The organism is Streptomyces sp. NPDC007808 (assembly GCF_042868655.1).
Lineage (GTDB): Bacteria > Actinomycetota > Actinomycetes > Streptomycetales > Streptomycetaceae > Streptomyces.
Genome location: NZ_JBIAEQ010000003.1, coordinates 628,042 through 858,727 on the forward strand (window position 1 = coordinate 628,042; position 230,686 = coordinate 858,727).

Below are 230,686 nucleotides of genomic sequence, written 5' to 3' on the forward strand. Positions count from 1 at the left end.
CACCGCGAGGGCAACGACCTGGCCGGTGCCCGTTCGGTCGTCGACCGCATCGAGGCGGCCGGAGCGGCGACTTGGCGGCACCACCTCGAACTCGCCCGCAACGCCGTGGACGCCGGGGACCTCGCCCTCGCGGGGGAACGTCTCGAACGCGCCCAGCAGATGGGCGCCACCGCCTACTGGACGGAGAAACTCCTCCAGCAGCTGCGCGCCCAGCAGCGCGACCGGAGCGAGATCCGGCCCACGCCCGTGCCCGTCACCGGCACGGCACCACCGCCCGCCAGCACCAACGACATCGAGGCCTGGCGGAAGTTCTTCGCCACCCAGCTGCGCACGCAGGGACTCCATGACGTCCTGGAGGCCACCACGTGGACCTCGCTGCGCGAACCCGTCATCGTCGGCGTGCTCACCTCCCAGCTGCGTATCCTGGGCATCCCCGTGCCCCGCACCGAGATCACGGAACGACTGATCGGCCTGGTCAACCAGTGCCGTGACTCCTTCCTCAGCCGCGACCTCGCCATGTGGCTGATCAACGGCGGCGACCCCCGCACGGCGGTACGGGTGCTGCAGGACTGCGTGGCCTGGACACCGCCCGAGCGGCTGCCCCGCGTGGTGTTCCTGCGGGACCAGGCCGTCCGCAAGGGCGGGCTGCCCGAGGCCGGCTACGACCCGCCTTCACCGCCGACCCAGGTCACCGGCGCCCGGCGGGCCGTCGTGGATCCGGCGATCGTGCCCGAAGTCCACGTCCAGGAGATCGGCGGGCCGGCGGCGGCCGACCCCCTCATCCACGACGCCCAGCAACTGCCGTCGAACACCGACCCCTCGGTCATCGCCGACGCCTGGCTGAGAGCCGCACGCGACGGGCACTCGGTGGCCCTGGGCAACGCCCTGGCGACGCTGGTGCGCGCCTCCCGGGCCGAGGAGGCGATCGCCTTCTACCACAGCGTGTCCGACCGGTACTGGCTCGGCGGCGCCGCGGCGTGGAACCTGGGCTGCGCCTACACGACGTCCGGTCACGTGGAGGAGGCCGTCACCACCTTCCAGTACCACGCTCGTGTCTCCACGTGGAGCTACAGCGACGAACAACGCAGGGCCCTGACCGCCCTGTTCGCGTCCGTGGGCCGCCCGGTGCCCACACCCGCGGGCAACAAGCCGCTGCCGGTCCGGGGCGGCGACGCGCGGCCCGACACCGGCGAGCAGGCCGTCGCCGGGCTCGGCGACGCGGCCGACAGCGCCGAGGGAGAGGCGGCCCGACGGATCGCACAATGCAGCGGCGCACCCACCAGCCACCACTTCTACTCCGCCGGCACAGCGGTGCGCCGGGCCATGCAGTCCGGACCGCCCGGCAATGTCGCCCGGTACCTGGCGACGATGCGGAACCTCTTCGCGCTGGTGACCGACCCCAACGCGAACGCCGTCGCCGAGATGGCGGCCGTACTCGAAACGGCTGGCCGGGCGGAGGAGGCCTGGGACCTGCTTCTTCAATGGATCGACCGGACCCGTGCGGAATCCGCGCTGCTGGCCCCCGCGGTGCGCATCTCCCGCGAGCTGGGCCACGACGGGGAGTTGCGCAGGCTGCTTGAACGGCACCACAGGAACAACTCCCGCTACGAGATCCACCTCAGCCTGGCCAAGCTGGCGCAGCGGCAGAACGACGAGGAGGCGCTGCTCAAGTACGCCGACCTCGCGCTGCAGCGAAACCGCCGGTCCGTGGAGGCGGCCGTCCTCAGGGAGAGCGCCGCAAGCCGCCGGGCGCCCCTTCCGGGGGACGACCGGGGCGTTCTGGCCAAGGTCAAGAACCCCGCCATGCGGGAGAACCCGGCGATTCAGCAGTTGATGCACGAGTACGCCGACGAGGTGCGCACGCTGCGGCTGAAGGCACTCACCTGGTTCCAGCCGAAGATCGACCGGGCGGACCTGGAACGCCGTTTGTCCACGTCGCTGCGGACGCGGGCCGCGCCCGCGTTCCGAGCCGCCGCGGAAGAGGACTGGGAGACGGCGACCCGGCTGTTCAAGGAGCTGCTGGAGCAGCATCCCAGGAACATCGCCCTGAGCCGGGCGACGGTGGCCTGTCAGCTCAAGTGCGGCATGGTGGACGACGCGGCCGCCGTCGCCGAAGCCCTCGGGCACCTTCCGGACGGGGTACGCCTACAGGTGCAGGTCGCCTGCGACCGGGGTGACTACGCCGAGGCCGGCCGTCTCCTCGAACTCTTCCTCACACTGCACGACGGTTCGCCGGAGGAGGCGATCGCGCAGGCCGGTCTGCTCACCCACCTCGTCGCCAACCGCGCCCCCGTGGCGCCGAGACTGCTCCTGGAGTTCGCTCGGCGGCGCAGGCCGGGTACCTCCGACCTGCCGCTGGCCCTCGCGGTGGTGCTGGCCGACCGGCAGCGCAAACGCGACCTCGCGCGGGAAGCGGTCCGGGAGCTGCGCCGCCCACACGGCATGGAGCCGGACGCCCTTGTCACGCAGGCGATCGAGTACGACGCCCCCCACATCCTCAACGACACGGCCGCACCGCCCCTGGGCGTGGGGCACCTGGAGCGCATGGTGGAGCACCTGCGCACGGACACCCCTCGGCTGCTGTGCTTCCTCAAGGATCACCTGGGGCTCACGGCGACATCCCTGGACAGCCCGGTGGTGCGCGAGGCCCGCGAGTACTGCGCGACGCTGCTCGCCGAACACGGGTTGGTGCGCGACGCCTACGCCATCTGGCACGAGCTCGTCGAGAACGCGCCCACCACGGAGGAGAAGGGCAGGGCCCTGGACAAGCTGAGGTCCTTCTGCGAGCAGATCTCGTTCGCGGAGGGCTACCGCTACGCCCTGGTCACCCTCCCCGAGGTCGGCATCGACCCGAGCGACGAGGACCTGGCCCATGTCGACGACCTGTCCTCGGAGACGGAACCGCAGGCTCTGCCGGAGGAGACCAAGGAGCTGGTCCAGGCGGTGGTGGCCCGCCGTTCCGGCCCCCTCGCGCAAGCCCTGACCGCGGCCGTGGACCAGCTGAAGGCCGACGCGGGTCCCCAGGACGCCGTTGCCCTGGAGAGGTTGAGGGGTCTGTGGACGGGGCTGGCCGAGCGGCTGGAGGACCCCGAGACGGCCTCCCGTCTGGCCGGCAGGACGACACGTGGTCTTGTCGAGTCGGCCACTCGTGTCGAGAGCGAGCTGCACATGCAGCACCGGCTCGCGAAGAACCTGATCTCGACGGCACACAGCGAGGCGGCCGTCCAGCTCTCCGACGCGTTGCACGCTGCGTGGGACGAGGTGGCGCGGCATCACCTCAAGAGCGGCGGAGTCCAGCGCCGACTCGATCTGACGGTGCACAGGGCGACCCGGCTGGGCACCGGACCCGTCGAGATCAAGGTCGAAGTCACCAGCTTCCGCCAGCCGTTGCGGCCGGTCACGGTGCGCGTCGACACCAAGACGTTCATGGTGGGCGATCTGGAGCCCCACTCCTCCGCGACACGACGCTACGTCCTGACCCAGGACGCGCAGGAAGTGACGGTCACCGCCTCGGGTGTGATCGACAGGCCGGACAGACCGGCCGAGAAAACACTGACGGCACCGGTCACCGGCTACCCGCACGACCAGCGACTGGCCGCGCGCTTCAACCCGAGCGATCCGGTGGACCCGGACTTGTTCGTCGGCCGCACCAAGGAACTGGAGGACCTGACCCACCACTACGAGAAGGCAGCCCGCACCAACACCCGGGCACTGTTCATGACCGGCTCGCGTCAGGCGGGCAAGACCTCGATCGCCTACCAGCTCAGCAAGGTGCGTCCCCCCGGCGCCGCCGAACTGCCGCCGCCCGGCAAGTGGCGCATCCCGAGGGTGTTCCCCGTCTATCTGAACGCCGAGATGACCGCCGACGGGGACGGCCACCTGATGACCGACATCGCCAAGGCGGTCGCCCTCGCCGTGGACCAGGCCCTTGACGGCCAGGCACCGGACGTCGGCATGCCCGAGGGTTCCGGTTCGCTGGACTTCCTGCGCTGGTGGCGGGACGTCCGGCAGCGGCTGTGGCAGGAGAGAGTCGGGCTGCTGCTGATCCTCGACGAGTTCCAGCATCTGCTGTGCCGGCTCAAGGAGTCCGGATCCCTGGAGTCCGCGCTGAGCGACCTGCGCGGACTGAAGAACGGTGGCGATCTGGCCTTGCTGTTCTGCGGGGCCGCCACCACCGAGGGGATCCGGGAACTGCTGGAGGGCACCCGGTTCCAGCAGGAGTTCACCACGCCGTACGTCATCGGGCCGCTGGACATGGAAGCCACGCTGCAGGCCTTCCATCAGGGGTTCCTGCCGCCCGTCGATGTGATGCCCGACGCCGCCGCCCGGGTGTGGGACCGTACCAAGGGTCACCCCCAGCACATTCACATGCTCGGCAGTGCGGTCCTGGAGCTGCTGCGCGAGGAGCAGCGGACGATCGTGGACAGCGACCTCGTGGAGAAGGCGTTCCACCGGGTCGTGGCCGACGACGACGCGGTGATCAGTTTGCTCGACCCCTACGGTGTGGGACACCGCGAGCAAGCCCTGGAACTGCTGCACAAGATCGCCGGGCTCATCGACGAGGGCGCGTCCGACGCCGCGGTGAAGGCGCAGCTCGGCACGGAGTTCAAGGACCTGGAAGCACTGCGCGCGTTCGGCATCCTCGTCAAGGCGCAGGACGAGTGGCAGTGGATCAACGAGATCGTGCGTACCTGGCTGGACAAGCGGCGGCCGCAGAACTCCGAGCGCACGCAGTCCGGCTGGCAGGCCGACGAGGAGGCCCTGAGGAGTGCGGGCTACCTGGTCGTCAGCCGCGAGGACGGCGACGGGCCGAAGACGTGCCTGGTGCAGCACCCCAGCCATCCGGAGCCGCTGGTGGCCCGCCACCACCCCGGTCACCGAAGTACGCTGGCCCGCCTCAACGAGATCCTGCACGACCCCACGAGCAACGTTCCGGGTGTTCCCGACTTGCTGTCCTGCTGCGGGGACTGGGTGCTGTTCCGCGCGGTGGAAGGGGTCAGTCTGCGGCGGAAGCTCGACGCCAGGCTGGCCGGAAGCGTCGAGATCAGCCCGGTCGACGCGGCTCGTTGGATCGCCGACGCGTGCGTCACCCTGCACGGGATGCTCGACGCCCGGCACATCACGCACGGGAACCTCCGTCCTGAGAACCTCGTGCTGGTCGGGGAGGACCCGGGCGAGCTGCATGTGCTGGACTGGGGATACGGCGCCGACCTCGTGCCCGACAAACCCCTGCTTCCGGCCGGGCCTGTGTCGGGATACGCGCCGCCCGAGGCCCGCGGCGGCACGTCACGGGTGGCCTCGCCGCAGGACGACGTGTTCGCGCTGTCGGCGATCCTCTACCAGTTGCTGCACCCGTCCGGCGCCCTGCCCTACGCCGACGAGGAGTCGTTCCGGTCCGGCCCGCCGCCGCTCCCCGGGTACGGGTCGTTGAACAGCACCGTATGGCAGGCCGTGAGCAAGCGCCCCGACGCCCGCTTCCCCAGCGCCCTGGAACTGCGCAAGGCCCTGGAAGAAGCCGTGCCCGAACTGCGGCGCGCAGACGGGAAGGCGGCGGAGGCGTCCGGAGGCAGTCCTTCGGCAGCCCTCCCCGGTACGACGCAGACCGAACTGCGGGGCAAGCTGGACCAGCTGACGGAGGTGATCGAGTTCCTCACGGACAGCCTCACAGGGGATGAGGAGAACGACGTCGAACGCGACCGCTCCCAGCTCACCGAGGCTGTTCGAGCCGATGCCCCTGATCCCCGCCGGGTCACGAGGTTCGCGCGGCGTTTGCGGGAGACCCTCGCCAACCTGGGAACTCCGTCGTCCGCCATATCACCGGCCATCCGTATGGTGGACGAGATACTGGACGTCACCGGGTCGTAAGTCACGTGGCGGAGAACGAGCGAAGCCCACGGCATCCGAACCGATCGGACGCCGTGGGCTTCTTCTGTTCCGCCGGGCGGCGGAAGGGGGGTCAGTAGACCGGCTTGTGCGGTTCGATCTGGTTGACCCAGCCGATCACGCCGCCGCCGACGTGGACGGCGTCGGAGAAGCCCGCGGACTTCAGGACCGCGAGGACTTCCGCACTGCGGACACCCGTCTTGCAGTGCAGGACGATCTTCTTGTCCTGCGGGAGCGACTCCAGGGCGGTGCCCATGAGGAACTCGTTCTTCGGGACCAGCCGGGCGCCGGGGATCGAGACGATCTCGTACTCGTTGATCTCGCGGACGTCGATGATCTCGATGTTCTCGCCGTCGTCGATCCACTCCTTGAGCTGCTTGGGAGTGATCGTCGAGCCGGCGGCGGCCTCCTGGGCCTCCTCGGAGACGACGCCGCAGAAGGCCTCGTAGTCGATGAGCTCGGTGACGGTCGGGTTCTCGCCGCACACCGCGCAGTTCGGGTCCTTGCGGACCTTGACCTGGCGGTACTGCATCTCCAGGGCGTCGTAGATCATCAGGCGACCGACCAGCGGCTCACCGGTACCGGTGAGGACCTTGATGGCCTCGGTGACCTGGATGGAGCCGATGGACGCGCACAGCACGCCCAGGACGCCGCCCTCGGCGCAGGAGGGGACCATGCCGGGGGGCGGGGGCTCCGGGTAGAGGCACCGGTAGCAGGGGCCGTGCTCGGACCAGAAGACGGAGGCCTGGCCGTCGAAGCGGTAGATCGAGCCCCACACGTACGGCTTGTTCAGCAGCACGCAGGCGTCGTTGACCAGGTAACGCGTGGCGAAGTTGTCCGTGCCGTCGACGATCAGGTCGTACTGGCTGAAGATGTCCATCACGTTGTCGGCCTCGAGCCGCTCCTCGTGAAGGATCACGTTCACGTACGGGTTGATGCCGAGGACGCTGTCCCGCGCGGACTCGGCCTTGGAGCGGCCGATGTCGGACTGGCTGTGGATGATCTGGCGCTGCAGGTTCGACTCGTCGACCTCGTCGAACTCCACGATGCCGAGCGTGCCCACGCCCGCGGCGGCGAGGTACATCAGCGCCGGCGAGCCCAGGCCGCCGGCGCCCACACAGAGCACCTTGGCGTTCTTCAGCCGCTTCTGCCCGTCCATCCCGACATCGGGGATGATCAGGTGGCGGGAGTACCTGCGAACCTCGTCTACGGTGAGCTCGGCAGCGGGCTCGACCAGGGGTGGCAGCGACACGGGGACTCCGTTGCTCGGTCTATCACTACGGTTGTTCTCTCCGTAACACTGCCATGGGCTTTTTCATTCCGAGACACCTGTTCCGATCCGCGAGACGATTTCGTCCCAGTAGCCGGGCATGCTCTCCCAGGGGTCGGTGCGGCCGCCGCGATCCGTGCGGTCGGTGAACCAGATCGTCGAGGCGCCCTGCCAGCGGGCGATGCGCAGCGCCTCGTCGAGATGTCCGAGCGGAACCCCTTGGACGAAGTGGCAGAAGCGGTCGGGCGGATAGTCGGCGGTCCACTCCGCCACCTGCGACCAGCGGTAGTCGCTCCACGAGCCCCGGAAGGTGACCAGCTGGTCGGCGCACTCGGCGTAGCCGGGGTGGGGGTGGGTGCCGTGACCGAGGACGATGTGGGCCTGGTCACGCAGGGCGCGCAGGGCACCGACCGTGCGGCGGGTCGCGGGCAGGGCGGCGCGTTCGGCCGGGCAGCGGTCCAGGAGGAAGCCGTCGACCCGGTACCAGTCGAGGTACCGGTGCGCCTCGGAGATCACCTCGCCGAAGGGGCTGCCGCCGCGCGCCAGATCGAGGTGGCCGAGGACGCGGACACCGGCGTTGCTCAGCCGTCCCGCGGCCTCCAGGCAGTGCGGATCGGGGCGGGTGCCGGGGCCGCCGGCGACGTTCAGGACGACCCAGTGCAGGGGCGTGCCCGGTCGGGTGAGTTCGCCCCATTCGGTAGGGGCGAGCAGGGGGTGGGCGTAGCCGGGGACGCCTAGGCCGGTGCGGAGGGCGGTGCTCGACGCGGCGGGTGTGGTGCGGGTCAGATACGGCATGCGGCCTCCATCCAGATGTCGCCGAGGGATTCTTCGAGGTTGATGCGGGGGCGCCAGCCGAGCCGGTCGCGTGCGGTGCGTACGTCGGCCTGCTGCCAGTTGCCGCAGCCGTCCGGGTACGGGTAGGCGACCGGGGCGGCGTGGCCGGCGTGGACCGCGTGGTCCGAGCCGTCGCGGGGGTGGCCGATGGACGGCCGCAGCGGGCCGGGCGGGCCGTCGAGTTCGTGGAGGGCGCCGCCGTAGCCGGCCACCCGGGCGAGGACGGCGGCGGCGTCGCGCAGGCGGACGGCGCGGCCGGAACCGATGTTGATCACGCCCTGGGCGGCGGAGAGCGAGGCGGCGTGGACGGCTCGGGCCACATCACGTACGTCGACGAAGTCGCGTTGGGCGCCGAGGCCGGTGAGCTTGAGCTCGCCGTCGCCCGACTGCATGGCACGGCGCATGGCCTCGGCCAGGCGGCCGAGGGGGGAGCCGGCGGGGGTGCCGGGGCCCGCGGGGGAGAAGACGCGCAGGACCACGGCGTCCAGGCCGGAGCCCAGGACCAGTTCGGTGGCGGCGAGCTTGCTGACGCCGTAGGGGCCGCCGGGGCGCGGGACGGCGTCCTCGGCCGTGGAGGAGCCGGGCTGGCTGGGGCCGTACTCCGCGCCGCAGCCGATCTGGACGAGACGGGCACCGCAACCGCTGCGGCGCAGGGCCTCGCAGACGGTGGCGACGGCGACGGTGTTGTGCCGGGTGAGCTCGCGGGCGCCGCCTCGGGTGGCGCCCGCGCAGTTGATGACGACGCCGGGGTGGACCGCGTCCAGGAACCGGGTGAGGGCACCGGGGCTGCCGGACGCGAGGTCGAAGCGGACGTCGGCGTCGTCGCCGCGGCCCAGGGCGGTGAGTTGGACGGCGGGGTCGGCGAGGAGGCGGTCCGCCACGAAGCGGCCGAGGTAGCCGTTGGCTCCGATCAGCAGGACTCTCATCGGGCGGCTCCCGGGGCCGAGCGGTGATCGGGTCGGGAGGTGATCATTCGGGGGTCTCCTTGAAGGGCTTCGGGCGGGAGGTCTTTCGGGGGCTTCATGGGGCCGGGCTGGGGGGAGACGGGCCCGGACCGCATGGCGTGAGCGGGGGCGCGGGTGGCTGCGTGTGCCTGCGGTGGTCCGCGCCGCCGGGCGGGGGCGCGTAGGCCTCCGGTGGGCTGTGCGGCCGGGCAGGGGTGCGTATGCCTGCGTGCAATGGCCCGTGCCGCCGGACCGGAGTGGATGAATAGGCATGCGGTCGCCGTGCAGCCGGGTGGGGATACGTACGGCGCGTCGCGGTCGGCCAGCGGTCGGGGTCGCACCACGTGAGGTGCCGCCGGGTCACCACGGCCGGTCCTGTGCGGCGTGGGCCGATGCCCTCGTCAACGTCCGCATCGAGTGGAGCAGGAGCACCAGGGCTCCCGCGCCGCAGGCCGTCGCCGGGACGGCGCCCGGACCCCACGTGCCGACGAGGGTCTGGAACGGTGTCGCCAGCCAGGCGCAGCCGGGGAGGCGGGAGGCGAAGGCGATGGCCAGGGCCGTCGCCTCGGCTGTGACGGTGGCGGTGAGGACCAGGGCGGGGGCGTGGCTGAAGCCGTGGATCGCGAGGAGGCGGGACAGGAGCAGCAGCGCGCCGAGGGCGAGGGTCCGGAGGTGGGCGGCGGGCTCGTCCAGGGCCGTGCCGGTCAGGAACACCAGGGCCGTCAGGGCGCTGAGGTACAGCGCGAAGGTGCCGAGGAGCAGGGGCTTCATGGAGGTGGCGAACTCCTCCAGGGCTCGGCTGGCCGAGAGCTTGCGGTGTGCCCGTACGGCGAGGAGGTGGGCGCACCAGGCCGCGGGAGCGACGGACAGCGTGAGGGCGAGGACGGGCGCGACGGCGAGCGGCCAGGAACTGTCGGCGGCGGGCAGGGGGTCGGGGGCCGCTGCTGCCCGCAGGAGGCCGTCGCCGAGAAGGGCGTAGGCGATGAGCCAGCTGATCCGGGCGCCGGTCGGGTGTGTCCTGTCCCTGGTGGCGAGGGGGCCCCGGGCCAGCGCCGCGCGCAGGGCGAGGGCGACGGCGACGGCTCCCGCGGCGGCCGTGATCAGGCGGGACTGACCGTGGGTGAGGTGCAGGCCGGTGACGGTCGCCGCGCAGAACGCTCCGGGGAGGAGGGTGAGGAGGAGCCAGCCGGCTCGTGCGCGGGGCGGGGTGACGGCCGGGGACGCAGGGGGCGTGTCCGCGTCGCGGGGGACTCGGGCGTACATCTCCTCCGCGAGGGAGAAGACGTCCCGGTGCAGGAAGCGGGCCGCGGTGCGGTCGGTGATGCCGTGGGCCTCCAGGCCGGCGGCGATCTCCAGTGGGTCCACGGCGCGTTCGCACAGGTCGCGGTGGTGGTGCATGAGCGCCTTCACGGGGTCGGCGCCGGTGCGGCGGGCGGGGGGCCGGCGCTTGCCGGAGCCGCGGGTGGGGGACGGTTCGTCGCCACCGGCGGTGAAGGGCGTACCTGCCCGGGAGGGCACATCGGGATCGGAGGGCACATCGGGGCCGGAGGACGGATCGGGGCCGGAGGACATCTCAGCGCCGACCGGCCCCTCGCCCCCGGAGGACATCTCAGCGCCGGACGGCTCACCGCCGCCGAAGGACGGCTCACCGTCGAAGGACGCCTCACCGCCGCAGAACGTGCCGGCAGCCGCCTCCCCCTGCGCAGGCGTGTCCCGTACGTCCGTCTCCGTCAGGAGCCACCCCTCCGACCGCTCGTCCCACGCGCCGGGACTGCTGGGGGCGCCTGGCCGGTCCAGCCCTCCCACGCCGCTCACCGCGCACCCTCCGTCGCGGCCCGCACGGTGGCCCGCACGGGACGTGCCGTCGGCCGCTCGGGGCCGCCGCGGGCCACCAGGCGTGGGGTGCGCTCGGTCCAGCGGCCGGGGACGTGGGCCTCGGCGGGGAAGGCGAAGGGCAGCGGGTCCCCGGCCTGGTCGAGGACCACGCGGCGCACCGGTGTGCGCGAGACGATCTCCAGGTAAATGCCGTGAAATGCCGCGACGTTCTGCTCGACGGTGAACAGTTCGAGCGCACGCGCGCGTGCCGCCGCGCCCAGGCGTGCCCGGCGCTCGGGGTCCCGCAACAGCGCCACGCAGGCCTCCGCCAGCGCCCGCGGGTTGCGCGGGGGGACGACGAGGCCGGTGCCGCCGATGACCTCCACCACCGCGCCGACATCCGTGGACACCGTGGCGCGGCCGCACAGCATGGCTTCGACCAGGCTGATCGGGAAGCCCTCGACGACGCTGGACAGGACGGCCACGGCCCCCGAGGCGTACGCCTCGGCGAGGGTCGGGAGTTCCGGGCCGCCGACCTCCTCGAAGGAGACCGGGTTGTCGCCGGCCGTGTGCGGCCCCTCGGCCTCGTCGGGGAAGAGCTGTGCGGCCAGCGCCCGGCAGTGGCCGAGGTAGGCGGCGCCCTCGGATCCCGAGGCGCTGCCGACGACACGCAGGCGGGCCTTCGGCTCCTCCTTGCGGACCTCGGCGAAGGCGTGCAGCAAGGAGACCAGGTCCCTGGCGGGTTCGACCCGGCCGACCCAGACGAGCGTGTCCGGGTCCGCGGCGTCCGTGGCCTCACCGATCTCGGCGAAGCGGGTGGCGTCCATGCCGGGGTAGACCGTGCGGAGCTTGGCGCGGTCGGCGCCGCAGCGCTCCTGCCAGCGGCGGGCGTGGGCGTTGCCGGGCGTGACGAGGGCGGCCCGGGCGTAGGTCTCGGCGGCGAGCCTGCCGTGGAAGGCGGCGAGCAGGGACCGTACGGCCGGTGAGGGCTCGGTGGTGGCCAGATAGTGCGCGCGGAGCCGGACCCCGTACTCGGTCAGCAGCAGCGGTACGCCCCAGAAGTGGTGGGCGAGCAGGCCGGGCAGAGCCGCCGAACCGCCGGAGGCGGCGTGGCACAGGTCGACCGCGCCCAGCCCGTCGTCCTCGTACCAGTCGAGCGAGAGGGGGCGCAGGGCGCGTTCCAGATGCGCGGTGACGGCCAGCAGATCGGGAACGCGCGCCTCCCGCGCCGTGCGCAGGGCGCCCCGCGCGCGGCAGGCGCCCTCCAGGGTGCGCACGGCGGACTCGGAGCGCAGCGCGGCCACGAGTCCGCCCTCGTCGCGGGCGAGTTCGGCGAGTCCGTACAGCGCGTTGCCGAAACGGTCCGCCTCAAGGGCGGAGGCGTCCTGCGACGCTCCGGACGACTCAGCACCGGCCCCCGCGCAGAGCACGGCCACCAACTCGCCGTAGCACTCGGCGAACCGTCGACGCGCACGGCGGCCGTGGACCACCCCGTCCTCCTCGGCCGTCCACAGCGGTGCTGTACGCACCCGGCTGACCTGCGGCGGAAGGGGAACCCAGCCCTCGTCCTCCTGCTGCTCGCTGCGGCTGAGCGCGTAGAGGTCGAACGCGTGCTGTTCGAGCCCGCGCACAAGCCGGTCGCACCAGAGCCTGGCCTCACCGCTCACATACGGATAGCCACCCTCCGCAATCAGTCCGATGCGCACGAGTGCACCCCCGATCTCCCGTAAGGGGAGCCGCCGTTCCCCCGGCGGCTCGCAGCGGGAAGAACGTATGCGGACAAGGCGGTGGCGCGACGGACGGTTGTCCATCGCACCACCAAAAGGGGTGAACGGTCGTAACTTTCCCGTGCGGTTCGCGTTCCGTCGCGCTAGGAGATCACGCGCGTACGCACCGTCACTCCCGCCCCATGAGTACGGCCTGTGCGGTCACACCACGGCCAACTCCCTTCGCGCCGCCCGCCGCTGGGCCGCGACGTAGCGGGTCGAGTGCCGGTACGGCGGCCAGGAGCCGCTTGGTGTACGGGTGCCGCGGGTTGTCGTACACCTCGTCGGCGGGGCCCTCCTCGACGATCCGCCCGTGCCGCATCACCGCGAGCCGGTCGCTGACCCGGCGGACGACGGCGAGGTCGTGCGCGACGAAGACGAGCGCAAGTCCCAGTTCGCGCTACAACTCGCCGAGCAGGGCGACCCTGGGCCTGGGCGGTGACGTCGAGGGCGGCCCCGCGCTCCAGACGGAAGGAGAGCCCGTCGACGGCGCGCAGACCGCCGAAGTCGACCGTCAGACCGGGCACTTCGACGAGGCTCGCGAACGAGTGACATATGAGCCACCCGTCAACTCCCCGGATACGGCCAGGGGTTGGGTCGGCAACGGATCCCGTCGTGGTCGAGGAACTTGGTCTGCTGCTGCATGACCGGGGCGAGGTCGCCGTCCTTGTCGCAGGTGACGTGGTTGAAGCCGAGCCGGTGGCCGATCTCGTGGTTGATCAGCATCTGTCGGTACTCGTGCATGCGATCGCCGTAGGTCCGCGATCCCTGCGCCCATCGGTAGGCGTTGATCATCACGCGCTCGGTGGCGGCCGAGTCGCAGGAGACGTTGTCCTCGGTGGTGTCGAGCCCGGACTTGGCGCACCACACGGCGGTGGTCCCGGGGCTGGCCAGGGTGATGACGAAGTCGGGCTTGCCGGAGTGGACGCGCTCGAAGGTGCGGGCGCCGTTGTGGGCCCAGCTCCGGTCGTCGTTGAGTGTCTTGTGCACCGCCTCGGCGAAGAGTTCGCCGTCGAGCCCGAGCCCCTTCTCCACGTCCACGCGATAGGTGAACTTCTGTCCCGTGCCGGGCGCCTTGTCGATGCCCCGGATCGCGTCGAACTCGCCCGAGCCCTCGAACGCGGCGCTGAGCGCGTACCTCTTGCCGATCTTCTGCTCGTACGTCTGCGGCGCCACGCTCGGCGGATCGGCCGGCGTCGGCCGTCCGTCCCCGCGCGAGGCCGGGTCACGTGCGTCGCGCGGCTGCTCGCCGGCGGTCGGCGACCGCAGGTCGCCGCCGTCCCCTCCCTCCGCGACCTGACCGGCGACGACGACAGCCAGGACGGTGACCACGGCGGCCGCCGCGATGCCGGTGAACGCCCGGCCCTTGCCGCCCTTCGCCGGGACGGGCGCACCGCTCGGCGGAGCGTCGTCGAAGTCGGTGTCGCTCGCCACCCCGATGCCCGCACCAGTGTCCCACTCGGTGACGGAGGCGTACGGGTCGAAGGCGTGCGCGGCGTCGGATGCGCGGGGCACGAAGACGTCGGCGTCCTCGTCGAAGGCGTCGAGGTAGTCCTGCCGGGGCCCCTCGGACGGCGACGCCCGCCGGGGGCGCGGCAGCGGAACACTCGCGGGCGGCGCGCCGGCCCCACCCTGCGCGAACCCGGTCCTCCCCCTCAACTCGCCCCAGCCGCCCCCGGGTTCGCGCTGCTCGGGGTGCCCGGCACGAGTGTGGGGGACGCCGTGGGCGGGGGTGCCGTCGGGCAGCCTGGGGACGCCGTGAGCGGGAGTGCCGTCGGGCAGCCTGGGGAAGCCGTGCGCGGGAGTACCGTCCGGAAACCTCGGAACCCCCTGCGCCGGCGTCCCGTCCGGGAGCCTCGGAAAACCGTGCGCGGGAGTACCGTCCGGGAACCTCGGAACCCCCTGCGCCGGTGTCCCGCTTGAGGGCCCTCGCCCTGCGTACGTCGGCGTCCCCGCCGTCGGCATACCCGGCCGGCCGGGCTGCGGCACCCGGCGACCGCCGGGAGTGCCGGGAGTGCCGGGACCACCCGGGCCGCCCGACTGCGGGCGACCGCTCTGACCCGCACCCGGCGCCGTCCCGGGCCGCGCGGCCGTCGGCCTGCCCGGTCCCCCCGTACCCGGGGCGGAGGGCCCCCGCTGGCCGGGGCCCGCCTCGGGCTGGGCTTCTCGGGAACCCTGTCGTGCGGTGGTGTTCGCGGTGTCGCGCTGCGCGGCGAGCCCGCGGCGGCTGTGGCGTCCCACGTCGCGCCTCAGCTCCCCGCGTTCTCGGATACGGCCTCGCCCTTGCTCGCGCTCCTGGTCACGCCCGCACGAACGGTGTGCCCGGCGACCGGTGACTCCCCCGCCTCCGCGACGAGGTCACGGAACGCACGGGCGACCATCTCGGGGTACTCCATCATCGCCACGTGTCCCGCCTCCGGCAGGGTCACCAGGCGGGAGTCGCGGAAGCTGCGCGCGGCCTTGTGGCACATGCGGTAGCCCACGAGCTGGTCCCGGCCGCCGTAGACGAGCAGCGTCGGCGCCAGCACCCGCTCCGCCTGGCGCCACAGCGCGTGCTGGCCGCCCAGGGTGTAGGCGTTGACCAGTCCGCGTGCCGAACGTGTCATCGCGTCCCAGAAGTACGGCAGTTGCAGGCGGCGTTCCATCTCCTCGACCGCGTGGCGGAACCCTTCGGGCGTCACCCGCCCGGGGTCGCCGTAGCACAGCTGCATGACTCCCCGCACCCGCTGCTCCGCCGTCCACTGCCTGGTGAGCCGGGTGAAGAGCGCGGTCACGCCGGGCACCGCCAGCAGCCCGGTGGGCACGGCGGTGCGCTGGACACGGAGCTCCGGAAGCGCGGGCGACACGAGGGTGAGGGTACGGACCAGGTCCGGCCGGACCGCGGCGACGCGCGTGGCGACCGCGCCGCCGAGCGAGTTGCCGAAGAGGTGTACGGGACCGCGGTCGGAGGCGTCGAGACAGCGAATCACCGCGCGTGCGTGCGCGGTGATGGAGTAGTCGCCGTCGTCCGGTGGGGGCGAGTCGCCGAAGCCCGGCAGATCGACGGCCTCGCCGTCGACATCGCCCTCCAGCTGCTGCATCAGCGCCGACCAGTTCTGCGAGGAACCGCCGAGCCCGTGGACGAACAACGCGGGCGGCAGCCCCTCGCGCGCGGGCGGCCTCGACCGCACCGTCAGCGTCATTCCCGGCAGACCGACCGACCGCAGCCGCTCGCCCTCCGCGACCCTGACGGCCGCCACCCTGGGAAGCACATTGGCGGCCGGCACGGACGGCAGCTCGGTCGAAGACATGCGGCAATGTTACGAGATGATCACACCCTGGTTCATGTGTTCGCCGTCACAAGTCGTCACGTACATGGCAGAGATCCGGAAGGGGAACACGGCTCGGGCACCGCGGTCACGCAAGCCGCCCGGCGCACGCTTGAATCGCCCGCACATCCCCGGCACATCACATAGCGTCCGGAACCGGTGTCTCCTAGGCTCGTACGCAGGGCACCCGTAGGAGCACCCCTGCTTCGCCCAGGGACGTCGTGCCCCCCGGGGACGTTCTAGGAAGGGAGCCCGCCATGTCCGTCGACCCCACAGACCCCGAGACGTTCGCGACCGACGACTCCGAGGAAGCCCCGGAGTTCGACGTCGAGGCCCCCGCGGCCGACGCCGCGGAACAGCACGCCGACGTCAAGCCGGATCGCGACGATCCGCTGACGGGCGTGGACCCGGACCGGGCCAACGAGGCCGACCTGGTCGAACAGGCGCGCGTCGTCTCCATCGACGAGGACGACTATCGATGACAGGAGCCCCTCCGGGGGCCACTGAAACAGGAATGAACAGGAAAGAGCGCCGATCCTTGCCCGTTCTGCATCGGTTTCAAACCTTCTGTGCGACTTTCGTCACCGTCCGGTCCGTGAAATTCTGCGCTCACACCGCGCACACCCGGGTTACCGAAAAGTACGATGGCGGCGCGGCGCACACCGCATGTGGACGATCTTGGGAGGCGGCGTGACAGCCATCGAGCAGACAGAGGCGGCACGCCCGCGGGGCACTCGCCTGCCACGCCGTGCCCGACGGAACCAGCTGCTGGGCGCCGCCCAGGAGGTCTTCGTCGCGCAGGGCTACCACGCTGCCGCGATGGACGACATCGCCGAGCGCGCCGGCGTCAGCAAGCCGGTGCTGTACCAGCACTTCCCCGGCAAGCTCGACCTCTACCTCGCCCTGCTGGACCAGCACTGCGAGTCGCTGATCCAGGCCGTACGCAACGCGCTCGCGTCGACGACCGACAACAAGCAGCGCGTGCGGGCGACGATGGACGCGTACTTCGCGTACGTCGAGGACGACGGCGGCGCCTTCCGCCTGGTCTTCGAGTCGGACCTGACGAACGAGCCCGCCGTGCGCGAGCGCGTAGACAAGGTCACGAACGACTGCGCCGAGGCGATCTGCGACGTCATCGCCGAGGACACCGGCCTCTCCCGCGCGGAGTCGATGCTGCTCGCCTCCGGCCTCGGCGGGCTGGCCCAGGTCGTGGCCCGGTCCTGGCTGCACAGCGACCGCAGCGTCCCGCGCGACCAGGCGGTGCAGCTGCTCACCTCGCTGGCCTGGCGCGGTATCGCGGGCTTCCCGCTGCACGGCTCCGAGCACCACTGACATCGACCCGCACGCGCGCGTGGCGCCTTACCGGCACCCACGCGCGCGTGCGGGCGGTTCGTTCCCGTCCGCTGTTCGCTCCTGGCGTTCTCGGGCGGACGGTGTACGTCCCCTCACCGGGCTAATGTGTGCTGGGTACGGCGCGTAAAGGTCGCGCACTTCACTGACCGTCGGAGGGACATAGCCGTGGAGGTCAAGATCGGCGTGCAGCACGCGCCCCGCGAGATCGTTCTGGAGAGCGGTCAGAGTGCCGAGGAGGTCGAGCGGGCGGTGTCCGAGGCGCTGGCCGGGAAGTCGCAGCTGCTGAGCCTCGTGGACGAGCACGGCCGCAAGGTCCTGGTCCCGGCCGACCGTCTCGCGTACGTGGAGCTCGGTGAGCCGGCCCCGCGCAAGGTGGGCTTCGGCGCGCTGTAGGAAGGCGCCGAAGGGCAGAGGTGACGGGAGGGGCCCGGCGACTCAGGTCGCCGGGCCCCTCCCTTTTTTCGACCCGGTGGGCCCCCGCCACCGCTCGTCCTCCACGGATGGAGCACGGATCGATCACAGGGGATGATTGCCTTCCGCAGGTCAGGGGTATGACGGGCTACGACTGTTTCGTGCAGGCCGGCCATGTGGGAGGGACCCCGACATGCTCCTGGAAGCGCTGAGTTCCGCGATCCTCGGCCTGGCCCTGGCGTGGGCTGCCGCCCACCGCCTGCCACACCGCATGCCGACCCGTTCCCTGGTCCTGCCGACGGGTGTCGCGGGTGCTCTCTTCGGCGCCTTCATCACGCACACGGCGCTGGATTTCGGCAACCTCTTCGTGATTCTGGTCGGCTCGGCGATCGTCTCCGCCGCCTCGCTCTCCCTCCTGGTACGCCCGGCGGGAAGACTCCGCCGGCACTCGGCGACCGCGTAGACCCCGAGGACCGGCCGCCGCGAACGTGACGTGCCTTCAGGCGCACAGGGGCGCGAGCGGGCGTCCGGGGGCCGGCGGCCCCCGGTGCCGGATCGGTGTCAGGCCGCGAGCCCCAGGGCGGCCATCCGCTTCGTGTGCGCCTCGGTGATCCGCGAGAACATCTTTCCGACCTCCGCGAGGTCGAACCCGTCCGCGACGCCGCCCACGAGCATCGTCGACAGCGCATCCCGGTCCGCGACCACCCGCTGCGACTGGGACAGCGCCTCCCCCATCAGCCGGCGAGCCCACAGCGCGAGCCGCCCGCCCACGCGAGGATCGGCGTCGATCGCGGCCCGCACCTTCTCCACGGCGAAGGACGCGTGCCCGGTGTCATCGAGCACGGCGAGCACGAGCCCGCGCGTGTCCGAATCGAGCCGTGCCGCGACCTCCCGGTAGAAGTCACTGGCGATCGAGTCGCCGACGTAGGCCTTGACCAGCCCTTCGAGCCAGTCCGACGGTGCCGTCTGCTTGTGGAACCCGTCCAGCGCGGCGACGAACGGCTCCATGGCCTGCGTCGGCTCCGCCCCGATCTCGGTGAGCCGGTCCCGCAGTTTCTCGTAGTGGTGGAACTCGGCCGACGCCATCTTGGCCAGCTCCGCCTTGTCCGCCAGCGTCGGCGCCAGCTTGGCGTCCTCCGCCAGCCGCTCGAACGCCGCCAGCTCCCCGTAGGCCAGCGCGCCGAGCAGGTCCACGACAGCGGCCCGGTACTGCGGATCGGCGGAGGCCTGCGCCCAGTCCTGGGCGGCGACCCCGGTGTGTTCGACGGTGGAGGCGGCGGTGTCGGAGGCGTCAGGGGTGTTGTCAGGCGTCGTCATGAAGCGCACAATAGCCCGCTCACCGTGTCACGGAAGGCCCTGGTCAACCAGTGTGACGCCGACTACGTGACCAATTCGGCCATCACATGTGCGCGTTTCCGGGGTATGGTGGTAATGCGCCCGCTGAGTACTCTGACGTACTCGACGGGCCGCACGTTATGAGGATGCCCGGTCGGTGGCCCGATCGGCTCCGACCCGACAGCCCTCCCTGGCCGTACGGCACTGTGCGTACGACGACCGGAGGGACACCCTCAGCGGTACGAGCGCTAGAGCGTCGGCAGTGGTCCCGTGTCTTACGGCCCGACCGTACGGCAGCCGACGTCCCCGGCACGGTCCGTCAAGACCCCCGCGCTCGCCTCGCACCGCGTACACAGAAGAGGCAGCACCCTGACTACGACTTTCCGAGAGCTCGGAATCCTTCCCGAGACCGCCGAGGCCCTTGAGGCCGTCGGCATCGTCAACCCCTTCCCCATCCAGGAGATGACCCTCCCCGTCGCCCTCTCCGGCACGGACGTCATCGGCCAGGCAAAGACCGGCACCGGCAAGACGCTGGGCTTCGGTCTGCCGCTCCTGGAGCGCGTCACCGTCCCCGCGGACGTCGAGGCCGGCCGTGCCGAGCCCGAGGACCTGACCGACGCCCCGCAGGCGCTCGTCGTCGTGCCCACCCGCGAGCTGTGCACGCAGGTCACCAACGACCTGCTGACCGCGGGCAAGGTGCGCAACGTGCGCGTCCTCGCGATCTACGGCGGCCGCGCCTACGAGCCCCAGGTCGAGGCCCTCAAGAAGGGCGTCGACGTGATCGTCGGCACCCCGGGCCGGCTGCTGGACCTCGCGGGCCAGAAGAAGCTCAACCTCAAGCACATCAAGGCGCTCGTCCTGGACGAGGCCGACGAGATGCTCGACCTGGGCTTCCTGCCGGACGTCGAGAAGATCATCGACATGCTGCCGAACCGGCGCCAGACCATGCTGTTCTCGGCGACCATGCCGGGCGCGGTGATCGGCCTCGCGCGCCGCTACATGTCGCAGCCCACCCACATCCGCGCCACCGCGCCGGACGACGAGGGCGTGACGGTCGCGAACATCGCGCAGCACGTCTACCGCGCGCACAACATGGACAAGCCCGAGATGGTCGCGCGCATACTGCAGGCCGAGGGCCGGGGTCTGGCCATGGTCTTCTGCCGCACGAAGCGCACCGCGGCCGACCTCGCCGACCAGCTCCAGCAGCGCGGCTTCGCCTCCGGCGCGGTCCACGGCGACCTCGGCCAGGGCGCCCGCGAGCAGGCGCTGCGGGCGTTCCGCAACGGCAAGGTGGACGTGCTCGTCTGCACCGACGTCGCCGCGCGCGGCATCGACGTCGAGGGCGTGACGCACGTCATCAACTACCAGTCGCCGGAAGAGGAGAAGACGTACCTGCACCGCATCGGCCGTACGGGCCGCGCGGGCAAGACGGGTACGGCGATCACGCTCGTCGACTGGGACGACATCCCGCGCTGGCAGCTGATCAACAAGGCGCTGGAGCTGAACTTCAACGACCCGCCGGAGACGTACTCCACGTCCCCGCACCTCTTCGAGGACCTGAAGATCCCCGCGGGCACCAAGGGTGTCCTGCCCCGCTCGGAGCGCACGCGCGCCGGGCTGGCGGCGGAGGAGCTGGAGGACCTCGGCGAGACCGGTGGACGCGGTGCGCGCGGTCGCGGTGGCCGGGGTGGCCGGGACGAGTCCCGCTCCTCCTCGTCGGACCGTGAGCGCTCGGCGCGTACGCCGCGTCGCCGCCGCCGCACGCGCGGCGGGTCACCGCTGGACGCGACGTCGGCGCCCGCCGGTACGGCGACGCCGGACGAGACGACCGAGTCCGCCACGGCGGAGTCCGTCACCGCGCCTCGCACGCCGCGCCGTCGCCGCCGCACCCGCGGTGGGGCGGCGGCCGAGTCGGCCCCGGCCGTCACGACCGCGGCGGAGACCGCCGAGGCCGCCGTGACCACGGCGGAGGGTCCGACCCTGGACACCGCCGAGGAGGCCCCGGCGAAGCCGCGCCGTCGCCGGACGCGCAAGTCGGCGGAGACCGAGGCGACTTCGGCCGAGACCGTGACGGCGCCCGAGGCGGAGGCCACGCGGGTCTCGGAGCCCGAGGAGGCTCCGGCCGCCAAGCCGCGCCGCCGTACCCGCAAGGCCACGGCCGCCGCCGAGACAGCGGTGGCCACGGCGGAGGGAGCCACCGAGGCCGTACGGGAGACCCCGGCGGCGCCGGAAGCCCCGGAGGCCGAGGAGGCCGAGCCGAAGGCTCGCCGTACCCGCAAGGCCACCGCCGCAGCGGAGAGCGCCGTCGACACCGCCGAGGCCGCCGAGGCCAAGCCCAGGACGCGCCGCACCCGCAAGACCGCGGCGTCCGTCGAGGCCGCCGCCGCCCCGGCCCAGCCGGCCCAGGAGCCGGAGGCCGAGGAGGCCGAGCCCAAGGCACGCCGTACCCGCAAGGCCACCGCCGCAGCGGAAAGCGCCGTCGACACCGCCGAAGGCACCGAGGCCAAGCCGCGCCGCACCCGCAAGACCGCCGCGGCCGTCACCGAGCCCGACACGGGCGAGGCCACCGAGGCCAAGCCCAAGGCACGCCGCACCCGCAAGGCCACCGCCGCAGCGGAAAGCGCCGTCGACACCGCCGAGGCCACCGAGGCCAAGCCGCGCCGCACCCGCAAGACCGCCGCGGCCGTCACCGAGCCCGACACGGGCGAGGCCACCGAGGCCAAGCCGAAGGTACGCCGCACCCGCAAGACGGTGGCGTCCTCCGCTCCGGCCGCGGACATCCCGGCCCAGGCCACGCAGGAACCCGCGGCCACCGAGGCGCCCGCGCCGCGCCGCCGCACCCGCAAGGCCACGGTCGCCGCGGAGCCCGCGGAGAGCTGATCGCCGTACGACGGCCCGGTCCCATCCGAGGTGGGGCCGGGCCGTCGGCATTCCGCGCCCCACCCGCTACCCTCCCCCCGTGACCACCGAACCCGTCTTCACCCCGCCTCCGAACGCCCGCGCCTACCCCCTGCGCACCTCCCGTGGCACCTTCGCGGTGGTCGACCATCCCGTCGCCCCCGGCGTCGAGCCCCGCGGTGTCGCCCTGCTGCTCCCCGGGTTCACGGGCAGCAAGGAGGACTTCACGCTGATGCACGAGTCGCTCGGGGCGCGCGGCTACCGCACGGTCGCCGTCGACGGACGCGGGCAGCACGAGTCGGACGGACCCGAGGACGACGAATCCGCGTACGCGCGGGAGGAACTGGCCCAGGACGTCCTCGCCCAGGCAGCGGCCCTCGACGCCGGTGACGGCCCCCTGCACCTCCTCGGTCACTCACTCGGCGGCCAGATCGCCCGCGCCGCCGTCCTGCTGGACCACGCCCCGTTTTGCTCGCTGACCCTGATGGCGTCGGGTCCGGCCCAGATCTCCGACTCCCAGCAGCAGCGCGTGAAGCTCCTGCGGGACGCGCTCGGGGTGATGACGATGGCCGAGACCTGGGAGGCGATCCTCGCCATGGGGCCGCCCGAGGAGGTCGGCGGTCCGGCGCGCGGCATCGGCGGACTGGAGCTGCTGCGCCGCCGCTGGCTCGGCACGAAGCCCGCGCAACTTCTCGCGACGGGGCGGCAGTTGACCACGGAACCGGACCGCGTCGACGAACTCGCCGCGCTCCCGCTGCCGTTCCACGTCCTGTCCGGCGCCAGCGACGACACCTGGCCGGTCCCCGTCCTCGACGACATGGCGGCCCGGCTCAAGGCGCGCCGCACGATCATTCCCGGCGCCGAGCACTCCCCCAACGCCGACCAGCCCCTGCTCACCGCGCGGGCCGTGGCCGACTTCTGGGACGGCGTCGACGGGGTGGATCCTGCGGGCAGCATCGCCGGACGACCGCCGGCGGGCGCCTAGTACTGCGCCTGGAGGTGCTCCCAGAAGCCGTCCCGCAGGGCCCGCCGCAGATCCGCCTGCCCGCGCAGTGAGTACTGGAGCAGCCCCTCCGCCTCCACCAGCAGATCCTGGTCCACGGACCCGGGCAGGTACGGGTGGCCGGGCAGCAGCTCGACGAGTGACTCACGCCCCCGGGCGGCGAGCCACTTCGCAGCAATCTGTGCGCCGACGAACCGCACGTCCTCGCGGGTCGGCCGGGCGCCCGCCGCCTCGTATGCGGCCGCGGTGCGCCGGGAGACGTACGGCTTGAAGAAGTCGAGGTCGAAGGTGCGCTGGCTGTCGACCTCCCAGAGCAGCGGTTCGGCCTGGTTGCGGCCCTCGGGCGCCTCGATGCCCCACAGGTGCACCCGCGCGCCGTACCCCTGCGCGGCCTCGACCGCCGACACCAGGTCCTCGTCCCCGCCGAGCAGGGCCGCGTCGCTGATGGCGCGGTGCCGGGCCAGTGACTCCAGGTCGGTCCTGATGAGCGAGTCGACGCCCTTCTGCTGATTGTTGGCGTTGAGGTTGCCCAATCGCACCTTCACGTCGGGAAGCTCGGCGATCGACTGCTGTTCCGCCGTGTGGATACGGCGGCGGGCGCCGTCGTACCAGTAGACCCGCAGCAGCCTGCTGTCCGCGAAGATCGTGCGCGCCTTGTCGATGAGCGCCTCGATCAGCCCTTCGGCGTCCAGATCGAAGGCCCGGCGGTCCTCCGTTCCGGAGACCAGCCGGCCCGCGGCGGCGTACAGATAACCCGCGTCGACGAAGATCGCATGGGTGGAGGGCGTCTTCGCCACCTCGGCGAGCATGCGTTGCAGCAGCTCGTTGGTGCGGTCGATGCGGGCGCCGAGCGCCGCGAGGTCGTCGTTCATCATCTCCATTGTCCCGGCGGTCACGCTGCGAACACAACCGGTCCCGGTCCGTCTCGTCCTATCCCTCGACGAACGCTTACCCGTCAGTAGTTAGTCGTTCGAAAAATTTCTTTAGCGTAGGGAATGTTTGTAACGCGCGACTGGTTGCATACATGTGTAACGCAGTAGTTCTCCTCAGGAGGATGACCGGACGAAGGGAGAAGCCATGCGCTTCGAGATCATGCGACTCGACGAGGTCGACGGCACGGCCGTGGACAGCACCGTCGTGGACGCCGCCTCCGTCAACCGGATCGTTCAGCAGGCCGCCGCGATCGGCCAGCGGCTCTGGATCCGCCCGACCGAACCCACGGCTTCGTGATGTCGTAAGTCTTTTTCTTGATGCTTCAGGGCCCCGTACGGCAGCGACGCCGTGCGGGGCCCTTGTGCGTGGGCGGAGCGATCACGGGCGGGGCAGCCCTCGGCCCCCGCCGTCCGTCACCCTCCCCTGATCACCTGGGTCACCCCGTTGATGATCTGCTGCACGGCGATCGCCGACAGCATCATGCCCGCGAGCCTCGTCACGAGGACCACGCCGCCGTCCTTGATGACCCGGATGATCAGCAGCGAGTACCGCATCACGAGCCACAGCACGACATGGATGGCGAGGATGGCCGACCACACCGACACCTGGCCGGCCACGCTGTCGGCCTTCTGCACGGCGAGGATCACGGAGACGATCGCTCCCGGCCCGGCCAGCAGGGGCATGCCCAGGGGTACGAGGGCGACGTTGACGTCCTTGGTCTGCTTCGGCTCGTCCGTCTTGCCGGTGAGCAGGTCGAGCGCGATCAGCAGGAGCAGCAGCCCGCCCGCGATCATCAGCGCGGGAATGGATACGTGCAGGTAGTCGAGGATCTGGTGGCCGAGGAGCCCGAAGATCGCGATGACACCGCCGGCCACACAGACGGCCTGGAAGGCCATCCGACGCTGCACCTTGGCCGGGCGGCCCGCGGTGAGCGCGAGGAAGATCGGGGTGATCCCGGGCGGATCCATGATCACGAAGAGGGTCAGGAAGAGGGAGCCGAAGACGGCGAGGTCGAACATGGGTGAGGGGCCTTGCGACGTGGGTGGTTCGCGCGGTGGGCAGGCAGGAGTGGTACCGCTGTGCCGCTACCGCTGTGGGCAGACGTTCCGCTGGGGTCCCCGAGCCCTCAGGGCATGGGGGAAGGAACGGGCGGGCACGACCGACGGCGTCGGGTGCCTGTGAACGGAAGGGAAGGCGATCTAGACCCCGCCGGTCCCCGGCACGGGAAACGCGCCGGTCGCCCGCCGCGTGATCTCGCCGTACACCTCGGGATCGGTGGTGTACTCCCCGAGCACGCACGTCTTGCGGCTGCCGTGGTAGTCGCTGGACCCGGTCGTCAGCAGCCCGAGCTCCTTGGCGAGCCCGCGCAGCCGCGCGCGCGTGTCGGGATCGTGGTCCATGTGGTCGACCTCGATGCCGTCGAGGCCGGCCGTGGCCATGTCGGCGATCGCGGCCTCCGGAACCGTACGGCCCCGCTTGCTGGCGGCCGGGTGCGCGAAGACGGCGACACCGCCCGCGGCCTTGATCAGCCGGATCGCCTCGAACGGGTCGGTCTCGTGCTTCTCCACGAAGGCCCGGCCGCCGTCGGCCAGCCAGTCCTCGGTGAAGGCGTCGCCCACGGTCGGTACGACTCCGAGCTCGACGAGCGCCGAGGCGACGTGCGGCCGGCCGACCGAGCCGTCACCGGCGATCCGCAGCACCTGCTCCCAGGTGACGGGCACGCCCAGCGCGTTGAGCTTGGCGACCATGCCCTGGGCGCGGGGCACCCGGTCGTCGCGCACCAGCTCACGCTCGGCGAGCAGCGCGGGCTCCGCGGGATCGAAGAGGTAGGCCAGCATGTGCATGCTGATGCCGTCGACACGGCACGACAGCTCGGCGCCGGTGACGAGGGTGAGCCCCTCCGGCAGCGCGGCGATCGCCTCGGCGTGTCCGCGGGTGGTGTCGTGGTCGGTGAGCGCCACGACGTCCAGTCCGACCGCGGCGGCGCGCCGCACCAGCTCGGCCGGGGTGTCCGTGCCGTCGGAAGCGGTGGAGTGGGTGTGCAGGTCGATACGCACGCGAACTCCAGACGACGAGACGGAAAGGGCCGTTCAAGCGGAAGGGCCCGTTCGAACGGAGAGGGCCGCTCAAGGATAACCGGATTTTCAACGACCCCTGTCACACCCGAACGGCCGAGCACCCCTTACATCCGGGCGACCTACGGCTCCATCAGACGCGGCGACAACGCCCCGCACGGCACCAGGTCCAGCTCGGCCCCCGCGTCTCGCAGATCGGTCAGCACCATCTCGTCGTACATCAGCAGCCCGGACTGCTCCGGCCACACGACCGCCCACAGCCACATCCCGAGCGCCTCCCCGGCGAAGACCGCACGGTCGCCGGGCGTGCCGGAGACATGCCACAGCGGAGTCGGGCGGCCGGCGGCGAGGACCTTGGCCTGGGGCGGCTTCTCGACGTTCAGGTACGGCCCCGGATCCGGGCCGTCCATGCCCGCGTAGCGCGCGCCGAGACCGACACCGAGTTCCTCGGCGACCAGGATCAGTTCGCCCATGCCGCCGAGCGGACCGGGTCCGGAGCAGGCGACGGCCGTCGCCCGGCCGCCACTGCGGTCGTCGCCGGCACTGGCGACCCCGGTGAACAGCCAGCCGATCGGCAGCGGCCACGGCATCCACACCGGCACCTGGGTGCGATGCACCACGACACCGAGGGCCTCGACGCTGGGCGGGATCACGGGCTGCACCGGGTGGACGGTGCCGTGCACGTCACACTGCCAGGCGTCGGCGAAGAGTCCGGGAGCCCTGACCCGGCCACCACACTTCGGGCAACTGGGTTCGCCCCTCATAGGGCCCCACGGTCCTACCCCTTCCGCGTCACGTCAAGGACGATCACCCGTCCGGGCGGAACCCTTCACCAAACAAATTTAGATGTAACTAACATTAATTAGCTTGGCTAACATGGCGCATGCAACTGCCAACCAGAACCGTGGGGATGGGAGAACGGACATGCACCCCCTCGACGCGCGAGCGGGCGAAATCCTGCGGCAGCGGATCGGTCGGTGAGCGGCAGCGTCCGGGTGCCGTTCGTGGTGGCCGCGGTCACGGCCGTGGCGGGCGCGCTCGTGGTCGTCGTACGGCGGAAGGCGCTCATCCACGAGGCGACGGGACTGCAGCCCGAGCACTCGGCCGAGGACGGTGTCACCGTCTTCGCCAACTGACGGTTTTCAGCCACCGGTTGGTGAGGTTGCTCACGCCAGCGGGACGGACGCGCGGGTGGGATCCCGCAGGTCCGTCCCGCTCGTCAGCCAGCGCTCCTGGAGCGCCTGGGCACCGTGCACCCGCTTCCAGGCCGCCTCGTTCGGGGTCATGGGCAGCAGGGGCAGGAAGTGCACAGGTCCGGCGGGCCCGTCCAGCTCCAGGTCCTCGACGAGGCCGCCCGGCTCGGCCACCAGGACCGAGGTGAAGGGAGCTTCGGGCCACAGCGGCTCACCCACGTCCAGGGAGGCGCCCGGTGCCACGATCACACCCTCCACCTGCGGGGACGCGGCGAGCACCGCGAGCGGGCGCAGCACCTTGTCGGTGTCGGCGATGCCGGAGCGCACCGAGAGGACCAGCTCGGCGCGGGGGCCCTTGACCGGGTCGGCGACCATCGCCGTGGGGTCGTTCATGGGCTGCGCGGACATGCCGAGCGTGGCGTAGCGGACGATGTCGCCCTGCTGGAAGCGGAGCACCTCGATGCGGTCCGTACCGAGGAAGGTGACCGCCGCGCGCGCGTCCGGTTCGCCCAGCGCGGTGCGCAACCGGGCCTCGACCAGAGGAAGAACATCAGCCATGCCGCGAGCATAGAACTCGTCAGCACCCGGCAAAGCAGCGCCTTGACACTTCAGTCGGCTGATACTCTTGCCCGGTGTTCGGGGCAGCACGCAGAAGCGTCGCGATCGAGTCCCGACGCCGGATTGCGACTCCCCAACGGGGAACCCTGAACAGGGTATGGAACGTCCCTTACGAGGGACCGGCCGGAGGAGGTGGGGCTGTCATGGATCGAAGTCGACCGTGCAGTACCACTCGCTCTTCCCGCCACTGATGTAGCTGATTCGGCTGTTCCGCCCCGGCTGACCGCCGTCCTTTCACGCTTGCGTCCTTCCACGGAAGAGCACTTCGTTTCGCTTTGCCTGATCGGTCTGATCTGAACCAGCAACGAAGCCACCACCGCGACGGTGCGGTGCTCCCCGCTTTGTGGACGTGCCAAACATCCTGAGGTCAGGACGTCCCCATTCCGGGCAGTTCCACCCGTGCTGCGGCCCTCCCCCGCTTCGTTGCCCGTTGCGAAGGAGCCTGCTCATGTCGATGATCCGCGACCTGCGTGCCGTGGTCCGCCCGTCCCGCGTCTCGCTGCGCAAGGACAACGGCGCGTACGACACCACCCGCGACCCCGCGACCCCCTCCGCCGTCGTCGACTGTGCCGTCTACCGGGACGGCCGCCGACTGCAGACCGACAAGCCGCTGACCCCCCATGAGGCGATGCGCCTGGTGCGGCGGGACGGTGGCTTCGTGTGGATCGGGCTCCACGAGCCGACCGAGGCCGAGTTCTCCGGTATCGCGAGCGAGTTCGGGCTGCACCCACTGGCCGTCGAGGACGCGGTGCAGGCCCACCAGCGCCCGAAGCTGGAGCGCTACGACGACTCCCTGTTCACCGTCTTCAAGACCATCCACTACGTCGAGCACGACGAACTCACCGCCACCAGCGAGGTCGTCGAGTCCGGCGAGGTCATGTGCTTCACCGGCCGGGACTTCTTCATCACCGTCCGGCACGGCGGGCAGGGCTCGCTGCGGGCCCTGCGGCACCGGCTCCAGGACGACCCGGAGCTGCTCGCCAAGGGTCCGTCGGCCGTGCTGCACGCGATCGCCGACCATGTCGTGGACGGGTACATCGCGGTGGCCGACGCCGTGCAGGACGACATCGACGAGGTGGAGACCGAGGTCTTCTCACCGGGGCGCAAGGGGACGCCGCGCGGTACGGACGCCGGGCGGATCTACCAACTCAAGCGTGAGGTACTGGAGTTCAAGCGGGCGGTGTCGCCGCTGCTGCGTCCCATGCAGCTGCTCAGCGAGCGGCCGATGCGGCTGATCGACCCGGACATCCAGAAGTACTTCCGGGATGTCGCCGACCACGTCGCGCGGGTGCACGAGCAGGTCATCGGTTTCGACGAGCTCCTCAACTCGATCCTCCAGGCCAACCTCGCGCAGGCGTCCGTCGCGCAGAACGAGGACATGCGGAAGATCACCTCGTGGGCCGCGATCATCGCCGTACCGACGATGGTCTGCGGGGTGTACGGCATGAACTTCGACTACATGCCGGAGACGCACTGGAAGTACGGCTACCCGGTGATCATGAGCGTCACGGTCGCCATCTGTCTGGGCATCCACCGCACGCTGAAGCGGAACGGCTGGCTCTGAGCGGGCCGGACCCCGCTGGTTAGGCTTGGGGCCATGACAAGCGAGCTGCTCGACCAGGCCCTCGTCGAGGAGGCCACGAAGAAGTCCGGGCTGATCTGGGTCAAGGGACCCGATGTCCCGGCACGGGCGCTGTGGCACGTGTGGCACGAGGGTGCCGCGTGTGTCGTGGGTGACGGCCCCGGTGAGCAGCCGCTTCCCGGGCTGGCCGACGGCGTCGAGGCCGAGGTGACGGTCCGCAGCAAGGACAAGGGCGGCCGGCTGGTGTCGTGGTCGGCGAGGATCGTGGAGCTCGCGGCGGGTTCGGAGCCGTGGGAGGCCACCGTCGCCGAGCTCAAGGGCAAGCGCCTGAACGCGCCTGACGGTGAGGCGATGCCCCAGCGCTGGGCACGCGAATGCCGGGTGCTGCGTCTGGAGCCGACGGGTGCGCTGGCGCCGCTGCCGGAGGGGTCGCTGTCCGAGGCCCCGCTGCCCACACCGGCGACGACCCGGGAGCCCGTTCCGGCTGCGGTGCCGCGGTTGCTGCTGAAGCGACGCAGGCGGAAGTAGGCGGGCGAGCGGAGCCGGGCGGAGCGGCAGGGCAGTCCGGCGGCCCCGCTCCCCTTACGACGTCGGCAGCTGCTTGCCGTAGTCGACGGTGTCGTCCTTGGCCGGCTCCTCCAGCGGGAAGTCCTTGCCCCAGGCGGAGAAGGTCAGCGTGCCCGCACCGCCCGCCCGGGTCAGCCGGAGGGGGTACGGGGTGCCCTTCAGGGAGACGTCGAGGGTGCCGCCGGAGCCGGCGTCGCCCGTGACACGGATGATGCGGGTACCCGCCCGCTCGTGGTACCCGTCCTTGGCCAGGGTGCCGTGCAGGGTCAACAGGCCGTCGAGGAGGACGCCCTTGTCCGTGAAGCCACTGAACTTCTTGTACGACGGATCGCCCTGCGGCACCTTCACGTACTTGCCGCCCAGCTTGTCCACGGCCGCCGCATCCGCCTTGCCGTCGTCGCCCGCGTCGCTCCAGAAGCCGTCGTCGGCCTTCAGATACAGCTGCTCACCGATCCTGAGCAGCTGGAACGTCGATCCCTGCGCGGTGACCGACCCTGTCGCGCCGCCGGACTTCAAGCGCATGTCGAGTGTGTATGTGCGTCCGCTGGTGACCACGTTCCCGGAGAGCCGCACCGCCTCGGCGGAGTCGGCGGCCTCACGGGTCTTGCGCTGGATCTCGGCGGCCGACAGCTTGCCGACCCCGTTGGTGCCCTCGTCGGGGTCCTCGCTGCATCCCGTCAGTGCCGTTCCCGACACCACCAGAGCGCACACGGCGCTCACCAGCGCGGCCCGGCGGGCACGACCCTGCGCGATCGCAGTCACAGGCGGGGCTGCCTTTCTGTCGAGTGACGGGAGCGGCGTACCGCAGCGTACCGGCCCCTCGGGCCCACGGCGGAGCCAGTCCGTCCGGACCGCTCACCAGGGCGTATCGGATCCGGACGGGCTAGCCTGAAGCCCACCTGAGCGGGCAATTCGGATAGGCGGCGCAGTCAGCGAACACCCAGAGAAACAGCAAGAGAACAGCAACCGCCAACACGGCGCACCCGCACGAAAAGGAGCCGCAGCCATGGCAGCCGGCGCCCCCCGGATCTTCGTCTCGCACCTCGCCGGCGTCGCCGCGTTCGACCCGAACGGCGACCAGGTGGGCCGCGTGCGCGATCTGGTCGTCATGCTGCGCGTCGGGCGACGTCCCCCGCGCCTGCTCGGCCTGGTCGTCGAACTCTCCACCCGACGCCGCATCTTCCTCCCCATGACCCGCGTGACCAGCATCGAGTCCGGCCAGGTCATCACCACCGGTGTGCTCAACGTCCGCCGCTTCGAGCAGCGCCCCACCGAGCGCCTCGTCTTCGGCGAGCTGCTGGACCGGCGCGTCACCCTCGTCGAGACCGGCGAGGAGGTCACCGTCCTCGACCTGTCCGTGGGCCAGCTGCCGGCCCGGCGGGACTGGGAGATCGACAAGGTGTTCGTACGCAAGGGCGGCAGGAGCGGCGCCTTCCGGCGCGCCAAGGGCGAGTCGCTGACCGTCGAGTGGTCCGCGGTCACCGGCTTCTCCGCGGAGGAGCAGGGGCAGGGCGCCGAGAACCTGCTCGCCACCTTCGAGCAGCTGCGCCCCGCCGACCTCGCCAACGTCCTGCACCACCTCTCCCCCAAGCGCCGCGCGGAGGTCGCCGCGGCCCTCGACGACGACCGGCTCGCCGACGTCCTCGAAGAGCTCCCTGAGGACGACCAGATCGAGATCCTCGGCAAGCTGAAGGAGGAGCGCGCCGCCGATGTCCTGGAGGCCATGGACCCGGACGACGCGGCCGACCTGCTGGGCGAGCTGCCCGTGGACGAGCAGGAGCGGCTGCTGAACCTGATGCAGCCCGCGGACGCGGCCGACATGCGCCGTCTGATGGCGTACGAGGAGCACACGGCCGGCGGTCTGATGACGACGGAGCCGATCATCCTGCGCCCCGACGCCACCGTCGCCGACGCCCTCGCCCGCATCCGCAACCCCGACCTGTCCCCCGCTCTCGCCGCCCAGGTCTATGTCTGCCGTCCGCCCGACGAGACCCCGACCGGCAAGTACCTCGGCACGGTGCACTTCCAGCGCCTGCTGCGGGACCCTCCGTACACCCTGGTCAGCGCGCTCCTCGACGAGGCGCTCGAAGCCCTGGAGCCGGACGCCGCGCTGCCGGTGGTCGCCGGGTTCTTCGCGACGTACGACATGGTCGCGGCGCCCGTCGTCGACGACTCGGGGTCGCTGCTGGGCGCGGTGACCGTGGACGACGTACTGGACCACATGCTGCCCGACGACTGGCGGGAGACGGAGTTCCATCTGGCCGAGGACACGGGCGAGGGGGTGACGGCCCATGGCTCCTGACCGTGACGGCACGCGCGAGCGCACGGCGTCCGGTGCGACCGCGGCCGGCCGCAGCCCCCGCCCGCGCCTGGACCAGCCCCGCCCGCCGCGCCGCCGGATCCTGCCCGAATGGGACCCGGAGGCCTTCGGGCGGCTGTCGGAGCGGATCGCCCGCTTCATCGGCACCGGACGGTTCCTCGTCTGGATGACGGTCGTGATCATCGTGTGGGTGCTGTGGAACATCGCCGCGCCCGGCGACCTGCGGTTCGACGAGTACCCGTTCATCTTCCTGACCCTGGCGCTGTCCCTGCAGGCCTCGTACGCCGCCCCGCTGATCCTGCTCGCGCAGAACCGGCAGGACGACCGCGACCGGGTCAACCTGGAGCAGGACCGCAAGCAGAACGAGCGCTCCATCGCCGACACCGAGTACCTGACCCGCGAGATCGCCGCGCTGCGCATCGGCCTGGGCGAGGTCGCCACCCGCGACTGGATCCGCTCGGAACTCCAGGACCTGGTGAAGGAGCTGGAGGAGCGGCAGGACGGCCATCGCGGGAACGGTCACCGGGAGCACGGTGTATTCCCGGCGGAACGGCCACGCGGACGTGACGTAGACGACCGCTGACAGGCTTTCCGGGGCATGGCTACCGGGCCGTACCATCGTCCTTATGGCTACGGAAGACGCGGTGCGCGAGGCACTGGCGACGGTGAACGATCCCGAGATCAACCGCCCCATCACCGAGCTGGGGATGGTCAAGTCGGTTCAGATCGGTGCGGACGGTGCGGTCGCGGTCACCGTGTACCTGACCGTCTCCGGCTGCCCGATGCGCGAGACGATCACCCAGCGGGTGACGGACGCCGTCTCCGCGGTCGAGGGCGTCACCCGCGTCGACGTCACACTCGACGTGATGAGCGACGAGCAGCGCAAGGAGCTGGCGAACGCCCTGCGCGGCGGCCAGGCCGAGCGTGAGGTCCCCTTCGCCAAGCCCGGCAGCCTGACCCGGGTGTACGCGGTGGCCTCCGGCAAGGGCGGTGTCGGCAAGTCCTCCGTCACGGTCAACCTGGCGGCCGCGATGGCGGCCGACGGTCTGAAGGTGGGCGTCGTCGACGCAGACATCTACGGCCACAGCGTGCCGCGCATGCTGGGCGCCGACGGCCGTCCGACCCAGGTCGAGAACATGATCATGCCGCCGTCGGCGAACGGCGTGAAGGTCATCTCCATCGGCATGTTCACCCCGGGCAACGCCCCGGTGGTCTGGCGCGGCCCGATGCTCCACCGTGCGCTCCAGCAGTTCCTCGCGGACGTGTACTGGGGCGACCTGGACGTCCTGCTCCTCGACCTGCCGCCCGGCACCGGCGACATCGCGATCTCCGTGGCCCAGCTGGTCCCGAACGCCGAGATCCTGGTCGTCACGACCCCGCAGCAGGCGGCGGCCGAGGTCGCCGAGCGCGCCGGGTCCATCGCCGTCCAGACCCACCAGAAGATCGTCGGCGTGGTCGAGAACATGTCCGGCCTGCCCTGCCCGCACTGCGGCGAGATGGTCGACGTCTTCGGCACGGGCGGCGGCCAGGTCGTCGCCGACGGCCTGACCCGCACGACCGGCACGAACGTCCCGGTCCTCGGCAGCATCCCCATCGACGTCCGCCTGCGCGAGGGCGGCGACGAGGGCAAGCCGGTGGTCCTGACCGACCCGGACTCCCCGGCGGGCTCGGCGCTGCGGGCGATCGCGGGCAAGCTGGGCGGCCGGCAGCGGGGCCTGTCCGGCATGTCGCTGGGCATCACTCCGCGCAACAAGTTCTGATTCGCGTACGTCGACGGGGCCCGTTCCACCGAACGAGCCCCGTCGACGCGACCCCGCCTTCGCACGGGGACGACAGACCCTAGGCGTACGCCGAGATGTCCTTGATCACGGCGAAGCCGAGCCCGTACGCGCTCATCCCCCTGCCGTACGCGCCCACATGCACCCCCGCCTGCGTGGACCCGGCGAGCACCCAGCCGAACTCGGACTCCCGGTAGTGGAAGGGCGTGGGCACGCCGTCCACCGGCAGGGACAGCGTCGACCAGTCCGGCCCGTCGAGGTCGTCGGCCAGGGCCCACGCCGTCTCCGTCTGCTGGTCCAGCCAGTCGTCCCGCAGCGAGTGGTCCATCTGGCCGGGCCAGGTGAAGGACAGCAGCCCCACTCCCGCCAGCCACGCCGCCGACGACACCGACGTCGCCTCCAGCAGCCCCGTACCGTCCGCGCTTCGCCGGGACGGATTCGCCGCGACGGTGACCACCACCGCGAACTTCTCCCGGTCCTCCGTCCCCTCGTTCCGTACGGAGGGCTCGTCACCGTGCCCGATGGAACCGTGTTCCACGGCCCCGTCGGCCGCCATGCCGACCTGCATCAGCCAGCGCGGACCCGTGAACGCCTCGTCGAGGCCGTACCACGGGAAAGGCGCCAGCAGGTAGCCGTCGACCGTGCGCCGGGCGGAGGGGACCTGCTGTCCGCTCTCCGTGGCCGGTGCCTGCGCGACTGACCGACTCGTCGTCTGACTCGTCGTCTCCATGTGCCCGGACGCCTCCTCGTTCTAGCCGGACCAGCCCGGCCCGCCCCCCTTCGGGCGGCGCTACCTGTTCAGGGACGGTCCGCACAACAACTTGGCAGCATAACCACACCGCTCCGAGCAGCAGGGAAAGCGCCCGGCGCGTGGGGCGCGCAGGGGGCGTGTTCAGGCCGTGTGCGACCCGGGCGGAGTATGAGAAGCGTCACGCGGGAGCGGTGGTTCCGCCCCGGTTCCGTACCGCTCAGGTGGCGTCCGCGTCGAAGGGCGGGCGGTCGTCGCGCGGGCTCTCGGGCTTCTTCGTCATGTCGAGTCCGCCACCGGAGGCACCCGAGGAGGAGGAGACCGAGGACGAGTCCGGCTCACGGCCGTGCACGGCGTCGGTGACCTCGGCCATCTCCTTCTTCAGGTCGAAGCCGTTGCGGATCTCCTTGAGCCCCAGTTCGTCGTTGTCCAGCTGCTTGCGGATGAACGTCTTGGGGTTGAGGTCCTCGAACTCGAAGTCCTTGAACTCCGGGCCCAGTTCCTGCCGGATGTCCTGCTTGGCGCTCTCCGAGAACTCGCGGATCTTGCGGATCGTCCGGGTGACGTCCTGGATGACCTTCGGGAGCTTGTCCGGACCGAAGACGAGCACGGCAAGGACGATGAGCGTCACCAGCTCGAGCGCACCTATGTCATTGAACACCTGAAGCTCCTTGCGATGTCCTCGGTCCTCGGCCCTCGGCGGTCCATTGCGGGTCTTCCGTGGTCCGGGCCGGATCCACGGTACCCGGCGATCCGCTACGACCGGTACTGTCCCGAGGCCTCCGAATGCGGGTATGCGTGCGGTTTAACCGGTTGTTTGCCTTGTCAGAGCCCGTACGGGTGTCTCGTGCGCGGTGCACTGTGATGTTCGTGTGTGTCTGGGGCACCGCTCGACTCAGCCCCCGCTCGATTCAGTCACCGCTCGACGAGCCCAGCGTGAGGGAGATCGTCTTCTCCTTGCCGCCCCGCTCCAGGGTCAGCTCCAGTCGGTCGCCGGGGCGGTGCGCGCGTGTCTTGACGATGAGTTCCTCGCCGGAATGGACACGCTGGCCGTCCACCTCGGTGATGACGTCGCCCGGCCTGATGCCGGCCTTGTCGCCGGGGCCGCCCTTAGTGACCGCGGGGCCGCCGTCACGGCCCTTGGTGCCGACGCGGGCGCCGTCGCCGGTGTAGTCCATGTCGAGGGTGACGCCGATGACCGGGTGGGTCGCCCGGCCGGTGTTGATCAGCTCTTCGGCGACTCGTTTGGCCTGGTTGACCGGTATGGCGAAGCCGAGGCCGATGGAGCCGGACCGCGCACCGTCCAGGTCGGAGCCGCTGTCGGCGGACCGGATGGCGGAGTTGATGCCGATGACCCTGGCCCGGGCGTCCAGGAGCGGGCCGCCGGAGTTGCCGGGGTTGATGGGCGCGTCGGTCTGCAGGGCGTCCACGTACGACACGTCGCTGCCGTCCCCGCCCTCACCGCCGGCCGTGATGGGCCGCTCCTTGGCGCTGATGATGCCGGAGGTGACGGTGCCCGCCAGGTCGAACGGGGCGCCGATGGCGACGACCGGATCGCCGACCTGGACGTTGTCGGAGTTGCCGAGCGGCAGCGGCTCCAGGCCGCTGACGCCGGTGACCTTGACGACGGCGAGGTCGTAGCCGCTGTCCCGTCCGACGACGGTGGCCTCGGCGGTGTCCCCGCTGTGGAAGGTCACCGTTATCTCACCGTCTTCCCCGGCGGGTTCGACGACGTGATTGTTGGTGAGGATGTGGCCGCGGTCGTCGAGTACGAACCCGGTGCCGGTGCCCTGCTCCTCCCGTCCGCTGACATGCAGCGTCACGACGCTGGGCAGGGCCCGCGCGGCGATCCCGGCGACACTGTCCGCAGCCCGCCCGGCGGGCTCCGCGGCGGCCTGGGGCAGCTCCACGTCCCCCACACCGCCGTTGCGCTCCAGGTAGGCGCCCACGACACCGCCGACGCCCCCGGAGACGAGCGCGATCAGCAACGCGCCGACGACCAGCACCCGCTTCGCCCGCCCCCGCCGCTGTTCCTGCGTGGCGACCGCGGCACCGGTCTGCTGGAGGGGGGCGGTGGGGTTGGCCGAGGCGGCCCAGGGGTCGTAGTTCTGCCAGGGGTTCGCGGGGGGCGGGGCGTCGGGGGCGGGGGCCGCGGGAGCGACCGGGGGTGTGGGCTGGGCCGACGGCTGGGTCGGGATCATGGGGGCGGGTGCCTGCGCGGCAGCGCTCGGGGCCGGGTGCGGGGTGGGCGCCGGAGCGAGTACGCCGGCTGCCGGGGCCGGGGCTGTCGGCGGCGCGGGCGTGGCCTGCGCATCGAGGGTGGCGGCGGGCGGGGTCGGGGCGGGCGTCGGCACGCCGTGGTTGAGCGCCGGTGGCCGCGGGACGGGCGCGGCCGTCCCGTGCGCGGGCGTCGTCGCCGGGTGCTGGACCGGCGGGGCGGGGGCCCAGGGGCCGGGCTCGCCGTAGGGCGGGGTGCTGTAGGGGTCGGGGTCGTGCAACGGTTTGGGGCGCTCGGTGCCGGGGGCGGGAGGAGCGGGGGTGGCTGTGGGCTCGGTGCCGGGGGCGGGAGGAGCGGGGGCGTCGGTGGGCTCGGCGGCAGCCGTGTCCGTGGAGGGGGCGGCCTCGGCCGTCTCATCGGGCCGTGCCAACTCGAAGTCGCCGTCGGCGGACGTCGCGCCGCCACCGCTGCCGCCCGTCTGCGGCTGACGCGGCTCGACGTCATCCGCGCCCGTGGCCGTATCGCCGTCGCCGCTCCGCGCGGCGGGCCGGGCCAGCTCGAAGTCGCCCTCCCGCGAAGCCGGGTCGTCGGGTGGGCGCGTGGTGGGACGGGCCAGTTCGAAGTCACCGTCCGGGCCGGTGCCGGGGCTTTGCTCGTCGCGGCCCGCGGGCACCGTGTGTCCGTCGGCGACCGGAGTCGGCGCCTCGCCCTCCGCCTCAGCCGAGGACCCCTGGGGCCGGGGCCGGTTCCACCACTTCGGCTTCGTGGGCTTCCCCTCGTTCATGTTCTGCTTCCTACTCGCTGCTGACCGTTGTTCGAGCAGGACGCTGCACCCGCCGCCGGGTCCGAACGGACACGGCCCGGAGCGCGGCGGGCAGCCGCAGCCGATCGGGCCCTCGCTCCGCGGCGAGGGCTCCGGTCCGCCGACTTCCCACCCTGGTTCCCCGGCCGGCCACCACCGGGAACACCCCGGCGCCCGAATGCCTACTCGACCCTGCGCTGTTGCCGCACGTTCCCTCAGGGAACCGGGCGACCTCGTGCAACCTCCCCCATCCGGCACGCGGCGTCGACGGCAGCCGCGTCTCCTCGACTCCGCGCCCCGGCATCGACCCGGGCGCGGCCCACCCCGGATTCAATCAGGTTCGTGGGCCGCTGCGCAGAGGCTGGTCAGCGACCGGTCGCGGGGGAGGCGGAAGAGGATGACGTCGTCTCAGGGACGTAGGCGGCGAGCGGGTCGGGAGTCGCGTTGACCTCGGTCGCCGCCGACCATGCGGTCAGGGAGAGCGGTGGGTTGGCGCTGAGCGGACGTATCAGCGGGGACATGGCGGCCGCGCCGGCCACCACGGGCGCGGTGAGCGCGTGCATCTCATGGTCGGCCGACTGGGCCGGCATCCCGGGCAGCAGCGGAGCGGACACCTCGGTGGGTGTCCTCGGGGTGTCGAGCGTCCGCTCGCCCTGCCCCTGCGCGAGCAGCGGACCGGATCCGCGTCGGCGCTGGCTCTCGGGCGCCGGCGCCGCGCCGGTGCCCTGCGTCCGCGCCGGCGTCACCTTGCTGCCGCCCGAGCCGCCACGCGCCTCCGTGTCGGTCGGCACGCTCGTCGTGACGCCGCCCAGCGCGATCGCGGCCAGTGACACCGCTCCCGCGGCGACGAAGGCGAACCGCATCCGGGAGGAGGAACGATCGGCGTCGCGGCCCACGGGGTGGGTGCGGAACCCGCGGTCGGCGGCGGGAAGCGCCGGGCCGTGCGGACGCGAAGGGACGTACCCGAACTCGAACCGGTCGCTGCGTTTCACTGCGAACGCCCCGGTCGAGCCGGACCGTCCGGACAGTCCGCCGAACCCTCCCCCGCCCAGCGGCGAGCCGCCGCCGTCCAGGTCACCTCCTGCGGGCAGGCCCTGAAGACGGGCCAGGAAACTCTCGGAGGGAGGCGGCGGGGCCGCCTCGGCGAAGACGTTCTTCAGTCGGCGCTGGGCATCGGCCTCGGCCTTGCACCTGGCGCAGGTCGCCAGGTGGGCCAGGACGCGCTCGCGCGACTCATGACCGAGCTCTCCGTCGACGAGGGCGGAGAGTCGGTCGCCGAGGTGCTGCTCGGCCAGAAGCCGTTCCGTGGGGGTGGGTCGGGAGTCGTTCACGCGGTCGCGCCCCCTCCCCCCAGCGCTGCCACCCGCGGCACGAACGAGCGGCGTTCGGCGCGCGCCTCCGGCGAGCGGTGGGCGAGGGCCTTGCGCAGCTGCGAGCGCCCGCGGTGGATGCGGGAGCGGACCGTGCCGAGCTTGACGCCGAGGGTCGCGGCGATCTCCTCGTAGGACAGGCCCTCGATGTCGCACAGGACGACCGCCGCGCGGAACTCGGGCGCGAGGGTGTCGAGGGCCTGCTGGACGTCCGCGTCGAAGTGCGCGTCGTTGAAGACCTGCTGGGGCGTGGGCTCCTTGCTGGGCAGCCGCTCGGCCGCGTCCTCGCCCAGCGCGTCGAACCGGATGCGCTGCTTGCGGCGGACCATGTCCAGGAAGAGGTTCGTGGTGATGCGGTGCAGCCAGCCCTCGAAGGTGCCCGGCGTGTACGTCGACAGGGAGCGGAAGACGCGGACGAAGACCTCCTGCGTCAGGTCCTCCGCGTCGTGCTGGTTGCCGGTGAGGCGGTACGCCAGTCGGTAGACCCGGCCGCTGTGCGTGCTGACGATCTCCTCCCAGGTGGGCGGAGTCCACGCCTGCCCGTCCGCGTCGGTGGAGAAGGTCGCGGTCTGGGCGTAGTCGCCGGCGTGGCTGTGGTCAGCAGTGTCGTTCACGGATTTCGGCCTGCCCGCCGATCCGAGAAAGCGCCGCAGCACTCCTCCCCGATCCACAGGCGCAGCCGCACCTCCCCTGTCGGCTCTGGTGGTGTCCAGTGGAGCCCCTACCATAGCCACCTCGCCCGTTAGCTCCGGATAAGCGGTTTTACGAGAATTTGATCTGGGCTGACACGGCTGGTGCGCCTGCGTCAGCACTTGCTCGCGGCCCGGCTCGTCATCGTGATCCAACTGTGTCCCCCCGCTCGTCTTCCCACCCTTCTAAACGCGCGGTCCCATCTGCGGGTTCCCGGCCGCAACGGATACAGTCACGCCCAGGCAACCACGGGGACAGGAGAGGGTCATTACCGGCAACCGGCAGACGGACTGGGCGTTCGCCGACGCCTACGTCGCCGAGGACGACGTCCTGCGCTGGGCCCGGGACCGGGCCCGTGAAGCGGGACTGCGCTCGGTGTCGCCCGGCACGGGCGCCGCGCTGCGTTTGCTGGCCGCCTCGGTGGACGCGAAGGCGGTGGCGGAGATCGGTACCGGCACCGGTGTCTCCGGCATCCACCTCCTGCACGGAATGCGCCCCGACGGCGTGCTGACCACGGTCGACCCCGAGCCCGAGCACCAGCAGTTCGCCCGTCAGGCCTTCCGCGCCTGCGGTTTCGCCAGCAACCGCGCCCGCTTCATCCCGGGCCGCGCCCTCGACGTGCTGCCCCGCCTCGCCGACGCCGGTTACGACCTCGTCTTCTGCGACGGTGACCGGCTGGAGTTCCTCGACTATCTCGCTGAATCGTTGCGCCTGCTGAGGCCGGGTGGACTCGTCGTCTTCGAAGGCGTCTTCGCCAACGGACGCACGGTCGACTCGGGCCCTCAGCCCACCGAGGTCATACGCATCCGCGAGCTGCTGCGGGCGGTGCGCGAGAGCCAGGAGCTGGTGCCGTCGCTGCTGCCGGTCGGGGACGGGCTGCTGTGCGCGGTCAAGCGGTGATCATACGGCGGACCGCACGCCGGGGACGTACCGCGAAAGCAGCGACCCCGGCACCGTGAGCGGTGCCGGGGTCGCCGAAGAGGTAGGGTCGCTGCCGCGTCAGCCGACGACCTTCTTGAGGGCGTCGCCGAGCGCGTCGGCCTCGTCCGGGGTCAGCTCGACGACGAGCCGACCGCCGCCTTCGAGCGGAACGCGCATGACGATGCCCCGCCCCTCCTTGGTCACCTCGAGCGGGCCATCGCCCGTCCGCGGCTTCATGGCCGCCATGCTCGTTCCCCTTCCTGAAACCAGCTCATCGTCAAAGCCGACGGCCCCATGGAGGGCACGCGCGTCAGGCTGAGACACGCGACACCGGCATCGAACACATTGCTTCCCAGCCATTATCCCGCATCTCAGGACCCGATGACCAACATCAGTAGGCATCGCTTGGGCAACGCACGCGAGCAAAACCACTCAATTCGGCGATCGGACTGCGATACTGCGCCACCCCGCACACTTCGGCCGAACGGAACCGGACACCAATTCTTTGACGCAGGTCACACCTCCGGTCCGGGCCGTCCTCCGTGATCTCCGCCATGCTGTCCTCAGACGAGCGCGTACCGACGAGTACGCCCGAGCCGCGACACCGGAGGGGATACGCCATGGCCGACACCGTGCTCTACGAGGTGAGCGACGGACTCGCGACGATCACGCTGAACCGCCCCGAGGCGATGAACGCGCTGAACATCGCGACCAAGGTCGCCCTGCGTGACGCGGTCCAGGCCGCCGCGGGCGACGACGCCGTACGCGCCGTGCTGCTCACGGCCGCCGGAGAGCGGGCGTTCTGTGTGGGGCAGGACCTGAAGGAGCACATCGGGCTGCTGGCGGCGGACCGCGAGACCGGCTCGGGTCAGACCATGAGCACGGTGCGGGAGCACTACAACCCGATCGTGCGGGCGCTGGCCGGGATGCGGAAGCCCGTGGTGGCCGGGGTGAACGGGGTCGCGGCGGGGGCGGGCTTCGGGTTCGCGCTGGCGGCGGACTACCGGGTGGTGGCCGACACGGCCGCCTTCAACACCTCGTTCGCGGGGGTGGCGCTGACCGCCGACTCCGGTATCTCGTGGACGCTGCCGCGGGTCGTCGGGCCGGGCCGCGCCGCCGATCTGCTGCTCTTCCCGCGGAACCTCAAGGCGCAGGAGGCGTACGAGCTGGGGATCGCGAACCGGCTCGTGCCGGCCGCCGAGTTGCGGGCCGAGGCGGAGAAGGTGGCGCGGGCGCTCGCCGAGGGGCCGACGGTGGCGTACGGGGCGATCAAGGAGGCGGTGGCGTTCGGGCTGTCGCACTCGCTGGAGGAGACCCTGGAGAAGGAGGACGAGCTCCAGACACGGGCCGGGTCCTCGGAGGACCACGCGATCGCCGTACAGGCCTTCGTGAACAAGGAGAAGCCCAAGTACCTGGGCCGATGAGTCCGGGGCGGTAGCGCCGGAGCGACCGTGTCGCCCCGTCGGGGGCGCGGGTGCTGCGTGAGGGGGGCTGATCGCGCCCGGCGGTGGGTGCTCCCGACCGACACGGACCCGCGTCCCTGGACGGGTCATCCCCCGGAGCCGGAGGCCCCCGGGAAGAAGTCGGCACCCTGCACGTACGCCATCGCCTCGGCCCATTTCGGGTCGCCCAGACGGCGTTCCATCTCCTCCGGACCGACGTCCTCCACCCGCGTCTGGAGCCACCACAGGTTGCCCAGCGGATCGCGTACCCGCCCGATCCGGTCGCCGAAGAAGAGGTGGGTCACCTCGGTCACGGACGTACCACCGGCCTCGACGGCCCTGCGGTGCGCGGCGTCGGCGTCCTCGACGTAGAGGCGCAGGAAGGCGGGTGTCGGCGGCCAGTGGGGCGGCGCGTCGAACGGCATGACGATCGAGTCGCCGATCCGTACCTCCGCGTGCCCGATCCGGCCGTCGTCCCCGACGACCCGGGCGATCTCCTCCGCGTCGAACGCCTCCTTCAGGTAGTCGATGAGCCCGGCCGTGTCGCGGGAGATGATCCACGGCGTGACGGTGTGGTAGCCGTCCGGGATCGGTTTCACGGTCATCCGCTGCCTCCTGAGTGCGTCGTGCTGCTCGTACCGACGCTAGGCGGCCTCTAGGCCAGGTGCTGTCCTAGAAGCCGAGCCCACTTCCCGGAGACTCGACCCGCGGGCCGGTCAAACGGCTGACCCGACCTTCCGCGGGGCGCTCCTGGCCACGCATGTCTGCAGGTGGTCGTCGACCAGGCCGCACGCCTGCATCAGGGCGTACGCCGTCGTCGGGCCCACGAATCGCAGGCCCCGCTTCTTCAGGGCCTTGGACAGGGCCGTGGACTCCGCGGTGATCGCGGGGACGTCCGCCAGGGTCTTCGGCGCCGGTCGGGCGGCGGGGTCGGGGGCGTGGGACCAGATCAGTTCGTCCAGCTCGCCCGGGGCCCAGTCGGCCAGCGCCCGGGCGTTGGCGAGGGTCGCGTCGATCTTGGCCCGGTTGCGGATGATGCCCGCGTCGATGAGGAGGCGGTCCCTGTCGGTGTCCGTGAAGGCCGCCACCTTGGCGATCTCGAAGCCCGCGAAGGCCGCGCGGAAGCCCTCCCGGCGGCGCAGGATCGTGATCCAGGACAGGCCGGACTGGAAGGCCTCCAGGCTGAGCCGTTCGAAGAGGGCGTCGTCGCCGTGCACCGGGCGGCCCCACTCCTCGTCGTGATACGTCACGTAGTCCGGGGTGGACAGGGCCCACGGGCAGCGCAGGGCACCGTCCGGGCCGGCGAGAGCCGAGCCGTCGCTCACTGCTGGTCCTCCTGCGTCGGCTTCTCCATCGACACCCGACCGGTCGATGTCTGCACCCCCGCCAGTGCGGACTCCAGGTCGGCGATACGGGCGTCGCGCTCGGCGAGCTCGGCGCCGAGGCGGCTGAGGGCGTCGTCCACGTCGGCCATGCGGTAGCCGCGGGCGGCGAGCGGGAAGCGGAGGCTCTCGACGTCGGCCCGGCCGACCGGGCGGTCCGGCGGCAGCAGGTCCTGCAGCCGCTCGGGCGGGGCCTCGGGCAGCGGGCCGTCGCCCTCGCCGCCGCCCACCACGGCGAGGGTCACCGCGGTGACCACGACGGCGAGCGCGACGACCAGGAACAAGAACATAACCATCGCTGTGGCCCCCACGGTCGGTGTATGCGAGCGGTCGAGTGTGTCAGTGTCCGATCGTGCCATGCGACCGTGAGCGTTAGGGTCGCAGGCGGCTGAAAGGCCAGGACACCCATCGGACGCGCAGGAAGAGGTCGCAGGGGATGCTCAGGCTGGGCAGGCGCGTGTTCGGCGCGCACGAGCCGGTGATCATGGCGATCGTGAACCGGACCCCGGACTCCTTCTACGACCAGGGGGCGACGTTCCGCGACGAGCCGGCGCTCATGCGGGTGGAGCAGGCGGTCGCCGACGGCGCGGCCATCATCGACATCGGCGGGGTCAAGGCCGGGCCCGGGGAAGAGGTGACCGCCGAGGAGGAGGCACGGCGGACGGTCGGGTTCGTGGCCGAGGTGCGGCGGCGTTTCCCGGACGTCGTGATCAGCGTGGACACCTGGCGGGCCGAGGTGGGCGCCGCGGTGTGCGAGGCGGGGGCGGACGTGCTGAACGACGCGTGGGGCGGGGTGGACCCGGGGCTGGCGGAGGTCGCCGCGCGGTACGGGGTGGGCCTGGTGTGCACGCACGCGGGGGGCGCGGAGCCCCGGACCCGGCCGCATCGGGTGACGTACGACGACGTCATGGCCGACATCCTGCGGGTGACGGTGGGACTGGCCGAGCGGGCGGCGGCGCTCGGGGTGCCGCGGGAGTCGATCATGATCGATCCCGGGCACGACTTCGGGAAGAACACCCGGCACAGCCTTGAGGCGACCCGGCGGCTCGGGGAGATGGTGGAGACGGGGTGGCCGGTGCTGGTGTCCCTGTCCAACAAGGACTTCGTCGGGGAGACGCTGGACAGGCCGGTGAAGGAGCGGGTGCTCGGGACGCTGGCCACGACCGCGGTGTCGGCGTGGCTGGGGGCGCAGGTGTACCGGGTGCACGAGGTGGCGGAGACGCGGCAGGTGCTGGACATGGTGGCGTCCATCGCGGGGCACCGGCCGCCCGCGGTGGCGCGTCGCGGGCTTGCCTGAGGGCCCGTCGCGACCGCGGCGCCTGTGGGGCGGCGCCCGGTACGCACGCTCACCGCACCGTCCGAGAACCCGGCCGGGACGCTGTCGAACGCCGGACGGGCCGAGCGGGTCGGCTCGTCCGGCGCTACCGCTTCAGCGCCCCGCTTCCTTCGACACCAGGGCCACCGCCTCCTCCACGTCGTCCGTGACGTGGAACAGCAGGAGGTCCTTCTCCGCCGCCTTGCCCTGGGCCACCAGTGTGTTCGTCAGCCAGTCGATGAGGCCGCCCCAGTACTCGCTGCCGAACAGCACGATCGGGAAGCGGGTGACCTTCTGGGTCTGGACCAGCGTCAGGGCCTCGAAGAGTTCGTCGAGGGTGCCGAGGCCGCCGGGGAGGACCACGAAGCCCTGGGCGTACTTGACGAACATCATCTTGCGGACGAAGAAGTACCGGAAGTTCAGGCCGATGTCGACGTAGGGGTTGAGCCCCTGCTCGAAGGGCAGCTCGATGCCGAGGCCGACGGAGATGCCACCGGCCTCGCACGCACCCTTGTTCGCCGCCTCCATGGCACCGGGCCCACCACCGGTGATCACCGCGAAGCCCGCCTTGACGAGTCCTCTGCCGAGGCGGACTCCCGCGTCGTACTCGGGCGAGTCGGCCGGTGTCCGGGCCGAGCCGAACACGCTGATCGCGGGCGGGAGTTCGGCGAGGGTGCCGAAGCCCTCGATGAACTCCGACTGGATGCGCAGGACTCGCCAGGGGTCCGTGTGGACCCAGTCCGTGGGGGCGCGCTCGTCCAGCAGCCGCTGGTCCGTGGTGCCGGCCTGCACCTGGCTTCGCCTGCGCAGGACCGGGCCCAGCCGCTGCTCGTCGGGTGGCTGCTGTTTCCCCTGGGGGTTACCGGTAGCCATGTGCGCTCCCTCCGTGTGCCAGGTCGTTCCACCTCAGCGTAGATCCACGCGGGTTACGGACGGGGGACGTGAGCATGTCCGCCGTGGGCGCCGCGCCCGCGAGGCGCCCGCTACGCCGTGAGCCAGGCCCGCAACCGCTCCTCCCCCGCGAGGATCTTCGCCGTCTCGACCCGTTCGTCACGCTTGTGCGCCAGGTGCGGGTTCCCGGGGCCGTAGTTGACCGCCGGGATGCCGAGGGAGGAGAAGCGGGAGACGTCGGTCCAGCCGTACTTGGGGCGGGGGGTGCCGCCGACCGCCTTCATGAACGCCGCGGCCGCCGGGTGGGACAGACCCGGCAGCGCGCCGCCGCTGTGGTCGTCCACCACGAACTCCTCGACCCCGCAGTCGGCGAAGACCTCGCGGACGTGCGCGACGGCCTCCTCCTCCGTACGGTCGGGCGCGTAGCGGAAGTTGACGGTCACCACGCACTCGTCGGGGATGACGTTGCCCGCCACCCCGCCCGAGATCCCGACCGCGTTCAGGCCCTCGCGGTACTCCAGGCCGTCGATGACCGGGTAGCGCGGTTCGTACGAGGCCAGGCGGGCCAGGATCGGCGACGCCGCGTGGATCGCGTTCGAGCCCATCCAGCCGCGCGCGGAGTGGGCGCGCTCTCCCCTGGTCTTGAGGAGCACCCTGAGCGTGCCCTGGCAGCCGCCCTCCACCTCGCCGTCCGACGGTTCGAGGAGCACCGCGAAGTCGCCCTCCAGCCACTCCGGGCGGTTCTCGGCGACGTGCTTGAGGCCGTTGAGTTCCGCGGTCACCTCCTCGTTGTCGTAGAAGACGAAGGTCAGGTCGCGGTTCGGGGCCGGGACGGTCGCCGCGATCCGGAGCTGGACGGCGACGCCCGACTTCATGTCGCAGGTGCCGCAGCCCCACAGGACGCCGTCGTCGTCCAGCCTGGACGGGACGTTGTCCGCGATCGGCACGGTGTCGATGTGGCCGGCGAGGATGACGCGCTCCGGCCGGCCGAGGTTCGTGCGCGCCACGACGTTGTTGCCGAACCGCTCGACCGTCAGGTGCGGCAGGGCGAGCAGGGCGGTCTCGATGGCGTCCGCGAGGGGCTTCTCCGTGCCGCTGACGGAGGGGAAGTCGACGAGCCGGGCGGTGAGCCTCGCGGCGTCGAGCGTGAGGTCAAGGGAGGTGTCGGCCATGGTGCCGACCCTAACGCGAGCTGCCTTCCCCCTACTTTTCGCACCGGCCCCATACCCCTCAGTAACCTCGGCTACCTTGTACGCGTGCGAGAGCCGTCCCCTTCTTCCAAGCGCCGTGGCCGCCTCCTGCGTCGAGGGGCGTCCTTCCTGGTCCTGCTCGCCGTCGCGGGGTATCTCGCGGTGCAGTACGTCACAGGAGGCACCGGAACACCGGGCTGCGAGGTCGTCTCGGGCAAGGGCGACGGAGCGCGGTACGAGTTCACGCCGGAGCAGGCGGTCAACGCCGCGACCATCGCCGCCGTCGGCACCGGACGTGGGCTGCCCGAGCGGGCGGTGACGATCGCGCTCGCCACCGCCCTGCAGGAGTCGGCGCTGCGCAACATCAGCCACGGCGACCGCGACTCGCTGGGCCTGTTCCAGCAGCGCCCCTCGCAGGGCTGGGGCACCGAGCGGCAGATCATGGACCCGATCTACTCGGCCGGCATCTTCTACGAGCACCTGGTCAAGGTCCGCGACTACACGCGGCTGCCGCTCACCGTCGCCGCCCAGCGCGTCCAGCGCAGCGGCTTCCCGGAGGCGTACGCCAAGCACGAGCCGGACGCGACACTGCTCGCCGCCGCGCTCACGGGGCGTTCGGCCGCGACGCTGACCTGCGAGGGACGTCCCGGTGCCACGCGGACCGCGGGCCCGGACGCCGTGCGGGCCGCGCTGGTACGGGACTTCGGCCGCGACGCCCTGCAGCCGGTCGGCGCCGAGGTGAGCGCCCGCAGGACCACGCCGGTGCCGACGCCCGCGGTGTCCGAGCGCGACGGGCGGACCGTCGTGCTGCCCGTGCCGCAGGACCCGGGCTCCCGTGCGGGGCGCGCTGTCGACGAGCGTGGGTGGCAACTGGCCCACTGGGCCGTGGCCAACGCCTCCGAGCTGCACATCAAGCGGGTGTCGTACGCGGGTCGGGAGTGGATCGCCGGGAACACCGACAGCCAGTGGCGCGCGACCGCGACGTCGGGTGCCTCGGGCCCGGACAGCGGCCCGAAATCGGTCCATATCGCGACAAGTCGCTAGCACGCCCAGCCGTTCGGGGGCTCACCCTCCGGAGGTACCGGAGGTGTTGGCCGACGGGGCGGCGGGCAGGTTTTCGCGGGGTCACCGTCCGATCCGCCAAATCCCTTGAGAACAAAGGGCTGCAAGGATCCGGCAGGCTTTCCGGCGGGAAGCGTTTTGACCGTTTTTATCCGCAGGCGATTATGCGACGCATTGCCAACTCTTTACGTTGCGCCGCCGCAACCTTCGAGGGCTTCGAGCGGTAGTCACTGCGTCCGAGCCCGGAGATCAACACCCAGTCGGTCAACTGCCGGGCGTGGTCGGACACTTCATCGTTCTCATCCGACATACCCGTCGAAGGAGCATCATGTCCCTCCCCCTGTCCCGCCGGATCGCCCGTGCCGCGCTGATCGTCGCTGCGGGAGCGGCTGCCGGGGTCGGTGCGGCCGGCTCCGCCAGCGCGGCCCCCGAACTGCCCGACGCCTCGAAGGCCGGACTGACCGCCCTGGACGGCGCGAGCGTGGTCGACGGCGCGACGCAGAACGCCACCGGGATCGCGGGTGGCGCCGTCGACACGGCCGTCGACAAGGCGCTGCCGACCGCGCAGAAGGCCAGTGGCAAGGTGACCAAGACCGGCGGCAAGGCCGCGAAGAAGGCCGTGCCGACGGCGGCCAAGGCCGGCAGCAAGGTCACGAAGAAGGCGACCCCCGCGGCGCAGGAGACCGCGGGCGGTGTGGCCGGGTCGGTCGGGTCCGTGCTCGGTGACGCGGCCGGGGCGGCCACGAAGGGCGGCGTGCCGACCACCGGGACCCTGCCGGTGCAGGCGCTTCCCCTCGCCTGACGGCCGGCCTCGGCCCGCTCGGACCGCCGACGGGGTTCAGGGAGAGTTCCCTGGGCCCCGTCGGCTTTGCTGTGCCCTCCCGCGGACGAGTCGACCGAGCTACCTCAGGCGCTGTACCGCTGCCCTGACCCGCTCGTCGGTCGCGGTGAAGGCCACGCGCACATGCTGGGCGCCCGCCTCGCCGTAGAAGTCGCCGGGGGCCACCAGGATGCCCAGCTCCGCCAGGTGGGCGACCGTCGTCCAGCAGGACTCGTCCCTCGTGGCCCAGAGGTAGAGGCTGGCCTCGCTGTGCTCGATGCGGAAGCCGTGGGACTCCAGGGCCTCGCGCAGGGCCGCGCGGCGGGCCGCGTAGCGGTCGCGCTGGACGCGGACGTGCTCGTCGTCGCCGAGGGCCGCGATCACCGCCGCCTGGGTCGGCGCCGACGTCATCATGCCGCCGTGCTTGCGGATCTCCAGCAGCGGTGCCAGGACGGCCGGGTCGCCGGCCAGGAAGGCGGCACGGTAGCCCGCCAGGTTCGAGCGCTTCGACAGGGAGTGGACCGCGACGATGCCCTCGAGAGAGCCGCCGTTCACGTCCGGGTGCAGGACCGAGACCGGGTCGGCCTCCCAGCCCAGCTCCAGGTAGCACTCGTCGGAGAAGAGCAGGACGCCGTGCGAGCGGGCCCACGCCACGATCCGCGTCAGCTCCGCCTTCGACAGCACCTTGCCGGTGGGGTTGGACGGCGAGTTCAGCCAGAGCAGCTTCAGACCCGCGGGGTCCAGCTCGGTCGGGTCGTCGTAGACCTCGTAGTCGGCGCGGGCCAGGCGGGCACCCACCTCGTACGTCGGGTAGGCGAGCCGCGGGTACGCCACCTTGTCGCCGGGGCCGAGACCCAGCTGGGTGGGGAGCCAGGCGACCAGTTCCTTCGAGCCGACGATGGGCAGGACGTGCCGGTGGGTGACCTCGCGGGCCCCCAGACGGCGCTCCACCCAGCCCGTGATCGCCTCCCGCAGTGCGGGGGTGCCCCAGACCGTCGGATACCCCGGCGAGTCCGCCGCGTCGATCAGGGCCTTCTGGATCAGCTCGGGTACCGGGTCGACCGGCGTGCCGACCGACAGGTCGACGATGCCCTCCGCGTGTGCGGCGGCCGTCTTCTTGTACGGCTCCAGCTTGTCCCAGGGAAAGGTCGGAAGGCGGTCGGAGACTGCGGACACGGGATCGGACTCACTTTCTGCTACTGCCGGACACGGCAACGCCTCGGGCCCGTACGGCGACAGGGCGATCAGGCCGTACGGGACCGAGGCGGCACGCTGTGCGGGTCGCCGACGGGGGTTACTCGGCCTGCGGCGGCAGCGCTGCGACGAACGGGTGGTCCCGCTCGATCAGACCCAGCTTGCTGGCGCCACCGGGCGAGCCGAGCTCGTCGAAGAACTCGACGTTCGCCTTGTAGTAGTCCTTCCACTCCTCCGGCACGTCGTCCTCGTAGAAGATCGCCTCGACCGGGCAGACCGGCTCACAGGCTCCGCAGTCGACGCATTCGTCCGGGTGGATGTACAAGGACCTGGAGCCCTCGTAGATGCAGTCGACCGGGCACTCCTCGATGCACGCCTTGTCCTTGACGTCGACACAAGGCTGCGCGATGACGTAGGTCACGCTGTCGTTCCTCCTCGATAGGGCGCTGGCGGGCCTCCACAGGCTCCGCCGCCTGGCGCGCGGGAGCGCGGCGTCGTCGATGCCCGCCCCTAGTATCTCCGTTCTTGGGCATGATCCGAACAGGAGGGGTGAACTGACCTGTGGAAATCTCTGCGACGGGGCGCTTCGAGGTCCGTATCACCGCTGCTGACGTGGGCAAACGGGTCTCTGTACGCCGCCTGGACAATCCTTCGGCCGAGGGTGAGAAGTTCACCGACACGGTGGGTGTTCTCGCATCATGGAACGACGGTGTGCTGCTGATCACACGGAAGACCGGGGAGACCGTCCGTATCCCGGAATCCTCCGTGGTGGCGGGCAAGGTCGTGCCCGCCGCGCCGGCCCGTCGGCGCGGCCCGGCCGCCTCGTACGAGGAACTCGCGCATGTCGCCGCGCGCGCGTGGCGGCCGGTGGAGAGCGAACGGCTCGGCGAGTGGGAGCTGCGGGCCGCGTCCGGGTTCACCCGGCGGGCCAACTCGGTGCTGCCGCTCGGCGACCCCGGCATGCCGCTGCCGGCCGCGCTCGATGCCGTACGGCGCTGGTACGGCGAGCGCGGGCTTCCCGCGTACGTCCAGACCGCGACCGGGGCCGAGGGCACGCAGGAGCTGCTGTGCGCGGAGCTGGAGCGGCTGGGGTGGGTTCGGGAGGTGACCGCCGAGATGTGGATCGGGGCGCTGGCGCCGATCGCCGACCTGGGCGAGCCGGCCGAGGTGTCCCGGGTGGTGCTGTCCCGGGAAGCGGACGAGGCTTGGCTTGCCCGTTATCGGCGCAAGGGGGTGAACGAGGTGGCTCTGCGGGTGCTGGGAGGGGGGCCCGCCGGCTCGGGTGAAGCCCGCGAGGCAGGGCCGTCGGTGTGGTTCGCGACGGTCGCCGGTGAGAGCGGTGGTGCCCCCGCCGCGATCGGGCGGTGTGTGGTGGACGGCCGGTGGGCCGGGTTCGCCGCCGTGGAGGTCGACCCCGCGCTGCGGCGGCGGGGGCTGGCCACCCTGGTCATGGCGGCGCTGGCCGCGCGGGCCCTGGACGAGGGGGCCTCGGCGGCGTGGCTGCAGGTCGAGACGGACAACGTGGGCGCGCGGGGCCTGTACGCCGGGATGGGGTTCACCGCACACCACGCCTACCACCACTATCGATCACCGTGAGCAATCGCCGTCTCCAGCGGTACCGATCGCCGTGAAAGGGCACGAGCCAGCTATGCGTCCCCCCTGTCCCCCATCACCCGAGCGTTCCGCCGAGCTGCGCAGGCGGTTCGCCGAAGAGGCACGGTCCGAGCGGCCCGACCTGTCCCTGCTGTGTCTGCTGGTGGGAGCCGAGGCGGACGGGGAGCTGGACGAGGTGGGGATGGACGCGGTGCAGGTGGAGCTGGACGGACTGGCGGGACAGCTGCCGTTCCGGCCCGGCGGGCCGCGGGCGTGGGCGGTCGCACTGCGGGACCTGCTCGGGGAGCGGTACGGGTATCGCGGCTCGGCCGCGGACTATCAGCGGCTCGAATCGTCGCTGCTGCACCACGTGGTGGTACGGCGGCGGGGGCTGCCCATTCTGCTGTCGGTGCTGTGGATGGAGGTGGCGCGGCGGGCGGGGGCCCCGGTGTACGGGGTCGCGCTGCCCGGTCACTTCGTCGTGGGGTTCGGCCCGGCCGAGGACCAGGTGCTGGCCGATCCGTTCGACGGGGGCCGGGTGCTGACGGGGAGCGACGCGCAGGTGCTGGTGGCGGGGGCCACGGGGGCGGCGCTGGAGCCGTCGATGCTGGCGCCGGCCGATCCCCTGGACGTGGTGCTGCGGATCCTGAACAACATCCGGGCGTGGGCGGCCACGCGGCCGGAGCGGACGGATGTGGCGCTGTGGGCGGTGGAGTTGTCGCTGCTGCTGCCCTCGCATCCGGCGCGGCTGCGGTTCGAGCGGGCGCAGTTGCTCGTACAGCGGGGTGAGTTCGTCGAGGGGGCCGCGGAGTTGGAGGAGTACGCGGAGTTGGTCGGCGCGGTGGACGAGGGGGCCGCGGAACGGGTGCGGGAGCAGGCTCGGGCGGCTCGCGCGTTGCTGAACTGAGCTCGCCCCCGCTCTGCCCGGCGCTCGCGGCCGTCAGGTGGTCGATGACCGTACCCTGCGGCGGGCGCGGGACCACCGCCGGTTCGGCGCCGCGTGACGCCGGCGCGGGTGAGGACATCGCGGACGCGGTACGCCCGTGGACGCGGAACGCCGGCCGGCCGCACCGGTCGGCGGTGGTGCGCGTCCGCCAGCCCGGCGGCGCCCGCCTCGCGCGGGTCGGCGCGGAACTCGTCGCCGTACGCCCCGAGGCGCGGGTCGTCCCGCTCGCAGCCGTACGACGAGAGGGGGCACCCGGCGTGTACCGGGTGCCCCCTGTCGTCGGGGGGCGGAGATCCGCTAGCCCGGGTTCGTCTCGATGACCGCCGTGCGGTCGCTCTTGCTCCTCAGGGCCTCGCGGAGGGCGACGTAGACGTCCTCGGGCGTGACCGCGGTCTTCTTGCCGTTGCCCCGGGTGATGAGCACGCCGTCGAAGGCACCGCCGTAGAGCTGCTTCAGGGCGGCCAGGTCGGGGGAGTCGACGAGCTTGCCGTTGACGGCCTTGACCCGGAGGAACTTCCACAGGGACTTCTCCGGGCTCATGAGGACGGGGCTCGCCCCCTGCGCCTGAACCGTCACAGGAGCCGACATCGCGGGCTCCGCGAACTCCTTCATCATCCGGTCGACCTCGGCCTTCGAGACCGTCGGCTGCTGTGTGGTCATCGGGACGGTCACCGGGTCGGACGCGCCGGTCTCGACCTGGGTGCGGAAGGCCTGCTCGACCGCCGCGGTGGACTGGGCGACGTCGATGCCCTTGCCCGCCTTGCCGTAGACGGGCACGGCCTTGCCGGCCTCGAACTTGATCGTGCCCTCGGTCACCGAGCCGGAGCCGCCGGAGGCGTCCTCCAGGGCGGCGTGCAGCTTCTCCTCGTCGGTGGGCATGACCGGGTCGACGACCCGGTGGTTGCCGAAGAGGGAGCCGATGACGGAGATCGGGTTGTAGTCGCTGGTCGCGGCCGCGCCGACCGTCTGCTGCATGTCGAACTGCAGGCCGGCCTTGTCCGGCTCCAGGCTGACGGTCCTGCCGCCCACCGACAGCTTCAGCGGCTTGCCGACCTGCTCGTCGAAGGCGTCGTTGAGCTTCTTGACCGCGTCGTCACGGGTGCCGCCGCCGATGTCGACGCCGAGCACGGTGGTGCCCTTGGGCACGTCGGAGTGGTTCATCAGCAGACCGGCGCCGTACAGGCCACCGGCGAGGACGATCACGCCGCCACCGACCAGGGCGAGCTTGTTGCGGCCCTTCTTCTTCGGCGCCCTGGAGGCCGAGGCGTCCGACGAAGCCGGTTCGGGCAGCTTCGGGGGCGTGTGCGGCGCCGGTCCGTCGGGGCCGCCCGGGCCGAAGGGACCGCTCTGGGCGCCCGACGGGACGACGGGGATGCCGCTGGTGACGGTGTGGCCGGAGACGTTGTCGGCCACGCCCCCGTAGTGCGGGGTGCCGGGCTCGGGGGCCGGCTTCTGCGGGGTGAGGATCGCGGTGTCGTCGCTCAGTCCGCCGGCCGGGCCGCGGCCCGCGGAGTGCGGGGAGGCGCCGGGGACGCCCGGACCGGCGGGGCCGGCAGGACCGCTCGGGCCCATGGGGCCGACCGGGCCGGTGCCGGGCGCGCCGGGCCGGCTCGGGCCGGTGGAGATACCGGAGCCAGGACCGGCGGAGATGCCGGGGCCGCCGGGACCACCCGGGCCGCCGGGGCCAGCAGGGCCGCCGGGCCCGCGCAGCGCGCCCTGGTTGCCACCGGTGACCGGCGGGACCGCCGGGCCGTCGCCGGTGACCGGGCCGGTGGTCGGGCCGGTGGGGCCCTGGCCACTGCGGCCGTTCGGACCGCCGAAGTCGCCGGGGCCGTTGAAGTCGGCGGAACCGTCGAAGCCGTTCGGGGCGTTGAAGTCGGCGGACGGGTCGAAGCCGCCCGGTGCGCCCTGGGCGCCGTAGCCGCCCGGGCCGTTCTGCCCGCCCTGGCCGTTCTGGCCGCCCTGGCCGCCGCCGTTCTCCGAGAAGTAGGGCAGGTCGTCGCGGCGTGCCTCACCGCCGGGGCGGGAGCCGTCGCCGTCGCCGCTGCCCAGCGGGCCCGCCGCCAGCGCCTCGGTCACGTCGAAGGAACCGGTCCCGCCGCCGTGCCCGGGAGCCACGGGACCGCCGGTCGCGCCCGGGAGACCCGCGCCCTTCGGGCCGCCGGGGCGGGAGCCGCCCGACATGCTCATCGAGCCGACGACACCACCGGGCCGCGCAGTACCCGCGCCCGGACGCGCACCGCCGGGCGCGCCGGCACCGGGGGCCCCGGCACCCGCGCCTGCGGTACCACCCGCACCGGGTCCCGAACCGCCGGACTGACCTGCGCCGTTGGACGGTGTGCCGGACTGACCGCCCTTGCCCGGCGAGGACTTGCGCGGCGCGAACCAGTCGCTCGTCTTCTCCCCCGTCTGCGGCGCAGCCGGCTCGGCCGGGGTTTCGACGGTGCCCGTGGACGTGGAGGTCGGGGCGGTCGGGGCCGGCGCTTCGGTGTCCGTGCTCGGCGCGGGGCTGTCGGCTTCGGCGACGGGCTTACGTACCACGACCGGCGGAATCGGCCGCGATCCGGGGATGTTGATCCGGATCCGGGTCGTCAGCGTGGTCTCGGTCTTGCGTTCCTCCGGCTGCGTGGCCGAACGGCCCGCGTCCGCGCCGCTGTCGGAAGCCATGGGGGTCCCGTACGGCGGCGTGCCCGAGGGGTATGCGGCTCCGCCGCGCCCGTTGGGCCCGGAGGACGGAGTGTCAGTTTCACGACTCAAGGCAGGTTCTCCCGGTTGGCTCCGCCGCCCGTACCTCACTGCTTCGGGCGGCTCGGCGGCGCGCACCACCATACTGGCCACCTCTGTCCCGTATCCCACGACCGCTGGGGAAACCCACACCGGACTCGCACGAGCGCTTGGTGGAGAAGTGGTACGTCACTTGGCAAGTCGGACGTCGCCGTCGTCCGGTTGCCGCACCGGAGCGAGGGTGGCGCAGATCACAGCGACGGCCATGCCTCCGAGCAGGAAGAGATAGGAGGAGGCGCTCGTGCCGAAGACGAAGTCGCCTTCGGGGCGGCTGGCGGTGAGCAGGATGACGGCGAGCATCCAGCCCCCGGCGGGCGCGACGGCCCCGGCCCGGCTGCCCACCAGCCGGCCACCGCCCAGGCAGAGCCCGGCCTCGCCCGCCAGCGCGAGCAGCAGGCCGCCCGGGAACAGCGCCGGCTGCACGAGCGCACCGGCCACTCCGACCACGGCGCCGAGCACGAGGAGTCCGAGGCAGGCGAGGACCCGCAGACCGGAGGGCCGCTTCAGCGGCTGGGCGAGCATCGAGCTCATGACGCCTCCTCGGCGACGACACCGGCGAACAGGTCGGACTCGGGTCGCGCCGCCGGCTCCCCGCGTACCAATTGGTAGTACTCGGTGGTGAAGAGGGGTTGCGCGAGTTCGTTGGAGAGCGCGAAGTACAGGTCGGCCACGTCGATCTGGGTGGCGTGCGCGCGCATCGCGGCCGCCTTGGCGGCGGCGTGGGCGGTGCCGTCGACCACGGTGGTGACACGCTCGTCGTCGACGACACCGGGGACGTCGCCGACGGTGGCGGCCTTGCCGAACGGCAGTCCGGGCAGATCCACCTGAAGCCGGGCGAAGGCATCCTCGGCGACGGTCCGTGGGACGCGGTTCCAGTAGATCTTGGGGATGCGCCAGCCCGCGTCGTCGGCCAGTTCGGCCGCGCGCATGGCGATGCGGTGGGCCTGGATGTGGTCGGGGTGGCCGTAGCCGCCGTCGGGGTCGTAGGTGACCAGGACCTGGGGACGCACCTCCAGGATCACCTCGACCAGCGCGCGGGCCGCCTCGTCGACGTCGGCCTGCCACAGGCAGGCGGGGTCGTCGTTGTCGGCGATGCCCATCATCCCCGAGTCCTCGTAACGGCCGCGGCCGCCGAGGAGACGGAAGTCCTCGACACCGAGCTCGCGCATCGCGGCGGTGAGCTCACCCAGGCGGTGTTCGCCCAGCTCGGCGCCGGTCAGATGGCGCAGCTCGGGAGGGATGACCTCGCCGTGCTCGCCGAGGGTGCAGGTCACCAGGGTCACCTGGGCGCCCTCGGCCGCGTACTTGGCCATGGTCGCGCCGTTGTTGATCGACTCGTCGTCCGGGTGCGCGTGCACCAGGAGCAGACGCCGGGCGGGGTGTTCCGTCATGGGCCCAGCCTACGAGGCCGCCTTTCCCCGCCCCGCCTGCCCGCCACCTCTCGAACGCATCCGTCACCCCTCGTCGTCATGACGCGTCTGTGGCAGGGAAGACCGGAGGGACGACGGCCAGAGCTGCACGCAGGGCATCAGGGGTCAGCTCGGGACGGGGGATCAGTTCGTTTCCGTGGTCGGCCTGAGTGCTCATGGTGTCCTCCGGAGGGTGCCCCGGCCAGAGTGTCCGGCCGTAGCGCGGGGAACAGGGCGGAACGGGCTCAGGCGGCAGCGGCAAGGGGAGTGCGGCAGTCACGGCAGTGTCCTGGGGTGGGTGAGCGGAAGCCTCGGTCGCAGCCTTCGCAGTTCTGGATGGGGTGCCGGACCGTCGGCGGTGAGGTCGGGGAGCGGAACGGGGGCGGGGGCGGCAGCTGGGCTGTGAGGCGGTGGGCCAGGAGGGCGGCGGGTCGTCGTGGCCCTTCGGGCGGCAGGTCCGCGGTGAGGGCGTGGCGTACGGCGGTGGGGGTGACGTCGCGTTCCAGCCAGGCGGCGACGCCGGGAGCGAGATGGGCGGTGTCGCAGGCGGACAGGAGCAGGCGCGGATCGTGACGGCGGAGGCCGGAGAGCAGGTCGGTGGCCTGCTGGAGGAGTGCGGGGGCGGGGTGGCCGGGCTGGGGGACGGCGGGGAGGGGTTTGGGCCGGGGCGCCCGCTCCTTCGTCGGCGTCGGGTGTGTGGGCCGGGCGGGCGGCCCGTCGTGGGTGTGACGCCGGCTCCCTGGCTGATTGCAGGAGACGGTGCGGGTGACGATTCGGCCGCCGGGGATGCGGGTTCGTTCGCGGCGCAGGTAGCCGTGGGCCTCCAGTTCGCGCAGGGCGGCGGCGATGCGTGTCGCGCCCTCGGGGAAGCGGGCGGTGAGGGTCTTGATGTCGACGCGGGCGCCCTTGGGCAGCGACTGGATGTGGCAGGCCAGGCCGATCGCGAGGAGGGAAAGCTCCGGGTGCTGGGTGAGGTGGTTGCCGATCACCGTGAAGCGGGTGGTGTGGCGGGTGTTGTCGTGGGTGAGACCACCGCTGCTGCCGTGAGGCCGCCGTTTCGGGTGCTTGTTGGCGGCAGGCCGGGACTCGGCGCACGAGGGGGCGCTAGGGTTCTGCGTATCCATCGGGAAGCTTCCTCTTCCTCGGTGGTCAGGCCCTCGCACTGGGATTGCCGTCCCGGCGGGGGCCGTCGCATGTCTGCGGTTGTGTTGCGCTGAGCGTACGGCCGGCAAGGGGCCGAGGATCCAGCCGAGTCGGGCATATTCACCCGGCCGGGTGAGTTTGCGCCGTGGGCGGGAGGGGTGGGGCTTGGCCGGGTTCTTTCACCGTCGTGGTCCTTGGGAAAGACCGCCCCTCGCACCGGAGCACGAGTGGTCGGGTCCCGGTGGCGTGCCTACTTCGCACTCGGCCCACACCGTCTTGCGGGGATACGGTCCAAGGGCGGTGCCCCAGCGCTCTGCGAGTGCGTCGACAAGGACCAGGCCTCGGCCGGACTCGGACCAGGGGGCGGGGCGTTGCAGCCGCGGGAGGCGCTCGCGGCGAGTGTCGGTGACCTCGATGCGCAGGGTGCCGCCGACGACGTAGAGGGTGAGCCGGAAGTCCCGGCCGGGGACACGGCTGTGCGTGGCGGCGTTCGCCGCGAGTTCGGCCACGATGAGCGCCGCCGGGTCCAAAGGAAGCCCCCAGGAGCGGAGTTGCTCGGTGGCGAGCAGGCGGGCGAGGCGGGCTCCGCGCGGGGTGGGTGACAACTGCACGCTGAAGTTGCGGATGCACGCATCGAGTTGGGTCTCGGGGGCGGCGGTTTCTTGATTCACATCACTCAGCGTGGCGGGGCGCGCTTACCGTGAACAGTGACGATGCCGTCGCGTACGGTGACTGTCCGGGGCTTGTCCGGTGGTGTCCGGGCTTGTCGGGACGGGGCGTACGGGTACGGGGCGGGTCGGTACGGCCGTACGACGGAGGGCACAGAAATGTCGGTGGACGGTGAGGCCAGGCGGCTCAAGAGCGAGGCGGATGAGCCGGGCTGGGAGGTGGACCCGGACGACGACTGGGGTGTCGCCGTGGTCGCGACCGTGGGGCGGCAGCTGAAGCTGCGCCGGGAGGCCGTGGGGATGCGGGCCGCCACGTTCGGGGAGGCGGTGGGGTACGGCGAGGACATGGTGTACAAGATCGAGGCCGGGAAGCGGATCCCGCGGCCCGAGTACCTGGACATGGCGGACGAGGTGTTGGGGGCGGGCGGGCTGCTCTCGGCGATGAAGGAGGACGTCAAGAAGGTCCGGTATCCGAAGAAGGTGCGGGATCTCGCGGAGCTGGAGGCGAAGGCGGTCGAGTTGCTGTCCTACGGCAACCACAATCTGCATGGGCTGCTTCAGACAGAGGAGCACGCACGGTCCTTGCTCATGACCAGGCGCCCCGTGGCCCCGGAAGACCAGTTGGAGCAGGCCGTGGCGGCACGCATGGCCCGGAAGGCGATCTACGATCGCGCACCAGCCCCTGAACTCAGCTTCGTCCTGGAAGAGACGACGCTACGGCGGCCGGTCGGGGGCAAGATGGTGTGGCGCAGGCAGCTCGAACACCTGCTGGATGTAGCGCAGTTGCGGAACGTCGAAATTCAGGTGATGCCGATGGACCGCTGGGATCATCCTGGGACCGGCGGCCGGATCCAAGTGCTGAAGTTCGGGGACGGCACAGCGGTTGGCCGTATGGACGACGAGTTCAACGGCCGTCCCGTCCACGACCCGAGGCAGCTACGGGTCCTCGAACTGCGCTATGGCATCATCCGGGCCGAGGCTCTGACCGCACGGGAGTCACTGGCCTTCATCGAGCGACTGGTGGGAGACACATGATTCGCGAGGCCTCTACCGAGCTGGTGTGGTTCAAGAGCAGCTACAGCGACAGCAGCAACCCGAACGACTGCGTCGAGGTCGCCAACACCCCCGACGTCATCCACGTCCGCGACTCCAAGCACACCGTCGGCCCTCGCCTCCAGCTCTCGCCGCAGGCCTGGGTCGACTTCGTGTCATACGCGTCCGAGGGCTGACGGACTACCACGCGACCTCCGCCTGCGAAGCGTCGACCTCGCCGCCCAGAGAACGTGCGAGGGCCGTGAGCTCGATCAGGGCGAACGGGTGTCGCGCAGGAGTGGAACAGGTCGGCCGGTGGTGGGCTCCGGTCAGCCAGCGTCCGGAGCCCGTGGAACGGCGTGGCTCAGAACTTGATGCTGCCGATCATGCCCGCGATGTTCGTCGTCAGCTCACTGATGGTGGGCGCGACGGTCGAGGACGCCAGGTAGAAGCCCAGCAGCATGCAGACCACCGCATGCCCGGCCTTCAGCCCTGATTTCTTGATCAGCAGGAAGACGATGATCGCCAGCAGCACCACCGCCGAAATCGAGAGTGCCACGGCGGCTCACCTCCAAGAATCCCAGGCGCGGGGGGTCGGACTATGGGGGCAGATAAATCCATGCAGCAGCCAGCAGGTTCATACCCACTATGCGCTTGTGATCATAACTATCCGTCCGTGCGCATCGATCGGCGCACAGCCGCACAAGGGGGCGCACTGGCCAATATGGTCGGGGCATGACGACCGAGCCTGTCTCCTTCCCCCGACGGCACGCCCGCACCCAGAGGTTCACGCTCGGCGCGCCGCGCGCGTTCGCGGTGGCGCCCGACGGTTCCCGAGTCGCTTTCCTGCGCTCCTCCTCCGGCACGGACCCGGCGAACGCCCTGTGGGTGCTCGACACGGTGGACGGCGGGGAGCGCGTGGCGGCCGACCCGCGCGCCCTCCTGGGCGGCGCCTCGGAGGCCCTCCCGCCCGAGGAACGGGCGCGGCGCGAGCGCAGCCGTGAGTCCGGCGCCGGCATCGTCGCCCACGCCACGGACAGCGCCGTGGAGTTGGCGTCTTTTGCCTTGTCAGGGCGGCTTTTCACAGCCGAGCTGCGGGCCGGCACGGCACGCGAACTCGCCGTCCCCGGGCCCGTGATCGACCCGCGCCCCTCCCCCGACGGACGGCACATCGCCTACGTCGCCCAGGGCGCCCTGCGGGTGGTGGGAGCCGAAGGTGAGGGCGATCGCGCGCTCGCCGAGCCGGAGTCGGACGGTGTCACCTACGGACAGGCGGAGTTCATCGCCGCCGAGGAGATGGGGCGCCACCGTGGCTTCTGGTGGGGCCCGGATTCGGACCTGCTGCTGGTGGCGCGCGTGGACGACACGCCGGTGAACCGGTGGTGGATCGCCGATCCGACGCGTCCGGAGCGGGAGCCGCAGCGGGTGGCGTACCCGGCGGCGGGGACCGGCAACGCGGACGTACGGTTGTTCGTGATCGGCCTGGACGGGGTGCGCACGGAGGTTTCCTGGGACCGGGCGCGCTATCCGTATCTGGCGCGAGTGCACTGGTCAGCGGCGGGTGCGCCACTGCTGCTCGTACAAGCGCGCGACCAGCGAAGCCAGCTGTTCCTGGCCGTGGACACGGCGACCGGGGCAACCCGGATGGTGCACGCGGACGAAGATCCACAATGGCTGGATCTTTTCCCTGGCGTGCCCTGCTGGAGCCCTTCCGGATATCTCGTGCGCATCGCGGACGAGGGTGGCGCTCGCGTGCTCACAGTGGGCGAGCGGCCGTTGACCGGGCCGCAGCTGCACGTCCGGGCGGTACTGGACGTCTCCGACGACGACGTACTGGTCTCGGCGTCCGCGGGTCGGGCCGCGGCCGATCCCGAGACCGGTGAAGTGCATGTGTACCGGGTGAACGAGCTGGGCGTGGAGCGTGTGTCGCAGGAGCCCGGCGTGCACACGGCGGTACGCGCCGGGGGCGTGACGGTGCTGGTGTCCCACGCGCTCGATCACCCTGGGGCTCGGGTGCGGGTGTACCGGGACGGGAAGCTGACGGCGACGGTCCGTTCCCACGCCGAAGATCCCGGTTTGACCCCGCGCGTGACGCTCACGGAGGGGGGCGCACGCCGCATCCCGTGCGCCGTACTGTTGCCTCGGAACCACCAAGGGGATGCCCCCCTTCCGGTTTTGCTGGATCCGTACGGAGGTCCGCACGCCTCCCGGGTCGTCGCCGCGCACAACGCGTACCTCACCTCGCAATGGTTCGCCGACCAGGGGTTCGCGGTGGTCGTCGCGGACGGGCGCGGTACACCCGGGCGTTCACCCGCCTGGGAGAAGGCGGTCCACGGGGACTTCACCGTCTCCCTCGACGACCAGATCGACGCCCTGCAGGACCTCGCCGGATCCCACCCGCTCGACCTCTCCCGGGTGGCGATCCGCGGCTGGTCGTACGGCGGCTGGCTGGCGGGACTGGCGGTGCTGCGCCGGCCGGACGTCTTCCACGCGGCCATCGCGGGGGCTCCGGTGACGGACTGGCGTCTCTACGACACGCACTACACGGAGCGGTACCTGGGCGACCCGGCCGCACAGCAGGAGGCGTACGCGAAGAGCTCGCTGGTGACCGACGAGGGGCTCTCCTCCCCCGCCGAACCGCACCGTCCGCTGATGATCGTGCACGGCCTCGCCGACGACAACGTGGTGGTCGCCCACGCCCTGCGCCTGTCCTCGGCGCTGCTGGCCGCCGGCCGCCCGCACGAGGTGCTGCCGCTGTCCGGGGTGACGCACATGACCCCGCAGGAGCAGGTCGCGGAGAACCTGCTGCTGCTCCAGGTGGACTTCCTCAAGCGGTCGCTGGGAACGGCCTGAACAGCAGCGGACCGGGGTGCATGACGCGCCCCGGTCCGCTTACGGCACCCGCACGGCCGTACGCTGTTCAGCCTGACGCGTCCGTATATCGGGATCGGGTCGGCGAAGTTGCCTGCGTGTTAACGCAGTTCATGGGTGTTTGTACGGCTATCGGGTCTCGCGGGCCGGCTGCCGACTCCCGGCCGTCGGTTGTCGGCCGTCGGTTGTCGGCCGTCGCTGTCGGCCGTCGGCTGTCGCTGTCGGCCCGTCCGGTGTCGGTCATGACTCCACCTCCGCCGGAACCACCGACTTCTCCTCCGCGAAGTGACAGGCGCAGGGGTGTGCCTCGGGCCCTCCCCTCCCCCACAGGTGCGGCGGCGGCGCGAGCTGCGGTACATCCTGGGCGCAGCGGTCCCGGGCCTTCCAGCAGCGGGTCCGGAAGCGGCAGCCGGAGGGGACGTTCGTCGGGGACGGGACGTCGCCGGTGAGGATGATGCGCTCGCGCAGCTCGCGGGCCGCCGGGTCGGGGACGGGCACCGCGGAGAGCAGGGCCTGGGTGTAGGGGTGCGTCGGGTGGTCGTAGATCTCGGTGTCCCTGCCGGTCTCCACGATCCGGCCGAGGTACATCACACCGACCCGGTCGGAGATGTGCCGGACGATCGACAGGTCGTGGGCGATGAAGACGTACGACAGGTCGAACTCGCTCTGCAGGCGGTCCATCAGGTTGATGACCTGGGCCTGGACGGAGACATCGAGCGCGGAGACCGGTTCGTCGGCGACGATCACCTCGGGGCGCAGGGCGAGGCCGCGGGCGATGCCGATGCGCTGGCGCTGGCCGCCGGAGAACTGGTGCGGGTAACGGTTGATGAACTCGGGGTTCAGACCCACCACGTCCAGCAGGTCCCGCACTCTGCGGCGCCGGTCGCCCTTCGGGGCGACCTCGGGGTGGATGTCGTACGGCTCCCCGATGATGTCGCCCACCGTCATCCGGGGGTTGAGGGAGGTGTACGGGTCCTGGAACACCATCTGGATGTTGCGGCGTACGGCCTTCAGGGCGCGGCCGGACAGCTTGGTGATGTCCTCGCCCTTGTACTTGATCGAACCTGCCGTCGGGCGTTCCAGGTTGACCAGCATCTTGGCGACCGTCGACTTGCCGCAGCCGGACTCGCCGACGATGCCCAGGGTTTCCCCGCGATGCAGGGTGAAGTCGACGCCGTCGACCGCCTTCACCGAGCCGACCTGCTTCTTGAAGAGGATGCCCTGGGTGAGCGGGTAGTGCTTGACGAGCCCGCTGACCTCCAGAATCGGCTCAGCCATTCAGGCACTCCCTCCAGAAGTGGCAGGCACTCGTCCGGTCCGCGCCGGACTCGGTGACGTCGTACGAGGGGGGAACGTCGGTACGGCACACGTCCTGGGCCATGGGGCAGCGGGGGTGAAAGGCGCAACCGCCCGGGATGTCCATGAGGTTCGGGGGCAGGCCCTTGATCGCGTAGAGCTCCCGGCCCTTGAGGTCCAGGCGCGGGATGGAGTCCAGCAGGCCGCGGGTGTACGGGTGGGCGGGGGCCTTGTAGATGTCGTGGACCGGCGCCGACTCGACGATCCGGCCCGCGTACATGACGGCGATCCGGTCGGCCACGTCGGCGACCACGCCGAGGTCGTGGGTGATGAGGATGAGCCCCATGCGGTACTCGCGCTGCAACTCGGCGAGCAGGTCCATCACCTGGGCCTGGACGGTGACGTCGAGGGCGGTGGTGGGCTCGTCGGCGATGACGAGCTTGGGTTCGAGGGCGAGCGCCATCGCGATCATGATGCGCTGGCGCATGCCGCCGGAGAACTGGTGGGGGTACTGCCTGACGCGCTCCCTGGCGGCCGGGATACGCACCCGGTCCATCAGCTCGACGGCCTTGGCCCGGGCGTCCTTCCTCGACATCCCCCGGTGCACGACGAACATCTCGCCGAGCTGGTCCCCGACGGTCAGCACGGGGTTCAGCGACGACAGGGCGTCCTGGAAGATCATCGCCATCTCGGCGCCGCGGATCTTGCGCCGCTCCTCTTCCTTCAGCTTCAGCAGGTCCCGCCCCTCGAAGAGGATCTCACCACCCGTGATGCGCCCCGGAGGCATGTCGAGGATCCCCATCACCGCCTGCGCGGTCACCGACTTCCCGGACCCCGACTCCCCCAGCACGGCAAGCGTCTCGCCCGCGTCCACGCCGTAGTCGACCCCGTTGACGGCTCGGGCGACGCCGTCCCGGGTCCGGAACTCCACCTGAAGGTCGCGAACTTCCAGCAGCATGACGCGGTTCACCTCAGCTTCGGGTCCAGGGCGTCGCGGACCGCGTCGCCGAGCATGATGAAGGCCAGGACCGTGACGGCGAGGGCGCCGGAGGGCCAGAGCAGGGCGTGGGGGGCGTTGCGGACGTACGGGGAGGCCGCGGAGATGTCGATGCCCCAGGAGACGCTCGGGGGTTTCAGGCCGACGCCCAGATACGACAGGGTGGCCTCCAGGGCGATGTAGGTGCCGAGCGCGATGGTCGCGACCACGATCACCGGAGCGACGGCGTTGGGCGCGATGTGGCGGAGCAGGATGCGGGAGTTGGACGCGCCCAGGGCCCGGGCGGCCTGCACGTAGTCGTTCTCCTTGGCGGTGATGACCGCGCCGCGGGCGATGCGGGAGATCTGGGGCCAGCCGAGCAGCACGATGAAGCCGACGACCGGCCAGACGCTGTTGCTGGTCACCACCGAGAGCAGCACCAGCCCGCCGAGGATCACCGGGATGGCGAAGAAGACGTCGGTGACACGGGAGAGCAGCGAGTCCGCCAGCCCGCCGAAGAAGCCGGCGAGCGCGCCCAGCACCGAGCCGAGGACCGCCACCCCCAGCGTGGCGCAGACGCCGACCACGACGGACGTACGGGCGCCGTAGACCGTGCGCGTGTAGACGTCGCAGCCCTGGCCGTCGTAGCCGAAGGGATGACCGGGCGAGGAGCCCTGCTGGGCCTTGGCGAGGTCGCACCTGAGGGGGCTGCCGGAGGCGATCGCCGAGGGCCACAGCGAGATGACCACCAGGAAGAGGATGATCAGACCCGAGACGATGAAAACGGGGTTGCGTCGCAGATCGCGCCAGGCGTCCGACCAGAGGCTGCGGGGCCGGCCCGCGGCGGCCGGCGCGGCGGCCGGGTCCTGCCCCGCCGGGCCGACGGGGTGCGTCCGCTCGGGCGTCAGCGCCTCGCCGGAGGTCAGGTCCACGGCGCCTGCGAGACCGCTTCCGGCGATCGCGCCCTCGGGTGGGAACGGCTGCTCAGGCATAGCGGATCCTCGGGTCGAGTACGGCGTAGAGGAGGTCGACGACCAGGTTGCAGAGCAGGAAGACGAGGACGAGGACCGTCACGAAGCCGACGACCGTCTGGGTGTTCTGGCGCAGGATGCCCTGGTAGAGCTGGTAGCCGACGCCATGGATGTTGAAGATCCGCTCCGTGACGATCGCGCCGCCCATGAGGAAGCCGATGTCGGCTCCGATGAAGGTGACGACCGGGATGAGGGAGTTGCGCAGCAGGTGCCGGGTGACGACCCGGCGTCTGGGCAGCCCCTTCGCGACGGCCGTACGGACGTAGTCGGAGCGCCGGTTCTCCGCGACCGAGGTGCGGGTCAGCCGGGTGACGTAGGCGAGGGAGACCGAGGCGAGTACCAGGCCCGGCAGGATCAGCTCGCCGAAGGGGGCGGCCGGGGAGACGGACGGCCTGATCCACCCCCACTCGACGCCGAGCAGCAGCTGGAGCAGCAGCCCGGTGACGAAGGTGGGGACGGAGATGACGACCAGGGTCAGCAGCAGGACCCCGGTGTCGACGGGGCGGCCGCGGCGCAGGCCGGTGAGGACGCCCAGCGTGATGCCGATGACGACCTCGAAGAGGACGGCGACGATCGTGAGGCGGAAGGTGACCGGGAAGGCCGTCGACATCAGCTCGGTGACTTCCTGACCGTTGAACGCCGTACCGAAGTCTCCGGTGAAGACGTTCCCCATGTAGGTCAGGTACTGCTGCCACACGGGCTTGTCGAGGCCGAACTCCCGCTTGAGCCGAGCGGCCGTCGCCGGGTCGCACTGCCGGTCGCCGCACAGGCCCGCGATGGGGTCGCCCATCACGTTCACCATGAGGAAGATCAGCAGCGTGGACCCGATGAACACCGGGACCATCTGCAGCAGGCGCCGCACGACGTACCGTCCCATGACGGGCTCAGCCGACCTTGATCTGGTCGTAGACGGGCACGCTGAACGGGTTGAGGGAGACGTTCGACAGGCGCTCGGACCAGCCGGCACTGCCGTTCTGGTACCAGAGCGGGATGGACGCCATGTTGTCCCGGACGACCTCCTCGGCCTTCTGGAACATCTCCACGGCCTTCGCGGGGTCCGTCTCGGCGTTCGCCTCGTCGACGAGCCGGTCGAACTCCTCGCTGGACCACTTGCCGTCGTTGGAGGAGGCGTTGGTGTAGTAGAGCGGCTGGAGGAAGTTCTGGGGCAGGGGGTAGTCCATCTGCCAGCCGGCCCGGAAGGGACCGGAGAGCTTCTGGGTCGTGCTCTTGCTCCGGAAGTCGGCGAAGGTGCCGATGGGGTTGCCCACGCAGGCGCGGTCGTTGTCCAGGGCGTTGTTGATGGAGTTGCAGACGGCGTCCACCCACAGCTTGTGGGAGCCGGTGTCGGCGTTGTACGTGATCTTCACCTGCCCGCCGGGCAGCCCGCCGCCCTCCTCGATCAGCTTCTTCGCGGCCGCCGCGTCGTACTGGCACCACTCACCGCACAGCCCCTCCTTGTAGCCGCCCTCCTTGCCGAGGACGGGTGAGGTCCAGTCGGTGGCGGGGGTGCGGGTCCTGTGGAAGATGGTGTCGGTGATCTGCTCGCGGTCGATCGCCCGGGACAGCCCCTTGCGGACCTTGACCGAGCCGGCCTTGTTCCATTCCTTGTCGTAGTGCGGGAAGGACAGGGTCTGGATGATGCCGGCCGGGGTGTTGAGGTAGCGGTCGCCGAGGTCCGCCCTGACGTTCTTCAGCTGCTGGGCCGGTACGTCGTCGACGAGGTCGAGGTTGCCCGCCATCAGGTCGGTGTAGGCCGTGTTGTTGTCGGTGTAGACCTTGAGGGTGACGCCGCCGTTGCGGGCCGCGTCGTCGCCCGGGTAGGCGTCCCACTTCGTCAGGCGCATCTCGGAGCCCTTGGTGTACGACTCCACGGTGTAGGGACCGTTGCCGACGGGCTTGGCCAGCCAGGCGTCGTGGTCCTCGTAGAAGGCGCGTGGCAGCGGGACGAAGGCGTTGTAGCCGAGGGTGTCGGGGAAGCCGGAGAACTTCTGGCTGAGCCTGACGGTGAAGGTCCGGTCATCGACCACCTTCAGCCCGGACATGGTCGAGGCCGTCTGCTCGCCCTTCTCCGGGTGGACCCGGTCGTAGCCCTCGATGTAGCTGAAGAAGTACGCGTTCTTCTGGTTGTTCCTCAGGCTCGCCCCGTAGTTCCAGGCGTCCACGAAGGACTTGGCGGTGACCTTCTCGCCGTTGCTGAAGGTCCAGCCGTCCTTGACGGTGACCGTGAAGTTCTGCGAGTCGGTGGTCTCGATCCGCTCGGCGAGCATGTCCTCGGCCTCGCCCGTCTTCGGGTCGTACTGCTTCAGCCCCCTGAAGATCATGGAGAGCACCTTGCCGCCCTGCACCTCGTTGGTGTTGGCCGGCTCCAGCGGGTTCTGCGGATCCGTCCACGAGGAGGTGAGCACCGCGCCGCTGTCACCGCCGCTGCCGGCCCCGCTGCCACAGGCCGCTGTCGCGAGTGCGAGCACCACCGCGCAGGCGGCCCACCGGGCATGTGTGACTGACCGCATCGAGTGCCTCCTCCGGTACTGATCCCTTACGGGCCAATATCGAGTCAAAAGGCACATAGCGCACATCAACTCCGGCCAATGGAGCAACGTGCCGCCAGGGTGCGCGAAGCCGTTCGAGCGACGAAACGGACTTCTCCCCTCGACCCTCCCGGGCGGGTCGGTGGATCTTCCGTGCACGGCGCAATGGATCTTCGGGATCCGATGCGGAACCGTTTTGTTTCGACCCCGCGATGTACACATTTCGACACAGGAGCGTCCGCATATCGAACCTGTTACCCGATTAGTCCAGTTGGTCCGAGTCAAGGCACGACTCGATCACGTTGCGCTACCCGCGTAGCTACGGAATGGTCAAGGCAGGGTAAAGAACGTAAAGAGACAACCAAGTCGGCCGAGAATTTATTGACCTTGAATGAATTGCGTTGAAAAAGTCCGGCGTAGCCCGTAGGGGAGCGTGCCCTGCGGAGTCATCAGACCCTCCCTTGGGCCAGGAGCACCATGACCCCCCCAACTCCATCCGCGGCTGCCCCGCTTGAGGCGACTGACGAAAGCATCGACAAGTCGCCTTCGCCCTCCACCCCTAAGGGCAGCGAGAGCCGCTCGCCTGGACGGCTGGCGTGGAACCGCTTCAAGCGGGACCGCACGGGCGTCATATCGGCGTACATCGTGATCTTCTTCTTCGTGATCGCGCTCGCCGCTCCGCTCATCGCGAAGCTGTACGGCAAGGACCCGTACACCACATACGCGAGCGAGCGGCCTGAGCTGCTCAACGCCTTCTCGTACCCGGCGGGTCCGAACGGCGGCATCAGCTCGGAGTTCTGGTTCGGTATCGAGCCCCAGCTCGGGCGTGACGTCTTCACCTTCCTGCTCTACGCGATCCGCACCTCGCTGGGCATCGCCCTGGCCGCCACCCTGCTCACCGTGTTCCTCGGTGTGGTCATCGGTGTCACCGCGGGCTATCTCGGCGGCAAGACGGACTACCTCGTGGGCCGGATCATCGACATCCTTCTGTCGTTCCCGTCCACCCTCTTCTTCATCGCCTTCATGCCGGTCGTGTACGGACTCTTCATCGCCCCCGACGACGAGATCCCGACCTGGCTGCGAGCCACCGGCCTCATCATCGTGCTCGCCGCCTTCGGCTGGGCGTCCATCGCCCGACTGCTGCGCGGCCAGGTACTCGGCCTGCGCGAGCGGGAGTTCGTCGAGGCGGCCAAGGTCACGGGTGCGTCACCGCGGCGTATCGTCTTCAAGGAGCTGCTGCCCAACCTGTGGACGCCGATCATCATCCAGTCCACGCTGATGCTCCCGGCGTTCGTCACCGCTGAGGCGGGTCTCGCCTTCCTCGGGGTCGGCATGATCGACCCGACTCCCGACTGGGGCGTCATGATCCAGCGGGGCGCGATGTTCTACACCGAGGACATCACCTTCATGCTCTTCCCGGGCATGTCCATGGTGATCTTCGTCCTCGCGTTCAACCTGCTCGGCGACTCGGTACGTGACGCACTCGACCCGAAGTCCAAGCGCTAGCTCCGGCCCTCTTCAGGACCACGGCGAAGGCGCCGGGGTGCCGGAACCGTCTCATCACTCCCACTTCAAGGCAGGAAGCCATGTCCTTCTCCCGTAGAAACTTCCTCATCGCCACCGGCGTCGCCGCGGCGTCGACCTCGGTGCTCAGCGCCTGCAGCAGCGGCAACGAGGGCGGCTCCGGGCAGAACGACGCCCCCAAGGTCAGCGGCTCCAAGACCATCGCGATCCCGGTCGGCACCAAGGCCGACTCGGTCGGTCCGGCTCCTGAGGTCAAGGGCGCCGTCACGGGCGGAACGATCTACTCGCTCCAGCAGTTCGACATGGACCACATGGACCCGGCGCAGATCTACGTCTCGACCGAGGGCGCCATCACCGTGCCGATCATGCGCGGTCTGACCGGCTACAAGCTGGACGACAAGGGCGGCGCCACCCTGGTCGGCGACGCCGCCACCGACGCCGGCACCATGAAGGACGGCGGCAAGACCTGGGCCTTCACCCTGAAGGACGGCCTGAAGTGGGAGGACGGCTCGGACGTCACCATGGACGACGTCCGCCACACCTTCGAGCGCCTCTTCGCCACCTTCATCACCGAGGGTCCGCGCTACGTCCAGAACTGGCTTGAGGGCGGCGAGAAGTACAAGGGCCCGTTCGACGGCAAGAGCCTCGACTCCATCGAGGTCGACGGCAAGACCATCACCTTCCGCCTCAACGAGCCCCGCACCGACTTCAACTACACGCTCGCGATGCGTGGTTACTCCCTGGTCTCGAAGAAGAAGGACACCAAGGAGAAGTACGACAAGCGTCCGTTCTCCTGCGGCCCGTACAAGATCGGGGACCGCCAGATCGGCAAGTCGATGACCTTCGAGCGCAACGAGCACTGGGACCCGAAGACGGACCCGATCCGCAACGCCTACCCGGACAAGTACGTCTTCCAGTTCGGCTACGAGCTGGTGGCGTCGACCGACCGCTGGATCGCGGACAAGGGCAACGACCAGTACGCGGTGCCGATCTTCAACGAGGTCGCCCCGGAGCGCGTCGCCCAGGTGCTCACCAACCCGGAGCTGAAGAAGCGCGTCCTCACCGCGGTCGACACGGCCACCTACTACTGGCCGATCAACATGACCCGTGTGAAGGACCTCAAGGTCCGCCAGGCCATCAACTACGCCTGGCCGCACCAGCAGATCCAGACCATCTCCGGCGGCAAGGCCACCACCGAGATCGCCACCACGATCCTCGCTCCGGTGACGCCCGGCTACTCCAAGTTCGACCTGTACGGCGTGGACAAGAAGCCGGGCGGCAACCCCCAGAAGGCGAAGGCCCTCCTCAAGGAGGCCGGCAAGCTCGGGTACAAGCTGGTCATCGCCTTCCAGCAGTCGGACACCCAGGTGAAGACCGCCGTCGCCGTCAAGAACGCCCTGGAGGCGGCCGGCTTCGAGGTCGTCACCAAGCAGGTCGACAAGTCGACGTTCTACACGCAGATCGGCAAGATCGACAACGACTTCGACCTCTTCGGTGCCGGCTGGAGCCCGGACTGGCCGAACGGCTACTCGGTCTTCTACCCCTGCTGGAGCGGCGAGAACATCGGTGACGGCCGCAGCAACTACGCGCAGCTGAACGACCCGAGCATCAACAAGGCCATCGAGGCCGCCTCCAAGATCGCGGACGTGGAGGAGGCCAACAAGGCCTGGGGCAACATCGACAAGATGGTCAACGAGCAGGCCGCGGTCGTTCCGGACTACCACAAGATCCGTAACTACATCTACGGCTCCAAGGTCGGCAACGTCATCTGGGACAGCGCCAACACCTGCGTCGCGCTCAACAAGCTCTACGCCAAGAAGTAACCGAGCGACATCCCCTGGGGCGGCCATCCCGTATGGCCGCCCCTGCGGCCCACCCCCCTCTACTTCCCTCCCGGCGACGGCGCCCCGTCCGGAAAGTCACGCCTCATGTTCCGCTTCCTTGTCCGCCGAGTCACCGGCGCGCTGGTCATCCTGTTGATCATCAGCGCCATCACCTTCTGGCTCTTCTACGCCGTGCCGCGTGACCCCGCCATGATGTCCTGCGGCAAGAACTGCACACCTGAGAACCTTGAGCAGATCCGGAAGAACCTGGGCATCGACAAGCCGATCCCGGCGCAGTACTGGGCGTGGCTCGTGGGCATCTTCGCCGGGCGGGACTACGCCGGTTACGGCTACTGCAACGCGCCGTGCCTCGGTTACTCGTTCGCCAACAACGAGCCCGTCTACGGCACGATCATGGACCGTCTGCCGACGACCCTCTCGCTCGCCCTCGGCGCTGCCGTCGTCTTCCTGATCCTCGGAATCGGCGCGGGTATGCTCGCGGCCCTCAAGCAGGGCCGGTTCCTGGACAAGTTCGCCAGCTCCGCCTCGCTGCTCGGCTCGTCGCTGCAGATCTACTTCGTCGGTTACATCGCCATGTTCTTCTTCGTGGCGCAGCTGGGGTGGCTCGACCAGCCGCAGTGGACTCCGCTCACCGAGAATCCGGTCGCCTGGTTCTCGGGGCTCCTGCTGCCCTGGTTGGTCCTCGCGATCATCTTCACCGCCAACTACACCCGTATGACCCGCTCCCAGCTCGTCGAGCAGTTGAGCGAGGACTACGTCCGCACGGCACGGGCCAAGGGTCTGTCCCGGTCGAACGTGTTCTTCAGGTTCGCCTGGCGGGGCGCGATGGGTCCCATCGTCACGGTGTTCGGCATCGACCTCGGCACCCTGGTCGGCGGTGCCATCATCACCGAGTCGACCTTCAGCCTTCCCGGCATCGGCCGGCTCGCGGTGAAGTCCGTGGACCAGAGCGACCTGCCGATGCTGCTGGGTGTAACCCTGCTGGCGGCCGGTGCGATCGTGTTCTTCAACATCATCGTGGACGCCGTCTACGCCCTCATCGACCCGCGGATCCGGCTCGCCTGACCTCCGCCCCCACTCCCGACCCTCGCATCACCCCCCCAGGAGCGTCCCCGTGACGAGCACCGATCAGCAGCCCTTCCTCTCCGTCAGGGACCTGAAAGTCCACTTCTCCACCGAGGACGGCATCGTCAAGGCCGTCGACGGGCTCACCTTCGACCTCGCCAAGGGGCAGACGCTCGGCATCGTGGGTGAGTCGGGCTCCGGCAAGTCCGTCACCAACCTGACGATCCTCGGCCTGCACGACCGCGACCGCACCGCGATCGACGGAGAGATCCTGCTGGACGGCAAGGAGCTGCTCACCGCCACCGAGAAGGAGCTTGAGCGGCTGCGCGGCAACAAGATGGCCATGATCTTCCAGGACGCGCTGGCCTCGCTGTCGCCGTACCACACGATCGGCACGCAGATCAGCGAGACGTACCGCAAGCACACCGGTGCCTCCAAGAAGGAGGCCCGCGCGCGGGCGATCGAGATGCTGAAGCGGGTCGGGATCCCCCAACCGGACGTGCGGGTGGACGACTACCCGCACCAGTTCTCCGGCGGTATGCGCCAGCGCGCCATGATCGCGATGGCGCTGGTCTGCGACCCCGAGCTGCTGATCGCCGACGAGCCGACCACCGCGCTGGACGTGACGGTGCAGGCCCAGATCCTGGACCTGCTCAAGGAGCTCCAGCAGGAGTTCGGCACGGCGATCATCTTCATCACGCACGACCTCGGCGTCATCGCCGACATCGCGGACGACGTGCTGGTGATGTACGGCGGCCGGTGCGTGGAGCGGGGCACCAAGAAGGAAGTGCTGAGCGACCCCCAGCACCCGTACACGGTGGGGCTGTTGAGCTCCATGCCGAGCCTCGAAGGGTCGGTCGACGTACCGCTGACCCCGATCCCGGGCTCGCCGCCCTCGCTGCTCAACCCGCCCTCCGGGTGCCGCTTCCACCCGCGGTGCGCCTTCGTGGACAAGGTCCCGGGCGGGCTGTGCTCCACGGAACGGCCGCTGCTGGACGTGGTGGACGGCCGGGGCTCCGCCTGCCACCTCCCCGCGGAGCAGCGGGGGGATCTCTTCGCCGACTTCGCCGCCTCGCGGCACTGACGTACACGAGACGGGACATCACCATCATGAGCAACGCGCAACCGCTCCTGGACGTCAGCGGTCTGACCAAGCACTTCCCGATCAAGGGCGGCTTCCCGATCAAGCGCACCGTCGGCGCCGTCAAGGCCGTGGACGGCCTCGACTTCCAGGTCGCCGAGGGCGAGTCCCTCGGTCTGGTGGGCGAGTCGGGCTGCGGCAAGTCGACGACGGGCCGGCTGATCACCCGGCTCCTGGAGCCGACGGGCGGCAAGATCTCCTACCGCGGCCAGGACATCACGCACGCGGGCCGCAGGCAGCTGGCGCCGATCCGCTCCGAGATCCAGATGATCTTCCAGGACCCGTACGCCTCGCTGAACCCGCGGCAGACGGTGGGCAAGATCATCTCCGGGCCGATGGAGATCAACGACATCAACCCGGCCGGCGGCCGTGAGAAGCGGGTCCGTGAGCTGCTGGAGATCGTGGGCCTGAACCCCGAGCACTTCAACCGCTTCCCGCACGAGTTCTCCGGCGGCCAGCGCCAGCGCATCGGCGTCGCCCGCGCGCTCGCCCTGGAACCGAAGCTGATCGTGGCGGACGAGCCGGTCTCGGCCCTCGACGTCTCCATCCAGGCCCAGGTCGTGAACCTGCTCCAGAAGGTCCAGCAGGAACTGGGTATCGCGTTCCTGTTCATCGCCCACGACCTCGCCGTCGTACGGCACTTCTCGCAGCGCGTCGCGGTCATGTACCTCGGCAAGATCGTCGAGATCGCCGACCGCGACGACCTGTACGGCAACCCGCGCCACCCCTACACCCGGGCGCTGCTGTCCGCCGTACCCGAGGCGACCGTGGACGAGACCCCGGCCCGCGAGCGCATCCGCCTCCAGGGCGACGTGCCGTCCCCGATCAACCCGCCCTCCGGCTGCCCCTTCCGCACCCGCTGCTGGAAGGCGACGGAGAAGTGCGCGAGCGAGGCCCCGCCGCTGGTCCAGGTCGAGGGCAACAAGCCCGGTCACCTGACCGCCTGCCACTACCCGGAGACCGACGATGCGGCTCCCGCGGCCGCTCTGTCCAAGGACCCCCAGACGGCGGCCTGACACACCCCTTTTCCGTCAGCCGCCGCTCACGGAACGGACTTTCACCGGCCCATTGACCCGAGCCATGAACGTCCGGTTCCAGGGGAAGGAGGGCCCGTGCCTCGCCGGCACGGGCCCTCGCCGTTTCGGCAAGGGTCGCCTCAGGGCGCCGCCGTCCCGCAGAGCGGCTCCGGGCGGCCGATGGCGGCGCTCTCGGGGGCGCTCGGTGTCGAGGCCCGCTCGGCCGCCCCGGCCCGACCGGGCCCGCGGCCGCTCACCTACGTTGGCGGGATGGCCCTTCATCTGCGCGGCACCGTACTCCCCCACGGCACCACCCGGGATCTCTGGATCCTCGGCGACCGCATCACCTTCGACCGCCCGTCGGCCGGGACGGAGACGGTGGCCGACGGCGGTTTCCTGCTTCCCGGGCTCGTCGACGTGCACACCCACCCGGGGTCTAGGTCGCAGGAGGAGGCGCGCTGGGACCCTGAGGCGTTCGCCGAGCAGATCGCCGCGCACCGGGATGCCGGAACGACGGCGTTACGGTTCCCCGGGCTGCTCGGCGAGATCCCGGACGAGCTGCGCGAGGCGCCGGACACGCCCCGCATGATCACCGCCGGGCGCTGGCTCGCCTGGGCGGGGCTGTCGAAGAGCGCCGACTTCCACACGGTGACCGACGACCTGGTCGCCGCGGCCGTCGCCGAGGCCGGGGCCCATGACGGCTGGTGCAAGCTGATGGGTGACTGGGACTTCGAAGCGGACCCCGTCCCCTACGAGCTGCTGCGCGCCGTCACCGACGCGGTGCACGCGGCGGGAGGCAGGGTCGCCGCGCACTGCCAGTCGGGGCAAGGTGTGCTCAACGCGGCGCGGGCGGGCGTCGACTCGATCGAGCACGGCATGGGGATGCCCGAGGAGTGCGTTCAGATGCTGGCCGCGCACGGCGCCGCCTACGTCCCCACGCTGACCGCCTTCGCCCGCAGCGCGTCCCGGATCATCGACAACCCGCGAGGCCGGCTCTGGCACGAAGGCCACCGCATCATGGTCCGCCGGGTCCGCGAGGCCCACGACGCCGGCGTCACCGTCCTCGCGGGAACGGACTGCGCCCCCTTCGGCGACATCGCCACCGAGGTCGAGCACCTGATCGCCGCCGGACTCCCGGCGGACGTGGCGGTGGGGGCGGCAAGCTGGGCGGCCCGGGACTTCCTGAGGCTGCCGGGGCTGGTCGAGGGCGGGCTCGCCGACGTCACCGTGTACGACGCGGATCCGCGGCTGGAGCCGGCCGTACTGCGGCATCCTCGGCGGATCGTGCTGCGGGGGCGGGTGGTGCGCTGAAGCCGGGTGGCGGTCGGACTCAGGCTTCCGGGGCCACCAGCTCCACCTCGAAGCCGTCCGTGTTCTCCAGGTAGGCGGCATAGTGCTCCGGCCCACCCGCATGGGGATGCCGGTCCGGGAAGAGCAGCGTCCAGCCGTGCCGCGGCGCCTCCTCGACCAGCGCGTCGAGTTCCCCGCGGTCGCCCGGCACATGGAAGGCGAGATGATTCAGTCCGGGCAGCAGCCGGTCGTGCCGGTCGCCGCGCAGCGCGGGGGACTCCTCGACCACGACGTAGGTCTTTCCCGCCCGCCAACTGCGGCCCGTCGGCCAGTCCTGATGCAGTTCATGGCCCAGCCGCTCCAGCAGCCACCCCCATGAACCGACCGCGCGCCCCAAGTCCGGCACCCACAGTTCCACGTGATGCAGCAACTCCCCATCCTTTCCCGCGTGTTCGGTGTCCTTGTGACAGACTGCCGCGATGGTCGATCGGTCGTTCGCGGATCCGTCGCTCGCCGCGTTGTACGACGTCCTCAACCCGTGGGGAGCGGGTGACGACTTCTGTCTCGGGTATGTGATGTCCGCCGGAGCGGTGCTCGACGTCGGCTGCGGGACCGGGCGGCTGCTGCGGGAGGCCAGGGCCGCCGGGCACCCCGGGCGGCTCGTGGGACTCGACCCCGCCGCCGCCATGCTGGTTCAGGCGCGGCGGCACGGCAGCGATGTGGAGTGGGTGCTCGGGGATCTGCGCAGCCGGTGCCGGCGGGCGGAGTTCGACCTCGTCGTGATGACCGGGCACGCGTTCCAGGTGCTCCTCGGCGACGAGGAGGTGCGGGCCGCCCTGCACGCCGTGCGTCAGGCGCTCCGCGTCGGTGGGTGGTTCGTCTTCGAGACGCGGAACCCGGGAGCGCGGGCCTGGGAGACGTGGAGGCCGGACCGGGTGCGCCGGGTCACCGACTCCGGTGGGCGTGCCGTACGTGTGTGGCACGAGGTCGAAGAGCCCGTCGCGGAAGGCAGGGTGACCTTCACCGAGACCTTCGACTGCGGCGCCTGGCCGGCCCCGGCCGTCAGCAGGACCACCCTTCGCTTCCTCCCTCCCGACGCGCTGTCGGCCTTCCTCCACGAAGCCGGCCTCACCGTCGAGGAGCGGTACGGCGACTGGGAGCGGGGGCCGCTGACGGCGACCTCGCCCGAGATCGTCATCGTGGCACGGCGGGCTTCGTAGGGACGGCCGGTGGGAGCGGCGGCCGTCGGGACGAGGCAACGGCGGAGGGGAACGTTCCGCGGGGCTCTCGTCGTTTGCCCTGGGTCCGTCCACTCACATACCTGGGAGCAACGTGCCCGAGACCACGCCCGTCACCTCCACCTTCCTTCCCGAACTCCCGGCTCTGAGCGCGCAGGCCGAGCGACTGATCGAGCTGGGGGTGCACGAGGCGGCGGGGCTGTCCGCCGCCGAGTTCCGGGCCTTCGCCGAGGCCGTCGAGGCTCCCGCGGGCACCGAGGGCGCCCTTCTCGCCGTTCACCCGGACCGCGCCCCCGCCTCCGCGCTCGCTCCGCTGCTCCGCCGTGACGACAAGCCCGGCTTCGTCGTCACCGACATGCCCGACGTCGACCTCTTCGCGCCCTGTGCCGTCGAGATCCCCGACACGCCGCTCTACCTCGTCACCGGCCTCGACCGCGGCGACCACATGGCCAACTGGAGCCCGGAGGAGGCCCTGCCCGCACTCGCCGAGGAGGACCGCACCCCGCTGCTGCTCTCCGAGGGCATCCACTGGGTGCTCCAGCAGCCGACGGCTCTGGAACGCAACCACTGCTTCATGACCATCGGCTCCCGGCTGCGCAAGGCCAACGGCACCCTGGACGCCCGTACCCCGGCGATCTGGATCAGCAACGGCACCGGACGGGACGGCCGCGAGCGCCGCAACGCGCCCAAGGTGGGCTGGTGCTGGTGGAACAACCGGCACACCTGGCTGGGCTTCGCCTCCACGACGGGCCGACGGGGCCCGGACACCGGGGAGTCCTGATCGTTCGGCGGGGCGGAGGCCGGGTGCGCGGCACAGCCGAAACCCCGCCGACCCCGCTCGCATCCCGGCCGCACTCGCCGTCGCCGGCGCCACGCCATCCCCGTCGCGGTCACAGTCGCAGGCAGTCGCAGTCGCAGTCGCAGTCGCCCGGTCCTAGTCGTCCCCGGCGTCCGGGTCCTCCAGCGCCGCCAGCGCCGGGTCCAGCACGATGTCCTCGTCCCGTGCCTCGGTGGTCGGCTCCTCGGGGAAGTGGCAGGCCGTCAGATGGCCCGCGTGGTTGCCGGAGATCTGGATCAGCGGCGGTTCCTCGGTCGCGCACTTGTCCTGCGCCTTCCAGCAGCGGGTGCGGAAGCGGCAGCCGGAGGGCGGCGAGATCGGCGACGGCACGTCACCGGCCAGCCGGATCCGCTCCCGCCGGGGCGCGTCCTCATCGGCGACGTTCACCTCGGGCACCGCGGAGAGCAGGGCGTGGGTGTAGGGGTGCCGAGGGCGGGTGTAGATCGAGTCGCGATCGCCGACCTCGATCACCTTGCCGAGGTACATGACCGCGACGCGCTGCGAGAAGTGCCGTACGACGGCGAGGTCGTGGGCGATGAACAGGAACGCGATACCCAGTTCCTGCTGGACCTTCTGGAGCAGGTTCACGACCTGGGCCTGGATGGAGACGTCGAGGGCCGAGACCGGCTCGTCCGCCACGATCAGCTTCGGCTCCAGCGCCAACGCCCGTGCCACGCCGATGCGCTGGCGCTGGCCGCCGGAGAACTCGTGCGGGAAGCGGTTGAAGTGCTCGGGGTTCAGGCCCACGATCTCCAGCAGCTCACGGACCCGCTTCTCACGGCCGCCGGCCGGGTTGATGTCGTTGATCTCCATCGGCCCGGAGATGATCTTGCCGACCGTCTGCCGCGGGTTCAGCGACGAGTACGGGTCCTGGAAGATCATCTGGATCTCGGACCGGATCGGCGCCAGCTGCCTGCGTGAGGCACGGGTGATGTCCTTGCCGCGGTACTCGATCCTGCCGCCCGTCGGCTCCACCAGCTTGGTGATCAGCCGGCCCGTCGTCGACTTGCCGCAGCCCGACTCCCCCACCAGCCCGAAACTCTCGCCGACGTGCACGGTGAGGTCGATGCCGTCCACCGCCTGCACCTGACCGATCGTGCGGCGGATCGGGAAGCCGCCCTTGACCGGGAAGTGCTTGACGAGGTTCTCGACGACCAGCAGCGGTTCGCCGGGAGCCTCGGGGGCGGCCTCGCGGGGAGCGGGGAGGACGAGGTCCTCTGTCATGTCCGTAGTCCTCCTCAGGGGCGCTGCTGGCCCAGTCGGGGCTTGATCTCTTCGATGAACACGGTCCGTTTCTCCTCTGCCGTCAGATGGCAGGCCGAGGAGCGGTCCGGACCGAGTGACGGGATCTCGGTGACACAGCGGTTGCCGCCGACGCGGTCGCGGAAGGTGCAGCGGGGGTGGAAGCGGCAGCCCGAGGGCGGCTTCAGCAGCGACGGCGGAGTGCCCGGGATGGGGTTGAGCGGGGCGTGCGGGTCCGAGTCCAGCCGCGGCATGGAGTTCAGCAGGCCCCAGGTGTACGGGTGTTGCGGCGCCCTCAGCACCTCGTCGACCGTGCCGCGCTCCACCGCGCCGCCCGCGTACATCACCATGATGTCGTCGGCCATGTCCGCGATGACCCCGAGGTCGTGCGTGATGAAGATGATCGCCGAGCCGAACTCCTGCTGCAGGTCCTTCAGCAGGTCCAGGATCTGCGCCTGGACGGTGACGTCGAGAGCGGTGGTCGGCTCGTCGGCGATCAGCAGGTCCGGGTCGCAGACCAGCGCCATCGCGATCATCGCGCGTTGCCGCATACCGCCGGAGAACTGGTGGGGATAGTCCTTCGCCCGCTGGCCGGGGTTGGGGATGCCTACCTTCCCCAGCATCTCCACCGCCCGCTCCCAGGCCGCCTTCTTCGAGGCGCGCATGTGCTTCATGTACGGCTCGGCGATCTGGCGGCCCACCGTGTAGTACGGGGACAGGGCGGTGAGCGGGTCCTGGAAGATCATGGCGACCTTGTTGCCGCGCAGCTTCTCCAGTTCGGACTCCCGGGCGGTCGTCAACTCCTGCCCGTCCAGCAGGATCTCGCCCTCCACGGTGGTGAACATCGGGTTGTGCAGCCCGAGGACGGTCAGGTTGGTCACCGACTTCCCCGAGCCGGACTCGCCCACGATGCCCAGCGTCCTGCCCCGCTCCAGGTCGAAGGAGAGCCCCTCCACGGCCCGTACGACTCCGTCCTCGGTCCTGAAGCTGACGTGCAGGTCCCGTACCGAGAGGAACGCGTCCGCGTCGGCCGGGACCGGGGCGCCGGCCTCCTTGGTCAGAGTGCTCACGTCAGTGCTCCCAATCAGCAGTACCGCTGGAACGATTCCCCGTCGGGGCCTAGGCCAGGCGTACCCGCGGGTCGATGAAGGCGTACGCGGCGTCGACGACGATGTTGCAGAGCAGGATCATGGTGGCGGAGAACAGCATCACCCCCAGCAGCAGCGGCAGATCGCTGAAGAACACCGATTCCACCGCCAGCCGGCCGAGTCCCGGGAGCCCGAAGGTGTACTCCGTGATGATGGCACCGCCGAGCAGCGAGCCGAGGTCGATGCCGAAGATGGTGACGACGGGGATCAGCGATCCGCGCCAGGCGTAGCGGAAGAACACGTACCGTCTGGACATGCCCTTGGCGCGGGCGGTGCGGACGTGTTCCTCCTGGAGCTGCTCGATCATCGAGGAGCGGGACATACGGGTGTACTGCGAGGCGAAGATCGTCGACAGCACCACCCACGGGATGATCAGGCCCCCGAACCAGGCGGCCGGGTTCTCGGTGAACTCGTTGTAGGCGGGCTTGTCGAAGATGTGGGTCTGGTAGACGAGGATCGCCAGCGCCAGTGGGCCGAGGAAGTAGATCTGCATCGAGCTGATCACCATGGCGCCGGCCGTGAAGGTCTTGTCGACGAACGTGCCGCGCTTCCAGGCGGCGACGAGTCCGGTGCCCAGGCCGACGATCAGGAAGCAGACCGCCCCGCCGAGGGTGAGCGACAGCGTGGTGGGCAGCCGGTCCATCAGGGTGCCCCAGACCTGCTCGTTGGAGTGGTACGAGTACCCGAAGCAGGGGGCCGGGCAGGGGCCCTGGGCGAAGTCGTCGCTGCCCGTGACGAGGTTGGTGAGGAAGATCCAGTACTGCTCGGGGATCGGCTTGTCGAGGCCGAGGACCCGGTGCAGGTTCTCCAGGTTGGCCGGGGTGCACGTCTTGCCGCACATCAGGAGCGCCGGGTCACGCGGCATTCCGAAGAACAGCAGGAACGTGACGATGCTCAGCAGGAAGAGGATGACGACGGCGCCGAGGGACCGGCGGACCAAAAAGCGCAGCATGGCAGGCAGCTCCCAGACGTCGGCGGGCCGGGCGGCACCCGGTGCGCGAACCCCGGTGAGGGGCGGACGCACCGGGTGCCGGAGGGCGGGTTACTTGACGTACAGGCGGCGCGGGTCGACGCCGGCGATGATGTCGTCGTAGACCAGGCCGCCGATCTTGGAACCGGCGATCTGGACCTGCTTGTAGTAGGCGGTCGGTACCACGTTGACCACCTTGGTGAGCAGGTACTCGTTGAGCTTCCCCCACTCCGCCGCGGCCTTGACCGGGTCGGTGATGGTGTTGATCCGGTCGATCTCGCTGTTGACCTTGGGGTCGTTGACCTGGGAGTAGTTCTGGGCGCCCTCGGCGATCCCGCGTCCGTCGTACAGCGGCGGGATCACGGTCGAGGCGGACGGCCAGTCGGCCCCCCAGGCGGTGTGGAAGATGTCGTAGTTGTTGTCCAGCTGGCTGACCTGGTCGTAGAAGGTCTCGGCCGGGATCTCCTGGCGCTGGACGTCGAAGCCGGCCTTCTCCAGGCCCGCCGCCATGGCGGTCGAGTACTGCTGCCCCTCGGGGGTGTTGATGTAGCCGAAGGTCAGCTTCAGGCCGACCTTGCCGGCCTCTTCGAGCAGCTTCTTGGCCTTGGCCGGGTCACCCGCGGGCTTCTTCCTCTTGCCGAACGGGTCGAAGGAGGCGTCGTAGCCGCTGACGGTCGGGCTGATGATGCCGCCCGCGACCTCCATCGCGTCGGTGCCGCCGTAGGCACGCACGAACGGTGTGATCGGAAGGGCGTGGGCGATGGCCTGGCGGACCTTGAGGTCCTTCATCTCCGGGTGGCTCATGTTGATGTTCATCTGGCCCACGTACGGCTGGTAGCCGGAGACCGTACGGGACTTCATCTTCGGGTCGTTCAGGACCTTGGACAGATTGCCCGCGTCCACCTGGTTGCTGAAGCTGACGCCGGCCCGGTCACTGCCGGTGTCGGCGAGGAGCGCCTTGGTGGAGTCCTCGAACTGCTGGTTGAAGGTGATGGTGAACCGGTCCACGTACTGGTGGCGCAGCGGGTCCGTGGCCGGGTCCCAGTTGGTGTTCTTCACCAGCACCATGGACTTGCCCGACTTGAACTCCTGAATCTTGTACGGGCCGGTGGCCACCGGGTCCTTGTCGTACTTGGCCTTGGTGTCGCCCTTCTGGGAGACGACGGCGTACCCCGTCATGGCGAGGGCGTACGGCAGGTCGGGATGCGGCTTCTTGAACTTGAAGACGACCGTTTTCTCGTCCGGTGTCTCCAGGATGCTGTCCGGCAGGTGCTTGCCCTTGAAGGGGCCGTCCGGCAGCAGCTTGCGGTAGTCCGCGCCCGGGGTGTCGGCCAGCCACTGCTGGATGTACGGCGGGCCCTGGTTGATGAAGGACGCGAACTGTCGCTCGAAGGTGTGGCGTACGTCGGCCGAGGTGATCGCGGAGCCGTCCTCGAACTTGATGCCGTCCTTCAGCGTGAACTTCCAGGTCTTGCCGCCGTCGCTGGTGGTCCCGGAGTCGGTGGCGAGGTCACCGACGACCTCGTGCCTGCTTCCGTCGTTGCTGGTCGCCTTGTAGCCGGTCAGCCCTCTGTGCAGCAGCTGGGAGACGGCCATCTCGTCCTGGACGTAGATCTGGGCCGGGTCCAGGTGGGCGTAACTGTCCCGGGCCAGCACCGAGATGGTGCCGCCGGGTTTGGCGCCGGGGACGTCGGCCGCCGGCCCCTTGGAGGCCGCGGCGTCCCCGAAGTCGATGGACGACTGCTGCCGTTCGGCGTTCTCCTGCTGCTTCTTGTCGTCGCCACCGCCCTTGCTGCCGCCCTCGCTGCACCCGGTCAGCACGAGTGCGCCGGCCGCGAGCACCGAGATCGCCGCGTATGCGTGGCGTCCGCCCCTACTCATCACTCAGTTCCCACCCATCTGTGTGTCACAGTGCCAAGGAAGTGCCAAGTGCGATGTGCCAAGTACGAATTGCCTGGTACGAGGTGCGAAGTGCCTGGTAAGAAGTGCGAGGTGCCGAGCGCTGCGTCAGCGGGCCGTCTTGGGGTCGAAGGCGTCCCTGACGGAGTCCCCGAGCAGGTTGAACGCGACGATGAAGATGATCATCGAGATGCCGGGGAAGAACATGTAGGTGATGTCGTTCTGCATCACGAGCTCGGTGGACGCCTTGGAGAACATCTGCCCCCAGTCCGGCGTCGGTTCGACGATGCCCACGCCGAGGAAGGACAGACCGGCCTCGGCGGTGACGAAGTTGGGGAGCATGTAGGTGCCCTGCACGAGGATCGGGGTGACCACGTTCGGCAGGATCTCCTTGCGGATGATCCGCCACGGCGGGGCCCCGCTGACCTTGGCCGCCTCGATGAACTCCCGTTCCCGCAGGGCGAGTGTGGTGCCTCTGAGGATCCTCCCGAGACTCATCCAGCCCAGGAACCACATCACAAGGATGAGGGCGACCACCCGGACGTAGACGGGGGTCTCGTCGCGCGGGCTGACGAAGAGCGAGACCACGACCGGCATGCTGGCGATGAAGAACAGCTGGGCCGGGAAGGCGAGGAGGAAGTCGATGACCCGGCTGATCCAGTAGTCGGTCCTGCCGCCCATATAGCCCGCCGTGACACCGAGGACGATCCCGGTGAGCACGGTCGCGAGCGTGACCGCGACCGAGATGCCCAGCGAGGTCCTGATGCCGTAGAGCAGCTTGGTGAAGACGTCGTATCCGTTGCCGGGTTCCAGGCCGAACCAGAACTCCGCGCTGATCCCGCCGTTGGGCTGCACCGGCACGCCCGCGCTGTCGAACAGCTCGGGGCGTTCGTCGGCGTACACGGTGTACGGGTCCTTGCCGTACAGCCAGGAGATCACCGGGGCGAGCAGGCCGATCAGGAAGAAGAAGATGACGACGTAGGCCGAGATCACACCGGTGCGGTCGCGTGTGAAGCGGATCCACATCAGCCGGCCGGGAGAGCGTCCGACGAACTGTTCGTCCTCGGCCTGTGCCGGAGGTGGTTCGCCGTCCGCGACGACCAAGGTCCCGCCGCCCTCAATACCGATACGACTTGTCACGTTTCGTCCGTTTCGCTGGTATGGGTATGCCAAAGCGAGGCTTGCGGAAGGCCGCAGCCGGACGCGCGTAGGAGGTGGTGCGCCTCTCCCTCCGACACCCCTGACGGAGGATCAGGCAACCCCCATTGCTCGTGAGTCGGGCACTGTCCCCACAGTGCGAGACCCATTGACCCGAGCGCTGCCGCTAACTATCTGCCATGCGCCAACTACCGACCACCGTCTTTAAATCTCAATTCAGTCACAGCTCGCCGCCGGATCTTCCAAAATCCGGACAAAGCGTTTGCGGGGAGAAGGCCGCGAAACGGACGTGTTACGTGCCTATCGTGCGAGGATCTCCGCATTTCGGACAGAGGGGCGAGTCCCGGCCACAGAAAACGGCTTGCAAAAAGCCCGGGCTCCCCCATGAAGGGGGAGCCCGGGCTCAAGTGCGCGATGCTCAGCCGTGCTTGGCGCGGCTCGCGGCGCGGGCGCGCTCGCGGGCGTCCAGGTTCACCTTGCGGATGCGCACCGCCTCCGGGGTGACCTCCACGCACTCGTCGTCGCGGCAGAACTCCAGGGACTGCTCCAACGACAGCTTGCGCGGCGGGACGATCGACTCGGCGACATCGGCCGTGGACGACCGCATGTTGGTGAGCTTCTTCTCCTTGGTGATGTTGACGTCCATGTCGTCGGCGCGCGAGTTCTCGCCGACGATCATGCCCTCGTACACCTCGGTGCCGGGCTCGACGAACAGCACGCCGCGCTCCTGGAGGTTCGTCATCGCGAAGGCGGTGACGGCACCGGCGCGGTCGGCGACCAGCGAGCCGTTGTTACGGGTCGTCAGGGTGCCGAACCAGGGCTCGAAGCCCTCGTGGATGGAGTGGCCGATGCCGGTGCCGCGGGTCTGGGTCAGGAACTCGGTCCGGAAGCCGATCAGACCGCGGGACGGCACCACGAACTCCATGCGCACCCAGCCGGAGCCGTGGTTGGACATGTTGTCCATACGGCCCTTGCGGACACCCATCAGCTGGGTGACGGCGCCCATGTGCTCCTCGGGCACGTCGATGGTCATGCGCTCGACGGGCTCGTAGACCTTGCCGTCCACGTCCTTGGTGACGACCTGCGGCTTGCCGATGGTCAGCTCGAAGCCCTCGCGGCGCATCTGCTCGACCAGGATGGCCAGCGCCAGCTCACCGCGGCCCTGCACCTCCCAGGCGTCCGGCCGTTCGGTGTCGAGGACACGGAGGCTGACGTTACCGATCAGCTCGCGGTCGAGGCGGTCCTTGACCTGGCGGGCGGTGACCTTGCGGTCCTTGACGGCCGCCTTCGCGTCGGCGCCCTTGCCGGTGCCGCCGCGGCCGACCAGCGGGGAGGTGTTGGTGCCGATGACCATGGAGATCGCGGGCTCGTCGACCGTGATCAGGGGCAGCGGGACCGGGTTCTCGGTGTCGGCGAGGGTCTCACCGATCATGATGTCCGGGATACCGGCGACGGCGCAGATGTCACCGGGGCCCGCCACCTCCGCCGGCTTGCGGGTCAGCGCCTCGGTCATCATCAGCTCGCTGATGCGCACGTTGCTGACCGAGCCGTCGCGCTTCATCCACGCGACCGTCTGGCCCTTCTTCAGCTCGCCCTGGTGCACGCGCAGCAGCGCGATACGGCCGAGGAAGTTGTCGGCGTCGAGGTTGGTGACGTGGGCCTGGAGCGGGGCCTCCTCGTCGTAGGTCGGGGCCGGGATGTGCTCCAGGATGGTGGAGAAGAACGGCTCCAGGCTCGTGGAGTCGGCCGGGACGGTCCCGTCCTCCGGCTTGGTGAGCGACGCGATGCCGTCACGGCCGCAGGCGTAGACGATCGGGAACTCGATCTGCTCCTCGTCGGCGTCCAGGTCGAGGAAGAGGTCGTAGGTCTCGTTCACGACCTCGTCGATGCGGGCGTCGGGGCGGTCCGTCTTGTTGATGCACAGGATGATCGGCAGACGGGCCTGGAGCGCCTTGCGCAGCACGAAGCGGGTCTGGGGCAGCGGCCCCTCGGAGGCGTCGACGAGCAGCACGACACCGTCCACCATCGACAGACCGCGCTCGACCTCACCACCGAAGTCGGCGTGGCCGGGGGTGTCGATGATGTTGATCGTGATGGGCTCCCCGCCGTCCTTGGGGTGGTACTTCACCGCCGTGTTCTTGGCGAGGATCGTGATGCCCTTCTCACGCTCCAGGTCGTTCGAGTCCATCATGCGGTCGTCGACGGAGTCGAGCTGGTGGGCGGCGAAGGCACCGGCCTGCTTCAGCATGCCGTCGACGATGGTGGTCTTGCCGTGGTCGACGTGGGCGACGATGGCGACGTTGCGGATGTCGTGACGCGTTGCAGTCACAGCCATATTGCGGCGTACTCCCGGAGTGTGTGGACGGCCCTGCTGCGCACGTCTGTGTTACGCGGGCCCTGCCGGGCGGAACATGCCACGGCCTCACCCCATGGTACGGGGCCGCCGCCGTAGGGGCTTGGCGGGATCCTTCGGCGCAGGTCAGTGCGGGGTTGGAGCCCCTTTTCCGGCCCACGCCGGGGCCCGCGGCCCGCAGGCCCCCGCTGCGGCCCCGAACGGGCCTCGTCCTCGGACTCCGAACGGGCCTCGTCCTCGGACGCCGGACGGACCGAGAACGGTGGCCCGGCGTCGCAGAGCGACCGCTCTCCGTTACTCGGCCGACGCGCTCCCCGACGGCTTCGCGCCCTTCTTCAGGAAACCCATGTCCTCGTACACCGGCGTCTCGAAGCCGAAGGCGCCCGCGTTGGCGACGTTCTTCCTCGCCGCGGTCAGCTGGGGGCGCTGGTAGAGCGGGATCGAGCCGGCCGCCGCCCAGATGCGGGAGTCGGCCTTGCGGATCAGGGAGCGGGACTCGGACTCGTCGAGCGTGGACACCGCCTGGTCGAAGAGCTGGTCGACCTGGTCGGTACCGACCCGGGTGTAGTTCTGCTCCACGTTCAGGGAGCCGTCGGCGGCCGGCACCGGCTTGGCGTAGATGGGCCGGGCGTCGGTGGCCGGGAAGGCGGACGCGGGCCAGGAGTAGAGGGCGAGGTCGTACTGGCCGGAGGCGATGTGGTCCTTGAAGTAGCTCTCGTCCGAGACCTTGGTGACCTCGGTACGGATGCCGATCCGCTCCAGCATCACCCCGATCCGGTCCGCCACCGTGCGCAGCGTCCGGGACCCCTCACCCGACGGCACCACGAACCGCAGCACCAGCGCCTTGCCGTCCTTGGCCAGTGGCCGCGCCGCCGCTCCCGCCGGGGCGGCGGTGCCCTGCGGGGCGTAGGCACCGGGTGCCCCGCCCTGCTGGAGCTGACTGCTGCCGTACTGCTTGCCGTCCTGGGCGAGATGCTCCCCCGGACGCCCGTCGCCGGCGCCCGCCTTGTTGTCCTCGCCGACGACGTACGTCCCGTCGTCCCCGCGGGCGGCGTCCGACCCCTTGTCGGCCTTGCCGCCCTTCTCGCTTTCCTCTTCCTCGCCCTTCTCGGGCTTCTTCGCCTGTCCCCCGTCCTCGCCCTTCTCGGGCTTCTTCGCCCTCTCCCCGTCCTCGCCCGTCCCGTCCTTCTCGGTGTTCCGGGCCTTCTCCCCGTCCTCGCCCTTCCCGGCCTTCTTCCCCTCCGCCCCGGCCGCCTTCTCCCCCTTCTTCTTCTCCTTGACCGGCCCGCCCTCCACCCACCCGGCATCCGCGAGCAGCGCCTGCGCCTCCTTCGTGTCCTGGCCGCCGATCGCGCCGCTGTTGTCGGCGTACGCGGCCTGGCCGGAGAGCGCGAGATGGCTGCCGACCGGCTCCGCGGGCAGGCCCAGCGGGGCCAGGACCAGCTTCGCCAGTTCCTCGCGGTCGAGCGCACGGGCCACGGCCCGTCGCACCCGTTCGTCGGCGAGCGGGCCGTCGGCGCCGTTGAGGGCGAGCTGGGTGTACGCCGGTTCCAGCGACTTGCGTACCTCGAAGCCCTTGAACGCCGTAGCGTCCCGCCGCTGCCCGGGAGTCTTCCTGCGGTGGTCCGGGCCCATCAGCGGCGTCCCGGAGGCGCCGGGGCTCGCGGCGCGGAGCGGTGCGGCCAGGGCGATGCGCCGGGCCGCCGCGGGGTCGATCTCGGCCAGGTCGAGACGGCCGGCGGCCAGCTCGGCGGCCCGCTCTGCACGCGGTACGGCCCGCAGGACGATCTCGTGCAGCTTCGCCCGCTGCCCCCACCAGCGCGGATTGCGGGTGAGCAGGACCTCGTCGTCCTTGCGGTCGATCTTCTTCAGGGTGAACGGCCCGGCGCTGATCTTCAGCTTCTTGCGCGCCCCGTCGTTGAAGGTGTCCGGCGTGCCCATGACCTCCTTCGGGTACAGCGGCGAGAACAGCGAGCGCCAGTCGGCGTACGGCCGCGCGAAGGTGACGCGGACCTCCAGGTCGCCCTTGCCGCGCTCGATCTTCTCGATCCGGTCGTACCCGGCGTTGCGGGCGGTCCAGTACGCGCTGTCCTTGCCGGACAGGGCCCGCCACTGGGCGGCGAAGTCGGCGGCGCCGATCTCCCGGCCGTCGCTCCAGACGGCCTGCTGGTTGAGCTTGTACAGGATGACCTGCTTGGGCTCGGTCTCGACGATCTTGGCGGACTCCAGGAAGTCCGGGTTGCGCTCCGGACGCCCGTTGCCGTCGAGCCGGAACATCGAGGGCAGGGTGGCCTGCGCGATCCGGGTGGTGGTGGCGTCGGCGTCCGACTGGAAGGTGTTCAGGGTCTCCGGCAGGGCGTCCACGGCCCATCGCAGGGTGCCGCCGTCGGCGATCTCGGCCCGCGCGGCCGGTGCGATGTCCTGTTCGGCCAGCGGCTTCCCGGCCGGATCCGGGTCGCTGCATCCGGACAGCACGGTCATCGCGAGCCCGCCGGCGGTGAGGAAGGCGACCGAGCGCATGACCGCGCGGGAGGGCCTGGTTCCGGTGCCGTCGTGGGACATCACTGCGTACCTCCGGGGAGTGGCTCCCGCCGGTGACAATTAGTGCGTTCTGATCACGTTTGGCGGTATTTTGGAGTTGATCAGATCTAAGGCACCCCACTGAAGAGGAAAGGGTTCGCCAGGCGGAGACGACACGGCGGCGGGGACGCACAGGGCCACCCGTGTGGAGCAACGCACCCCCGCACTCCCTCTCGGCTCCCCCGGCGTACACAGAGCGCGTGCGGGCGTGCGTCACAGGTGTGCAATCCGCCAATCGCTGCACATGCCTTCACATCGGCAGGTGTGACGCGCAACACTCGCAGGCGCATGAACGTTGCCACCCAGGGCCGCACGGCCCACGGAAGTGAGGTCACGTCATGTCCGTGCAAGACGACCTGACAGCTGTCCAGCGCTGCCTCGACGACCTGTACCGGTCCGTGGGCCGGCTGGAGAAGCAGCTCGGCACGGCCGGGCTGGAGATGCGACGCGTCCGGACGGACGCCAACCATCTGCGCGAGAGCGTCGCGCTGCTGCGGGAAGCGGCCCAGAGCCCCGCCGCGCAGCGCAAATCGGAACTCGTCACCATCCCCGACACGCCGTACGACGACTCTCTGTGGATCGACACGGACGACGAGGGTCTCGGCGCCCGGGACCGCCGCGCCCCCTGATCCCTCCCCCTGACCCGACCGGAGTCAGCATTGGCCACTGGTACGGAACCCCATCTGAACAGCGGCGGCGTACGCACCGGTACGCGGGCCGCGATCACCGCCCCGCACCTGCGGACCGACCGCTGGTGGCTGGCCCCGGCCGCCACCGCGGCCGGTCTGCTGGCGTTCATCGTGTACTCCACCTGGCGGGCCTTCGCCAACGCGGACTACTACGCGGCGCCGTACGTCTCGCCGTTCTACTCGCCCTGTCTGGCGGAGAACTGCGAGCCCATGCGCGCCGGTCCCAACTGGGAGCTCTTCGGGAGCTGGTGGGGCATCTCCCCCGCGATCATCATCCTGATCTTCCCGCTCGGCTTCCGGCTGACCTGCTACTACTACCGCAAGGCCTACTACCGCGGCTTCTGGATGTCGCCCCCGGCCTGCGCGGTGGCGGAACCGCACAAGAAGTACACCGGTGAGACCCGCTTCCCGCTGATCCTGCAGAACATCCACCGGTACTTCTTCTACGCCGCGATCCCGGTCGCCGGGATCCTGACGTACGACACGGTGCTCGCCTTCCGCGACGAGAACTACGAGTGGGGCCACATGGGCCTCGGCACCCTCGTCTTCCTCGTCAACATCGTGCTGATCTGGGCGTACACCCTCTCCTGTCACTCCTGCCGGCACATCGTCGGCGGCAAGCTCAAGCACTTCTCCAAGCATCCGGTGCGCTACCGGATGTGGCGGTGGATCGGGAAGCTGAACGCCCGCCACATGCTGCTCGCCTGGACATCGCTGGTGAGCGTGGCGCTCGCCGACTTCTACGTCTATCTCGTCGCGTCCGGGGTCTTCGACGATCCGCGCTTCTTCTAGATTGAGTGGGGACTGAAACCAATGTCCGTGGTCGAACGGCAGGAGTGGGACGTCGTCGTGGTCGGCGCCGGCGGGGCGGGCCTGCGAGCGGCGATCGAGGCGCGTGAGCGCGGCGCCCGTACGGCCGTGATCTGCAAGTCGCTGTTCGGCAAGGCGCACACCGTGATGGCCGAGGGCGGCATCGCGGCGGCCATGGCCAACGCCAACGAGCACGACAACTGGCAGGTCCACTTCCGCGACACCATGCGCGGCGGAAAGTTCCTCAACCAGTGGCGGATGGCCGAGCTGCACGCCCAGGAGGCGCCGGAGCGGGTGTGGGAGCTGGAGACCTGGGGCGCGCTCTTCGACCGTACGAAGGACGGCCGGATCTCGCAGCGCAACTTCGGCGGCCACGAGTACCCGCGTCTCGCGCACGTCGGTGACCGCACCGGTCTGGAGCTGATCCGCACCCTCCAGCAGAAGATCGTCGCGCTCCAGCAGGAGGACAAGAAGGAGACCGGGGACTACGAGTCCCGGCTGAAGGTCTACCAGGAGTGCACGGTCACGCGGATCCTCAAGAGCGAGTCCGACGGCTCCGCCGCGGGCAGCCGGGTCGCGGGGGTCTTCGCCTACGACCGCGAGACTGGCCGCTTCTTCGTCCTGGAGGCTCCCGCCGTCGTCATCGCGACGGGCGGCATCGGCAAGTCCTTCAAGGTGACCTCGAACTCGTGGGAGTACACGGGCGACGGCCACGCACTGGCCCTGCTCGCCGGGGCGCCCCTGCTGAACATGGAGTTCGTGCAGTTCCACCCGACGGGCATGGTCTGGCCGCCGTCGGTGAAGGGGATCCTGGTCACGGAGTCGGTGCGCGGCGACGGAGGGGTGCTGCGCAACTCCGAGGGCAAGCGGTTCATGTTCGACTACGTCCCCGACGTCTTCAAGGAGAAGTACGCCGAGTCGGAGGAGGAGGGCGACCGCTGGTACGAGGACCCGGACAACAACCGGCGGCCCCCCGAGCTGCTCCCCCGTGACGAGGTGGCGCGGGCGATCAACTCCGAGGTGAAGGCGGGTCGCGGCTCCCCGCACGGCGGTGTGTTCCTGGACGTCTCGACCCGGATGCCGGCGGAGGTCATCCGCCGCCGCCTGCCCTCCATGTACCACCAGTTCAAGGAGCTGGCCGACGTCGACATCACGGCGGAGGCGATGGAGGTCGGACCGACCTGCCATTACGTCATGGGCGGCATCGCGGTCGAGTCGGACACGGCGGCGGCGCGCGGGGTGCCCGGACTGTACGCGGCGGGTGAGGTGGCCGGAGGCATGCACGGCTCGAACCGGCTCGGCGGGAACTCGCTGTCCGACCTGCTGGTCTTCGGCCGCCGGGCGGGCTGGCACGCCGCCGAGTACGCGGCCGCGCGGGCCTTCGAACGCCCCGAGGTCAGCGACCTGGAGGTGGACGCGGCGGCAGCGGAGGCGCTTCGCCCCTTCTCGGCGGAGGGCCCGGTCGGGGGCGAGGACGACGGGCGCCCGCCGGAGAACCCGTACACCCTCCACCAGGAACTCCAGCAGACCATGAACGACCTCGTCGGCATCATCCGCCGCGAGGCCGAGATGGAGCAGGCCCTGCGGAAACTGGCGGAGCTGCGAGTACGGGCCCGCCGGGCCGGCGTCGAGGGCCACCGCCAGTTCAACCCCGGCTGGCACCTCGCGCTGGACCTGCGCAACATGCTGCTGGTCAGCGAGTGCGTGGCGCGGGCGGCGCTGGAGCGCACGGAGTCGCGGGGCGGCCACACCCGCGAGGACCACCCGACGATGGACCGCAAGTGGCGCAACATCAACCTGCTGTGCCGGCTGGCCGATCCGACGGGCGGCCTGGCGGCCACCGACCCTGAGCGCGGCCAGATCACCCTCCTGCGGGAGACCACCGGCCCCGTCCGCCCCGACCTGCTCGCTCTCTTCGACAAGGAGGAGCTGGTCAAGTACCTCGCCGAAGAGGAGCTGTACCAGTGAGCAGCTACGAGGCCCGATTCAAGGTGTGGCGGGGCGATGTGGGGGGCGGCGGCCTGGAGGACTTCGAGGTCGAGGTGAACGACGGCGAGGTGGTGCTGGACATCATCCATCGCCTCCAGGCCACGCAGGCCCCCGACCTGGCCGTCCGCTGGAACTGCAAGGCGGGCAAGTGCGGTTCGTGCTCCGCCGAGATCAACGGGCGGCCGCGGCTGCTGTGCATGACGCGCATGTCGGTGTTCGACCGGGAGGAGACGATCACGGTGACGCCGCTGCGGGCGTTCCCGGTGGTCCGCGACCTGGTCACGGACGTCGGCTTCAACTACGACAAGGCCCGTCAGGTGCCCGCCTTCGTGCCGCCGGAGGGCCTCGGTCCAGGCGAGTACCGGATGATGCAGGAGGACGTGGACCGCTCGCAGGAGTTCCGCAAGTGCATCGAGTGCTTCCTGTGCCAGGACACCTGCCATGTCGTCCGTGACCACGAGGAGAACAAGCCGGCCTTCGCGGGCCCGCGGTTCCTGATGCGGGTGGCGGAACTGGACATGCATCCCCTCGACGCCGCCGCCGAGACCGGCCTGGACCGCAAGTCGACCGCCCAGGACGAACACGGCCTGGGCTACTGCAACATCACCAAGTGCTGCACGGAGGTCTGCCCCGAAGGCATCAAGATCACGGACAACGCCCTGATCCCCTTGAAGGAACGGGCCGCGGACCGCAAGTACGACCCCTTGGTGTGGCTGGGCTCGAAGATCATGCGCCGGTCGTCGTAGGCAGGGTCACCGGGTGCCCGGCAGCCCTCCCGGTCGCGTGCGGGCAATCGTGCTCATACGCTCCGGAATGTGACGTCATCCTTGATCCGAAGCCGTCCGCGGCGGGGCGGCTCGCACATATCCGCGCGGGTGGTGCACGCCCTGCTGGGCGGGCTGGTCGGGGTGGTGTGGCTGGTGCTGCCCGCCCTGACGTTCGCAGGCGGGGACCGGCTCGCGGGCGGGGCGGAGCGACCCGTCGCGGGAGCGGCGGCCCAGCAGGAGGTCGAGGAGACGTCCGGGATCGATCTCGTGGTGCCGCTGCTGGCCGCCGCCGCGGCCATGGCGCTGGCGGGCTACGGGTTCCTGCGGCGCAGGCGGCGGCAGCGCGGGCGCACGACTCCCGGCGGGCCGCCGGTGCGGGCCGTCGAAGCGCCGGACGGAGGACTGGACGACAGGGCGCGGGCGCTGCTGGTCGCGGCGGACGACTGGGTGCGGGTGAGCGGGGAGGAACTCGGCTTCGTGGCGGAGCGTGTCACCGCCGGGGCCGCCGTCGCGCCTGCGGACGTCGAGGATGTCGCGCGGGTGGTGCGGGACGCGGAGCGGGAGCTGGCGGTCGCGTTCCGGATGCGGTGGCAGTACGAGGGCGGGGTGCCGCGGGAGGCCGCGGCCCGGCGGCATGTGCTGGCCGGGATCGTGGGGCGGTGCGAGGAGGCGGGGCGGCTGCTGGACGCACGGGCCGCCGCGTTCGACGAGGTACGGGCGCTGGAGGAGGGCCTGGGCGGCGGGCTGGGCCATGCGCTGGTGGTCGCCGAGGGGCGGTTCCGGGAGCTGGCCGGGCGTCTCGGGGGCACCGGCGCGGTCCTCGCCGAACTCGGCGACCGGTACGGGCACACCGCCACCGCCGACGTCGCGGGCCATGTCGAGCAGGCCAAGGACCGGCTCGTGTTCGCCACCGCACGGCTCAACCAGGCCCGCCGGCGCGCCGACTCGGGCGAGAACGGACGGGCCGCGGGGCGGCTGCGGGCGGCCGAGGGCGCCATCGCCCAGGCCGCAGCCCTCGTCGACGGCGTCGAGCGGCTCGCCCGGACCCTCGCGACGGCCGCGGCGATGGTTCCGGCCGCGCTGAGCGGCGGGGAGGCGGAGATCGCCGGAGCCCGGGAGCGGCTGCGGGCAGTCGACGCCGGGGCGCCGGGACCGGCGGCGCCCGGCACGCCCGCCTCCCCGGCCACGGTCGACGTCCCTCCCGGTGAGCTGCACGCCCGTGTCCTGCATGCCGATCTCGCCCTGGCCGCCGTACGAGAGGAGCTGGCGTCCAAGGCGTACGACCCGCTCGACCTGCTGCGGCGGATCGTACGGGGCGTTCAGCCCGTCTTCGCGGGGCGCAGCGGGGTGATCCCGGCGGCCGCGTCGCTCTGTGCGGGCAGTGCCGTCGCCGACGCGGACACGGTCGTCGCGACGCACCGGGCGGCGGTCGGCGCCGAGGCCCGCACCCGGTTGGCGGAGGCCCGGCGGCTGCTCGCGGTGCCGGTGTCCGCGCCTGCCGGGCGGGACGCGCGTCAGGAACTCGCCGACCTCGTCGAAGCCGACCTGCTGGCCCTGCAGGCCCACGAACTCGCCGAACAGGACGTCCGGGTGCACGGCCACCCCGTCGACGGCCCCGGCGCCGACATCGACGGACTCGCCGGCGCCGTCCTCGGCGGCGTCCTGCTGGGCGGGGCGCCGGACGGTGGGCCGCCCGCCTGCTTCGGCGGGCCGCGCAGCCGGGAGCGGCGCGGCGGGACGGTCCGCACCTGAGCGCACCGCACCCCACCCGGGCTTGGTACGGCACCTCGCCGCCGCTCAGAACAGGCTCAACAACGCCTCCGCCGGATCCACCAGCCCGTTCTCCCCGTCCGGCAGCGGGAGTTCGAACCACACCGTCTTGCCGCGCGGTGTGCGGCGGGAGCCCCATGCGGCGCTGAGGAGGCCCACCAGCTGGAGGCCCCGGCCGCCTTCGTCCGTGTCGCGGGCGCGACGACGGCGCGGCTGGACCAGACCGGAGTCCCAGACCTCGCAGACCAGGGTCCGGTCCAGCAGGAGGCGGAGTCTGATCTCGCCCTCGCCGTACCGCAGGGCATTGGTGACCAGTTCGCTGACCAGGAGTTCCGTCGTGTCGACCAGAGGCTCCAGGTCCCAGGAGAGCAGCTGTCCGCGGGCGTACTCCCGGGCGCGGCCCACACTGCGCGGCTCGCGCGGCAGCGTCCAGTCGCCGACCGACTCGGCCGGCAGTCCCTGCACCCGGGCCATCAGCAGGGCGATGTCGTCCTCGCCGTGATGGCTGTCGAGGATGTTGAGGACGTGGTCGCAGACGTCCTCCAGGTTCGGGCGGGGGTCGGCGCCGAGCGCCGTCGTCGAGGGGTGGTGCTCGGGCGACGGGCGGGCGGGGTCGGTGAGCGCGCCCACGAAGGCTTGCAGGCCCTCGTCGAGGGGATGGTCGCGGGACTCCACCAGTCCGTCCGTGTAGAGCGCCAGCAGCGCCCCCTCCGGCAGCTCGACCTCCACCTCCTCGAACGGCTCGCCGCCCACGCCCAGCGGCATCCCGGGCGGCACGTCGAGCATCAGCGCCGCCTCACCGGGCTCGACGAGGACCGGCGGGAGATGACCGGCGTTGGCGAAGGTGCACCGGCGCGTGACGGCGTCGTAGACCGCGTACACGCAGGTCGCCAGGTACACCTCGGACAGGTCCGCCTCGCGGGGCCGGCGAGCCGCCCGGGTGGCCTGCTGCACGCCTCCGGGGGCGCCCAGGCCGCGTGCGATCTCGTCCAACGCGGACAGGACCTCCGCCGGTTCGAGGTCGAGGAGGGCCAGGGTCCTCACGGCCGAGCGCAGTTCGCCCATCGCGACGGCCGCGCGCAGGCCACGGCCCATCACGTCCCCGACGACCAACGCGGTGCGGTGGCCGGGGAGTTCTATGACGTCGAACCAGTCACCGCCGACCTCGCTCGGGCGGTCGGGCGACGCGTTGCCGGGCAGGTAGCGGCACGCGATGTCCAGCCCGGAGGCGACCGGGTCTCCCGGCGGGAGCAGCGACCGCTGCAGTATCAGCGCCCGCTCGTGCTCACGCCGGTACAGGCGGGCGTTGTCGATGCACACCGCCGCTCGCGCCGCCAGTTCCACCGCGAGGTCGCGGTCCCGGTCGCCGAACGGCTCGCTGCCCTTCGTCCGGGCGAACTGCGCCAGGCCCACCACCGTGTCGTGGGCGACCATCGGCACGGCGAGCGTGGACTGCACGAGGCCGCCCTCCTCGCCGGGCACGCGCTGCGGCCGGGCGGTGCGCAGGGCGTCCGCGCAGGGGGAGTTGAAGGGGTAGTGGTGGACTGCGCCGACCGCGACCTGGGCCCCGCCCCCGACGAACGGCGCGTCGGAGACCGCGCTGGCGAAGGCGACCCGGCGTACCTCGGCGCTGCCGTCGGCGAGGCCCGGCGGGGTCTCGTCGCCGGCCAGCAGCCCTTGGTAGAGGTCGACCGTGGCCAGGTCGCAGAAGCCGGGGACCACGACGTCGAGGAGCTCGCGGGCCGTCGTCTCCAGATCGAGGGAGTTGCCTATGCGGGCACCGGCCTCGTTCAGCAGGGCCAGGTTGCGCCGTGCGGCGGCGGCCTCGCGGGCGGCGGCACGGCGGGCGGTGATGTCGATTCCGAGCCAGGCGATGCCGATGGGGCGGCCGCTGCCGCTGTGCACCCGGTACAGGTTGATGGACCAGTGGCGGCGTTCGTCGGAGCCGGGCAGGAAGCCCGTGATGTGCATGTCCGTGATGGAGTCGCCGCTCTCCAGGACCCGGCGCAGGGTGGCCGTGACCCGGTCCGCCTCGGGGCGGGCCAGGTAGTCGTGGACGCCGCGGCCGCGGTGGTCGTCCGGGGTGCCGCCGAAGATGGAGGCGAACCGCTGGTTGGCGCGGCGCACCCGGAGGTCGGAGTCGATCAGCAGGAAGCCGAAGGGAGACTGACTGAAAATCGCCTGCGAGGCGGCGAGGTCGGTCTCGATCCGACGCAGGGTGCGGACGTCGACGACGATGCAGACGGCGGCCTTCTCGCCGTCCTCGGTGCGCGTCGGCATGACGTACACCTCGGCGAGCCCTTCCTGGCCGCGCTGCCCGTCGGCCGTGTCCGGCGCCCGGAAGGGGACGACGCCGGTCCATTCACGGCCGTCGAGGATCTCGGCCATCTTCCGCTGGCCCTGCTCGCGCAGGTCGGGGTCGATGAACGCCTCGATGGGGTCCATGCCGACGGCGCGCCGGGCGGGGATGCCGAACAACTGCTCGGCGCGCACGCTCCACTGGTCGACCAGGCCGTCGGGGCCGATGGAGAAGGAGGCGACCTTGATGTAGTCGTAGATCGAGCCGGGCGGGCTGCTCTGCCAGACGGGGTCACCGGGACGTATCTCGTCGGAGGCGAAGCCGGGGTGACGGGGGGCGGAGGCGTCGGACGCCTGGGTGTCGGCTGATGTCTGTGCGCCTCGTGAGTCCCGTGTGTCCCGGGAGGCCGGTGTGTCGTGGACCGCTCGCCCCTGCGCCGCCTTGCTCCTCGCGCCGTCCGACGGGTCCTCGGACCCCGTGGCCCTCGCTGGTATCTCGCTCACGCGAACCGTCCCCTCCAGCTCACCGCGTCCGGCACCGGTCACCGGCGGCGGCTGCCCGCAGTATCCAGCACTACGGTCCCGCACAACACGGTGTTCACGATCACAGCACGTTCCCGATGGTTTTCGGTCCCGGCCGCGGAAACACTTCCAGTCTTCTAACCAGCGGACACGCGGTCGAATCACGCGATTCGTCAACCGTCGCCGGCATGGGGCGGGCACTCGACACGGTGGGGGCACGCGTACACCGGAGTTGACGTCTGCTGACGGGGCGTCGAGCGGACGGGCGAGCCCCGAGGAGGCGAGTGCCGGGGCTCAGGTGCCGGACGTCATTCCGGTACGCCGAGTTCGAACCACACCGTCTTGCCCGCGCTCCGTCCCGGCCTGGTACCCCAACGACGTGAGGAGAGCGCCACGAGTTGCAGACCGCGGCCGCTCTCGTCCTCGGGGTGGGCGGTGCGTGTGCGAGGCGGGTCGGGCAGGGGGTCGGAGACCTCGACCAGGAGGGTGTCGCCCAGGTCGCCCGGACGGACCAGGCGTACGCCGATGGGGCCTGTGGCGTGCCGCAGGGAGTTGGTCACCAGCTCGCTGACCAGCAGCGCCGCGATGTCCGCGAGGCTGTCCAGGTCCCATCGGCGCAATCGGCCCCTGACGGCGGCACGCGCGGCCCGCACGGCGCCCGGCTCGGCGGGGAAGGTCCACTCGGCGCAGTCACCATCGGTGTCGATCACGCCGATCACTTCCCAGGCCAGCCAGCGGGGTTCCCATGTCCGGTTTCATAGGGTTAATAGCCACATACCCGATATCCGGGTGCGGTATCGCGGGATCACCCCAGGTGTCCCGCCACTTCCCTGACCGCCGGCACGTCCTGCTCCAGCCAGTCCACGTCCCACAGTTCCCCCGGCCCCAGCCAGCGCAGCGCATCATGGTCCTGGAGCGGCTCGGGGTCCGTCGCCCCGGGCAGCAGGCGGGCCGTCCACACGTGCAGGACGTACGGCGGCTTCAGCGGCCACGCCCCGGGCACGCGCTCGATCACCTCGGCATCCACGCCGAGTTCCTCCCGCAGCTCGCGCACCAGCGCCTCCTCGGGCGCCTCGCCGGGCTCGACCTTTCCACCGGGCAGCTCCCAGCGGCCGGCCAGTTCCTCGGGCGCGCTGCGGCGCGCGGCGAGCAGGCGACCGTCCTCCAGCAGCGCGGCGCCGACCACGATCCGTTCCGTCATGCGCCGGAGCCTACGGGAGTCGGAAAAAGGGGCGGAAAACGAGTGGACGGAGGGCAGTCAGCCGTCCGCTCCGCCGTTCTGGGCGATCCGCTCGACCCAGTACAGCTGCTTGTGGCCGCGGTGGTCGAGGCTGTCCGCGATCTTCTGGGCCTCCGCCCGGGTCGCGTACCGGCCGACGCGGTAGCGATTGCCGTTGTCGTCCTGACGAACGACGAGCCAGGGAAGAGTGACCGTGCTGTCGTTCATCGCGCCCCACTGCTCCTTCCCGCCCACGACCGCCTGCGCAACGCTCGCGGCCTGTGCCGTGCCCCGCCCGCTAAGGAAACCGCAATCCGCATATGCCCGAGCCTACGCCTAACCTTCACTCAGCGAATACGGCTTTTCACAAAGAGGTACGCAACCAGCCAGGGCCGGGGGGCGCACGAAATCGAGCGCGCCGTGCGTGGACGTCGACGCATCCGGTCACGGGCATGCCGGACATGCCCGTCGCGACCTGCGAGAACGGCCAGATTCGAACGGCAAGGGAAGGGGCAGGAGTTGAAGGACTGTCGGACGCAACGCCGTAGAGGCGCGCGCTACTTCACCGGGAGGTGGTACGCGACCCGGTAGCGGTCGGCCGGGATCACCACGTCGGCCGTCTCCACGGGGCGTCCTGACGCGTAATAGGTGCGCTGGACGACCAGGACCACATGGCCGGGGACACCGCCCAGGGCCAGCAGTTCCTCCGCCAGGCCGGGGCGCGCGCCCACCTCCTCCGTCACGTTGTCGACGACGACGTCGATGGCCGCCATGCGCTCGACGACGCCCATACCGCCGAGCGGCCCCTCCTCGGGCAGCATCACGGGCGTCCGGCCGGTGACGGCGAGGGGCTCCCAGGAGGTGGAGAGCATCATCACGTCGCCGGAGTCCCGGAAGACGTACCGCGTGCACATCACGCGGTCGCCGGGCCGGATGCCGAGCCGCTCGGCCACGGCGACGCTCGCGAGGGCCTGCTCGCTGCTGGACTCCCAGGTGCCGCGCGCCTCGCCGTCGGCCTGCTCCTGACGGAAGGGCGTGGCGCCGCTGGGCGGGCGGAAGCCGGAGCGGGCGATCCGGCGGGGCACGGGCCGCTCACGGACGTACGTCCCGGACCCGGAGCGCCCCTCGACCAGCCCCTCCGCCATCAGCACCTTGCGCGCCTCCAGCGCGACGGTGTCGGAGACGCCGTACTCCTCGCGGATCCTGGCCTGGGAGGGGAGGCGGGTGTGCGGTGGCAGCGAACCGTCGACGATCTTCTTGCGGAGATCACCCGCGACGCGCAGATACGCCGGCTGCTCACCGAAAGTCACTGGCCGCTCCCATCAGGTTGTACAGACAGCAACAGCGTGGCAACCAAGAGTTGTCCCACGCAAGCAAAGGCCAGAGAATCACTCGATGTGATGACTTGTGCCCGCGCAGGTCTTTACCCAGGCACTTTCTTTCCGTATAGGCCCCGTTCACACATCCAGGCCGCCGCCACCGCCGCTGTCGCCGCCGCCCTCGGAGGCGTCCTCGTACGCCGGGACGGTCGTGTCCAGGCCCAAAGCCTTGCGCGCCGTGACGGTCGCGGGGCCGTCGACATGGCCGTACGCCGCGTCGTAGCGGGCGCGGAACGTGTCCGCGTCGTCCGCCGCGGCGGCCCCGGCCCACTGCTTGCGGGCCTTCTCCATGTCCGCGAGGAACTCGGCGACGGGCCGCTCGGCGTTCTCGGGCCAGGGCTGCGCGCGCAGTTTCCGCGTCTGTTCACCGAGGACGCGGTGGACGTCCCCGGCCCAGGCCCGGTTCGCCTCCAGGTCGTCCTCCGGATACGCCTCGGGCTCCTGGTACAGCACGTCGTCGACGGCATTGCTCGCCGTCAGGAACCGCACCTGGTAGGAGTCGAGCGTCAGATGGTCATGGCGCAGGGACTCGGTCAGCCGCTCGCCCCGCGTGCTGCCGAACATGCAGGTGATCTCACGGTCCCCGAAGCTCCAGCTCTGCCGGGTCGGTACGAGGAAGTACAGCTCCACGTCGTCCGGGACGGCCCAGGCGTCGAGGGCGTAGTGCCCCTGGAGCTCGTAGCACCTGTCCTCGGCGGTCCGCGTCAGCTCGTCGTCGCCGGGGAAGGAGCCGTCCGGCACCCGTACGACGGCGAGGACCTCGGCGTCGTGCGCGCGGGTGCACGGCACCTCGTCCACGTCGTAGGTCTCCCCCTCCAGGCTGCCGGTCGAGGAGTTGAAGCAGTCGCCCTTGGCGAGCGCGTAGGCGGTGCCCTCACCCCTCGCCGCGCCCTTGAAGCCGTCCCAGAAGTCGGCGGCGGAGCCCGTGGACAGGGCCAGCACCCACAGAGCGAGACCGAGGCAGGACAGCACGGAACCGGCGATCGCCATGCCCTTGCCCTGCTCGCCCCGCTTCCTGATCTGCGCCAGCGCGATCAGCCCCAGCACCAGCCCGACGGCCGGCAGGAAGCACAGCAGACCGAGGACGAGGGCGCCGATGGCGACACCGTTGACGGGAGCCGGACGGCCGTAGGGGTCGAAGGGGTGCGGCCCGGGGGCGCCGACGGGATACGGCGACGGCGGCGGGTACGGCCCCTGCGCGTAAGGACCTTGGGGCTGCTGCGGGCCCGCCGGTGGCCGCGGGGATCCGGGAGGCGGGGCTGTGGACACGGGTACCGTGCTCCTGGTTCAGGCGGCGGTGCCGGGCGGTGGGAACTGGCGTACGACTGGGCGAATCGTAAGGGTGGGGGAAGGGGGACGTCATGCGCGTTGCGGATGCGACGGTCCGAGCGGTGAACCGGCTCACGGCCCGCTGGGCGGAGGCGGTGGACGCCTCGGGCACGGCCGCGGGCGGCACGGTCGTCTCGGCGGCGGGGGTGTGGCCGCTGCTCGGCTTCCTCGCGGACGGGGCGGACGGTCCGGCGCGGGCCGAACTGGCCGACGCGGTCGGGCTCGCGGCCGACGAAGCGGCGGGCGCCGCGCGGGAGTTGCTGGGCGCCATGGGGGCCGTGCGCGGGCTGGACTCGGCGCTCGGGCTGTGGACGAGGCGGACGCTTCAGCTGCGCGAACGGTGGGAGGCGGGACTGCCCGCGGCGGCACACGGGGTACTGACCGGGGACGCGGCGGCCGACAAGGAGGCGCTGGACGCCTGGGCGGCGAAGCGGACGGGCGGGCTGATCGAGACGATGCCCGTCCAGGTGTCGGAGGACACCGAGATGGTGCTGGCCAGTGCGCTGGCCCTGCGGACCAAGTGGCTCCAGCCCTTCCGGGAGTGGCCCTACGTGCCGCAGACCGGCCCGTGGCGTGGACGGACGCTGCTGGGCCTGCAGCGCCGGAGCAGACTGCTGGACCGGATCGGCGTGGCGGACACACCGGCGGGGCATGTCACCGAGCTGAAGGTGCTGGGGGACACCGCGATCGACGTCCATCTGCTGCTGGGCGAGGAGGGCATGGCACCCGGGCAGGTGCTGGCGGCCGGGGTGGGCGTCCTGGCCCGCAGGCATCGGGTCGTCCAGGGGCCCGATCTGCCCTACGGCGACGTGGGTCCCGGTCTGAGCGTCGTGAGGGAGCGCAACACGTCGCCCGAGCCGCCGACGCTGAACGTCCTGACGGTGGGGTACCAGGTGCGCGCGGTCCATGACCTGCTCGACCACCACGGGGTGTTCGGGCTCACGACCGCCCGGCAGAGGCGGCCCACCGGGCACTTCCCCGGGATCGGTGACTTCCCCCTGCACATCCCGTCGGGCACGCAGTCGGCGATGGCGCGGTTCGGCGCCCGCGGTTTCGAGGCGGCCGCGGTGACGGCCTTCGGCGCCGTGGGGGCCGGGCTGCCGCGGCTGCGCTGGCTGACCACGGCCGTCAGGGCGACCTTCGACCGCCCCTTCGGCTTCCTCGCCCTGCACCGCCACACACGGCTCGTCCTCGCGGCCGGCTGGGTCACAGACCCGGAGCCGTACCGCGAGGACGAGGAGGATCAGTGACCCGGGGCTAGAACTGGAGCGCCCAGGCGTCGATCCGCCCGGTGTCCCAGTTCGCGTTGTCGCTCACCCGCAGCTTCCACGTGCCGTTGGCCGCCTCCGACGAGGCGTTCACCGAGTACGTGGTGTTGATGTTGTCCGAACTGCCGCCCGTGCCGTACGACTTCAGCGTGTACGCCGTGCCGTCCGGGGCGATCAGCTGGACCTGGAGGTCGCCGATGTACGTGTGGACGATGTGGACCTCGACGGCCAGGGCCGAGGGCGCGTTGCCGGAGACCCCCGAGACCGTCACCGGGGACTCGACGGTGGCGTTGTCGCTGATCGCGTAGTCACCGGTGTTCTCGAAGCGGGGGCCCGGAGGGGTCGTCGTACCGCCGCCGACGTACAGGAGCCGGTTGGGCGAGCCGGTGCCGGGGCTGGTGACGACGCCGGTGGTGGCGGCGGACGTCAGCGCCGAGGCGACCTGGGCCGGGGTCGCCGAGGGGTTGTCGGCGAGGTGCAGCGCGGCCGCGCCCGCCACGTGCGGGCTCGCCATCGAGGTGCCGGAGATGGTGTTGGTCGCCGAGTCACTGCTGTTCCACGCCGAGGTGATGGACGAGCCGGGCGCGAACAGGTCCAGCGCCGAGCCGTAGTTGGAGTAGCTCGCCTTCGCGTCCGAGCTGGTGGTGGCGCCGACCGTGATGGCCTCGGCCACGCGCGCGGGCGACCTGGTGGAGGCATTGGTCGACTCGTTGCCGGCTGCGACGGCGAAGGTGATGCCGGAGGCGACGGCGTTGCGTACGGCCGTGTCCAGGGCGGAGTCGGCGGGGCCGCCGAGGGACATGTTGGCGACGGCCGGCTTGACCGCGTTCCGGGCGACCCAGTCGATGCCGGCGACCACCTGTGCGGTGGTGCCCTGGCCGGAGTTGTTCAGCACGCGTACGCCGACGACCTTCGCCTTCTTGGCGACGCCGTACGCCGTCCCGGCGACCGTGCCCGCGACGTGCGTGCCGTGGCCGTGGCCGTCCTGGGCGGTGTTGTCGTTGTCGATGGCGTCGTAGCCGTAGGAGGCGCGTCCGCCGAAGTCGCCGTGGGTGATGCGGACGCCGGTGTCGATGACGTAGGCGGTCACGCCCTGACCGGCCGAGTCCGGGTAGGTGTACGAGCTGTTGAGCGGCAGGTTCTTCTGGTCGATGCGGTCCAGGCCCCAGGAGGGCGGGTTGGTCTGGGTGGCGTCGACACTGAAGGTGCGGTTCTGGACGACGGAGGCGACCGCCGGGTCGGCGGCGAGCCGCTTCGCCTCGGTCTCGGACGCCTCGATCGCGTAGCCGTTCAGGGCCTTCTTGTACGTCCGCTCGATCGTGGCGCCGTACCGCTGGGCGATGGCCCTGCCCTCGGCGGAACCGGCCCGTGCCGCGCCCGGCTTGAGGGTCACGAGGTAGCTGTCGGCGACGGCGCCCGCGGCGCCGGCGTACTGGATACGGCCTTCAGGGGCTGCCGTGGCGGGGAGAGCGGAGACGAGGCTCGCGGTGAGCGCCGCGGTGGCCGCCGTGCCGACCAGGGCCAGTCTTCGCCGGGTGGAACGCATCACTGCCATCTGAGGGGTCCTCCTCGAGTGGTGGTGCGCTTGTGGGGGCGACACGGGGGCGACCGGCGACATGACATCGATCAGGTGCATGTCAACCTGTGCCGCTCCGGGTGTCAGCCGAAAGGTTGAGGCCTCCACAGGAATTGCACAAGGGTCCTGCACGGCGAGCCGTGCGCGGGTCCTGCCCCGGCCGCCGAATCGGGCCTAACGGGCGGCGCAACTCCCCCACATGACCTGAAATCAGCTCCTTCTTTGCAATCCATTGACCCGACCTTCAACTTCTGGCTAAGATCCGCCGACCGAAAACGATCGAACAAACGATCCCAAGTGGCTCGTTTTTCCTGGGGAGGGGTTCCAAAGGATGCTCAGATCGAGGGCGGTGGCTGTCACCACCTCGATGACGGCTGCACTTGTGCTCGTCTTCGCGCCGAATGCGCAGGCGAACTGGTGCAGCTACATCGAGAACTGGACGACCGCCGACGAGTCCCGTCGCTGGCTGGACGGTTACTACTCCGAAGTGAACTGGACGCTCTGCGATTCTCCGGATGACAAGAACGCCAGCCTCCGAATGTGGCGCGAGTGGGACTACTACCCCGACGACGGCTTTGACACCAAGACGTTCAGCGAATGCTTCAGCCGTTACGACGGAGACATCTCCAGCACGGGCATCTGGGACCTGCCCCACGACACGGGTTCGTACTACTTCAAGCTCGGTGTCGTGGACGACTACCACACCGACTGGCCGCTCGACGTGCACGAGGTCTACGTCGACACCTCAAAGGAAGACTCCCACCCCGGACCTCGCTGCCCCTAGCTGAGACCCGCGACTGACGGAAAACAGCTGGTCGGGGCGACCGGTCCGGCGACCGAGCCTCGACCGGCTGTTCTTCCGCATTCCCACGAGGCCACTTTCGGGAATTCCATCGACCCTCGGAACATCGATTGAAATTCATCACGCAGCTGCGCGGAACGAGCGCGATCTGGGCCGCGCCCATCGCGACCGCTCTCGCTCTGTTCTACTTCCTGGAGGCGCGCTTCCCCGCCGACCACTACGGCTGGGCGCCCACGATCGTCTCCGATGCTCTGGGACCGATCCCCTCCTTCGCCTACGCCGTCGTCGCCGGTCTGGCGGCATGGGAATGCGGTCGGCTGAAGGCGGCCAAGATCTGGAATATCGCTCTGGGCAGATCCCGCTATCGAGTCGCCGCCAATGCTCTCGTACTCCCTGTCCTGATTTCCTGGTGGATGCTGGTCCTTCCGGTGCTCCTGGCCCTCTCGGCAGCCGGGGCGCTTCCCACCGCGGCGAGTCTGCGGCCCCTGCTCATGGCGATGGCCCTGTGCGTCGCGCACGCGGCGGTGGGGTGCGCGGCCGGGCTGTACGCTCCCCGCGCGATCGCCTTTCCACTGGTGTCCGTCGGGGTCTTCATGGCGATCGCCTTCTCCGCCGGGTCCACCTCGTACTGGCCGCGCCATGTCTCCGGACAGTTGCGCCAGACACCGATCCTCGGGGAGCTCATCTCCTGGGACATCACCCTCGCTCCGGTTCTCTTCGGCGGATCGGTCGCCGTCGCCGCGGTCCTGCTGTGGTTCCCCACCCGGCTGGTCGCACTCCGCGTCCTGCTCGCGTGCGCCGTCGCGTCCGCCGGAACCGCCGGCGCCCGCGGAATGGTCGACGACTGGGATCACAGCGGGCCGATCGTGACAGGACTCGCCCCCATGGCCTGCAAGGGCAGCGAGCCGAAGGTGTGTGTCCCGAGGGCGACCTCGGCACACCTGGACACCGCCCTCGGTGACACGGACTACGTCCTGGACGAACTCCGGTCGGCCGGGGTCGAGTCGCAGCCGCGCACGGTCACGGACACGCTCACCGGGGACCTGACACATGCCGATCCCGCTCCCGGAACCTGGTACGTCGACCTGACGAAGGGAGTCGAGGCCGGAGATCTGCGCTATCGCCTCGCCATCGCGGCAGTGCGTTTCCGTTGTTCGCGGCCCGACCTGGAGATTCGCCACACCCTCAGGCTCTGGGCGACGACCGCCGTAGGGGAGAACGGGCGTTACGAGGCCCGCATGCGTGGGTTCCCCACGGCCGTGGCGGCGCGGTCGGAGGTGGCCAGGGTCAGTGCCATGTCCAGGGACGAGCAGGCCGACTGGTACCGGCAAAGGAGCACGGACGCGTGTCACCGGGTGACATGAGGTGGTGGATGGCGGTCCGTCGCGCACACACCGTCATACCCGGCTGCATCGCCGTGTACTGGGTGCTGCTCGCGGTGACCCGGGGGGACGTGGTCCTGGTGCCCTCCCTGTCCGATCCGGGTGGTGCCACGGCACCACTCCTGCAGTTCGTCCCGATCTCCCTCGCGGCGGGCCTGATGCTCAGCCTGGAGTCCAGGCCCAAGCACTGGGAGGACGCGGCGGTGCGGCGCGTGGACTGCTTCGACGCCGCACTGGCCGTTGCCACCACGTCTGCCGGCGCGGCGATCGCCCTGGTCCACGGGTTCCTGGTCGGGGCCGACGACGTCGTGGCCACCGGGCGCAACGCCGTGTTCCTGATCGGGATCATGCTGTGTGCCCGTCTGTGGCTCGGCACGGCGGCGATCTCGGTTCCCGTTCTGTGGCTGTTCGCCGTGTTCCTCGTCGGGTTCAGATCACCGCACGACCCGTACCCGTGGACAGTCGTCGCCGAGCCGTTGCGCACCCCGCACGCGCTCATCGCCACGGTCGTCGCGTTCGCGGCGGGAACACTTTCCTTCTTCATCGCTCCGCGGAGGCGTTCGTGACGCTCATACTGGACAACTGCACCTACCGCTACCGGCGTTGGAGCTCCCCTGTCCTCAGCGACTTCAGCTATGAGGTCCAGGACGGCCTGACCATCCTGCTCGGCCCCAACGGCGCCGGAAAGTCCACTCTTCTGCGACTGGCCGCCTCCGTCGTGCGCCCCCAGTCCGGAAAGGTCGCACTCGGAGACATCTCGTCGGAGTCGCGGCAGTTCCGACGTGCGGTCGCCTGGATGCCCCAGGAGATCACTCCCATACCGACCTTCACCGCTCGCGAGTACGTGGCGTACGTCGGGTGGCTCAAGGGGATGAGCCGCGGCGATGCGTGGAGCCAGGCCCGACAGGTGCTGGAGCGGGTGGGACTGCGGGACAAGTGCGACACCAGGACCAGCCGTCTGTCGGGCGGGCAACTGCGACGCGTGGGCATCGCCTCGGCCCTGGTTCACGGTGCGCGGGTGCTGCTGCTGGACGAGCCCACCGCGGGGCTCGACCCTCATCAGCGCAGGGTCTTCCGTGAGATCCTGAGGGACCTCACCGATGGCATTCAGGTCCTCGTGTCGACACACGACATCATCGATCTCGAAGAGGACGCGGAACACGTGACCGTCCTGCACGGCGGGAGAATCCGCTACTCGGGGGACAAGAACTCGTTCCTGGCGCACTCCCCCGCGGACGCTCTTCCCGGGCGCGCGCCCGAGCAGGCCTACTCCGCGATCCTCGCGGCTCACGGGCTCGAATAGGCACACCCGGGCCGCTCCCGGACCGGAGTGAACGCGCTGACCGGCGAGGTCAGTCGCCGAAGGCGGTCCTGCGCGTGCGCTTCTCCCAGGCCGTGACGTCCTCCCGTACCCGGTCCAGGTGACCGAGCACAGCCGTCACCCCGTCGTCGCCCAGCGGCAGCCGCAGCGGGGTGTCCTCGGCCTCCAGTGCGGCCAGGATGAGGGCCGCCGCCTTCGCGGGGTCGCCGGGCTGGGTGCCGTCGCCGCCGGAGACCAGGCCGCGGGTCAGGCTCACCTTGGGGTACAGGCCGCTGTCCGTGCTGGCCCCGGCCCGACCCGTCTCGAACAGCGAGGTGCGGAACGACCCCGGCTCCACGATCAGCACCTTGATGCCGAACTCGGCGACCTCGTCCGCGAGCCCCTCGGACATGCCCTCCAGCGCGAACTTGGTGCCGCTGTACGCGGAGAATCCCGCGAAGGACATCTGCCCGCCCATGCTGCTCATCTGCACGATGGCTCCGGCCCGCCGCTCCCGCATGTGCGGAAGCACCGCACGTGTGAGGGCGGCGGGCCCGAAGACATGCACATTGAACAGCTTGCGCAGCTCGTCGTCGGTTGTCTCCTCGAATGCGCCCACATGGGTACGGCCCGCGTTGTTCACCAGGACGTCGACGCGTCCGTGCCGGGCGATCACATCTCGTACGGCGGCCTCGGCGGCCCCTGTGTCGCCGACGTCCAGCCGCAGCGCCTCCACCTGGTCGGGGTGCGCGGCCACCAGGTCGTCCAGCCCCTGCGGCCGTCGTACGGCACCGACCACCACGTCACCGTCGGCGAGCGCCGCCTGAGCGATGGCCCGCCCGAAACCGCTGCTCGCTCCGGTGATCAGCCACACCTTGTTCATGACAGCTCCCTCGTCGTCGCGTGGTCGTGTTCCTGCCTGAGCAAGACTGCTGTCCCGGCCGGTTGCGCGTCCAAGACCCACGCTGATAACCGATGGTTATGACCATCGACGTCCATGTGCGGGACCTGCGCTATTTCGTGACCGTGGCCGAGGAGCTTCATTTCACCCGGGCGGCCGAGCGACTGTATGTCTCCCAGCCGGCGCTCAGCAAGCAAGTACGCGCTCTGGAAAGGCAGTTGGGCACCGAGCTGCTGCGCCGCGACCCCCGGGGCGTGACGCTCACCGAGGCCGGGGCGGCGCTGCTGCCGTACGCGCGCAGGGTGCTGGCCGCCTGGTCGGAGGGGGCGGCGGCACTGGAGGCGGCCCGGGCCGCGGCGCGCGGCACGCTCGTCGTCGGCATGAGCACCAGCCCGGGGCGCGGTGGGCTGCTCCCGGCGATCCGCTCCCGCTTCACCGCGGCGCACCCGGACAGCGTGCTGCGCCTGCGCCAGGTGAGCTGGGAGGACCCGACGGCGGGCCTGGCGGACGGCGGCTCGGACGTGGCCTTCGTCTGGCTGCCCCTGCCGGACGCCGACCGCTACGGCTGGACGGTGGTCGCCGAGGAGCCCCGGCTGGTGGCTCTCCCGGTGACCCATCCCCTGGCGTCCCGTGCGGAGATCGACTTCGCGGACCTGCTCGACGAGCCGTTCCTCGCCCTGCCGGAGAGTGCGGGGCCGTTGCGCGACCACTGGCTGGCACTGGACGAGCGCGGGGGCCGGGCGCCGCGCGTCGGGGCGGAGGTCGCGGGCACGGAGGAGACGTACGAGGCACTGGTCGCCGGGCTCGGCGTCTGCCTCGTGGCCGCGGGCAACGCTCCGTTGGTCAGCCTGGGCGGGGTGGTGACACGACCGGTGCGCGGCCTCTCGCCGAGCCGGTACGCGCTGGCGTGGCGCAGGGAGGACGAGGGGCGGGCGCTGGTGCGGGGGTATGCGGAGGTGTGCCGAGCAGCAGGCGGCCGCTGACCCGTCGACACGCCCCGTTCCGACACCTCGCCGGTCACCGACGGGACGGACGCGCGCCTGCGTCGACCGGCCCCGCCCGGCACGCCTCCTGCCCTCGCCCGGGGACGTTGTCAGTGCCCCCCGCTACTGTGACGGCCACTTGATCGAACGATCACCGGCCGGGGGGCCGGCGAAGGGGAGGGGCCGTGCGGCGCTGGGAGTTTGTCGGGGAGGGGTCGGCGAAGTTCTGGGAGGCGAAGGCTCTCGGCGCCGCTGTCACCGTGCGCTACGGACGCGTCGGCGCCCAGGGGCGTACACAGGTCAAGGAGTTCGACTCGGGGGAGGCCGCGCAGCGGTATCTGGCGAAGGCGATCGCCGAGAAGGAGCGCAAGGGGTACCTGGAGGTGGCCGGCGACGCCGCGGTGGAGGCCGACCGGCCCGAGCCGGTCGAGCCGGTCGCACCGGACGAGGTGGTCCTGCCCGACGAGGAGAGCTTCGAAGTGCCCGCCGCCTGGCGGAGGTTGGCGTACCCGAGGCGGGGCGGGGGCCGACGCGGGGGCGCCGTGCCGCGCGAGGACGCCGAGGAGCTGGTGGCCCAGCGGCTGAAGGAGGAGGCGGAGTGGGTCGAGCAGATGCTCGCCGCGCGCGGCAGCGACCCGCAGATCGTGGCGGCCGTCCGCGCACATCTCGACGGCAGCCCGAGCCCGCTCGGTGCGGCCGCCCTGGCCGCGGTGACCATGCACTACCGGCTGCCCGACGGGATCTTCGTGGACGCCTGGGTCAGGGCCCACGGCCCGGCCTTCGCGGCGCGGGCGGTCGTGGAGTACTTCGACATCGAGGCCCACTGGATGCAGTACGGCGGCAAGCGCGAGGATCCTCGCCTGAGCTTCCGGCACCCTGACGGCCTGGTCGACACCCACCGAGCCCGCGGTCATTTCGCCGACCGGCTGCGGGCGTTGCTCGCGGTCGCCGACGACGAGGCGTACGGGGAGGCCGTCGCCGCCCTCGCCCGGTGCCGGGAGACCGTGCGCCGCCGGATCATCGCCTCCTATGTGGCGCCCGGGGAGCGTGAGTGGGTCGACGAGTGCTGTACGGGCGAGGTCACGGACGACCCGACGCTCCAGGCGATGCTGCTGTGCTCCCTGCACTCCCCTGCCCAGCTGGACCACTTCGGCGACAAGCTGAACCCCCGCTGGGACACGTGGTCGATGGCGTTCATCGCCACGCTCGCCGAGGGCACCGGCAAGGCGTTCGCGCCCCTGCTGGAGCGGGCGCTGAAGGACGCGTACGGCTCCGACCGCACCAAGAGCATCGCCGGTGCCCTGGTCGAGCTGCCCTCGGACGACGCCTTCGGGATCCTCCTCGGCCGCGTCGATGACAAGCACGTGCGTCCGAGCCTGCTGGAGGCGATGCGGCGCTACCCCGTCCGCGCCCTGCGCCTGCTGGGCCGGGCGGCGCTCGGCTCCGGCAGGAACGCGTCGATGGCGAAGCAGTTGCTGGCCGCGCACATCCAGGCGCACCAGCGCCTGACCACGGTCGCGCTGCCCGACCTCCCCGTCGAGGTCGCCGCCCTCGTCGAGGCCCTGCTCACCAACGCTGACCGGGTGGCCGAGGCACCGGCACGGGCGCTGCCCGCGCTGCTGGTCGACCCGCCGTGGGCGAGGAAGCGTACGGCCCGCAAGGCCCGCGTGGCGTCCGGGATGCCGGTGGTCCCCGAGCCGCAGGTCCGCTGGCAGCCGGGCGAGCGGGAGGAGTGGGCCGGTACGCAGTCCTGGTTCGCCAAGTGGCGCGAACGGTACAGCTGGGCCAAGGAGATCGAGACGCTGCGCAACGGTGGGCAGTTGAAGGACGTCCGGGACGCCCGGCTGTTCGTCGTCGGTCCCGAGGACGTCGTACGACCGCTGCTGGCCGCCTGCGCCCCGGAGGACTACTGGGACGGCGAGGCCACCCTCAAGCCGGTCGCGGCCAGGCACGAGGTGCACGCCCTGCCGCTGATGCTGCGGGCCGCCGCCCGGCACCCGGCCACGTTGGGGCCGCTGGTCCTGCCGTACGTCGACGTCGAGGTCGCCGCGCTGGTGTGCGACTGGCTGGCGCGGCTGAAGTCCGCCGACGCCACGGCCCGCGCATGGCTGTCGCGGCACGGGCCGGCGGCCGTACCGGTGCTCGTGCCGCACGCGGTGGGCCGGGCCGGCACGGTGCGCCGGGGTGCCGAGCAGGCGCTGCGGCTGCTGGCGGACGCGCAGGGCGGTGAGGCGGTGCTCCGGGCCGCCGCGGGGAGCGGACAGGAGGCCGCGGACATCGTCGGGGAGCTGCTGGCCGCCGACCCGCTGGAGAGCGCCCTCCCGGCCCGTATGCCGGTCGTCGGTGCCTGGGCCGAGCCCGCGCTGCTGCCGCAGATCCTGCTCAAGGAGGGCGGCGCACTGCCCGCCGACGCGGTGCGGAACGCCGTCACCCTGCTGGCGCTGTCCAGGCCCGGCGAGGTCTACCCCGGCCTCGACGTGCTGACCGAGCACTGCACCGCCGACTCCCTGGCCGCCTTCGCGTGGGGCCTGTTCGAGCAGTGGCGGCTCGCCGGGATGCCCCCGAAGGAGAGCTGGGCGCTGCACGCGCTGGGCTGGTTCGGGGACGACGAGACCGTGCGGCGCCTGACTCCCGTCCTGCGCGCCTGGCCCGGTGAGGGCGCGCACCACCGGGCCGTGGAGGGGCTGAACGTCCTCGCGGCCATCGGTACCGATGTGGCGCTGCTGCATCTGCACGGCATCGCCCAGCGGGTGCCGTTCAAGGCCCTGAAGGTCCGCGCCCAGGAGAAGATCGCCGAGGTCGCGGAGGCACTGGGGCTGACGGCCGAGCAGCTCGGCGACCGGCTCGTCCCCGACTTCGGCCTCGACGCCCACGGCAGCACGGTCATCGACTACGGCACGCGGCAGTTCACCGTCGGCTTCGACGAGCAGCTGCGGCCGTACGTCCGTGATGCCGACGGCAAGCCCCGCAAGGCGCTGCCCGCCCCCGGCGCCAAGGACGACCCGGACCTCGCGCCGGCCGAGCGCAAGCGGTTCGCCGCGCTGAAGAAGGACGTCCGTACCGTCGCGGGCGACCAGGTGCGGCGGCTGGAGGCGGCCATGGTCGGCGGGCGTTCCTGGACGGTCCAGGAGTTCCGGGAGCTGTTCGTGGCCCATCCGCTGCTGTGGCACCTGGTGCGGCGGCTGGTCTGGCTCAGTGAGGCGGACGGCGAGGTGACAGCGTTCCGGGTGGCGGAGGACCGTACGTTCGCGGACGTCGACGACGACGAGCTGACGCCGCCCGACGCGGCCCGGATCAGTGTCGCCCACCCGCTGCACCTGGGTGAGGATCTCGGCGCCTGGTCGGAGCTGTTCGCCGACTACGAGATCCTGCAGCCGTTCCCCCAGTTGGGCCGGGCCGTGCACACGGTCACCGAGGAGGAGGCGGGAAGCCACCGGCTGACCCGGTTCGAGGGCGCGACCGTGCCGGTCGGCAAGCTGCTCGGTCTGACCAAGCGCGGCTGGGAGCGGGGCGTACCGCAGGACGCGGGCGTGGAGCGCTGGTTCTCCAAGCGGGTCGACGACGACGTGTATCTGGTGATCGACCTCGATCCGGGCATCCCGGTCGGCTGGGTCGACGGGCTCGGCGACCAGACCTTCCGGGCGGTGTGGCTCGACACCAGGCCGGACGACTACTACGAGCGCAGCCGTCGGTTCCCGCACCGCTTCGCCGGTCTCGACCCGGTCGCGGCCTCCGAGATCCTGGCCGACCTGACGGAGGTGACCGCGAAGTGACCACCGCTGCGCACGGCACCACCGGTGCGGGCACCGAGGAACAGCTCCAGCGCCCGCCCGCCGAGGTCCGCTACGCCGACGAGCTCGCCGCCCTGCGCGCGGCCGACGGCGATCCACGTCCGCCGGGCTGGCAGCTGAGTCTTCGTGCCGCGCGCCGCTTCGTCGTCGGCGACGAACAGGCGGGCATCAGCCGGAAGTTCGTCGGGAACGTCTCGTTGGTGGAGCGGGCCCTGGTGACGCTGGCCACCAACCGCGGTCTGATGCTGGTGGGTGAGCCGGGCACGGCGAAGTCACTGCTGTCCGAGCTGATCGCGGCGGCCGTCAGCGGCAGCTCCGCGCTCACCGTGCAGGGCGGCGCGGCCACCACCGAGGACCAGATCAAGTACTCCTGGAACTACGCCCTGTTGGTCTCCGAGGGCCCCTCGCCCCGCTCCCTCGTCCCCGCACCCATGCTGCGCGGCATGGCCGAGGGACGGATCGTGCGCTTCGAGGAGATCACCCGCTGCCCGCTGGAGGTGCAGGACTGCCTGCTGTCGCTGCTGTCCGACCGGGTCATCGCCATTCCCGAGCTGGACGGGCCGCAGGGCATGGTCTTCGCCCGCCAGGGCTTCAACGTCATCGCCACCGCCAACACCCGCGACCGGGGCGTCAACGAGATGAGTGCCGCGCTCAAGCGTCGCTTCAACTTCGAGACGGTGTTCCCCATCCCCGACTTCGACACCGAGCTGGCCCTGGTGGAGGCGGAGGCCACGGCGCTGCTGCGGCAGTCCGGGGTGGCGGCGCCACCGCGCCGGGATGTGCTGGAGGTGCTGGTGGGCACCTTCCGCGAGCTGCGCGGCACAGCCGAGCGCGGGGAGCGGATGTCGACCGTGATGAGCACCGCCGAGGCCGTGTCGGTCGCGCACGCGGTGGGGGTGCGGGGCTGGTACCTGCGCGGCGAGCCCGGCGGTGCGGCCGACGTGGTGGCGAGCCTCGCGGGCACGGCCGCGAAGGACAGCCCTGAGGACCTCGCCCGGCTGCGCCGCTTCCTGGAGCAGGAGGTGCCCCGCCGCAAGGGCGCGCAGTGGCAGGCGCTGCACGACGCACGGCACCTGCTGGCGGACTGATGCCGTCCGTCTCCGAGAGCGCGGTCCGACCCGCTGCCGAGTCCGTCGTCTTCCTGGGTGTACGACACCACTCACCCGCCTGCGCCCGGCTGGTCGGCCGGACGATCGAGGACCTGCGGCCCGCGTACGTCCTCGTGGAGGGACCGGCCGACATGAACGGCCGGCTGGACGAGTTGCTGCTCGGCCACCGGCTGCCGGTCGCCGTGTTCAGCCACTACCGGGACGAGACGCGAGTCGCGACCTCGTGGGCACCGCTGTGCGACTACTCACCCGAGTGGATCGCGCTGCGGGAGGGCCGCGCGGCCGGTGCGCAGGTGCGGTTCATCGACCTGCCGGCCTGGCATCCGGCGTTCGCGGAGCGCGGTGAGCGGCTAACCAACCGGTACGCCGATGCCGAGGCGAGGTACGCGGAGGCGACGAGGCGGCTGTGCGCGCACTTCTCGGTGGACTCGGTGGACGCCTTGTGGGACGGGCTGTTCGAGGTCACCGACGTGACAGGCCCGGACGGACTGCGGGCGCGCCTGGACGCGTACTTCGAGGTGGTGCGGGGGGACGGTGAGGCCGACCCCGGCGACCGTGCGCGCGAGGAGTACATGGCGTCCTGGGTGCGAGCCGCGGTGGCGCGCGCCGAAGGGCGGCCCGTCCTGGTGGTGACCGGCGGTTTCCACCAGCCGGCCCTGCGCGCGCTGTCCCGCCCGGCCGGCGACGGATCCGACTGGCCCGCGGTTCCCGCGCCGCCCGAGGGTGCGCTCGGCGGCAGCTTCCTGGTGCCGTACTCCTTCCGGCAGTTGGACGCCTTCGCCGGCTACCAGTCCGGTATGCCCTCGCCCGGCTACTACCAGCGGTTGTGGGAGGGCGACCCGGACACGGCCGCGCAGGGTCTGCTGCGGTCCGTCGCCGAGCGGCTGCGCGCCCGCCGCGTCCCGGTGTCCACGGCCGACCTGATCGCCGCCCGGGGACTGGCCCGGGGGCTCGCGCTGCTGCGCGGTCACCCCTGCGAGACCAGGGTCGACGTCCTGGACGGCCTCGCCGGTGCGCTGATCGGCGACGATCTGGAGGAGCCGCTGCCGTGGACCGGCAGGGGCACGCTCGGCGCCGGGACGCATCCGGTGGTCGTGGAGATGGTCGCCGCCTGCACCGGTGGGACCGAGGGCCGGCTGCACCCGGACACGCCCGTGCCTCCGCTGGTGAACGACGTGACCGAGCGGCTCGCCCGGCTGGGCCTGGCCGAGCCGGACGGACCGGTCACCCTCGACCTCACCGACCCGGCCGGGCAGGCCCGCAGTCAGGTCCTGCACCGGCTGCGGGTGCTGGGCATCCCGGGCTTCACACGGGTCGCGGGCCCGGCCGACGGCGGTGACCCGGTGTTCACCGAGCGCTGGGAGCCGGGACCGGCGAGCGGGCGCGAGGCAGCGCTGATCGAGGCGGGCGCGTACGGGGCGCGGCTGGACGAGGCGGCCTCGGTGGTGCTGGCGGAGCGGGCGCGCGAGGCCGGTCGGGAGGCCGGGGCGCTCGCAGGGCTGCTCTTCGACGCCGTGCTGTGCGGCGTCGGGCCGCTCTGCGAGGAGCTGCTGGACGCCCTCGCGCGGCAGGTCGGCCAGGTTCCCGACCCGGCGCCGCTCGGCGAGGTGCTGACGGCCGCGCTGGGCCTGTGGCGGCACGACCGGGTGTTCGGCGTGGCGCGCGGCCGGCTGCTGGGCAGCGTCGTCGGGGGCGCCGCCGACCGAGTGTTCTGGCTGGTGGAGGGCCTGCACGGCGGCCCCGGCGTGGACCTGCCCCGGCTGCGCGCGCTGGCGGCCGCCCGGGACGCGCTGCTGCACGCACCGGAGTTGCTGTCGGTGACCCGGGAGGCCGCCGCCGAGGCCGCGGCCCGTATCGGCCGGGACGGGCGGGCCCCGGCCGACCTGCGTGGCGCCGCCTTCGGCCTGCGCTGGGCCCTGGGCCGCCCGGACGAGGCGGCGACGGCCGTACGGGCCCTGGCCGTCACCGCCACCGACACCCTCGGGGACTGGCTGGCCGGCCTGTTCGCGCTGGCCCGCGAGGAGGTCACCGCCGGCGCGGCGGACGGCGAAGAGCCCCTGATCGACGTACTGGACGGCATCGTCTCGGCGCTGACCGAGGAGGACTTCCTCACCGGACTGCCCGCGCTCCGCCAGGCCTTCGCCTTCTTCCCGCCGCGGGAACGCGAGCGCATCGCCGAACGCCTGCTCCAGCGGCGCGGCAGACAGGGCTCGGCCCGCTCGCTGCTGCGCACCACCGCCGACCCGCTGCTGCTCGCCCGCGCCGCGGCCCTGGAGGAGAACGTGTCCCGACTGCTCGACCGCCACGGACTGGGAGCGGGTGCTCGGCGATGAACTCCCCCACGCCGGAGCGGCCGTTCACTTCCCGGGATTCCGCACCGCAGCACCCGCCCGCGTCCCCCGACCCCACACCGGAACACCCACCCGCGTCCCCCGACCCCGCCCTGGAGCGCTGGCGCCTGATCCTCGGCTCCCCCGCCGAACGGTGCACCGGCCCGCTGCACGGCGCCGCCGCCGCCCGCGACGCCGCGCTCGACTGGCTCTACGGGCGTGACGAGGACCTGCGCCGCCGCGGGGTGCGCCGGGGTGGTTCGGCCGAGCCCCGCGAGGGCGGCACCGGACCCTCCCGGCTGACCGCGGTGGACTGGCTCGACGACATCCACCGGCTGTTCCCCAAGGAGACGGTGGAACGGCTGGAACGGGACGCGGTCGAGCGGTACGGGATCGACGAGATCGTCACCGACCCGGACGTACTCGCCCGGGTCGAACCCAGCCAGACCCTGCTGCGCGCCGTCCTGCGCACCAAGCACCTGATGAACCCACAGGTCCTGGCCGCGGCCCGGCGCATCGTGGAGACGGTCGTCCGGCAGCTGACGGAGCGCCTGCGCCCCGAGGTCCGCCGTGCCTTCACCGGCTCCCGCTCCCGCCGCCCGAGCCGACTGCCGCTGGCCCGGAACTTCGACTTCAGGACCACCGTCCGGGCCAACCTCGCCCACTACCAGCCCGAGGAACGCCGCGTCCTCATCCAGCGTCCGCACTTCCACTCCCGCATCCGGCGTCACCTCGAACAGTGGCAACTCGTGCTGCTCGTCGACCAGTCGGGCTCCATGGCCGGTTCGGTGATCCACTCCGCGGTCACCGCCGCCTGCCTGTGGGGCCTGCCGGGGTTGAAGACCCACCTGGTCGCCTTCGACACCGAGGTGGTGGACCTGACCGGCGAGGTGACCGATCCGGTGGAACTGCTGATGGGGGTTCAGCTCGGCGGTGGCACCGACATCGCCCGAGCCGTCGACTACGGCGCCTCACTCGTCGAGAACCCGCGACGCACCATCGTCGCGCTCATCTCCGACTTCTACGAGGGCGGCGACCCGTACCGCCTGGTCCGCACCGTGCGCGCGCTGGTCGAGCAGGGCACGACCGTGCTGTGCCTCGCGGCGCTCGACGAGGCCGCCGACCCGGTGTACGACCGAGGGCTCGCGGGGCGGCTGGCCGCGGTGGGCGCCCCGGTGGGGGCGATGACGCCGGGCGCTCTCGCCGAGTTCGTCGCCGAGAAGGTCGGCCGGGGAGGGCAGGGACAGTGACCGTACGCGCCGATCTGCTGGCCCTGACGCCGCAGACACTCGCCTCGCTCGCCAACCGCGGCCTCGTCAAGCGCGCGGAGAAGGACCTGATGGCCGGCTCCGGCCCGGCGGTGACCGTCTCCGACGACGGCACGGTACGCGGTCGCTTCCCCGACGGAACGGACACGACCCTGCCGCCGGGTATCGGCCTGGACGCGACCCGGTGCGGCTGCGGGGCGACGGGCGTGTGCCGGCACCGCATCGGCGTGGTGCTCGCCTACCAGCGCGACGCCGAGGCCGGACCTCGGGGCGGGTCCGCGGCCGACCCGGGGTGCGCCGTCCCGCAGGGCGAGGCGGACGGGTACGCCGACTGGTCGCCGGCCGAGTTCGACGACGAGGCCCTGGCCGCAGCGCTGGGCCGGCCCGCGCTGGCCGCCGCGCGGCGCGTCAGGGAACGCGGCTACGTCGCCCGGCTGCACCGCCCCACCGCCGACGATCCGGCTCCGCGGGTCGAACTGCCCACCTGCACCGTCCGTTTCCCGGTCCCCCGGGAGCTGGGCTACGCCCTCACCGACGCGTCCGCCGCGGTGCGCGGCGAGGTCGTGGTCCTGGCGGTGTGGGCGTTCCGGGCCGGGGACGCCCCGGGGGTGACGGAGGTGAGCGTCGGTGGTCGCACCGCCCCCGCGGAACCCGCCGAGGAGGTCCTCCGCGCCGCCCTGGCCCTCGCCGACGAGCTCCTCCTGGACGGCGTCCAGCAGGCGGGCCCGGTCTTCGCCGGGTCCCTCGCCCGGGTCCAGCGGTCCCTGACCGGCGCTTGCCTGCACTGGCCGGCGGGTGTGGTGGCCGAACTGCGCGGGCAGCTCGACGCGTACGCCGCGCGCGGGTCCGGGTACGAGGCGGAGCGGTTCGCCCTGCTGCTGGCCGAACTCCATGCCCGGCACCGGGCCGCCGCTCACGACCCGGTGGGGGTGCTGGGCACCAAGGAGGCACCGGAGACCCCGTTGCGCCGGGTGCGGCTGGTGGCGCTCGGCTGCCGGATCGGCGGCCACGCGGGACGAGACGGAGCTGCCAACGGCGTCCGTACCGCCGAGACCTACTTCGCCCACCACGACGCCGGGATCACCCTGGTGCTGCGCAAGCACTGGGACCTGACGGAGGGCCGGCTGCTGACGGGGCACGAACTGTCCGGCCGTCGGCTGCTCGGATCCCCGCTGCGCACGCTCGCCGCGGCGAACGTCGTCAGCGAGCACACGTCACGCGCCGCCGACCGGACCGTCACCATCTCCCGCGGCCGTATCGCCGCCACCAGTGTCACCCCGCTCGGCTCCGCCTGGCGGGACCTGCCCGGTGGCCTGCTGGTCCGCGACACCGCCGCCCACCTGCGGGCCGCGGGTACCCGGCCGCCCCGGATGATCCGCCCGCGCGTCGAGGCCGAGTCCGTGCGGGTGGTGGAGGTGTCGGCCGTGGAGTCGGTCGGCTACGACCCGGCCGGGCAGCGCCTGGAAGCGGTCGTACGCGACCTCGCGGGCAACGAGGTCCTGGTCCTCGCCGCCTACAACCCCCTGTGCCCCGGCGGCCTGGACGCGCTCGCCGCCGCCCTCGGCGACGAGGACGTCCACTGCGTCAGCGGCATGCTGGGCCGCGCGCACGGCCGGATCGTGCTGGACCCGCTGGCCGTGCTGACCGGCACCGGCGTGGTCGTCCCCGACCTCGCCCCGGGGGACGGCGACACGTCGCTCGGTGCGGCTCCGGCTCGCTCGGCCGACCCGATCACGACGGCACTGGAGTCGGCACTCGCCGCCCTGGCCGAGGCCGCCCACCACGGCCTGCGCCGTCTGACCGCCCCGGCCCGCACCCGTCTGACCGACAGCGCGGCGACCCTGCACCGCACCGGCCTGCGCACCGCCGCGCGGCTGATCGACGACCTGCACGCCACCCTCCACCGAGCCGGCGCGACGGCCGCCGTCCCCGCGTGGCTGGACGCCCAGATCCACCTGACGGCCGCACTGGAACTGCACACGGAGGGAACGGGGGGAACGAACACCGCCGCGCACCCACCCGGCTGACCACGCCGGCCCGCCCAGAACCGCGATGACACCGGACCCGTCCGACCCGTCCCCGCCGGACCCGTCCGACCCGTCCCCGCCGGACCCGTCCGACCCGTCCCCGCCGGACCCGTCCGACCCGTCCCCGCCGGACTCGGCCAACCGCCCCACCCGACCCGACCGACCGCCCCACCCGACCCGACCGACCGCCCCACCCGACCCGACCGACCGCCCCACCCGACCCGACCGACCGCCCCACCCGACCCGACCCGCGCCCTACCCCCAACCGAAGGTGACTTCACAGGGTCCCCGGTGCGGCCCCGCCCCCTCCCCCGCCCGAAGGCGACCTCACAGCGGCACCGCCCCCTCCCCCTCAGCCCGGCCGGCTCCGCCGAGGAGCCCGCGACCCGACGGGCGCCCCTCGTGGCGAGCCCGCCCCCGACCCGAACGGCGCCCCTCGCGAGCCGCCCCCCTCACCACCCCACGCCCCCCGCGCGCCCGCCCCGTACGTGGTAATTCCCCGTGCCTTGCGCCCCTCCGCCCCCTCCCCGCCCCCATCGTCGACCCCGTGACGAAGCCCCACCTCCCTCACCTCATCGCCCCGCTCCTCGCCGCCACGCTCCTGCTTCCCCTCCCCGCCGGGCCGGCGCACGCCGCGCCCCGCTCACCCGACCCCGGCTGTGCGGCACCGGGCTGGGCACCGGCCGCCACCCGGATCGACCCCGAGGACGCGCACCACCCGTACGTCGGCAACGGTTACCTCGCCACGCGCGTGCCGCCCACCGGCGCCGGCCACGCGGCGCCCGGCCAGAAGACCGGGTGGCCCCTGTACACCCCGCGCTACGACGGCACCTTCGTCTCCGGTCTCTACGGCCGCGGCCCCGAGCACACCGCCGGCCGCGAGGCCCGCGCGGCGCTGCCCCACTGGACCGGCCTCGACGTCACGGCCGGCGGCGAGACCTACGGCGACGGAAGCCGTGTCACCGGCTACCGGCAGACCCTGTCCCTGCGCTGCGGTTATCTGCGCACCACCCTGACCTGGACCGCGTCCGACGGCCGCCGCACGGACCTCGCGTACGACGTCCTCACCTCCCGCGACGACCCGCACACCGGCGCCGTACGCCTGCGCGTCACCCCGTACTGGGACGGCCGACTCACCCTGACCGACCGCCTCGACGGCCGCGGCGCCCGCCGGGTCGCCCCGACCGGAGCGGGACCGGTCGACGCGCACACGATCACCGTGGGCTTCCGCACCGACGGCACCCGTGTCGACGGAGCCGTCACGTCGACGTTCCGCCCGCCACCGGGACGCGTGCAGCGATCACACTCCGACGCACACAAGTTGAGTGCACATCAGGCGGTCACCCTCGCCGTCCGCTCCGGACGCACGTACACCGCCACGAAGTACGTCGGCGTCGACACCGCCCTCACCTCCCGTGACCCGCGCCGCACCGCCCGCGCGGCCGCGCACCGGGCCGCGCGGCGCGGCTGGCCGGCGCTGCTCGCCTCGCACAGCGCCGCCTGGCGTGAGCTGTGGAAGGCCGACATCGAGGTTCCAGGACACCCCGGCCTCCAATTGTGGGTGCGCTCGGCGCAGTACGGCCTGCTGTCGTCGTTGCGCGCGGGCGCCCGCGACAGCATCGCCCCGACCGGGCTGACCAGCGACGACTACGCGGGCATGGTCTTCTGGGACGCGGAGACGTGGATGTTCCCGCCGCTGCTGGCCCTGCACCCCGAACTCGCCCGTCCGGTCCTGGAGTACCGCCACCGCACCCGCGCGGCCGCCGCCGACAACGCCGCGCGGACGTCGGTGCGGGGCCTGTTCTACCCGTGGACGAGCGCGAGCCGCGGCCGACTGTGGAGCGAGTGCCAGAGCTGGCGCCCGCCGCACTGCGTGACCCAGAACCACCTGCAGGGTGACATCGCGCTGGCCGCCTGGCAGTACTACCTGGCCACCGGTGACCGGGGCTGGCTGCGCGGGCGCGGCTGGCCGCTGCTCCGAGGGATCGCGCGCTACTGGACGTCACGGGTGACGCGGAACGCGGACGGCACGTACTCCGTGCATGAGGTGGCCGGTCCCGACGAGTACAGCAACGGCGTCACCGACGGCGCCTACACCAACGCCGTCGCCGCCACCGCGCTGCGCGCCGCGGCCGACGCCGCCCGCGTGCTGGGCAGGCCCGCACCGGCCCGGTGGCGGCACATCGCCGGGCGCCTGCGCGTCCCGTACGACCCGGAGCGCAAGGTCTTCCTCCAGTACGACGGTTACGACGGCGCCCCGATCAAGCAGGCCGACGCCGTGCTGCTGGTGTATCCGCTGGAGTGGCCGATGCCGCCCGGCGCGGCGGCGGCCACGCTCGACCACTACACCGCGCGCACCGATCCGGACGGCCCGGCCATGACCGACTCGGTGCACGCGATCGCCGCCGCCGCGACCGGTGAGCCGGGCTGCGCCGCGTACACCTTCCTGCGGCGCGCCTACCAGCCGTTCGCGCGGGGCCCGTTCGCGCTGTTCTCGGAGTCCCGCGGCGCGAAGCCGGGCGCCGCCGACCCGCTCGCGGGCGCCCCGGCCCAGGACTTCCTCACCGGCAAGGGCGGCTTCCTGCAGGTCTTCACGCACGGCCTGACCGGGCTGCGTCCGCGTCCCGGCGCCCTGCGTCTCGACCCGACCCTGCCGCCGCAGCTCGACGACGGGGTACGGCTCAAGGGGCTGCGGTGGCACGGTCGTACGTACGACGTCGAGATCGGGCCCGAGACGACCACGGTCCGGCTCCGCTCGGGTGAGCCCGTCCCCCTGGAGACCCCCGAGGGCCGCTACCGGCTCTCCGGCACGGTCATCCTCAAGACGCGCCGTCCCGACCTCGCCCCCACCGCCGACCGGGCCCGCTGCCGGCCGGTGACGGCGACGTCCGCGGAGCCGGGGGCGTACGCGGAGGCGGCCGTGGACGGCAGCGCGGCCACCGTCTGGTCCCCCGCCGCCGAGCGCGCCTCGCTCACCGTCGAGCTGGGGCGGGCGGTACGCGTCGGGACGGTACGGCCGCAGTGGGGGAAGCGGCCGGCGGCGTACGCGGTCGAGGTCTCGGCGGACGGGCGGGCGTGGCACCCGGTGGACGGGAGCGCCGTCCGGTTCGTACGGGTGAGCGTGCGTGGGGAGGCCGAGCTGGCCGACCTCGACGTTCGCACCTGAGTGCGGATCGCACCCTGGCTTGACAACTCGGGTGCATGGGGCGGTCGTTGCCATACCGTGGGCATATGGCGCTGCATCACCACAGTGACGGTCCGTGGCGGGTGAGGGTGGACGACGAGGACGGCACGCCCTGTGGCGCCGGTGTGCTCCTCGACGACCGCCATGTGCTCACGTGCGCGCATGTCGTCCGGTACGCGGGCGGGGGGCCCGCCGACGAGGGCGGGGACGGTGCGGGCCAGGTGCGGATCAGCAGCGTGGGGTGCCGCCCGGAGTGGACCCGCCCGGCGCGCGTGGCCCCGGGCACATGGGTGCACGAGAACGGCACGCAGCGCGGGGACGTCGCCCTGCTCGAACTCGACGAGCCGGCCGGGTGCGGCATCCGTACGACGCTGTGGAAGGTACCGATCTCCGGCGGCACGGTCCGTGTGTACGGCTTTCCCGAGCGGGACCCGGCCGGCATGGGGGCGGACGCGCGGCTGGCGGGGTCCGGTGGCCGGCAGGGCGAGTGGGGGCTGCTGAAGCGGGTGCGGGCGGGTGATCCGTGGATCAAGCCGGGGTACTCCGGTGCCGGAGTGATGGCGCTGGGCGGCGAGTTCGACGGGCGCGTCATCGGCATCGTCGTCGCCGACTTCGTCGACGGCGAGGAGAAGGCGGCCTGGATGCTGCCGACGGAGACGGTGCTGACGTACCTGCCCCGGATCGGGGAGCTGGGGTTCACCGACGGCGACCCCACCGACGAACTGGGCCGTACCCGTGGCGAGCTGGCCGAGGACGTGCTGGGCCATCCACTGCGGCTCGCCCTGACGCAGGAACTCACCCGGCTGCTCGACAGCGGGCGTCCGGGCACCGTCGTCGTCGGCACCGGCGGCACGACCGCGGTCGGTGACTCCTGGCTCGTCCGCCTCGTGCGCACGGCCGACCCGGCCACCCGGGCCACCGTCTCCGACGCGGAACTCACCGGCGCCCCCGGCGACACGGTCCTGGGGCTGGGTTCCATCGACGCGGCCTACGACGCGCGCGGGAAATCGGTCGCCGACGTGTGCGGCTATCTCGTACGGCGGTTCGGGCTGCCCGGCGGGGAGGCCCGGGCGGTGGCGCGGCAGTTGCTGCGCCGCAAGCCGCCCGCCTGTCTGGTGGTGGGCGGGGTCGACCGGGCCCGGGAGCCGCAGGCCCTGATGGAGGACCTGCTGGGGCCGCTGGCCGGCCGGGCCCGGTCGCGGGGGCTGCGGCTCGTCCTCGGCTTCGAGGGCACCGCGCCGGACGGTCTCCCCCACGACGTGTCCCTCGATCCTGAGCCGATCCGCGGGCCCGCAGTCGGGAACGTGACGGCCGCGCAGGCCCAGGAGGTCGTCGGCCGGCTCGCCGTCGAGGAGGACTGCGCGATGGCACTGGAACAGGAGTGGGGCGTACGGTTCTTCGCCGCGCCCCGGCTGCCGCCGCGCGCCGCGCCCAGGCTGCGGGTCCGGCTGGCCGTCGCCCGGGCGACGGAGCCGGGCCCCGAACTCACCGCGGTGCACGACCAGGCCGTCGCGGCGCGCGCGGCCGTGGCCCGCTTCGACCGCGACCTGCGCCGGATGATCGCGGCCCACAAGGACCTCAGTTCGGTTCTGGAACTGCACCGCGTCCGCGCCGCACGGTACTTCGGCGACGAGGACCGCCGCCTGGCCGAACTCCACGCCCCCGCCGCCCGTGCCCTGCGGACCGTGCCGATCGACCTGGCGTCGGCCCGCCACTCGGTCGACCGCTACCGGGCCGAGGTCGACCGCCGTATCGAGGAGGGCTGACCCGTGCGAACCCACGCCCCCGGCCGAAAGCCCCGCACACCTCCCCGCCACCACCCCACCCCGTCCGCGCCACGCACCGCACCCGCCTGTCCGGCCGCCCAGGCCGCCCGTTCCGAGAAAGGCTGACCCCGTGCGGATGTGCAATCGGCCCGACTGCGGGCGTGGAGAGGTCGACGAGCAGGGGTTCTGTGACGCGTGCGATCGCAAGCCGTTGCCGCAGGACCGTCAGGACCGTCAAGGCAGTGCGCAGGGGGTGGTCCGGGTCCCGGAAACGGTGCGGGGTGCAGGGGTCGGTGTGGCCCACGTGCGGCCGGATCCCTGGTACGGGCTCGGGCTGGTCGATTCCGATCAGGGGCCCGAGGTCCCGGACGCGGCCGTCAGGCCGGCGGACCCGGTGCCCGAGGAGCACCGCGTCTGCGCCAACCCCGCGTGCCGGCAGCCGGTCGGCCGCGGGCACGCCGGTGAACCGGGCCGCACGAAAGGATTCTGCCCGGCCTGCGGCACCGGCTTCGACTTCGGCCGGCCCAGCGGCCGTACCGTCGCCGACCGCTACGACCTCGAACGCGTCGTGGGCTCGGGGGCGTACGGCGCCGCCTACCTCGCCCACGACCGCAACCTCGCCACCCACGTCGTCCTCAAGGCCCTGAACAGGTCGGTGGCCAGGACCGCGCTGCACGAGCGGGACGTCCTGGTCGGTCTGCGGCACGACAGCATCGTCCGCATCCTGGGTTACGAGCCCGAAGGGCCGCACCTCGTTCTGGAGTACGTGCCCGGCGTCCCCCTCACGGCGGGCGACGGCGACCGGCTGGAGACGCTTCTCGCGCACGGCATCCGTATCCTCCAGGCCCTCGACTACCTGCACGAACGGGGCCTGCTGCACTGCGACGTCAAACCCCTGAACATCATCCGCTACCGGGAGCAGAGCCCCGCCGGAGCGCTGGACCGGGTCCGGCTCATCGACTTCGGGGCGGTGCGCAGCATGCGGGACACGGGGCCGATCGTCGCGCACACCCCGGCGTTCGCGCCTCCCGAGCACGATCCGGAACACCGGCGGCCGACTCCCGGCTTCGACCTGTACTCCCTGGGCATGACCCTGCGCGAGGTGTGCCTGTCCCGTTGGACCGATCGTTCGGCGCCGGGCGTCGACTCGCTCCACCTTCTGCTGGACCGCGCCACGGACACCGCGCAGCCGTCCCGGCGGTTCGTCTCGGCGCGGCAGTTCGCGGAGCAGCTCAGCGGTGTCATCCGGCAGGTCGTGGCGGCGCCGCCGACCAGTCGTCAGGTAGCGCGTCCCTCCGCGCTGTTCGGTTCGATGCCGGAGTCCCTGCACGGCGGCCTGGGGGCGGCCCGTCCGCTCGCCCACTGGGTGCAGGCGCGGCCCGCCGAGGACGCGACGCTGGCGATGTGCCCGCCGTTCTCCTCCCCCGAGCCCGGCGACATCGCCGCCGCGCTCCCGGCCCCGCTGTCCGACCCCGACGCTCCCGACCTCGCGGGCGAGACCGGGCGGGCCCTGGCGGAGAGCCGGCTCGCACTGCGCCGAAGGGACCCCGAGCTCGCGGAGCGGGCGCTCGCGGCGGCGGGCCTGGACGACTGGCACTGGCTGCACGCCTGGTACTCCGGGCTGATCGCGCTGGCCCGCGCGGACGCGCCGCGAGCCGCCACGGCGTTCACCTCGGTGCGCAGGGCCGTGCCCGGAGAGCTGATACCGCACCTGGCCCTCGGCCTGTGTGCCGAGCTGCGCGGTGACCTCGGCGCGGCCCGCTCGCACTTCGGCGCGGTCTTCGACACGACCCCCGCGCTGGGCGCGGCCGGTTTCGGACTGGCCCGTGTCCATCTGCTGGCCGGCGAGCGGACCGAGGCGGTGGGCACCGCCGTCCGCCTGGCGCAGGAGTTCCGTTACGAACGGGAGGCCCGAGTGGCGGCCGTGCGTCTCAGCGTCATGGTCCTCGACGGCCCCGGCCGGCCGACCCCGACCGGGGACGACCTGGAGCGGGCCGAGGCGGGCCTGGCCGGGCTCGAAGTGGACCGGGCGGCGCGGGCCGCGCTGCGCGCCGAGATCCGGTACGCGCACTTCCTGCGCCACCACGACCGCGAGCAACTCTCCGACGCCGTACGCGAACTCGGCCCGCACGCGCCGACCGAGCGCGAGTACGTCGCACTGGTGGACCTGGCGAACCGGCTGCGTCCCCCACTTCGGTGGAGATGGGCGCGACGACGTAGCAGAACCGGGCATTCCCGTTTCGGAGGTTCACCCCGAACGCTAAGCTCCTGACACGCCAAGTAGCGGATGCGTCCACGCTCCGTGAGGAACACGCAGCGACGTGATCGGGTGGTGCCGGGTGGGGGACAGGTCGCCCTTGGGGCTCAGCTTCGCCCTGGAAGTGGACGCGCCCTCGGATCTGGCCTACGACGAACAGCGCGCCGACGCCCTCGTCACCGTCACGGCGCGGTCCACCGCGGACGCGGCACCGGGGGCTCCGGGCGCCGAGATCCTCATCATGGACCGGTCGTTGTCGATGTCGGGGCACAAGCTGGACGAGGCGAAGCGCGCGATGTGCGCGGCCATCGACACCCTGCGCGACGGCACGCGGCTCGGGATCGTCGCGGGGCACCACAGGGCCGAGGTGATCTTCCCGGCCACCGGTGGACTGGCCCGCGTCGACGCCGTGACCCGGGAGGACGCCAAACTGCGGGTCGCCGGCCAGTTCGCCGAGGGCGGCACGGCGATCGGCGAGTGGCTGACCTGTGCCCGTCAGCTCTTCGCGGCGGCCGATGCGCCCGGCACCGTGCGCCACGCGGTGCTCTACACCGACGGCAAGGACGAGCACGAGACCCCCGAACAACTCGGCGACGTCCTCACCGCCTGCGCCGACCGGTTCGTGTGCGACGCCCGGGGGCTGGGCGACGACTGGCACTACTCCGAGCTGCTGCGCATCACCGAAGCCCTGCACGGCACCGCCGAAGCGGTCGTCACCATCTCCGACCTCACCGAGGACTTCACCCGGCTCATGCGGCACGCGCAGCGCATCGTCGTGCCGCGGGTCTATCTGGGCCTGCGTCTCAACGACCGCTTCGAGCTCGCCTTCGTACGCCAGACCCGCCCCGTCGAGGCTGAACTGACGATGCGTCAGTCCCACGACGGCGAGACCCATGTGCCGCTGGGCTCCTGGCCCCCGGAGACCCGCCAGTACCTGGTCTCCCTGCGCTTCGACCCCGACGCACTGACCGTCGACGAGGAGCTGCGGGCCGCCCGCGTCACCCTGCACACCGAGCGCGCCGACGGCAGCCGCGGGCCGTGCTCCGAGACGGCGGCCATGGTGGTGAGGCGCCGCTCGACACCGGGTTTCGGCATCCCGCGCTCGGCCAACCTCACCCGCGTCGAGAACGAGCGCGAACTCGGCATGGCGATGCGTGCCTGCGCCGATGCCCATCTGCGCGGCGACCTCGACCGGGCCGACCGCGAACTGCGTCTGGCCACCGGCCTCGCGCAGGACCTGCGAGACACGGTCCGCCTGCGCCTGCTGCGGGCGGTGGCGACCACGGGGCCCGACGGCCGGGTGCGGGTGCGGCGCGACGTCTCGCGAGCGGAGATCCAGAAGATCGGGGTGGACTCGACGAAGACGGTGGCCCCGCTCGTGGACGCGGTACGGCTCCCGCCGGGCGACGCCTGGTCACCACCCCGGGCGTGCCCGCGCTGCGGCACGGTGTCGGTGTCCGCCTCGGCCAAGTTCTGCGAGGAGTGCGGGCATCGGCTCGGGGACGGGGCGCTGGGCGGTGAACCGGTGGACGCGTCGTGAGAGTGCGCGGGCGGGTGTTGCGGACGGGACGGCGCGCGACCCATCCGATCGTGGTGCTGCGGCGGCTCAGGGCGGGAATGCTGGCGATGGTGGCCCTGACCGCGCTGCTGTACGTCGTGGTGGCCGACCGGTCGGGAGACCAGGCCGACGCGGCTGCCCGCACCGACATCGCCATCGATCAACTGCGGGACGCGCAGGAGTACGCCGATGAGGCGAACAGGGCGCTGACCGCCGCCATCCGCACCGAAGCCGAGAACCTGATCGGTCCCGGCGCCGACTTCGCGAACCTCACCGCCCAGGTCAGCACGCTCCTCACCTCCGCGGCCGAGGGCAACGCCGACCGGAGCCAGGGACGTCACTTCCAGTTCGTCCAGGGCCAGTTGAGCACGTGTGTGCAGTTGGCCAACCGGATGGTGAGCGAAGGTCCTTCGTGCATGCGGGCGAAGCGCGCGGTCGTGGCCGAGGAGACGGAGGAGGACGGCGAGGCGGAGGCGCCTTTCACGGGCGGTCTCATCCAGTCGCTCAGCGACCTGGAGACGCTCCAGCGGACCGCGGTCACCGAGCAGCGCGAGGCCCGCTGGCTGAACCCCTTCCTGCTCTGGCCCCTGCTCACCTTCCCGGTGGCCGTCATGCTGGCGCTGGTCTGCGCGGCCTGTCACGTCATCGCCCGGCACTTCCGGCAGTACCCGAGCCCCGCCCTGGGTGTGGCGCTGCTGCTGACCGCGTCCGTCACCGTCACCACATGCCTGCTGTGCGGGCACGGCGGCGCCGACGGAGGGGTCATGGCGATCATGCTGCCCCTGCTCGTCGCCGCCGGCGCGCTCGCGTACCTGGCCTTCCGACCCCGTATCGCCGAGTACAGGTTCCCTCGCTCATGACAGGACTGACGGCACCTCTGGTGCGCTGTGCTCTGGTTCTCGGCCTGCTCCTGACCGCGGTCGGCTGCGGCGCGGCCGAGCGGGAGCGGGTGACGATCATGGTTCCCTGGACCGGGACCGAGTTCGAGGCCTTCCACGCGGTCATCGACGCCTTCGAGGAACGCCATCCCGACATCGACGTCGAACCGCAGGTGACCCGCGACCTGACGCCCCAGCTCGACGCCGCGGTGGCCGCGGGCGCGGCTCCCGACCTGGCCGTGCTGGCGAGTGCGGGGGCGATCACCAAGTTCAGCAACGACAACGCGCTCAGGAAGCTCGATGTCGACACGGACGCGTTCGTGCGGCCGTTCCGTGAGCTGGGCATGCGGGGCGGTGACGTCTACGCGGTGCCGGTGAAGGCCGACGTCAAGAGCCTGGTCTGGTACGACCCGGAGGTGGTGGATCCGCCCCCTCCCCGGACCTGGGCCGCTCTGCGTGCCCGGTCCGACTCCTGGTGCCTCGGCCTGGCGTCCGGCCCGACCTCCGGCTGGCCCGGCGCGGACTGGATCGCCGACATCCTGCTCGCCGAAGAGGGCGTCGCCACCTACCGGGGCTGGGTCGCGGGCACCGAGGACTGGTCGTCGCCGCCGGTCGCACGGGCGTGGTCCACGTGGCGCCACGTCATCGGCGAGAGCGACCTGTCGAAAGCGCCGGTGCTCAGGTTCGGCGCGGCGGCCTCGAAGGGCATGGCCGACCGCACCTGTTCGCTGAGCCACGGCGCGCTGTCCGCCATGGACTTCGCACCGCAGGACGTGAGGGCGTACCGCTACGTGGTGCCCGCCGAGGACCGGCCCCTGGAGGTGTCCGGGGACTTCGTCGGAAAGTTCACCGACAAGGACGGCGCCGACACGCTCGTCGAGTACCTGGCCTCGGCGGAGGCCCAGCAGATCTGGGCGGACGCACCCGGCTTCGCGCTGTCCCCCCACGAGAAGGTGACGCGCTACCGGGACACCACCCAGGGCTCCGTCGCCCAGTTGCTCCGCTCCGATCACGCCCTCTGCTTCAGCGCCGCCGACGCCATGGACCCCGATGTCGCCGCCGCCTTCTACCGGGCCGTCCTGGACTACGTGCGGGGCGCGGACCTGAGCCCGCTCCTGCGTGCGCTCGACCGTGTCCGGGACACCCTCGGAACGAACGACTCCCCTCCGTCCGCCCCGCTCTGCGGAACCCCCAACCGAGCCTGACCCACCGCCCCGCCCACGTCACAGGGAGCCCTCGTGCCCGACGCAGTGCAGTTCACCCTCTCCGACGGAACCGTCGTCCTCGTCGCCCCGCCGGCCCGTGCCGGCACCGGGGCCGTGGGCATCGGCACGCGTCTGGAGAGCGCGGGCAGAACCCTGCGGGATGCCCTCGTACCGATCACCACCGCCGCCTCGGAGGTGATCGGCCAGTTCCGTGAGGTCGCCCAGCGCCCCGACGAGGTGCAGGTCACCTTCGGCGTCGTCCTGGACGGCAAGCTGGGTGCGGTCCTGGCGAGCGCCAACGCCAGCGCCCACCTGGACGTCACCCTCCGCTGGAGCGGTACGCAACCCGCGGCCCCGGCCCCGGTGCCGGACCCGACGGCCCCGGCACCCTCCTGAACGACGGCCGCCTCTACGATCGATCCGTTTGCGATCGCGCGAGAGAAGGCCGAACAGCCATGACGGACAAGCGAGTTGTACTGGTGACCGGCGCCGGCTCCGGCATCGGGGCGGCCACCGCCAGGCTGCTGCGCGAGGAGGGCCACCATGTGGTCGCCTCGGGGCGCCGCGCCGAGCCGTTGCGGCGCCTTGAGCAGGAGACCGGCGCACTGGCGTATCCGTCCGACGTGGGCGACCCCGACGCAGCCGACGGGCTGGTCCGCACCGCCCTCGCCGCCTACGGCCGTATCGACGGGCTGGTGCTCAACGCGGGCATCGGACGCGGCGGCACCGTCGGGGACCTGTCGTTGGCGGACTGGGACGACGTCATCCGCACCAACGTCACCGGCCCGCTGCTGCTCCTGCGCGCGGCCATTCCTCACCTGCTGCGGTCACGGGGGGCGGTCGTGGCCGTCGCCTCCGTCTCCGCCCTGCGCAACGGCCCGGGCAACGCCCCGTACGCCGCGTCCAAGGCGGCGCTGATGCAGTTGTGCCGTTCCGTGGCCGTGGACCACGGGCGCGAGGGCGTGCGCGCCAACGTCGTGTGCCCGAGCTGGGTGCGCACCGAGATGGCCGACCGGCGCATGGCACGGTTCGCCGAGGAAGCGGCCCTGGGCGACGGCAGCGTGGATGCCGGGTACGAGGAGGCGACCAGGCTGCTGCCGATGGGCCGGCCGGGCGAACCGCACGAGGTCGGCGAGGCCATCAGCTGGCTGCTGTCCCCGGCGGCGTCCTATGTCAACGGTGCGGTGCTCACCGTGGACGGCGGGGCGACCGCCCTGGACCCGGGAACGCTCGCGTTCGACTTCCACGTCGCACCGCGTGGCGGACCGGGCCGGACACCGTGACCGGACGCGGAGCCCGCGACCGGAGGCCCGAGGCGGTCTTCAGGGGGTCGTGAGTCGCTCGGGCCGGGTCAGAGGTCACACAGTGACGGTCACGCCGGAGCGGAACCACTCCGCGCAGTCCGCCAGCCGGGCCCTGACCTCGGCGGCGTCCTGGCCGACCGCGACGATGTCACCGGCCCGGTCGAAGGACTTGACCACGGGCCCGACCAGGTCGCCCGGGGCCTTGGTGACGGCGGCGGCCACGACGCCCCGCCGCCCCAGCAGCTGTTCCTCGCCGGGTATCGACACCACCCGGCCCGCCGGGGCGGTGAGGAAGACCCAGCCCAAGGACGCGTCACTCGGGGTTCCGGCCGCCGGCGGCGTGGTGCCGAGTGCCGCGGCGGCCCAGTGCCGGTGGAGGTCGGCCCCGGTGGCGCGGCGCGTCACCTCGTCGACACGTCCGCCGCCGACCCGGCCGCCGCACTCACCGAAGACCAGGGACCCGTCCGGCTGTTCGAAGACCTCCAGATGGAACACGCCGTCCGCGTGCCCCAGTGCGGCCAGTGCGCGGTCGGTCAGAGCGCCCGCGCGGGAGTAGAGCCCGGGCTCCTCCTCGGGGGTGACCCGGACGGACCCCACCAGGGCCCCGGAATGTACGTCGATCACATTGCGGAGGTACCGCGAGGCGCTCAGCACCAGGGTGCGGCCGTCCCGGACGACACCGTCCAGGTGCAGTTCGGCGCCGGGGACGAACTCCTCGACCAGCCAGGGGCCCTGGCCCGCCGAGGCGGCCCACCGATCGGCCTCCGCCTGCGAGGCGAGCCGGACGGTGTTGCGCGCCCCGGCCCCGGCCTGCGGCTTGACCACCACCGGAAACCCTCCCGCGTGCCGTGCCGCCGAGGCGACGTCCCGGGGGGTCGCCGCGATCCCGCAGCGGGCGGTCTCGATCCCGGCCGCACTGATCCGCCGCTTCTGCACGTACTTGTCGCGCAGCGCGACGGCCGTATCGAGCGGCATCGCCCGGACGCCGCCGAGCACGCCGAGGGCCGCGGCGGTAGTCAAGGAGTACTCCTGACCGCTCGTCACCAGGTCGAAGTCGCCGGGGCACAGCCCGGCCCGCGCCAGCGCGAACAGGACGTCCTCGACGCTTCCGGCCTCACCCGCGACGAGGATCTCCGCGCCGGCCGCGCCCCGGGCCCGTTCCGCGTCGGTCGCGCTCACGACACACGTGACCGAGCAGTCCTCCGCCCGGAGAGCATCGATCGCCAGCGGCTTCCAGCCGACCAGAAGGGCGTGGGGCGGGGGCGCGGTGCGAGGCAAGGGAATCTCCGGGGCAGCGGTGTTCTGGACGGGCCGAATTCTGTGGTCTGAAACCCCGGCGGTCAATGACGGCAAGTCTCGCCGGACAGCCGTTCCAAGCGCCTATAGAAGCGGTTGAAGCGATGTGCGACCAATCTCTCGCGCCGGGTGATACGAGGGCTTAACGGACAGGTTCATGATGTTGTTTCAGGTCACTCTTGTCAGTGACCTGAGCGTCCGTTACGGTGAAGGTGATCATAGTGAAAGAGGCGCGGTTCGGGGGAATTCGTGCAGGTGAAACGTCTTGCACGGGTCGTGACTTCAGTCACACCCGCGAAGCGCGGCAGCCGCATTCTGGTAGGCGGAGCCCTGGTCGACTCGTTCGGCAACGGGCTCTTCATGGCCGCTTCGACGCTGTATTTCGTCGGTGTCGTGGAATTTCCGGCGACCCATGTCGCAGCCGTACTCTCGCTGGCCGCCGTATTCGGTCTCGCCAGCCCACTTCCGGTGGGTCATGCCGCTGATCGCTATGGCGCGTTACGCGTTTATCTCGTCCTTATCTGTATTCGCTCGGCGGGTTACGGGGCATACGCTTTCGTTCAGGAATTCTCCGGTTATGCCGTGCTCACGTGCCTGCTGTGCGCCGCCGACCGGGCCTCCTCCCCGCTGCTCCAGGTGATCGTCGCGAAGGTGGCCGGGGACGAGGAGCGGACCCGCGCCCTGGCGTCCATCCGCGCGGTGCGCAACGCCGGTCTCACCGCCGGCCTGCTCGCCGCGGGTGCGGCCCTCGGCCTCGACGTGCCGTTCGCCTTCCAGGCCGTGTTCCTGGTGAACGCGGCGTCGTTCCTGGTGATCGCCGGGATGACCCGGTGGGCGGTGCTGGTCGCCGACGTACCCGCGGGTCCCGCCCCCGCCGCCGACCGGGCCACGGTCCAGGCGCCGTACCGCAACGTACGGTTCATGGTCTTCACCGCGGCCAACGGCGTCCTCTCGCTGTACGACTCGCTGCTCCTGGTCCTGCTGCCGATCTGGCTCGTGCAGCGCACCGGCCTGCCGCACGCCTGGCTGTCCGTCCTGCTCGCCGTCAACACGGTTCTCACGATCCTGTTGCAGGCGTACCTGCACCGCTTCGCCACCACGGTCCGCGGCTCCCTGCGGCTGCTGAAGGTGACGGCGGTGGCGCTGTGTCTGAGCTGCGGGCTGTTCGCCCTGGCCGAGGAGGTGCCTCAGTGGGTGGCGTTCGGGCTGGCCGCAGCCGCGGTCGTCGCCCTCACCGTGGGGGAGAACCTCCACTCGGTGGCGAGTTGGGAACTGTCCTACGCCCTGGCACCGGAGGCCGCCCGGGCACGCTATCTGGCGACCTTCAGCATGGGGATGACGGGCCAGCGCATCGTCGGCCCGGCGCTGCTGGTCGGTGTGCTGCTGCCCCTGCACCTGTGGGCATGGGGAGTTGCTGCCGCCCTGTTCGTCGCCGCGACGGCCGTCGCCCTGTGGTCGGGGCGCCCGGCCGGCCCGGCAGGCACGTCCGACACGGCGACAGGCACACCTGACAGGGCGAGCGCGGTCGGCACGACGGACACGGACGACCCGTCAGGCACCGCCGGTGCCGCGAGAACGACCGGCCCCGGTGCCGCGAGAACGACCGGCCCCGCTGCCGCGACGCCACACCAGGAGTGACCGGGGCCGCCCGTCCGCCCGTACCGCCGCCTCGTACCCCACCCCGTAAACCACCCTCGCACGCCGTCCCGCTTCCCTCCGGCCCGGAAGCGTCCAGCTCTCCGAAAAGCAACCGACCCTTCGAACAGAGAGCACGGCCCCTCACACCATGCCTCAGATCACCTTCCTCCACCCCGACGGCCTTCGCTCCGTCGTGGACGCACCCGCCGGCACGACCGTCATGGACGTGGCGGTGGACGACGCGATCGACGGGATCGTCGGTCAGTGCGGCGGCCGTCTGGTCTGCGCGACCTGCCACGTCTTCGTCGAGGAGGTCGACGGAGCGGCCCTGCCGGAACTCGGCGACGACGAGGACGACCTGCTCGACTACACCGCCGAGGAGCGCCGCCCGAACAGCCGCCTGGGCTGTCGGCTGACCATCGGCGAAGACCTCGCGGGCCTCGTCGTACGCGTCCCGGAGAGCCAGACCTGAACCCGCGCGCGGTTCGTACCGGCGACCGCCATGACGACAGCGAACGCCGCGATCACCGCCCGTCCGCGAGAGCAAGGAACCATGACCACGACACCTCTGAGAGCACCCACCGCGCCCACCGCGGCCGCCGCTTTCCCGGAAGCCCCGTTCGTGCACCTCCCACCGGCCTTCATCGAGGAAGCCCTCGACGCCGTGCCGCGCGAGGCCGCGCAGCGCTTCACGGACTCCTGGAACGACCTGCCGGCCGACCCGTACCTCGGCACCGACACGCCCTACCGATACCGGCGCTACGACGCGTTCCGCTTCGTCGGCACCGATCTGGAACGCCTGCCCCAACGCCCCTTCGTCCAGGACCGCGCGGTGAACAGGCTCGTCGGCGGAGTGCCCCGGACGTTCGGCACCCTGCACCCGGCGGTGGCCGAGGGCCCTGCCCTGCGAGCCGTCGTACAGGCCTTCAGGGGTCTTCTTCCGGCCGCCGAGCGGGACGCCTCCGACACCTGCGGCATCCACCAGATACGCGTGGTCGCCCGCAGTGACGCGGCCGGCGATCCCGCTCCGGAGGGCATCCACCAGGACGGCCACCACTACGTCGGACAGGTACTCATCCGCCGCCAGGACGTGCTGGGTGCCGAGTCCCGCCTGTACGACCTCGACCGCCGGCAGATCCACCAGGCCCGGCTCACCGAACCCTTCGAGTCGATCCTGCTGGACGACCGCAGGGTCTTCCACGACGTGTCACCGGTCACCGCCTCTCCCGGGGCGGGCACCGGTGTCCGCGACATGCTCCTCGTCGACTTCTTCCCCGGCACCGAACTGACGAAAGGGACCTCCCGTGACTGACACCACCCCAGTGACCGCTCCCACCCGCCCGCGCATCGGTTTCTCCACCAACATCTGGGACAACCCCGCCGAGATCGTCGAGCACCTCGAATTCCTCGCCGGGCATTTCACCGACATCGAGTTCGAGATCGCAGAGGAGGCGCAGGAGGTCCTCTTCGGAGCCACCGGACCCGAGTACGAGCGGATCGTCGACGGGATGCGCCGCGTCATCGACAAGCACGGGCTGGACGTCTCGGTGCACGCCGCGTGGTACGGCCCGCACACCGACCTGGTCTCCCCCGACGAGGACGAGCGCGCGGAATCCATCAACTACCTGCGCCGGGCCGTCCACTTCGCGGCCGACCTGGACGTGCAGCGCGTGACGTACCACCCGGGCTACATGTCCCGCCGCCCCAACGACGTGCTCCTCGACGTCCTGCGCTCCTCGCTGGACCGCGTCCAGCCGCTGCTGTCCCGCACCGGCGTGCAGCTCTGCATCGAGAACATGGGCGCCAACCGGCCCCGCTACGTGGTGTTCTCCCCGGAGGAGCACGTCGAGCTGTGCCGCAGCACGGGCACCTGGATGACGCTGGACGTGCCCCACCTCGCCACCGTCCACCTGCCGCGCGGCGACTACGACGAGGCGCTGGCCACGGTCGCTCCGTACGTCCGCACGGCCCACATCGCGGACATCAAGGGCGCCGACCACACCCACATCCCCATCGGCGAGGGCGACTTCGACCTGTGGGGGTCGCTGGAGAAGCTCGGCACCTACGGCTTCGACGGCGCCGCCGTCGTCGAGGAGTTCGCCAAGGGCTACCAGCCGGAGCAGTATCTGGAAGCCGCGCTCGACTTCCGCCGCCGCTGGGACGCCGAAGGCGCCCGCCTGCGGGGCGAGGGATGACCACATCGCCGACCGTCGCCGATCCGGTCCTGCACCCGCGGCCGACCCGTCCCCACGAGCACGTCACCGAACTGCTGGGCGGCATACGGGCGGACGAGGACCGGATCGCGGCCACGGTCAACCTGGCCGCCTTCGAGAACGTGCTCTCCCGCACGGCCACGGCGGCCCTGCACGGTCAGCTGGCCAACCGCTACCTCATCGGGTACGAGCGGGAGCGCCGCGGACTGGACCCACTGCTGCGCTCCGGGCTGCTCACCGCCGCGTATCCCGGCGTCGACCGGCTGGAGCGGGAAGCGGTCAGGACCGCCCGGGCACTGCTGGGCGCCGCCTGGGTGGACTTCCGGCCGCTGTCGGGACTGCACGCCACGATGTCGGTGTTCGCGCTCCTGACCGCCCCGGGCGCTCTGGTGTACTCCATCGCGCCCGAGAACGGCGGCCACTTCGCCACCCGGCCCCTGCTGGAGTCGATGGGCCGCCGCTCCGCGTACCTGCCCTGGTCCGTCGAGGCGGGAACCGTCGACATGGCCGGCTTCACCGCCCTGTGGCGGCGGGAGCCGGGCGCGATGGTCTTCCTCGACCACGGCGTGCCGCTCGTGCCGCTGCCGGTCCGCGCCCTGCGCGCGGCCGTCGGCGGCGGCGCGCTGCTGGTCTACGACGCCTCGCACACGCTGGGCCTGGTCGCGGGAGGAGCGTTCCAGGACCCGCTCGGCGAGGGCTGCGACATCGTCCAGGGCAACACGCACAAGAGTTTCCCCGGCGCGCACAAGGGCCTTGTCGCCTTTGCCGACGCCGACACCGGCCGGGACTTCTCCGACCGCATGGGCCAGGCGCTGATCTCCTCCCAGCAGACCGGCCCGACCCTGGCCAACTACGTCACCACGTTGGAGATGGGCGTCCACGCCGCCGCCTACGCCCGGCAGATGCTGTCGAACCGGGAGGCGCTCGCCACGGCGCTGCGGGAGGAGGGCTTCACCCTGTTCCGCCCGCCGGCTGCCGCCGGGGAGAGCCAGAGCCACGTCCTGCTGCTCGAAGCCCCGGAGGGGCCCCACCGCCTGGGCGGCTACGCACTCGCCGGCCGGCTCGTACAGGCCGGACTGGCCCTGAACGCACGTCCCGTCGAAGGACGGGTGATGCTCCGGCTGGGTGTCCAGGAGGTCACCCGCCGCGGCATGCGGGAAGCGGAGATGGCCCACGTGGCCGAGCTCATGGCGCGGGCGGCGCACACCGGCCCGGAGGAGGGGACGGCCGGCGGGGTTGCCGCGCGGGTGGCCGCGCTCGCCGGATCGTTCTGCTCCGTGGCCTACGGTTTCGACGACACGGACATGAGGGGGATGACGCGATGACCACGCCCGACACGGTGTTCTTCCTCGGCAACGCCCGCTACGGCGAGTTCGAGCCGCTGCGCGCGTCGGGCCTGCGGGTCGGTCTGATCCGCGATGTCCGCTCCCGGGGCTGGTGCGCCGACGACGAGGCCTTCGACACGGTCCTGCCGTGGGACCCGGAAGAGGGCGCCGAGGGCCTGACGGCCCTCGCCGGACGGCTCCGTGCGCAGGCCGCGGCCTGCGTGCTCAACCTCCGGGAGGCGTACGTCGAGCCCTACGCGAGGCTCCTCGCCGTACTCGGCCTGCCCGCGCTGCCGGTGGACGAGGTCGCCGCGCTGCGCTCGAAGGAGCTGATGCGGCGGCTGTTCACCGAGCGGATCGGCGAGCACAGCACCGGCCGCTTCGGCCGGGCCGGATCGGTGGCCGACGTCGTGGACTTCGGCGAGCGGCACGGCTGGCCCGTGGTGGTGAAACCGGCGGCGCTCTACTCAAGCCTGTTCGTGCTCACCGTGTCCGGACCCGAGGCCGCGGCCGAGGTCTTCGAACAGGTCAGGCAGGGCGTCGCCGAGCACGTCCGGGCCAAGGGGATGCCGGATCGGTTCACCGCCCTGCAGGTCGAGGAGTTCCTGTCGGGCAGCAACCACTCGGTGGACCTGGTCGTCGACCGCGACGGCACACCGTGGCCGAGTCCCGTCGTCGACGTCCTGACCGGCGCCGACCTCGGCGGTGATGACTTCCACCACTTCGCCCGGTTCGCTCCGAGCCTCGCCGACGCCGACAGCCAGCAGCGGATGACGGACCTCGCGGTCGACGCCGTCCGGGCCATGGGCCTGCGGCTGTGCGCCGCGCACGTCGAGTTCATCCTCACCTCGCGGGGGCCCCGGCTGCTGGAGGTGGGCATCCGACCGGGCGGCCACCGGGCCCGGGTCCTGCACCAGGCCCACGGCATCTCCTTCATGGACGCCTACGCCGCGGTGCTGCGCGGCGAGAAGCCGGATCTGACGCCCCGGTACGACCGGCCCTTCGGCATCGTCACGCCGTTCGCCCGCGACACCGGCGTCTTCACCGGTCTGCGCGGCTTCGACCGCGTGACCTCGCTGCCGTCGTACGCCGGGCACAGCCTCTACCACGCGCCGGGCGCGAGCGCCGGGACCGCGGCACAGGGGCACTGGCAGATCCTGTCGGCCGAACTGTCGGCCGACCGACCCACCGACCTCGTGCGTGACATGACGGCGGTGTGGCACATGTCCGATCTGGTGCAGACCCGCTCGTCCGAGGCGCGGACGGCGCCGTCGGCGGGCCGACCGCACCTGCTGATGGTCGGCGGCAAGGACTCCGGGTTCCGTTCGATCGCCGACCTCGATGTGCGGATCACCCTCATCCAGGAACGCGCCAACCTCAGCGAGCTCCAGGAGCGGCGCGCCGACGGCCTGTTCGTCGTCGAGCAGTTGGACCCGGCGTGGGCACGGACCATGGCCGGTTCCCTGCACCGCGGGGAGGCCCCCTTCGACGCCGTGCTGTCCTTCGCCGAGCAGCACCTGCTGACCGCATCGCTGATCGGCGAGGACCTGGGCATCGCGCACAACCCCGTCCGAGCCGTACAACACAGCCGGGACAAGGGCCTGATGCGCGACCTGCTGGCCGCCCACGGGCTGCCGACGGTACGCCACCGGGTGTGCGCGGACGCCGATGAGGCAGCAGCCTTCCAGCGCGAGGTCGGCACCCCCGTGGTACTGAAGCCGGCGGACGGCTCCGGAAGCCGCGGTGTGACCCTCGCCCGCACCGCGGAGGAGGCGGCCGAAGCCTGGCACCGGGCCGGGAGCACGGGGGCCGCGGTGATCGCGGAGGAGTACGTCACCGGGCGGGAACTGAGCGTCGAGACACTCACCCTGGACGGCACCCACCAAGTCGTAGCGGTCACCGAGAAGCTGACCTCGGGCGCCCCCTCGTTCGTGGAGACCGGACACCAGATGCCGGCCGCCCTGGAAGAGGCCGTGGCGCGGTCGGTCGCGGACACCGCCGACGCGCTGCTCACCGCTCTGGGGCACCGCTGGGGACCGGCCCACACCGAGGTGATGCTCCGCGAGGACGGCTCGCTCGCCGTCATCGAGACCCAGACGCGCTTCGGCGGGGACCAGATCTGGGAGATGGTCGAGCTGGTCACCGGCGTACGGCTGGCCGCCGCCACCGCCGCCGGCCTCCTGGGCACCGAGGCCCCCGCCCGCCCGACCCCGGCCGGGGGCGGCGCCGCCATCCGCTTCTTCGCCCACGAGAACGTCGTACTGAAGGGCGTCGAAGGCGTCGAGGAGGCCCGGAAACTGCCCGGCGTGGTCGAGGTGAAGGCCACCGTGCAGCCCGGCCTGCGACTCGGCCCGCTCACCGGCTCCGGCAGCCGCCAGGGCTACGTCCTTGCGGTCGGCGCCACCCGTCAGGAGGCGGTCACCCGCGCGGAAACGGCCCACGCGACCGTCCGCTTCGACGGGCATCGCTCCACCGTTCACGACACCTGACGCCGACGCCGAAGGGGTCGACTCCGGGAGGAGTCGACCCCTTCTGGCCTGCACGGATCGTCTAGCGTGCAGTAATGGTCCGATTACACGTTGAAGCGGAACTCGACCACGTCCCCGTCCTGCATGACGTAGTCCTTCCCCTCCATCCGCGCCTTCCCCTTCGCCCGGGCCTCCGCCACCGAACCCGTCTCCACCAGGTCGGCGAAGGAGATCACCTCGGCCTTGATGAAGCCCTTCTGGAAGTCGGTGTGGATGACGCCGGCGGCCTCGGGGGCCGTGGCGCCCTTCTTGATGGTCCAGGCGCGGGACTCCTTGGGGCCGGCCGTGAGGTACGTCTGCAGGCCGAGCGTGCGGAAGCCGACGTGCGCGAGCGTGGCGAGGCCGGGCTCCTCCTGGCCGACGGACTGGAGGAGCTCCATGGCGTCCTCCTCGTCGAGCTCGGCGAGGTCCGCCTCCAGCTTGGCGTTGAGGAAGATCGCCTCGGCGGGGGCGACCAGGGCGCGCTGCTCGTTCTTGAAGTCCTCGTCGACCAGCTCGTCCTCGTCGACGTTGAAGACGTAGAGGAAGGGCTTGGTGGTCAGCAGGTGCAGGTCGTGCAGGAGCTCGTTGCGCTCGGTGCCCTGGACGATGCCGTGCGCGAAGAGCGTGTCGCCCTTCTCCAGGATCTCCTTGGCCTCCTCGACGGCCTTGACCTTCGGCGCGATGTCCTTCTTGATCCGCGACTCCTTCTGGAGCCGGGGCAGGACCTTCTCGATCGTCTGGAGGTCGGCGAGGATCAGCTCGGTGTTGATCGTCTCGATGTCGTCCTTGGGCGAGACCTTGCCGTCGACGTGGACGACGTTCTCGTCCTTGAAGGCGCGGATGACCTGGCAGATCGCGTCGGACTCGCGGATGTTCGCGAGGAACTTGTTGCCCAGGCCCTCGCCCTCGGAAGCGCCGCGCACGATGCCGGCGATGTCGACGAAGTCCACGGTCGCGGGGAGGACGCGCTGCGAGGAGAAGATCTCGGCCAACTTGGTCAGGCGCGGGTCGGGGACGCCCACGACGCCCACGTTCGGCTCGATCGTGGCGAACGGGTAGTTGGCCGCCAGCACGTCGTTCTTGGTCAGGGCGTTGAACAGGGTCGACTTGCCGACATTGGGCAGACCGACGATTCCGATCGTGAGCGACACGTTGCGACTTCCCGTACGTGAGAGGACTTCAGGGGCTGGGCTGGGGCCCGGTCCTTCTTCGATCATCGATGCAGATGCACGGGCCGATCCACCAGTCTACGGCGTGCCGGAACCGGCCCCGGTGCGCTGTCGAACACGTGGCCAAGGTGCGCCCCTGGGCGTGTCCGAGGCGCGATCGGGCACATAAGCACACCTAAGTTGGTCCAGTGGAGCATCACAGGGCGCGATCTGCTGGGTACGAGTCGCGACGCGGTACACAACCGCCGTTGCCACCGCAGGCTGCGCGGGGCAGGGCCGGGTCGGGAAGGGGTGACGGGGGGTTGTCGCGGGAGCGGAGCGGTTCGGGTCCGTCGGCCGGGAGGGCTCAGCGGCCCCGTTCCGCCTGGCCGTCCCGGGCCCCGCGGCCGTCCCGTCCCTCACCGTCCGGCCGGCCCGTCCCGCAGCGCCGCCCGAGCGGAGCCGCGGCGGCAGCGGCGGTTCGGCATCCGCCCCCCGCGCCGCGGGGCGTACGCCGGTTTCCCGACCCGCGGCTGACCGGCCTGGGCGGCGGACTGTTCAGCGGTGCGGTGATGCTGCTGCTCGGCTACCTCGACGTGCTGCTGTTCGGCTCGTCGCTCACGCTGTACGGCGTGCTGTTCCTGCCGGTGTGCGTGCTGACCGCGGTCTGGGTGCGCAGGGGCGATCTGATGACCGCGCCGGTGGTCGTGCCGCTCGCCTTCGCCGCGGGGCTGATTCCGGTGGCCGATGAGGGCGGGGGCGTCGGCGATCACCTGATGGGACTGGTGACCGCCCTCGCCACGCAGGCCGGGTGGCTGTACGGGGGGACCCTGATCGCCGGTCTCATCGTGACCGTGCGCAAGGTCCGCCTGCTCGCCCGCCGGGCAGCGGCCCGACGCCGGTCGGCGTGAACCGCCGCCGCATGCGTGTGACCGGTGGCCGGACCTGGGGTGCGTCGTCGGGACGCCGGCATGATCCGAACGACAGACCTAGGCCGCCTTCTCCCCCGCCCGCATCGCCGCACCCACGATCCCCGCGTTGTTCTGCAGCTGGGCCGGGACGATCTGTGCCTTGATGCCCTCGATGTGGTGCAGGAACTTGTGGGACTTGCGGCTCACCCCGCCGCCGATGATGAACAGCTCCGGGGAGAACAGCATCTCGACGTGGGCGAGGTACTTCTGGACGCGGCGCGCCCAGTGCTCCCAGGTGAGGTCCTCGTCGTCCTTGGCCTTGCTGGAGGCGCGCTTCTCGGCGTCGTGGCCGTGCAGTTCGAGGTGGCCCAGCTCGGTGTTGGGGACGAGGGCGCCGTCGACGAACAGTGCGCTGCCGATGCCGGTGCCGAAGGTGAGCAGGATCACGGTGCCCCGGCGATCGCGGCCCGCGCCGAAGTGCATCTCGGCGACCCCGGCCGCGTCCGCGTCGTTGACCACGGTCACCGGGAGGCCGCCGAGGCGGTCGCTGAACAGCGCGCGCGCATCGGTGTCGATCCAGCTCTTGTCGACGTTGGCAGCCGTACGGATCGTGGATCCGTCGGTGACCACGCCGGGGAAGGTGAGCCCGACCGGGCCCGTCCAGCCGTAGTGCTCGACGACCTGCCGCACCCCGTCGGCCACACCGTCGGGCGTGGCCGGCTGCGGAGTGAGCACCTTGAAGCGCTCCTGGGCGAGGTCGCCTCTGTCCAGGTCCACCGGGGCACCCTTGATCCCGGATCCGCCGATGTCCACGCCGAAGATCTGCATGGCCCTACGTTACGACGCGGGACTGACGGTCACGACGGCGAGGGACCTGCCGTACCGCTTCACTCGCCGGAGCCGGTGCGCTCGGCGATCAGTGCCGCCGCCTCCTCGCGCAGGTCGCGGCGCAGTTCCTTGGGCAGGGAGAAGGTGATGGACTCCTCGGCCGCCTTGACGAGCTCGACGTCGCCGTAGCCGTGCTGGGCGAGCCACTCCAGGACTTCCTCGACGAGGATCTCGGGGACGGAGGCGCCGGAGGTGACGCCGACCGTGGTCACGCCCTCCAGCCAGGCCTCGTCGATCTCGCTGGCGAAGTCCACGAGGTAGGCCTCGCGGGAGCCGGCCAGCTTGGCGACCTCGACGAGCCGCTTGGAGTTGGAGGAGTTGCGGGAGCCGACCACGATGACCAGCTCGGCCTCGGCGCCCATCTGCTTCACCGCGAGCTGGCGGTTCTGCGTGGCGTAGCAGATGTCGTCGCTGGGCGGGGAGATGAGCTGCGGGAACTTCTCCTTGAGCGCGTCCACGGTCTCCATCGTCTCGTCCACGCTGAGCGTGGTCTGGGAGAGCCAGACGACCTTCGACTCGTCGCGGACCTCGACCTTGGCGACGTCGCCCGGGCCGTCGACGAGCTGGATGTGGTCGGGGGCCTCGCCGGAGGTGCCGATGACCTCCTCGTGGCCCTCGTGGCCGATCAGGAGGATGTCGTAGTCCTCGTTGGCGAAGCGGACGGCTTCCTTGTGGACCTTGGTGACCAGGGGGCAGGTGGCGTCGATGGTGGCGAGCTTGCCGCGCTCGGCCTCCTCGTGGACGACGGGGGCCACGCCGTGCGCGGAGAACATGACGATGTTGCCCGGCGGCACCTCCTCCGTGCGCTCGACGAAGATGGCGCCCTTCTTCTCCAGGGTCTGCACAACGTACTTGTTGTGGACGATCTCGTGCCGGACGTACACCGGAGCGCCGTACTGCTCCAGGGCTTTCTCGACGGCGATCACGGCGCGGTCCACACCCGCGCAGTAGCCACGGGGGGCGGCGAGCAGGACACGGCGGCCAGGCGAAGCAGTCATGCGTCCCATCGTAAGGGTGCGTTCGGCCCCCTGAAGATCGCCCTGGTGACGGGTTGGTGGGAAGAGTGACGGCGGGCTGTGAGGGGCGGGAAACGGCGCGAGGGGCGCTGGGTCCGCGCCCCACCGGCCGGAAGCCGCTCGGCTGGGCGGCGTTGTCGGTCCTGGCCGTTACGCTCGCCGCATGGCTGTGAACACGACCCCTGAGTCCCCCCTGCCCGTCGGTGAGGTGTCGCGGCTCATCGGGGGGTGGATCGACCGGCTCGGGGCCGTGTGGGTCGAGGGGCAGATCACCCAGCTGTCGCGGCGTCCCGGTGCCGGTGTCGTGTTCCTGACCCTGCGCGACCCGTCGTACGACATCTCGGTGAGCGTGACGGCCTACCGCCAGGCGTTCGACGCGGTCGCCGACGTGGTGAGCGAGGGTGCCCGGGTCGTCGTCCTCGCCAAGCCCGAGTGGTACGCCCCGCGGGGGCAGCTCTCCCTGCGCGCCGCCGAGATAAGGCCGGTCGGTGTCGGTGAGCTGCTCGCCCGGCTGGAGATGCTGAAGAAGACGCTGGCCGCGGAGGGGCTCTTCGCGGCGGAGCGCAAGAAGCGGCTGCCCTTTCTTCCGCAGCTCATCGGGCTCGTGTGCGGGCGGGCCTCCGCCGCCGAGCGTGACGTCCTGGAGAACGCCCGGCACCGCTGGCCGGCCGTCCGCTTCGAGGTGCGCAACGTCCCCGTGCAGGGTGTGCACGCGGTACCGCAGGTCGTGCAGGCGGTGAAGGAACTCGACGAGATCGACGACGTGGACGTGATCATCGTGGCCCGTGGCGGCGGCAGCGTCGAGGATCTGCTGCCCTTCTCCGACGAGCAGCTGGTCCGGGCGGTCGCCTCCTGTCGTACGCCGGTCGTCTCCGCGATCGGCCACGAGCCCGACAACCCGCTCCTCGATCATGTCGCCGACCTGCGCGCCTCCACACCGACCGACGCCGCCAAGAAGGTCGTACCGGACGTCGGCGAGGAGTACGAGCGGGTGCGGATGCTGCGGGACCGGGCCCGGCGATGCGTGGAGGCGTTCGTCGAGCGGGAGGAGCGGGGGCTGGCGCATGCCCTCGCGCGGCCCTCGATAGAGGATCCGCACCGGATGATCGACGAGCGGGCCGATCATGTGGCCTCGCTCCTCGACCGGAGCCGCCGCTGCCTCGGCCACCATCTCGACCGTGCCGAGTCGGAGCTGACGCACACGCACGCGCGCGTGGTGGCGCTGTCCCCCGCGGCGACCCTGAAGCGCGGGTACGCGGTGCTGCAGAAGGCCGACGGGCATGTGGTCCGGGACCCGGGCGAGGTGTCGGCGGACGAGGCGCTGCGGGCGCGGGTCGCCGAGGGTGAGTTCTCCGTACGCGTCGATGCACGGAGCGACGGACGGGGCGGTGCGGGAAGTGACGGACGAAGCGACGGGCGGGGCGGTGCGGGAAGTGATGGACGAAGCGGTGCGGGAAGCGATGCATAGGGTGGGCGCATGACCGGCAAGGTGGAAGAGGCCCTCGGCTACGAGCAGGCCCGGGACGAACTGATCGAGGTCGTACGGCGACTGGAGGCGGGCGGTACGACGCTGGAGGAGTCCCTCGCCCTGTGGGAGCGGGGCGAGGAGTTGGCCAAGGTGTGCCGGCGCTGGCTGGAGGGAGCCCGGGCCCGCCTCGACGCGGCGCTCGCGCAGGAGGCCGAGGCCGAGCGTGAAGAGGCCGAGGGCGACTCCTGACGTCGAAGTGCCGGTCCTGACGTCGAGGGTGCCGGTGATCGTGTGGTGTGAAGCGGATCACGACACCCCACCCTTTGTTGAAGCTTGAACTTGTCTCGCGTAACGTCGTCCCCGTAACCGGTCCCCGGTCCGCTTACGGGCCTACGACGCACTACCCGAGAAGGTTGACCCATGTCTCTCGTCCTTGACCCCGCCGCCCAGGACCTGCTGTTCCGCGAGGCCCGCACCGCGAACACCTTCACCGACGAGCCGGTGACCGACGAGCAGGTCCAGGCGATCTACGACCTGGTCAAGTACGGCCCCACCGCCTTCAACCAGACCCCGCTGCGCATCACCCTGGTCCGCTCCGCGGAGGCCCGTGAGCGCCTGGTCCAGCACATGGCCGAGGGCAACCAGGCCAAGACCGCCACCGCCCCGCTGGTCGCGATCCTGTCCGCGGACAACGAGTTCCACGAGGAGCTGCCGCACCTCTTCCCGGCCTTCCCGCAGGCGAAGGACCTCTTCTTCAGCGAGCGCGCCGCCCGTGAGAACGCCGCCGGGATGAACGCCGCCCTCCAGGCCGCGTACTTCATCGTCGGCGTCCGTGCCGCCGGCCTGGCCGCCGGCCCGATGACCGGCTTCGACTTCGAGGGCGTCCGCAAGGAGTTCCTGGACGACGACCACACGCCGCTGATGGTCGTCAACATCGGCAAGCCGGGCCCCGACGCCTGGTACCCGCGCTCCCCGCGCCTGGAGTTCGACCAGGTCGTCACCACGGTCTGAGCCGCTCCGAGCACATGACGAAGGCCCCCGGCGGCAGTCCGGGGGCCTTCGTCATGCGTCCGATGAGGTCACCGCGAGGGTGTCACCCCGCCTTCAGGGACTTCGCCATCTGCGTCAGCTGCCCGAAGGAGCCCGTGCCCGCCACCACGGTCGTCGAGCCCTTCTCCTGGTGCACGAGCGCGTCGTACCGGCCGCCCGTGTAGCGCGTCCACGTCCGGTCGCCGATCTTCTCGGTGACCTTCGTCTCGCGACCGCCCCGAGTGGCCTCGTCGATGAACGTCGACGGCTTCTCGGCCGACTGCTGGACCTGCACGTACTGCCCGCCGGGCGTGTGGAAGCCGAGGTGCCAGGCGTCGAAGTCGTCGCCCTTGAAGCGGACGGAGGTCGCCTTCCAGGACGCGGGCAGGCCCTCGGGCGCGACCACCGGGTAGGACGCCGCGCGGCGAGCCGTCAGAAGCTCCACGCGGTAGTCGACCCGCGGGAGGTCGGGAGCGCCGTCTTCATGGGGGATGAAGAGATAGATGACCCCGGCCGCGAGCACGGTCACTCCGAGGGAGAGGACCATGTTCCGGACCGACTTCTGCTTGCCGTTCGAACCTGCCACGCCCCTATCGTCGCAGGTGCCCTGGTCTGCTCATCCGTGGGGCCCCCTGCTCATTCTGTCCGCCCGAGGATAGAGTCAGGGCCGTCACCCTCATCCGGCCGTCGTCGTATCAGAAAGGTGCGCTCCGATGACCGAGAATCATCATCATCTGCCGACCGAGCTCGAAGTACCCAGCGAAGCCCCCGACCGCAACCTCGCCCTGGAACTTGTCCGGGTGACCGAGGCCGCGGCGATGGCCGCGGGCCGCTGGGTCGGGCGCGGCGACAAGAACGGCGCCGACGGCGCAGCGGTGCGTGCCATGCGGACCCTCGTCCACACCGTGTCGATGAACGGCGTCGTCGTCATCGGTGAGGGCGAGAAGGACGAGGCGCCGATGCTCTTCAACGGGGAGCGGGTCGGCGACGGCACCGGGCCCGAGTGCGACATCGCCGTCGACCCGATCGACGGGACCACGCTCACCGCCAAGGGCATGCCCAACGCGATCTCGGTGCTGGCCGCGGCCGACCGGGGGTCGATGTTCGACCCGTCCGCCGTCTTCTACATGGACAAGCTGGTCACCGGACCCGACGCCGCCGACTTCGTCGACATCAACGCGCCCGTGTCCGTGAACATCCGCCGGGTCGCCAAGGCCAAGCGGTCCACGCCCGAGGACGTCACCGTCGTCATCCTCGACCGGCCCCGGCATGAGGGCATCATCAAGGAGATCCGGGACGCCGGTGCGCGTATCAAGCTGATCTCCGACGGTGATGTCGCGGGGTCGATCTACGCGCTGCGCGAGGGCACCGGTGTCGACATGCTGCTCGGCATCGGCGGTACGCCCGAGGGGATCATCTCCGCCTGCGCGGTGAAGTGCCTGGGCGGCACGATCCAGGGCAAGCTCTGGCCGAAGGACGACGAGGAGCGGCAGCGGGCGATCGACGCGGGGCACGACCTGGACCGCGTGCTGATGACCGATGACCTGGTCGCCGGGGACAACGTGTTCTTCGTCGCGACCGGTATCACCGACGGTGAACTGCTGCGCGGTGTGCGGTACCGGTCGGAGACGGCGACGACCGACTCGATCGTCATGCGGTCCAAGTCGGGGACGGTGCGGCGGATCGACTCCGAGCACCGGTTGAGCAAGTTGCGGGCCTACAGCGCGATCGACTTCGACAGGGCGAAGTGAGCACAGCGGTGTGAAAGGCGTGGGGCGCCCCCGGTGCGGAGGGGGCGCCCCTTTCCCGTCTCAGCCCGCCTGCGCTATGCGGTCGGCCGTCCTCGCCGCCTTCTTGAGTTCCATCTCGCGCCGACGCCGCCGGGCCAGGACCACCCGGCGCTCCGCCGCGGTGAGGCCGCCCCAGACGCCGTAGGGCTCGGGCTGGAGGAGGGCGTGTTCGCGGCACTCGACCATGACCGGGCAGCGGGCACAGACTCGCTTGGCCGCCTCCTCGCGGGAGAGTCGGGCCGCGGTGGGCTCTTTCGACGGCGCGAAGAACAGGCCGGCCTCGTCGCGGCGGCACACGGCTTCCGTATGCCATGGGGCGTCTTGGTCCCTGTCTCGCACTGGCACCCGCTGGGCCGGAACGGCAGCGACCTGCAGGGACGAATGCGGCGGTTGCAGCACGGTCTACTCCTGACGACGGCTTCGCGAGCGAGAGACGATGCAGCAAGGTCTACCCGCTGTGCGCGCGCCTATGCAGGGAGTTCCGAACCGCTGGATCCGAGGGGGTTCTGCGCGTCGCAGTGGAGCCTGCGGAACGGCCGAAAGGTGCGGTGGGAACCGCTCCGCTTCACGACAGTCAACGGTCCGAGTGCTTGCGCAAACCCTTCGCGCCCTTGTCGAGGTGGCGCTGGACGCGATCGAGGATGTCCGCCACCAGCCTGCCCCGCTTCGGCCTGGCCTCGATGCTGCCGAGCACGGCCCAGCCGTCGACATGGACGACCGGCGCCTGGGGCTCCGCCGCGTCGAGGTGGTCCACCTCGAAACTGCCGAGCACACCGCCGCCGGCGCCGCGCAGCGAGACGTTCTCCGGGACGCGGACCTCGACGCTGCCGAAGAGCGAGATCGCACGGATCACGACCTGCTGGTACTCGAAGAGCGCCTCGCTGAGGTCTATCTCGACGCTGCCGAACACCGCGTACGCGTGGATACGGCGGCCCGCCCGCCAACGGCCCTTGCGGACCGCGCTGCTGAACACCGCCACGACGTTGTCGTCGGGGTCGAGCGGCGTCGCTTCGAGGGCGGGGCGCGCGGGCACCGGCACGTGGGGGGCGCGGCGGGCGTGGGCGGCGGGCAGGTCCCGTATGAAGACCTCCAGTTCGCCGACCGTCTTGGCCGCGAGCACACCCTCGACCCGCTCGGCGTGCTCGTCGGCGGTGAGGCGGCCCTCGGCGAGGGCGTCACGCAGGATGTCGGCGATCCGGTCGCGGTCGGCGTCGGACGCGCGCAGTTCGGTGGCGGCAGCGGGCGCGGTCTGCTTCTGAAGGTCCACGGCAGCAGCCTAGCGAAACACGATAGATCGCGATAGCCCCTCTTTCGTGGTTTCCGGTTCGCTTACCGAAATCCAACTGAGCCTTACCTCACAAGCCCGCCGTCGGCGGCAGGTTCTACGCTGGTGGGCGCTGCCAATGGAGGCCAGCCGCTGTCTGTCGAGTGAGGAATGGGCGAGATGCCTGAGTTCGCGTACACCGATCTGCTCCCCATGGGAGAGGACACCACCCCCTACCGGCTGGTGACCTCCGAGGGTGTCTCCACCTTCGAGGCCGACGGGCGGACGTTCCTCAAGGTGGAGCCCGAGGCGCTGCGCAAGCTGGCCGAGGAGGCCATCCACGACATCCAGCACTACCTGCGCCCCGCGCACCTGGCCCAGCTGCGCCGCATCATCGACGACCCCGAGGCGTCCAGCAACGACAAGTTCGTCGCCCTGGACCTGCTGAAGAACGCGAACATCGCGGCGGCGGGCGTCCTGCCGATGTGCCAGGACACCGGTACGGCGATCGTGATGGGCAAGCGCGGGCAGAACGTGCTGACGCAGGGCAGGGACGAGGAAGCCCTGTCGCACGGCATCTACGACGCCTACACCAAGCTCAACCTCCGGTACTCGCAGATGGCTCCGCTCACCATGTGGGAGGAGAAGAACACCGGCTCCAACCTCCCGGCGCAGATCGAGCTGTACGCCACCGACGGCGGCGCCTACAAGTTCCTGTTCATGGCGAAGGGCGGCGGCTCGGCCAACAAGTCCTTCCTGTACCAGGAGACGAAGGCCGTCCTGAACGAGGCCTCCATGATGAAGTTCCTGGAGGAGAAGATCCGTTCGCTGGGTACGGCCGCCTGCCCGCCCTACCACCTGGCGATCGTGGTGGGTGGTACGAGCGCCGAGTACGCCCTGAAGACCGCGAAGTACGCCTCCGCGCACTACCTGGACGAGATCCCGGCCGAGGGCTCGCCGCTCGGGCACGGCTTCCGGGACAAGGAGCTGGAGGAGAAGGTCTTCGAGCTGACGCAGAAGATCGGGATCGGGGCGCAGTTCGGCGGGAAGTACTTCTGCCACGACGTGCGCGTGGTGCGCCTGCCGCGGCACGGTGCCTCGTGCCCCGTCGCGATCGCCGTGTCCTGCTCGGCCGACCGTCAGGCCGTCGCGAAGATCACCGCCGAGGGCGTCTTCCTGGAGCAGCTGGAGACCGACCCGGCCCGCTTCCTGCCGGAGACGACCGACGAGCACCTCGAGGCCGACGGCGACGTCGTCAAGATCGACCTCAACCAGCCGATGGACGACATCCTGGCCGAGCTGACGAAGTACCCGGTCAAGACCCGGCTGTCGCTCACCGGTCCGCTGGTCGTGGCGCGGGACATCGCGCACGCCAAGATCAAGGATCGCCTCGACGCGGGCGAGGAGATGCCGCAGTACCTCAAGGACCACCCGGTGTACTACGCGGGTCCCGCGAAGACGCCGGAGGGTTACGCGTCGGGTTCCTTCGGTCCGACCACCGCCGGCCGCATGGACTCCTACGTCGAGCAGTTCCAGGCGGCCGGCGGCTCCAAGGTGATGCTGGCGAAGGGCAACCGCAGCAAGCAGGTCACGGATGCCTGCGGCACGCACGGCGGCTTCTACCTCGGCTCCATCGGCGGCCCCGCCGCCCGGCTCGCCCAGGACTGCATCAAGAAGGTCGAGGTCGTCGAGTACGAGGAGCTCGGCATGGAGGCCGTCTGGAAGATCGAGGTCGAGGACTTCCCGGCGTTCATCGTGGTGGACGACAAGGGCAACGACTTCTTCACTTCGCGGGAACCTGAGCAGCCGACGTTCACCAGCATCCCCGTTCGGGGCCCCGGCCTCGGCTGACGCCGCTCCAGCACGCCGCAGGGAGCCCCTGGCCGCCGGTCGAGGGCTCCCTCGCTTGCAGCGGCCGCACGTCAGTTGGGGGGGGTGGCAGTCCTTCCAGAAAGGGGCACCCTTCCAGGGGGTGCCCCCTTGCTATGAACAGTCAGGCACGGGTGGGACGGCAGCACGAGACACCGTGCGCCCGACTCGGCCTTTATCAGGTCCATGGCCTTAGCAGCAGCTATGCCCCTCTGCACGGCCTGCTTGGTGAGCGCCTGGCCGTCGTCCCCGGCCAGGATGGAGAGTAACGGGGGCCGTTCTGCCGGGCCGCTCTCCCTATTCCCGCTTGTAAGCCCTCTGCTTCGGCAGAATGTATTCCGCCTCCGACTCAGTCCACATGTACCCCTCGGGGACGCGAAGGCCAGTCTCCTCAGCGATTTCCGCCAACTCCGGCATGCGCACCATCACACGGCGCGATCCGTCCTCGGTGTTTCCGACCACTACCGTGATTCCGTGCCGTTGCAGGAATACGCGCTTCTGCTCATCATCCTTGGTCGCCCACTCCTGGAGGTAGGTTTGCCCCGTCTCCTTCCAAGCCGGGGCGGCCTCGCCTGCCTTGATTTCCTCTCTCAGTCGCTCCACCTTCGCCGACTGGAATTCGTGCTGTCCCCAGTACCGTTCGATCTGAACTTCGGTCTTGAACCGTCCGGCGAGGTAATCGGCTTCCAGGCGGTCTAGCGTGCCCACCGCCTCGGCAAGCTCGGTCTTGGTCTGACTGATCGAGTTACCGGCGCGCTCCATGACCGGGAGCGGGCCGAGAGTGACCTTCACGAAGGTCCCGACAGCCGTGTCTAGGTCGTCGCGTCGAATACGGCCGGGGTTAGAGCAGGTTCCGGTGTTCACGTTGTTGCAAGCGTAGTAGTGATGTACGCGGCCGTTCGGCTTCGTCTTCTTGTTAGAGGACATTCGGGCACCGCACGCGTGGCAGATAGCCACACCGCCGAGCATCGACCGTGAAGGAGAGGACCGCCTAACCGGGCGATCGCTCTTCAGAACGGCCACAAATTCGGCCCACTCTGCAAACTCCATCAGGGGATCATCGGTGATTCTGACGTTCTCACCGTTCTCGTCTACGACGTTTTCTCCCTTGTGCGTGTAGATCCCGGCCACCGTAGGGTTCATGACTATGGCGCGAATAGCGTTAGCCGTCCAGGCAACACCCCTCGGCTCTTCGCCCTTAATGATTCGCAGATGATCCCGCCATGTAGGGATGCCCCGCTTATTCAGATCAACAGCAATCTTGTAGGACGACCAGTCACCTTTCAGGCGCTCCACGATTTCACGGAAAAGCTCCGCGCACGTCAGGTCCTGAACAAGCTTCTTACCGCCGTCTTCCTGTCGTTCGAAGTGATAGCCGAACGGTTCTACGCCGCCAATCCAAACACCCTTGGCCTTACGGGCCGCTGAACCGGAAAGCGCGCGGGCGCGAATGGTGTCCAGCTCGCCCTCGGCGAAAGCGGCGATGATTTGAGCGAACATCTTCCCCATGGGGGTGGACATGTCGATGCCTTCAGTAACCGAGACAATGACCTTGCCGTGTTTCTGGCACCAGTCGAATACCTCGGCGAAGTGGCCCGCCTTGCGGCTGAGCCGGTCCAGCTTCCAGACGGCCAACACGTCCCACTCGTCGGCCCGCTCGTTGAACCAGGGACCGAGCCCCGGTCTCTTGAACGGGTGCATGGCCCCGGACACGTCGAGATCTTCCGCCCAACCCGCAATACGGCCGTCAATGGCCGGTCCGGCCGCCCAGTGCTCTACGGCCGCACGCTGCTTCTCGGGGCTGGTGGTGTCGTCCTTCAAGATGGATAAGCGGACGTTCCCCAGGACCCTCGGATTAGAGATCATGGCGCGGATCGTACGCGGGTCCACGCAAGCTGAACAATCCGATCGACTTCTTCCAGAACCTGACACCTCAGCCGACGTTCACGTCGATTGCGGTGCGAGGCCCGGGCTTGGCGTAGTGCCTGGCTGGGCGGCGGGGCAGGTGTCTCGCCCCGCCGCCCAGCCTGCCTTCGGCCCGGACGGGCCCCGTCTTCGAACGCCGGGCGGGCCGGGTGGTGCCGTCGGCCGAGCAAGCTGTCCCGGGTTGCCTCACCTGGAGCAGGAGCCGTGACATAGCATCAGCTCTCTTTCCGTCACGGCTCTTCACCCCCGAGGCCGCTTCATGTCAGAAACCGGTACGCCGCCGCCCGAGCAGGAACCCCTCACGCCCCCGCTGACGGACGACGTCATTACCGCGGTCGTACCCGAAGCGGCGGGTCTGGAGCGGCGGGCCCGCAACCGGAGGATCGCGGTCAACCTGGTCTGCGCGGCGGTGCTCGCGGGCCTGGGGATCTTCGCGACCAAGATCGTCGACTCGCTGTTCGCCGAGCACGACGCTCGTGTCGCCAGTGAGGCCGACGACAAGGTGGACCGAGGTGGCCAGGCCTTCACGGCCACCGTCCGACTGGACACGGAGGATCCCGAGGCGACCCTCTTCGACTCGCCGTTCTCCGCCGAGGACAGGCGCACACTGCTCGGCATGACCTTGGAGAACGCCGACCGGCTCAAGCCCTTCATGGACGCCCGCCACGGGCGGGGCGTCTGGTACAGCGTCGTCAGCCACCCCGACATGGGGGTCTCGTACCCGGGGTACTCGGAGGCCTGGCTGGTGGACCTCATCAGCGACCGGCAGGCCGGCCTCGTCATCAACGACCTGCGGGTGAAGGGCCTCAGCTGCACTCCGGCCAAGGCTGTCGCGGTCATCGAGAGACGGGGGCAGGGAGGCGGCGGCTACGAGGGCATGCTTTTCGACCTGACGCGCTCCGATCCCGCGGCGCTCATCACCGCCGAAAAGGACTTCGGGAAGCCGTTCTTCGCCCACAGGAAGATCGACCTCGGCAACGGGGCCACCCCGGGCGGACTGCGGATCGAGGTCACTTCCGGTACGAGGGACTGCACCTGGAGGGCGTTCGAGGCCACCTACGTCGACTCCGACGGAACCCACACGCAGGAGATCACGAACAACGGCAAGGCCTTCCGAGTCCATGGCATCGCCGAACACCGGGAGCAGACGTTCCAGCTGCGTCCGGCCGTCCCCTTCGTGACCGAGTGCGCGATCTCCCCCCAGGGTGATCCCACGTGCTGAGCCGCGCCGGTGCCCCGTTCAGCGCAGGCCACGGAACATCCCGGCCGTCCGCGACGCTGTACCCGCCATGAGCGACTACCGAATCGAGCACGACTCCATGGGCGAGGTCCGCGTCCCGGCGCACGCCAAGTGGCGGGCGCAGACTCAGCGGGCCGTCGAGAACTTCCCCGTCTCCGGTCAGCGCATCGAGCGGGCCCACATCGAGGCCCTCGCGCGGATCAAGGGGGCCGCGGCCAAGGTGAACGCGCGGCTGGGGGTGCTCGACAAGGACGTCGCCGAGGCGATCCAGGAGGCGGCCGGCGAGGTCGCCGAGGGGCGGTGGGACGAGCACTTCCCCGTCGACGTGTTCCAGACCGGGTCCGGCACCTCGTCCAACATGAACACCAACGAGGTCATCGCCACCCTCGCGACCGAGCGGCTCGGCCGGGACGTCCACCCCAACGACCACGTCAACGCCTCCCAGTCCTCCAACGACGTCTTCCCGTCCTCCATCCACATCGCCGCCACCGCCGCCGTCACCCGTGACCTCGTGCCGGCCCTGGAGCACCTCGCCGCGTCCCTGGAGCGCAAGGCCGCGGAGTTCGCCGACGTGGTGAAGTCGGGGCGGACCCACCTCATGGACGCGACGCCGGTCACGCTGGGGCAGGAGTTCGGCGGATACGCCGCCCAGGTCCGGTACGGCGTCGAGCGGCTGCACGCCTCCCTCCCCCGGCTCGCCGAACTCCCCCTCGGCGGCACGGCCGTGGGCACCGGCATCAATACGCCCCCCGGCTTCTCCGCCGCCGTCATCGAGGAGGTGGCCCGGGCCACGGGGCTGCCGCTCACCGAGGCGCGGGACCACTTCGAGGCGCAGGGCGCCCGGGACGGCATCGTCGAGACCAGCGGTCAGCTGCGGACGATCGCGGTGGGACTGACCAAGATCGCCAATGATCTTCGGTGGATGTCGTCCGGGCCGCGCACCGGGCTCGCCGAGATCTCCCTGCCCGACCTCCAGCCCGGGTCCTCGATCATGCCCGGCAAGGTCAATCCGGTCGTTCCGGAGGCGGTCCTGATGGTCGCCGCGCAGGTCGTCGGCAACGACGCCACGGTCGCGACGGCCGGCGCCGCGGGCAACTTCGAGCTGAACGTGATGCTGCCGGTCATCGCGAAGAACGTCCTGGAGTCGATCCGGCTGCTCGCGAACGCCTCCCGGCTGCTGGCCGACCGGACCGTGGACGGCATCGTCGCGCACCGCGAACGCGCCCGGGAGTACGCGGAGTCCTCACCCTCCGTGGTCACGCCGCTCAACAAGTACATCGGGTACGAGGAGGCCGCGAAGGTCGCCAAGAAGGCGCTCGCCGACCGCAAGACCATCCGCCAAGTGGTGCTGGAGGGCGGGTACGTGGAGCGCGGCGACCTCACGATCGGGCAACTGGACGAGGCCCTCGACGTCCTGCGGATGACGCGGCCGTAAACCCTGTGCACCACGGCGTGAACCGGGACCGGTGCCACAGCGTCGTATGCCTGTGGCACCTAATATCTGTACATGGCAGAGGGTGGAGCGGTGACGACGGACGTGGCAGCGGGCGGGTCGACGGACTTCTGGGCGCCCGGGACGCAGATCCTGTGGCGGTACCGGGAGAACGGCGGCCAGGGCTTCCACATCGCGCGTCCCGTCACCGTCGTCCGGGACGACGAGGAGATCCTCGCCGTGTGGCTGGCCCCGGGCACGGAGTGCGTCAAGCCGGTCCTGGCCGACGGAACGCCCGTACACGTGGAGCCGCTTGAGACGCGGTACACCCGGCCGCGTACCGTCCAGCGGGACCGGTGGTTCGGGACCGGGGTGCTGAAGCTGGCGCGCCCCGGTGAGCCGTGGTCGGTGTGGCTGTTCTGGGAGCCCGGGTGGCAGTTCAAGAACTGGTACGTGAACCTGGAGCGGCCGCTGGTCCGTTGGGCGGGCGGCGTGGACTCCGAGGACCACTTCCTGGACATCTCCGTGCACCCGGACCGCAGTTGGCACTGGCGGGACGAGGACGAGTTCGCGCAGGCCCAGCGGGACGGACTGATGGACGAGCGGCTCGCCGACCAGGTGCGTGAGGCCGGGCGTGGCGCGGTGGAGGTGATCCGCGCCTGGGGGCCGCCGTTCTCGGACGGCTGGCCGCACTGGCGCCCGGATCCCTCCTGGGCTGTACCTTCTTTGCCTGAGGACTGGGATCGCACACCCGCGCACATGTCCTCATGAGACCCTTGATGCGCCCCCGGGCAGCAAACGTAGGATCGTCCTCCGCAAGGGCGCACCGGGACAACTGCCGGAGCACGCGCAGGGCTTGACCGATCGTCACCGAGGGGCGGCAGGACGTGAGCGAGGGTTACCAGGGCAATGCCGGTACGGACCGCAGACGGTCCACCGGTGGCACAGGAACTGCCTCTGGCCACGCGGGGATTCCGTTCCTGGGGCACGTATTCCGGGTATCGGAGTTTCGGCGGGAAGAACTGCACGCGTGGCGCGCAGCCCCGGACGGATGGATTCGAAAGGCGTGACGGAGCAGCCGATCTCCTTCGAACGCCCCGAGACGGGCGTCGACCCCGCGGAGCCCCGCGGGGCGCTCGTGCGTACCCCGACACCACCGGCGGCGCCCGCCGCTCCCGCGCACGCCTCCGGTGGCGGCACCGCGGGAGCCGCCGCCTTACCCGCGCAGGCGCGCACCGGTGAGACCCCTTCCACGCCGGGCACCACCGCACCGCCCGGCCCGAGCAAGGAGCCCCCAGTCATCGCCGGCAACGGCCCCGAGCACTCGCAGCCCTCCGTCGCCGCCGAGACCGACGGCCACCGGCCACGGCCCGTTCCGGAGGCCATCCCGCCCCAGCCGGGCACCGAGCAGTCGCAGTCGTCCGACGAGCGGCGTACCGGGCAGGGGGTGCCGCCCGGGCGGCCCACTCCGATGCGGCGGGACGGCGACCGGTTGCGCTTCGTCGGTGCGGCCACCCGCCGGATCGCCCGCGGCATCGACCTGGACGAGATCGTGATGGGGTTGTGCCGGGCGACCGTGCCGACCTTCTCCGACGCGATCCTCGTCTATCTGCGCGACCCGCTGCCGGTCGGCGACGAGCGGCCCACCGGCCCCGTCGTGCTGCGGCTGCGCCGCACCGACCGTATCCCGGAGGAGCGGGACACCGAGGGCGGTGGCTTCCTGCCCGCGCAGGCGCAGCCGGAGCCGGCCGAGTTGGCCGACCTGTCGGCCGTCACCGCCGAACTGTGCGAGGTGCGGCCCGGCGGCGCGCTCGCCGAGGTGCTGCGCGGGGTGCGTCCGGTCTTCGCCGACGCGCCCGCGGCCCGCGCCGCCCTGCCCGAACTGCTCGGCGAGGGCGGAGAGTCGATCATCCCGGACGGTCAGCGCGCGATCCTCGCGCCGCTGCGCGGCCGCCGTCGGGTCATCGGCGCCGCCGTCTTCCTGCGCCGCCCCGAGCGCCTGGCCTTCGAGCCGGACGACCTGCTGGTCGCCGCCCAGCTCGCCACCCACAGCGCCCTCGGCATCGACAAGGCGGTGCTGTACGGCCGTGAGGCGTACATCGCGGACGAGTTGCAGCGCACGATGCTGCCCGAGACGCTGCCGCGCCCCACGGGTGTGCGGCTGGCGTCCCGCTATCTGCCGGCCGCCGAGACGGCCCGGGTGGGCGGTGACTGGTACGACGCGATCCCGCTGCCGGGCAGCCGGGTGGCGCTGGTCGTCGGTGACGTGATGGGCCACTCCATGACGTCGGCCGCGATCATGGGGCAGCTGCGGACCACGGCACAGACCCTCGCCGGGCTCGACCTGCCGCCGCATGAGGTCCTGCACCATCTGGACGAGCAGGCCCAGCGCCTGGGCACCGACCGGATGGCGACGTGCCTGTACGCCGTCTACGACCCGGTCTCGCACCGCATCACCATCGCCAACGCCGGGCATCCGCCGCCCGTCCTGCTCCACCTGGGCGGCCGCGCGGAGGTCCTGCGGGTTCCGGCGGGCGCGCCGATCGGCGTCGGGGGCGTCGACTTCGAAGCCGTGGAGCTGGACGCGCCCGCCGGGGCGACGCTGCTGCTCTACACGGACGGCCTGGTCGAGTCGCGGCTGCGTGACGTCTGGACCGGCATAGAGCAGCTGCGCGAGAAGCTGGCCGCCACCGCCCAGCTGACCGGCCCCGACCATCCGCCGCCGCTGGAAGCCCTGTGCGACGAGGTGCTGGACATGCTCGGCCCGGGCGACCGGGACGACGACATCGCGCTGCTCGCCGCCCGCTTCGACGGCATCGCGCCGAGCGACGTGGCGTACTGGTTCCTGGAGCCGGAGGACGCGGCGCCGAGCCGTGCCCGGCGGCTCGCGCGACGGGCGTTGGCCCGGTGGGGCCTGGAGGAGCTGACGGACTCCGTCGAGCTGCTGGTCAGTGAGGTCGTGACCAACGCGGTGCGGTACGCCTCCCGGCCGGTCACGTTGCGGCTGCTGCGGACCGACGTGCTGCGCTGCGAGGTGGGGGACGACGTGCCCCAGCTGCCGCGGCTGCGGCAGGCGCGGGCTACGGACGAGGGTGGTCGTGGCCTGTACCTGGTCAATCGGTTGGCCCGGCGGTGGGGGGCCACGCGGTTGAGTACCGGAAAAGTGGTCTGGTTCGAGTTGAATCGCGGTTAGGGCCGGTGGGCGCGACCGCGGACCGTGCGACTGCGGCTCCGCCGCGTGGGGCACGCCCCCGCGGCGGAGCTGCACGTGCATACAGGCCGGCGCCCCGGTCGGGGCGCCTGCCTACCGTTCGTTCTGTCCGTCTCCAGGTCTGACCGGGTCCAGGGTGGGTTCGTCCGTCCCCGCGTCGTCCGTCGGGTCCACCGTGGGTTCCTGGGTCGTCGGCTCCTCGGTCGGCTCCTCGGTCGTCGGCTCCTCGGTCGGCTCCTGGGTCGTCGGCTCCTCCGTGGGCTCCTCGGTCGTCGGCTCCTCGGTCGGCTCCTCGGTCGTCGGCTCCTGGCTCGGGGTCGGCGTCCAGGTCGGCTGGACGGCCGCGCCCTGGTCGGTCTCCAGGTCGAACTCGGCGTCCGCCTTCGTCACGCCGAACATGTACGCGGCCCAGATCTCCGCCGGGAAGCCACCGCCGTTGACGCGGTCCTCACCGCCGGCGCCGTACATCTTGGTCTGCGCGTGCGTCTTGGCGTCCTCACCGAACAGCCCCACCGACGTGACCAGGTCGGGTGTGTAGCCGGTGAACCAGGCCGACTTGTTGTCGTCGGACGTACCCGTCTTGCCGGCCACCTCCTGGCCGTCCCGCAGCGGGTTGTTCCGCACCGACCTGCGCGCCGTACCGTCGTCGACCACGCCCGTCAGCACCGAGGTGACCGTGTCGGCGGACTCACGGCTGATGACCTCGTCGCCGACCGCCTCCGGGAAGGTGACCTTCTGGAAGTCGTGCTCGACCGACTTGATGAGGGTCGGGGTGACCTTCTTGCCGTGGTTGTTCAGGGTCGCGTAGACGCCGGCCATCTCCAGGGGGCTCGCGCCCATGGAGCCCAGGGTCTGCGCGGGTACCGCCTGCTGGCCCTTGACGTCCATGCCGAGTTCACCGGCGACCTTCATCACCTCGTCCATGCCGACGTCGACGCCCATCTGCGCGAAGACGGAGTTGACGGACGCGTTCATCGCCGTCTGCACGGTGATGTCGCCGTAGTTCTTGTCGTCCTCGTTCTCCGGGGCGAACCCGACCTTCTGGCCGTTGGAGACGACCGGGCGCTTGCTCGTGCCGTCGTAGATCGTCTCGGCGGTGATCGGCCGGCCGTCCTGGGTCTCGGCGTTCTCCTCCAGCGCCGCGGCGAGGATCACCGGCTTGAACGTCGAGGCGGGCTGGTAGTCCCGCCGGGTCGCGTTGTTGAGGTAGTGCTTCAGGTAGTCCTCGCCGCCGTACATCGCGACGACCGCGCCGTTCTTCGGGTTCACGGACACGGCACCGGCCTGGACGTTCGCGTCGACCTTGCGCTTCGTCGGGTCCAGCCTGCCGGTGAGCTGGGTGCGGGCGGCCTTCTCCAGCGCCGCCTGCTTCTTCTTGTCGATGTTGAGGGTGATGGTCCAACCGCCCTGGTCGACCATCGCCTCGGCCTGCTTGAGGTCCTCGGCGGCGCCCTGGGAGACCAGTTGCTTCTGCAGCGCGCTGTCGGCGGCCCTCACCAGGTAGCCGGTCTGGCCCCCCATGCCGGGGTCCTCCTTGGCCGGCTTGGGCTCCTCGAACTCCATGGCCGCGCGCTTGGACTTGTCCAGCCAGCCCTGCTCGACCATGTTGTCGAGCACGTAGTTCCAGCGGGCCTCGGCCATCCGCTTGCCCTTGTCCGTGGCGATGGCCCAGTCGTACTGGTTCGGCGCCTGCAGCAGCGCGGCGAGGTAGGCGCCCTGCTCGACGCTGAGCTTCCTGGCGTCGACGCGGTAGTAGGCCTGCGCGGCGGCCTGGATGCCGTAGGCGCCGCGGCCGTAGTAACTGGTGTTGATGTAGCCGGCGAGGATGTAGTCCTTGGACTTCTCCCGGTCCAGCTTCAGGGAGATGACCAGTTCCTTCATCTTGCGCGTGACGGTCTGTTCCTGCGACAGGTAGTAGTTCTTGACGTACTGCTGGGTGATCGTCGAACCGCCCTGCGCGCCCTTGCCGGTGAGCGTGTTGAGCAGACCGCGTGCGGTGCCCCTGAAGTCGACGCCGGAGTCCTTGAAGAAGGTCTTGTTCTCGGCGGCGACGAAGGTCTTCTGCACGGGCTTGGGCACCTCGGCCAGATCCACGATCTCGCGGTTGAGGTCGCCCCTGCGGGCCAGGACCGAGCCGTCGCTGTACTTGTAGACGTTGCTCTGGAGCTTGGCCTCGGCGTTCCCCTTCGGGATGGGGATCAGCAGGTAGAGCACGATGAAGGCGGCCATGCCGAGCAGGACCAGACCGAGGAACGTGCCGAGGATCTTCTTCCAGGTGAACAAGCGGCGTATCCGGCCCTTGCCGTCGCCGCCCTTGCCGCCGTTCCTCGCCGCCCGGCGAGCCGCGGCACGGCCTCCCTCGGCGGCCGGCGGGCCCACCACGGTTGCCGAGTCCTCCACGGCGGCCGACGGCGTCCCGGACGAACGCCGGGGCGCGGCCCGGCGCCCACCGCGCTGGCGGGCTCGTCTGTCTTCCGCTCGTCCCATGGGTCCGTTCCGCTCCGCTTCGCTCTTGTGTGCGCTCCCGCCACACAGGTTCGTCGCTCAGGTCAGCTCAGAAAGCTAACACCCGAAGTTGTGACAAAGGACTGGTGATCCGGGCTTTTACGGACGTGACAATCAGCACCCGTTCCAACGGAACCGACGACTGAGAAGTGCATAGGGTTGCTTCCGCGGGGTAAAGTGATATCACTTAGCTAGACCGAAGCTAGTGGAGTACGCACCGGCTTCCTGGAGAAACGGGGGGAAATCACCCATGCCACACGACAAGACCGACACCGACACGTCGCCCATCGCCGCCGATGTGCCCGCCATGCCCGCGCCGCGCGTACGGGAGTTCACGGCTCACAGCATCGGCGGCGGCCTCGCCCTGCTGCTGGGCCTGCTCGGACTGCTGGCCGGGGCAGGGCTGATCGCCTCGGCCACGGTGGTCTCCGGGGCCGGCGGCAAGGCGGCGCTGATCGTCCTCGGCATCGTGGTCGCCGTCGCCGCACTGCTGGCGATGTCCGGGCTGAACATGGTCGCGCCGGGCGAGGCGCGGGTCGTTCAGCTCTTCGGGCGGTACCGGGGGACGATCCGGGAGGACGGACTGCGCTGGGTGAACCCCTTCACGTCGCGCACGATCATCTCGACGCGGGTGCGCAACCACGAGACGGCCGTCCTGAAGGTGAACGACGCCTACGGCAATCCGATCGAGCTGGCCGCGGTCGTGGTGTGGAGGGTCGAGGACACCGCGCAGGCCACGTTCGAGGTGGACGACTTCCTGGAGTTCGTCTCCACCCAGACCGAGGCGGCCGTCCGGCACATCGCCATCGAGTACCCCTACGACGCCCATGACGAGGCGGGCCTGTCGCTGCGGGGCAACGCGGAGGAGATCACCGAGAAGCTCGCCGCCGAGCTGCACGCGCGCGTGGAGGCGGCCGGGGTGCAGATCATCGAGTCGCGCTTCACGCATCTCGCGTACGCTCCCGAGATCGCCTCCGCGATGCTCCAGCGGCAGCAGGCCGGTGCGGTCGTCGCGGCCCGGCGGCAGATCGTCGACGGGGCGGTGGGCATGGTCGAGGCGGCACTCGCGCGGATCTCCGAGCAGGACATCGTGGAGCTGGACGAGGAGCGGAAGGCGGCGATGGTGTCGAACCTGATGGTGGTGCTGTGCGGAGACAGGTCCCCGCAGCCGGTCCTCAACACCGGGACGCTCTACCAGTGACGCCTGACTCCGGCCCCTTCGAGGACTCCGCGGGTTCCGCGCCTCGGCGTCGGCCGCAGCAGCGCAAGCAGGTGCTGCTGCGGCTGGACCCGGCGGTGTACGAGGCGTTGGCCCGCTGGGCCGGCGACGAACTGCGGTCGGCCAACGCCCAGATCGAGTTCCTGCTGCGCCGCGCCCTCGCCGAGGCGGGGCGGCTGCCGGGCGAGGCCAAGCCGATCCCGCGGCGCGGCCGGCCTCCCGCGAACCCGCCCGAACCTCAGTGACACAACCGTGACAATCGGCCCCCACCAGGGCCGTCGCAGCAGCGCCGTACGCGCCGCCATGATCTGCACACTCGGCGTATACATGCCGCGTATACACCCCGTGTAGAGTCATGGCCATGTCCATCGGTCACACCCTTCTAGGGCTCCTGGAATCGGGCCCCCGCCACGGCTACGACCTGAAGCGGGCCTTTGACGAGAAGTTCGGTCACGACCGGCCCCTGCACTACGGCCAGGTCTACTCGACGATGTCCCGCCTGCTGAAGAACGGGCTCGTCGAGGTCGACGGGATCGAGCCCGGCGGCGGCCCCGAGCGCAAGCGGTACGCCATCACCGACGCCGGGATCACCGACGTCCAGCAGTGGCTCGCGACGCCCGAGAAGCCCGAGCCGTACCTCCAGTCGACCCTCTACACGAAGGTCGTCCTGGCGCTGCTCACCCGGCGCAACGCCGCCGACATCCTCGACACCCAGCGTGCCGAGCACCTGCGCCTGATGCGCATCCTCACCGACCGCAAGCGCAAGGGGGACCTCGCCGATCAGCTGATCTGCGACCACGCCCTCTTCCACCTGGAGGCCGACCTGCGCTGGCTGGAACTCACCGCCGCGCGCCTCGACAAGCTGGCCGAGGTGGTCGCCCAGTGACCGCGCCTCCCGGTTCCCTGCTCGCGGCCGAAGAGCTGCGCAAGGCGTACGGCCCGACCCTCGCGCTCGACGGCGCCGAGTTCTCCATCCACCCCGGCGAGGTCGTCGCCGTCATGGGGCCGTCCGGCTCCGGCAAGTCGACCCTGCTGCACTGTCTCGCCGGCATCGTGCCGCCCGACTCCGGGTCCATCACCTACAACGGGCGCGAGCTGGCCACCATGAGCGACGCCCAGCGCAGTGCGCTCAGGCGCTCGGAGTTCGGGTTCGTCTTCCAGTTCGGGCAGCTCGTACCCGAGCTGACGTGTGTCGAGAACGTCGCTCTTCCGCTGCGGCTCAACGGCACCTCCCGCAAGGAGGCCGAGAAGGCCGCGCTGACCTGGATGGAGCGTCTGGAGGTCGACGATCTCAGGAAGAAGCGGCCCGGCGAGGTCTCCGGCGGTCAGGGGCAGCGCGTCGCCGTCGCCCGCGCGCTGGTCACCAACCCGCGCGTACTCTTCGCCGACGAGCCGACCGGCGCGCTCGACTCCCTCAACGGCGAGCGCGTCATGGAGCTGCTGACCGACGCCGCCCGCTCGACCAACGCCGCCGTCGTGCTGGTCACGCACGAGGCGCGGGTCGCCGCCTACTCCGACCGCGAGATCGTCGTACGGGACGGCAAGTCCCGGGACATGGAGCGCGTCGTATGAACGTCGGTCAGTGGGCCAGGGATCTGGGCATGGGGGTCCGGTTCGCCTTCGCCGGCGGACGCGAGGGATGGATCCGGGCCCTGCTGACGGCCGTGGGAGTCGGCCTCGGGGTGGCGCTGCTGCTGCTCACGGCCGCGTTCCCGAGCCTGCAGAGCGCACGCGACGAGCGGTCGTACGCACGGACCGACATCGTCTACAGCGACCAGGGCCTGAAGAAGGCGGACGACACCCTGCTCGTCGGGGACGTCGACACGACCTTCCGCAACGAGACCGTCCGGGGCCGCGCGCTGGAACCCGAAGGGCCCGCGGCGCCGCTGCCGCCGGGCGTGGAGGAGTTCCCGGCGGTGGGCGAGATGATCGTCTCCCCCGCGCTCAAGCGGTTCCTCGAATCGGACGACGGCAAGCTGCTGAGGGAGCGGCTGCCGGACCGGATCGTCGGGACCATCGGGGAGGCCGGACTGATCGGCCCGGCCGAACTCACCTTCTACCGGGGCGGCAAGGACCTCGCCTCGCAGATCGACGGCGTCCGGGTGGCGCGCATCGACAGGTACGGCGACCCGAACCCGCCCGAGGAACGTGTCGACCCCGTCCTGATCCTGATCGTCCTCGTCGTCTTCGTGGTGCTGCTGATGCCCGTCGCCGTCTTCATCGCGGCGGCCGTGCGCTTCGGCGGCGAGCGGCGCGACCGGCGGCTGGCGGCGCTGCGGCTGGTCGGCTCCGACGGCCGGATGGTCCGGCGGATCGCGGCCGGCGAGGCGCTGGTGGGCGCGGTACTGGGACTGGTCTTCGGTACCGGCTTCTTCCTGGCCTGCCGCCAGATCGCCGGCTCCATCGAGGTCTTCGACGTCAGCGTGTTCCCGAGCTACCTCAACCCCTCCCCCGGACTTGCCCTGCTGATCGCCGTCGCGGTGCCCGCGGCCGCCGTACTGGTCACGCTGTTCGCGATGCGTGGCGTGGTCATCGAGCCGCTCGGTGTGGTGCGCACGGCGAAGCCCTCGCGGCGACGGCTGTGGTGGCGGCTGCTGCTGCCGCTCGGCGGCGTCGCGATGCTCTGGCCGATGATCGGCCAGGGCAACGACAACGGCGAGTTCAACGAGTACCTGGTGATCGGTGGTGTGCTGCTGCTGCTCATCGGCGTGACCACCTTGCTCCCCTGGATCGTCGAGGCGGTCGTCGCCCGGCTGAACTCCGGGGGTGTCGCCTGGCAACTCGCGGTCCGAAGGCTGCAGTTGAGCAGTGGTACGGCGGCCCGCATGGTCAACGGCGTCGCTGTGGCCGTGGCCGGCGCGATCGCGCTGCAGATGCTGTTCGCGGGCGTGGAGGGCGAATACACCGAGGACACCGGCTACGACGTCAACCGCATCCAGATGTCGGTGAGGCTGCCGGCCGACGTACCGATCGACCAGGCGGCGGCGAAGTTCCGGGACACCGAAGGTGTGCGCAAGGTCTACGCGTACTCGGAGGGGTACCTCGGGGACCGGCGCAAGGAACCCGAGAAGGGCTCCGAGGTGACCGTCGGCACCTGTGCGGAGCTGCGCGACGTGGCCCAGATCGCCTCCTGCCGGGAAGGTGACGTCTTCTACGTGACGGGCTCCGAGTACGACGAGGACACCCGGTCGTTCGCCAAGCAGCCGGGCCGCACGCTGTACCTCGACCCGACCTACGAGGGCGAGCTCACCAGGCGCAGCGAGATCCCGTGGGCCGTGCCGCGGGGTCTGAAGAAGGCCACGGCCCTCAAGGACGCGGAGGGCCGGGAGCGGGGCGGCTTCCTCATCACCCGCGCGGCACTGCCCGCCGAGGCGGCCCCGGCCCTGACCGGGCAGGTCTACCTGCAGTTCGACGATTCCGTGCCCGACGTCACCGACCTGGCCCGGAACACGGCTGCGAAGATCGACGAGCGGGCGTACCCGATGGCCTGGGAGTGGACCCGGCAGTCCGAGCGGTACACCGCCATCCGCACCGGCCTGTCCGTCGGGGCCGCCTGTGTCATGGCGCTGATCGGCGCGAGCCTGCTGGTCTCCCAGCTCGAGCAGCTGCGGGACCGCAAGAAGCTGCTGTCCTCGCTGGTCGCCTTCGGCACCCGGCGCCGCACGCTGAGCCTGTCGGTGCTGTGGCAGACGGCCATCCCGATCGCCCTCGGCCTGCTGCTGGCGTCGGCGGTGGGGCTGACGCTGGGCGCGGTCCTGCTGCGGATGGCGGACCGGCCGATCCGGGTGGACTGGCCGAGCGTGCTGTCGATGACGGGCGTGGGCGCCGGGGTGGTGCTCGTGGTGACGCTGCTCAGCCTGCCGCCACTGCTGCGGCTGATGCGGCCGGACGGCCTGCGTACGGAGTAGGCCCCCGTCCCCGCGCGAGGCTCACCGCCCCTGCGCGAGGCTCACCCGCCCGCCCCCACCACCCGCACGGGCAACGGACGCAGAGCCCCGCGCAGGGCCGCCGCCAGTTCCTCGTACTCCGCGCCGCGCGCCGACCCGCTCCGCATCGCGAGAGCCACCCGACGGGTCGGGGCGGGGTCGGCGAAGTAGCCGGTGAGCAGCCGGCTGCTGCGGGTCGTCTCCAGTTTCAGAGCGGTACGCGGCAGCAGTGTGCAGCCCATGCCGCCCGCCACGAGCTGGACGAGTGTCGACAGTCCGGCGGCCGTCGTGGTCACCGGCGCGTCCTCGCGGCCGGCCTCCCGGCAGATGTCGAGGGCCTGGTCGCGCAGGCAGTGCCCCTCGTCGAGGAGCAGCAGGTTCAGCTCCTTCAGGGCCTCACGCGGGATGCCCTCGCGGCCTCCCAGCTCGTGGCCGAGGGGCGTGACGAGCACGAAGTCCTCGTCGAAGAGCGGCAGTTCGGCGACTCCCGGCACGCCGAGCGGGACGGCCAGCAGGAGCAGGTCCAGGCGGCCGCCGGCGAGCCCTTCGACGAGGCTGGCGGTCTGCTCCTCGTGCACCTGGAGGTCGAGGTGCGGATAGCGGTCGTGGACGAGCCGCAGCACGGTCGGCAGCAGATACGGCGCCACCGTCGGGATCACCCCGAGCCGCAGCGCGCCGGTGAACGGAGCCCGGACGGCCTCCGCCTCCTCCATCAGCGCCCCGACCTCCGCCAGTACCGCCTTGGCCCGTACGGCCAGTCGTTCGCCGGCCGGCGAGAGCAGCACCTTGCGTGTCGTCCGCTCCAGCAGGGTGACCCCGAGGGTCTCCTCCAGGGTGGACACCGCGCCGGAGAGGGCGGGCTGGCTCATGCCGATCGCGGCCGCCGCGTCCCGGAAGTGGAGGTGCTCGGCGACGGCGGTGAAGGCCCGCAACTGGGCGATACTGGGCTGTCTCCGCTTCCCCACGGGCATCAATAGGCACCTCCGATCAACCCGACCGAGTGTAGCTATTTCCCGTATCAATGCACGCTGTGCCAGGATCCGTAAGGTCCAACCCAATGGGAGACACCTGTCCGAACGGGTGTCTTCTTCGCTGCAAGGAGAGCGTGTGCTCACTGTCGGTGACAAGTTCCCCGAGTTCGAACTGACCGCCTGCGTCTCGCTGGAGAAGGGCAAGGAGTTCGAGACGATCAACCACAAGACCTACGAGGGCAAGTGGAAGATCGTTTTCGCCTGGCCCAAGGACTTCACCTTCGTGTGCCCGACCGAGATCGCCGCCTTCGGCAAGCTGAACGAGGAGTTCGCCGACCGCGACGCCCAGGTCCTCGGTTTCTCCGGTGACTCCGAGTTCGTCCACCACGCCTGGCGCAAGGACCACGACGACCTGCGGGACCTGCCGTTCCCGATGATGGCCGACTCCAAGCATGAGCTGATGCGCGACCTCGGCATCGAGGGCGAGGACGGCTTCGCCAAGCGCGCCGTGTTCATCGTCGACCAGAACAACGAGATCCAGTTCTCCATGGTGACCGCCGGCTCCGTCGGCCGTAACCCCAAGGAGGTCCTGCGGGTCCTGGACGCCCTCCAGACGGACGAGCTGTGCCCGTGCAACTGGAGCAAGGGCGACGAGACGCTCGACCCGGTCAAGCTGCTCGCCGGGGAGTGACCCGTATGTCCCTCGACTCCCTCAAGTCCCGCATACCGGACTACGCCAAGGACCTGAAGCTCAACCTGGGCTCGGTCATCGGCAACTCGGACCTCCCGGCGCAGCAGCTGTGGGGCACGGTGCTCGCCACCGCGATCGCCTCGCGCTCGCCGATCGTCCTGCGCGAGCTGGCGCCGGAGGCGAAGGCGAACCTCTCGCCGGAGGCGTACACCGCGGCGAAGTCCGCTGCCGCGGTGATGGCGATGAACAACGTCTTCTACCGCACCCGGCACCTGCTGTCCGACCACGAGTACGGCAGCCTGCGCGCGGGTCTGCGGATGAACGTCATCGGCAACCCGGGCGTCGACAAGGTCGACTTCGAGCTGTGGTCCTTCGCGGTGTCCGCCATCAACGGCTGCGGCATGTGCCTCGACTCGCACGAGCAGGTACTGCGCAAGGCCGGCGTGGACCGCGAGACGGTGCAGGAGGCGTTCAAGATCGCTTCTGTGATCCAGGCGATCGGTACGACGCTGGAGGCTGAGGCGGTTCTGGCGGAGTAGTTCCCTCCGCCCGGAAACGCGGGGCCCGTTCACCCTTGGGGTGAACGGGCCCTCGTCATTGCTCCGACCCCGGCTTCTCGGACGGCGGCGGGTCCGCGGGAGCCGCCCCCACCGCCGTCGCTCCCCTCGGCTCGGGTGCGTAACGCAGCGCCGCCTCCTGCGAGTAGGCCCGCAGGTATCCCACGATCGTGTTCGAGACCGCCACCAGCGGTACGGCCACCACCGCGCCGCCGATCCCGGCCACCATGCCTCCGGCCGCGACCGACAGCACCACGGCCAGCGGGTGGACTCGGACCGCACGTCCCAGGATGAACGGCTGCAGGACGTGCCCCTCGATCTGCTGCACGGCGAGGACGACCGCGAGGGTCATCACCGCGGTGAACACGCCCTGCGTCACCAGGGCGACGACCACTGCCAGTGCGCCGGAGGCCACCGCGCCGACGAGCGGGATGAAGGAGAACAGGAAGATGAAGACGGCCAGCGGGACGGCCATCGGTACGTCGAGGAAGTAGATGCCGATACCGATGAAGACGGCGTCGATCAGGGCGACGAGCATCGTGCCGCGCACGTACGCCGTGAGCGTCGCCCATGCTCGCGGGCCGGCGCCGGCGACACCGGGCCGAGCCGCGGCGGGCACCAGCTTCAGCGTCCACTCCCAGATGCGCTTGCCGTCGTAGAGCAGGAAGAGGGTCGAGAAGGCGGCCAGCAGGATGCCGGTGAGGGCCTCGACGACGACCGTCACGCCTTCCAGACCGGCCGAGGTGATCTCGTCGGTGTTGGCGCCGATCGCCTCCCGGAGGTTCTCGGCGATCTCGTTGATCTGCTTGTCGGTGACGTGGAACGGGCTGTTGAGCAGCCAGTTGCGCAGCTCGTCGATGCCGTCCTGGACCTGGTCGGAGAGGTTGTCGATGTTCTCCATGACCTGCCAGGTCACGAACCAGCCCATCAGTCCGATGACGACGAACCCGAGGATCGCGGTCAGGGCGGTGGCGGGCCCGCGCGGCACACCGCGCCGCCTCAGCCAGGCGACCGAGGGCTGCATCAGCGCGGTGAGCAGCAGCGCGGTGACGAACGCCAGCACGACCAGCTGGACGGCGCTGATGACCCGCATCAGCACCCAGACCGTGCCGGCCAGCACGAGCAGTCGCCAGCCGGCCTCGGCGGCGACCCTGACGCCCCACGGGACGACCTGCGCGGGGTCGGGGCGGGGCGGTGGAGCCGCGGGCGCGTAGTCGGGCGGCCGGGGGACGTGGTCGGCGGGCGGAGTGCCGGTGACGGAGAACTCGTCCCCCGCGGAGCGCTCGGCCGGCTGGAGTTCGTCGCTCTCCCGTTCCACCGCGGCCCGGCGCTCGTTCAACCGATCGCTCATCTCGGTCAGTCCGGCACCGAGCCGACCGAGCCACCCAGGCACTCGCGACATGTTCGTCCTCTTCCCCCGTCTGTCCCCACCACTCCCCCCTGGAGTCGTTGCGTCCGACCGTACATGGCGAGATGTGCGGACGCGCGAAAGCCCCTCACCAGGAGACGGTGAAGGGCTGCGCGAAGGTGGAGCGGCGGCTCAGTACCAGTGGTTGGCCTGCCAGAAGTTCCAGGCGTCGCACGGGCTGCCGTAGCGGTCGTTCATGTAGTTCAGCCCCCACTTGATCTGGGTGGCCGGGTTCGTCTGCCAGTCGGCGCCGACGGACGACATCTTGGATCCGGGCAGGGCCTGGAAGAGGCCGTAGGCACCGGAGGAGGGGTTGACCGCCTTGTAGTTCCAGTCGGACTCGTGGTCCACGATGTTGCTGAAGCACTGGAACTGGCCGCTCGGCACCATCTGGCGCGCCATGGCCTGGATCTGCTCGATGCTGTACGAGCTCTGGACGGGGAAGTCGGCGGAGGAGGACCGCGAGGCCTTCGTCTCGGCCTCTTCCCTCTCCTTGGCTTCCTGCGCGGCCTTCTCGGCCTGCTCCTTCTTCTCGATCGCCGTCTGGGCGGCGGCCTTGCGGGCCGATTCCTCAGCGTCCTTCTTGGCACTCGCGTCCGCGGCGATCGCCTGGACGTCGGCCTGGGCCGTGAGGGACTCGGTCTGTACCTGGGCCTGCTGGCCCGCGGGTATGTCCGCGAGGAGCGTCGAATCGGCTGCCGTCGCCTGGGCGTCGTTGTTCTGCGCGGTGCTGCCCGAGGCAACGCCGACGACGCTTCCGACAGCGGTGACCGCGGTGGCCGACGCCACTGCGAATCCCCTGACCGAAATCGGACTCACACGGTTTCCTTCCAGCATCGCCCGCTTCGGTGACCCTGGCGGACGCAATCGTGCCCCTGGCGCTGGCCTCCCAACTGCGGGGTCACGGGAGGCTCGGACCCGGTGGGCAACTCCCGTACGGGAGCGCCGCGTGGAGAACTCGGGCGGCATACGACGGCGCTATGCAGTTGGGGTGTCGCTGTGGTTCCAGACCGCTGGGGGTACAGATGTGTCGTATGCGGGGCCTGACAGGAGTGAGACTCTGCCGTACCCCGACACCGCAAGGCAATTCTGCGTTGCGTGTGAAAGCTCACACCTCGTTTGTCCCAGGGGGTTTACGGAAAGCTGCACACGCCGAGGCGCCGCCCTACTAGGCTCTTCGCCTTTCGGACGGCGCCAACTACTGCGTATCCGGCCTCAATAGCCGGTCTTTCTCAGATCTGCCCGTCTTCGAGCATTTCGGTCACAAGGGCAGCGATCTGGGACCTCTCGGACCGTGTCAGCGTGACATGGGCGAAGAGAGGGTGGCCTTTCAGTTTCTCCACGACCGCGACGACACCGTCGTAGCGCCCGACCCTCAGATTGTCCCGCTGGGCCACGTCATGCGTGAGAACCACCCGCGAATCGGCGCCGATTCGGGACAGAACGGTCAGCAGGACATTCCTTTCCAGTGACTGCGCCTCGTCCACGATCACGAAGGCGTCGTGCAGGGAACGGCCGCGGATGTGGGTGAGCGGCAGCACCTCCAGCATGCCGCGTGCCGTGACCTCTTCGATGACCTCACGGCTGGTGACCGCCGACAGGGTGTCGAAGACCGCCTGCGCCCAAGGGCTCATCTTCTCGGCCTCGGTGCCCGGCAGATAGCCGAGTTCCTGCCCGCCCACCGCGTACAGCGGTCGGAAGACCATCACCTTCTGGTGCTGACGCCGCTCCAGCACGGCTTCCAGGCCCGCGCACAGCGCCAGCGCCGACTTGCCGGTGCCGGCCCGGCCGCCCATGGACACGATTCCGATGTCCGGGTCGAGCAGCAGGTCCAGCGCGATCCGCTGCTCTGCGCTGCGGCCCTTGATGCCGAAGGCCTCCCGATCGCCGCGCACGAGGCGGACGTTGCCGTCGGGCGTGATCCGGCCGAGCGCCTTGCCGCGCTCGGAGTGGATGGTCAGCCCGGTGTGCACAGGCAGGTCGGCGGCCTCGGGGACGTGGATGTGCCCTTCCTCGAAGAGGATGTCCACCTGCTCGCCGGGGAGCGTGAGTTCGGACATTCCGGTCCATCCGGAGGAGTCCGTGATGGCGAGTTCGGCGCGGTACTCCTCGGCGAGGAGACCGACGGACGAGGCCTTGATCCTGAGCGGCAGGTCCTTCGACACGACCGTGACGTCGAACCCCTCGGCCTGCAGATTGCGGGCGACCGCGAGGATACGGGAGTCGTTGTCCCCCAGGCGGTAGCCGGAGGGCAGCACGCTGGGGTCCGAGTGGTTGAGCTCGACACGCACGGTCCCGCCGAGTTCCCCGGTCGGGATGGGGGCGTCGAGACGGCCGTACCGCACCCGCAGGTCGTCCAGCAGGCGCAGTGCCTGCCGGGCGAAGTAGCCGAGTTCGGGATGGTGCCGCTTCGCCTCCAGCTCCGTCACCACGACGATGGGGAGCACGACCTCGTGCTCGTCGAAGCGGCTCAGGGCGTTCGGGTCGGCCAGCAGGACGCTGGTGTCGAGGACGTAGGTGCGCCGGTCTGGCTTGTGGCGCTTTGTGCTGGTCACCACGGAAGGACGTACCCCCTCGGATGAGGTCGGGGAGCGACGGGGTGGGAGCTGGGCCGGGAGTGTGGGGGTCCCGACCGGGAGGGTGAGAAGAACCCGACCGGTCGTCGGCCGCTCTGCACGGGCCGAAAACCGGCCCTCCGCGTCTTCTTCCGTGCTGTGACCGCACGGTGGGGCTGGTGCAAAGGGCCTCCCGGGCGGACGACTCCGGCGCCGTCCGCTGAGATACGACACCCGTGGTTCGGGTGTCGACCTGCTTGCCTTATGCCCTCGAACTCGCGCGGCCATGCCGATGCATATGACGGCGCGCCGGTGAACTCCTCGTTACTTCCGCCCCTGACCGCCCCCGTGGTGAGGTGTGTCAGCCGCCGTAACGCCGGTGCCGGGCGGCGTAGTCGCGCATGGCGCGCAGGAAGTCGACCTTGCGGAAGGCCGGCCAGAACACGTCACAGAAGTAGTACTCGGAGTGGGCCGTCTGCCAGAGCATGAATCCGGACAGCCGCTGCTCACCGCTGGTGCGGATGACGAGGTCCGGGTCGGGCTGGTCGCCGGTGTAGAGGTGGCGGCCGATCATGTCGATGTCGACGGCCTCGGCGAGGTCCTCCAGGGAGGTGCCCTTGTCCTGGGCGTCGAGCAGCATCGAGCGCACCGCGTCGGCGATCTCCTGGCGGCCGCCGTAGCCGATGGCGACGTTGACCAGTATCCCGTCGATGTGCGCGGTGGCCTCCTCGGCCTCCTTGAGGGTGGTCTGCATCCCGGACGGCAGCAGGTCGGGCGTGCCGACGTGGTGCACGCGCCAGCGGCCGTCGGCGGCCAGGGTGCGCACGACGTCCTCGATGATCCCGAGGAGCGGGACGAGTTCGTCCTGCGGCCGGTCGAAGTTGTCGGTCGACAGCAGCCACAGGGTGACGACCTCGACGTCCGTCTCACTGCACCAGCCGAGGAACTCCTCGATCTTCTCCGCGCCGGCCCGGTGACCGTGCACGGTGGAGGAGCCCGCCGCCTTCGCCCAGCGGCGGTTGCCGTCCATGATCACGCCGATGTGCTTGGGCACCTGAGCGTGGTCCAGGTGGCCCTCCACCCGGCGTGCGTACAGCCTGACCAGCAGGTTACGCAGCTTGTCGCGCAGGTTCACGTGATTGTCAGCCCCTCCGTACGGATCGGACAGGAGCGGCCCCGGAACGGTCGCGGTGGTCGCGATGATCGGTGCGCGGCGGTGGTCGCGGCGCGGTCGAGGGCGGTCCCTGTCCGTATGGCGGTCCCCGGAGGCGAAGCCTACCCCCGTGGCGCTGGGACCGTGGTGAAGGGGGGCGGTGGGGTGGAGGTGCGCCGGTCGGGCGGGGCGGCGCGGTGCGCGGGCGGCCGTGGGGTTCCCCGCGCCCCCCGTGTGAGCGACGCGGCCCTCGGAGGCCGGACGCGCCCCGAGTGCGAGCGCAAAAAAACGGGCCGGTCCGTGGGGGGGAGACGGACCGGCCCGAGGGGGGGCTTCCACCATAACCCTTCGTAAGTGATGCTGCGCGCATCGGCGTGCCACAACTACTCTCCGAAACCGTTCGGCGACGGGGCGGTGGTCGTCGCAGGGCCGGTTGCTGGCGCGTTCACGGCCGTTTCGCGGCTGATTTCCAGGGGAAACGCGTGGGATGCGGCAGGATCCGTAGGTTTTGCAGGCTCTTGTGGGTCTGCTTGGCGACTTGTCCACACATCCCCCGCCCGGGTGACCCCGACCGCGAACGTCCGCTTGACGCCGCGCGCGACCACGCGGAGCGGACGGGCGGGGACGCGACGCGCGTCCATCAGCGGCCCGTGGGAGGGCATGACACCGCGCAGCCCCCTCCACTGCGCGGTGTCGCCGCGCAGCTTTGCGTACGCGAATTACCTTGGTCTGAACTTACGTGAGGGGCCCCGGGAAAGCGAGTCAGCCTCTATAACAATGTGGAAAAGGTGAAGGATCCTTTGATGCAGAGGGAGCGGAAAGCCTCCGCGAACGGATGTGAGGTTTGCAACGCAACGTGGCGCAGTGAGCACACTCAGGGGCTCGACGAGCCGGTCAGCGGACGGAATCTGACCTATATCCCGCCTAACGTCGCCCTATGACGAGGACGACGACGTGGGACGGGGCGAGCGCGCGGCGGCTCGGGAGGCAGTTCCTGGACCGGCCCGCGGAGGCCGGCACTCCGCCCGCCGAGGTGGTCGGGGCGATGCTGGGCGCGCACGCGCAGGTGCTGTCCGCGGCCGAGGTGTCGGTGGGAGTACGAGCGGACGGGGTCACACGGGCGGACGTCCGGGCGGCGCTCTGGGAGGACCGCTCGCTGGTGAAGACGTTCGGTCCGCGCGGAACGGTCCATCTGCTGCCCGCCGCCGAACTGCCGCTGTGGTGCGCCGCCCTGACCGCGATTCCGGCCGGCCCCAGCCCGTTCCCGCCGGACGTCCGGGTGACGGAGGAACAGGCCCGGCAGATCGTGGCGGCGATCGGGGACGCCCTCGACGGGGTGTGTTTGACCGTGGACGAGCTGGGTGAGGAAGTCGTGGCACGCACCGGTCCCTGGGCCGGCGACCGGGTGATGGAAGCTTTCCAGGACCGGTGGCCGCGGTGGCGGCAGGTGGTGCACCGGGCCGGGCAGTCCGGCGCGTTGTGCTTCGGTCCGAACCGGGGCCGGAAGGTGACGTACACACGGCCGCCCTCCTTCGATCCGCTGCCGGGCTCCACGGCCCTGCGTGAACTCGTACGGCGGTATCTGCACGCGTACGGCCCGGCCACGCCTCAGCACTTCGCGAAGTGGCTGGCGGCGCCCGCCGGGTGGGCGGCGGGGCTGTTCGGGGAACTGGCGGAGGCCGGGGAGATCGAGGAGGTCGACTTCGAGGGCGCGGGGGCGTGGGTGGCCGCGGACGACACGGAGTTTCCCGACGGGCCGGTGCGCGGCGTGCGGTTGCTGCCGTATTTCGACGCGTACGCCATCGCCGCGCAGCCGCGTGCGTCGCTGTTCCCCGGGGACGCCCACCGGCGGGCTCTGGCGGGTGGGCAGGCGGGGAACTACCCGGTTGTGCTGGTGGACGGTGTGGTGGCCGGGGTCTGGCACCAGCGGCGCCAGGGCCGTCGTACGACGGTCACCGTCGAGCTGATCGGACGGCGCCTGACGGGGCGGCAGGAGCGGGAGCTGGGCGAACAGGCGGAGCGGGTGGGAGAGGTGCTGGAGGCGAAGGCGGAGTTGGTGGTCGGGCAGGTGACGGTGGGGCCGCACGCGTGACGGGCAGCCCTGCGTCGCGGCTCAGGCGCCGGGCTTGCGGGCCACGACGAGGTGGCGGGCGCTGTGTGCCACGAACGGGCCCTCGGACTCGATCCGCTCGTGCAGGGCGCGCAGCTGAGGCAGGTACGCCTCGACGGTGAAGCCGGGGACCATCCAGACCACCTTGCGCAGGAAGTGGACGACGGCCGCGATGTCGTGGAACTCGACACGCAGCCGCTCCGCCCGCAGATCGACCACTTCAAGCCCGGCGGCCTCGGCGTCGACGCGCTCGCGGTCGGGATGGCGGGCTTCGCGCTGCTCCTGCGAGAGGGCGCCCAGGAAGTACTCGACGAGTTCGAAGACGCTGCGGGGGCCGACGTGCTGGGCGAAGTAGGTGCCACCGGGCTGGAGGACACGGGCGATCTCGGTCCAGTGCGGGCTGACCGGGTGACGGCTGGAGACGAGATCGAAAGCGTTGTCGGCGAAGGGCAGCGGGGCGTCCTCGGCGGCGGCGACGACGGTGACACCGCGCGGGCGCAGCAGGGCGGTGGCCTTGGCGGCGTTCGGCGGCCAGCCCTCGGTGGCGGCGATCAGGGTGGGTGCCCGTGGGGTGGCTCGACGCAGGGCGAAGTCGAGCACCTCGCCTCCGCCGGTCTGGATGTCGAGCGCGGCGGTGGCGCGGCCGAGCCGCTCGGCGAGCGAGGTGGCGTATCCCCAGGACGGCCGGGCCTCGGTGGCCCGGCCCTCGAACCAGGAGAAGTCCCAGCCCTCGGTGGGCACGGCGGCGCCTTCGGCGACGAGGTCCTCGAAGGAGCGGGGGTGGTCCGGGCGGGGCTGGGGTTCGTTCATGGGGTGATCCATCTCAAGGGGCGGGTCGGCGAGGTTCCGGCTTGCCGGCTACACCGGCGTCCGGGAGGTCGGCGGTACGTGGTCGCCGGGGCCGTGGCGGAGGGTGCCGGCGGGTGGGGAGCCGGGGCGTCGGGGCCGTGGCGGAGGGTGCCGGCGGGTGGGGGGCCGGGGTGTCGCGGGAGGCGTACCCAGGCGGTGCCGTCGCGGACGGTGCCGACGGGTGGGGAGCCGGGGCGTCGCGGGAGGCGTACCCAGGCGGTGTTGCCGCCAAGGGGTCCGCGTGCGGGGGCCGTACGTGTCCGCGGCCGGGGAAGCGGTGCTCGCCGTCCCACCGGGAGACGACCGGCAGGTCTCGTCCCCGAGCACCGCGGGCCCCCGGCTCCGACAACCCGGCCGCGCTCGGGCGTTCAGGGCACCAGCGGTCGCACTTCCTCGGCCACGAACCGTACGAACCCCTCCGGGTCGGGTTCATCGCCCGTCGGTTGCAGGACCACGGTGTCGGCCCCGGCGTCCGCGAGCCGCTGGACCACCTTCGCCACGGCGCCCGCGTCTCCGGCGACCCCGACGCCCGCAGTGGATCCGAGCCCTTCCTCGGCCAGCTCGGCCTGCAGACGGGCGGGTCCGTCGGCGCCGGTGGCGGTGAGCAGATAGACGACGACCTGGTGCCGCTCGGTCTCGGCGCGTCCGGCCGACTTCCGGCCCTCGTCGATGAGTCGCCGTGCCCGCAGCACGTCCTCGGCCGAGGACGACGCGGTGAGCAGCGTGCCGTCGGCGGCCGCGCCGGACAGCCGCAGCGAACGGGGCCCGGTGACTCCGGCGATGATCGGTACCGGCTCGGCGGGCGGCCAGTCGAGGGCCACGTCGTCGAGCTTGACGTACCGTCCCTCGACGCTCAGCCGCTCCCCGCGCAACAGGGCCCGCAGCGCTTCGAGATGCTCCCTCAGCAAGGTCACCGGAGACTCGGCCCGCGCCCCGACCTGCCCCATCCAGTCCTGCACCCCGTGCCCGACGGCGAGGATCGGGCGGCCCGGGAACATACGGTGCAGGGTGGCGGCCTCCATGGCGGTGATGGCGACGTTCCGCAACGGCACGGGCAGCAGGCCGACGCCGACCCTGACCCGCTCGGTCCAGGCAAGAGCGGCGGCCGCGGTGGAGATGCCGCCCTCCCGGCAACAGTCCTCCCAGAGCCACAGCTCTTCGAGACCGGTCTCGTCGGCGAGGCGAGCGACGGATCGGAGGCGTTCTGGGGCGAGTTGGGGGCGGAATACCGCGCCGAGTCCGGTCATGAAAGCCTTCCTACCCGGCCCTACTGGGGCGGACAACTTCTTTTGCGCGGAGGTGGCTCGGATGGGTCGGCGGTGGCGCGACGGACAGGGGACGCTGACGGTGCACGGCGAGCGGGGCGAGGTCCTCGTACCGCTGGAGATCGCCTCCTCCTACCGGGCGCGCACCCGCGGCCTGCTGGGCCGTGACGCCGTCGACGGCGCGCTCCTCCTCACCCCCGCCAACAGCGTGCACACCCTCGGCATGCGCATCCCGATCGACGTCGCGTACCTCGACCGGCACCTGAGGATCATCGCCGTCCACACCATGGGACCGGGACGACTCGGCCTCCCCCGCCTGCGCTCCCGGCATGTGCTGGAGGCGGCGGCCGGGGCGATGGCGGGGTGGGGGGCGCGGGTCGGGGCGCGGGTGGTGGTCGAGCCCGGTTGAGCGTGCGGCCGGTCCCTGTCCCGTCTCGTCTCGTCCCGTCTCGTCCCGTCCGGAGCCTTCCCGCGTCAGCTCTCCGAGCGCGGGAACGACACCTCTACCCGGCGGTTCTTCTTGCGGCCCGACTCCGTCGCGTTCGAGGAGATCGGGTACTGCTCGCCGTAGCCGCGGACCTCGTAGGTGACCGTGGAGTCGTTCAGTTCCGATTCCAGGACGCCCTGGACGGCGTTGGCGCGCTTCCTGGACAGGACGTCGCCGTGGGCTGAGGAGCCCAGGTTGTCGGTGAAGCCGAAGACGCGGATGCGGGTGGCGTTCTGGGTCTTGACCTCCTCGGCGATCTCCGCGATCCGGGCCTTCGCCTCGCCGGTCAGCTTCGCGCTGTCCTTGGGGAAGAGGACCTCGGCCTGGAGCGCGAACTTCACGTCCGCGTTGGTGTCCTCACGGCGTTCCTCACCGGCCTGGTCCTCCACCACCTGCTTGATGTCCAGCACCTTCGCCTCGGCGAGGGTCGCGCCTTCGGGGAGCTTGAGGTCGGGGTCGTTGGCGTCCACCTCGACGGGGGCGGCGGCCGTCGCCTCGGTTCCGGGCGGGACGCTGGGGTCATCGGCAGCGTCGGCCGTGGTGGCGCCGAGGAGGTTGGCGGCGACCATGAGGGTGGCCGCGGTGAGGGTGAGGGGGAGGCGGGGGGTGCGGGTCATGAGGGGCCTCACCCGGAGATCTGGATGTCGGCCGGCGCGAACATGGGCAGCTGGAACGAGACCTCGGCCGTGCCGTTGGGCGGTGCCGGGAACTGCATGAACACCGGGATGTTCTCGCCGGACTTGATGGAGGTGATGCCCGTCGTGGTGAGAGGACGGCCGTCCGTGTCCCGAAGGACGTAATAGCGCTTCTTGCCCTTGGGGTCGACCAGCGTGGCCCCGCCGAAGGACCGGCCGTTCCGGATGATCTCGGTCTCGCTGCCACTCAGTTGGGCAGGAATGGTCAGCGTTTTGTCGGCGTCGCTTTTCAAGCTGCCGTTGATGGTGACGAATCCGCCAGTGTCCCTTGTGGCAGAGCTGATCTGGAGTACCAGGCCGCTGGGGCCCTTCAACTCGGCCAGCGGTTCGTCCGTCTGCCCTTCTTGAGCACTCGGGTCGGACCCACGGCTCTGAGAGGTGGGCGTGGAAGCCTCGGGCTTCTTCGCGTCGTCGCCCCCACCCCCGCAGCCCGCCACACCGAGGGCCAGTCCGGTCGCGACGGTCAGCACGACCATTCCCCTACGGGCCTTCGTGGTGAACCGAATGCTCATGCCTCTGCTTCCCTCGTCACTCGTCGATCGCTTGTCAGTCGGCCAGATGGACATCGAAGAGGTCCTCGGGCCCCGGGAGGTCGTCGAGATTCTCCGGGTCCAGGGTCCAGATCCTGTCCTCGCAGGTGAGCTCCGGCAGTTCGGCGTCCTCGGCGTTCCCGGCATCCTCGCCCGGGAGCTCGAACTCGCACAGCGGCTCGATCACGGCGACGGCCGTCGCCTTCGAGTACGTGCTCTCGGTGCCGGGCACGATGGAGTCACCCACGGGTTCCGTGGTCTGCACCTCGACCTCGTAGCCCGGAGGCAGTCCGGCCGTCACACCGCACTGGGCGGTGGCGTCGTTCTGCGCCGCCAACTGCTCCGCGCGTCCGCACCCGTCGAAAACCACACCCATACCGTTGAAGATGCCCTGCCACTGCACGGGGTCGAGTAGGTTCTCCACCCACTCGTCCGTGAGCTTGTCCCGCGTGTCCAGGGCCGCCGCGAGCGCTGCCGCGTCCGCCGCCGTCTGGGCGCCGTTCCGGTTCGCCGCGGCCTGGCCGACCGCGAGGTAGGCGAACGCGAGAAAGAGCAGACCCGCCACCACCGTGAGGTAGATGGGGAAGGCCTGCCCTGCGTCGCCGTACCTACGAGGTCGCATCAGCCGCCGGTGACTTCGGTGATCTTGTCGGTGATCGCGTTGTAGATCGTCTGACCGATGTCCGTTCCGGTGATCGCGAGCACGATCGCCACCACCACCGCGATGATCCCCAGATATTCCACCGCCGTCTGCCCCTCGTCGCCGCGTGCGGAGCGGGAGCGGAGGCGTGCGACGGTGGTGCTGATCCAGTTGCTCATGATGGTCCCCTCTGGTGTCCGGCGATCGCTGAGCGCTTGGCTCGTAAGGCTCAGGAGAAAAGTAAGCGGGAAAACGCCGAACACCAGAGGGCCCCAGGACCCAATTCCCGGCCCCGTCCGAAAACCATCGCTCCACCATCACCGTTCGCCTCCCCCGGGGCGTGAACCCGGGGCTGTTCCCAGCCACTTGGCGGCCGCCTCCCCGCGGCTGGTGCTGTGGAGTTTGGCGAAGATTCGGTTGATGTGGTTCTTGACGGTCTTCTCGCTGATGAAGCAGGCGGCGGCGATCTGCTGGTTGTTCATGCCCGATGCGATGAGGTCCATGATCTCCGCCTCCCTCCTGCTCAGCCGGAACCCTGACCGGTATGACGTCGACTGTCCCACATCTGGTTGCACTTGCGAAAGCGGTTCCCGTGAATTGCTTGGCACAGCAGGGAGTTCAAGGTTTGCTTGAGCGAGCGCCGCTGTCGCTGCAGGGGTGAGTCGCGGTCGGCCCCGGCTGATGTCCCGTACGGCTTCGACCAGTTCGTCGGTCGTGAACTCGCCGTGCACCAGATAGCCCGCGGCCCCCAGGCGCAGGGCCTCCCGGACCGTCTCCGGCTCCCTGCTGTACGTCAGCATCAGCACCGGGGCGACGCGGACGAGGTGGGGCAGTGCCGTGATGCCGTCCGTGCCCGGCATGCGTACGTCCAGGAGGATCACGTCGGGGCGGTGGCGCAGGGACGCCTCGTGGGCCTCGTGGCCGTTCGTCGCCTCGGCCACCACCGTGAGGTCGGCGTGCGCGGCGAGGAGGGCGGCCAGGCCCGCCCGGACCACCGGGTTGTCGTCGGCCACCACGACACGCAGGGGCCCGGCGGCGCGGGGCGGCTCGTTCATGTGGTCGTCGCCTCCGTCGTCAGGGCGGCCGGCGGCAGCTCCACGCGGACCTCCGTGCCGCACGCCTGCCTGCCCTCGCCGATCCGGAGGCGGGCACCTACGGACGCGGCCCGTTCCGACATGCCGACCAGGCCGAAGTGGCCGGTGCGGCGGAGGTGGTCGAGGGTCGTGCCCGGCGGGAGGCCCCGGCCGTCGTCCCGGACCGTCAGGTTGAGCACGCCGTCCTCGACGAACGCCCTCACCTCGACCCGTGTCGCACGTGCGTGCCGGTGGGCGTTCTCCATGGCCTCCTCGGCGATGGTGAGGAGTTGGCGGGCCACCGCCGACGACACCGGGGGGAGGGTCTGGCCGGACGCCCGTGTGTACGTGGCCCGCATGCCCGTACGCGCCCTGAAGGCCTCCGTGCGGGTGGCCAGTTCCGCCCCGAGGTCCATCGCCCGGTCCGGGGCCGGCTCGTGGCGCAGGTCGGCCAGGAGTTCCCGGGATTCGGCCGCGGCCCGGCGTGCCGCTCGGGACACCAGCTGCGCCTGTTGGGCGAGGCGGGCCGGGTCCGTCGAGGCCGAGGCCGAGGCCGCCGAGCGGGCCAGGCCGTCCGCCGCCAGTGCCACGCCGTGCAGCGTCTTCGCCACCGAGTCGTGCATCTCACGGGCCAGACGGGCCCGTTCCTCGCTGACCGCCTCCGCGACAGCCAGGCGGGCGCGGACCGCCGTCAGGGCCTCGGTGGCCGTGCCGAAGCGGAGCATGAGGCCGCGCAGGGACGAGCCGAGTGCGCCCGTGATGACGCAGAACCCCGGAAGGAGCAGTTTCTCCGCCAGGCCGCTGCCCTCCTGCGCCTCCCGGTTGATCGCGTACGCCAGCAGCAGGATCAGCGACTGCGCGCTGGCGAACACCGCCGCGCCCCGGTAGCCGTAGACGATGCCGGCCAGCAGCGGGGTGCAGACGCTGACGTAGGCAAGGGTGGTGTCCGGGCCCCCGGAGAGCAGGAGGAGCGACGTGAAGAGCGTGTCCGCGGCCAGCAGGGTGGGGTGGCGCAGGAGGAGGGGGCCGAAGCGCTCCCAGTCGCGGAAGAGGGCGTAGGAGCCCATGAACGTGATCACGACCGACGTTCCCACCAGCCGGGTGCCGAAGCCCGGCGCCGCGTTGAGCAGGGCAGCGGGGGCCGCGAGCGCGATCATGGCGAGACGGAAGCCGAAGACCTGGCGGCACATCGCCTGGAGCGCGTTCGTCTGCAGGGGGATCGTCGCGGAGCGCTCCCGGTCCGCGGGCGTCCGGGGACGTCCCCGGTCCGCGGGCGTCCGGGGACGTCCCCGAGCTCCGGCTCCCGCCGCGACGACGGCCTCCGCCCCCATGCCCGCGCCCATTCCCGCGCCCGCGCCCGCACCCATCCCCACGCCCACGCCCGCACCCATGCCCATCCTCACCGGCATGCCTGCCATGACCTCCCCCTACTCCCCCGTGAGCGAGCCGAAGTCGGTTCCGGAGCCCAGCAGCAGGCCGGCCCCGAGCAGGAGCATCGTCGCCGGGACCATGAACGTCGTGATCATCATCGTGGCCTTGGGCACCGCGCGGGCCGCCTTGCGGCGGGCGTTCTGGGCGTCGGTGCGGCGCATGTCCTTCGCCAGCGCCACCAGCGTGTCGACGATCGGCGCGCCCAGCTCCTCACCCTGCTGCAACGCCGTCACGAACATCGCCACCTGTTCCGAGTCGTTGCGGCGGCGCAGTTCCGCGAAGGCCTGGCGGCGGCTCATGCCGAGGTCCATCTGGCGCAGTGTGATGCGCAGTTCGTCGGCCCACGGGCCCTCGTACTTCGATGCCACCCGGTCGAGTGCCTGGCGGAAGCCGAGGCCCGCGCTCACCACCACCGCGAGCACGTCCAGGAAGTCCGGCAGGGTGCGTTCGATCTCGTCCTTCCTGATCCGGATCGCCGCCCAGATGCCGACCTCCGTCCAGAAGGCGCCGAAAGCGAGCAGGAGCAGGGCGATCAGCACCTGGCCCCGGAGCAGGAAGACCAGGAAGCCGACCGCGCCCAGGAAGCCGTACACCGCCCGCCGGGCGGCATAGCGGTCGATGGTCAGGCCGCCGGGGTTGCCCGCGAGGTCGATCTTGCGGCGGTACCTGGCCACCAGTTTCGGGCCCATCAGGCGCAGCACGGCGGGGGCGTAGCGCATGCCCATGCGGTCGACGAGCGAGTCGACCACGCCGGTGCGACTCGCGCCGACCTCCAGGGCGAGCGCCAGGTCGCTCGGCAGCTTCACGTCCGCCCGGTACATGCGGATGCCGGCGAACACACCCCACACGCTCAGGGCTGTCAGCAGGGCCAGGAGCAGGCCCAGTTGTCCCAGTCCCATCGTTCCGTCTCCTCCTCTCCGTGCCTCAGACGTCGATCCGCGACAGACGGCGGATCATGATGAAACCCAGCGCGTACAGGCCGAACGCGATCAGCACCGCCGCCTGCCCCAGCGGTGAACCCGTCATGCGGTCCAGGGCGCCGTCTTTCACCCCGTTCATCAGGAACAGCGATCCGATGCCGAGCACGGGCACGGCGTACGACGTCATGCTCACCTGGGACAGCTGGGTGCGGACCTCGCGTCGGGTCTCCTTGCGCTCCTCCAGCGTCTCCGTCAGGTTCCGCAGCGCGCTGACCACCTGGCCGCCGGCCCGGTTCGACAGGACCAGCGTCGTCACCAGGACGACCAGTTCGCGGGACGGGAGGCGTTCGGCGAGTTCGCCCAGCGCGTCGTCCATCGAGGCGCCGACGGCCAGCTGGTTGGAGACCTTGGCCAGTTCCTCGCCCGCGGGGGCCTCCAGTTCCTCCGCCGCCAGGCCGATGGCCGTGCGCAGGGCCAGGCCCGCGTGTGCCGCGTTGGCCAGGATGCGGGCCAGCTCCGGGAGCTGGTTGATGAACCGCTCGATGCGCTTGTGCCGTTGCCAGTTGAGGAACTGGATCGCCGCCCAGACGCCCAGCAGGCCCGCGATCGGGCCGAAGAAGGGGGCGAGGGCCGCCTGGCCGACCAGCCACAGGCCCGCCACCGTCGCCAGCATGTAGACGAAGAACTCGCCGGGCGTGACGTCCAGGCCCGTGGCCGCCAGCCGCAGTTCGAGCTGTTTGCCCGCTCTGGTACGGCGCAGTCGGCGGTCCAGGTCGGCGAAGCGGCGCCGGCGGCCGGTGCCGGTGATCTGGCCGGTGGACGTCAGCCGGTCGACCAGGGCCTGGCGCTGGGCCCGGCCGGCGGCGTAGGCGTGTACGCCGAGCACGGCCAGGGCGCAGGTCAGCAGGGCGACGCCGGTCGTCAGCGTGATGCGGGTCTGGAGGTCCATGGGCGGGTCCTACCTGGCTTCTCGGGTGGCGAGCTCTAGCGGTGACTGGGCGACGCCGAAGGCCTGGGGTATGGGCTGGCTCGCCATGTAGAGGCGGTCGGCGGTGCGGCGCGGGAGCGGGTGGTACTCGAAGACGCCGTGGACGCGGCCGTCCGGTGTCATGGGCTGGGGCCGGAAGCGCGCCGCGGTCACCACGCGGTACGGCTCGGCCCCGTGGCTGTCCAGGATCGCGATCTCGGTGATCCTGCGGGCGCCGTCGGGGAACCGGGTGAGCTGGATGACGACGTCCACCGCGCTGTTGATCTGGTCGTGCAGCGCCTCGAAGGGGACCGTCACGTCGGACATGGACGCGAGGGTCTTCAGCCGCATCAGGGCGTCCTCGGTGCTGTTGGCGTGCACGGTGGCGAGGGAGCCGTCGTGGCCGGTGGACATCGCCTGGAGCATGTCGAGGGACTCGCCGCCGCGGACCTCACCGACGACGATCCGGTCGGGGCGCATGCGCAGCGAGTTGCGGACCAGGTCGCGGATGGTGACCTGGCCCTTGCCCTCCACGTTCGGGGGGCGGGACTCCAGGCGGATCACATGGGACTGCTGGAGCTGGAGTTCGGCCGAGTCCTCGATGGTGATGATGCGCTCGTGCTCGGGGATCAAGCCCGACAGGGCGTTGAGCAGGGTCGTCTTCCCGGTGCCGGTCGCGCCCGACACGATGATGTTGAACTTCGCCTGCACCAGCCCCGCCAGCAGGTACACCATCGGCTCGTCGAGGGAGCCGAGGCCGGTCATCTCGTGCAGGGTGAAGGAGCGGGGGAAGCGGCGGATGGTCAGGGTCGCGCCGGTGAGCGACAGCGGCGGGATGATGACGTTCACGCGCTCACCGGACGGCAGGCGCGCGTCCACCATCGGGTTCGACTCGTCCACGCGCCGGTTCACCGTGGACACGATCCGCTCGATGGTCTGCATCAGCTGGTCGTGGGAGGGGAAGCGGAGCGGCAACTGCTCGACGCGGCCCGCCCGTTCGACGAAGATCGCGTCCGGTCCGTTCACCATGATCTCGGTGATGGAGGCGTCTTCGAGGAGGGGTTCCAGGATGCCGAGGCCGAGCGCCTCGTCCACGACCCTGCGGATCAGCTGCGCGCGCTCGACCGTCGACAGCACCGGGCCCTCGCGGCTGATGATGTGCCCGAGGACCCGCTCCAGTCGGGCCCGGCGCTCGGCCGCCGCCAGGGAGCTCATCTCCGCGAGGTCGATCTCCTCCAGGAGCTTGGCCCGGTACGAGGCGACCAGGTGGCCGTCCTCGCCCCGGCTGCCGGGCTCCTCGGGGGTGGTGATGCGTGACCTCAGGCTCATGGGGATCCTCGTTCAGTGGTCGAGCGGCATGGTCGCGGTCTTGCGGGCGGGGTCGAAGTCCCAGCCGGGGACGATGGACGGGATCTCGACGGTGGCGGTGACGGTGACCTCGTCGCCGCCGGGCGCCTCGGTGCAGTCGGTCCCGTCGGCGAGCCAGTCGCTGACCGCGACCCGGCACCCCTGGCCGGCGGCCCCCGCCTCCAGCGAGGCGGCGCGTGCCCCCGCCCGGGCCGCGGTGCCGGCCTGCTGGGCGGCGTAGGCGATCAGGCCGAGTTGGACGCAGGCCATGGCGACGAGGATCAGGATCGGGATGAACCCGAGGTACTCGATGGCGACCTGGCCGCGGTCGCGGGGCTGGGCGTCGTTCGCCATCTCAGTCCTTCTCCTCCTGGACGGCCCCCGCGTGCCCGTCGACGGTGAACGGGAAGCCGATCGAGCCGGGGAAGAGGACGGGGACCTCCAGGTGCACGTCCGCGGTGACATAGCCGCCGCCCACCCCGCAGTCCACCTGGGCGCCGCCCGCCCACGCGCCCGGCAGATGCCGCAGCCCGGCCTCCTGGCAGGCGGCCTGCCCCTCGGACGCCGCGCCGGCCCGCGCCGCCTGGTCCGCGGCGTTCGCGGCCAGCGAGTACGTGTATCCGAGCAGCACGAACTGCCACAGCAGCACCAGCGTCAGGATGATCAGCGGGGTCATCCCGAGGAACTCGATGGTGACCTGTCCCCTGTCGCCCCGCCGCCTCACCGCCCCAGCTCCTTCCGCCGCCGGAACGTCAGCGCCGCCCGGTCCCCGCCCCGCGCCCTGCCGCCCCGCCGCTGGGCGGCGCCCTCGGTGCCCTTGACCAGCCCCAGCTCACCCGCGAGCGCCCACAGGGCCTGCCGTACCGCGCCCTTGGGGTCCAGCTCGTGCACCCGCCCGGCGTCGACCGCGGCCTGGAGTTCCTTGAAGTTGGCGGGGATCGCGGTGGCGGCGATCCCGGTACCGGTGATCTTCTGGATCAGGGCGGGCTGGATCTCCGTGGCGCGCGAGTGGCGGTTGACGACGATCGCGGTCTCCTCGGCCTTGCGGATCTGCAGGCGGTCCCACATCCGTACGGTGCGCTTGGCGCCGCGCACGGCGACCACGTCCGGGGTGGTGACGAGGAGTGCGGTGTCGGCCATCTCCACGGCTGTCGCGTTCGCGCCGGTCAGCTGGGAGCCGCAGTCGACGACGACGACCTCGTAGCGGGAGCGCAGGGCGCTGACGATGTGCCGGGCGGCGCGGTCGGTGACCTCCTCGCCGCGCTCGCCGTCGCCGGGGGCGAGGAGCAGGGCGAGGCCGCTGTCGTGCCGGAACACCGCGTCCGCCAGCACTCGGGGCGAGATGTCGTTGATGGCGGCGAGGTCGACGACCGAGCGGCGGAACTGGATGTCCAGGTAGGCGGCGATGTCCCCGGTCTGCAGGTCCATGTCGAGCAGGGCGGTGCTGCGGCCCGACGCCTGGGCCGCGAGGGCCAGGTGGATGGCCGTGAGGGTCGCCCCCACGCCTCCCTTCGCGCCGCTCACCGTGACCACGGTGCCGCCGACGCCGCTGAACACGTCACCTCCGGCGCCCAGATGCCGCCGTACGCCCACCGACCACTGGGCCACCGCGTTGACGCGGCTGGCCAGTTCCTCGTAGCTCAGGGGCAGGGCGACCAGGCCCCGCGCCCCGTAGTCCATGGCGGCCTGGAAGAGGCCGGGACTGGCGTCGGAGGTCACGAGGATGACGCCCACCGCGGGGAAGCGCAGGGCGACCTCGCGGATGAGTTCGAGGGCCGGGACGGGGCCGATGCGTTCGTGGACGACGACGACCTCGGGCAGTTCGTCGACGGACTCGGCGGCCAGGCGCGCGAGGGTGTCGACGAGTTGGGTGGAGTCGGTCACCGGGGCCACCGGCTCGGCGTCGGGGAGCTGGCTGAGCAGCGTCGTGAGGGACCGGACCGCGTCCGCGTCACCTACGGCCGGGAGGATCCTCGTGGGCATGCGGGCCTCTCACTTGTCCTTGGCGAGTTCGTAGGTGCGGTCCGTCGCGTCGACGCCGGAGCCGCCGCCCGGTGCCACCAGGGCGAGCCGGACCTCCTCCGCGAACGACTCGGCGTACGTGATGCGCTGGGCGTCCACGGTCTTCAGGGCGAAGGTGATCGGGACGGCGTCGGTGGGCTCGCGCCGGCGGTCGTCCTCGTCGGGCCGGAGGGCGGTCTGCTCGCCCACGTGGATGACCCGGGCGTTCGCCACGATGAGCTTGGACTGGTCGGGGTCGCTGTCGCGCCGGCCCTCGAAGGTGGCGTAGACGTTGACCGTGGAACCCGGGGTGATCTTGCCGGCGACGCCGGTCGCCGCGTCGATCAGGATCGCGATCTCCTGCTCACCGGCCTGGAGCGCGGGCTGATCGACGATCATGTCGCTCTGGAGCAGGGAGCCCTTGCGCAGGGTGGTGACGGCGATCTTGCCCCGGATCTCGCGGAGGTTCGTGACCGCGTTGTCCGACAGCCACCGCTCGGGCATCTCGATCTTCTCGAACTGGCCCGCACTGAGCTGCGTGTAGGGGGCCACGTTCGACTTGACCCGGTAGGCGGCGACCTCGGGACCGACCTTGGACTTCACGTCGCTGATGACGGAGAGGACGCCGGCGAAGGCACCGAGGGCACAGACGACCGACAGGAGCAGGAGTATCACGCCGCGGCGCTGACGGGAGTTCATGAACCGTACAACCTCATTGGGGGAATCGGTCGGGGGCGGTCGGTGGGGTCGGGAGCGGCCTCGGCCGGCCGGGAACGGTCAGCCCGCGCGGGCCGGTTGCTCGTGGGCGGGTGGGACGGCGGAGCAGAAGACGCAGCGGTCACCGATGACGTCGATGCCGCACCAGTGACATGAGTTCTGCCGTACCGAGGTGACGAGCTGGTAGAGCACGGGGAGGTCGGGCAGGTAGGCACAGAACTCGACCAGCTTGGGCGTGCCCCACCAGGTGGCCGACTCGGCGGGCAGCGCCGCCTCCCGAAGGCCCTGCGCCCGCCAGGCCGGGACCAGCGTCGAGGTGACCCAGTCGGACTGCAGCTGGCCTCTGGCGACGAGCATCGACGTGCCGAACTCCGGGCCGGGGAGGGTGGCTCCGGGGGCCACCCTGACCAGGTGCGGCGTCGGGTGGGCGAGCACGCCGAACTGACTGCCGGGCACCCATGACCTGGCGTGCGACTTGAGGTCGACGGGGACGCGGTCCAGCTTGGCGACGGAGCCGAGGAGCGCCCCGGCGTGGAGGTAGTGGGTGAGCAGCCGGCCGGCCGAGGCGAGGACGCCGGGGCTGAGGTCGCAGGAGGCCAGCTGCCGCAACTGGCGAGCGAGGACGGCGAGTGCGAGCGGGGGCAGCGCGGGGTCGAAGAGGGCGATCCGGTCGCTCTCCAGCAGGGACCGTACGGTGCGCAGTCGCTGCACCACCTCACGGGGTGTCGCCCGGGAGCAGACGACGACCACGTGGCCGTGCTGCTCGATCAGCGTCTGCATGTCCGCGAGCGACAGCTCCAGCGGCTCGCGGCCGAGGTCGCCGAGCACGACGGCGGGCACGGTTCGCTCGTCATGTGCCGGCAGCGCCATGTCGGCGCTGGTCACGGCAATGGCAGTTGGCACGCCTAGCTCCCCGTTCCCGCCCGGACCGGTGACCGGAGTTACTCCGGTGCACCGAGATGACTTCATTGCGTGACTATGGGAGCACTGTATCCACGGCTCCCTGGCCGGAGAACAGCGTTTGTGCAGCCGGGAAAGAACTGCCCTCGCACAACTCACGTCAAAACGGGGCAGGTTGCGCACACCAATTCTCCACGACCGGAATCCCTTGACAGTTGAATTGGTCTGGACCAAGTTATTGTCATGTCCATACGCAGCCGATTTCCGAGGTCCTCCGGGCCCACACGCCTCTGGGCGGGAGCGGTCACCGCGGCCCTCGCCCTCGCCTTCCTCCCCACGGCCCAGGCGGCCGCGGCGGACCTCAACAACGCCAGGAACGCCGGCTTCGAGTCGGGCCTGAGCAACTGGACCTGCTCCGCGAACAGCGGCACGACCGTCTCCTCCCCGGTGCACGGCGGCACCGCCGCGCTCAGAGCGACGCCCGCAGGGCAGGACAACGCCCGGTGCTCCCAGGCGGTCGCCGTCCGCCCGAACTCGACGTACACGCTGAGCGCCTGGGTCCAGGGCGGCTACACCTACCTGGGCGTCACGGGCACGGGCACGACGGATGTGTCGACCTGGACGCCGGACTCGGCGGCCTGGAAGCAGCTGTCGACCAACTTCACCACAGGCCCCGCCACGACCTCCGTCACGGTGTACACGCACGGCTGGTACGGGCAGGCCGCGTATCACGCGGACGACGTGTCGGTGTTCGGCCCCGACGGCGGCGGGGGCACCGACCCCTCCCCCACCATCCCCGGGGCGCCGAGCGGACTCACCGTCTCCGGCACGACGTCCTCGTCCGTCTCCCTGGCCTGGAACGCGGTCTCGGGCGCGACCGGCTACCACGTCTACCGGAACGGCACGAAGGTGACCGCGGTGAGCGGCACCTCGGCGACCGTGACCGGGCTCGCGGCCTCGACGTCGTACGCCTTCCAGGTCACGGCGGCCAACGCGGCCGGTGAGTCACCGAAGTCGGCCACGGTGACCGGCACCACGAACAAACCGACCGGCCCCGGCCCCGCCCTGCCCAAGCACGCCGTCACCGGCTACTGGCAGAACTTCGACAACGGGGCCGCGGTCCAAAGGCTCGCCGACGTCCAGTCGCAGTACGACATCATCGCCGTCGCCTTCGCGGACGCGACCTCGACGCCGGGCGCCGTGGCCTTCAACCTGGACTCGGCCGCGCTCGGCGGCTACACCGTCGACCAGTTCAAGGCCGACATCAGGGCCAAGCAGGCCGCCGGGAAGAAGGTCATCATCTCGGTCGGCGGCGAGCGCGGCACGGTGGCGGTGAACGACTCCGCGTCGGCGACGAACTTCGCCGACTCGGTGTACGCACTCATGCAGACGTACGGCTTCGACGGCGTCGACATCGACCTGGAGAACGGCCTCGACGCGACCTACATGACCCAGGCGCTGCGCTCCCTGTCGGCGAAGGCGGGCTCGTCGCTGATCATCACGATGGCGCCGCAGACCATCGACATGCAGTCGACGTCGAACTCCTACTTCCGGACGGCCCTGAACATCAAGGACATCCTCACGGTCGTCAACATGCAGTACTACAACAGCGGTTCGATGCTGGGCTGTGACGGCAAGGTCTACAGCCAGGGCTCGGTGGACTTCCTGACCGCACTGGCCTGCATCCAGCTGGAGGGCGGTCTCGCGCCGTCCCAGGTAGGGCTGGGACTGCCGGCCTCCACGCGGGGCGCGGGCAGCGGGTACGTGTCACCGACCGTGGTGAACAACGCCCTGGACTGCCTCACCAAGGGAACCGGCTGCGGATCCTTCAAGCCGTCGCGGACCTATCCCGACCTGCGCGGCGCGATGACCTGGTCGACGAACTGGGACGCGACCGCGGGCAACGCGTGGTCGAACGCGGTGGGGCCGCACGTGCACGCGCTGCCGTAGACCATCTCGGCGCGTCGGGGGCGGGGCCGCACGGACGCGGCCCCGCCCTCACCCCATGGGCCGGTAGTGGCCGAGCACCCAGGCCAGTTGCCCGAACCACTCCGCCAGCCGCGTCCTCGGCCTGGCCTGCACCACGCACTCGTAGAACCTGCCGTCCAGGTGGATCACGGCCACCATCAGGGCCTTGCCGTCAGGGCTGGCCTTGTGGTGGACGCTGCGGATCTCGGGCCAGCGGAACTCGATCGTGAGGCCGGACATCTCGAAGGCGACGCCGGACGCGTCGACGACGACCGCGTTGCGCTTGTCGACGGCCAGGAAGTCCGGGCCGTCCGGGGCCGGTTGCGGCGGGACGGGGGCGTAGGGCTGCGGGGGCGGGCCGTACGGCTGCGGGGGCGGGGCGTACGGCTGCGAGGCGGGGACGTGAGGGGATGGGGCAGGAGTGTGAGGGGGCGGGGCAGGGGGGTGAGGGGGCGGCGGGGCCGGGGCGTACCCGGGCGGCGAGGGGGCGAACGGCGGTGGGGGCGGGCCGAAACCGGGGCCGGGGGGTGGGGGGTGCTCGGTCATCCGTCGGATCCTCGGTCCTCGTGCTCTTCGGACAATACTTCGGGGCGGTGGTGAGACATTCTCCCTCCCCGCCCCCGTCGGGGCCGGACCCCGACCATGAAGCAGCTGCGGGAGATCGCCCTCGGCCCGCGGTGGGACCGGTACCGCTAGAAGAACTCCGACCACGGCTGGTCCCAGATCTGCTTCACGCACAGGACCAGGAACAGCAGTCCCGCGATCGCCAGCATCGCGTTGCTGACCGGTCCGTTGCGCCACTGCCCGGGGGTACGTGAGGAGTTGAGGAGCCAGATCAGGGTGCCGGCGAGGAACGGGAGGAAGGCCGCGCCCAGGACGCCGTAGATGATGATCAGGCGGAAGGGCTCGCCCTGGAAGAGCAGGACCATGGGCGGGAAGGTCAGCCAGAGCAGGTAGGCACGGAAGGGCCAGGAGCGCTCGCGCTCGCCCGAGGCGACCTCCTCGCCCCTCAGCTCGCCGCGCTCGCGGTAGCGCGTCACGAAGTCGGCGAACATCAGGCTCACGCCGTGCCAGACGCCGATCAGGGAGGTGAAGGAGGTGGCGAAGAAGCCGATCAGGAAGAACTTGGCCGTCGCCGTGCCGTACTCGTCGGCCAGGATGTCGCCCAACTGGATCAGGCCCTTGTCGCCCTTGGCGATGGCGACGTTCGCGGAGTGCAGCAGTTCGGCGCCGACGAACAGCATGGCGATGACGAAGACGCCGGTCGTGGCGTAGGCGACCCGGTTGTCCAGGCGCATCACCTTCATCCAGCCGGTGTTCGTCCACCCCTTGGCGTTGACCCAGTAGCCGTACGCGGCCAGCGTGATGGTGCCGCCGACACCGCCGATCAGGCCGAGGGTGTTGAGGATCGAGTCCTTCTCGTCGGGCAGGACCGGCAGCAGGCCCGCGAACGCGTCCGCCAGGTTCGGCGTGACACGGATCGCCAGGTACACCGTCACCACGAACATGACGCCGACCAGGACCGTCATGACCTTCTCGAAGACGGCGTACTTGTTGAACCAGACGAAGACCAGGCCGACCAGACCGCAGGCGATGGCCCACCATTCGAGGTCCATCACGTCCGGGAAGAGCGCCTGCAGCGGCAGCGCGCTCGACGACATCGCCGCGGCGCCGTAGACGAAGCCCCAGATCACGACGTAGACCGCGAAGAACCAGGTGGTCCAGCGGCCGAGGCTTGCCCAGCCGTCGAAGAGGGTGCGGCCGGTGGCCAGGTGCCAGCGTCCGGCCGCCTCGGCGAGGGAGATCTTGACCAGGCAGCCGATGATCGCCGCCCAGAGCAGGGTGTAGCCGAAGTTGCTGCCCGCGATGAGGGTGGCGACGAGGTCACCGGCGCCGACACCGGTCGCGGCGACGACGATGCCGGGGCCGATGTAGCGCCAACTGGACTTGCGGGGGCGGGAGTCCGTCTCCCCGGTCTGTGGTACCGCTGTGTTTCCCGTGGTGTCCGCCATGAGGATCAAGAAAGCGCAAGCGGGCCGAACCGACAAGAGGGCGTGGACGACCCGGATCAGCGCTGGCGGCCCGGCGACGGTCCCGGACGGCAGGACGGATCGCCGTCGGCCGAGCCCGTCGTGCAGGGGCAGGTGCCCAGTTCGAACCACACGCTCTTGCCCTGTCCGTCCTGGTGGCAGCCCCAGCGCCGGGCGAGCGCGGCCACCAGGAACATCCCGCGGCCGCTCTCCGAGGCGCCCGCGTCCAGCACGGTGGGAACGCGCCGGCCGGCGTCCCGGACCTCGCAGCGCAGGATGCCGTGGGCGGCGAACAGGGTGAGCCGGAAGTGGCTGGCGGAGTGCAGCAGCGCGTTGGTGGCCAGCTCGCTCACCAGCAACTCGGCCACGTCCGCCAGGTCGTCCAGGTCCGCGAGCCCCCACCCCTCCAGTTGCCGGCGGACCTCCGCCCGAGCCTCGCGGACGGCGGAGGGACGGGGGTCGTACTCGGCGCTGAGGTGGCCGGCACCCATCGGCGGTTGGGGATACGAGCCGTACCGAGGAGCAGGATCCGGGCAGCGCGCCCCGTGGAGGTGCAGCATGGGTCCACAGTGGCGTACGCGGGGGTACGGCACATGGGGAGGAATACCCGTTTCCATACCTGCGCCGGTCCGCACTACCCGTACTGCAGCCGTACGCTCGCGTGCTCCCCCTCGTCGCGGACGTCGACGTACGCGCAGACCTGACGGGCGAACCACAGTCCCTGCCCGGGTTCGAGTTCCGCGCTCGGCGGCGGTACGAACCCGGCGAGCGGGTCGTCGACGCGGCGCAGGGCGCGCAGTTCGCAGACGCACGCCGGGGCCTGGCCCCACAGCAGGGCGCCGTCGAGCGGGCCGAGGGCGGCCGCGGCCTCGGTGACGGCCGTGGCGAAGAGCTCCGCGTCCGCGTCGGGCAGTCCGCGTGAGGTCGCCCAGGCGCGTACGGCCCCGGCGGCGGGAGCAGGGCCCGGGAGGTGCTCGGCGTCCGCGGGGAGCGGGGGCAGCGGCACGGCGTCGAGCTCGGCGGCGAGCCGTACCGGGTCCTCGTACACGTCGGTGTCGGGGTGCGCCCGGCGGGCGGCGGCGACGATGGCGGGGCCCGCGACACGGGCGTCGTAGGCGCACAGGGCGGTGGTCGCGAGCGGGGCGAAGAGGAGGTTGGCGAGCGCCTCGTAGCGGATCCACTCGGCGGTCTCCCGCGGCGAGCGTCCGGCGCGGCCGCCCCAGACGGGTTCCATGAGGAGATGGATCCGGCCGCCGGGTCCGGCGTGCGCGGCGAGGTGTCCGGCGCCCCGGGCGATCGCGTTGGCGGCCGAGCCGGTGTACCACTCGGTGTGCGGGACGAGCCCGACGTCCTTGGCGTCACCGCCGAGCGCGTCCCGCAGCAGGTCCAGGTTGCGAGGGGCGGCGATGGCGACGGGCGGTGGTTCGTCGGGTGCGGCGAGCGCCTCGGTGAGGAAGGGCAGGGCGGCGGCGAGGAACTCGTCGTCGGTGGCGAAGACGCCCATGCGGTGGTCGAAAGCCGTCCGCGGCGGGGTGGGTTGCGGTGTCATGGGGTGGGGCTTCTCCTCGGGTCGAAGTCGGCGTGCTGACAGGTGGTGGCGGCGTCAGGGCCGCCGTCTCAGCGTCGGGCCGCCATCCAGGCGGCGATCTGGCTGCGGTTGCTGAAGCCGAGCTTGCCGAGGATGCGTTCCACATGGCCCTCGGCGGTGCGGCGGGCGATGAACAGGCGGTCGGCGATCTGCTGGTTGGCCAGTCCCTGGGCGACGAGTTCGGCGACCTCGGTCTCGCGGCGGGTGAGGTGGACGCCGGTCGCGGGACGGGGGGACCTGGGACGGCCGTTCGCCGGACGGTCGGCCGGGGCGGTGGGGCGGCGGGACGGTCTGTCGCCCTCGGCCGCGTAGTCGACGGCCTCCGCGAGGGCGAGCCCGGTGCCGCGTTCGTGGGCCCGCTGGAACTCGGGGTCGCGCAGCGCCTCCCGTGCGCGTGCCTCGCTCTCCTTGCGGGCCGAGTTGAGGGTGGCCGACCCCCAGCGGTCGCGGTCGATGCCGGCCCAGGTGCGGTCGGCGGCGCCGAGCAGGACGGCCGCGCGGGCGTGAGCCCCCGTCTCGGTGGCGACGCGGGCCAGGAGGTCGAGGGTGAGGGCGATGCCGATGACGTCGTGGACGGCGAGTTTGAGGAGCAGGGCCCGGCGGGCGTGGTGTTCCGCGCGGCGCCAGTCACGCCGCACGGTGTGGGCGAGGGCGAGGATCCGCAGGACGTACGAGTGCACCCACTCCTCGCCGTGCCGTTCGCACATCCGGCGTACCTGCTCGCAGACCTCCACGGCCCGGTCGGCCTCGCCCAGGAACCCCAGGGCGCAGGCGAGTTCGACCTGGTCGAGGCCGTACAGGCTGAGGTGCTGACCGGGGACGGGGCCACGGGCGACGCTGGCCTCGAAGTGGGCGAGCGCGGCCGGCAGGTCGTCCAGGAAAAGGGTGATGACGCCGATGACGTACTCGGCGTGCGCCGCCTCGGCCGTGTCGTCGAGGGCACGGGCCAGGGCGTGGGCGTCCTGGGCGAGGGCGAGCCCGGCGGTGAGGTCGTGGGTGGCGGCGGCGAGGAGCCCGGCGATCCACAGGCCACGGGCCCGCTCCGGGGTCGTTTCCGGGTTGGCGGCGAGGGCCCGGTCGAGCCAGTGCCGGCCCTCGCGGGGGGCGCCGCAGGCGTGCCAGTAGAACCACAGGGTGCCGGCCAGGCGCAGCCCGTGCAGGGCCTCACCCGGGGTGGTGAGGCTGAAGTCGAGGGCGCCGCGCAGGTTGTCGCGGTCGGCACGGAGCCGGGCGACGATCTCGCGCTGGCCCGGCCCGAACCAGGCGCTCTCGCAGGCGGCCGCGCGCCGCAGCATCCAGTCGCGGTGGCGTCGGCGGGCGGCGGGCTCCTCGCCGGGCAGCCGGCGCAGGCGGTCCAGGCCGTAGTGGCGGAGGGTGTCCAGGAGGCGGTAGCGGATGCCGTCGGGACCTGACTCCCGGGCCAGCACGGACTTGTCGACCAGGCCGGTGACGGCGTCCAGGACGTCGTCGGCGCTCAGCGGCGCCGGGTCCTGCGGCGCGTCCTGCCCCGCCTCGGCCTCCCCCGCCGCGGGCTCCCCCGCCTCGGCCTGCCCCGCCGCGTCCTGCCCCGCCGTGGGATGCGCCGCCTCGGGATGCGCCGCCCGGGCGCACACCGCCTCGGCCGTCTCCAGATCGAAGCTTCCCGCCAGCACGGACAGCCGCGCCCACACCAACTGCTCCCGCCGTGTGCACAGTTCGTGACTCCAGTCGACCGTCGCCCGCAGGGTCTGGTGGCGGGGCAGGGCGGCGGGGCTGCCGCCGGTGAGGAGGCGGTAGCGGTCGTCCAGACGGCCGAGGAGCTGGTCGACGTCGAGGACGCGCATCCGGACGGCGGCGAGTTCGATGGCGAGGGGAAGACCGTCCAGGCGGCGGCAGAGCCGGGCGACGGCCGCGCGGTTGGCGGGGGTCAGCCGGAAGCCGGGGACCACGGCGGCGGCCCGGTCGGCGAAGAGGGCGAGGGCCGGGTAGCCCTCGGGAGTGGAGAGGTCCCCGTCGGGGTCGGGGACCGGCAGGGGCCGTACCTCCAGGAGGTGTTCCTCGGTCAGGCCCAGGCGGTGGCGGCTGGTGGCGAGGATCCGCACGCCCGGCGTGCCGTGCAGCAGGGCGGCGGCCAGGTCGGCGCAGGCCGGCAACAGGTGTTCGCAGTTGTCGAGGAGCAGCAGCAGCCGGCGGTCCCGTACCTGCTCCACCAGTGCCCGCAGCGGCGGGAGCGACGAGTGGTCGTGCAGGTCGAGCGCGTCGGCGGCGGCGTGCGGGACGAGTGCCGGGTCGTCCAGGCCGGAGAGGGGCACGAGACGCACGCCGTCGGGGAAGGTGCGCCGTACGGCGGCCGCGATGCGTGCGGCGAGGCGGGTCTTGCCGACACCGCCGGGCCCGGTCAGCGTGACCAGCCGGGCTCGGGCCAGCAGTTCCCGGCCCGCGGCGAGTTCGCCGCGCCGGTCGACGAAGCTGGTCGTCTCGACCGGCAGCTGATGGTCCCGTCGTGGCACCGATCCACCCATGATCAGCCGTTCCTCTGGGGGTGTCGGCCTCGGGGGTCGTGCCGGCCTCCGGGGCCTCGTCGACCTCTGGGGTGCTGTCGATGTGGAGCGGGGAGCCGCGGGAGCCGAGGGTGCGCCGTTCCCCGCCACTCCCGCCGCCCCCGCCGCTCCCACTTCTCCCCTTGCGCGGACCCTCACCCTCCCCCGGTCCTTCACCGGCCTGCACATCCGGGTCACACGCCCGGGTGCACTTCGTCCGGGACCGCTCCACGCCGGCGGCGCGCGCGTACACTGCGCGGCTGAATTTCGAATGGTTCACGTCATCAATCACCGCGTCACCCTTGACCTGTCCATGCCACCGGCTCACGATGAGCGCCGCACCCGCATCACGCAGTACGTCGCACTGAACCCCACCCCCCACTCCTGCAAGGAGACTTCATGCGACTTCGCACACGCGGCTCAGGCGGCCGCGGCGGCAGACGCACCGCCGCTTTCGCCGCACTGCTGGCTCTCGCCCTCGCGGCTCCCCTCTCCACGAACGTGTCCGCGAACGCCGACAGCGCCACCAAGGCGGCCTCCTCGGCCGACGACGTCCGGCAGTACGAGGTGCACTTGCACTCGACCGCCAAGGACCGCACCGCACTCCAGCGCACCGGTGTGACCGTGGACGAGGTCCACGGCCACGGCGTCGTCGTCTCGGGCCGTGCGGACCAGATCAAGAAGCTGCGCGACCTCGGCTACGACGTCACCTCGCTCGGCGCGGTCCCCGACCGCTCCTCGGGCGAGGACGACCTCCGGCTCCACGACTTCCCGTCCGGCGACTCGCGCTATCACAACTACGCGGAGATGACGGGCGAGATCAACTCGATCGTCTCGGCCAACCCCTCCATCGCGAGCCAGCGCGTGATCGGGCAGTCGTACCAGGGCCGGAACATCGTCGCCATCAAGATCAGCGACAACGTGGCGACGGACGAGTCCGAGCCGGAGGTCCTCTTCACCCACCACCAGCACGCGCGTGAGCACCTCACCGTCGAGATGGCGCTCTACCTGCTGCGCGAGCTGACCTCCGACTACGGCAGCGACTCGCGGGTCACCGGCATGGTGAACAACCGCGAGATCTGGATCGTGCCCGACCTCAACCCGGACGGCGGCGAGTACGACATCGCCACCGGCTCGTACCGGTCGTGGCGCAAGAACCGGCAGCCCAACGCCGGTTCCTCGTACGTCGGGACCGACATGAACCGGAACTGGAACTACCGGTGGGGTTGCTGCGGCGGCTCGTCCGGGTCACCGTCCTCGGACACCTACCGGGGCACGTCCGCGGAGTCCGCGCCCGAGGTGAAGGTGGTCGCGAACTTCGTGCGCAGCCGGGTCGTGGGCGGCGTGCAGCAGATCAAGGCCGGCATCGACTTCCACACGTACAGCGAACTGGTGCTGTGGCCCTTCGGGTACACGTACTCCGACACCACGACCGGGATGACCGCGGACGACCGGAACGCGTTCGCGACCGTCGGCCAGAAGATGGCGGCCAGCAACGGGTACACGCCGGAGCAGTCCAGTGACCTGTACATCACGGACGGTTCGATCGACGACTGGCTGTGGGGCAGCCAGAAGATCTTCGGGTACACCTTCGAGATGTACCCGAGGTCCAGTGGGGGTGGGGGCTTCTACCCGCCCGACGAGGTGATCGAGCGGGAGACGTCCCGGAACCGGGATGCGGTGCTGCAGTTGCTGGAGAACGCGGACTGCATGTACCGGTCCATCGGCAAGGAGGCCCAGTACTGCCGTTAGCTACTTGGCGTCGGCTTCCTCGGCGTCCGCTTCACCGGCGTCCGTCTCACCGGCGTCCGTGTCGTCGGCACCGTCGTCGAAGTAGGCGTCGAGGACCGCGTCCAGCTGCTCGTCCCACTCCTTGAAGCGGCTCCTGGCCGTCGCCTCGATCTCGATCGGGTACCAACGGCGGTCAGGAGTGTGCACCGTGACGGTGAACCGCTTTCCGAAGCGCGCGGTCTCGGTCTCGACCGCGCCGATCTCGTCCCAGCGGAACTCGCACTCCTGGTCGTCCAGGGCGAGCCGCACCCCTCTGTGGTCGGCCACGATCCGGGCCCGCCGGTCGGCGGCCTCGAAGACGGGCCCGTCGACGGGGGCCTCCTCCTCGACGGCTTCCACCTCCGCCTCGGCCTCGGCCTCGGCTTCCTCGACGACCGCGAGGACCGAATCCTCGGAGTCGGCCGTGCCGGACGCGTCGTCCTTCTTCTTCACGCCTCCCGGCTCGGCGGACGCGGGAGAGGTGAGCCCGGGGATGAAGGCCGGGTCGAACCCGGCGCCTTCCAGGGGCTGGCTGCCTGAACCTATGCGCTGCTCCACAGCGGAGCAGTATGGTCGACGACCCTGTGTTCCGCGCAACCAGCCCCCGCATCGTTACACGAACACGCTCGACGTGTCCCGTTCGCCGATCCCGACGTACCTGTCCACGGTGCCGAACCGTCTGCGGCGTACGGAAGTCGAGGGGGGATCAGCCCAGTACGGCGAGCGCGTCGATCTCGACGAGGAGCCCGGCGGGCAGTCCGACGTAGACCGTGGTCCGGGCGGCGGGCGGCTGGGTGAGCCGCTGCTCCTCGAAGTAGGAGTCGTAGATCTCGTTCATCTCGGCGAAGTGGGCGACGTCCGTCAGATAGACGCGGATCATCATCACGTCGTCCCAGGAGGCGCCGCCCTCCCGGAGGATCGCCTCGACGTTGGCGAGGGTCTGGAGCGTCTGCTCGCGCAGGGTGGGGCCGGCGGGCGTCGGGGGCTGCCCCTCGACCGCGGGCAGGAAGCCGACCTGCCCGGCGACCTGCAGGATGTTCCCCTTCTTCACGCCGTGCGAGAACCTCGCGGGCGGAGTGGTGTGGGTCTTCGGGGTGAGCGCCGTCTTCTCGGTCATACGCGGTCCTTGCCGTCCTCGGTCATACGGGCTTCTTGCCGCCCTCGGCCATACGGGGTTCTTGCCGTCCTCGGTATACGGGCTTCCTGCCGCCCTCGGTCATACGGAGTTCTTCGCCGGGGTCCTGCCGGAGTACTCGCCGCTGATGTCGTCCGCCGTACGGCGCACCAGAGGGAGCAGGGTGAGGAGTTCGTCGGCGGTGACGACGACGTTCGGCGCGGAGACCGACATCGCGGCGACGACCCGGCCGTCGGCTCCCCGAATGGGAGCGGCGACGCAGTTGATGGACTCCTCGTGGCCACCGAGGTCGGTGGCCCAGCCCTGTTCGCGCACCTGGTCCAACTCGCGCAGAAATGCCGGGGCGTTGGGGATGGAACGGGCCGTGTACATGGGGTAGTCGAGCTTGCCGGCCAGGGTCCGGCGTTCGTGTTCGGGCAGATCGGCGAGCAGCAGCTTGGCCACCGCGGCGACGGTGATGGCGACGGGCTTGCCGATCCGTGAGTACATCCGCACCGGGTACCTGCTCTCGACCTTGTCGATGTACAGGACCTCGTCCTCTTCGTACACGGCGAGGTGCACGGTGTGTCCGCACTGCTCGTTGAGGCGTACGAGGTGGGGATGGGCGATCTCGCGGATGTCGAGGTTCTCCATCGCCTCCTGCGCGAGGGCGATGAGACGGGCACCGAGGCGGTAGCGCTGGTCGGACTGGCGGTAGACCATGCCGTGCTCGTGCAGGGTGCGCAGCAGCCGCAGGGCTGTCGACTTGTGCACGCCGAGGCGGTCGGCGACCTGGCCCAGGTCGGCGGGGCCCTCCGCGAGCAGCGGCAGGATGCTGAGCGCGCGGTCGACGGTCTGGCTCATGGCGTACGTACCTCCTCGTCGGTCCCCTCAGTGATTTGCGTCCACCCGGGGCCCAGTCGCAGTTTCTCCCACGCGGCGTCGTCGAGGGCGGCGAGGTGGTCGGCGTGGCCCCGGCCGGGCGGGACGGCGAGGTCACCGGGGGCGGTGAGAGCGGCGGCAGCCCAGAGGTGGCCGTGCCGCAGCCGTGCGCGCAGGGGCAGTTCGCGCAGGGTGGCCGAGAGGAAGCCGGCGGCGAATGCGTCACCCGCGCCGACGGCCGCGACGACGTCCACGGAGAGAGCCGGGACGAAGGCGGGCGGCGCGGCGTCGGGCCGCGGCGCGCAGGCGGCGTCGACGGGGTGGATCCGGGGAGCATCCGGCACACCGCCGGCATGGCCGGGGCGCTCCGACGAAGCACCCGGCACGCACCCGGCGTCGACATGCCGCCCCGACGAAGCACCCAGCATGGCGGCCGGACGGGCGTGAGGGGCGCGGCCGGGTGCGTGTACGGCGCCGTCCACTCTCGGGACGGGCGCCGGAACGGCGGCACGGCTGCCCGCGGCCGGAGCCGTCCGGCCCCCGGCCTCCCGGGAGCGCTCGAACGCCGTGGCACCGCGCGCCCCGTCCTTCACCACCAGCACGGCCGGCTCCGGCAGCAGCGCGCGGATCGCCACCGGGCCGTCGGTGACGCCCCAGGCGGACTCGGCCTCGTCGGTGCCCACGAAGACCAGGTCGCATCGGCGAGCCAGCCACAGCAGCGTCTGAGCGCCGTCGGCGCGTCGCCACAGCCCGGCGCGGTGGTTCACGTCGAACGAGACCAGCGGGCGGTCCGCCCCGGGAGCCGTCAGCTCGCACAGCAGCTCCAGGCAAGAGTCCGACAAGGCCGCCGTGATCCCCGACAGATGCAGCACCCGGCCCGCCCGCACCGCCCCGAGGTCCACGTTCCCCGCGGACATGGCCGACGCCGCCGAACCCGCCCGGTAGTACGCCACCTCGTGCGCGTCCGTGCCCCGGTCGCCGGCCGTGCGGAAGTAGACGCCGGTCGGGCGAACGGGGTCCACCTGCACGGCCTCGGTGTCGACGCCGTACGAGGCGATCCGTCTCACCAGGTGGTCGCCGAACCCGTCCGCCCCCACCCGGCCGACCCACCGCGCGGTGTGCCCCGCGGCTGCCAGGCCGCACACGACGTTGGACTCCGCGCCGCCGATCCCCCGCTCGAACGACGGCACGTCGGCGAGACGTCCCGGCCGCGACGGCAGGAAGGCGACCATGGACTCGCCGAGCGCGACGACGTCCACGACGTCGCAGGCATTGCGGCATCCGGTGACGGTCACGATCGTCGTAGCTCCCAGCCTTGCGCGGGGTCGGCGACTCCGTTGACCCGCGATCGGCCGAAATGTTAGACAGCGAGAATCGACATACGCAATGCCGGTTGCAAGCAGTGCAACCAGCCTGATCAGGGAGGTTCCATGAACTCCGAGGCGCTCGCGCGTCTGGCCGAGGAACGGGTCGACCACCGCTTCAAGGGCCTCCCCCCGGACGCCGACGGTCTGACCGTCGCCGAGTTGGCCGCCCAGCGCCGCAACCTCTTCACCGGGGGCTTCGCCACCCCCGTCCTCGCGCTGTCCGCCGAGCGTCTGGAGCACAACCTCGACCTCATGGAGGCGTACGCGGCCCGCCACGGACTCGCCTTCGCCCCGCACGGCAAGACCTCCATGGCTCCCCAGCTGTTCCAGCGGCAGATCGAGCACGGCGCGTGGGGCATCACCCTCGCGGTGCCGCATCAGGTCCGTGTGGCGCGGGCGTACGGCACCGAGCGGATCTTCCTCGCCAACGAGCTGGTGGACCCGGCGGCCCTGCGCTGGATCGCGGCCGAACTCACCGCCGACCCCACCTTCCGGCTCATCTGCTACGTCGACTCCGTGCCGGGCGTCGAGCAGATGGACGCGGCGCTGCGGAACGCCGGGGCCACCCGCCCGCTGGACGTCGTGGTCGAGCTGGCGGCCGGCGAGGGCGCCCGGACCGGGGTCCGTACGGAGGCGGAGTGCGCGGCGGTCGCGGACGCGGTGGCGGGCGTGCCGACACTGCGGCTGGTCGGGGTCGCGGGGTACGAGGGCGAGGTGCCGCAGGCGACCCCGGAGCGGGTGCACGCGTGGCTGCACCGGCTCGTCTCGCTGGCCGCCGACTTCGACAAGGCGGGGCGTTTCGCGGGCCTTGAGGAGATCGTCGTCAGCGCGGGCGGCAGCGCGTGGTTCGACGCGGTCGCGGACGTGTTCGCGGACCTCCCGGAACTCTCCCTCCCCGTACTGAAGTTGTTGCGCTCGGGCGCGTACGTCTCGCACGACGACGGCCATTACCGCAAGCTGACCCCGTTCAACCGGGTCCCGGGCGAGGGTGCCCTCGAACCCGCCTTCCGCCTCTGGGCGCAGGTCGTCTCGCGCCCCTCCCCCGAGCAGGCCTTCGTCAACGCGGGCAAGCGGGACGCGGCGTACGACCTCGACCTGCCGTTCGCCCAGGTGATCCGCCGGGACGGAGTCGAGCGCCCGGCCACCGGGATCTCGGTGACCGCGCTGTCCGACCAGCACGCGTGGCTGCGGACGACCGCGGAGGCGGACCTGGAGGTCGGGGACTGGCTCGGCCTGGGCCTGTCGCATCCGTGCACGTCGTTCGACAAGTGGCAGCTGATCCCGGTCGCGGAGGCGGACGGGACGGTCGTCGACTACATCCGCACGTTCTTCTAGGAGGTACGTCCGTGGAGGACCTGGTCATTCGGGACGCGGAGGTCGTGGACGGCAGCGGCGCCCCCTCCTACCGCGCGGACGTGGTCGTCGACGGCGGCCGGATCGTGTCGATCGTCCAGGAGGCCGCCGCCGCGGGGTGCCAACGCCCGCGGGCGACACGGGAGCTGGACGCGGAGGGCCTCGTCCTGACCCCCGGCTTCATCGACATGCACGCCCACAGCGACCTGGCGCTGCTGCGGGACCCGGACCACAGCGCGAAGGTCGCGCAGGGGGTCACGCTTGAGGTCATCGGCCAGGACGGACTGTCGTACGCCCCGGTCGACGACCGCACCCTCGCCGAGGTCCGCCACGCGATCACCGGCTGGAACGGCTCCGGTGACGACATCGACTTCGACTGGCGGACGGTGGGCGAGTACCTGGACCGGCTCGACTTCGGTTTCGCCGGCCGCGGCATCGCCGTCAACGCGGCGTACCTCGTCCCGCAGGGCACGGTCCGCGCGCTCGTCGTCGGCTGGGAGGACCGGGCGGCGACGCCGGACGAACTGGACCGGATGCGGCGGCTGGTCGCGGAGGGCCTGGAGCAGGGCGCGGTCGGCCTGTCGTCCGGGCTGACGTACACGCCGGGCATGTACGCCCAGGGCGCCGAACTGACGGAGCTGTGCCGGGTGGTGGCGTCGTACGGCGGCTACTACTGCCCGCACCACCGCTCCTACGGGGCCGGGGCCCTGGAGGCGTACGAGGAGATGGTGGCCCTGGCCCGGGAGGCGGGCTGCGCGCTCCACCTGGCCCACGCCACCATGAACTTCGGCGTGAACAGGGGCCGGGCGCCCCAGCTGCTGTCGCTGCTCGACGAGGCCCTGGCGTCGGGGGCCGACATCACCCTCGACTCCTACCCCTACACCCCCGGCTGCACGACCCTCGTGGCGCTGCTGCCGAGTTGGGCGAGCGAGGGCGGTCCCGAGGCGGTCCTGGCCCGGCTGGCCGACGACGAGTCGGCGCAACGGATCAGGCACCACATGGAGGTCGTCGGCGCGGACGGCTGCCACGGCGTGCCGGTCGACTGGGACACGATCGAGATCTCGGGGGTGAGCGACCCGGCGCTCAAGGACTTCGTCGGCCGTACGGTCCGGCAGTCCGCGGACGCACGCGGTGAGGACCCTTGGACGACCGCCCGCCGACTGCTCCTCGACGACCGACTGGGCTCGACGATCCTCCAGCACGTCGGAGACGAGGAGAACGTTCGCACGATCATGCGGAACCGCGTCCACACGGGCGGTTCGGACGGCATCCTGCGGGGCGAGAAGCCGCACCCGAGGGCGTACGGCACGTTCCCGCACTATCTCGGGCGCTACGTACGGGAGTTGGGAGTGCTCTCCCTGGAGGAGTGCGTGGCCCACCTGACCGCGCGCCCGGCGGCGCGGCTGCGGCTGCCGGACCGGGGGCTGGTGCGCGAGGGGTACCGGGCGGACCTGGTGCTGTTCGACCCGCGGACGGTAGCGGCGGGCTCCACGTTCGAGGAGCCGCGCACGCTACCGACGGGCATCCCGCACGTCCTGATCGACGGCCGCTTCGTGATCGAGGACGGCCGCCGGACGGACGTGCTGGCGGGACGCGCGATCCGCAGACCCGCGTAGCCGGTCAGGGCTGTGGCCGGTCAGGGCTGTGGCCGGTCAGGGCTGTGGCCGGTTACGGCTGTGGCCAATTACGGCTGTGGCCGGTTACGGCTTGGGCAGCACGCAGCCGCTCGCGCTCAGGTCGAGCTTGTTGTCGACGCCGAAGCAGGCGGGGATCTGGTAGCTCTGCTGGGCGTAGTTGATGCCCTGGCGGACGGTGACGTTGCCGCTCTCGTCGACCTCGCACGGATTGTTGACCGTGCAGCGCTGGCCGTCCTCGTTGCCGGTGTTGTTGACGGCGACGACCTTGTTGGTGGCCTGGTCGATGACCGGGGAGCCGGAGGTGCCGCCGATGGTGTTGCAGGCGGAGGTGTAGCGGACGGAGTCCTTGAAGGTCCAGTCGCCTTCCTTGAGGCGGTACACGAACCCGTCGATGTTGCAGTTGTACAGCCGCTTCCAGTAACCGGAGGCGACGGTGATGGCGGTGCCGGCGACCGGGTGGGTGTCGGCCATCGTCAGGGCGTTGATGTTGTACGAGCGCTTGATCTGCGCGTACGTCGTGGTGAGCTGATAGATCGCCACGTCCGTGTCGGTCATCGTCCCGTAGGCGATCTTGCTGGCCCGCAGCGTGCCGACCCGGCTGCCGGAGGCGTTGAGCAGCCCGAAGCTCCGGCTGGAGGCCCGGTCGACGACGACCTGACCGGGTCCCGGCATGCCGGTCTCCAGGCAGTGGCCGTTGGTCATCACCAGCGCGGGGTCGTCGTCCTCGGAGTCCGAGAAGCGCACGACCGAGCCGGAGCAGTTGCTCAGCGAGACGGTTCCCGCGAAGTTCACCGCCCGAACGGAGGGATTCAGGGCCTGGTTGAGGCTCTCCGTGGTGGAGGTGACGGCGTCCCTGACGGTCGACACGGCCGTCTCCGTGTCCACGCTCTTGCCGAACGATCCGGCCGTGTCCACGGGAGCCGCGACCGCGGGTGCGGCACCGGCCCCGGCTATCGCCAGGGCGAGGAGGGCGGCGCCGAGAGGTTTTCTCATGTGGGGGTCCCCTCATACGAGGAGGGTGACCGGAGAACCTCCGGTCACCCGCACTTTTGTCATGCGCATTGTCACGCACCAAGGGGGTGGGGACAAGGAGTCGGCCACCGGTGGGTTCGGGCCGTAGGGCTTTCCCTATCAGCCGCGGCGCGGGGCCCGGGACGGGCGGCGCAGGACGTTCACGAGGGGGGTGTGAGATCACCACAGGCGGTACAGCCGAGGCCCACATCGCCGGAGCACCCTCCCGTTCGGCCACTCCACCCCCGGCGGGCCGCGGAGAACCGACCGGGACAAGAACTCCTCGAACGATCTCGCCGCATCGCGCCAACCCGACCCTTGTGTCACCTATCGATATTCGATAGATTTCCATCGTAGTTCGATGGAGGGATGGGTCATGGGAACGCTGACAGTGCGCGCGCTGCGCGCCGTGCTGGTGGTGGTGCTCACCGGCACCGTGTTCGTACAGGCGTTGATGGTGTGGGCGTTGGTCAGTGGGAGCGACCCGGAGGACGGGTCGCTCCCGCTGACCCCGCTGCGCGTGCTCACGATCCTGGGCATCGGGACGGCCCAGGCCGCCCTGGTCTGCGTATGGCGACTGGTGACGATGGTGCGACGCGGAACCGTGTTCTCCCACGCCGCCTTCCGGTACGTGGACGTCATCATCGGCGCGATCGTCGCGGCTGCTCTCGTGTGGTTCGCGGTCACGGCCCTGAACGCGCCCGGCCAGCGGGACGACCCGGGCGTCACCCTCATCATGGGCGGGATCGGCGTGGCCGTCCTGGGAGTCGCGCTCATCGTGCTCGTACTGCGGATGCTGCTCGCCCAGGCCGTCGCCCGCGACGCCGAAGCGGCTCAGATGCAGGCCGAGTTGGACGAGGTGATCTGATGCCGATCGCCGTCGACATCGACGTGATGCTGGCGAGGCGGAAGATGTCCGTGGGAGAACTCGCGGACCGCGTGGGGATCACGCCCGCCAACCTGGCGGTACTCAAGAACGGCCGCGCCAAGGCGGTGCGCTTCGCGACGCTCGCCGCGCTCTGCGAGGTGCTCGACTGCCAGCCGGGCGACCTCCTTCGCTGGGAGGCCGAGGACACCGCGGGCGACTGAACCGCGCCTGCCGACGCGTCATCGCCGATCCCGCTTGCCGTTGACCGACTCCGCGAGCATCCCGGGGCCGTACCGGGGAGATCATCGCGACCGGCCACGGCCGCGGTGAGATCCTCCGCGACTGCCGTCCCACAGGCTGCGCATCAGAGCCTGAGCCGCCCGGGTCCACCGGCTGCCAGCGCCGCTCACGGGGAACCCGCCCCTACTTCGGGCCCTTGGTGCTCCCCTGCCCCTGCCCGGGCTTGTCGTCCGAGTTGCCCGGCGCGTTCCTGGTCGCGGTGGGGGTGGTGGGGAGCGCTGACGGGGTGGTGGTGGTAGGGGCGGGTGTGGGGCTGTCGGCGGCGTCCGACGCGGCCCCCGAGGGGCTTGCGGAGGAGGGGCCCGGGGAAGCGCCTCGCGACGACTCGACGCCGTCGGACGGGCGGGTGCCGGCGGACGGGTCCGAAGACTCGGCCGGTGCCGCCGGCACCGCGGGATCCTCGGCCGTCGGGCTCGTCCGGTCGTCCTTGGTCTGCGCGCCACCGTCGGAGGAGGACCCGGACATGGCGAAGCCGGCTATCAGTGCCACCACAGAGACCGCCCCCACGGCCCCAGCGGCCATCGCCACGCGGCGTGGTCCTCTGGCCGCGGGCTTGCGTCGCGAGCCGCGGCCCGTGCCGCCGGCCCGGCGGCCGCCGGATCTGCGGCCGCCTTCCTCGCCGAAGCCGTAGTCGTCATCGGGGCCGCTGTAGCTGTAGTCGTAGCCGCCGGGCGAGCCCTCCCCGCCGGAGTCGGCCCTCGTGAAGGCCGTGCCGTCGTCCGCCCCAGGGCCCGCGTCCACCACCGGCGGCAGCTTCGTCGTCTCGTCGTACGCGTTCTGCCAGCCGTGCGCGGCCGCCGGGTCCCTGTAGGCGTCGTAGGCGGGGGGCGCCTCGGGCCGGGGGTGGTACACGTTCGGGGGTACCTGGGGAACGTCGTACTCCCGGTCCGAGCCATGCAGGCCGTACCCACCCGCACCGTTCGCGGCGTCGGCAGCGGGCGTCCCGTTCTCGTACTCAGGTGGCCTGGACATGACCGCGAATTGTAGAGACGGGAGTGGCGCGCGGGACAGCTACCGCCGATAACAGTGCAAACCTCGCGTCTCACGTGGCGGAAAACACGACCCGCCGGACGTTACGCGGCCGTAAGCTCCTGGCATGCAGGTGATCCAGTCGACCAAGCTCGCCAACGTCTGTTACGAGATCCGGGGCCCGGTGCTCGAGGAGGCGATGCGGCTCGAGTCGGCGGGGCATCGGATCCTCAAGCTGAACACCGGCAACCCGGCCGCGTTCGGGTTCGAGTGTCCGCCCGAGATCCTGGAAGACGTCCTGCGCAACGTGTCGTCGGCCCACGGGTACGGCGACGCGAAGGGCCTGCTGGCCGCGCGCCGGGCCGTCGTCATGCACAACCAGACCCTCGGCATCGAGACCGACGTCGAGCACGTCTTCATCGGCAACGGCGTCTCCGAGCTGATCGTCATGGCGATGCAGGCCCTGCTCGACGACGGGGACGAGGTGCTGGTACCCGCCCCCGACTACCCGCTCTGGACCGCCGCGGTCTCCCTGTCCGGCGGTACCGCCGTGCACTACCGGTGCGACGAGCAGTCCGAGTGGATGCCCGACCTCGCCGACATCGAGCGCAAGGTCACCGACCGCACCAAGGCCATCGTCATCATCAACCCCAACAACCCGACGGGGGCCGTGTACGACGACGCCATGCTGCGGGGGCTGACGGACATCGCCCGGCGGCACAACCTCCTGGTCTGCTCGGACGAGATCTACGACAAGATCCTGTACGACGGCGCCACACACACCCCGACCGCCGCCATCGCGCCCGACCTGCTCACCCTCACCTTCAACGGCATGTCCAAGGCCTACCGGGTCGCCGGGTACCGGGTGGGCTGGATGTCGATCTCGGGCCCCCGCGCCCATGCCGACTCCTACATCGAGGGCCTCACCATCCTCGCGAACATGCGGCTGTGCGCGAACATGCCCGGTCAGCACGGTGTGGTGGCCGCACTCAGCGGACGGCAGTCCATCAACGACCTGGTGCTGCCCGGCGGGCGACTGAAGGAGCAGATGGACACCGCGTACGAGCTGCTGACCCGGATCCCGGGCGTGAGCTGCGTACGGCCGAAGGGGGCGCTGTATCTCTTCCCGCGCCTCGACCCGAAGGTCTTCAAGATCAAGGACGACCGGCAACTGGTCCTGGACCTGCTGCGGCGCGAGAAGATCATGGTCGTCCAGGGCACCGGCTTCAACTGGACCGCCCCGGACCACTTCCGCGTCGTGACGCTGCCGACGGTCACGGACCTGCGGGACGCGGTCGGGCGGATCGGGCGGTTCCTCGACGGCTACAGCCAGCCGTGACACCGCGTAGGCGGGTGATCCCGCCTTGCGAGCCACTCAACTTTAGACGAAATCTAAGCTAGGATGGCTTCCTGTCAGAGCACAGGAGGCCATCCCCATGTACGAACCGATCCGCACCAAGTCGGTCCACAGCACGATGGCCGGCACCCCCTCCGACTTCCCCCACCGCTCGCGTGAGGAAGAGCTGGACATCCAGCTCGCGGGTCATCTCGCGGCACTGCTGGCCGTCACGGACGAACTGCGCGCGGCGGCCCCCTCCGAGGACCTGGACACCGCGGCCGAGCGGCTCGCCGCCCAGGTGGCACGGCTTCGGGGCGGGCGGGCGCCGGCCCGCGCGGCAGCCTCCGGCGGTGAGCCGAAGCTCGCGGCGCTGCACCACCGGGCGCACACCCTGGCGGGACGGGCGCTGGTGGTCGCGGCGTCGCGTGCGGACACGGCCGTAGCGATCCTCGCCGCCGAGCGCATGGACGCGCACGCCGCCGCGCAGGCCGAGCCGCAGGAACTGACCGGCGTCGGCTGACACCCCTTGAACGGCCCCGGTCCGCGTGCACCCGCAGCGACGCGCGGACCGGGCGCCACAGCACGCACGGGCAGGCCAGGGCGTTCCCCCTGCCCCTCCCGGGGCGTCGCGGTCCCCGCCCTTCCGCCCCCCGGCGGGTCAGTCCCTGACGGGGACGGTCGCCTCGGCCGTGTACGCCTGACGGAGACGGTCGCATTCGGCCCTGGACGCCTGAAACAGACAGTCGCCGCGGCCATGGACGCCTGAAACAGACTTCGCCGCGGCAATGGGCGCCTGAAACAGGCGAGGGCCTGTCATCGCGGCGCTCCCGTCGGGGCGGACGGAAGCATGCGACGACAGGCCCGGAGCCCCGCACGCCGTTGTACGGAACTTCGCCGGTCTGTGGTGCGGTCACCGCGGCCGACCGTGACGATCTCGCTGGTCAGGGCAGGCTCGGAGCCGGCCGCGGCGTGAGGGAGGGCTGGATCAGCCCAGGCGCTGCACCAGAGCGCGGTACTCGTCCCACAGCTCCTTGGGCGTGTGGTCGCCGAAGGTGTTGAGGTGCTCGGGGACGAGCGCGGCCTCCTCGCGCCAGACCTCCTTGTCGACGGTGAGGAGGAAGTCCAGGTCGGAGTCGGACAGTTCGAGACCGTTCGTGTCGAGGGCGCCCTTGGTCGGCAGGATGCCGATCGGGGTCTCGACGCCTTCGGCCTTGCCGTCGAGGCGCTCGACGATCCACTTCAGCACGCGGCTGTTCTCACCGAAGCCGGGCCAGACGAACTTGCCCTCGTCGTTCTTGCGGAACCAGTTGACGTAGTAGATCTTCGGCAGCTTGGACTGGTCCTTGTCCTTGGCCACGTCGACCCAGTGGGCCATGTAGTCGCCCATGTTGTAGCCGCAGAAGGGCAGCATCGCGAACGGGTCGCGGCGCAGCTCACCGACCTTGCCCTCGGCGGCGGCGGTCTTCTCGCTCGCCACGTTCGCGCCCAGGAACACGCCGTGGTTCCAGTCGAAGGACTCCGTCACCAGCGGTACGGCGGTGGCGCGGCGCCCGCCGAACAGGATCGCCGAGATCGGCACGCCCTTGGGGTCCTCCCACTCGGGCGCGATGATCGGGCACTGGGACGCGGGGACGGTGAAACGGGCGTTGGGGTGGGCGGCCGGGGTCTCGCTGCCGGGCGTCCAGTCGTTGCCCTTCCAGTCGGTGAGGTGGGCCGGGGTCTCCTGCGTCATCCCCTCCCACCAGATGTCGTTGTCGTCGGTGAGCGCCACGTTGGTGAAGACCGAGTTGCCCCACAGCGTCTTCATCGCGTTGGCGTTGGTGTGCTCACCCGTTCCGGGCGCGACGCCGAAGAAGCCGGCCTCGGGGTTGATGGCGTACAGACGGCCGTCCTCGCCGAAGCGCATCCAGGCGATGTCGTCGCCGATGGTCTCGACCGTCCAGCCGGAGATGGTGGGCTCCAACATCGCGAGGTTGGTCTTGCCGCAGGCGGAGGGGAAGGCCGCCGCCACGTACTTGGACTCGCCCTGCGGCGGGGTCAGCTTGAGGATGAGCATGTGCTCGGCGAGCCAGCCCTCGTCGCGGGCCATGACGGAGGCGATGCGCAGGGCGTAGCACTTCTTGCCGAGCAGGGCGTTGCCGCCGTAGCCGGAACCGTAGGACCAGATCTCGCGGCTCTCCGGGAAGTGGGAGATGTACTTGGTCTGGTTGCAGGGCCAGGGAACGTCCTCCTGGCCCTCCTCCAGGGGGGCGCCCAGCGTGTGCACGGCCTTGACGAAGAAGCCCTCGGAGCCGAGCTCGTCGAGGACGGGCCGGCCCATGCGGGTCATGGTGCGCATGGAGACGGCGACGTACGCCGAGTCGGTGATCTCGACGCCGATCGCGGACAGCGGCGAGCCGAGCGGGCCCATGCAGAAGGGCACGACGTACATGGTGCGGCCGCGCATGGAGCCGCGGAAGAGGCCCTTCTCCCCCTGGAAGATCTCCCGCATCTCCGCCGGGGCCTTCCAGTGGTTGGTGGGGCCCGCGTCCTCCTCCTTCTCGGAGCAGATGAAGGTCCGGTCCTCGACGCGCGCGACGTCGGTCGGGTCGGAGGCGGCGTAGTACGAGTTGGGGCGCTTGATCGGGTCGAGCTTCTTGAAGGTGCCCTTCGCGACGAGCTCCTCGCACAGACGCTCGTACTCGGCCTCGGAGCCGTCACACCAGACCACGTTGTCCGGCTGGGTCAGTTCGGCGATCTCGTTCACCCATGAGACGAGCGCCTGGTGATTGGTGGGGACGACGGGGGGAGCCGCGATGTCGCGCGCCACGGTTGCTCCTAAATGAGGGAATTTTGTCCTGAATATGCCCTTGTATGCCCCGTGGGGGCCGCGACCCGGATGCTGCACTGAGTCGATCTTCCGCGCTCATCCGGTGCCGACCGCACTCATTTGATCATCCGACGCCTCCGCCCATATGTCCAGAGGGCGTCACAGGTGAGCGGCGTGAGGATCGCCACTCCATTCGATGTTTTCGCTGCGTCACCGGGGATTCACCCCGAGTGCGCCCATACCGGGTACGCCATGAGACGAAGACCACTTCCGAGCGGCCATCTGGCCACGGTGATACGACACTTACGGCCGCGTAGGTACGATGCCCCGCATGAATGCGCCCGCCCCCGACGCGCCCTCGGACACGCCGGCCGCCGGCCGCGCTTCCGACGCGCCCTCCCTGCCGCACCAGATCAAGCAACAGGTCGCCCAGCACATCACCGACCCGATCAAGCCCAAGCTCCGCGGCTGGCTGCACCTGGGTATGTTTCCGGCCGCTCTCGTCGCGGGCCTGGTCCTGACCGCCCTCGCGGACTCGACCCGGGGCCGCATCGCCTGCGGGATCTACGCCCTCACGGCGTGCCTGCTGTTCGGCGTGAGCGCGCTGTACCACCGGGGCGACTGGAGCCCGCGCATGGACGGCGTCCTGCGCCGACTCGATCACGCCAACATCTTCCTGATCATCGCGGGCACGTACACCCCGCTGACGATGCTGCTGCTGCCGGGAGCCAAGGGCCAGTGGCTGCTGTGGGGCATCTGGGGCGCCGCCGCGGCGGGCATCGTCTTCCGCGTCTTCTGGGTGGGCGCCCCGCGCTGGCTCTACACGCCCTGCTACATCGCGATGGGCTGGGCGGCCGTGTTCTTCCTGCCGGACTTCATGCGCACCGGCGGCATCGCGGTCCTGGTCCTGGTGATCGTCGGCGGCCTCCTCTACAGCGCGGGCGGCGTGATCTACGGCATCAAGCGCCCGAACCCGTCACCGCGCTGGTTCGGCTTCCACGAGGTGTTCCACTCCTTCACACTGGCGGCGTTCATCACGCACTACGTCGGTATCTCACTGGTGGCCTACCAGCACGGATAGCGCTCCCGGGTGCACACGGGCCACGACTCACGAGCCGTGGCCCTTTTTCATGCCCTCCCGGTGCACCAGGAGCGCACCGATTGACAGTAGACATCTTTTGAGAGTAACCCTCAATTCACGGGCCACGCTCGACTTCGACCTGACGATCCTCAACGTGGCGCTGCCCACGATGGCCGTGGCCCGAGTCCCGCGACCCCTCCTCCGGCATGGCCGCGGCCCTCGTCGTCTGCGGCATCGCCGCCCCGGTGACGGCGGCCCTCACGGCAGTGCTGCTGCCGAACCGGCGGCCCACCGACCGGCAAGGGTCCGGCGCCGCGGCCTTGGTCCCCCGCAAGGCCCATGACCGACAATGAGGGGCATGACCACGGCACATACCCCTGTTCCGGAAGCCGCACGCCGTCCCGGCCTGCGGGAACGCAAGAAGATCAAGACGCGGATCGCCATCCGGGACGCGACCTACGCCCTGGTCACGGAGCAGGGGTACGAGGCCACCACCGTCGAGCAGATCGCGGAGCGCGCCGAGGTCTCACCGAGCACCGTCTTCCGCTACTTCCCCACCAAGGAGGACATCGTCCTGACGGACGAGCTCGACCCGATCCTGCTGACGGAACTGCGCAAACGGCCGGCCGACGAGCCGTGGCCGGAGTCCTTGCGGCACGTCATGAAACTGGCGATCAGCGCCGCGCTGGAGGGGGAACCCGAGATCGTCCGACTGCGGTCGCAGTTGCTGGCCGAAGTGCCCACGGTGCGCGCACGGATGCGGGAGAGCATGTCGGTCACCGGCCGGATGCTCGCCGAGGCCGTCGCCGAGCGCACCGGTGTGGAGCGGGACAGCCTGGAGGCGAGGGTCTACACGATGTCCCTCATCGGCGGTCTGACGGAGATCTCCCTGTACTGGGCCGAGAACGGCTTCGAGGACGATCTGCACGACCTCCTCGACCGTGCCCTGGACGTCGTCGAGCACGGCCTCCCCGCGAAAAACACCTGAGGTACGAGCCCGCTGCCGTGACATGCTGGCCGGGTGAACGGTCCCGAGATCCACGTCGAGTTCGCCCCCGAGCTGCACCTGTTCGTCCCCGAGGCCAGGCGCTCGGGCGCCACCCGGCTCGCCACCGACGGCGTCTCCACCCTCGGCCATGTCGTCGAGTCCCTCGGCGTCCCGCTGACCGAGGTCGGCACCCTGGTCGTGGACGGTGCCCCGGTACCGGTGTCCCACGTCCCGGCGGCCGGCGAGTGCGTGGTGGTACGGCCCGTCGAACGCCCCCAGCGGGTGCCCGGCGCGCCCCTGCGCTTCCTGCTCGACGTCCATCTCGGCACCCTCGCCCGCCGCCTGCGCCTCCTCGGCGTGGACACCGCCTACGAGTCCACGGACATCGGCGACCCGGCCCTCGCCTCCCGCTCGGCCGCCGAGAAGCGGGTCATGCTCAGCCGCGACCGGGGCCTGCTGCGCCGCCGGGAACTGTGGGCCGGCGCCTACGTCTACAGCACCCGCCCCGAGGACCAACTCCGCGACGTGCTCGCCCGGTTTCGGCCCGAACTGCGGCCCTGGACCCGGTGCAGCGCCTGCAACGGCCTGCTGAAGGAGGCCACCAAGGAGGAGGTGGCCGACCGGCTGGAGGGCGGCACGCAGCGGTCGTACGACGTCTTCGCCCAGTGCACCGAGTGCAAGCGCGCCTACTGGAAGGGCGCGCACCACGAGCAGCTGGTGGCCATCGTGGAGCGCGCCCTCGCCGACTACGCGAGCTGAGCTAACGCCTGCTCACATCACCCTTCCCGCAGGCGGTTCCGTCCCGGTTGCCGTCCAACCGCAGCGGGTCGTCCTTGCCGTTGACCTTCAGACGGCCGTAGTCGTTCTTCTTCAGCCAGTCGCAGCGGGACTTCGTCGTCGCCTTCACCGTCGACGGGAAGTCGGTCGGCACGCAGACGTTGGCGGAGCCGTAGTGCCGGTCGCAACCGGAGACCGTCGGGCTGACCTTCTGCGAGCTGCGCTTCTTGCCCGGGCCCGTGACCTTGCCCTGGAGGTCACCGGCGAAGTCGTGGACGTGGGCCGAGGCGTCCTCGGCGCTCAGGGCCTGCGGACCCTTCAGGTGCACCCACTCGGCCACCGACGGCACCCCGTTGGCGTCGACCGCGAAGAGCATGTACCAGCCGGGCGGGGCCAGGTTGGGGTTGCTCGTCACGTTCAGGTCGACGTTGTCGCCGTCCACCGACAACGGCAGGTCGACGAAGCGCTGGTTCGGGTCGGAGGAGTGGGTGACGGCGGCCGGGCGGATCAGCTCGGCCTTGGCGATGGGCCGGTCGACGGTGATGCGCTGGGTGTCGCCGTAGCTCCACTCGGTGTCGATGACCGACGTGATCTTCGGGCGCTCGCCCTTGAGGAGATAGGGCGGGGTGTAGACCGACACGTCATGGTTCCAGGTGCCGTTGCCCGGGTTGTCGCCGGTCGTCATCACCCGGCCGTCCGGCAGCAGGAACGCCGAGGAGTGGTAGCCGCGCTCCTCCGGGTCCGGGGCCACCGGGTCGAACGTGTTGGTCGCCGGGTCGTACAGCGACGACTCGTACACCGGGTCGGCCCGGTTGTGCAGCGCGCCACCCGTCTCCAGGACCTTGCCGTCGGGCAGCAGGACGGCGGAGACGTACATCTTGCCCTGGTCACCGGTCTGCGGGACCTTTCCGGCACCGAGATCGACGGTGCCCTGCGGGAGCGGCGGTCCGGCGACGTACGACGGGTCGGGCTGCTTGAGGTCGATGACGTCGGTCAGGCGATTCGCGTCCGGGTTGGAGTCGATGTTGCCGCCGCCGATGGTGAGGACCTTCTGGTCCTGGGCCGGGGGCAGCAGCACGCTCGCGGACTGGTCGCGCTGGTCCTTGTTCCGCAGGCCGGGGACCTGGGTGACGGTGTTGGCGTCGTAGTCGTAGATCGCCGAGCCCGTGCCCGGGATGTTGTTCCCGAAGACATGGCTGCCCGAGTAGAACAGGCGGCCGTCCTGCATCAGGATCATCGACGGGTACAGACCCCAGTAGGACCAGGTCTGGTTGACCTTCCAGAGTTCGAGCCACTTCTGCTCGGCGTCCGACCACCGCTCGGCGGCGACCGACCCGGTCGAGTCCTCCTTCAGACCGCCGAAGGAGATCACGTCACCGTTGCCGAGGATCGTGGCCGACGGGTACCAGTGGCCGTCGTTCATGTCGTTGGTCCTGCTGTACGTCTCGGTGACCGGGTCGAAGAGGTACGAGTCCTTGTAGCCCTGGTAGCCGACCTTGCCGTCCGCCGACGGATAGCCCTTGTTGCCGCTCATCACGAGCACCCGCCCGTCGTCCAGCTGGACGTGCCCGGCGCAGAACATGTCCTTGGGCGTGGGGATCTGCTTGTACGTGCCGTTCTCCGGGTCGTACACGGCGCTCGTGAAGGTGCCCGCCTCGAACATCGACGGGTCGTTGCCGGAGCCCGCGATCAGCAGCACCTTGCCGTTGTGCAGGACCACGGAGTGCATGGAGCGCACGGGGTTCTTCGTGGGCAGCACGTCCCAGCGGCCGTTCGCGCACTCCTCGGCGGTGCCGGTGCACACCGGGTCGGGCACCGGGTCGGCGACCTGCTCCATCGTGTAGTCGTCGGTGGTGACGGAGCCGGTGCCGTAGACCGAGACACCCCAGGCGATCCGGTCGGTGCCGGCGGGCACCTCGGGTGTGCGGACCGTGGCCTCGGTCCAACCGTCCGCCATCTGCAGCGTCTTCAGATCGGTCCAGTACTGCCAGCCCGCCACCGGGTCGTGCCGGAACAGGGTGACCGAGGTGTCCGGGGTGGTCGACTTGTACCAGAGCCCCAGGTCGTACTGCTTGCCCGGCGTGACGACGGGCGCGCACGCGGCGGACTCGGTGATCAGCGCCTTGCGGTCGCCGTCGACACGCCGGGTCAGCGTGACCTTCATGGCCTTGCTTCCCGAGTGCGCGTCGGCCACCGTCTCGAAGGTGAAGTCGTTGTCGCCCCAGCCGGACTTCTTCCAGCAGTAGGGCATGTCGTCGCTGCCGGCGGTCTCGAAGCCGGGGTTCTTGATGAGGTTGGCGGCGGAGGCGGGTGGGGGCGCGGTGAGGAGCAGACCACCGGTGAGTCCCATCACGGCCAGCAGGGCCGTTCTGGTTCTGTATCTCATGCAGTACTCCTTGCTGTGCGGCTCCTGCGCGGCAGATAGACCAGCGCCTCGGTACCGACGAAGCGCAGGACGAAGGTGATGACCAGGGCCAGCGCCGTGGCCGGCAGCACGGCCAGCCCGAACTGCCCCACGAGCAGGGCGATCAGCGGGATGCGCAGCACCAGGTCGGCGTTGGCGAGGAGCGCGAACCTGGCGGTGCGGTCGGCCCAGTGCCGGTGCCGGCGGCGGTCGCGGAACAGCAGCTTCTCGATGAGCAGGAAGTTCCAGGCCACACCGAACTGGTTGGCGATGATCTCGGCGGGGAGGTAGTGCAGCCCCGCCTGGGTCATCGCCCACAGCGCGGTCAGGTTGGGCACGAAGCCGGTGAGCCCGATCAGTCCGAACACCACCATGCGGGCCAGCGGGTCGGCCGTGCGCAGCCCGGCGAGATGCCGCAGGAAGCGCCGGCCCTCGGCCGCCGTGGACTTGGACTCCCCCGCGAACCGCTCCTGGAACACGAACGGCACCTCGGTGACCGTCCGCGGGCGGCTGCGCACCGCCAGCTCCAGCAGGATCTTGTAGCCGAGCGGCTTGAGCGCCTCCGCGGTGATGTCACTGCGCCGGATGGCGAAGAAGCCGCTCATCGGGTCGCTGATGCCGTGCAGCCGGCGCGGGAAGAGAGCCTTGGTCAGCCAGGTCGCCGCCCGTGACACGGCCACGCGGTAGCTGTCCGCGAGCCCGGCCCGGCTGCCGCCCTTGATGTACCGGGAGGCGACGACGAGCCCGGCGTTCGCCCGCTCCCCGGTGGCGACCAGCTCCGGGACCAGGGACGGTGGATGCTGGCAGTCGCCGTCCATCACGACGATCCAGTCCGAGGCGGCGGCCTTCATCCCCTCGACGACCGCGCCGCCGAGTCCGCCGACGGGTTCGTCCCGGTGGATGACGGTGACCGGGAACGGGCAGTCCTGCGCGGCCTCCTCGATGACCTGCGGGGTGTCGTCGGTGGAGTCGTCCACGAAGACGACCTCGCAGGGCAGCCGGGACGGCACCGACTCGGTGATCCGGTGCAGCAGCTGCCGTACGTTCGCCGACTCGTTGAAGGTCGGTACGACGATGGTGACCGCGCCCGGTTCGGGGATCTCGGCCGCCTGTACGGCCGGTTCGCCCAGTTCCTCGGGGACGGTGGACTCCTGGCTCATCGAACCCCTCCCGAGGCTGTCTGGATCCGCCGGATCTCGATCCGGTCCTCGCCGGTGCCGAACACGGCGACGGCCTTCGAGTGCTCGATGGCCGCCCGGACGTTGGGCAGGTCGACCGCGTCGCGCCGTACCGTCGGCGAGGCCACCACGTAGTCGAGGTCCTTCCAGCCGCGCGGCATCGTCTTCGTCACGGCCGGGTCGAGGTCGGCCTTGTAGAACCAGATGACGCCGCGACCGGGCTCGTAGCCCGCGTGCACCAGATCCAGCCACAGCGCGTCGTCGACGAGCACCCGGGTGCTCTCCGGGTCCTCCACCTCGGTGGAGAGCCACCGGGAGGCGGCCTGGTAGGGCGCGTTGGCGTCGGCGGTGACGGCGGTGCGGTCGCCGTCGTACCAGCGCGGCACGACATAGGCGCCGGCGCCGAGCGCGAGGACGGCCGCGAGGGCGTACCGTCCGCCGGTCACGTACCGCTTCTCGGCCTCGGACCGCCCCCTGCGCAGGACGGCGTGGGCGACGGAGGCCGTTCCTCCGGCGAGGACGAGAGCGAGGAAGGGCAGTGCCTGGATGACGTACATCGCGGGCAGGTAGCCGTTGGGACGCATGGCCACCAGGGCGAGGATCACCACCGCGCACGACGGTCCGGCCAGCGCGCGGGCGGTGACCGACCAGCGCCAGGTGGCCAGGAGCAGCAGGCCACCGGCGAGTCCGCCGAGGATGAGGACACGGTCGTAGTAGAGCCACGACCGGAGCACGCCGTGGGAGCCGGACCCCTGGTCCAGGATGAAACCGGAACCGGGCCTGGTCATCTGGTACTTGATGCCGTCCCAGAGCGAGACGTGGCCGCTGCCCGGGAACAGTTCGCCCTTCAGCAGGGCGAACAGGGGGTAGGAGAGGCCGATCAGCGCGCAGGCGGTGACGGCTCCGGTCACGGCGAACTTGCGGGTGTCACGGTGGCTGTGCCGCCACATGGTGATGAGGACCGCGGGGAGGACGAAAAGCATCGTCTCCTTGGTCAGTACGGCCGTCGCGGCCGCGATCCCGGCCCCGAAGTGGTGCCAGAGGTGCCGGCTGGGCGAGGCGGCGAGGGCGAACGCGAGCAGCGTCCACATCACCGCGAGGTTGTCGAGGAAGATCTCCCGCTGGAGGACGACCGACAGCGGCGACAGGCCGAACAGGACCATGCCGAGCCCGGCCGCCCAGCGCGGCAGGGACAGCCGTCGCCCGAGCACGTAGACGAGCACCGCGCTGACCGCGCTGATGACGAGCATCGCGGCGCGCATGGTGCCGACGGTCATCGACTCGGGGCTGAGCGCGGCGGGTATCCAGGTCAGCAGGGCTATCTGGATCCAGCCTAGGGGCGGGTGGTCGTACCAGTAGGTGTAGTGGGCGAGGCCCCTGCCCTCCTGGACCGCCCAGGCCTGGGCGAGGTAGGTGCCCTCGTCGTCGCTGAGAGTCGGGTAGTCGGCGATGTTCCAGCCCTGCACAACCAGGATCGCGGCGAGGAGTACGCCGCACAGGATCAGGTCGGGACGGGAGGACCGGAGACGCTTCGGCGGCTCTGTTCGACTGGTCGAACAAGTTTCATGGACAGGTTGTCTCTGCGCGGGGACCTTCGCAGTGGTCACCGCGGGAAGGGTGGAGGTCACGCAGGGACGTCCTCTCGGAGGTCTCGGGTCGCTTCGGCGTCGGAGAGATGCGCGCCGACGTGGGTGGTCAGCTCCCAGTCGTTCTGGCCGCGCTGCTCACGCCATACGGCGCGGACGGCGGCGCCCGCGAGGAGCACCTGATAGAAGGGGCCGCCCACGACGAGCTTCAGGTAGTGGACGAAGCGGACGCGCAGCCCGTACTGCTTGCCGAAGTCGTGCAGTCCGACGATCTCGAAGACGAAGGTGACGAGCGCGGTGACGGCCGGCAGGAAGGTGATGAACGCGACGCTCACCGGCACGTCGAAGAAGACGGCGATCGCGATGTTGAGCGGGATGACGAGCCCGGTGAAGGCCTGCATGAACGGCGTCATGAGCGTGTACCGGGCGAGCAACCGCTGCCCGAAGGTGGGCAGTTGCCGCCAGTCCTTCTTCCGGTAGACCTGCAGGAAGCCCTGGTTCCAGCGGGTGCGCTGCTTGAGCAGCGACATGAGGCTGCCGGGCGTCTCCTCCTTGGTGACCATGTCGGAGTCGTAGGCGACGACGACCTTCTTGCCGACACTGGACAGGCGCACGCCCAGATCGCAGTCCTCGGCGAGGCAGTCGGGGTCCCAGCCGTCGGCCTCCCGCAGCACGTCGGTGCGTACGAAGACGGTATTGCCGCCGAGCGGGATGAACCCCTTCTGCGCGTGCAGGTGCAGTCGCGACCGGAACCAGAAGAAGTACTCCAGGCAGTTGCGCAGGCTGTACCAGCTGGAGTGGAAGTTGATGAGCTGGACGCCCCCCTGGACCACATCGGCTCCCGTGGTCCGGAACGCGTGGTCCACGTGCGCGAGGAGCTCCGGGTGGACCTGGTCCTCGGCGTCGAAGACCCCGACGACGTCGCCGCGGCAGTGCGGCAGCGCCGTGTTCATGGCCTTCGGCTTGTTCTTCTTCTCGTGGGTGTCGACGACGACCCGGACCCGCGGGTCACGTGCGGCGGCCCTGTCGGCCACCTCCGCGGTCTCCGGGTCGTCGTGCCCGACGATCACGATGATCTCGAAATCGGTGTGCGTCGACTCCAGCAACCGCTGGATGGTGTGGTCCAGCACGGCCTGCTCGTGCCGGGCCGGCAACAGCAGCGAGAACGACACGTGCTCGCCGCCGTCCGGTCTGCTGAACCGGGTGGAGGCGAGCACCTCGGGCGTGCGCCACGCGTGCATCTGCCACCACAAGGTGAAAGCCGCCATCCAGAACAAGGCCAGCGAGACAACGGCTATGAAGACAGATGTCAACAATCAGATCCCCCCAGATCCCCAATGCCCCCTGTCGCAACGGTGAGTTACACCCGTCGCGGCACTGTGCAGAGATTAGGGGGGATCCGTGAAGGCCGCAGGCCGTTTCAGTGAAGAGCGCGTTTCATCACAACGATCCCCGAGAGTGAACAATTCGAACACAGCTTGCGTAACTGCCGCATGGACATGCCGTTTCAGCTGCTCAGCGCGGTTCGCAACCGGTCCGGCTCGGTGGTCGGGGCATCGCACGTGAAGTTACGGCAGACGTAAGCGGCAGGTTGACCCTGCTGCAGAGGCCGGTCAACGAGAAGCGGGAACTCGTCACTCTCCGGAGTTCCCACGGCCACGACCGCCCCCGGAGCAGTGGCCAGAAGTGCCGTACGGTGCAGCGTCTTCGTGGCCTTGTCATCCAGACTCGGTCCGACGATCGCGACCTCCCGCGGCCCGTCCAGGCCGGCCTCGGCCACGGCCAGACCCCAGCCGATGAAGCGGGGAACGCGCGGGCCGAGGGCCTTGACCACACCCAGCGCCTTCTCGGCCGCGGCACGATGCGACCCGGCGCCGGTCTGCGCGGCGTAGCTCAGCAGGGCGCCGGCCGCCGCGCTCCAGCCGGAGGGGGCGGCGTTGTCGGTGGGGTCCTGCGGGCGGCGGATCAGCTGCTCGGCGTCGGCGGCGGTGTCGTACAGGGCGCCGGACTCCTCGTCGGTGAAGCGGGCGAGCACGTGGTCGAGCAGGAACCCGGCGAAGTCCAACCAGACGCCCTCACCGGTGACGGAGGCCAGCGCGAGGAAGCCCTCGGCGACATCGCCGTAGTCCTCCAGCACCCCCGCGTTGCCGCCCGCCCGGCCGTCCTTGCTCGTGCGCGTGAGGCGGGCCTGGTCGTCGAGGTGCAACCGGACGAGGAGGTCGGCGGCACCGAGCGCGGCGTCCACCAGATCGGGGCGGTCGAAGTAGGCGCCGGTCTCGGCGAGGGCGGCGATCGCGAGGCCGTTCCAGGCCGCGACGATCTTGTCGTCACGGCCCGGCGCGGGGCGGTCGGCCCGTGCCGCGAGGAGGCGTTCCTTCACGGACGCGATCTTCTCGGCGCCGAACACGCCCTCCTGCTGCGGGAGTTGGAGGACGGAGGACCCGTGCTCGAAGGTGCCTTCCTCGGTGACGCCGAAATACCGGGCGGCGAGTTCGGCGTCGTCGTCGCCGAGCACCTCGCGCAGCTGCTGAGGGGTCCAGACGTAGTACGCGCCCTCGACGTGCGCACCGGTCCCGTCGTCGCTGTCGGCGTCGAGCGCGGAAGCGAACCCGCCCTCGTCCGTGCGCAGTTCACGCACCATGAAGTCCGCGGTCTCCAGGGCGACGCGCCGGGCGAGCTCGGATCCGGTGGCCCGCCACAGATGGGCGTACACCCGGCACAGCAGGGCGTTGTCGTACAGCATCTTCTCGAAGTGGGGTACCAAAGGTCCACCAGCCCTCGGCGTGAGTACGTACCGGTGGAAGCCGCCTCCCACCTGGTCGTACAGGCTCGAACGAGCCATCGCGCCGCACAGCCCCTCGGCCATCTCCAGCGCCGCCACGGAACCCGCACGCGCGTGATGGCGCAGCAGGAACTCGACCACCATCGACGGCGGGAACTTGGTGTCTCCCTTGAACCAGCCGCTCGCGGGGTCGATGTCCCGGGTCAGTTGCAGGAGCGCCAGGGCCTGAGTCTCGTCGGTGGGCAACCCTGCGGACTCGATACTCAGCTCCCGCCCGGCAAGGTCCCTGGTGATCTTCGCGGCGACTTCGCCCACTTCGTCACGCCGACTCGTCCAGGCGCTGTGGACGCCTTCGAGTACCTGCCGGAAGGACGGCATCCCGTGGCGGGGCCCGGGAGGGAAGTACGTACCGAAGTAGAACGGCTCCCCGTCCGGCGTCATGAACACGGACATGGGCCAGCCGCCCTGCCCCGTGGCGGCCTGCACGGCCTCCATGTAGACGGCGTCCACGTCCGGCCGCTCTTCACGGTCCACCTTGACGGACACAAAGTGCTCGTTCATGTACGCAGCGGTGTCGTCGTCCTCGAAGGACTCATGTGCCATGACGTGGCACCAGTGGCACGCGCTGTAGCCGACGCTCAAGAACACGGGGACGTTGCGCCGCCGGGCTTCTTCGAACGCGCCGGTCTCCCATGGCCACCAGTCGACGGGGTTGTCCGCGTGCTGGAGAAGGTAGGGGGATGTGGCCTGCGCAAGTCGGTTCGGCATACCCCCATCCTTGCGCACCCCGCCTCCGCCCCGTCCATGCGCCACAGGGGCAGCACACGAACGCGCCGAGGGATGCCGGCTCAGCGCTCGCGCGGCCGGACCGGCTGGCGAGTGGCAGTGTTACGCCGCCACGGTCCCCGCGCGCCCTGCTGACCGTCCAGGCCGCCTGCCCTTCTGTAGCTCAGCGACCGGGGCGGGACCTGTCCTCCCACCCCGGCCGCCCCGCGCCGCCGCGATCACGGAAGGGATGGGAAACCCAGATGTGCAGCGTGAGCACCAGGCCCACGAGGACCCACGTCAGGAAATCAGCGAGGGCCGGCACCAAGGCGCGCGTCCGCCTCACGAGTGCTCGCTGCGGCCGGGGATGGGGGCGTGGTTGCTGCCGGGCGGCGTCGGCGGGAAGTAGACCACCCCGGAGACCGGGTCCTGAGCCCCTCCCCGCTCCGTCCGCCCTCACTCGGAGACTGGGCAGATTGCCGGAGAAGAGCACAAGGCCGGGCCCGAAGGCCCGGCCTTGTGCTTCGAACTCACTTCTCGGTGGTTGTGTCCTTCTTCGACAGCCAGTCGAACTCAAGCCGTTCCAGGATCGGGGTGTGGTCCCCCTGCCGCGCGGCCGGCTTGACCGTGATGCTCCTCGCGCACCACAACCCCCCTTTTTTTCTCAGGGGAAATGGTATGGAAGTGATGGATCTTAGGTAGCTACTTTCTCGAAGTGCGGCACGATCCAGTCCCGGTCGACGGAGTACCGCGCGGGTCCGCCGCCGAGCTGGTCGTAGATCCCGCCCCGGCCAATCCGCTCACAGGTGTCCCGCGCCATTTGCAGCGCACCCTCGGCGCCCGTCCGCGCGTGGTGCCGCAGCAGGAACTCGATCACCATGGACGGCGGGAAGTTGGCGCGCCCCCGAACCCGCCGCGCTACGGGTCTTACTCGCGGGTGAGCCCGAGCAGCGCCTGGGCCACCTCCTGCTCGCCGGGAGCCTCGGTGCCGCCGTAGGAGATCTCCCGCCCGGCGAGGTCCCGCACGATCTTCCCCGCCACGTCGGCGACCTCGTCCCGCCGGTTCACCCAGGCTGTGCACGCCCTCCAGTACCTGACGGAAGGACGGCATGGCCTGCCGGGGCGCAGGCGGGAAGTAGGTGCCGAAGTAGAACGGCTCGGCGTCCGGCGTGAGGAACACGGTCATCGGCCAGCCGCCCTGGCCGGTGGCCGCCTGGACGGCCTCCATGTAGACGGCGTCCACGTCGGGGCGTTCCTCGCGGTCGACCTTGACGTTGACGAAATGGGCGTTGAGGAAGTCGGCGGTCTTCTGGTCCTCGAAGGACTCGTGGGCCATCACGTGGTGGGCGACTCCATCCCTCTCCGGGTCGGGCATCCCGGCACCTCGGTACAGCCCTGACGCACAACGTGGCGCAACCCGTCGGCTTTTCCGTCGACCAGCTCAATGACGGAAAACTCGCCGACGCCATCCGTCCCCGACATGTGGATAAGGTTCAACACCGCTTCGAGTCTCAACGCGCTCGCCCTGACTTCCGACTGCGATGACAGGTCGAAGCTCTATGCGAAGCGCGTGACCATCAGGGACGTGGGAGCACCGCCGACCACTGGGTTCGCGAAAGCCGGAGACACCCGAACGTCGGAGGCGCCCCTGGCGACTCTTCCGCCCGGGGCACCTCCGGCCACGGCACCGTCTACCGGCTGACGTCGGACTTCGCGGGGTTCGCAGCGTGCTCGATGCCTCGGAACCCGCCCCCGAGGTAACTGCCGATCACGATGACGGTAGCCGCCGCACCGAGTGCGACCGCCAGCCGCTCTCCTCTCGACTGACCGGTCGCACCCTCCGGTGGCGCGGTCCGGCGGTAGACGAGCACCCCGGCCGCGAAGGCCCCGGCAACGACAAGGGCGGTGATCAGGTCAAAGGTTACGTACAAGGAGTCCCCCCTATTCGAAGCCCGCTGCCGGAACGAGATGCCTCGGCGGCGGGTGCAGGTAAACGGCCTGGTCCAAGGACGGGTTCGACGCCCCCGGCCGGGGGGCGCCTGGACGGTTACTCGGCATCCAGCTTCTGCCGCAGCTGATCCAGCGTGGAACCGTCGGGCGTCCGCCACAGGGTCCAGCCGTTGATGATGTTGCCGGTCACTGCCTCCGCTGCCTTGGACGGCGAGGGGAAGGGGGAGGGGTGGCCGTCGACGACGAGCTGGCCGTCGGCAGTGACGACGGCACGGCCCGACCTGTTGGCGCGGCGCTGACGGAACGTGAGCACCGCCCCCGGTTCCAGCAGGCCGGCACGCATCAGCCCGGCCAGAGGTCCCTGGGGGATCACCGGAGCAGTCTGCGCCGAGGCGGCCCCTTCGCCGAGGGACAGGGTGACGTGGATGGTGTCGTCACCGCTCGCGCTCACGAGTCGGGCGATGACGGCGGGGTCGAAATGGATGCTCAGCGTGGCCATGCGCACTCCTGACATAGATGGCCTTCCCCGACGGGTTTCCTTGAATTGTCTTCGATTTTAAGCAGCACGAGCAGCTCGACTCAACTCCTTTGCTCAGCAGTTAAGGAGAACTGAGAGGGGAAGAGCGCCGGATGCCGACCGCGTCGCCTACGGACGGGTCCGGCCGCCTCATCTCGCCAGGAAGCTGCTCAGCGCCTTGCTGCGCATGTCCCGCATCGCCGCCAACTGGTCCAGCAATCGCCGCTCGTGGACATCGAAGCTCGCCATGGCCGCACCGATGGACCGCTGGATGTCGAGATCGGGAAGGGCAACGGGCAGCATCCCGAGCACATCGAGTGAGATGGTCCGCAGTGCCAGGCTTCCGGTCGAATGCGCATCGAGCCACTCCCGCGCTTCGGAGCTGCGCAAGAATGCCGCCAGGTAGCGGGAGTCGACGGTGGCGGGAGGGCTGATCACGAAACAGCCGGTACCGCAGACCCAGCCCCGCTGCTCTTCCCCGACTACGGCACACCGTCCGAGATCACCCCGGCGGGCGATCACGACATCGCCCGGGTTCAACCGAAATCGGTCGAGCCGTTCGGCATGCTGCTCGGAAATTCGCTTGATGTCGTCCACGAGGAAGCCGATGTCCGAGATGTCCTTCGGCATCACCACAGGAACCCCAGGAGCCTCCACATAGTCCTGGGCCCGGATCAAGCTTCCCGAAGGCCCCGCGAGCAACCGCACGGGGCGGCCATCGGCCGTCACCCCTTCGCCCACCACGTCCTTCAGTGAGAGGTTCTGGCATCGGATGCCGTTCTGCGCCAGCTGATCCTGTGCGCCGGCGATCTGCGCCAGCTCCGCACCGAGCTCCGACGTCTCGCGGTTACGCCGCTCAAAATCGGCC

At 71.0% G+C, this 230,686-nt stretch carries 195 protein-coding genes and 3 pseudogenes (2 of these 198 running past the window's edge); 92 read left to right on the forward strand and 106 right to left on the reverse strand.

Going from position 1 to position 230,686, the window contains the following annotated elements:
- Positions 1–5,865, forward strand: the 3' portion of a protein-coding gene (locus ACFYNL_RS14570; protein ID WP_388802044.1) for a hypothetical protein. Its footprint begins 2,349 nt before the window's first position; the window shows 5,865 of its 8,214 coding nt (coding positions 2,350–8,214); its start codon lies off the left edge, out of view; its stop codon occupies positions 5,863–5,865.
- A gap of 91 nt (positions 5,866–5,956) precedes the next feature.
- Here ACFYNL_RS14570 and moeZ read toward each other — a convergent pair whose 3' ends face one another.
- The 8 genes and pseudogenes from moeZ to ACFYNL_RS14610 all read right to left on the reverse strand — a co-directional run bounded on the left by moeZ (position 5,957) and on the right by ACFYNL_RS14610 (position 15,802).
- Complete coding sequence (gene moeZ / locus ACFYNL_RS14575) at positions 5,957–7,135, reverse strand: adenylyltransferase/sulfurtransferase MoeZ (protein WP_388802047.1); 1,179 nt, start codon at positions 7,133–7,135, stop codon at positions 5,957–5,959.
- A gap of 63 nt (positions 7,136–7,198) precedes the next feature.
- Positions 7,199–7,948, reverse strand: coding sequence for a spherulation-specific family 4 protein (locus tag ACFYNL_RS14580; RefSeq protein ID WP_388802050.1), 750 nt, complete (start codon positions 7,946–7,948; stop codon positions 7,199–7,201).
- Positions 7,936–8,913: an NAD-dependent epimerase/dehydratase family protein gene (locus tag ACFYNL_RS14585; RefSeq protein WP_388802053.1), complete on the reverse strand. Its 978-nt coding sequence runs from the start codon at positions 8,911–8,913 to the stop codon at positions 7,936–7,938. Before ACFYNL_RS14585 ends, ACFYNL_RS14580 begins: the two co-directional genes overlap by 13 nt.
- Positions 8,914–9,291: 378 nt before the next feature.
- Positions 9,292–10,746 (reverse strand): hypothetical protein, encoded by a 1,455-nt coding sequence (locus tag ACFYNL_RS14590; RefSeq protein WP_388802056.1) that lies wholly within the window; start codon positions 10,744–10,746, stop codon positions 9,292–9,294.
- Positions 10,743–12,452: a DUF3492 domain-containing protein gene (locus ACFYNL_RS14595; RefSeq protein ID WP_388802059.1), complete on the reverse strand. Its 1,710-nt coding sequence runs from the start codon at positions 12,450–12,452 to the stop codon at positions 10,743–10,745. The genes ACFYNL_RS14590 and ACFYNL_RS14595 overlap by 4 nt, the downstream gene beginning before the upstream one ends.
- A gap of 222 nt (positions 12,453–12,674) precedes the next feature.
- Positions 12,675–12,967 (reverse strand): annotated as a pseudogene (locus tag ACFYNL_RS14600) (ABC transporter ATP-binding protein); the annotation flags it as partial.
- A gap of 112 nt (positions 12,968–13,079) precedes the next feature.
- Complete coding sequence (locus ACFYNL_RS14605) at positions 13,080–14,753, reverse strand: DUF3152 domain-containing protein (protein ID WP_388802061.1); 1,674 nt, start codon at positions 14,751–14,753, stop codon at positions 13,080–13,082.
- Between the two features lie 8 nt (positions 14,754–14,761).
- The gene (locus ACFYNL_RS14610) at positions 14,762–15,802 is read right to left on the reverse strand and encodes an alpha/beta fold hydrolase (protein WP_388802064.1); all 1,041 of its coding nucleotides are present in this window, start codon (positions 15,800–15,802) and stop codon (positions 14,762–14,764) included.
- Between the two features lie 275 nt (positions 15,803–16,077).
- Between ACFYNL_RS14610 and ACFYNL_RS14615 the strand changes: the two genes are divergently transcribed.
- The 4 genes from ACFYNL_RS14615 (at position 16,078) to ACFYNL_RS14630 (ending at position 18,047) form a co-directional block, all read left to right on the forward strand.
- Positions 16,078–16,302, forward strand: coding sequence for a hypothetical protein (locus ACFYNL_RS14615; protein ID WP_388802068.1), 225 nt, complete (start codon positions 16,078–16,080; stop codon positions 16,300–16,302).
- A gap of 208 nt (positions 16,303–16,510) precedes the next feature.
- The gene (locus ACFYNL_RS14620; RefSeq protein WP_388802071.1) at positions 16,511–17,152 is read left to right on the forward strand and encodes a TetR/AcrR family transcriptional regulator; all 642 of its coding nucleotides are present in this window, start codon (positions 16,511–16,513) and stop codon (positions 17,150–17,152) included.
- A 186-nt stretch (positions 17,153–17,338) separates the two neighbouring features.
- Positions 17,339–17,566, forward strand: coding sequence for a DUF3107 domain-containing protein (locus ACFYNL_RS14625; protein WP_019754243.1), 228 nt, complete (start codon positions 17,339–17,341; stop codon positions 17,564–17,566).
- A 211-nt stretch (positions 17,567–17,777) separates the two neighbouring features.
- Positions 17,778–18,047 carry a hypothetical protein gene (locus ACFYNL_RS14630; RefSeq protein ID WP_388802074.1) on the forward strand — a complete coding sequence of 90 codons (270 nt, stop codon included), beginning with the start codon at positions 17,778–17,780 and terminating at the stop codon, positions 18,045–18,047.
- A gap of 98 nt (positions 18,048–18,145) precedes the next feature.
- Here ACFYNL_RS14630 and ACFYNL_RS14635 read toward each other — a convergent pair whose 3' ends face one another.
- Positions 18,146–18,910: a ferritin-like fold-containing protein gene (locus tag ACFYNL_RS14635; RefSeq protein ID WP_019754245.1), complete on the reverse strand. Its 765-nt coding sequence runs from the start codon at positions 18,908–18,910 to the stop codon at positions 18,146–18,148.
- Positions 18,911–19,381: 471 nt separating this feature from the next.
- Here ACFYNL_RS14635 and ACFYNL_RS14640 point away from each other — a divergent pair, with 471 nt between their 5' ends.
- Both ACFYNL_RS14640 and ACFYNL_RS14645 read left to right on the forward strand, forming a co-directional pair.
- Positions 19,382–21,799 carry a DEAD/DEAH box helicase gene (locus ACFYNL_RS14640; RefSeq protein WP_388802722.1) on the forward strand — a complete coding sequence of 806 codons (2,418 nt, stop codon included), beginning with the start codon at positions 19,382–19,384 and terminating at the stop codon, positions 21,797–21,799.
- Between the two features lie 79 nt (positions 21,800–21,878).
- Positions 21,879–22,802 (forward strand): alpha/beta fold hydrolase, encoded by a 924-nt coding sequence (locus tag ACFYNL_RS14645; protein ID WP_388802077.1) that lies wholly within the window; start codon positions 21,879–21,881, stop codon positions 22,800–22,802.
- Here the strand turns inward: ACFYNL_RS14645 and ACFYNL_RS14650 are convergent.
- Positions 22,799–23,692 carry an NYN domain-containing protein gene (locus ACFYNL_RS14650; protein WP_388802725.1) on the reverse strand — a complete coding sequence of 298 codons (894 nt, stop codon included), beginning with the start codon at positions 23,690–23,692 and terminating at the stop codon, positions 22,799–22,801. The genes ACFYNL_RS14645 and ACFYNL_RS14650 overlap by 4 nt on opposite strands.
- A gap of 205 nt (positions 23,693–23,897) precedes the next feature.
- On the opposite strand from ACFYNL_RS14650, the gene ACFYNL_RS14655 reads away from it, so the two are divergent.
- Positions 23,898–24,050 carry a hypothetical protein gene (locus tag ACFYNL_RS14655; RefSeq protein ID WP_019757098.1) on the forward strand — a complete coding sequence of 51 codons (153 nt, stop codon included), beginning with the start codon at positions 23,898–23,900 and terminating at the stop codon, positions 24,048–24,050.
- A gap of 116 nt (positions 24,051–24,166) precedes the next feature.
- Here the strand turns inward: ACFYNL_RS14655 and ACFYNL_RS14660 are convergent, their stop codons facing one another.
- The 3 genes from ACFYNL_RS14660 to ACFYNL_RS14670 form a co-directional block, all read right to left on the reverse strand.
- Entirely contained in the window at positions 24,167–24,772 is a 606-nt protein-coding gene (locus ACFYNL_RS14660) for a MarC family protein (RefSeq protein ID WP_388802080.1), read from the reverse strand.
- Positions 24,773–24,952: 180 nt separating this feature from the next.
- Positions 24,953–25,810 carry a PHP domain-containing protein gene (locus ACFYNL_RS14665; protein WP_388802083.1) on the reverse strand — a complete coding sequence of 286 codons (858 nt, stop codon included), beginning with the start codon at positions 25,808–25,810 and terminating at the stop codon, positions 24,953–24,955.
- Positions 25,811–25,950: 140 nt separating this feature from the next.
- Positions 25,951–26,592 carry a DUF6758 family protein gene (locus ACFYNL_RS14670; RefSeq protein ID WP_388802085.1) on the reverse strand — a complete coding sequence of 214 codons (642 nt, stop codon included), beginning with the start codon at positions 26,590–26,592 and terminating at the stop codon, positions 25,951–25,953.
- A 222-nt stretch (positions 26,593–26,814) separates the two neighbouring features.
- Between ACFYNL_RS14670 and ACFYNL_RS14675 the strand changes: the two are divergent.
- Positions 26,815–26,964, forward strand: a pseudogene (locus tag ACFYNL_RS14675) (MFS transporter); the annotation flags it as partial.
- A 30-nt stretch (positions 26,965–26,994) separates the two neighbouring features.
- Here the strand turns inward: ACFYNL_RS14675 and ACFYNL_RS14680 are convergent.
- Positions 26,995–27,579, reverse strand: a complete 585-nt coding sequence (locus ACFYNL_RS14680; RefSeq protein ID WP_388802088.1) for a suppressor of fused domain protein — start codon at positions 27,577–27,579, stop codon at positions 26,995–26,997.
- 508 nt (positions 27,580–28,087) lie between these two features.
- On the opposite strand from ACFYNL_RS14680, the gene ACFYNL_RS14685 reads away from it, so the two are divergent.
- Together ACFYNL_RS14685 and ACFYNL_RS14690 are read left to right on the forward strand one after the other, a co-directional pair.
- Positions 28,088–29,203, forward strand: coding sequence for a magnesium and cobalt transport protein CorA (locus ACFYNL_RS14685; RefSeq protein WP_388802091.1), 1,116 nt, complete (start codon positions 28,088–28,090; stop codon positions 29,201–29,203).
- A gap of 33 nt (positions 29,204–29,236) precedes the next feature.
- Positions 29,237–29,749, forward strand: a complete 513-nt coding sequence (locus ACFYNL_RS14690; protein WP_388802094.1) for a hypothetical protein — start codon at positions 29,237–29,239, stop codon at positions 29,747–29,749.
- Positions 29,750–29,803: 54 nt separating this feature from the next.
- Here the strand turns inward: ACFYNL_RS14690 and ACFYNL_RS14695 are convergent, their stop codons facing one another.
- Positions 29,804–30,550: a hypothetical protein gene (locus ACFYNL_RS14695; protein ID WP_388802096.1), complete on the reverse strand. Its 747-nt coding sequence runs from the start codon at positions 30,548–30,550 to the stop codon at positions 29,804–29,806.
- 244 nt (positions 30,551–30,794) lie between these two features.
- Here ACFYNL_RS14695 and ACFYNL_RS14700 point away from each other — a divergent pair, with 244 nt between their 5' ends.
- From ACFYNL_RS14700 to ACFYNL_RS14710, 3 genes are read left to right on the forward strand one after another with little or no spacing between them, the layout of a single operon-like run.
- The gene (locus tag ACFYNL_RS14700; protein ID WP_388802099.1) at positions 30,795–32,090 is read left to right on the forward strand and encodes a magnesium transporter MgtE N-terminal domain-containing protein; all 1,296 of its coding nucleotides are present in this window, start codon (positions 30,795–30,797) and stop codon (positions 32,088–32,090) included.
- Positions 32,080–32,691, forward strand: coding sequence for a DUF1003 domain-containing protein (locus ACFYNL_RS14705; RefSeq protein ID WP_388802101.1), 612 nt, complete (start codon positions 32,080–32,082; stop codon positions 32,689–32,691). The genes ACFYNL_RS14700 and ACFYNL_RS14705 overlap by 11 nt, the downstream gene beginning before the upstream one ends.
- A 43-nt stretch (positions 32,692–32,734) precedes the next feature.
- Positions 32,735–33,868 (forward strand): Mrp/NBP35 family ATP-binding protein, encoded by a 1,134-nt coding sequence (locus tag ACFYNL_RS14710; protein ID WP_388802104.1) that lies wholly within the window; start codon positions 32,735–32,737, stop codon positions 33,866–33,868.
- A gap of 79 nt (positions 33,869–33,947) precedes the next feature.
- Here the strand turns inward: ACFYNL_RS14710 and ACFYNL_RS14715 are convergent, their stop codons facing one another.
- From ACFYNL_RS14715 to sigE, 5 genes are all read right to left on the reverse strand, one after another.
- Positions 33,948–34,616, reverse strand: coding sequence for a hypothetical protein (locus tag ACFYNL_RS14715; RefSeq protein ID WP_388802106.1), 669 nt, complete (start codon positions 34,614–34,616; stop codon positions 33,948–33,950).
- A gap of 238 nt (positions 34,617–34,854) precedes the next feature.
- Complete coding sequence (locus ACFYNL_RS14720) at positions 34,855–35,295, reverse strand: sec-independent translocase (protein WP_388802108.1); 441 nt, start codon at positions 35,293–35,295, stop codon at positions 34,855–34,857.
- 250 nt (positions 35,296–35,545) lie between these two features.
- Complete coding sequence (locus tag ACFYNL_RS14725) at positions 35,546–37,636, reverse strand: trypsin-like peptidase domain-containing protein (protein WP_388802112.1); 2,091 nt, start codon at positions 37,634–37,636, stop codon at positions 35,546–35,548.
- 383 nt (positions 37,637–38,019) lie between these two features.
- Positions 38,020–38,985, reverse strand: coding sequence for an anti-sigma factor family protein (locus tag ACFYNL_RS14730; RefSeq protein WP_388802114.1), 966 nt, complete (start codon positions 38,983–38,985; stop codon positions 38,020–38,022).
- Entirely contained in the window at positions 38,982–39,680 is a 699-nt protein-coding gene (gene sigE, locus ACFYNL_RS14735; RefSeq protein ID WP_037642843.1) for an RNA polymerase sigma factor SigE, read from the reverse strand. The genes ACFYNL_RS14730 and sigE overlap by 4 nt, the downstream gene beginning before the upstream one ends.
- A gap of 301 nt (positions 39,681–39,981) precedes the next feature.
- Between sigE and ACFYNL_RS14740 the strand changes: the two genes are divergently transcribed.
- On the forward strand, positions 39,982–40,614 hold the full coding sequence (locus ACFYNL_RS14740; RefSeq protein WP_388802729.1) for an O-methyltransferase: 633 nt from the start codon (positions 39,982–39,984) through the stop codon (positions 40,612–40,614).
- Positions 40,615–40,713: 99 nt separating this feature from the next.
- Here the strand turns inward: ACFYNL_RS14740 and ACFYNL_RS14745 are convergent, their stop codons facing one another.
- A complete protein-coding gene (locus tag ACFYNL_RS14745) occupies positions 40,714–40,881 on the reverse strand; it encodes a DUF3117 domain-containing protein (protein WP_003966491.1) in 168 nt (55 codons plus the stop codon).
- A gap of 374 nt (positions 40,882–41,255) precedes the next feature.
- On the opposite strand from ACFYNL_RS14745, the gene ACFYNL_RS14750 reads away from it, so the two are divergent.
- Positions 41,256–42,059: an enoyl-CoA hydratase/isomerase family protein gene (locus tag ACFYNL_RS14750; RefSeq protein ID WP_388802117.1), complete on the forward strand. Its 804-nt coding sequence runs from the start codon at positions 41,256–41,258 to the stop codon at positions 42,057–42,059.
- A gap of 125 nt (positions 42,060–42,184) precedes the next feature.
- Here the strand turns inward: ACFYNL_RS14750 and ACFYNL_RS14755 are convergent, their stop codons facing one another.
- The 3 genes from ACFYNL_RS14755 to ACFYNL_RS14765 all read right to left on the reverse strand — a co-directional run bounded on the left by ACFYNL_RS14755 (position 42,185) and on the right by ACFYNL_RS14765 (position 43,755).
- On the reverse strand, positions 42,185–42,682 hold the full coding sequence (locus ACFYNL_RS14755) for a VOC family protein (protein ID WP_388802119.1): 498 nt from the start codon (positions 42,680–42,682) through the stop codon (positions 42,185–42,187).
- Between the two features lie 111 nt (positions 42,683–42,793).
- Complete coding sequence (locus ACFYNL_RS14760) at positions 42,794–43,402, reverse strand: DNA-3-methyladenine glycosylase I (RefSeq protein ID WP_388802122.1); 609 nt, start codon at positions 43,400–43,402, stop codon at positions 42,794–42,796.
- Entirely contained in the window at positions 43,399–43,755 is a 357-nt protein-coding gene (locus ACFYNL_RS14765) for a DivIVA domain-containing protein (protein WP_388802125.1), read from the reverse strand. Before ACFYNL_RS14765 ends, ACFYNL_RS14760 begins: the two co-directional genes overlap by 4 nt.
- Before the next feature lie 140 nt (positions 43,756–43,895).
- Between ACFYNL_RS14765 and folP the strand changes: the two genes are divergently transcribed.
- Positions 43,896–44,756 carry a dihydropteroate synthase gene (gene folP / locus ACFYNL_RS14770; RefSeq protein WP_388802127.1) on the forward strand — a complete coding sequence of 287 codons (861 nt, stop codon included), beginning with the start codon at positions 43,896–43,898 and terminating at the stop codon, positions 44,754–44,756.
- 132 nt (positions 44,757–44,888) lie between these two features.
- On the opposite strand, the gene ACFYNL_RS14775 is transcribed toward folP, so the two are convergent.
- A complete protein-coding gene (locus ACFYNL_RS14775) occupies positions 44,889–45,647 on the reverse strand; it encodes a TIGR00730 family Rossman fold protein (protein WP_388802130.1) in 759 nt (252 codons plus the stop codon).
- Between the two features lie 110 nt (positions 45,648–45,757).
- Positions 45,758–46,837: a succinyl-diaminopimelate desuccinylase gene (gene dapE, locus ACFYNL_RS14780; RefSeq protein ID WP_388802132.1), complete on the reverse strand. Its 1,080-nt coding sequence runs from the start codon at positions 46,835–46,837 to the stop codon at positions 45,758–45,760.
- A gap of 84 nt (positions 46,838–46,921) precedes the next feature.
- Here dapE and ACFYNL_RS14785 point away from each other — a divergent pair, with 84 nt between their 5' ends.
- Together ACFYNL_RS14785 and ACFYNL_RS14790 are read left to right on the forward strand one after the other, a co-directional pair.
- Entirely contained in the window at positions 46,922–47,899 is a 978-nt protein-coding gene (locus ACFYNL_RS14785; protein ID WP_388802134.1) for a heavy metal transporter, read from the forward strand.
- Between the two features lie 346 nt (positions 47,900–48,245).
- Positions 48,246–48,719: an ATP-binding protein gene (locus ACFYNL_RS14790; RefSeq protein ID WP_388802137.1), complete on the forward strand. Its 474-nt coding sequence runs from the start codon at positions 48,246–48,248 to the stop codon at positions 48,717–48,719.
- A 99-nt stretch (positions 48,720–48,818) separates the two neighbouring features.
- On the opposite strand, the gene ACFYNL_RS14795 is transcribed toward ACFYNL_RS14790, so the two are convergent.
- Both ACFYNL_RS14795 and fdxA read right to left on the reverse strand, forming a co-directional pair.
- Positions 48,819–49,913 (reverse strand): bifunctional succinyldiaminopimelate transaminase/glutamate-prephenate aminotransferase, encoded by a 1,095-nt coding sequence (locus ACFYNL_RS14795; RefSeq protein ID WP_388802140.1) that lies wholly within the window; start codon positions 49,911–49,913, stop codon positions 48,819–48,821.
- A gap of 118 nt (positions 49,914–50,031) precedes the next feature.
- On the reverse strand, positions 50,032–50,352 hold the full coding sequence (fdxA, locus tag ACFYNL_RS14800) for a ferredoxin (RefSeq protein WP_003998156.1): 321 nt from the start codon (positions 50,350–50,352) through the stop codon (positions 50,032–50,034).
- 140 nt (positions 50,353–50,492) lie between these two features.
- Between fdxA and ACFYNL_RS14805 the strand changes: the two genes are divergently transcribed.
- Both ACFYNL_RS14805 and ACFYNL_RS14810 read left to right on the forward strand, forming a co-directional pair.
- Positions 50,493–51,527: a GNAT family N-acetyltransferase gene (locus ACFYNL_RS14805; RefSeq protein ID WP_388802143.1), complete on the forward strand. Its 1,035-nt coding sequence runs from the start codon at positions 50,493–50,495 to the stop codon at positions 51,525–51,527.
- A gap of 52 nt (positions 51,528–51,579) precedes the next feature.
- Positions 51,580–52,431, forward strand: a complete 852-nt coding sequence (locus ACFYNL_RS14810) for a tetratricopeptide repeat protein (RefSeq protein WP_388802146.1) — start codon at positions 51,580–51,582, stop codon at positions 52,429–52,431.
- A gap of 336 nt (positions 52,432–52,767) precedes the next feature.
- On the opposite strand, the gene ACFYNL_RS14815 is transcribed toward ACFYNL_RS14810, so the two are convergent.
- The 5 genes from ACFYNL_RS14815 to ACFYNL_RS14835 form a co-directional block, all read right to left on the reverse strand.
- Positions 52,768–55,227 (reverse strand): hypothetical protein, encoded by a 2,460-nt coding sequence (locus tag ACFYNL_RS14815; RefSeq protein ID WP_388802149.1) that lies wholly within the window; start codon positions 55,225–55,227, stop codon positions 52,768–52,770.
- Positions 55,228–55,383: 156 nt separating this feature from the next.
- The gene (locus tag ACFYNL_RS14820; RefSeq protein WP_388802152.1) at positions 55,384–55,785 is read right to left on the reverse strand and encodes a DUF6113 family protein; all 402 of its coding nucleotides are present in this window, start codon (positions 55,783–55,785) and stop codon (positions 55,384–55,386) included.
- Positions 55,782–56,645 carry an N-acetyl-1-D-myo-inositol-2-amino-2-deoxy-alpha-D-glucopyranoside deacetylase gene (gene mshB, locus ACFYNL_RS14825; protein ID WP_388802155.1) on the reverse strand — a complete coding sequence of 288 codons (864 nt, stop codon included), beginning with the start codon at positions 56,643–56,645 and terminating at the stop codon, positions 55,782–55,784. Before mshB ends, ACFYNL_RS14820 begins: the two co-directional genes overlap by 4 nt.
- A gap of 263 nt (positions 56,646–56,908) precedes the next feature.
- Entirely contained in the window at positions 56,909–57,787 is an 879-nt protein-coding gene (locus ACFYNL_RS14830) for a helix-turn-helix domain-containing protein (protein ID WP_388802158.1), read from the reverse strand.
- A gap of 198 nt (positions 57,788–57,985) precedes the next feature.
- Positions 57,986–58,477 (reverse strand): ATP-binding protein, encoded by a 492-nt coding sequence (locus ACFYNL_RS14835; RefSeq protein WP_388802161.1) that lies wholly within the window; start codon positions 58,475–58,477, stop codon positions 57,986–57,988.
- Between the two features lie 156 nt (positions 58,478–58,633).
- Between ACFYNL_RS14835 and ACFYNL_RS14840 the strand changes: the two genes are divergently transcribed.
- Both ACFYNL_RS14840 and ACFYNL_RS14845 read left to right on the forward strand, forming a co-directional pair.
- A complete protein-coding gene (locus tag ACFYNL_RS14840) occupies positions 58,634–59,509 on the forward strand; it encodes a helix-turn-helix domain-containing protein (RefSeq protein WP_388802164.1) in 876 nt (291 codons plus the stop codon).
- Positions 59,506–59,703 (forward strand): DUF397 domain-containing protein, encoded by a 198-nt coding sequence (locus ACFYNL_RS14845; protein ID WP_388802167.1) that lies wholly within the window; start codon positions 59,506–59,508, stop codon positions 59,701–59,703. Before ACFYNL_RS14840 ends, ACFYNL_RS14845 begins: the two co-directional genes overlap by 4 nt.
- A gap of 167 nt (positions 59,704–59,870) precedes the next feature.
- Here the strand turns inward: ACFYNL_RS14845 and ACFYNL_RS14850 are convergent, their stop codons facing one another.
- The gene (locus tag ACFYNL_RS14850; RefSeq protein WP_019755516.1) at positions 59,871–60,065 is read right to left on the reverse strand and encodes a hypothetical protein; all 195 of its coding nucleotides are present in this window, start codon (positions 60,063–60,065) and stop codon (positions 59,871–59,873) included.
- A gap of 176 nt (positions 60,066–60,241) precedes the next feature.
- On the opposite strand from ACFYNL_RS14850, the gene ACFYNL_RS14855 reads away from it, so the two are divergent.
- Positions 60,242–62,359: a prolyl oligopeptidase family serine peptidase gene (locus ACFYNL_RS14855; RefSeq protein WP_388802170.1), complete on the forward strand. Its 2,118-nt coding sequence runs from the start codon at positions 60,242–60,244 to the stop codon at positions 62,357–62,359.
- A gap of 258 nt (positions 62,360–62,617) precedes the next feature.
- On the opposite strand, the gene ACFYNL_RS14860 is transcribed toward ACFYNL_RS14855, so the two are convergent.
- The 5 genes from ACFYNL_RS14860 to ACFYNL_RS14880 are packed head-to-tail and all read right to left on the reverse strand — an operon-like array spanning position 62,618 to position 68,190.
- Entirely contained in the window at positions 62,618–63,655 is a 1,038-nt protein-coding gene (locus tag ACFYNL_RS14860) for an ABC transporter ATP-binding protein (protein WP_388802173.1), read from the reverse strand.
- Positions 63,648–64,631 (reverse strand): ABC transporter ATP-binding protein, encoded by a 984-nt coding sequence (locus ACFYNL_RS14865; protein WP_388802176.1) that lies wholly within the window; start codon positions 64,629–64,631, stop codon positions 63,648–63,650. The genes ACFYNL_RS14860 and ACFYNL_RS14865 overlap by 8 nt, the downstream gene beginning before the upstream one ends.
- Before the next feature lie 8 nt (positions 64,632–64,639).
- Positions 64,640–65,641 (reverse strand): ABC transporter permease, encoded by a 1,002-nt coding sequence (locus ACFYNL_RS14870; RefSeq protein WP_388802179.1) that lies wholly within the window; start codon positions 65,639–65,641, stop codon positions 64,640–64,642.
- Complete coding sequence (locus ACFYNL_RS14875) at positions 65,634–66,557, reverse strand: ABC transporter permease (protein WP_388802182.1); 924 nt, start codon at positions 66,555–66,557, stop codon at positions 65,634–65,636. Before ACFYNL_RS14875 ends, ACFYNL_RS14870 begins: the two co-directional genes overlap by 8 nt.
- Before the next feature lie 7 nt (positions 66,558–66,564).
- Positions 66,565–68,190 carry an ABC transporter substrate-binding protein gene (locus ACFYNL_RS14880; RefSeq protein ID WP_388802185.1) on the reverse strand — a complete coding sequence of 542 codons (1,626 nt, stop codon included), beginning with the start codon at positions 68,188–68,190 and terminating at the stop codon, positions 66,565–66,567.
- Between the two features lie 495 nt (positions 68,191–68,685).
- Here ACFYNL_RS14880 and ACFYNL_RS14885 point away from each other — a divergent pair, with 495 nt between their 5' ends.
- From ACFYNL_RS14885 to ACFYNL_RS14910, 6 genes are all read left to right on the forward strand, one after another.
- A complete protein-coding gene (locus tag ACFYNL_RS14885) occupies positions 68,686–69,714 on the forward strand; it encodes an ABC transporter permease (RefSeq protein ID WP_388802188.1) in 1,029 nt (342 codons plus the stop codon).
- Positions 69,715–69,794: 80 nt separating this feature from the next.
- Entirely contained in the window at positions 69,795–71,555 is a 1,761-nt protein-coding gene (locus ACFYNL_RS14890; protein ID WP_388802190.1) for an ABC transporter substrate-binding protein, read from the forward strand.
- 105 nt (positions 71,556–71,660) lie between these two features.
- Positions 71,661–72,641, forward strand: a complete 981-nt coding sequence (locus ACFYNL_RS14895; protein WP_388802193.1) for an ABC transporter permease — start codon at positions 71,661–71,663, stop codon at positions 72,639–72,641.
- Between the two features lie 49 nt (positions 72,642–72,690).
- Complete coding sequence (locus ACFYNL_RS14900) at positions 72,691–73,725, forward strand: ABC transporter ATP-binding protein (RefSeq protein WP_388802197.1); 1,035 nt, start codon at positions 72,691–72,693, stop codon at positions 73,723–73,725.
- Positions 73,726–73,751: 26 nt separating this feature from the next.
- Positions 73,752–74,798: an ABC transporter ATP-binding protein gene (locus tag ACFYNL_RS14905; protein WP_388802200.1), complete on the forward strand. Its 1,047-nt coding sequence runs from the start codon at positions 73,752–73,754 to the stop codon at positions 74,796–74,798.
- Positions 74,799–75,068: 270 nt separating this feature from the next.
- Positions 75,069–76,109 carry an amidohydrolase family protein gene (locus tag ACFYNL_RS14910; RefSeq protein WP_388802203.1) on the forward strand — a complete coding sequence of 347 codons (1,041 nt, stop codon included), beginning with the start codon at positions 75,069–75,071 and terminating at the stop codon, positions 76,107–76,109.
- Positions 76,110–76,128: 19 nt separating this feature from the next.
- Here the strand turns inward: ACFYNL_RS14910 and ACFYNL_RS14915 are convergent, their stop codons facing one another.
- The gene (locus tag ACFYNL_RS14915) at positions 76,129–76,518 is read right to left on the reverse strand and encodes a VOC family protein (RefSeq protein ID WP_388802206.1); all 390 of its coding nucleotides are present in this window, start codon (positions 76,516–76,518) and stop codon (positions 76,129–76,131) included.
- Positions 76,519–76,567: 49 nt separating this feature from the next.
- On the opposite strand from ACFYNL_RS14915, the gene ACFYNL_RS14920 reads away from it, so the two are divergent.
- Both ACFYNL_RS14920 and ACFYNL_RS14925 read left to right on the forward strand, forming a co-directional pair.
- A complete protein-coding gene (locus ACFYNL_RS14920) occupies positions 76,568–77,308 on the forward strand; it encodes a class I SAM-dependent methyltransferase (RefSeq protein ID WP_388802209.1) in 741 nt (246 codons plus the stop codon).
- A 112-nt stretch (positions 77,309–77,420) separates the two neighbouring features.
- Positions 77,421–78,107 (forward strand): DUF5701 family protein, encoded by a 687-nt coding sequence (locus ACFYNL_RS14925; protein ID WP_388802212.1) that lies wholly within the window; start codon positions 77,421–77,423, stop codon positions 78,105–78,107.
- Positions 78,108–78,260: 153 nt separating this feature from the next.
- Here the strand turns inward: ACFYNL_RS14925 and ACFYNL_RS14930 are convergent, their stop codons facing one another.
- The 7 genes from ACFYNL_RS14930 to ACFYNL_RS14960 form a co-directional block, all read right to left on the reverse strand.
- Positions 78,261–79,388, reverse strand: coding sequence for an ABC transporter ATP-binding protein (locus tag ACFYNL_RS14930; RefSeq protein ID WP_388802215.1), 1,128 nt, complete (start codon positions 79,386–79,388; stop codon positions 78,261–78,263).
- A 14-nt stretch (positions 79,389–79,402) separates the two neighbouring features.
- Entirely contained in the window at positions 79,403–80,476 is a 1,074-nt protein-coding gene (locus ACFYNL_RS14935) for an ABC transporter ATP-binding protein (RefSeq protein ID WP_388802217.1), read from the reverse strand.
- Positions 80,477–80,525: 49 nt separating this feature from the next.
- On the reverse strand, positions 80,526–81,506 hold the full coding sequence (locus tag ACFYNL_RS14940; protein ID WP_388802220.1) for an ABC transporter permease: 981 nt from the start codon (positions 81,504–81,506) through the stop codon (positions 80,526–80,528).
- 90 nt (positions 81,507–81,596) lie between these two features.
- A complete protein-coding gene (locus ACFYNL_RS14945; protein ID WP_388802223.1) occupies positions 81,597–83,405 on the reverse strand; it encodes an ABC transporter substrate-binding protein in 1,809 nt (602 codons plus the stop codon).
- 126 nt (positions 83,406–83,531) lie between these two features.
- Positions 83,532–84,563, reverse strand: coding sequence for an ABC transporter permease (locus ACFYNL_RS14950; RefSeq protein WP_388802225.1), 1,032 nt, complete (start codon positions 84,561–84,563; stop codon positions 83,532–83,534).
- A gap of 436 nt (positions 84,564–84,999) precedes the next feature.
- Positions 85,000–86,916, reverse strand: coding sequence for a translational GTPase TypA (gene typA / locus ACFYNL_RS14955; RefSeq protein ID WP_388802228.1), 1,917 nt, complete (start codon positions 86,914–86,916; stop codon positions 85,000–85,002).
- Between the two features lie 312 nt (positions 86,917–87,228).
- Positions 87,229–89,496, reverse strand: a complete 2,268-nt coding sequence (locus ACFYNL_RS14960) for an ABC transporter family substrate-binding protein (protein WP_388802231.1) — start codon at positions 89,494–89,496, stop codon at positions 87,229–87,231.
- A 356-nt stretch (positions 89,497–89,852) separates the two neighbouring features.
- On the opposite strand from ACFYNL_RS14960, the gene ACFYNL_RS14965 reads away from it, so the two are divergent.
- The 5 genes from ACFYNL_RS14965 (at position 89,853) to ACFYNL_RS14985 (ending at position 95,521) form a co-directional block, all read left to right on the forward strand.
- Positions 89,853–90,143 carry a hypothetical protein gene (locus ACFYNL_RS14965; protein ID WP_388802234.1) on the forward strand — a complete coding sequence of 97 codons (291 nt, stop codon included), beginning with the start codon at positions 89,853–89,855 and terminating at the stop codon, positions 90,141–90,143.
- Between the two features lie 30 nt (positions 90,144–90,173).
- Complete coding sequence (locus tag ACFYNL_RS14970; protein ID WP_388802237.1) at positions 90,174–90,995, forward strand: hypothetical protein; 822 nt, start codon at positions 90,174–90,176, stop codon at positions 90,993–90,995.
- Positions 90,996–91,016: 21 nt separating this feature from the next.
- Positions 91,017–92,981, forward strand: coding sequence for a fumarate reductase/succinate dehydrogenase flavoprotein subunit (locus ACFYNL_RS14975; RefSeq protein WP_388802239.1), 1,965 nt, complete (start codon positions 91,017–91,019; stop codon positions 92,979–92,981).
- Complete coding sequence (locus tag ACFYNL_RS14980; RefSeq protein ID WP_388802242.1) at positions 92,978–93,748, forward strand: succinate dehydrogenase/fumarate reductase iron-sulfur subunit; 771 nt, start codon at positions 92,978–92,980, stop codon at positions 93,746–93,748. The genes ACFYNL_RS14975 and ACFYNL_RS14980 overlap by 4 nt, the downstream gene beginning before the upstream one ends.
- Before the next feature lie 69 nt (positions 93,749–93,817).
- Entirely contained in the window at positions 93,818–95,521 is a 1,704-nt protein-coding gene (locus tag ACFYNL_RS14985) for a hypothetical protein (RefSeq protein WP_388802245.1), read from the forward strand.
- A 45-nt stretch (positions 95,522–95,566) separates the two neighbouring features.
- Here the strand turns inward: ACFYNL_RS14985 and ACFYNL_RS14990 are convergent, their stop codons facing one another.
- The 6 genes from ACFYNL_RS14990 to ACFYNL_RS15015 all read right to left on the reverse strand — a co-directional run bounded on the left by ACFYNL_RS14990 (position 95,567) and on the right by ACFYNL_RS15015 (position 102,226).
- Positions 95,567–98,341, reverse strand: coding sequence for a SpoIIE family protein phosphatase (locus ACFYNL_RS14990; protein ID WP_388802248.1), 2,775 nt, complete (start codon positions 98,339–98,341; stop codon positions 95,567–95,569).
- 326 nt (positions 98,342–98,667) lie between these two features.
- Positions 98,668–99,069: an ATP-binding protein gene (locus tag ACFYNL_RS14995; protein ID WP_388802251.1), complete on the reverse strand. Its 402-nt coding sequence runs from the start codon at positions 99,067–99,069 to the stop codon at positions 98,668–98,670.
- A gap of 95 nt (positions 99,070–99,164) precedes the next feature.
- Positions 99,165–99,560 carry a (deoxy)nucleoside triphosphate pyrophosphohydrolase gene (locus ACFYNL_RS15000; RefSeq protein ID WP_388802253.1) on the reverse strand — a complete coding sequence of 132 codons (396 nt, stop codon included), beginning with the start codon at positions 99,558–99,560 and terminating at the stop codon, positions 99,165–99,167.
- A 57-nt stretch (positions 99,561–99,617) separates the two neighbouring features.
- Complete coding sequence (locus ACFYNL_RS15005) at positions 99,618–99,806, reverse strand: SPOR domain-containing protein (RefSeq protein WP_388802256.1); 189 nt, start codon at positions 99,804–99,806, stop codon at positions 99,618–99,620.
- A 329-nt stretch (positions 99,807–100,135) separates the two neighbouring features.
- A complete protein-coding gene (locus ACFYNL_RS15010) occupies positions 100,136–100,888 on the reverse strand; it encodes a GntR family transcriptional regulator (RefSeq protein ID WP_388802259.1) in 753 nt (250 codons plus the stop codon).
- A 147-nt stretch (positions 100,889–101,035) separates the two neighbouring features.
- Positions 101,036–102,226 carry a DUF4190 domain-containing protein gene (locus ACFYNL_RS15015; protein WP_388802262.1) on the reverse strand — a complete coding sequence of 397 codons (1,191 nt, stop codon included), beginning with the start codon at positions 102,224–102,226 and terminating at the stop codon, positions 101,036–101,038.
- Between the two features lie 92 nt (positions 102,227–102,318).
- Here ACFYNL_RS15015 and ACFYNL_RS15020 point away from each other — a divergent pair, with 92 nt between their 5' ends.
- Positions 102,319–103,536 carry a serpin family protein gene (locus ACFYNL_RS15020; RefSeq protein ID WP_388802265.1) on the forward strand — a complete coding sequence of 406 codons (1,218 nt, stop codon included), beginning with the start codon at positions 102,319–102,321 and terminating at the stop codon, positions 103,534–103,536.
- 7 nt (positions 103,537–103,543) lie between these two features.
- Here the strand turns inward: ACFYNL_RS15020 and ACFYNL_RS15025 are convergent, their stop codons facing one another.
- Positions 103,544–105,109 (reverse strand): S8 family serine peptidase, encoded by a 1,566-nt coding sequence (locus ACFYNL_RS15025; RefSeq protein WP_388802267.1) that lies wholly within the window; start codon positions 105,107–105,109, stop codon positions 103,544–103,546.
- Between the two features lie 388 nt (positions 105,110–105,497).
- Here ACFYNL_RS15025 and ACFYNL_RS15030 point away from each other — a divergent pair, with 388 nt between their 5' ends.
- The 4 genes from ACFYNL_RS15030 (at position 105,498) to ACFYNL_RS15045 (ending at position 108,617) form a co-directional block, all read left to right on the forward strand.
- Positions 105,498–105,914 carry a hypothetical protein gene (locus ACFYNL_RS15030; protein WP_388802270.1) on the forward strand — a complete coding sequence of 139 codons (417 nt, stop codon included), beginning with the start codon at positions 105,498–105,500 and terminating at the stop codon, positions 105,912–105,914.
- Positions 105,915–106,042: 128 nt separating this feature from the next.
- On the forward strand, positions 106,043–107,296 hold the full coding sequence (locus ACFYNL_RS15035; protein ID WP_388802273.1) for a hypothetical protein: 1,254 nt from the start codon (positions 106,043–106,045) through the stop codon (positions 107,294–107,296).
- Between the two features lie 8 nt (positions 107,297–107,304).
- Entirely contained in the window at positions 107,305–107,880 is a 576-nt protein-coding gene (locus tag ACFYNL_RS15040; RefSeq protein ID WP_388802276.1) for a hypothetical protein, read from the forward strand.
- Positions 107,877–108,617, forward strand: coding sequence for an ATP-binding cassette domain-containing protein (locus ACFYNL_RS15045; protein ID WP_388802279.1), 741 nt, complete (start codon positions 107,877–107,879; stop codon positions 108,615–108,617). Before ACFYNL_RS15040 ends, ACFYNL_RS15045 begins: the two co-directional genes overlap by 4 nt.
- A gap of 49 nt (positions 108,618–108,666) precedes the next feature.
- Here ACFYNL_RS15045 and ACFYNL_RS15050 read toward each other — a convergent pair whose 3' ends face one another.
- Complete coding sequence (locus ACFYNL_RS15050; protein WP_388802282.1) at positions 108,667–109,497, reverse strand: oxidoreductase; 831 nt, start codon at positions 109,495–109,497, stop codon at positions 108,667–108,669.
- Between the two features lie 92 nt (positions 109,498–109,589).
- On the opposite strand from ACFYNL_RS15050, the gene ACFYNL_RS15055 reads away from it, so the two are divergent.
- The 14 genes from ACFYNL_RS15055 (at position 109,590) to ACFYNL_RS15120 (ending at position 133,154) form a co-directional block, all read left to right on the forward strand.
- Entirely contained in the window at positions 109,590–110,498 is a 909-nt protein-coding gene (locus ACFYNL_RS15055; RefSeq protein WP_388802285.1) for a LysR family transcriptional regulator, read from the forward strand.
- A 185-nt stretch (positions 110,499–110,683) separates the two neighbouring features.
- A complete protein-coding gene (locus ACFYNL_RS15060) occupies positions 110,684–114,271 on the forward strand; it encodes a DUF4132 domain-containing protein (protein ID WP_388802288.1) in 3,588 nt (1,195 codons plus the stop codon).
- Positions 114,268–115,377 carry an AAA family ATPase gene (locus ACFYNL_RS15065; protein WP_388802291.1) on the forward strand — a complete coding sequence of 370 codons (1,110 nt, stop codon included), beginning with the start codon at positions 114,268–114,270 and terminating at the stop codon, positions 115,375–115,377. Before ACFYNL_RS15060 ends, ACFYNL_RS15065 begins: the two co-directional genes overlap by 4 nt.
- Positions 115,377–117,731 carry a DUF5682 family protein gene (locus tag ACFYNL_RS15070; protein WP_388802294.1) on the forward strand — a complete coding sequence of 785 codons (2,355 nt, stop codon included), beginning with the start codon at positions 115,377–115,379 and terminating at the stop codon, positions 117,729–117,731. The genes ACFYNL_RS15065 and ACFYNL_RS15070 overlap by 1 nt, the downstream gene beginning before the upstream one ends.
- Entirely contained in the window at positions 117,728–118,978 is a 1,251-nt protein-coding gene (locus tag ACFYNL_RS15075) for a VWA domain-containing protein (RefSeq protein WP_388802297.1), read from the forward strand. Before ACFYNL_RS15070 ends, ACFYNL_RS15075 begins: the two co-directional genes overlap by 4 nt.
- Positions 118,975–121,023 carry a hypothetical protein gene (locus ACFYNL_RS15080; protein ID WP_388802300.1) on the forward strand — a complete coding sequence of 683 codons (2,049 nt, stop codon included), beginning with the start codon at positions 118,975–118,977 and terminating at the stop codon, positions 121,021–121,023. The genes ACFYNL_RS15075 and ACFYNL_RS15080 overlap by 4 nt, the downstream gene beginning before the upstream one ends.
- 547 nt (positions 121,024–121,570) lie before the next feature.
- A complete protein-coding gene (locus ACFYNL_RS15085; protein ID WP_388802302.1) occupies positions 121,571–124,189 on the forward strand; it encodes a glycosyl hydrolase family 65 protein in 2,619 nt (872 codons plus the stop codon).
- 65 nt (positions 124,190–124,254) lie between these two features.
- Positions 124,255–125,973 carry a serine protease gene (locus ACFYNL_RS15090; RefSeq protein ID WP_388802305.1) on the forward strand — a complete coding sequence of 573 codons (1,719 nt, stop codon included), beginning with the start codon at positions 124,255–124,257 and terminating at the stop codon, positions 125,971–125,973.
- Positions 125,974–126,109: 136 nt separating this feature from the next.
- The gene (locus ACFYNL_RS15095) at positions 126,110–128,245 is read left to right on the forward strand and encodes a tetratricopeptide repeat protein (protein WP_388802731.1); all 2,136 of its coding nucleotides are present in this window, start codon (positions 126,110–126,112) and stop codon (positions 128,243–128,245) included.
- 85 nt (positions 128,246–128,330) lie between these two features.
- Positions 128,331–129,770 (forward strand): VWA domain-containing protein, encoded by a 1,440-nt coding sequence (locus tag ACFYNL_RS15100; protein ID WP_388802308.1) that lies wholly within the window; start codon positions 128,331–128,333, stop codon positions 129,768–129,770.
- Positions 129,767–130,648, forward strand: a complete 882-nt coding sequence (locus tag ACFYNL_RS15105; RefSeq protein WP_388802311.1) for a hypothetical protein — start codon at positions 129,767–129,769, stop codon at positions 130,646–130,648. Before ACFYNL_RS15100 ends, ACFYNL_RS15105 begins: the two co-directional genes overlap by 4 nt.
- On the forward strand, positions 130,645–131,871 hold the full coding sequence (locus tag ACFYNL_RS15110) for an extracellular solute-binding protein (protein WP_388802315.1): 1,227 nt from the start codon (positions 130,645–130,647) through the stop codon (positions 131,869–131,871). Before ACFYNL_RS15105 ends, ACFYNL_RS15110 begins: the two co-directional genes overlap by 4 nt.
- A 33-nt stretch (positions 131,872–131,904) precedes the next feature.
- Positions 131,905–132,267: a CU044_2847 family protein gene (locus tag ACFYNL_RS15115; protein WP_388802318.1), complete on the forward strand. Its 363-nt coding sequence runs from the start codon at positions 131,905–131,907 to the stop codon at positions 132,265–132,267.
- 59 nt (positions 132,268–132,326) lie between these two features.
- Positions 132,327–133,154 carry an SDR family NAD(P)-dependent oxidoreductase gene (locus tag ACFYNL_RS15120; RefSeq protein WP_388802321.1) on the forward strand — a complete coding sequence of 276 codons (828 nt, stop codon included), beginning with the start codon at positions 132,327–132,329 and terminating at the stop codon, positions 133,152–133,154.
- A 75-nt stretch (positions 133,155–133,229) separates the two neighbouring features.
- Here the strand turns inward: ACFYNL_RS15120 and ACFYNL_RS15125 are convergent, their stop codons facing one another.
- The gene (locus ACFYNL_RS15125; RefSeq protein WP_388802324.1) at positions 133,230–134,453 is read right to left on the reverse strand and encodes an ATP-grasp domain-containing protein; all 1,224 of its coding nucleotides are present in this window, start codon (positions 134,451–134,453) and stop codon (positions 133,230–133,232) included.
- Positions 134,454–134,747: 294 nt separating this feature from the next.
- Between ACFYNL_RS15125 and ACFYNL_RS15130 the strand changes: the two genes are divergently transcribed.
- From ACFYNL_RS15130 to ACFYNL_RS15155, 6 genes are all read left to right on the forward strand, one after another.
- A complete protein-coding gene (locus ACFYNL_RS15130; RefSeq protein WP_388802734.1) occupies positions 134,748–136,109 on the forward strand; it encodes an MFS transporter in 1,362 nt (453 codons plus the stop codon).
- A 148-nt stretch (positions 136,110–136,257) separates the two neighbouring features.
- Positions 136,258–136,581 carry a 2Fe-2S iron-sulfur cluster-binding protein gene (locus ACFYNL_RS15135; protein ID WP_388802328.1) on the forward strand — a complete coding sequence of 108 codons (324 nt, stop codon included), beginning with the start codon at positions 136,258–136,260 and terminating at the stop codon, positions 136,579–136,581.
- Positions 136,582–136,662: 81 nt separating this feature from the next.
- Positions 136,663–137,421 (forward strand): 2OG-Fe dioxygenase family protein, encoded by a 759-nt coding sequence (locus ACFYNL_RS15140; protein WP_388802331.1) that lies wholly within the window; start codon positions 136,663–136,665, stop codon positions 137,419–137,421.
- Positions 137,414–138,304 carry a sugar phosphate isomerase/epimerase family protein gene (locus tag ACFYNL_RS15145; protein ID WP_388802334.1) on the forward strand — a complete coding sequence of 297 codons (891 nt, stop codon included), beginning with the start codon at positions 137,414–137,416 and terminating at the stop codon, positions 138,302–138,304. The genes ACFYNL_RS15140 and ACFYNL_RS15145 overlap by 8 nt, the downstream gene beginning before the upstream one ends.
- Entirely contained in the window at positions 138,301–139,647 is a 1,347-nt protein-coding gene (locus ACFYNL_RS15150; RefSeq protein ID WP_388802338.1) for a hypothetical protein, read from the forward strand. The genes ACFYNL_RS15145 and ACFYNL_RS15150 overlap by 4 nt, the downstream gene beginning before the upstream one ends.
- Complete coding sequence (locus ACFYNL_RS15155; RefSeq protein ID WP_388802341.1) at positions 139,644–142,136, forward strand: ATP-grasp domain-containing protein; 2,493 nt, start codon at positions 139,644–139,646, stop codon at positions 142,134–142,136. The genes ACFYNL_RS15150 and ACFYNL_RS15155 overlap by 4 nt, the downstream gene beginning before the upstream one ends.
- 83 nt (positions 142,137–142,219) lie before the next feature.
- Here the strand turns inward: ACFYNL_RS15155 and ychF are convergent, their stop codons facing one another.
- Entirely contained in the window at positions 142,220–143,308 is a 1,089-nt protein-coding gene (gene ychF, locus ACFYNL_RS15160; RefSeq protein ID WP_388802344.1) for a redox-regulated ATPase YchF, read from the reverse strand.
- 206 nt (positions 143,309–143,514) lie between these two features.
- Here ychF and ACFYNL_RS15165 point away from each other — a divergent pair, with 206 nt between their 5' ends.
- Positions 143,515–144,216 (forward strand): DUF6542 domain-containing protein, encoded by a 702-nt coding sequence (locus ACFYNL_RS15165; RefSeq protein WP_388802347.1) that lies wholly within the window; start codon positions 143,515–143,517, stop codon positions 144,214–144,216.
- A gap of 78 nt (positions 144,217–144,294) precedes the next feature.
- On the opposite strand, the gene ppgK is transcribed toward ACFYNL_RS15165, so the two are convergent.
- Both ppgK and ACFYNL_RS15175 read right to left on the reverse strand, forming a co-directional pair.
- On the reverse strand, positions 144,295–145,044 hold the full coding sequence (ppgK, locus tag ACFYNL_RS15170) for a polyphosphate--glucose phosphotransferase (protein WP_388802350.1): 750 nt from the start codon (positions 145,042–145,044) through the stop codon (positions 144,295–144,297).
- A 59-nt stretch (positions 145,045–145,103) separates the two neighbouring features.
- Positions 145,104–146,111 (reverse strand): 4-hydroxy-3-methylbut-2-enyl diphosphate reductase, encoded by a 1,008-nt coding sequence (locus tag ACFYNL_RS15175; protein ID WP_388802353.1) that lies wholly within the window; start codon positions 146,109–146,111, stop codon positions 145,104–145,106.
- Between the two features lie 172 nt (positions 146,112–146,283).
- Here ACFYNL_RS15175 and xseA point away from each other — a divergent pair, with 172 nt between their 5' ends.
- From xseA to ACFYNL_RS15190, 3 genes are all read left to right on the forward strand, one after another.
- Positions 146,284–147,588 carry an exodeoxyribonuclease VII large subunit gene (gene xseA, locus ACFYNL_RS15180; RefSeq protein ID WP_388802356.1) on the forward strand — a complete coding sequence of 435 codons (1,305 nt, stop codon included), beginning with the start codon at positions 146,284–146,286 and terminating at the stop codon, positions 147,586–147,588.
- 9 nt (positions 147,589–147,597) lie between these two features.
- Entirely contained in the window at positions 147,598–147,837 is a 240-nt protein-coding gene (locus tag ACFYNL_RS15185; protein ID WP_388802359.1) for an exodeoxyribonuclease VII small subunit, read from the forward strand.
- Positions 147,838–148,008: 171 nt separating this feature from the next.
- A complete protein-coding gene (locus tag ACFYNL_RS15190) occupies positions 148,009–148,599 on the forward strand; it encodes a malonic semialdehyde reductase (protein WP_388802361.1) in 591 nt (196 codons plus the stop codon).
- An 82-nt stretch (positions 148,600–148,681) separates the two neighbouring features.
- Here ACFYNL_RS15190 and ACFYNL_RS15195 read toward each other — a convergent pair whose 3' ends face one another.
- Positions 148,682–149,203, reverse strand: coding sequence for a DUF4245 domain-containing protein (locus ACFYNL_RS15195; RefSeq protein WP_388802364.1), 522 nt, complete (start codon positions 149,201–149,203; stop codon positions 148,682–148,684).
- A 127-nt stretch (positions 149,204–149,330) separates the two neighbouring features.
- On the opposite strand from ACFYNL_RS15195, the gene glpX reads away from it, so the two are divergent.
- Positions 149,331–150,368 (forward strand): class II fructose-bisphosphatase, encoded by a 1,038-nt coding sequence (gene glpX, locus ACFYNL_RS15200; RefSeq protein WP_388802366.1) that lies wholly within the window; start codon positions 149,331–149,333, stop codon positions 150,366–150,368.
- Between the two features lie 60 nt (positions 150,369–150,428).
- Here glpX and ACFYNL_RS15205 read toward each other — a convergent pair whose 3' ends face one another.
- Together ACFYNL_RS15205 and ACFYNL_RS15210 are read right to left on the reverse strand one after the other, a co-directional pair.
- A complete protein-coding gene (locus tag ACFYNL_RS15205; protein WP_388802369.1) occupies positions 150,429–150,806 on the reverse strand; it encodes a WhiB family transcriptional regulator in 378 nt (125 codons plus the stop codon).
- A 175-nt stretch (positions 150,807–150,981) separates the two neighbouring features.
- Positions 150,982–151,674 carry a DUF1707 domain-containing protein gene (locus tag ACFYNL_RS15210; RefSeq protein ID WP_388802372.1) on the reverse strand — a complete coding sequence of 231 codons (693 nt, stop codon included), beginning with the start codon at positions 151,672–151,674 and terminating at the stop codon, positions 150,982–150,984.
- A gap of 168 nt (positions 151,675–151,842) precedes the next feature.
- Here ACFYNL_RS15210 and ACFYNL_RS15215 point away from each other — a divergent pair, with 168 nt between their 5' ends.
- On the forward strand, positions 151,843–153,522 hold the full coding sequence (locus tag ACFYNL_RS15215) for a fumarate hydratase (protein ID WP_388802375.1): 1,680 nt from the start codon (positions 151,843–151,845) through the stop codon (positions 153,520–153,522).
- Positions 153,523–153,837: 315 nt separating this feature from the next.
- On the opposite strand, the gene ACFYNL_RS15220 is transcribed toward ACFYNL_RS15215, so the two are convergent.
- Complete coding sequence (locus tag ACFYNL_RS15220; RefSeq protein ID WP_388802378.1) at positions 153,838–155,406, reverse strand: recombinase family protein; 1,569 nt, start codon at positions 155,404–155,406, stop codon at positions 153,838–153,840.
- Positions 155,407–155,725: 319 nt separating this feature from the next.
- Here ACFYNL_RS15220 and ACFYNL_RS15225 point away from each other — a divergent pair, with 319 nt between their 5' ends.
- The 4 genes from ACFYNL_RS15225 to ACFYNL_RS15240 all read left to right on the forward strand — a co-directional run bounded on the left by ACFYNL_RS15225 (position 155,726) and on the right by ACFYNL_RS15240 (position 161,331).
- Complete coding sequence (locus tag ACFYNL_RS15225) at positions 155,726–156,688, forward strand: hypothetical protein (RefSeq protein WP_388802381.1); 963 nt, start codon at positions 155,726–155,728, stop codon at positions 156,686–156,688.
- A 67-nt stretch (positions 156,689–156,755) separates the two neighbouring features.
- Positions 156,756–158,141 (forward strand): class II fumarate hydratase, encoded by a 1,386-nt coding sequence (locus ACFYNL_RS15230; RefSeq protein ID WP_388802384.1) that lies wholly within the window; start codon positions 156,756–156,758, stop codon positions 158,139–158,141.
- A 72-nt stretch (positions 158,142–158,213) separates the two neighbouring features.
- Entirely contained in the window at positions 158,214–158,909 is a 696-nt protein-coding gene (locus tag ACFYNL_RS15235) for a DUF402 domain-containing protein (RefSeq protein ID WP_388802386.1), read from the forward strand.
- A gap of 280 nt (positions 158,910–159,189) precedes the next feature.
- Entirely contained in the window at positions 159,190–161,331 is a 2,142-nt protein-coding gene (locus ACFYNL_RS15240) for a SpoIIE family protein phosphatase (RefSeq protein WP_388802389.1), read from the forward strand.
- Between the two features lie 111 nt (positions 161,332–161,442).
- On the opposite strand, the gene ACFYNL_RS15245 is transcribed toward ACFYNL_RS15240, so the two are convergent.
- Entirely contained in the window at positions 161,443–163,836 is a 2,394-nt protein-coding gene (locus ACFYNL_RS15245) for a transglycosylase domain-containing protein (protein WP_388802392.1), read from the reverse strand.
- 268 nt (positions 163,837–164,104) lie between these two features.
- On the opposite strand from ACFYNL_RS15245, the gene ACFYNL_RS15250 reads away from it, so the two are divergent.
- The 5 genes from ACFYNL_RS15250 to ACFYNL_RS15270 all read left to right on the forward strand — a co-directional run bounded on the left by ACFYNL_RS15250 (position 164,105) and on the right by ACFYNL_RS15270 (position 168,981).
- Positions 164,105–165,055, forward strand: coding sequence for an SPFH domain-containing protein (locus ACFYNL_RS15250; protein ID WP_388802395.1), 951 nt, complete (start codon positions 164,105–164,107; stop codon positions 165,053–165,055).
- Positions 165,052–165,318 carry a hypothetical protein gene (locus tag ACFYNL_RS15255; protein ID WP_388802398.1) on the forward strand — a complete coding sequence of 89 codons (267 nt, stop codon included), beginning with the start codon at positions 165,052–165,054 and terminating at the stop codon, positions 165,316–165,318. The genes ACFYNL_RS15250 and ACFYNL_RS15255 overlap by 4 nt, the downstream gene beginning before the upstream one ends.
- Positions 165,319–165,434: 116 nt before the next feature.
- A complete protein-coding gene (locus ACFYNL_RS15260; RefSeq protein WP_388802401.1) occupies positions 165,435–165,959 on the forward strand; it encodes a PadR family transcriptional regulator in 525 nt (174 codons plus the stop codon).
- Complete coding sequence (locus ACFYNL_RS15265) at positions 165,956–166,645, forward strand: ABC transporter ATP-binding protein (protein ID WP_388802404.1); 690 nt, start codon at positions 165,956–165,958, stop codon at positions 166,643–166,645. Before ACFYNL_RS15260 ends, ACFYNL_RS15265 begins: the two co-directional genes overlap by 4 nt.
- The gene (locus tag ACFYNL_RS15270) at positions 166,642–168,981 is read left to right on the forward strand and encodes an ABC transporter permease (protein ID WP_388802407.1); all 2,340 of its coding nucleotides are present in this window, start codon (positions 166,642–166,644) and stop codon (positions 168,979–168,981) included. The genes ACFYNL_RS15265 and ACFYNL_RS15270 overlap by 4 nt, the downstream gene beginning before the upstream one ends.
- 41 nt (positions 168,982–169,022) lie before the next feature.
- Here ACFYNL_RS15270 and ACFYNL_RS15275 read toward each other — a convergent pair whose 3' ends face one another.
- On the reverse strand, positions 169,023–169,970 hold the full coding sequence (locus ACFYNL_RS15275; protein ID WP_388802410.1) for a LysR substrate-binding domain-containing protein: 948 nt from the start codon (positions 169,968–169,970) through the stop codon (positions 169,023–169,025).
- 136 nt (positions 169,971–170,106) lie between these two features.
- Between ACFYNL_RS15275 and ACFYNL_RS15280 the strand changes: the two genes are divergently transcribed.
- Together ACFYNL_RS15280 and ACFYNL_RS15285 are read left to right on the forward strand one after the other, a co-directional pair.
- Positions 170,107–170,661, forward strand: coding sequence for a redoxin domain-containing protein (locus ACFYNL_RS15280; RefSeq protein WP_019754129.1), 555 nt, complete (start codon positions 170,107–170,109; stop codon positions 170,659–170,661).
- A gap of 5 nt (positions 170,662–170,666) precedes the next feature.
- A complete protein-coding gene (locus ACFYNL_RS15285) occupies positions 170,667–171,200 on the forward strand; it encodes an alkyl hydroperoxide reductase (RefSeq protein ID WP_388802413.1) in 534 nt (177 codons plus the stop codon).
- Between the two features lie 55 nt (positions 171,201–171,255).
- Here the strand turns inward: ACFYNL_RS15285 and ACFYNL_RS15290 are convergent, their stop codons facing one another.
- The 4 genes from ACFYNL_RS15290 to ACFYNL_RS15305 all read right to left on the reverse strand — a co-directional run bounded on the left by ACFYNL_RS15290 (position 171,256) and on the right by ACFYNL_RS15305 (position 176,316).
- Positions 171,256–172,620: an AI-2E family transporter gene (locus ACFYNL_RS15290; RefSeq protein WP_388802416.1), complete on the reverse strand. Its 1,365-nt coding sequence runs from the start codon at positions 172,618–172,620 to the stop codon at positions 171,256–171,258.
- 138 nt (positions 172,621–172,758) lie between these two features.
- The gene (locus ACFYNL_RS15295) at positions 172,759–173,463 is read right to left on the reverse strand and encodes a transglycosylase SLT domain-containing protein (RefSeq protein WP_388802419.1); all 705 of its coding nucleotides are present in this window, start codon (positions 173,461–173,463) and stop codon (positions 172,759–172,761) included.
- A 395-nt stretch (positions 173,464–173,858) separates the two neighbouring features.
- On the reverse strand, positions 173,859–175,184 hold the full coding sequence (locus ACFYNL_RS15300) for a PhoH family protein (protein ID WP_388802422.1): 1,326 nt from the start codon (positions 175,182–175,184) through the stop codon (positions 173,859–173,861).
- Positions 175,185–175,542: 358 nt separating this feature from the next.
- Positions 175,543–176,316 carry an isoprenyl transferase gene (locus ACFYNL_RS15305; RefSeq protein WP_388802425.1) on the reverse strand — a complete coding sequence of 258 codons (774 nt, stop codon included), beginning with the start codon at positions 176,314–176,316 and terminating at the stop codon, positions 175,543–175,545.
- Between the two features lie 955 nt (positions 176,317–177,271).
- On the opposite strand from ACFYNL_RS15305, the gene ACFYNL_RS15310 reads away from it, so the two are divergent.
- Positions 177,272–178,426 carry a winged helix DNA-binding domain-containing protein gene (locus ACFYNL_RS15310; protein ID WP_388802428.1) on the forward strand — a complete coding sequence of 385 codons (1,155 nt, stop codon included), beginning with the start codon at positions 177,272–177,274 and terminating at the stop codon, positions 178,424–178,426.
- Between the two features lie 21 nt (positions 178,427–178,447).
- Here ACFYNL_RS15310 and ACFYNL_RS15315 read toward each other — a convergent pair whose 3' ends face one another.
- The gene (locus tag ACFYNL_RS15315; protein ID WP_388802431.1) at positions 178,448–179,254 is read right to left on the reverse strand and encodes a class I SAM-dependent methyltransferase; all 807 of its coding nucleotides are present in this window, start codon (positions 179,252–179,254) and stop codon (positions 178,448–178,450) included.
- A 407-nt stretch (positions 179,255–179,661) separates the two neighbouring features.
- Positions 179,662–180,540 (reverse strand): LLM class flavin-dependent oxidoreductase, encoded by an 879-nt coding sequence (locus ACFYNL_RS15320; RefSeq protein WP_388802434.1) that lies wholly within the window; start codon positions 180,538–180,540, stop codon positions 179,662–179,664.
- 61 nt (positions 180,541–180,601) lie between these two features.
- Here ACFYNL_RS15320 and ACFYNL_RS15325 point away from each other — a divergent pair, with 61 nt between their 5' ends.
- Positions 180,602–180,967: a DUF192 domain-containing protein gene (locus tag ACFYNL_RS15325; RefSeq protein WP_388802437.1), complete on the forward strand. Its 366-nt coding sequence runs from the start codon at positions 180,602–180,604 to the stop codon at positions 180,965–180,967.
- A gap of 65 nt (positions 180,968–181,032) precedes the next feature.
- On the opposite strand, the gene ACFYNL_RS15330 is transcribed toward ACFYNL_RS15325, so the two are convergent.
- From ACFYNL_RS15330 to ACFYNL_RS15395, 14 genes are all read right to left on the reverse strand, one after another.
- Positions 181,033–181,662, reverse strand: coding sequence for an OmpA family protein (locus ACFYNL_RS15330; RefSeq protein WP_388802440.1), 630 nt, complete (start codon positions 181,660–181,662; stop codon positions 181,033–181,035).
- 8 nt (positions 181,663–181,670) lie between these two features.
- Positions 181,671–182,252: a hypothetical protein gene (locus ACFYNL_RS15335; protein ID WP_388802443.1), complete on the reverse strand. Its 582-nt coding sequence runs from the start codon at positions 182,250–182,252 to the stop codon at positions 181,671–181,673.
- A 34-nt stretch (positions 182,253–182,286) separates the two neighbouring features.
- Positions 182,287–182,892: a pilus assembly protein TadG-related protein gene (locus ACFYNL_RS15340; RefSeq protein WP_388802446.1), complete on the reverse strand. Its 606-nt coding sequence runs from the start codon at positions 182,890–182,892 to the stop codon at positions 182,287–182,289.
- Positions 182,892–183,089: a Flp family type IVb pilin gene (locus ACFYNL_RS15345; protein ID WP_388802448.1), complete on the reverse strand. Its 198-nt coding sequence runs from the start codon at positions 183,087–183,089 to the stop codon at positions 182,892–182,894. The genes ACFYNL_RS15340 and ACFYNL_RS15345 overlap by 1 nt, the downstream gene beginning before the upstream one ends.
- A 138-nt stretch (positions 183,090–183,227) precedes the next feature.
- Positions 183,228–183,965, reverse strand: coding sequence for a response regulator (locus tag ACFYNL_RS15350; protein ID WP_388802451.1), 738 nt, complete (start codon positions 183,963–183,965; stop codon positions 183,228–183,230).
- Complete coding sequence (locus ACFYNL_RS15355) at positions 183,962–185,392, reverse strand: sensor histidine kinase (protein ID WP_388802737.1); 1,431 nt, start codon at positions 185,390–185,392, stop codon at positions 183,962–183,964. Before ACFYNL_RS15355 ends, ACFYNL_RS15350 begins: the two co-directional genes overlap by 4 nt.
- Before the next feature lie 18 nt (positions 185,393–185,410).
- Positions 185,411–186,313, reverse strand: a complete 903-nt coding sequence (locus ACFYNL_RS15360; RefSeq protein ID WP_388802454.1) for a DUF5936 domain-containing protein — start codon at positions 186,311–186,313, stop codon at positions 185,411–185,413.
- 25 nt (positions 186,314–186,338) lie between these two features.
- On the reverse strand, positions 186,339–187,283 hold the full coding sequence (locus ACFYNL_RS15365; protein WP_388802457.1) for a type II secretion system F family protein: 945 nt from the start codon (positions 187,281–187,283) through the stop codon (positions 186,339–186,341).
- A 9-nt stretch (positions 187,284–187,292) separates the two neighbouring features.
- Positions 187,293–188,630, reverse strand: a complete 1,338-nt coding sequence (locus ACFYNL_RS15370; protein ID WP_388802459.1) for a CpaF family protein — start codon at positions 188,628–188,630, stop codon at positions 187,293–187,295.
- Positions 188,631–188,642: 12 nt separating this feature from the next.
- Positions 188,643–189,002, reverse strand: a complete 360-nt coding sequence (locus tag ACFYNL_RS15375; protein ID WP_388802462.1) for a TadE/TadG family type IV pilus assembly protein — start codon at positions 189,000–189,002, stop codon at positions 188,643–188,645.
- A gap of 1 nt (position 189,003) precedes the next feature.
- Positions 189,004–189,324 (reverse strand): pilus assembly protein, encoded by a 321-nt coding sequence (locus tag ACFYNL_RS15380; protein WP_388802739.1) that lies wholly within the window; start codon positions 189,322–189,324, stop codon positions 189,004–189,006.
- A 44-nt stretch (positions 189,325–189,368) separates the two neighbouring features.
- On the reverse strand, positions 189,369–190,631 hold the full coding sequence (locus ACFYNL_RS15385; RefSeq protein WP_388802465.1) for a CpaE family protein: 1,263 nt from the start codon (positions 190,629–190,631) through the stop codon (positions 189,369–189,371).
- A gap of 9 nt (positions 190,632–190,640) precedes the next feature.
- Positions 190,641–191,348 carry a Flp pilus assembly protein CpaB gene (gene cpaB, locus ACFYNL_RS15390; RefSeq protein WP_388802467.1) on the reverse strand — a complete coding sequence of 236 codons (708 nt, stop codon included), beginning with the start codon at positions 191,346–191,348 and terminating at the stop codon, positions 190,641–190,643.
- A gap of 78 nt (positions 191,349–191,426) precedes the next feature.
- Positions 191,427–192,236 carry a hypothetical protein gene (locus tag ACFYNL_RS15395; RefSeq protein WP_388802742.1) on the reverse strand — a complete coding sequence of 270 codons (810 nt, stop codon included), beginning with the start codon at positions 192,234–192,236 and terminating at the stop codon, positions 191,427–191,429.
- 273 nt (positions 192,237–192,509) lie between these two features.
- On the opposite strand from ACFYNL_RS15395, the gene ACFYNL_RS15400 reads away from it, so the two are divergent.
- Positions 192,510–194,216 (forward strand): chitinase, encoded by a 1,707-nt coding sequence (locus ACFYNL_RS15400; protein WP_388802470.1) that lies wholly within the window; start codon positions 192,510–192,512, stop codon positions 194,214–194,216.
- Between the two features lie 48 nt (positions 194,217–194,264).
- On the opposite strand, the gene ACFYNL_RS15405 is transcribed toward ACFYNL_RS15400, so the two are convergent.
- From ACFYNL_RS15405 to ACFYNL_RS15425, 5 genes are all read right to left on the reverse strand, one after another.
- On the reverse strand, positions 194,265–194,780 hold the full coding sequence (locus ACFYNL_RS15405) for a hypothetical protein (RefSeq protein WP_388802472.1): 516 nt from the start codon (positions 194,778–194,780) through the stop codon (positions 194,265–194,267).
- 146 nt (positions 194,781–194,926) lie between these two features.
- Positions 194,927–196,246, reverse strand: coding sequence for an Nramp family divalent metal transporter (locus ACFYNL_RS15410; RefSeq protein WP_388802475.1), 1,320 nt, complete (start codon positions 196,244–196,246; stop codon positions 194,927–194,929).
- Between the two features lie 56 nt (positions 196,247–196,302).
- Positions 196,303–196,824, reverse strand: a complete 522-nt coding sequence (locus tag ACFYNL_RS15415) for an ATP-binding protein (RefSeq protein WP_388802478.1) — start codon at positions 196,822–196,824, stop codon at positions 196,303–196,305.
- Between the two features lie 74 nt (positions 196,825–196,898).
- Complete coding sequence (locus ACFYNL_RS15420) at positions 196,899–197,813, reverse strand: anti-sigma factor RsbA family regulatory protein (protein WP_388802481.1); 915 nt, start codon at positions 197,811–197,813, stop codon at positions 196,899–196,901.
- 68 nt (positions 197,814–197,881) lie between these two features.
- A complete protein-coding gene (locus tag ACFYNL_RS15425) occupies positions 197,882–200,353 on the reverse strand; it encodes an ATP-binding protein (protein WP_388802484.1) in 2,472 nt (823 codons plus the stop codon).
- Between the two features lie 417 nt (positions 200,354–200,770).
- On the opposite strand from ACFYNL_RS15425, the gene ACFYNL_RS15430 reads away from it, so the two are divergent.
- Positions 200,771–202,123, forward strand: a complete 1,353-nt coding sequence (locus ACFYNL_RS15430; RefSeq protein WP_388802487.1) for a M14 family metallopeptidase — start codon at positions 200,771–200,773, stop codon at positions 202,121–202,123.
- On the opposite strand, the gene ACFYNL_RS15435 is transcribed toward ACFYNL_RS15430, so the two are convergent.
- The 4 genes from ACFYNL_RS15435 to ACFYNL_RS15450 form a co-directional block, all read right to left on the reverse strand.
- A complete protein-coding gene (locus ACFYNL_RS15435) occupies positions 202,124–202,699 on the reverse strand; it encodes a hypothetical protein (RefSeq protein WP_388802490.1) in 576 nt (191 codons plus the stop codon).
- Between the two features lie 148 nt (positions 202,700–202,847).
- Positions 202,848–203,258: a RidA family protein gene (locus ACFYNL_RS15440; protein WP_388802492.1), complete on the reverse strand. Its 411-nt coding sequence runs from the start codon at positions 203,256–203,258 to the stop codon at positions 202,848–202,850.
- A 99-nt stretch (positions 203,259–203,357) separates the two neighbouring features.
- A complete protein-coding gene (locus ACFYNL_RS15445) occupies positions 203,358–204,119 on the reverse strand; it encodes an IclR family transcriptional regulator (RefSeq protein WP_388802495.1) in 762 nt (253 codons plus the stop codon).
- Positions 204,116–205,369 carry a PfkB family carbohydrate kinase gene (locus ACFYNL_RS15450; protein ID WP_388802745.1) on the reverse strand — a complete coding sequence of 418 codons (1,254 nt, stop codon included), beginning with the start codon at positions 205,367–205,369 and terminating at the stop codon, positions 204,116–204,118. The genes ACFYNL_RS15445 and ACFYNL_RS15450 overlap by 4 nt, the downstream gene beginning before the upstream one ends.
- Positions 205,370–205,567: 198 nt before the next feature.
- On the opposite strand from ACFYNL_RS15450, the gene ACFYNL_RS15455 reads away from it, so the two are divergent.
- Positions 205,568–206,839, forward strand: a complete 1,272-nt coding sequence (locus tag ACFYNL_RS15455; RefSeq protein WP_388802498.1) for an amino acid deaminase — start codon at positions 205,568–205,570, stop codon at positions 206,837–206,839.
- Positions 206,840–206,850: 11 nt separating this feature from the next.
- A complete protein-coding gene (locus ACFYNL_RS15460) occupies positions 206,851–208,473 on the forward strand; it encodes an amidohydrolase family protein (RefSeq protein WP_388802501.1) in 1,623 nt (540 codons plus the stop codon).
- An 84-nt stretch (positions 208,474–208,557) separates the two neighbouring features.
- On the opposite strand, the gene ACFYNL_RS15465 is transcribed toward ACFYNL_RS15460, so the two are convergent.
- Positions 208,558–209,487 carry a serine protease gene (locus ACFYNL_RS15465; RefSeq protein ID WP_388802504.1) on the reverse strand — a complete coding sequence of 310 codons (930 nt, stop codon included), beginning with the start codon at positions 209,485–209,487 and terminating at the stop codon, positions 208,558–208,560.
- Between the two features lie 394 nt (positions 209,488–209,881).
- Between ACFYNL_RS15465 and ACFYNL_RS15470 the strand changes: the two genes are divergently transcribed.
- Both ACFYNL_RS15470 and ACFYNL_RS15475 read left to right on the forward strand, forming a co-directional pair.
- Positions 209,882–210,373 (forward strand): DUF2975 domain-containing protein, encoded by a 492-nt coding sequence (locus tag ACFYNL_RS15470; RefSeq protein ID WP_388802507.1) that lies wholly within the window; start codon positions 209,882–209,884, stop codon positions 210,371–210,373.
- The gene (locus ACFYNL_RS15475; protein WP_388802510.1) at positions 210,373–210,594 is read left to right on the forward strand and encodes a helix-turn-helix domain-containing protein; all 222 of its coding nucleotides are present in this window, start codon (positions 210,373–210,375) and stop codon (positions 210,592–210,594) included. The genes ACFYNL_RS15470 and ACFYNL_RS15475 overlap by 1 nt, the downstream gene beginning before the upstream one ends.
- 202 nt (positions 210,595–210,796) lie before the next feature.
- Here the strand turns inward: ACFYNL_RS15475 and ACFYNL_RS15480 are convergent, their stop codons facing one another.
- Entirely contained in the window at positions 210,797–211,645 is an 849-nt protein-coding gene (locus ACFYNL_RS15480) for a hypothetical protein (RefSeq protein ID WP_388802513.1), read from the reverse strand.
- Between the two features lie 124 nt (positions 211,646–211,769).
- On the opposite strand from ACFYNL_RS15480, the gene ACFYNL_RS15485 reads away from it, so the two are divergent.
- Together ACFYNL_RS15485 and ACFYNL_RS15490 are read left to right on the forward strand one after the other, a co-directional pair.
- The gene (locus ACFYNL_RS15485) at positions 211,770–212,981 is read left to right on the forward strand and encodes a pyridoxal phosphate-dependent aminotransferase (protein WP_388802515.1); all 1,212 of its coding nucleotides are present in this window, start codon (positions 211,770–211,772) and stop codon (positions 212,979–212,981) included.
- 97 nt (positions 212,982–213,078) lie between these two features.
- Entirely contained in the window at positions 213,079–213,501 is a 423-nt protein-coding gene (locus tag ACFYNL_RS15490; protein WP_388802518.1) for a hypothetical protein, read from the forward strand.
- A 465-nt stretch (positions 213,502–213,966) separates the two neighbouring features.
- On the opposite strand, the gene ACFYNL_RS15495 is transcribed toward ACFYNL_RS15490, so the two are convergent.
- Positions 213,967–215,790 carry a phosphoenolpyruvate carboxykinase (GTP) gene (locus ACFYNL_RS15495; protein ID WP_388802521.1) on the reverse strand — a complete coding sequence of 608 codons (1,824 nt, stop codon included), beginning with the start codon at positions 215,788–215,790 and terminating at the stop codon, positions 213,967–213,969.
- Between the two features lie 331 nt (positions 215,791–216,121).
- Between ACFYNL_RS15495 and ACFYNL_RS15500 the strand changes: the two genes are divergently transcribed.
- The 3 genes from ACFYNL_RS15500 to ACFYNL_RS15510 all read left to right on the forward strand — a co-directional run bounded on the left by ACFYNL_RS15500 (position 216,122) and on the right by ACFYNL_RS15510 (position 218,618).
- Positions 216,122–216,871 (forward strand): hemolysin III family protein, encoded by a 750-nt coding sequence (locus ACFYNL_RS15500; protein ID WP_388802523.1) that lies wholly within the window; start codon positions 216,122–216,124, stop codon positions 216,869–216,871.
- A 358-nt stretch (positions 216,872–217,229) separates the two neighbouring features.
- A complete protein-coding gene (locus ACFYNL_RS15505) occupies positions 217,230–217,859 on the forward strand; it encodes a TetR/AcrR family transcriptional regulator (RefSeq protein WP_388802526.1) in 630 nt (209 codons plus the stop codon).
- A gap of 33 nt (positions 217,860–217,892) precedes the next feature.
- The gene (locus ACFYNL_RS15510; RefSeq protein WP_388802529.1) at positions 217,893–218,618 is read left to right on the forward strand and encodes a Mut7-C RNAse domain-containing protein; all 726 of its coding nucleotides are present in this window, start codon (positions 217,893–217,895) and stop codon (positions 218,616–218,618) included.
- A 1-nt stretch (position 218,619) separates the two neighbouring features.
- On the opposite strand, the gene ACFYNL_RS15515 is transcribed toward ACFYNL_RS15510, so the two are convergent.
- The 9 genes and pseudogenes from ACFYNL_RS15515 to ACFYNL_RS15555 all read right to left on the reverse strand — a co-directional run.
- Positions 218,620–221,022 (reverse strand): galactose oxidase-like domain-containing protein, encoded by a 2,403-nt coding sequence (locus ACFYNL_RS15515; protein WP_388802532.1) that lies wholly within the window; start codon positions 221,020–221,022, stop codon positions 218,620–218,622.
- The gene (locus ACFYNL_RS15520) at positions 221,019–222,200 is read right to left on the reverse strand and encodes a glycosyltransferase (RefSeq protein WP_388802535.1); all 1,182 of its coding nucleotides are present in this window, start codon (positions 222,198–222,200) and stop codon (positions 221,019–221,021) included. Before ACFYNL_RS15520 ends, ACFYNL_RS15515 begins: the two co-directional genes overlap by 4 nt.
- Positions 222,197–223,846 (reverse strand): ArnT family glycosyltransferase, encoded by a 1,650-nt coding sequence (locus ACFYNL_RS15525; protein WP_388802538.1) that lies wholly within the window; start codon positions 223,844–223,846, stop codon positions 222,197–222,199. The genes ACFYNL_RS15520 and ACFYNL_RS15525 overlap by 4 nt, the downstream gene beginning before the upstream one ends.
- Positions 223,843–225,120: a glycosyltransferase gene (locus ACFYNL_RS15530; RefSeq protein WP_388802541.1), complete on the reverse strand. Its 1,278-nt coding sequence runs from the start codon at positions 225,118–225,120 to the stop codon at positions 223,843–223,845. The genes ACFYNL_RS15525 and ACFYNL_RS15530 overlap by 4 nt, the downstream gene beginning before the upstream one ends.
- 191 nt (positions 225,121–225,311) lie before the next feature.
- On the reverse strand, positions 225,312–227,354 hold the full coding sequence (locus ACFYNL_RS15535; RefSeq protein ID WP_388802544.1) for a thioredoxin domain-containing protein: 2,043 nt from the start codon (positions 227,352–227,354) through the stop codon (positions 225,312–225,314).
- Between the two features lie 700 nt (positions 227,355–228,054).
- Positions 228,055–228,726: pseudogene (locus tag ACFYNL_RS15540) on the reverse strand (thioredoxin domain-containing protein); the annotation flags it as partial.
- Positions 228,727–229,042: 316 nt separating this feature from the next.
- Positions 229,043–229,282: a hypothetical protein gene (locus tag ACFYNL_RS15545; protein WP_388802546.1), complete on the reverse strand. Its 240-nt coding sequence runs from the start codon at positions 229,280–229,282 to the stop codon at positions 229,043–229,045.
- Positions 229,283–229,398: 116 nt separating this feature from the next.
- Entirely contained in the window at positions 229,399–229,800 is a 402-nt protein-coding gene (locus ACFYNL_RS15550) for a DUF4357 domain-containing protein (RefSeq protein ID WP_388802548.1), read from the reverse strand.
- Between the two features lie 168 nt (positions 229,801–229,968).
- Positions 229,969–230,686, reverse strand: partial view of an N-6 DNA methylase gene (locus ACFYNL_RS15555; RefSeq protein WP_388802551.1) — the 3' portion only. It continues 1,325 nt past the right edge of the window; 718 of the gene's 2,043 nt are visible here — the last part of the coding sequence; its start codon lies off the right edge, out of view; its stop codon occupies positions 229,969–229,971.

Bases quoted from the DNA above. Each gene is read 5' to 3' on its own strand.
- typA (WP_388802228.1), bottom strand. From the start codon at position 86,916: ATGGCTGTGACTGCAACGCGTCACGACATCCGCAACGTCGCCATCGTC.
- ACFYNL_RS14630 (WP_388802074.1), top strand. From the start codon at position 17,778: ATGCTCCTGGAAGCGCTGAGTTCCGCGATCCTCGGCCTGGCCCTGGCG.
- ACFYNL_RS15090 (WP_388802305.1), top strand. From the start codon at position 124,255: ATGGCGCTGCATCACCACAGTGACGGTCCGTGGCGGGTGAGGGTGGAC.
- ACFYNL_RS14940 (WP_388802220.1), bottom strand. From the start codon at position 81,506: ATGCTGCGCTTTTTGGTCCGCCGGTCCCTCGGCGCCGTCGTCATCCTC.
- ACFYNL_RS14700 (WP_388802099.1), top strand. From the start codon at position 30,795: ATGGCAGCCGGCGCCCCCCGGATCTTCGTCTCGCACCTCGCCGGCGTC.
- ACFYNL_RS15150 (WP_388802338.1), top strand. From the start codon at position 138,301: ATGACCACATCGCCGACCGTCGCCGATCCGGTCCTGCACCCGCGGCCG.
- ACFYNL_RS15025 (WP_388802267.1), bottom strand. From the start codon at position 105,109: ATGGCAGTGATGCGTTCCACCCGGCGAAGACTGGCCCTGGTCGGCACG.
- ACFYNL_RS14840 (WP_388802164.1), top strand. From the start codon at position 58,634: ATGTCGGTGGACGGTGAGGCCAGGCGGCTCAAGAGCGAGGCGGATGAG.
- ACFYNL_RS15240 (WP_388802389.1), top strand. From the start codon at position 159,190: ATGGATTCGAAAGGCGTGACGGAGCAGCCGATCTCCTTCGAACGCCCC.
- ACFYNL_RS15385 (WP_388802465.1), bottom strand. From the start codon at position 190,631: ATGCCCACGAGGATCCTCCCGGCCGTAGGTGACGCGGACGCGGTCCGG.
- ACFYNL_RS15365 (WP_388802457.1), bottom strand. From the start codon at position 187,283: ATGGACCTCCAGACCCGCATCACGCTGACGACCGGCGTCGCCCTGCTG.
- ACFYNL_RS15245 (WP_388802392.1), bottom strand. From the start codon at position 163,836: ATGGGACGAGCGGAAGACAGACGAGCCCGCCAGCGCGGTGGGCGCCGG.
- ACFYNL_RS14920 (WP_388802209.1), top strand. From the start codon at position 76,568: ATGGTCGATCGGTCGTTCGCGGATCCGTCGCTCGCCGCGTTGTACGAC.
- ACFYNL_RS14960 (WP_388802231.1), bottom strand. From the start codon at position 89,496: ATGTCCCACGACGGCACCGGAACCAGGCCCTCCCGCGCGGTCATGCGC.
- ACFYNL_RS14865 (WP_388802176.1), bottom strand. From the start codon at position 64,631: ATGCTGCTGGAAGTTCGCGACCTTCAGGTGGAGTTCCGGACCCGGGAC.
- ACFYNL_RS15055 (WP_388802285.1), top strand. From the start codon at position 109,590: ATGGTTATGACCATCGACGTCCATGTGCGGGACCTGCGCTATTTCGTG.
- glpX (WP_388802366.1), top strand. From the start codon at position 149,331: ATGACCGAGAATCATCATCATCTGCCGACCGAGCTCGAAGTACCCAGC.
- ACFYNL_RS14680 (WP_388802088.1), bottom strand. From the start codon at position 27,579: ATGGCTGATGTTCTTCCTCTGGTCGAGGCCCGGTTGCGCACCGCGCTG.
- ACFYNL_RS15355 (WP_388802737.1), bottom strand. From the start codon at position 185,392: ATGCCGGTGAGGATGGGCATGGGTGCGGGCGTGGGCGTGGGGATGGGT.
- ACFYNL_RS14880 (WP_388802185.1), bottom strand. From the start codon at position 68,190: ATGCGGTCAGTCACACATGCCCGGTGGGCCGCCTGCGCGGTGGTGCTC.
- ACFYNL_RS15310 (WP_388802428.1), top strand. From the start codon at position 177,272: ATGACGAGGACGACGACGTGGGACGGGGCGAGCGCGCGGCGGCTCGGG.
- ACFYNL_RS15420 (WP_388802481.1), bottom strand. From the start codon at position 197,813: ATGACACCGCAACCCACCCCGCCGCGGACGGCTTTCGACCACCGCATG.
- ACFYNL_RS15030 (WP_388802270.1), top strand. From the start codon at position 105,498: ATGACGGCTGCACTTGTGCTCGTCTTCGCGCCGAATGCGCAGGCGAAC.
- ACFYNL_RS15480 (WP_388802513.1), bottom strand. From the start codon at position 211,645: ATGTCCAGGCCACCTGAGTACGAGAACGGGACGCCCGCTGCCGACGCC.
- ACFYNL_RS14650 (WP_388802725.1), bottom strand. From the start codon at position 23,692: ATGAACGACGACCTCGCGGCGCTCGGCGCCCGCATCGACCGCACCAAC.
- ACFYNL_RS15220 (WP_388802378.1), bottom strand. From the start codon at position 155,406: ATGATCTCTAATCCGAGGGTCCTGGGGAACGTCCGCTTATCCATCTTG.
- ACFYNL_RS14750 (WP_388802117.1), top strand. From the start codon at position 41,256: ATGGCCGACACCGTGCTCTACGAGGTGAGCGACGGACTCGCGACGATC.
- folP (WP_388802127.1), top strand. From the start codon at position 43,896: ATGCTCAGGCTGGGCAGGCGCGTGTTCGGCGCGCACGAGCCGGTGATC.
- ACFYNL_RS15470 (WP_388802507.1), top strand. From the start codon at position 209,882: ATGGGAACGCTGACAGTGCGCGCGCTGCGCGCCGTGCTGGTGGTGGTG.
- dapE (WP_388802132.1), bottom strand. From the start codon at position 46,837: ATGGCCGACACCTCCCTTGACCTCACGCTCGACGCCGCGAGGCTCACC.
- ACFYNL_RS15400 (WP_388802470.1), top strand. From the start codon at position 192,510: ATGTCCATACGCAGCCGATTTCCGAGGTCCTCCGGGCCCACACGCCTC.
- ACFYNL_RS15260 (WP_388802401.1), top strand. From the start codon at position 165,435: ATGTCCATCGGTCACACCCTTCTAGGGCTCCTGGAATCGGGCCCCCGC.
- ACFYNL_RS15535 (WP_388802544.1), bottom strand. From the start codon at position 227,354: ATGCCGAACCGACTTGCGCAGGCCACATCCCCCTACCTTCTCCAGCAC.
- ACFYNL_RS15320 (WP_388802434.1), bottom strand. From the start codon at position 180,540: ATGACCGGACTCGGCGCGGTATTCCGCCCCCAACTCGCCCCAGAACGC.
- ACFYNL_RS14775 (WP_388802130.1), bottom strand. From the start codon at position 45,647: ATGGCTACCGGTAACCCCCAGGGGAAACAGCAGCCACCCGACGAGCAG.
- ACFYNL_RS15395 (WP_388802742.1), bottom strand. From the start codon at position 192,236: ATGGCGCTGCCGGCACATGACGAGCGAACCGTGCCCGCCGTCGTGCTC.
- ACFYNL_RS15110 (WP_388802315.1), top strand. From the start codon at position 130,645: ATGACAGGACTGACGGCACCTCTGGTGCGCTGTGCTCTGGTTCTCGGC.
- ACFYNL_RS14875 (WP_388802182.1), bottom strand. From the start codon at position 66,557: ATGGGACGGTACGTCGTGCGGCGCCTGCTGCAGATGGTCCCGGTGTTC.
- ACFYNL_RS15135 (WP_388802328.1), top strand. From the start codon at position 136,258: ATGCCTCAGATCACCTTCCTCCACCCCGACGGCCTTCGCTCCGTCGTG.
- ACFYNL_RS14965 (WP_388802234.1), top strand. From the start codon at position 89,853: ATGTCCGTGCAAGACGACCTGACAGCTGTCCAGCGCTGCCTCGACGAC.
- ACFYNL_RS15550 (WP_388802548.1), bottom strand. From the start codon at position 229,800: ATGGCCACGCTGAGCATCCATTTCGACCCCGCCGTCATCGCCCGACTC.
- ACFYNL_RS14820 (WP_388802152.1), bottom strand. From the start codon at position 55,785: ATGAGCTCGATGCTCGCCCAGCCGCTGAAGCGGCCCTCCGGTCTGCGG.
- ACFYNL_RS15270 (WP_388802407.1), top strand. From the start codon at position 166,642: ATGAACGTCGGTCAGTGGGCCAGGGATCTGGGCATGGGGGTCCGGTTC.
- ACFYNL_RS15380 (WP_388802739.1), bottom strand. From the start codon at position 189,324: ATGACCCCGCTGATCATCCTGACGCTGGTGCTGCTGTGGCAGTTCGTG.
- ACFYNL_RS15290 (WP_388802416.1), bottom strand. From the start codon at position 172,620: ATGTCGCGAGTGCCTGGGTGGCTCGGTCGGCTCGGTGCCGGACTGACC.
- ACFYNL_RS15455 (WP_388802498.1), top strand. From the start codon at position 205,568: ATGAACTCCGAGGCGCTCGCGCGTCTGGCCGAGGAACGGGTCGACCAC.
- ACFYNL_RS15155 (WP_388802341.1), top strand. From the start codon at position 139,644: ATGACCACGCCCGACACGGTGTTCTTCCTCGGCAACGCCCGCTACGGC.
- ACFYNL_RS15175 (WP_388802353.1), bottom strand. From the start codon at position 146,111: ATGGGACGCATGACTGCTTCGCCTGGCCGCCGTGTCCTGCTCGCCGCC.
- ACFYNL_RS14895 (WP_388802193.1), top strand. From the start codon at position 71,661: ATGTTCCGCTTCCTTGTCCGCCGAGTCACCGGCGCGCTGGTCATCCTG.
- ACFYNL_RS15375 (WP_388802462.1), bottom strand. From the start codon at position 189,002: ATGGCGAACGACGCCCAGCCCCGCGACCGCGGCCAGGTCGCCATCGAG.
- ACFYNL_RS15005 (WP_388802256.1), bottom strand. From the start codon at position 99,806: ATGAACGACAGCACGGTCACTCTTCCCTGGCTCGTCGTTCGTCAGGAC.
- ACFYNL_RS15075 (WP_388802297.1), top strand. From the start codon at position 117,728: ATGAACTCCCCCACGCCGGAGCGGCCGTTCACTTCCCGGGATTCCGCA.
- cpaB (WP_388802467.1), bottom strand. From the start codon at position 191,348: ATGAACTCCCGTCAGCGCCGCGGCGTGATACTCCTGCTCCTGTCGGTC.
- ACFYNL_RS14845 (WP_388802167.1), top strand. From the start codon at position 59,506: ATGATTCGCGAGGCCTCTACCGAGCTGGTGTGGTTCAAGAGCAGCTAC.
- ACFYNL_RS14975 (WP_388802239.1), top strand. From the start codon at position 91,017: ATGTCCGTGGTCGAACGGCAGGAGTGGGACGTCGTCGTGGTCGGCGCC.
- ACFYNL_RS14790 (WP_388802137.1), top strand. From the start codon at position 48,246: ATGTCCCTCCCCCTGTCCCGCCGGATCGCCCGTGCCGCGCTGATCGTC.
- ACFYNL_RS15000 (WP_388802253.1), bottom strand. From the start codon at position 99,560: ATGACGGAACGGATCGTGGTCGGCGCCGCGCTGCTGGAGGACGGTCGC.
- ACFYNL_RS15415 (WP_388802478.1), bottom strand. From the start codon at position 196,824: ATGCTGCACCTCCACGGGGCGCGCTGCCCGGATCCTGCTCCTCGGTAC.
- ACFYNL_RS15235 (WP_388802386.1), top strand. From the start codon at position 158,214: ATGGCAGAGGGTGGAGCGGTGACGACGGACGTGGCAGCGGGCGGGTCG.
- xseA (WP_388802356.1), top strand. From the start codon at position 146,284: ATGGCTGTGAACACGACCCCTGAGTCCCCCCTGCCCGTCGGTGAGGTG.
- ACFYNL_RS15520 (WP_388802535.1), bottom strand. From the start codon at position 222,200: ATGAGCCAGGAGTCCACCGTCCCCGAGGAACTGGGCGAACCGGCCGTA.
- ACFYNL_RS15515 (WP_388802532.1), bottom strand. From the start codon at position 221,022: ATGAGATACAGAACCAGAACGGCCCTGCTGGCCGTGATGGGACTCACC.
- ACFYNL_RS15215 (WP_388802375.1), top strand. From the start codon at position 151,843: ATGGGCGAGATGCCTGAGTTCGCGTACACCGATCTGCTCCCCATGGGA.
- ACFYNL_RS15230 (WP_388802384.1), top strand. From the start codon at position 156,756: ATGAGCGACTACCGAATCGAGCACGACTCCATGGGCGAGGTCCGCGTC.
- ACFYNL_RS14905 (WP_388802200.1), top strand. From the start codon at position 73,752: ATGAGCAACGCGCAACCGCTCCTGGACGTCAGCGGTCTGACCAAGCAC.
- ACFYNL_RS14580 (WP_388802050.1), bottom strand. From the start codon at position 7,948: ATGCCGTATCTGACCCGCACCACACCCGCCGCGTCGAGCACCGCCCTC.
- ACFYNL_RS14745 (WP_003966491.1), bottom strand. From the start codon at position 40,881: ATGGCGGCCATGAAGCCGCGGACGGGCGATGGCCCGCTCGAGGTGACC.
- ACFYNL_RS14830 (WP_388802158.1), bottom strand. From the start codon at position 57,787: ATGGATACGCAGAACCCTAGCGCCCCCTCGTGCGCCGAGTCCCGGCCT.
- ACFYNL_RS15465 (WP_388802504.1), bottom strand. From the start codon at position 209,487: ATGAGAAAACCTCTCGGCGCCGCCCTCCTCGCCCTGGCGATAGCCGGG.
- ACFYNL_RS14660 (WP_388802080.1), bottom strand. From the start codon at position 24,772: ATGTTCGACCTCGCCGTCTTCGGCTCCCTCTTCCTGACCCTCTTCGTG.
- ACFYNL_RS14930 (WP_388802215.1), bottom strand. From the start codon at position 79,388: ATGACAGAGGACCTCGTCCTCCCCGCTCCCCGCGAGGCCGCCCCCGAG.
- ACFYNL_RS14585 (WP_388802053.1), bottom strand. From the start codon at position 8,913: ATGAGAGTCCTGCTGATCGGAGCCAACGGCTACCTCGGCCGCTTCGTG.
- ACFYNL_RS15095 (WP_388802731.1), top strand. From the start codon at position 126,110: ATGTGCAATCGGCCCGACTGCGGGCGTGGAGAGGTCGACGAGCAGGGG.
- ACFYNL_RS15315 (WP_388802431.1), bottom strand. From the start codon at position 179,254: ATGAACGAACCCCAGCCCCGCCCGGACCACCCCCGCTCCTTCGAGGAC.
- ACFYNL_RS14755 (WP_388802119.1), bottom strand. From the start codon at position 42,682: ATGACCGTGAAACCGATCCCGGACGGCTACCACACCGTCACGCCGTGG.
- ACFYNL_RS14945 (WP_388802223.1), bottom strand. From the start codon at position 83,405: ATGAGTAGGGGCGGACGCCACGCATACGCGGCGATCTCGGTGCTCGCG.
- ACFYNL_RS14615 (WP_388802068.1), top strand. From the start codon at position 16,078: ATGTCCGTCGACCCCACAGACCCCGAGACGTTCGCGACCGACGACTCC.
- ACFYNL_RS14765 (WP_388802125.1), bottom strand. From the start codon at position 43,755: ATGGTTATGTTCTTGTTCCTGGTCGTCGCGCTCGCCGTCGTGGTCACC.
- ACFYNL_RS15440 (WP_388802492.1), bottom strand. From the start codon at position 203,258: ATGACCGAGAAGACGGCGCTCACCCCGAAGACCCACACCACTCCGCCC.
- ACFYNL_RS15335 (WP_388802443.1), bottom strand. From the start codon at position 182,252: ATGAGCATTCGGTTCACCACGAAGGCCCGTAGGGGAATGGTCGTGCTG.
- ACFYNL_RS15505 (WP_388802526.1), top strand. From the start codon at position 217,230: ATGACCACGGCACATACCCCTGTTCCGGAAGCCGCACGCCGTCCCGGC.
- ACFYNL_RS15070 (WP_388802294.1), top strand. From the start codon at position 115,377: ATGCCGTCCGTCTCCGAGAGCGCGGTCCGACCCGCTGCCGAGTCCGTC.
- ppgK (WP_388802350.1), bottom strand. From the start codon at position 145,044: ATGCAGATCTTCGGCGTGGACATCGGCGGATCCGGGATCAAGGGTGCC.
- ACFYNL_RS15340 (WP_388802446.1), bottom strand. From the start codon at position 182,892: ATGCGACCTCGTAGGTACGGCGACGCAGGGCAGGCCTTCCCCATCTAC.
- ACFYNL_RS14890 (WP_388802190.1), top strand. From the start codon at position 69,795: ATGTCCTTCTCCCGTAGAAACTTCCTCATCGCCACCGGCGTCGCCGCG.
- ACFYNL_RS14910 (WP_388802203.1), top strand. From the start codon at position 75,069: ATGGCCCTTCATCTGCGCGGCACCGTACTCCCCCACGGCACCACCCGG.
- ACFYNL_RS15295 (WP_388802419.1), bottom strand. From the start codon at position 173,463: ATGCTGGAAGGAAACCGTGTGAGTCCGATTTCGGTCAGGGGATTCGCA.
- ACFYNL_RS15485 (WP_388802515.1), top strand. From the start codon at position 211,770: ATGCAGGTGATCCAGTCGACCAAGCTCGCCAACGTCTGTTACGAGATC.
- ACFYNL_RS14710 (WP_388802104.1), top strand. From the start codon at position 32,735: ATGGCTACGGAAGACGCGGTGCGCGAGGCACTGGCGACGGTGAACGAT.
- ACFYNL_RS15185 (WP_388802359.1), top strand. From the start codon at position 147,598: ATGACCGGCAAGGTGGAAGAGGCCCTCGGCTACGAGCAGGCCCGGGAC.
- ACFYNL_RS14690 (WP_388802094.1), top strand. From the start codon at position 29,237: ATGACAAGCGAGCTGCTCGACCAGGCCCTCGTCGAGGAGGCCACGAAG.
- ACFYNL_RS15330 (WP_388802440.1), bottom strand. From the start codon at position 181,662: ATGACCCGCACCCCCCGCCTCCCCCTCACCCTCACCGCGGCCACCCTC.
- ACFYNL_RS15325 (WP_388802437.1), top strand. From the start codon at position 180,602: ATGGGTCGGCGGTGGCGCGACGGACAGGGGACGCTGACGGTGCACGGC.
- ACFYNL_RS15350 (WP_388802451.1), bottom strand. From the start codon at position 183,965: ATGAACGAGCCGCCCCGCGCCGCCGGGCCCCTGCGTGTCGTGGTGGCC.
- ACFYNL_RS14655 (WP_019757098.1), top strand. From the start codon at position 23,898: ATGCGCTTCGAGATCATGCGACTCGACGAGGTCGACGGCACGGCCGTG.
- ACFYNL_RS15450 (WP_388802745.1), bottom strand. From the start codon at position 205,369: ATGGTCGCCTTCCTGCCGTCGCGGCCGGGACGTCTCGCCGACGTGCCG.
- ACFYNL_RS14855 (WP_388802170.1), top strand. From the start codon at position 60,242: ATGACGACCGAGCCTGTCTCCTTCCCCCGACGGCACGCCCGCACCCAG.
- ACFYNL_RS15425 (WP_388802484.1), bottom strand. From the start codon at position 200,353: ATGGGTGGATCGGTGCCACGACGGGACCATCAGCTGCCGGTCGAGACG.
- ACFYNL_RS15405 (WP_388802472.1), bottom strand. From the start codon at position 194,780: ATGACCGAGCACCCCCCACCCCCCGGCCCCGGTTTCGGCCCGCCCCCA.
- ACFYNL_RS15275 (WP_388802410.1), bottom strand. From the start codon at position 169,970: ATGCCCGTGGGGAAGCGGAGACAGCCCAGTATCGCCCAGTTGCGGGCC.
- ACFYNL_RS15040 (WP_388802276.1), top strand. From the start codon at position 107,305: ATGGCGGTCCGTCGCGCACACACCGTCATACCCGGCTGCATCGCCGTG.
- ACFYNL_RS14860 (WP_388802173.1), bottom strand. From the start codon at position 63,655: ATGGCTGAGCCGATTCTGGAGGTCAGCGGGCTCGTCAAGCACTACCCG.
- ACFYNL_RS14885 (WP_388802188.1), top strand. From the start codon at position 68,686: ATGACCCCCCCAACTCCATCCGCGGCTGCCCCGCTTGAGGCGACTGAC.
- ACFYNL_RS15430 (WP_388802487.1), top strand. From the start codon at position 200,771: ATGCGACTTCGCACACGCGGCTCAGGCGGCCGCGGCGGCAGACGCACC.
- ACFYNL_RS15190 (WP_388802361.1), top strand. From the start codon at position 148,009: ATGTCTCTCGTCCTTGACCCCGCCGCCCAGGACCTGCTGTTCCGCGAG.
- ACFYNL_RS15140 (WP_388802331.1), top strand. From the start codon at position 136,663: ATGACCACGACACCTCTGAGAGCACCCACCGCGCCCACCGCGGCCGCC.
- mshB (WP_388802155.1), bottom strand. From the start codon at position 56,645: ATGACGGAACACCCCGCCCGGCGTCTGCTCCTGGTGCACGCGCACCCG.
- ACFYNL_RS15475 (WP_388802510.1), top strand. From the start codon at position 210,373: ATGCCGATCGCCGTCGACATCGACGTGATGCTGGCGAGGCGGAAGATG.
- ACFYNL_RS14685 (WP_388802091.1), top strand. From the start codon at position 28,088: ATGTCGATGATCCGCGACCTGCGTGCCGTGGTCCGCCCGTCCCGCGTC.
- ACFYNL_RS14715 (WP_388802106.1), bottom strand. From the start codon at position 34,616: ATGGAGACGACGAGTCAGACGACGAGTCGGTCAGTCGCGCAGGCACCG.
- ACFYNL_RS15020 (WP_388802265.1), top strand. From the start codon at position 102,319: ATGCGCGTTGCGGATGCGACGGTCCGAGCGGTGAACCGGCTCACGGCC.
- ACFYNL_RS15345 (WP_388802448.1), bottom strand. From the start codon at position 183,089: ATGAGCAACTGGATCAGCACCACCGTCGCACGCCTCCGCTCCCGCTCC.
- ACFYNL_RS14810 (WP_388802146.1), top strand. From the start codon at position 51,580: ATGCGTCCCCCCTGTCCCCCATCACCCGAGCGTTCCGCCGAGCTGCGC.
- ACFYNL_RS15285 (WP_388802413.1), top strand. From the start codon at position 170,667: ATGTCCCTCGACTCCCTCAAGTCCCGCATACCGGACTACGCCAAGGAC.
- ACFYNL_RS14870 (WP_388802179.1), bottom strand. From the start codon at position 65,641: ATGCCTGAGCAGCCGTTCCCACCCGAGGGCGCGATCGCCGGAAGCGGT.
- ACFYNL_RS15490 (WP_388802518.1), top strand. From the start codon at position 213,079: ATGTACGAACCGATCCGCACCAAGTCGGTCCACAGCACGATGGCCGGC.
- ACFYNL_RS15370 (WP_388802459.1), bottom strand. From the start codon at position 188,630: ATGAGCCTGAGGTCACGCATCACCACCCCCGAGGAGCCCGGCAGCCGG.
- ACFYNL_RS14670 (WP_388802085.1), bottom strand. From the start codon at position 26,592: ATGAGGGGCGAACCCAGTTGCCCGAAGTGTGGTGGCCGGGTCAGGGCT.
- ACFYNL_RS14640 (WP_388802722.1), top strand. From the start codon at position 19,382: ATGACCCTCCCCGTCGCCCTCTCCGGCACGGACGTCATCGGCCAGGCA.
- ACFYNL_RS15410 (WP_388802475.1), bottom strand. From the start codon at position 196,246: ATGGCGGACACCACGGGAAACACAGCGGTACCACAGACCGGGGAGACG.
- ACFYNL_RS15500 (WP_388802523.1), top strand. From the start codon at position 216,122: ATGAATGCGCCCGCCCCCGACGCGCCCTCGGACACGCCGGCCGCCGGC.
- ACFYNL_RS14705 (WP_388802101.1), top strand. From the start codon at position 32,080: ATGGCTCCTGACCGTGACGGCACGCGCGAGCGCACGGCGTCCGGTGCG.
- ACFYNL_RS15360 (WP_388802454.1), bottom strand. From the start codon at position 186,313: ATGGGACTGGGACAACTGGGCCTGCTCCTGGCCCTGCTGACAGCCCTG.
- ACFYNL_RS15250 (WP_388802395.1), top strand. From the start codon at position 164,105: ATGCCACACGACAAGACCGACACCGACACGTCGCCCATCGCCGCCGAT.
- ACFYNL_RS15445 (WP_388802495.1), bottom strand. From the start codon at position 204,119: ATGAGCCAGACCGTCGACCGCGCGCTCAGCATCCTGCCGCTGCTCGCG.
- ACFYNL_RS15225 (WP_388802381.1), top strand. From the start codon at position 155,726: ATGTCAGAAACCGGTACGCCGCCGCCCGAGCAGGAACCCCTCACGCCC.
- ACFYNL_RS14610 (WP_388802064.1), bottom strand. From the start codon at position 15,802: ATGTCTTCGACCGAGCTGCCGTCCGTGCCGGCCGCCAATGTGCTTCCC.
- ACFYNL_RS15120 (WP_388802321.1), top strand. From the start codon at position 132,327: ATGACGGACAAGCGAGTTGTACTGGTGACCGGCGCCGGCTCCGGCATC.
- ACFYNL_RS14725 (WP_388802112.1), bottom strand. From the start codon at position 37,636: ATGAACGAGGGGAAGCCCACGAAGCCGAAGTGGTGGAACCGGCCCCGG.
- ACFYNL_RS15050 (WP_388802282.1), bottom strand. From the start codon at position 109,497: ATGAACAAGGTGTGGCTGATCACCGGAGCGAGCAGCGGTTTCGGGCGG.